We start from the raw sequence: 222,514 nt of genomic DNA on the forward strand, positions 1-222,514 counted from the left end.
TGGCCTGGCCCGGTGACCGTCTGCGCCGGCTGATGGACGAAGCACGTCCGGACGCGGTGCACATCGCCACCCAGGGCCCGCTGGGCTGGGCGGCACGGCGCCACTGCCTGCGCCGCCGCTGGCCGTTCTCCAGCGCCTCTCATGTCGACACGGCCGGCTGGCTGGCCGCGCACCGCGTGATGCCCCTGGGCTGGGCCGATGCGCTGCTGCGGCGTTTTCACCAGCCGAGCAGTGCGGTGCTGGTCAGCAGCCCGGCGCTGCTGCACCGGCTGCGGACGCTCGCCTGGGACCGCCTGCACGACTGGTCCATCGGGGTGGACACCCGGCTGTTCCGCCTGGCCGATCCACCACTGGCCGACCGGGCCCTGGGCCCCCTGGCCCGCCCGGTCAGCCTGTATGTGGGACCGGTCGCCCACGAGCGTGAGGTGGAGGCCTTCCTCGATCTCGATGTGCCCGGCAGCAAGCTGGTCTGCGGTGACGGTCCGCAGGCGCTATCGCTGCGCCAGCGTCACCCCAATGTGCACTGGCTGGGTGTGCTGCCCCGCCACGATCTGGCCCGCATCTACCAGGCCGCCGATGTGCTGGTCTATCCGGGACGGCAGGACGGTGCCGGGCGCGTGGTGCTCGAAGCCATGGCCTGCGGCACCCCGGTGGCAGCACGTCCTGTGGACGGGCCGCTGCAGCGGGTGGCCGACCGGGGCGGTGCACTCGATGACGATCTGCTGGCCGCCTGGCATGCCGCGTTGCGCCAGCCACGCCATCAGGTGCACGCCCATGCACAGGCCTTCAGTTGGTCCCGTGCGGCGGCCGAATTCGTGCAGCGGCTGCCTGCCATACCGGCGCATCGCCGCGGCCGGTCCGTGCAGCCTGCCCTGCACAGCATGGTCTCCCGATGAAATAATGAACCCGACAACCTCGGCGCCCGAGTCCGACGCAGCGCCGCCATCCCCCAGGCCCATGAGCACCCCTTCCCCGAGCCACCGGCATTCCCTTCTCGACCGCGACCACAGCATCCTTGCCTTCAACGAGCGTGTGATGGACTGGGCCCGCCGCCCCGATGTGCCGCTGCTGGAACGGCTGCGTTACCTCAGCATCGTCTCCAGCAACCTCGACGAGTTCTTCGAGGTGCGGGTGGCGCCGCACATCACGGCCGCCAAGGCCAACGAGCAGCGTGGCCTCTACACCGCACAGACCTACGAGCGGCTGTCCGACAAGGTGCACCAGCTGGTGGCCCAGCAGTACGCCATCTACAACGATGAACTGCTGCCGCTGCTCGAGAAGAAGGGCATCAAGCTGGTGTCGCACGGAGAGCGCACCGCCTCGCAGCGGCGCTGGGTCAAGGACTTCTTCGTCAGCGAAGTGCAGCCGCTGCTGATGCCGGTGGGCCTGGACCCGGCCCACCCGTTCCCTCAGGTGGCCAACAAGTCGCTCAACTTCATCGTGCGGCTGACCGGCAAGGACGCCTTCGGCCGCGAGAACGAGATCGCCATCGTCAAGGTGCCCCGCATCCTGCCGCGCTTCGTGCGCATGCCGCAGGCCAAGGGCTCGCGCCAGGCGCTGTTCGTGTCCATCTCCAGCCTGATCCGCTCCCACCTGGGCGATCTGTTCCCGGGCCGGCAGGTGACCGAGTTCTCGCAGTTCCGCGTCACCCGGCACTCCGACCTGGCGGTGGACGAGGAAGAGGTCAAGAACCTGCGCACGGCGCTGCGCAAGGGCCTTCAGCAACGCCACTATGGTCAGGCGCTGCGGCTGGAGGTGTCGGCCGGCTGCTCGGAGTTCCTCTCCAGCTTCCTGCTGGAGCAGTTCGGCCTGCCCGACATCGCGCTGTACCGGGTGCCCGGGCCGGTCAACCTGGTGCGTCTGAACCAGCTCATCGACAAGGTGGATGCGCCCGCCCTGCGGTTCGAGACCTACAACGCCGGCTGGCCGGTGCAGCTCACCCCGGGCCAGTCGTACTTCGAGCGGCTGCAGCACGGTGATGTGCTGATCCACCAGCCCTACGAGAGCTTCGACGCGGTGCTGGGTTTCCTGCGCGAGGCGGTGCAGGACCCGGACGTCCTGGCCATCAAGCAGACGATCTACCGCACCGGCGCCAAGTCCGAACTGATGGAACTGCTGCGCGAGGCGGTCCGCCGGGGCAAGGAAGTCACGGCCGTGGTGGAGCTCAAGGCCCGCTTCGACGAAGAGGCCAACATCAACTACGCCGAACGGCTGGAGTCGGTGGGTGCCCAGGTGGTGTACGGCGTGGTGGGTCTGAAGACCCACGCCAAGATGCTGCTGGTCACCCGGCGCGAGGAGGGCGGTCTGCGTCGCTACGCACACATCTCGACCGGCAACTACAACCCCGGTACCGCCAGGCTCTACACCGACCTGAGCTACCTCACCGCCGATCCCCAGCTCACCGCCGACCTGGACCAGATCTTCCTGCACCTGGCCAGCCAGAACCGCCTGCCCAGGATGAACAAGGCGCTCATGGCGCCGTTTCACCTGCACAAGGCCCTGCTCGAGAAGGTGGAGGCCGCCGGGGCGGCGGCAGCGGCCGGCAAGTCGGCCAGCATCGTGCTCAAGATGAATGCGCTCACCGACGAGCCCATGGCCCGGGCGCTGGCCCACGCCTCGCAGCAGGGCGTGAAGATCGACCTGATCGTGCGGGGTGCCTGCGTGCTGCCGGCCCAGGTGCCGGGCTTCACCGACAACGTGCGGGTGCGCTCGGTCATCGGCCGGCTGCTGGAGCATTCGCGGGTCTTCCAGTTCCGCATCGACGGTCAGGAAGAGGTGTGGCTGTCCAGCGCCGACTGGATGAACCGCAACATGCTGCGCCGCATCGAGCTGGCCTGGCCGGTGACCGACCCGGTGCTGCGCAACCGCATCGTCGACGAATGCCTGCTGGCCTACCTGCACGACACCCGCGACGCCTGGCTGCTGCAGCCCGACGGTACCTACGTGCCCGCTGCGCAGGCCGGAGGCAGCCGGCGCAGCCGTGCGGTGCTGCATTCGGCGCAGTCCAGCCTCATGGCGCTGTACGGCACCAAGGGCTGAGGCGGGAGCCGCACATGGACCTGATCCTGTGGCGCCATGCCGAGGCGCACGAGCATCCCGATCCGCTGGAGGGCCTGCCGGGTGACGAGGCCGATCTGGCCCGGCGCCTCACCCCGCGCGGCGAGAAGCAGGCAGCGCGCATGGCCAACTGGCTGGACCGGCAATTGCCGGAGGGCACCCGCATCTGGTGCAGCCCGGCCGCGCGCTGCGAGCAGACGGTGATGGCGCTGGGGCGCAAGTACCGCACCAGCCCGACCATCCTGCCCGATGCGTCTTCGGGTGCCCTGCTGGACCTGGTGAACTGGCCGGACGGCAAGTCGCCGGTGCTGGTGGTCGGGCATCAGCCCACGCTGGGCTGGGTGATCAGCCAGACGGTGGGCATGCAGCGCGACGAGTGCGCGGTCAAGAAGGGCGCCGTGTGGTGGCTGCGCCACCGCGAGCGCGCCGGGGAGCACCAGACGGTGATTCTGGCGGTGCAGACGCCGGAGCTGCTTTGACGGCAGGCTTGCGGGCCGCGGGTTTCGTGGCAACGGCTTTCTTGGGTGCAGCCTTCCTGGCGGCCGCTTTCCTGGCCGGCGCCGGCTTCGGTACCGGTGTCGACGCCGGTTCCGCCTGAGGGCGTCCCGGCTTGAGCGTCGGCACCGCGGCCACGGCGGCCTTGAACGCCGCATCGCTCATGCCCACCAGGGCCATCAGCCCGGCGCGCAGCAACTCGCTCTTCTTCACCGACGTGCCCAGCGCGATGGCGCGTGTCTTGAGCTCGTCGATGGCGGCGTATTCGGTCTTGGGGATGGTGAAGCTGTCGCGCACCAGCTTGGGTTTGCGCGGAGCCGACTTGGATTCGGACATGGGGCCTCCCGGGAGAAGTCGCAAGCGACGGAAGGCAACAGTGTAAATCGTATAAACGATTAAAAGAAGGCGTCAGCGGATGTCGGCGGTGAACTTCCAGGCCGTCTTCTGCCAGGCCAGCACCTCTTCGCTGAGCAGCCAGGCCGACTGCGGGTAACGCCGGGCCCATCCGGGCTGGGTGGTGAGGCGGAAGGCGCCGGCCTTGTAGCTCAGGCGCACCGCCGAATGCTCCGGCATCTGGCGGGCATGGCACAGCATGACCGCCAGCCGCAGGCACAGCAGCTGCTTGGCAAACAGCTCGTCCTGCAGGGCCTCTTCAAGCTTGCGCAGCTTGCCGCGCTGGCCCAGCACCAGCAGGCTCATGCGGTGCAGTTCCGGAATCGAGAAGCCGGGGGCGTCCACATGGTCGAGCACGTAGGCGCCGTGGTGGTGGGCCCTGTCGTGCGAGATGTGGGTGCCGATCTCGTGCAGTCGCGCGGCCCAGGCCAGCTTCTGCGAATACCGCTGGTTCTGGTCGTCCTGGGCCGCCACCTGCGCGAACAGGGCCATGGCCACCTCGCCCACGCGGTCGGCCTGCGCGGTGTCGATCGAGAAGCGCTGGGTCAGCCAGTTGACGGTGCGTTCGCGCACATCGCCGCCGTCGGTGTCGCGGTCGATCAGGTCGTACAGCGCGCCGTGACGCAGTGCGCCCTGCGCAGGCAGCATCTGCTGGATGTCGAACAGGTCGAAGATGGCCCGCAGCACCGCCACGCCCCCGGCTATCACCGGTCGCCGATCGTCCTTCAGGCCGTCGAGCTTCAGGGCGTCGACATGGCCGGCACGGATCATCCGGTCGGTGAGCCAGTCGAGCCCGCTGCGGGTGACCAGGCCGGTGGCCCAGCCGTTGGCGCCCAGCATCTCGGCCACGGCGCTCACCGTGCCGGAAGACCCGTAGGCGATGTTCCATTCGGTCGGCGGGAAGGTGTCGAGGGCCTCGTCGAGCACCGCCTTGGCCGCCACCTCGGCGGTCTTGAAGGCGGCGGCGGTGACCAGACCCCGCTCGAAGTAGCGCCCCGACCAGGCCACGCTGCCCAGGCGGTACGACTCCATGGCTTGGGCGGTGTAGCCCTGTCCCAGGATCATTTCGGTGGAGCGCCCGCCGATGTCGACCACCAGGCGCTTCTCGTCCGAGTGCGGCAGCAGGCGGGACACACCCTGGTAGATCAGTCGCGCCTCTTCGTGGCCGGACACGACCTCGATGGCGAATCCCAGGATGGCCTGGGCGTGGCGGAGGAATTCCTCGCGGTTGCGCGCCTCGCGCAGTGTCTGGGTGGCCACGGCCCGCACCTGCTGCTTCCGGAACCCGTGCAGGCGCTCGGCGAACCGGGCCAGACATTCCCAGCCGCGCTGCATGGCGGCCTGGCTGAGCACCTTGTCGTCGTCCAGACCGCTGCCCTGGCGGACGGTTTCCTTGAGGTACTCGATCCGCTCGATGTGCCCCGAGTGGTACCGGCCGATTTCCAGCCGGAAGCTGTTGGAGCCGAGGTCGATGGCGGCGAGGAGGGTTCCGTTTTGCATTGCGGGATGGGCGGCCGGGGTCGGGCCGGTGCTGCGGGGTAGGGCAGTGGGTGCAGCCCGAGGGCGGGCGCGAGCCCGGATTGTGACGCATGCCGGCCGGGCTGCCGGCCCGTGTGACAGCGGGTTTCGTGTCACGTCAATGTCACAAACCGACCCTATTGTTCCGCCTGTCCCCCAACACCTACCGCAAGGACCCTTCCATGAACACCAAACGTACCCTCCTGAAGTCCGTGGCCGCCGCCGCTCTGGCCACCCTCGCGCTGGGTTCGGCCCATGCCGCCGACATCACCGGCGCCGGCGCCACGTTCCCGTTCCCGATCTACGCCAAGTGGGCCGAGATGTACAAGGCCCAGACCGGTGTCGGTCTGAACTACCAGTCCATCGGTTCCTCGGGCGGCATCCGCCAGATCCGTGCCAAGACGGTGGCCTTCGGTGCCACCGACGCCCCGGTGTCGGGTGCTGATCTGGACAAGGACGGCATGGTGCAGTTCCCCGCCATCATCGGCGGCACGGTGCCGGTCTTCAACCTGGACGGCTTCAAGCAGGGCGAAGTCCGCATCACCGGTCCGGTGCTGGCCGAGATGTTCATGGGCAAGATCACCAACTGGAACGATCCCAAGATCGCTGCCCTGAACCCGGGCAAGACTTTCCCCAGCCAGTCCATCACGGTGGTGCACCGCGCCGACGGTTCCGGCACCACCTTCAACTGGACCGACTACCTGAGCGTGGTCAGCAAGGAGTGGGCCGACACCGTGGGCAAGGGCGCCGCCGTCAAGTGGCCGGCCCCGACCTCGGTGGGCGGTCGTGGCAACGAAGGCGTGGCCGCCAACGTGACCCGCACCCGCGGCTCCATCGGCTACGTGGAATACGCCTACGCCAAGAAGAACAACATCCCCTACATGCAGCTGCAGAACGCCGACGGCAACTTCGTGTCGCCGGACGACAAGACCTTCGCCGCTGCTGCTGCCGGCGTGGACTGGTTCAGCGTGCCGGGCATGGGCGTGTCCATGGTCAATGCCAAGGGCAAGGATGCCTGGCCGGTGAGCACCGCCTCGTTCATCCTCATGTACAAGGACCCGGCCGACAAGGCGCAGTCGGCCGAAGTGCTGAAGTTCTTCGACTGGTCGTTCAAGAACGGCAAGCAGGCCGCCCTGGATCTGGACTACGTGCCGATGCCCGACGCCGTGACCGCCCAGATCCGCCAGCGCGTCTGGTCCCAGATCGCCAAGTAAGCACCGGTTTCTCCGGTCCAGTCCTGCCCGCCGGCCGAGCCAGATCGGTCGGCGGGTTTGCGGTTTACAGTCTGTGATTACGACCCGGAGGGGGTCATGAATACCAACACCACCACAGCAGACAGCCCTATGGCCAGCCCCATCATTTCCGCCAGCAGTCGCCAGGACGAGCGCGACACCGAACAGATGCAGGCGATCGCCCGCCGCCAGCGCCTTCAGGATGCGCTTTTTCACCGGCTGACCCAGGCCTTTTCGTTGCTGGTGCTGGTGGCCCTGGTGGGCATCATCGCCTCGCTGTTCTACAACGCGTGGCCCACCTTCCAGAAGTTCGGCGTGGCCTTCCTGTGGACGGTGGAGTGGGACATCGTCAACGAGGAGTTCGGTGCGGCGATCGCCATCGTCGGCACCCTGCTGAGCGCCGGCATCGCGATGCTGATCGCGGTGCCGCTGGCCTTCGGCATTGCGCTGTTCCTGACCGAGACCTGCCCGGTGTGGCTGCGTCGCCCGCTGGGGACCGCCATCGAGCTGCTGGCGGCGGTGCCTTCCATCATCTACGGCATGTTCGGCCTGTTCGTGTTCGCGCCCATTTTTGCCGACTACATGCAGATGCCGCTGCAGACGCTGCTGGGCGGCATGCCGCTGGTGGGCTGGCTGTTCGGCGGTGCCACCAACGGCCTGGGCATCATGGCCGCCGGCGTGATCCTGGCCTTCATGATCCTGCCCTTCATCGCCGCCGTGATGCGCGACGTGTTCGAGATCACCCCGCCCATCCTGCGCGAATCCGCCTACGGTCTGGGCTGCACCACCTGGGAGGTGGTGCGCAAGGTGGTGCTGCCGTACACCCAGAAGGGCGTCATCGGCGGCATCATGCTCGGGCTCGGACGCGCCCTGGGCGAGACCATGGCGGTGACCTTCGTCATCGGCAACGCCAACCGCATGCCCGGCACGCTGTTCTCGCCCGGCACCTCCATCGCGTCGGTGCTGGCCAACGAGTTCGGCGAAGCCGCCGAGCTCCACTTCAACACCCTGTTCGCACTGGGCTTCCTGCTGTTCTGCATCACCTTCGTGGTGCTGGCAGCGGCCAAGTGGATGATCATCCGCGCCGAAAAGGCCAAGGGCTTTTGACCCGCCCCGCAGGATTCCCCATGCAAATCAACGCCTCCCTCTACGCCCGCCGCCGCCGCGCCAACTGGATCGGCCTGACGCTGTCCATGTCGGCCATGGCCCTGGGCCTGTTCGTGCTGCTCTGGATCCTGTGGGTGCTGTTCTCCAACGGCATCGCCGGTCTGGACAGCAACATCTTCACCGCCGACACGCCCGCCCCCGGCTCCGAGGGCGGAGGCCTGCGCAACGCGCTGCTGGGCAGCCTGATGATCGTCGGCCTGTCGGTGCTGGTGTCCACCCCGGTGGGCGTCCTGGCCGGCGTGTACCTGGCCGAATACGGCGACACCAGCAAGACGGCCGAGGTCACCCGTTTCGTCACCGACATCATGCTGTCGGCACCGTCCATCGTGCTGGGCCTGTTCGTGTACGCCATCGCCGTGGCCACCGTGGGCAATTTCTCGGGTTACGCCGGCAGCCTGGCGCTGTCGCTGATCGCCATTCCGGTGGTGGTGCGCACCACCGAGAACATGCTGCGCCTGGTGCCCGGCAGCCTGCGGGAAGCCGCCTTTGCCCTGGGCGCGCCGCGCTGGAAGGTCGCCACCATGGTCACGCTGCGTGCGGCCAAGAGCGGCGTCATCACCGGCCTGCTGCTGGCCGTGGCCCGCATCAGCGGCGAGACCGCGCCCCTGCTGTTCACGGCGCTCAACAACCAGTTCTTCAGCACCGACATGGGCGCTCCCATGGCCAACCTGCCGGTGGTGATCTTCCAGTTCGCGCTCAGCCCCTACGACAACTGGATCCGGCTGGCCTGGAGCGGCGCACTGATCATCACCCTCACCGTGCTGGTGCTCAACATCCTCGCCCGCGTGGTGTTCCGCGAGAAGGTCAAGGGCTGAGTCCCGCCATCCGCATCACCTGCCGACACGAACCCATTCCCAAGGAAACACGACATGTCCGACACCGCCATGGTCATCAACCGCGAGAACCTGGCCCGTCCGGCCGCCTCGGGCGAGCCGGTGCGCAACGCCATCGAGGTGCGCAACCTGAACTTCTTCTACGGCAAGTTCCAGGGCCTCAAGGACATCAACCTGGACATCCAGGAAAAGCGCGTCACCGCCTTCATCGGCCCGTCGGGCTGCGGCAAGTCCACCCTTCTGCGCACGCTCAACCGCATGTACAGCCTGTACCCGGGCCAGCGTGCCGAAGGCAGCATCAACTTCTACGGCGAGAACATCCTCGACCCCAAGCAGGACATCAACCTGCTGCGCGCCCGCATCGGCATGGTGTTCCAGAAGCCCACGCCGTTCCCGATGTCCATCTACGACAACATCGCCTTCGGCGTGAAGCTCTACGAGAACCTCTCGCGCAGCGACATGGACGAGCGCGTCGAATGGGCCCTGACCAAGGCCGCCCTGTGGAAAGAGGTCAAGGACAAGCTGGGCCAGAGCGGTCTGTCGCTCTCCGGCGGGCAGCAGCAGCGCCTGTGCATCGCCCGCAGCGTGGCGGTCAAGCCCTCGGTGCTGCTGCTCGACGAGCCCACTTCGGCACTCGACCCCATCTCCACCGGCAAGGTCGAGGAGCTGGTGCATGAGCTCAAGCAGGACTACACCATCGCCATCGTGACGCACAACATGCAGCAGGCCGCCCGCTGCAGCGACTACACCGCCTACATGTACCTGGGCGAGCTGGTCGAATTCGGCTCCACCGAGCAGATCTTCTTCAAGCCGGCCAAGTCGGCCACCGAGGACTACATCACCGGCCGCTTCGGCTGATCCGGCGCCCACCACAGGAGACCCCATGAGCGACAAACACCTCTCCAGCCAGTTCGACGCCGAACTCAATTCCATCTCCACCCATGTGCTGGAGATGGGCGGCATGGTCGAAGCCCAGCTCCACCAGGCGGTGTATGCCCTGGTCAACATGAGCCTGGAAACCGCCCACCAGGTGATCGAGAACGAGGCCCGCATCAACCAGATGGAGCTGCAGATCGACCACGAGATCATCTCCACCATCGGTCGCCGCCAGCCCACCGCACGCGACCTGCGCTTCCTCATGGCCATCTCGCGCACCACCCAGAATCTGGAGCGGGCCGGTGACGAGGTGGCCCGCATCGCCCGCATGGTCAAGTCCATCATCGAGAACGGCACCCCGCGCAATCTGCCCATCTCGGAGCTGCGCATGGCGTCCGACCTGGCGGCCTCCATGCTGCGCAAGACGCTCGACTCCTTCGCCCGCCTCGACACCACCATGGCCCTGGCCATCATCAAGGGCGACGACGACATCGACCGCGAGTACAACGGCTTCCTGCGCAAGCTCATCACGTACATGATGGAAGACCCGCGCACCATCTCGCCCAGCCTGGACCTGCTGTTCCTGGCCAAGTCGATCGAGCGGGTGGGCGACCATGCCAAGAACATCGCCGAACAGATCATCTTCATCGTCAAGGGCGAAGACATCCGCCATGTCCCGGTGGACAAGGTGGCTTCGGTGGTCGGATGAGAAAGCTGCCCCGCGTGCTGGTGGTCGAGGATGAACCCTCGATCGCCGAACTGATTGCCGTCAACCTGCGCCACAACGGCTTTGCGCCCACCGTGGTGTTCGACGGTGCGGCCGCCCAGCGCGAGGTCGATGCGGTGCTGCCCGACGTCATCCTGCTCGACTGGATGCTGCCCGGCGAAAGCGGTGCCTCGCTGGCGCGGCAGTGGCGCAAGCAGGAGCGGACCAAGACGGTGCCGATCCTGATGCTCACCGCCCGCAGCGACGAGTCCGACAAGGTCCAGGGGCTCGACGCCGGCGCCGACGACTACATCACCAAGCCGTTTTCCACCCAGGAACTGATGGCGCGCATCCGTGCGGTGCTGCGCCGCCGGGCCCCCGAGGTGGTGAACGATTCGGTCCAGGTGGGCGATCTGACGCTGGACGCCGCCACCTACCGGGTGAGCTTCCGGGGCAACGAACTCAAGGTCGGTCCGACTGAGTTCAAGCTGCTGCACTACCTCATGAAGCACGCGGAGCGGGTGCACTCGCGTGGTACCCTGCTCGACAAGGTCTGGGGAGACCATGTGTTCATCGAGGAGAGGACCGTGGACGTGCATGTCAAACGCCTGAGGGAGTCGCTGGGCCAGGCGTCCAGCATGATCGAGACCGTCCGCGGTGCCGGCTACCGTCTGACCGCACAGGGCAGCGGCGCACGGCCGGCCCAGGGAACCTCTGCTTCTGCCGCATGACCCGGCGGGCGATCGAACTGCTGCTGCTGGTGGCACTGGCGGCGGTGTGGGGCTGGTCGCGCGACTCCGCGCCGATGGCCGTCGGCGGCGCCCTGGTGGGTGCCCTGGTCTGGGTCGTCATCGACAGCCTGCGCGCCAACCGTGTGCTCAAGTGGCTCAACAAGGCCGACGTGTCCCGTGCGCCCGAGATGGGAGGCACCTGGGGCGAGGTGCTCGACCGGTGCCGCCGTCTGGTCAAGAAGCTGGAGAAGAAGGCGCAGAACAGCGACGCCCGGCTGGACGACTTCCTGTCGGCCATCCAGGCTTCGCCCAACGGCGTGGTGCTGCTGGATGCCAGCGGCCGCATCGAGTGGGCCAACCTGACGGCATCGAGCCACCTGGGCTTCGATCCGCAGCGTGATCTGGGCCAGTACGTGCGCAACATGGTGCGCAATCCGGCGTTCTCCACCTACCTGGCCGAAGGCGACTTCAGCCACGAGATCCAGGTCGACGGCATCGGCCCGCGCCCCTCGCAACCCAGCCGCATCTCCCTGCAGATCCACCCCTACGGCAAGAAGCGCAAGCTCATGCTGACCCGGGACGTGACGGCGGTGCAGCTGGCCGAGACCATGCGCCGCGACTTCGTGGCCAATGTCTCGCACGAGATCCGCACGCCGCTGACCGTTCTCAGCGGTTTCGTGGAGACCATGCAGAGCCTGCCGCTGGATGACGCCGAGCGGGCACGCTACCTCGAGCTCATGAGCCAGCAGGCCCAGCGCATGCAGACGCTGGTGAGCGATCTGCTCACCCTCTCACGCCTGGAAGGCAGTCCGGTGCCCGGTCTGGCCGAGTGGTCCGATGCAGAAGAGCTGCTGGGCCATGTGGTGCAGGAAGCCCGGGGACTGAGCATGGCCATCGCCTCCGCGCCGCACCGTATCGAGCCGGTGGGTGGCGAACGTTTCTGGATCGCCGGCAGCAAGAGCGAGCTGCTGAGCGCCATGTCGAACCTGCTGAGCAATGCGGTGCGGTACACCCCCGGCGGAGGCCTGATCGAGCCAGGCTGGCGGCTGCACGAGGACGGATCGGCCGAGTTCTTCGTCAAGGACAACGGACCCGGCATCGCGGCCGAACACCTGCCGCGTCTGACCGAGCGCTTCTACCGCGTGGACCGCAGCCGCTCCCGCGAGACCGGCGGCACCGGTCTGGGGCTGGCCATCGTCAAGCATGTGGCCCAGCGCCACGGCGGTCAGCTCGATGTGCAGAGCACGCAGGGCGAGGGTTCGTGCTTCATGATCGCGCTGCCCGCCAATCGCGTGCGGCGGTACGCCCCGTCGTGAGCGCTGGCGGGCTTCAGCGCCCGATGCGCCGGTACACCAGCAGGGTTTCCTTGCTGTCGCCCAGCCGGCTCACCGCAGCCTGGTAGGCCCATTCGGTCAGGTTGACCCGCTGGTCCAGGCTGGGCTGGGAGGCCGGTGAGACCACCATCACCCGGCAGCGGGCGTCACCGGATGCCGCCGACGGCACGACCGTGAGCCGGCCGTGGTACCGCAACGCAGTGATCTGGCCCGGGTTCAGGCCGTCGGCCATCACGCAGCTGCCCGGCGGCACCAGGGTGGCGATGCGCCGGGACAGCGGGCCGTAGCTGCGGCCAAAGTCCAGCAGGGGCAGCCACAGCGTCATCAGCAGCAGCCAGCACAGCGTGGCGCCGGCCGAGGGCAGCACCAGGCTCTTCCACAGCGCCTGGCGGTGACGGCCCACCCGCCAGCTCACCAGCCAGATCCAGGCCAGGGTGGCCAGCAGTCCCAGCACGAAGGGCAGGAACGAGAACTCCGGCACGAAACCGGGCGCCAGCTTGGCCACGTTGGCCGCCGGTTTGGCCGGCACGCCGGTCATCATGGCCACCCAGATCACCCAGATGATCAGGGCGCAGCCGGAAAAGAACAGCAGGGTGAACCAGTCGATCAGGGCCGAGACGCTGCGTCTGAGCGTGGGGAGCGCGAAGGCCGCCAGTGCGGCCAGGCCGGGCAGGGCGGTCAGCAGGGCGCGGTCACGCTCGTCGGCGAGCGCACTGGTCAGCACACCCACGGCCACCAGCCACAGCGGCAGCGCCACATGGGGCGCCAGCCACTGGCGGCGCCAGCGCCATACCGTCCACATCGCCAGGGGCCAGGTCGGCCAGGTGAACCACAGCAGCAGACGGGCGAAGCTGTCGGCATCGTCGGTGCGGGGCGTCCAGCTGGACGGGGCGAGTCCGCCGCTGAGCCATTCGCCCAGGGCCAGGGCCAGCAGCCAGATCAGCCCGGCCATCCATCCGGCATGCGAGCGCCGTGTGGAGAGGGTCAGCATCCACACCAGACCCAGCGCCGCCAGCGGCAGCACGGCATCGCTCAGTGCCAGCACCGCACAGCCGGCCGCCCAGATGACCAGGCTGCGCCAGGGGCGTGGCGCATCCGGCGACAGCAGCCGTGCCGCGCCCAGCAGCAGCAGGGTGACGCCGCACAGCCGGGCCAGATCGGGCGTGGTCTCGTGGGACAGCTGGGCCAGGCCCAGGCAGGCCACCAGGGCCAGAAGGCCTGCATCGGCCAGTGCCCGGGCGTAATCGGTGGGGTGGGCCTCGCCGCCGAAAGCAAAGGCCACCGGCAATGCGGCCGGTTGCCGGGCCAGGTGGTAGACCGTGTACCAGACCGCCGCCAGCGTGATGGCCAGCAGTGCGATGAACGGCAGCCGGGCCGCGGAAGCCGGCTCCAGAAAGGGCAGGGCCTGGATGGCCAGCGCGCCCAGCCAGTAGGGCAGCAGCGCCGGGTCGGCCAGCGGCTGTCCCAGCACACCCGGCTGAAGCCACTGCCCCATGCCGGTGGCCATTTCCAGCATGGCACCGAAGGCCGCCACGTCCGCCAGCTTCCAGGGCTCCCGGCCCAGAAAGCCCGGCAGGACATAAGCCGCGCAGAACAGCAGCAGGGCCCAGCGCGGCAGGCGGCGGACGGCGGCCTGGGTGACGATGGCGGGCGTGGGCTGGTTCACGGCGTTGGACTATACCGGCGAAAAAAAAGCAGCTGACCAGCAGCTGCCTTCTCGGGGAGAAGCGCGATCAGGCCGATCAGGCCGAGGCGCGCTTGAACTTGTTGCGGAACTTCTCGACGCGACCGCCCATGTTGTCCACCGTCTTCTGGGTGCCGGTGTAGAAGGGGTGCGATTCGCTGGTGGTTTCCAGCTTGACCAGCGGCAGCTCGCGGCCGTCGTCCAGCTTGATCTTTTCCTTGGTGGTGACGCACGAGCGGGTCACGAACTGGAAGTTGTTCGACATGTCGACGAACACGACTTCGCGGTAATCGGGGTGGATGCCCTCTTTCATGGTGATTCCTTGGGGTTCAGTGGCGGCAGCCGCAGCGAAACCCTTTTCCGCTGTACTTGCCACTCAAGCAAAGCCTGCGAGTATACCAGCGCCGGTGGCGTCAGCCGCCGCGGCGCATCATGTCGAAGAATTCGGAGTTGTTCTTGGTGGCCTTCATGCTCTTGAGGACCATCTCCATGGCCTCGATCTCGTCCATGTTGTACATGAACTGGCGCAGGATCCGGGTCTTCTGCAGGATCTCGGGCTGCAGCAGCAGTTCCTCGCGGCGGGTACCGCTGCGGTTGAGCTGGATGGAGGGGAACACGCGCTTCTCGTACAGGCGGCGGTCCAGGTGGATCTCGCAGTTGCCGGTGCCCTTGAACTCTTCGAAGATCACCTCGTCCATGCGGGAGCCGGTGTCGACCAGGGCGGTGGCGATGATGGTCAGCGAGCCGCCTTCCTCCACCTTGCGGGCCGCACCGAAGAAGCGCTTGGGGCGCTGCAGGGCGTTGGCATCCACACCGCCGGTGAGCACCTTGCCCGAGGACGGCAGCACGTTGTTGTAGGCGCGGGCCAGACGGGTGATGGAGTCGAGCATGATCACCACGTCCTTCTTGAGCTCGACCAGGCGCTTGGCGCGCTCGATCACCATTTCGGCCACATGCACATGGCGGGCGGCCGGCTCGTCGAAGGTGGAGGCGATCACCTCGCCGCGCACGGTGCGCTGCATCTCGGTGACTTCCTCGGGGCGCTCGTCCACCAGCAGCACCATGAGTTCCACGTCGGGGTGGTTGGTGGTGATGGCGTGGCAGATGTGCTGCATCATGACCGTCTTGCCGCTCTTGGGCGGTGCCACGATCAGCGCGCGCTGGCCGCGGCCGATGGGGGCGATGATGTCGATGATGCGGCCGGTGATGTTCTCGTCGCTCTTGATGTCGCGTTCCAGACGCATCTGTTCCTTGGGGAACAGCGGCGTGAGGTTCTCGAACATGATCTTGTGCTTGTTGTCCTCGGGGGGCAGGCCGTTGATCTTGTCGAGCTTGTTCAGGGCAAAGTAGCGCTCGCCATCCTTGGGGATGCGCACCTCGCCCTCGATCATGTCGCCGGTGTGCAGGTTGAAGCGGCGGATCTGGCTGGGCGAGATGTAGATGTCGTCGGTGCTGGCGGTGTAGCTGGTGTCGGGTGCACGCAGGAAACCGAAGCCGTCGGGCAGCACTTCGAGCACACCGTCGGCGTACACCAGCTCGCCGCCCTTGGCGCGCTTTTTGATGATGGCGAACATCAGCTCCTGCTTGCGCATGCGGCCGGTGTTTTCGATCTCAAGCGCTTCAGCCTGCTTGAGGACTTCAGACACGTGCAGTGCCTTGAGTTCGTTGAGGTGCATGGAAATCACTCCGTGGGGGAGTTGCTGCGGGTAGCCGGGGGAGGGGGCGCCGGGGTCCGGAGATGGACGCTGCGCGAGGGGGGCGGACGCCTTGGGTGGGTCCGCTGCCGGAAATTATGACAGGAAACGGCAAGGGTCAACCGGGAACCGGTCGGCCCGGGCCTTGCCGCCCGGGCGCGAGGCTCAGACCAGTTGCTGGTCGATGAACTGGGTGAGCTGGGCCTTGCTGAGGGCGCCGACCTTGGTGGCGGCGAGCTGGCCGTCCTTGAACAGCATCAGGGTGGGAATGCCGCGGATGCCGAATTTGGCGGGCACGTCGCGGTTCTCGTCGACATTGAGCTTGGCCACCTGCAGCTTGCCGCTGTAAGCGCCGGCCACCTCGTCGAGGATGGGGGCGATCATCTTGCAGGGACCGCACCACTCGGCCCAGAAATCCACCAGCACCGGCGCCTTGGCGTCCAGAACGTCGGTCTGGAAACTGGCATCGGAAACGTGTTTGATCAGGTCGCTGGCCATGCTGGGGTCCTCTGGAGAAATCGGTGAGCGGGAGGTTACAGTCTGCGCGCCGGGCGGGCGGTGGATCCACCGGCATTTCAGCCCCGGCAAGACGGCCGCATTGTGACAGAAAGCTCCATCCCATGACGCCTGCCAGCCCAAGCCCTGATGCCCGGGTGCACGGCCAGCCGTTGCCGGTGTCGGCAGGGTGGCACCCGGTGTTCGTCCGACTGGACCAGATCCTTCGGGAAGAGCGTCTGGCGCCCGAGCGCGTGGTGGTCCTGGTGCCCTACGCGCAGCTGATGGAGACCGCCCGCCGGGCCTGGGCCAGCCGCATCGGCGACGGATTTCCCCCCCGCTTCGAGTCCAGCCGCAACTGGGCCTCCACCCTGGAGCCGTTCCTGCCCGGTCCCACAGACCTGGGCATCGACATGGCGCGCGACACCCTGATTGCTGCCAGCCTGCTGGAGCAGGTGATGCCCGAGCGCATCGACGCCTCGCTGCGCTCCGAGCTGACCACGCGCCTGATCGAGGCGGCGCGGCAGCTTGCACCGGTGGCGGCTGCCCGGCCCCCCGCCGAGCGGGCTGTCTGGTCGCAGGAGCGCAGCGAAGGCCTGGTGCCGGCGCTGGGAGCCCTGCGCTGGGAAAGCCTGATCGCCCGCCTGGCGCTGGCATGGGCGGGCACCTCCGCCTATGCCACCGACGCCCTGTGGAGCGAGCGCGCAGCCCCGGGGCGTGACGCCGACGCCCTCATCGTGCTCGACGGCCTGCAGCCCGATCCGCTGGCCGAGGCGCTGGCGCAGCACTGGGCGGGTCGATGCTGGCGGCTGTCCCTGCTGCCGTCGCCGGCAGGCGAGGCCGACGCTCCGGCGTCCGTCCTGCAGGTGCACCGCTGCCACGACGCCGAGGACGAGGCCCAGCGCGCGGCCGCCTGCGTGCTGCAGCACCTCCAGCAGGGCCGTGAGCCGGTGGCCCTGGTGGCCAACGACCGTCTGCTCACCCGACGGGTGAGTGCGCTGCTGGCGCAGCAGGGGGTCCCGGTGCGCGACGAGACCGGCTGGAAACTGTCGACGACCCGCAGCGCGGCAGCCCTGATGGCCGTGCTGCGGGCGGCCCGCGCCGACGCATCGATGGACGAAGCGCTGGATGCCCTGCGGCAGTCGCCGCTGTTCGCCACGGGCGGTAACGCGCCCCTGCTGCGCAGCCTGGAGCAACGGGCGCGCGAGCGCGGCGTGGCGCGCTGGTCGGCCGCTCTGGCGGTGCCGGCCCTGGCCGAGGTGGTGCCGCCGGGCGCGGCCGCATGGCTGGCGTCGCTGACGGCGCCCCGGCCTCTGGTGCGCTGGCTGACCGATCTGCGCACCGCGCTGGAGCAGGCGGGCATGGCGGAACCCATGGCCCTGGACACGGCCGGGCAGCAGGTGATGGCGGTGCTTCGATTGTCCGAGGGGGGGGCTGCCGAGCTGGCTGCCCTGGGAGCCGATGCCCCGGCCGACGACGGTAGCGCCGCTGGGGCCGCCAGTGGCGCACGGCGGCGGATGGGGCTGGCCAGCTTCAGCGCCTGGGTGCGCGACGTTCTGGAATCGGCCGTGTTCCATCCCCACACCGGGGTGGTCGCCGCCGTGGTGGTGCTGCCGCTGCCGCAGCTGCTGGGGCGCCGCTTCGGGGCGGTGGTGGCGCCCGGCTGCGACGAACTGCACCTGCCGGCAAGTCCCGAACTGCCGGGCCCGTGGACAGCCGCCCAGCGCGAGCATCTGGGCCTCATGCCGCGGGAAGCGCTGGCCCAGTCCGCCCGCCATGGCTGGCACTTGCTGCGGGACCAGCCCTGTGCCGACGTGCTGTGGCGCCAGGACGACCGGGGCGAGGCGCGTCTGCCGTCGCCCTGGCTGCAGCAGCAGGCGCTGGCGGCAGCGCCCGATCCGCGCCCCCTGCGCCAGTGGCCGCTGTCGGCGGTGCAGCGACCCCAGCCGACGGCGGCCGATCTGCTCCCGCAGCGGCTGTCCGCCAGCGCCTACACCCAGTTGCGCCAGTGCCCTTACCGCTTCTTTGCCTTGCGGCAACTGCGGCTGTCCGATGCCGCCGAGATCGACGACGAACCCGATGCCCGCGATCTGGGCAACTGGCTGCACCGGGTGCTGCGCCGCTTTCATGAGGACCGCCGGGACCTCCGGCCGGGCCGAGTGGCCGACCGCGACCGTCTCGATGCCCTGGCCCGCGACGAGGCCGTGGCCATGGGCCTGAACGCCGGCGAGGGCGGGGCGGGATTCCTGCCCTTCGAGGCGCAATGGCCGCAGCTGCGCGAGGGTTACCTGGACTGGCTGACCGGCTTCGAGGCCCCCGCCGACACCGACGGACCGCGCTTCGAGGCGGCCGAGATCGATCGCCAGTGCAGCCTCGGGCGCTGGACGCTGATCGGTCAGCTCGACCGCATCGATCGGCTGCCGGCGGCCCACGGCGGCCACGCCTTCGTCATCGATTACAAGACCGAGGGGCGCAGCAAGACCATCGACCGCAAGAAGCACATCGACGAGGATGTGCAGCTGGCGTTCTATGCCGCCTTGCTGCCCGACCAGCCGGTGCGTGCCGCCTACCTGAGCATCACCGACCAGCGCGGCACCGGCGAGAAGGCCGCCACCTGGATGTGGGAGCACCCCGACGTCACCGCCGCCGCCGACCGGCTGCTGGCGGGCATCCGGACCGATCTGGAGCGCATCGCGGCCGGAGCAACCCTGCCGGCGCTGGGCGAGAGCCCGGTCTGCGACCACTGCGAGGCCCGGGGCCTGTGCCGCAAGGATTTCTGGTCATGACGCCGGCCTTCCGCATCAACGGCCAGAACGCCGATCCGTCGGCGTTCTATGCGGTCGCCTGCAACCCCGGGCGCAGCGTGGCGGTGGAGGCCTGCGCCGGTGCCGGCAAGACCTGGATGCTGGTCTCGCGCATGCTGCGGGCGCTGCTGGACGGCTGCCCGCCGCAGGACATCCTGGCCATCACCTTCACCAAGAAGGCCGCTGGCGAGATGCGCGAGCGGCTGGACCGTCTGCTGCGCGAATGCGCCGACATGGACCCGGACCAGCGCATCGAGGCGCTGTGCCAGCGCGGCCTGTCCCCGTCCGATGCGCAGCGGCTCGAGCCCGAACTGGCCACGCTGCATGCACGTCTGCTGGCCGGCGGGCGATCGGTCCAGGTGCGCACCTTCCACAGCTGGTTTGCGGCGCTGCTGCGCGGTGCCCCGCTGTCGGTGCTGCAGGAGCTGGACCTGCCGCCGCGCTATGAGCTGCTGGAGGACGATCAGCCGGCCATCGAGCGCCTGTGGCCGCGCTTCCATGCCGCGCTGAACGAGCGACCGCAGGAGCGGGCCGACTTCTTCGAGCTGGTGGCCCGCCATGGCCGCAGCCAGACGCGCAAGGCGCTGCTGCAGGCCCTGGCCCGCCGGGTGGAGTTCTCGCTGGCCGACGCGGCGGGCGTGCTCGACCGGTCGGTGCAGCCCTTCGGCGAGGCCTTTCCTGCGCTGCAGGGCTTCGACCGCCCGGAGCACGCCCTGCTGGCGCCGGCCGCCCGGCAGCGCTGGCAGGGCTGGGCGTCCGCGCTGGGCCAGCTCCCCAACAAGCCGCCGCAGAAGGCGGCCCAGGGCGTGATCGACGCCTTTCTGTTGCCCGACGAGCCCGGGTCGATGACCCAGCGCCTGGCCAAGCTTCGAAGCGTGTTCTTCGTGAAAGAGCACGACCGCCTGAACCGGTATCTCGAAAAGCTGCCAGAGGCACAGCAGGCCGAGGCCGAACTGCAGCTGCTGTGCGCCGCCGTGCGCCAGCACGACGCCTGGCACCACCACCACCGCATGGTCCGACTGGTGCGGCTGCTGCTGGCCTGCTTTGCCGGCTTCAAGCGGGAGCAGGGCTGGGTCGACATGAACGATGTCGAGGGCGCTGCCCGCCGCCTGCTGGGCGATGCCGAGCTGTCGGGCTGGCTGCAGCAGCGGCTCGATGCGCGGCTGCGCCATGTGCTGATCGACGAATTCCAGGACACCAACCCGTTGCAGTGGCAGGCCCTCTACGGCTGGTTGTCGGGTTATGCCGGCGCCGGGCCGGGCGAGGCGCCCAGCGTGTTCCTGGTGGGCGATCCCAAGCAGTCCATCTACCGGTTCCGGCGGGCCGAGCCGCAGGTGTTCCGCGCCGCGCAGGCCTTCGTGCGGGAAGGGCTGGATGGCGCCCTGCTGAGCTGCGACCACACCCGGCGCTGTGCACCGGCGGTGGTGAAGGCACTCAATGGCGTCATGCAGGAGGCCGAACAGGCCGGCGAATACGGCGAGGCGGTGGGTGCGGCGTTTCGCCCCCACACCACCGGCAGCGACGCCGAAGGCAGCGTGCTGCAGCTGCCGCCGGTGGCCGCCGACCCGGACGAGCCCGGTGCCGATCCCGACGGGGAGGCCGCGGCGCCCGATGCCTGGCGCGACAGCCTCACCCAGCCCCGCCACGTCCCTGAAGAAAAGCGGCCTGCCCTGGAGGCCCGCCAGCTGGCCGACTGGATTGCCGCCGAACTGGCCCGCGGGACGCTGCGCCCGAGCGACGTGATGGTGCTGGCCCGCAAGCGCGAGCGCCTGGGCTGGCTGTTCGAGGCGCTGCGCGAGCGCGGCATACCGGCCGACCAGCCGGAGAAGCTCGACCTGGCCGATGCCCCGGCCGTCCAGGACGTGGTGGCCCTGCTCGATGCGCTGGTCTCGACCGACCACAACCTGTCCCTGGCCCGCGCACTGCGCTCGCCCATCCTGGGCTGGTCGGACGACGACCTGGCCGATCTCGCGCGGGCCTGCCGACAGGCCACCGACGCGCCGTCGTGGTGGGATGCCCTGCAGGCCGGCCCGGCCGCCGGGGCGGGAATGGACGACGTCCGCGCGGTCCGCTGGCGCGAGACCGCCCGCTGGCTGGCCCGCTGGCAGTCGCTGGTGCAGGACTGGCCGCCGCACGACGCGCTGTCGGCCATCTATGCCGATGCGGATCTGCTCGGGCGTTACGCCGCCTGTGTGCCGCCTGCGCAGCGCAGCGGTGTGCTGGCCCAGCTGCGCGAGCTGCTGCTGCTGTCGCTGGACATCGAGGGTGGCCGGTTCCTCACGCCCTACCGCTGGGTGCGGGCGCTCAAGGCCGGGCAGCTGCCCGCGCCGCAGGCCCAGCCGGCGGACGCCGTGCGGCTGCTCACCATCCACGGCGCCAAGGGCCTGGAGGCCCCGGTGGTGGTGCTGATGGACACGCAGTCCGGCGGCGGCAGGCCGGAGAGCATGGGGGTGCTGGTGGACTGGCCCGGCGAGTCGCCCATGCCGCGCCGCATGGTGTTCATGGTGAGCGAGAAGCAGCCGCCCGCCTGCGCGGCCACCGCGCTCGAGATCGAGCGCCAGGCGCGGTCCCTGGAAGAGCTCAATGCCCTGTATGTGGCCATGACCCGCGCCGAGCGCTGCCTGGTCGTCTCCAGTTTCGTGCCGGGTCGGGCCGGCGAGGGGCGCAGCTGGTTCGACCGGCTGGCCCCCCATGCGACGCCCGTCGAGCCGGCGCCACCCGCGCTGCCCGGCACCGGCGATGCCGCCAGCGCCGGCACGCCCGCCCTCTGCGAGCTGCCCGACCTGCCGGTGTGGACCGCACCCCGCCGACCTGCGGCGCAGACCCCGGCAGCCCGCCCCGACGAGGACGACACCGCCGCCCGGCTGGGCCTGGCCCTGCACCGGCTGCTGCAGTGGTGTCCGACGCCGCTGGCCGGCTTCGACTGGCATGCCGGCCATGTCAAGGCCGTGGCGCGCGAGTTCGAGCTGACGCCGGCCCAGGCGGCCGATGCGCTGGCCGCCGCGGGTCGCATCGTGCAGGGCGAGGCGGCCTGGGCCTGGGACGCCGACCGGGTGGACTCGGCCCGCAACGAGGTCGACCTGTTCCACCAGGGCCAGCTGCTGCGGCTGGACCGGCTGGTGCGCGAGACCGCCACCGGCACCTGGTGGGTGCTGGACCACAAGAGCGCGCTGCGGCCCGAACTCGACCCCGATCTGCGCGCCCAGCTGCGCCGCTACGGCGAGGCGGTGCGTGCGGCGCGACCGGGCGAGGCGGTGCGTACCGCCTTCATCAACCTGGCCGGGCGGCTCATCGAGCCGGCGGCCGATACCGAATCTTCATGACCGCATCTCCCTCTGTCCTTCCGGTGGACGTGGCCGTCATCGGTGGTGGCCCGGCCGGGCTCATGGCCGCCGAGCGCCTGCAGGCCCGGGGCCACGCCATCCACCTGTTCGATGCCATGCCTTCGGTGGGCCGCAAGTTCCTGCTGGCGGGCAAGGGCGGGCTCAACCTCACCCACGCCGAAGGCTTCGAGGCGTTCTGCAGCCGGTATGCCGGGCGCACGCCGTCGCTGCGGCCGCTGCTGCAGGCTTTCGGGCCGCAGGCGCTGCGCGACTGGGCCGATGGCCTGGGCGTCGGCACCTTCGTGGGCACCTCGCAGCGCGTGTTCCCCACCGACATGAAGGCGGCCCCGTTGCTGCGGGCCTGGCTGCAGCGCCTGCGGCACCCGCCTGCACCCGGCGTGCCGGTGCAGTTCCACATGCGGCACCGCTGGCAGGGCTGGCAGAAGCCCGGCGATCCCTCCAGCCCGCTGGTGTTCGACACCCCGCACGGTCGGCAACGGGTGCAGGCCCGCGCCACGGTGCTGGCCCTGGGCGGCGCCAGCTGGGCCCGGCTGGGGTCGGACGGCGCCTGGCAGCCCTGGCTGCAGGCCGCCGGCATCGGGCTGCGGCCGCTGGTGCCGTCCAACTGCGGCTTCGACGTGGCCGGGTCGCCGGTGCACGGCCGCAGCGAGGGATGGACGCCCCTGCTGTCCGAGCGCTGGGCCGGCCAGCCGTTCAAGTCGGTGCGGCTGCGCTGCACCGGCGTCGATGGCGAGGTGTTCGACCGCCAGGGCGAATTCGTGCTCACCGCCACCGGCATCGAAGGCAGCCTGGTCTACGCCGCCTCGCGATTGCTGCGCGAGCGCATCGCGGCCGACGGGCAGGCCATGGTCGAGCTGGATCTGTTGCCCCACCGCAGCGCCGACTGGGTCCGGGAGCAGGTGGCGCATCCGCGCGGCTCCCGCAGCCTGTCCAGCCACCTGAAAAGCCGCCTGGGCATCGACGGCCTGAAGCTGGCCATGCTGAGCGAACTGCTCGACAAGGCCGCCATGAACGACCCGTTGCGACTGACCGCCGCCATCAAGGCGCTGCCCGTCATGCTGCGGCGCTGCCGTCCCATCGACGAGGCCATCAGCAGCGCTGGCGGGGTGTGCTTCGAGGCCCTGGACGATCACCTCATGGTGCGCCAGCACCCGGGCCTGTTCGTGGCCGGCGAGATGCTCGACTGGGAAGCCCCCACCGGCGGCTACCTGCTCACGGCCACGATGGCCAGCGGCGTGGCCGCCGGGGAGGGGGCCGCGCGCTGGCTGGCCTAGTCCGGCGCCGGGAAGGTCAGGGTGAAGCGCGCGCCCTGGTCCACCCCGCCTTCACCGCACACGCTGCCGCCGTGCCGTTCCATGATGCGGCGCACATTCGCCAGCCCCATGCCTTCGCCACCAAACTGCTGGGACGAATGCAGGCGGTGGAAAGGCTTGAACAGGTCACCCGCCTGGGCCGGCGCAAAGCCCACGCCGTTGTCCTCCACCACCACCTCGATGCTGCCGTCGCACGCGCTGGCGGCCCGGATCGCGATCTGCGCCGGCGCACGGCCGACGGTGTACTTCAGGGCGTTGCCGACCAGGTTGACGAACACCTGCCGCACCAGACCGGGGTGGCCCAGGACCATGGGCAGGGGCGTGATGTCCCAGCGGATGTCGCGCCCGGCGGTCTCGCCGGACAGGGTTTCCAGGGCACCTTTCAGTGCCGCATCCAGCGACAGGGGCTCCAGCGTCAGCGCTTCGTTGCCCAGGCGCGCGAAGTCGAGCATGTCCCGGACCATGCGCAGCGACAGGTCGGAGGACTTCACGCCCATCTCCAGCAGGCCGGCGTCGGGAGCCGCGCCCTCGCGCACGTCGTGCAGCACCGCATCGAGCACGCCCCGGATGCTCAGCAGCGGTCCCCGCAGGTCGTGGGCCACCCGGGCGGCGAAGGCGTCGAGTTCGGCGTTCACCGTCTCCAGCTGCACCACCTTCTGGCGCACCTCGGCCTGCAGCCGGCGGTTGTGGCAGCGCAGCCGCTGCAACGCCAGCGCCCGCTCGATGACCACCAGCAGGGCCCGGTAGGCGAAGGGCTTCTGGACGATGTCCACCGCTCCCTGGCGCATGGCCTCGATCACCGACGGCACGTTGGCATGACCGGTCATGAGCACCACCACCACATCGGGAGACTGCAGCTGGGCGCGGCGGGTCAGCTCGATGCCGTCCATGCCGGGCATCTGCAGGTCGGTCAGGAGCAGGTCGAACCGGGCCTGGGCCAGCATGGCCAGGGCCTCGTCGGGCGTGTCGCAGCGTTCGACCCGGAAACCGTGTTCCTGCAGCACCAGTTGCAGCGACTCGCTCTGCAACGGGTCATCGTCCACGACCAGCAGGCTGCCTTCACGGCCGGCCGTACCATCCTTCATCGTTGTTGTCATGTGCATTCCACTTGCGTCGACCGCGCTTCCGGTCGCTTCCTCGTCCCTGGCCGCAGGATAACGGGCCGGTGCTGCAGGCGGTTGCATCAACCCCATGGATCATCACGTTTTGCTGATCTGGATCAACATCGGCGCTGCTGCCCGATGCGGCGGACCGGTGATCGTGGTGAACTCGGTCCGGTCCCCATCAACCCACACACCCGCGCTCCCCTTCCCATGAACGAGATCGACGTCCCGACCCCCGGTCTGCCCTCGATGCAGGACATCCTGGACACCTTGCCGGCCCATGTGGCCGTGGTCGATGCGGGTGGCACCATCGTCTGCGTGAACCAGGCCTGGATCGACTTCGGTGCGGCGGGCGGTCTGCGCGATGCGCGCTTCTGCCTCGGGACCAACTACCTGACGCTGTGCGATCAGGTGAGCGGCGACTGTGCCGACGATGCCCGGCAGCTGGCCAGCGCCCTGCGGTCGGTGCTGTCGGGCCGGACCCCGACCGCCTCCCTGGAGTACCCCTGCCACTCGCCCGCCGAGCAGAACTGGTTCCGGGTCGACATCACCCCCATCCGCAGCGGGCAGGGAGTGTTTGCCATGCTGGCGCACACCCGCATCACGGTCGACCGGCGCACCCACGAAGAGCTGGCGCGGTACCAGAAGCTGTTCGACGCCATCCCGCACCCGGTCTGGGTGTACGACCCGGTCACCCTGGACTTCCTGGCGGTCAACGACATGGCGGTGCAACGCTATGGCCATTCCCGCGAGCGCCTGCTGCAGATGAAGGTCACCGAGATCCGCCCGCCCGAGACGGTGCCGGCCTTCCTGGCGCAGCTGCGCCGGCTGCAGGGGGTCACCAACGCCGCCGGCATCTGGGAGCACATGGACGCACAGGGCCGGCGGTTCCGGGTCGACATCACCTCGCACCAGCTGCACTGGGGCGACCTCAAGGCCCGCCTGGTGCTGGCCGAGGACGTGACCGAAAAGCTGGCGGCCGAGTCGGCCCTGATCGAGAGCGAGGCCCGCTTCCAGCAGCTGGCCCGCACGCTGGAGGAGGTGTTCTGGCTCTACGACGTGGAGCGGGCCGAATTCCTGTATGTGTCGCCGGGCTACGAACGGGTGTGGGGTCGCAGCGCCGCGCGGCTGCTGCAGCGCCCGCAGGAGTGGCTGGATGCGGTGCACCCGGATGACCGGGGCCGCATGGCGGCGGCGTTTGCCGGGCAGTCCCGCGGCCTGTTCGATCTGGAGTTCCGCATCGTCCGGGCCGATGGCGCCATCCGCCACATCAAGGGCAAGGCCGATCCGGTGCGCAGCCCGGACGGCACGGTGCAGCGGGTGGCGGGAGCGGCCCGCGACATCACCGCCCAGCACGAGAAGAACGCCCGCCTGCGCCTGCTGGAGACGGCGGTGAACCGGCTCAACGACATCGTGCTGATCACCGAGGCAGAGCCCTTCGACGAGCCCGGTCCGAAGATCGTGTTCGTCAACGACGCCTTCCAGCGCCGCACCGGCTTCACGCGGGAAGAGGCCATCGGCCGTTCGCCCCGCATCCTGCAGGGACCGGCCACCCAGCGCGACGCACTGGACCGCATCCGCGTCGCGCTGGAGGCCTGGCAGCCGGTGCGCGAAGAACTCATCAACTACACCAAGGACGGCCAGCCGTTCTGGCTGGAGCTCGACATCGTGCCGCTGGCCGACGAGAAGGGCTGGTTCACCCACTGGGTGGCGGTGGAGCGAGACATCAGCGAGCGCAAGGAAATGGAAGCCCACCTGCAGCAGTCGCGCAAGCTGGAGAGCCTGGGCCAGCTCACCGGCGGCGTGGCGCACGACTTCAACAACCTGCTCACGGTGATGATGGGCAACACCGAGATCCTGCTCGACCGCATTCCACCCGGCGGCCTGGAACACCGGCTGCTCAAGATGATCGGCCAGGCCACCGAGCGCGGTGCCGAACTCACCCGTCGCCTGCTGGCCTTTGCAAGGCGCCAGCCCCTGCAGCCCCGCACGGTGGACGTGCAGGAACTGGTGCATGGCATGCGGGACCTGCTGGTGCGCACGCTCGGCGCGTCCATCGACGTGCGCATCCTGTGCGAGCCCTCCACCGGCCAGTCCAAGATCGATCCCGGCCAGCTGGAGAACGCGGTGCTCAACCTGGCCATCAATGCGCGCGACGCCATGCCCGAAGGCGGCTCGCTGATCATCGAGACGCACAACATCGAGCTGGACGCCGCCTATGTGGCCCGCTATGTCGATCTGCAGCCCGGGCGGTACGTGTGCATCGCGGTGTCCGACACCGGCGTGGGCATCGATCCGCAGGTGCTGGAGCGGGTGTTCGAGCCCTTCTTCACCACCAAGGACAAGAGCAAGGGCACCGGGCTGGGCCTGGCCATGGTCTATGGCTTCGTCAAGCAGTCGCACGGCCATGCCGAGATCTATTCCGAGGTCGGCCTGGGCACCACGGTCAAGCTGTACCTGCCGCGCCAGAACCAGGCCGCCGACATCCTGCCGATCGAGTCGGCGCCCTCATCGGTGCTCAGGGGCACCGGCCAGACGGTGCTGGTGGTGGAGGACAACGAACTGGTGCTGGACTTCGCCGTGGCCCAGCTGGAAAGCCTGGGATACCGGGTGGTGCAGGCCCACGACGGCCTGATCGCGCTGGACATCCTGGCCAGCGACCGGCCGCTGGACCTGCTGTTCACCGACATCGTCATGCCCGGTGGCCTGTCCGGCTTCGAGCTGGGTCAGCGCGCCGCCGAGCTGCGCCCGGGCCTGCCGGTGCTCTACACCTCGGGTTATCCCGAGGGGGCCATCAGCGCCCACAGTGCCGTGCCCCCGGGCGTGCGGCTGCTGACCAAGCCCTACCGGCTGGAGCAGCTGGCCGAGCAGGTCACGGCGGCGCTCGCAGGCGCGGGGGCCTGAGGGCGTGTGCGGAAGGAAGAGCAGAGAAGAGAAGAGAAGAGAAGAGGGGGTGTGACGAGCCTTGACCTTGTGGTTTGGCGCGTCAGCCTCAATTAAATCAACGGCTTACGGAGGTCTTCTGTTCGGCAGTGACACATCGAAGTGACACGCGGATGCCCAGTGTATGGCATGGAATAGGGCTGACTCAGACGGCCCAATTTCTTGTTCGCCGTAGTGGCATGGGCGGATCATTCGGCCCTACGGCCATCTGGAAGCGGCAGGACGGGGTGAAGCACGAGTAAGAGATTTGCTCCCTTCCGGTCTTCTTGGACTGGAGCACGTTCACCTTTCCTGAGCCGAAGCACTGGGGGCATGCGTAGTGGTCCACCTCGTGCGACTCAGGCTTCGACTTGTAGAGAAACTGCCCAGGGGCCACCGCGTGCAACTCGTAGCTGTCCAAGGCTGCCTGTGAAGCCTCAAGGTCGCGCATCTTCTGCTTTAGCTCTGCCAGCTCTCCGAGCAGGTTCAAGCGCTCCTCAGTTGCATCAGCGAGCTTGGATTGAACATCAAGGATGCCTTGCTGAATGTCAATCAGCTTGTCCTTCATCTGGTGGTCGACAACCGCGGAAGTGGTCGCCCTCGCTAGGCCTGCTAGGGCCCTGATGCTCGCTTGAGCGGCAGTGAGTGCAGTCATGTCCATGTGGTGGGCTCCCGTCACTTTTCAGGGGGAAACCTGGGAAGCTCCAGGAGCATCCGTTCAGCGCCTAGCCAAACATCAGTCAATGGGGCTTCACGGCAGTGCTTGTCTACGTAGGCGAGCATCGAAGGACCATCGGGCAACTCTCTCAGCTCCGATCTGTTTGTTCTTGCGCGAGTGATGTTGATCCCGCTGAGGTAGCCCTGCAGCCAGCTCATGTACAAGTCGTTGAAGCTTTGGTTCTGAAAAGCCCGATGCTCAAGGTACTTACCGCATGAAGCAGCACCGGCACCATTGAGAAAGTGTCTGTCGGCTGCGTGTGCGCTGCCGATAAACAGGAAAGCTGCGCCGAGAAGGCAGGAGGCCTGTCTCTTGGTGGCGGCCACCCCCGGACCCAGGGAGGCAAGCGCACGAACCGCGTTCATTGTGTACCCTTTCTGTTGGCTGATGGGGGTTTGATGCAGACATATCGCGGCGCAGTCTACAGCCGAAGGGACGAGGCACTGATAGCTACCTGCTGAGGCCGGAGATGAGCAAGTGGGAAGGTGTCGGATAAGCCCCGAAGCGACTTTTCTCCCTTGTGGCGCCGACTGCCACTTGAGGCACCCACGAAGGCACTGTAGGCCGTACAGGGCCACCAGGCTGCCCCCCGCTGGGCTGCTGCTCTCCTGCTGCAGCACTGACACTAACGGCTCCTAGTAGTGGCCCTTCCCGGGAATCAGGTGTCTTACTCCTCCCCTCGGATTCTCGACATCACCTCGCCTGCGAGGAATTAGGTGGATGTGGCAGTCGAAGACGGTTTGCCCTGTCACTTCGCCCGCGTTCATCCCGATGTTGAACCCATCCACAGTCCGGTCCTCGGACTGGATAGCTGCCTTGGTTTCATGGAGGAGCCTGTCGCAGGCCTTGAGTTCGGATTGGCTCAGGTCGAAGTAGGTTGGCGCTCGGTCCCGTTGATCACCAGCTCCGAACGCTGGCGAATGCTGTGGCCCGCATCGAGCAGTATCTCCGCTAGGTCGGGCTGGTCCCGAAGGGTGTCATCTATGGACAGCAAGCTGGTGCGGATGCTCTGCGCGAGCTGCTCCGCCAGCTCAGGTGTTAAACGTTCGAGCGCCTGCGGATTCAGCTCTTAGCGCTTGTGGTCGAACTGCTCAAGGAGGAGGGCGCGCTCCCTTGCTCCAGCGAGCGCAGCCTCTCTGGCCGAGCCTGTGCCGAGGCTCTTGGTGAGCTTCTTTTTTCCGTAGTGTTTCTGGAGGTCGCTGGGGACCATCACACGCAACTGATACACCCCCGCTCGGAGGTGCAGCCCCGGTAGTTTTGCCATGTCTAACTTGCTCATGATTTTTGAGAAAGTGACACGTCAAAGTGACATGCCGAAAGGCCGGAAGCTGTTGATTTTGCGTAAGTCCATGTGAGAGTAGGACTTAGCTGAAAGAAGGTGACGAGCCTTGACCCCGGCACTGGATTCACAGTTAGGGCTGCTTGGTTCCCCACCTGACCCGGTTGGCCGCTTCACCATGCGGGAAGGCCCGTCAGGTCTGATTGTAGGCGATGGGACGGGTACCGGCCCGGGCATCACCCCGCCTTTAGAATCCGGCGGATGTCCTACGTCGTCCTGGCCCGCAAGTACCGCCCTCGCTCCTTTGCCGAGATGGTCGGGCAGGGCCATGTGGTGCAGGCCCTCACCAATGCCCTGACCACCGGGCGCCTGCACCACGCCTACCTGTTCACCGGCACGCGCGGCGTGGGCAAGACCACCGTCTCGCGCATCCTGGCCAAGTCGCTCAACTGCCTGGGCGCCGACGGACAGGGCGGCGTCACCGCCGAGCCCTGCGGCGTGTGCCAGGCCTGCACCGACATCGATGCCGGCCGCTTCGTGGACTACACCGAGCTCGACGCCGCCTCCAACCGGGGCGTCGACGAGGTCCAGGGCCTGCTGGAGCAGGCGGTCTACAAGCCGGTGCAGGGCCGCTTCAAGGTCTTCATGATCGACGAGGTCCACATGCTCACCAACACGGCGTTCAACGCCATGTTGAAGACGCTGGAGGAGCCACCGGAATACCTCAAGTTCGTGCTGGCCACGACCGACCCCCAGAAGGTGCCGGTGACGGTGCTGTCGCGCTGCCTGCAGTTCAACCTGCGGCCGATGGCGCCCGAGACCGTGGCCTCGCACCTGCAGCAGGTGCTGCAGGCCGAATCGGTGGCGGCCGATGCCGGCGCCCTGCGCCTGCTGGCCCGTGCCGCGCGCGGTTCCATGCGCGATGCCCTGTCGCTCACCGACCAGGCCATTGCATTCGGTGGCGGCAGCCTGCAGGAGGCCGGCGTGCGCCAGATGCTGGGCGCGGTCGACAGCGCCCCGGTGCTGGGTCTGATCGACGCCCTGGCCCGTGCCGACGGCGCGGCGGTGGTCGACACCGTGAACGCCTTGCGCACCCAGGGCCTGAGCGCGGCCGGCACGCTCGAAGACATGACCGCCGTGCTGCAGCGCACGGCGGTGCTGCAGGCGGTGCCCGATGCGCCGCCGTCCGACGACCCGGACGCGCCCGAGGTGGCCCGGCTGGCCGGGCTGCTGCCGCCCGACGAGACCCACCTGCTCTACAGCCTGTGCCTGCACGGCCGCACCGAACTCGGGCTGGCGCCCGACGAGTACGCGGCCCTGACCATGATCCTGCTGCGCCTGCTGGCCTTCAAGCCTTCCGGCACGGCGGAAAAAAAAAGCCTGAAAACGCCTGAGGCGGTCGTGCCGGCAGCCCTGCCGGTGCAGCCCGCAGGGGCCCCCGCTCGGTCGCCATCGCCGGCACCGTCGCCAGCGCCCGCCCCCATCTCTGCGCCCGTGTCCGCCCCGGCGGACAAGGAACCCCCGCCCGATGACGCCCCCTGGCCCGAGCCGGACGATGACGGCCCGCCCTGGGAGCCTGACCTGCCGGTCACCCGCGCGGCCGACCCGGCGCCGTTGCGCACCGCACCGCCCCCGGCGGAGGCCTCGCGTCCGCCCTTGATGCGCATACCGGTGCGCGATCCCGGCGAACCCGGCCGGCTCGACCAGCCCCGCGCCGCCGCCCCCGAGGCTGCGCTGCAACCCACGCCCGAAGGGGATGCCTGGTTCGAGGTGGTGATGCAGCTGGTGCGCACCGAGGCCATCACCGCCCTGGTGCGGGAGCTGGCGCTGCAGTCGCAGCTGGTGGCCCGCGACGAGGGCCAGTGGCTGCTGCGGGTGGAGCGCGAATCGCTCAACCAAGGCAACACGCGCGAGCGGCTGGCCACGGCGCTGCAGGCCGCAGGGCATGCGGTGCGGCTGTCGGTGGAGATCGGCCCGGTGGTCGATGCCCCGGCGCGCCGGCTGGCCGCCCAGGCCCGCGAGCGCCAGCAGCAGGCCGAGGCACAGATCATGGCCGACCCCTTCGTGCAGGCGATGATGCGCGACTTTGGCGGCAGAATCGTGCCCGGCTCGATCAAGGCCGTCGACAGCTCCGGCCGCTGACCCCTCTTACCGTTCCCCCATTCAGACCACAAGGATTGCCATGTTCAACAAAGGACAACTCGCCGGCCTCATGAAGCAGGCCCAGGCCATGCAGGACAACCTCAAGAAGGCCCAGGAAGAGCTGGCCTTCATCGAGGTCACCGGCGAGTCCGGCGCCGGCCTGGTCAAGGTGGTGATGACCTGCAAGCACGACGTCAAGCGCGTGACCATCGACCCCAGCCTGCTGGCCGACGACAAGGACATGCTCGAAGACCTGGTGGCCGCCGCCTTCAACGACGCGGTGCGCAAGGCCGAGGCCACCTCCAGCGAGAAGATGGGCAAGCTCACGGCCGGCATGCCGGGCCTGCCCGGCGGCATGAAGTTCCCGTTCTGATCCGGCGCCCCGCGTGGCCGACAACCTCTCGCTCGAGCGCCTGGTGCAGGCGCTGCGTCGCCTGCCCGGGGTGGGAGTGAAGTCGGCCCAGCGCATGGCCTTCCACCTGCTGCAGCACGACCGGGACGGCGCCCGGGTGCTGGCCGATGCGCTGCGCGAGGCCGATGCCTCGGTCCGGCACTGTGGCTTGTGCCACACCTTCACCGAGGCCGACATCTGTGCCACCTGCGCCGACCCCGGGCGCGACCGCAGCCAGCTCTGTGTGGTCGAGACCCCGGCCGACCAGGCCGCCATGGAGCGCACCGGCGCGTACAAGGGCCTCTACTTCGTGCTGATGGGCAAGCTCAGTCCGCTGGACGGCGTGGGTCCGCGCGACATCGGTCTGGACAAGCTGCTGGAGCGCATCATGGACACCGACGCACCGGTGCTGCGCGAGGTCATCCTGGCCACCAACTTCACCGCCGAGGGCGAGACCACGGCCCACGTGATCACCCAGGCCCTGCGCGACCGGGACATCAAGGTCACCCGGCTGGCCCGGGGCGTTCCGGTGGGCAGCGAACTTGAATACGTCGATCTGGGCACCATCGCCCACGCGCTGGTCGACCGGCGCTGACCGTTTTCCCCGAACTGGAGCCTCTGCCCATGAAATCCGGACTCACCGTGGCCTACTGGGCCGTGCTCGTTGCAGCCTTGCTGCCCATCTTCTGCGCCGGTCTGGCCAAGTGGGGCATGTTCAAGGTCTCGCCCAAGGCGGGTGGCTACGACAACAACAACCCGCGCGCCTGGCTGGCCCGCCAGACCGACTGGCGCGCCCGCGCCAACGCGGCCCAGGCCAACACCTTCGAGGCGCTGCCGTTCTTCTTTGCCGCCGTCATCATTGCCCACCAGGCCGGGGCCTACCAGATGCGGCTCGATGTCATGGCCTTCCTGTGGGTGTTCCTGCGGGTGCTCTACGTGCTCATGTATGTGGCCGATCAGGCCACCGCCCGTTCGCTGGTCTGGCTGCTCGCACTGGCCCTGAACGTCGCCATCCTGTTCGCCTGAGACCGCGGCGGCACGTCCCGCAGCCTCGGTAGTTTCCCGCTCGGGATTGGTCCCGATGCGGTGCCCGGGCCCGGTCGTTACGGTAAGCGGGGTACAGGCCGCTCCCTGCAGCGGCCGGGAGCGGGCAGTGAACAACTGCGATCGTCGTCAGTGGATCAGGCTGGGCACCGGGCTCGCGCTCGGCGCCGGACTGGACCCGGTGCGTGCGCAGACGCCGGTGCGGCTGACCAGCACCCGGCTGGTGATCGCTGTCGAGCAGAAGAACTCGCTGGCCTATCTGCCGCTCACCGTGGCCCAGCGGCTGGGCTTCTTCGAGGCCGAAGGCCTGAATGTGGAGGTGCGCGAACTGACCGAGCCGGGCGGTGCCCTGCGTGCGGTCCAGAACCAGGCCTCCCACCTCGTGTGCGGCCCGTTCAGCCAGCTGCTCACCGCGTCCCGCATGCGCTCGTTCGTGCTGCAGTCGCGCACACCGCAGATCGTGGTGGGCGTGTCCCGCAAGACCATGCCGACCTTCCGGGAGGTGGCCGACCTGGCAGGTCGGCGCATCGGCGTCCAGTCCGGCCATGCTGCGGGCAAGGCCGTGGCGCGACGGGTCTTCGAGAAAGGCGGGCTGGAGCCCGGCCAGGTCGAGCTGGTGGCCCTGGCCAACCCGTTCGCGGCGGTGCAGGCTTTCCGCAACGGCGCCATCGATGCCATCAGTTTTGCGGATCCGGTCATCACGCAGCTGGAACTGCTCGGCGAGCTGCGGGTGGTGGCCGACACCCGGACCCTGCGCGGCTCGACCGAACTGTTCGGCGGGCCCATGCCATCGATCTGCCTGGGAGCGCCCATCGAGTTCATCGCCCAGTTCCCCCGCTGGTGTCAGGCGGTGGCCGATGCCATGGTGCACGCCCTGAAGTGGCTGCAGACGGCGGGCGTGACCGACATCATCCGCGCCGTGCCCGAATCCCATTTCCAGGGCGACCGCGCGCTCTACCTGGCGGCCTTCGAGCGCATGCGCGAGAGCTGGACGCCCGATGGCCTGATGCCGGCCGAGGGGCCGTTGATCGCCCTGCGGGCCATGGCCATGGGCGATGAAGCCCCGCTGCCCGAGGTGCAGGAGCTGCAGCGCAGCTACACCAACGATTTCGCGCGCAAGTCCAAGGCCCGGTTCCGGGCCTGAGCCCGGCGCAGGTTCAGGGCTTGCCGGCCGCCACGCGCGTGCGGCTGCTGGAACTGGCGGTCTTGCGCGTCGTTGTGGCCTTGCGGCTTGAGGCGGTGGCGGTCTTCCCTTTGGCCTGGGTGCGCGCGGTGCGGGTGGCGGCCTGTTTGCGGCCGGAGGCCACCGAAGCGGCAGCGGGGCGCTGGGGCAGCATCAGGGTGACGCTCTGGCCGGCCTTGAGCGCGGCCCCTGCCGACAGCTTGTTCCACTCGGCCACGCTGGCGGCCGAAACCTTGTAGCGCCTGGCCAGGCTGGCCACGGTCTCGCCCTTGCGGGCCTTGACCGTGGTGCGGCGCAGCACCACATCGGGCTGCAGGGCCAGCATGGCGTTGTCGGCCACATGCTCGGGCACGTCCCGGTCGCGTGCGCCGGTGCGGTGCACCAGCAGACTGGAGCCGGCCCGCACCTGCATGCGGGGCGGAATGTTGTTGACCGAGCGCAGCTCGGATTCGCTCATGCCCAGCTTGCTGGCGGCCTGGGCCACCGACATGGTGCTGGGCACCACCCAGGCGGTCCAGGTGGCCAGCGGGCCGTCGTGGCGGGCCAGGTTCTGCTGGAAGACGACGGCGTTGTCCCAGGGCAGCAGCACGGTGGGCGTGCCGGCGGCCATGACCACCGGTTGCTTGAGCGACGGATTGAGGGCGCGGAAGTCGGCTTCGCTGATGCCGGCCAGGCGGGCGATCACCGCCACGTCCATGTCGCGCTCGATGGTCACGGTGTCGAAGAACGGGTGGTTGCCGATGGCCGGCAGGGTGGCGCCGTAGGCTTGTGGCCGTGCCACGATGTTCTTCACCGCCTGCAGCTTGGGCACGTAGTGGCGTGTCTCTGCCGGCATGGTGAGGTCGATGTAGCTCGCCGGCAGGCCGGCCCGGGTGTTGCGGGTGATGGCCCGGTTGACGTTGCCCTGGCCCCAGTTGTAGGCGGCCAGCGCCAGGTGCCAGTCACCGAAACGGGCGTGCAGCTGCTGCAGGTAGTCCAGCGCGGCCCGGGTGGATGCCAGCACGTCGCGGCGGTCGTCGCGGAACACGTTCTGCTTGAGGTCGAACGACGCGCCGGTGGCGGGCATGAACTGCCACATGCCGGCCGCGCGGGCCGACGACACCGCCTGCGGGTTGAAGGCGCTCTCGATGAAGGGCAGCAGCGCCAGCTCCATGGGCAGGTTGCGGCGCTCGATCTCTTCGACGATGTGGAACAGGTAGCGGCTGGAGCGCTCGGTCATGCGCTGGATGTAATCCGGCCGGTTGAGGTACCAGCGCTCGTGTTCGCGCACCAGCTCGTTGTCCAGATCGGGCATCGACAGGCCACGGCGGATGCGCTCCCACAGATCCACCGGCGTGGCCAGTGTGGCCACGTCGATGCCGGGGGTGCTGGCGGTGCCGATCTGGCTCAGGGGGCCTGAGGGCACCACCGGCTGTGCGCCGGCTGCAGCACGCGGCGTGCTGGCGGGTGCGGCGGCCGGGCTGCTGCCGGAGGGAACCGAGGCGCAGCCCGCGACCACCAGGGCCAGGCAGGCGAGAACGAGGCGCAGACCGCGCTGCATGGGATGGGCGGCCCGCATCAGAACACGTTCTTCCAGTCGCGCAGCGTGGCCAGCACCGCCACGGCGTCCGCGCCGGTGTCGGGCGCGTGGCGCTGTGCGGCGGCGGCCACCCCGGGCACGCCAGTGCGCAGGAAGGGGTTGATGCGCCGCTCCAGATCGATGGAACTGGGCAGCGTGGGCTGGTTCCGGGCCCGCAGCTGCTCGCAGTGCGACTGGTAGCCCAGCAGGTCCGCGTTGTCGGGCTCCACAGCCACCGCAAACCGCAGGTTGGACAGGGTGTATTCGTGGGTGCAGCACACCCGGGTGTGGCCCGGCAGCGCCGCCAGGGCCGAGAGCGATTCGTGCATCTGCGCCGGCGTGCCTTCAAAGAGCCGGCCACAGCCGCCGGAGAACAGCGTGTCGCCGCAGAACACCAGCGGGCCGCCCGGTGCGTCGGGCGCGAAGAAGGCGATGTGGCCGGCTGTGTGGCCAGGCACGTCGATCACCTCGAACCGCACGCCCAGGGCCTCGACGGTCTCACCCCCCGAGACCCGCTGCAACGGTTCGGGCATGGTCTCGAAGGCCGGCCCGATGACGCGGGCGCCGGTGGCTTCCCGCAGTTCGGCCACGCCGCCGGTGTGGTCGGCATGGTGGTGGGTGATGAGGATGGTGTCGAGCCGGATGCCGTTGCGGGCGAGCCATTGCAGCACGCCATCGGATTCGCCAGGGTCCACGACCAGGGCCTGCTGGCCGTCGTGCAGGATCCAGATGTAGTTGTCGGAAAACGCGGGTAGGGGATGAAGCTGCATGCCGTGCGGGGCCTTGGGCCGTGTAGAGTGCGGGGCTGTCCGGACGGACACCCTTCTGCAGTGTCGCAGAGGGCAACCGCCCCGGGTCCATCCCCTGCGCCATGACCGAAAAAATTATAGGGTTGACCGAATGGTTCGCCACGCCCCCCGGCCAGTACCTTCTGGCCTGGGAGCAGGCGCAGTTCGATCTGGCCGTGGCAGATCTGTTCGGCTACAACGCGCTGCAGCTGGGTCTGCCGGAACTGCACGCCTTGCGCAGCAACCGCATGCCGCACCGCTGGCTGGCGCTGCCCGAGCCGGTGCAGGCCCCGGCAAACGCCGCCCTCATCACCGACGCCGCCGCACTCCCGTTCCCGGCCGCCAGCCTCGATCTGCTGGTGCTCCCGCACACCCTGGAGCTCAGCGCCGACCCGCACCATGTGCTGCGCGAGGTGGAGCGGGTGCTTGTGCCGGAAGGCCGCGTGGTCATCAGCGGCTTCAACCCGGCGAGCTGGTGGGGGTTTCGCCAGGGTCGTGCGCGGCTGTGGGAACGCACCGGCATGGACGACGGCAGCGGCCTGTACCTGCCCGATGCGGGCGAGTTCATCGGCCCCTGGCGGCTGCGGGACTGGCTGCGCCTGCTGAGCTTCGAGATCGAGTCCGATCGGTATGGCTGCTACCGGCCTGCGGTGCGCACCGAAAAGTGGCTGCAGCGCATGGCCTGGATGGACCGGGCCGGTGCCCGGTGGTGGCCGGTCTTCGGCGCGGTGTACTTTGCGGTGGCGGTCAAGCGGGTGCGCGGCATGCGGGTGCTCGGGCCGGCCTGGAAGCCGCGCCGTGCGCGGGCGGCTGCACCGGTGCCGGTGACCAACCGCCATTGAGGCCTGTTTATCTTTCCTTCACATTCCTGGAGCATCCTCTCTTGAACCATGTGGTGATCTACACCGACGGTGCCTGCAAGGGCAACCCCGGCCCGGGTGGCTGGGGCGTCTACCTGCAATCCGACGGCCACGAAAAGGAACTGTGGGGCGGCGAACGCAGCACCACCAACAACCGCATGGAACTCACCGCGGTCATCGAAGGGCTGGCAGCGCTCAAGCGGCCCTGCCGCGTCTCGCTCTACCTCGACAGCGAATACGTTCGCAAAGGCATCACCGAGTGGATTCACGGCTGGAAGAAGAAAGGCTGGGTCACCGCCGCGAAGCAGCCGGTGAAGAACGCCGAGCTGTGGCAGCGCCTGGACCAGCTGGTGCATGGCGGCCCGCACCAGATCGAATGGCACTGGGTCAAGGGCCATGCGGGCATCCCCGGCAACGAGCGCGCCGACGCGCTGGCCAACCGCGGCGTGCCGGGCTGATCGCCGGGCGCGCACGACCCCGACTGGCGTGCGGGGTCGGGGGAACTTCATCCCCGGCCCGCCGCTCTGGACTGCTACATTGCCTTCGGGCCCCGCAGCGTGCGCCGCTGTCCCGGGTCCTCTCATCCCCCAAAGACGGGACACCATGGCCAAAAAAATGATTCATGTGCTGGTCGCAGTGGCCGGCATCGGTGCGGCATCCGGCGCGGCCTGGTGGTGGCAGCACCGGGCACCGGCGGCCGGTCCGACCGCACCGGCGGCCCGCGCGCCCTCCGGCCCGCCCAGCGTGGAGGTCACCAGCGTGCGCCGTGCGCGCCTGCAGGACGACGCCCAGGCGGTGGGCACCTTGCGTTCGCGCCAGAGCGTGACCCTCAAGCCCGAGGTGGCCGGCCGCGTGCAGCGCATCGCCTTCGCCGACGGTGCACAGGTGCGGCGCGGGCAGCTGCTGGTGCAGCTGGACGACACGCTGCAGGCCGCCGAGCTCAGCCAGGCCCAGGCGCAGCTGTCGATCGCCCAGACCAACTTCAACCGCAACCAGGAGCTGGTGGCCCAGAACTTCGTGGCCCAGCGGGTGCTCGACGAAAGCCGCGCCGCCCTGCAGGTGGCCCAGGCCCAGGTGACGCTGGCCCAGGCCCGGCAGCAGCGCATGCGCATCACCGCGCCCTTTGACGGCACCGTGGGCCTGCGCAGCATCAACCTGGGCCAGTACGTGCAGGAGGGCCAGGACCTGGTCAACCTGGAAGACACCTCGGTGCTCACGGTCGATTTCCGCCTGCCCGAGCGTTACCAGACCCGCATCGCTCCGGGGCTGCCGGTGCAGGTGCAGCTCGATGCGCTGCCCGGCCGCAGCTGGGAAGCCAGGGTGCTGGCGGTCGATCCGCTGCTCGATGCCAATGGCCGATCGATTGCGGTGCGCGCCACCATGCCGGCCGATCCGCGCAAGGAGCTGCGCCCGGGCATGTTCGCCCGCGTGCTGACCGTGTTCTCGGTGGACGACACCGCCATGGTGGTGCCCGAGGAAGCCCTGGTGCCGCAGGCCGGCCGGCAGTATGTGTACGTGCTGGACGAGCAGGGCGAGGGCGATGCGCGCAAGCGGGTTTCGCGCCGGGTCGAGGTGCAGACCGGCGTGCGCCGGGGCGCCGAGGTGCAGATCGTCCAGGGTCTGCAGGGCAACGAGACCGTGGTGGTGGCCGGCCAGCAGCGCCTGCAGCGCGACGGCACCGTGGTGAAGGTGGTCGACATGGCCAAGGCGGTGGCCAAGGCCCCGGCACCCGCGCCCGCGCCGGCACCTGGCCGCTGACGACGGCATCCGGAGCACGACATGCAACTGCCCGAGATATCCGTCCGCCGCCCGGTGTTCGCCACCGTGCTGTCCTTGCTGGTGCTGCTCGTGGGCATGGTGGCCTTCAAGGGCCTGACCGTGCGCGAGTACCCCAACATCGACGAACCCACGGTCACCGTCACCACCACCTTCGGCGGCGCCTCCAGCGAGGTCATCGAAAGCCAGGTCACCAAGGTGCTGGAGGACTCGCTGGCCGGCATCGAGGGGGTGGACATCATCACCTCCATCAGTCGCCAGGAGCAGAGCCAGATCACGGTGCGTTTCAAGCTCAGCCGCGATCCGGATTCGGCCGCGGCCGACGTGCGCGACAAGGTGAGCCGGGTGCGCCAGCGCCTGCCGGAAGAGGTGGACGAGCCGGTGATCGCCAAGGTGGAGGCCGATGCCTCGCCGGTGATCTGGCTGGCGCTCACCTCCGAGTCGATGCCGGCGCTTGAACTCAGCGACCTGGCCAACCGCATTGCCAAGCCGCGCCTGCAGACCGCGCCGGGGGCCGCTGACGTGCGCATCTTCGGCGAGCGGCGCTATTCCATGCGCATCTGGCTCGACCCGGACCGCCTGGCCGCCTACAACCTGACGGTGCAGGACGCCGAGGACGCGCTGCGCCGCTCCAACCTGGAGGTGCCGGCCGGTCGCATCGAGAGCCAGCAGCGCGAGTTCAACGTCACGGCGGCCACCGACCTGCAGACGCCCGCACAGTTCGCCGGCATTCCGATCCGCACCGTCAACGGCCAGACCATCCGCATCGGCGATGTGGCCCGCGTCGAGCAGGCCCCGCAGGACGAGCGGACCACGGTGCGCTACAACGGCCGCGAAGGCATTTCGCTGGGTGTGATCCGCCAGGCCACCGCCAACCCGCTGGACCTGTCGGCGGCGGTGCAGGCCATGCTGCCGCAGATCCGCGAGGACCTGCCCGACACGGTGACGGTCGAGGTCGCCAACGACAACTCCATCTTCATCGACCGTTCCATCAAGGCGGTCTACACCACCATCGCGGAAGCGGTGGTGCTGGTGGCGCTGGTCATCTTCGTGTTCCTGCGCACGCTGCGGGCCTCCATCATTCCGCTGGTGACCATCCCGGTCAGCCTGATCGGCACCTTTGCCCTCATGGCGCTGTTCGGCTTTTCCATCAACACCCTCACGCTGCTGGCGTTGGTGCTGGCCATCGGCCTGGTGGTGGACGACGCCATCGTGGTGCTGGAGAACATCTACCGCCACATCGAGGACGGCATGAAGCCGTTCGAGGCCGCCATCAAGGGGTCCAAGGAGATCGGTTTTGCGGTGGTGGCCATGACGCTCACGCTGGCCGCCGTGTACGCCCCGCTCATGTTCACCCCGGGCCGCACCGGCAAGCTGTTCGCCGAGTTCGCGCTGGCCCTGGCCGGCGCGGTGATCGTCTCGGGCTTCGTGGCGCTCACGCTCTCGCCGATGCTGTGCTCCAAGCTGCTCAAGCACAACCCGCGGCCGGGCCGCTTCGACCGCTACATGGAGCGCCAGCTGACCCGCCTGAGCGACGGCTACGAGCGCCTGCTGGGCGCCACGTTGAAAGTGCGCTGGCTGATGGTGGCCATCATGGTGGTGAGCGCGGCCGGCAGCTGGCTGCTGCTTCAGTCGACCCGGCAGGAGCTCTCGCCCATGGAGGACCGGGGCGTGGTGCTGGCCTCCATCAACGGGCCCGATGGCGCCACCCTGGCCTACACCCAGAAGTACGCCCAGGCCATCGAGGGCATGGCACAGACCTATCCCGAGTTCGACCGCATCTTCACCATCGTGGGCAACCCGTCGGTGGCCCAGGGCAGCGTGATCATGCGCGGCGCCGCCTGGGAAGACCGGACCCGCACCACCATGGAGATCGCGCGCGACCTCGCGCCCAAGGTGGCGGCCCTGCCGGGCATCAGCGCCTTCCCGATCACGCCGCCCTCGCTGGGCCAGGGCTTCCGCGAGCGGCCGGTCAACTTCGTCATCGTCACCAACGACTCCTACCAGAACCTCTCGGGCGTGGTGCGGCAGTTCCAGGACAGGCTGGCCCAGAACCCCGGATTCGTGCAGGTGGACACCGACCTGCGCCTGAACAAGCCCGAGATCCGCCTTGATGTGGACCGCGAACGCGCCGCCGACATGGGCGTGAGCGTGGATGCGATTGCCCGCACGGTGGAGACCATGCTGGGCGGCCGCACCGTGACCCGCTACAAGAGGGATGGCGAGCAGTACGACGTGGTGGTGCAGACGATCTCCGCCAGCCGCACCACGCCGGAGGACATCGACCGGCTGTTCGTGCGCGGCCGGGGCGACGCCATGATCCCGCTGGCCTCGCTGGTCAAGACCTCCGAGGTGGTGGTGCCGCGCGAGCTCAACCACTTCGCGCAGCGGCGCAGCGCCACCATCACCTCCAACCTGTCGCCCGACTATTCGCTGGGCGAGGCGCTGGCCTACCTGGACCAGATTTCCGCCGAGATCCTGCCGGCGGGCTACACCACCGACCTCAACGGCCAGAGCCGGGAGTTCCGCAGCGCCTCGGGCTCGCTGGCGCTGGTCTTCGTGCTGTCGCTGGTGTTCATCTACCTGGTGCTGGCGGCGCAGTTCGAGAGCTTCGTGGACCCGTTCATCATCATGCTCAGCGTGCCGCTGTCGATGCTGGGGGCGCTGCTGGCGCTCAAGCTGGCGGGAGGAACGCTCAATGTGTTCAGTCAGATCGGACTCATCACGCTGGTGGGGCTGATCACCAAGCACGGCATCCTGATCGTCGAATTCGCGAACCAGCTGCGCGAGCAGGGTGTGGAGCGGATCGAGGCGGTGCGGCGCGCCGCCGCCATGCGCCTGCGACCCATCCTCATGACCACCGGCGCCATGGTGCTGGGCGCCATCCCGCTGGCGCTGGCCACCGGCGCGGGTGCCGAGAGCCGTCAGCAGATCGGCTGGGTGATCGTGGGGGGCATGTCGCTGGGCACGCTGCTCACCGTGTTCGTGGTGCCCACCATGTACACGCTGCTGTCGCGGGACAAGGCCCATCGGCCGGCACCGGCCGCCTCCGACGACGCGGGGTTCATCGCCGCCAAGTGAGGCGGCAGCGGTCAGGGGCGGCGTGCCTTCAGATCACGCCGTCGAACACCATCACGTCCACCGTGTCGCCCACCGCCACGTTGCCCTGGTGGTGGTGCAGCACGATCAGGCCGTTGGCCTCGACCATGGAGCGCAGCACGCCCGACCCCTGGTTGCCGGTGGTGCGGGCCACCAGGCTGCCGTCGGCCTCGCGGGTGACGGTGCCGCGCTGGTACTCGGTGCGTCCCGGCTTCTTGCGCATGGCCTCGCCGCTGCGGGCCTGCAGCAGGACGGGCTGACGGACCTCGGCGCCCATGAGCTGCTGCAGGGCGGGGCGCACGAACGCCAGGAAGGTGACCATCACCGCCACCGGATTGCCCGGCAGTCCGAACAGCACCGGCCTGCGCCCGTCGGCGATCCGTCCCACGGCCATCGGCCGGCCCGGCCGCATGGCGATGCGCCAGAAGGCCACGTCGCCGAGCTGCTTCATCAGCGCCTTGGTGTGGTCGGCCTCGCCCATGCTCACGCCGCCGCTGGTGATGATGGCGTCGGCCTGTTCGGCGGCCTGGCGGAAGGCGGCTTCCAGGCTGGCCGGGTCGTCGCCCACCACGCCCATGTCCAGCACCTCGATGCCCATGCGGCGCAGCAGGCCGTAGACGGTGTAGCGGTTGCTGTCGTACACCGCCCCTTCGCGCGGGGCTTCGCCCAGGCTCAGGATCTCGTCGCCGGTGGAGAAGTAGGCCACCCGGATGCGGCGCATGACCTTGACCGTGGGCAGGCCCAGGCTGGCGATCAGGCCCAGGGCCGCCGGGCCCAGGGTCTGGCCCCGTCGCAGCGCGGGCTGGCCCTGCATCAGGTCCTCGCCCTTGAAGCGGCGGTTGTCACCGGCCTTGAGGATGCCGGGCGGCAGGGTGATGTGCTCGCCCTCGACCTTGACGAATTCCAGCGGCACCACCGTGTCCAGGCCGGCCGGCATGATGGCGCCGGTCATGATCTTCACGCACTGGCCCGGCCCCACGCTGCCGCTCCAGGCCTTGCCGGCGAACGCCGTGCCCACCACCTGCAGCGTCAGGGCCTGATCACCCAGCTGGCGGCCCTCGAACGCAAAGCCGTCCATGGCCGAGTTGTCGTGCGGCGGCACGCTGATGGGCGAGATGATGTCCTCGGCCAGCACCCGGCCCAGTGCGTCGAACACGCCCACGGTCTCGGTGCCGGTCACCGGCGTCACCAGCCGGGCCAGGAAGTCGTTGACCTGGGCGGCACTCAGCGCCTGCGGGTCGTAACCCTGCAGCTCGGCGGCGATCTGTTCGATGGTCTTCATGGCTCAGGACTTTTCCAGCGCGTGCAGCTCGGCCAGGGTGTTGGCATTGCGGAAGGCCTCGGGGTCGTCGCCGGGGAGGTTGAACGGCACCTCCACCGTGCGGTGCTGGGCGGTCCAGGCGTCGATCTTGCGGCCGCCGGCCTGGGTGAAGGCGGTCAGGCTTTCCATCAGGTCGATGCGCATCAGGCAGAACACCGGCTGGGTGCGCAGCTGCCCGTCTTCGGGGGCCGAGGCCATGGCGATCTCGGTGGCCGGATCGTCGAAGGCGGCCGCCATGCGCCGGGCCAGATCGAGGGGGAAGCGCGGCACGTCGCAGGGCACGGTCAGCAGGTAGGGGGTCTCGCAGCGCTCCAGGCCGGTCAGGAAGCCGCCCAGCGGACCGGGGAAGTCGCTGATGCTGTCGGGCCAGACCGGCACGCCGAAGGCCTCGTAGGCCGCCAGGTTGCGGTTGGCGTTGATCATCTGGTCGCCCACCAGGCCGCCGTCCTGCATCTGCAGGCGCAGCAGCGCATGCAGCGCCAGCGGGGTGCCGTTGAAGTTCTGCAGGCCCTTGTCGGTGCCGCCCATGCGGGCGCCGCGCCCGCCGGCCAGCACCAGGCCGGTGATCTGGTTCTGTTCGATCATGGAAGTCAGCCGCCGATGTAGGACATCTCCACCCGCCGCTGGCCGGCCGAGGCATCGGGCGGCAGGGTGGCACGGAGTTGGGAATAACGGTCGTCGCGCCGTTGCCAGATGGCGGCAATGGCGCTGGCCAGTTCCGCATCGCTGGCGCCGCCGCGGATGAGCGGACGCAGGTCGTGGCCCTGGGTGGCAAACAGGCACAGGTAGAGCTGGCCTTCGGTGGACAGGCGGGCGCGGTTGCAGTCGCCACAGAAGGCCTGGGTCACGCTGCTGATGACGCCGATCTCGCCCGATCCGTCGGCATAGCCCCAGCGCTCGGCCGTCTCGCCCGGGGCCGACGGATCAAGCTGCACCAGCGGCAGCTCGGCATGGATGCGCTGCACCACCTCGGCGCTGGGCAGCACCTCGTCCATGCGCCAGCCGTTGGTGGCGCCCACGTCCATGTACTCGATGAATCGCAGCACGATGCCGCTGCCCTTGAAGTGGCGGGCCATGGGCAGGATCTGGTCGTCGTTGGTGCCCCGCTTGACCACCATGTTGACCTTGATCGGGCCCAGACCGGCCTCGCGCGCAGCCTCGATGCCTTCCAGCACGTCGGCCACCGGAAAGTCCACATCGTTCATGGCACGGAACACCGCGTCGTCCAGGCCGTCCAGGCTGACGGTCACGCGTTGCAGGCCGGCCTCTTTCAAGGCTTTCGCCTTGCGGGCCAGCAGGGAGCCGTTGGTGGTCAGCGTGATGTCCAGCGGCTGGCCTTCGGGTGTGCGCAGGGCGGCCAGCTGGGCGATCAGCACCTCCAGGTTCTTGCGCAGCAGCGGCTCGCCCCCGGTCAGGCGCAGCTTCTGCACGCCGTGGGCCACGAACTGGGTCGCCACGCGGGTGATTTCCTCGAAGGTCAGCAGGCTGCTGTGCGGCAGGTAGGCGTAGTCCTTGTCGAAGATTTCCTTGGGCATGCAGTAGCTGCAGCGGAAGTTGCACCGGTCGGTCACGCTGATGCGCAGGTCGCGCAGCGGGCGCCCGAGCTGGTCGCCCAGCAGGCCGGTGGCCGCGATCGGCCGGTCGGGAATGCGCACCGCCGTGTTGCGCAGGCGCTGGTCGATCAGGGGAATGACGCGTTCGGACATAACCACCGATTATCCGACATGCCCCCTGGGGCATGCCGGTGCAATGGGGTCGCCGCCCCCGCCGCCAGCGGGGTCTCAGGTCGCCGGGGTGACGCTGGCCGCACCCACCGGCGACAGCAGGTCGGCATGGGCCTGCAGCCAGCGCTCCGACAGGTCGTTGTGGTGCTGGCCCGGATGAAAGTCGGGCCGGAAGTAGGCCTTCCAGGCCGCATGGCTCACCCGCAGCAGCCCGTCGTGTCCCAGCAGATGGCGCCAGCCGCTGCGCCAGGTGCTCCAGCGCCACAGGGTGCCGTCGCGCCGAAGGTTGGCGGCGGTCTGGCGCAGCGCATCGAACAGGAAGAACACCGCCACCCGGCGCATCCAGGTCACCCGCCACGCGTGGCTGCCGCCCAGGGCCTGGTACAGGTCGAAGGCGGTGCACTTGTGCTCCGATTCTTCGGCGCTGTGCCACAGCCACAGGGTCTGCAGCCGCGGCTCGGCCTGCGCGAGCACCTCGGGCCGGGCCAGCAGCCAGTCGGCGAACAGGGCGGTGAAGTGTTCGTTGGCCGCCGTGATGGCCAGCGCATGGCGCGGGTCGGCCTGTTCCAGCGGGGCCAGGCGGGCCTGGATCCGGCCCTCCCAGCCGTTGACCAGCCCCTGCCGCTCCAGGTGGGCATTGAACAAGGCGTGGATGCGCCGGTGCGTGGCTTCCTGCCCCACGAAACCCTTGACCTCGGCATCCCACTGCGCCTGCAGCGCCGGCGGCAGGGCCTTGAAGCCCCGGCGAACGCTGTCCAGGAAGAACTGCTCGCCCACCGGAAAGCTCATCGACAGGGCGTTGAACCAGGCGGTGAGGAAGGCGTCGCCCCCGCACCAGTGGCGCGCTACCGGGGCTTCCAGGTCGATCAGCAGTCGACGGACGGTGAGCTGGGTCATGGTGGGGTCTGGAGTCAGGCCAGCGGCAGCAGCGGCACGATCAGGAGTGCCACGATGTTGATGATCTTGATCAGCGGGTTCACGGCCGGGCCGGCGGTGTCCTTGTAGGGATCGCCCACCGTGTCGCCGGTGACGGCGGCCTTGTGCGCCTCGCTGCCCTTGCCGCCGTGGTGGCCGTCCTCGATGTACTTCTTGGCATTGTCCCAGGCGCCGCCGCCGGTGCACATGGAAATCGCCACGAACAGGCCGGTCACGATGGTGCCCATGAGCAGGCCGCCCAGGGCCTTGGGACCCAGGAACACACCCACCAGGATCGGCACCACCACCGGCAGCAGCGAGGGGATCACCATCTCCTTGATGGCCGCCGTGGTGAGCATGTCGACCGCACGCCCGTACTCGGGCTTGGCCGTGCCTTCCATGATGCCGGCGATCTCCTTGAACTGGCGGCGCACCTCCACCACCACCGAGCCGGCTGCGCGGCCGACGGCCTCCATGGCCATGGCACCGAACAGGTAGGGGATCATGCCGCCGATGAACAGACCGATGATGACCATCGGGTCGGACAGGTCGAAGCTCACCCGGGCGCCGTAGGTTTCCAGCTTGTGGGTGTAGTCGGCGAACAGCACCAGCGAGGCCAGGCCGGCCGAGCCGATGGCATAGCCCTTGGTCACCGCCTTGGTGGTGTTGCCCACGGCATCCAGCGGGTCGGTGATGTCGCGCACGCTGCTGGGCAGCTCGGCCATCTCGGCGATGCCGCCGGCGTTGTCGGTGATGGGGCCATAGGCGTCCAGGGCAACCACGATGCCGGCCATGCTCAGCATGGACGTGGCCGCCACGGCGATGCCGTACAGGCCGGCCAGCGAATACGAAGCGACGATGGCGGCACACACGAACAGCACCGGCCAGGCGGTGGAGCGCATGGACACGCCCAGGCCGGCAATGATGTTGGTGCCGTGGCCGGTGGTCGATGCCTGGGCGATGTGCTTGACCGGGCTGTACTGGGTGCCGGTGTAGAACTCGGTGATCCACACCAGGGCGGCGGTCAGCACCAGGCCCACGGCGCAGGCGCCGAACAGACGGATCTGGCTGCCGCCAGCGCCCAGCGCGTTGTCCGGAATGATCCACGCGGTGACGAACCAGAAGGCGATCAGCGAGAGCACGCCGGCAATGGCCAGGCCCTTGTAGAGCGCGGGCATCACGTTCTTCATGCCCGGGCTGGCCTTGACGAAGAAGCAGCCGATGATGGAAGCAATGATGGACACGCCACCCAGCACCAGCGGATACAGCACCGCCTGCATCGGGGCCGCGGCCACCATCAGCGCGCCCAGCACCATGGTGGCGATGAGGGTGACGGCGTAGGTCTCGAACAGGTCGGCCGCCATGCCGGCGCAGTCGCCCACGTTGTCACCGACGTTGTCGGCGATCACGGCCGGGTTGCGCGGATCGTCTTCCGGAATGCCGGCCTCCACCTTGCCCACCAGGTCGGCGCCCACGTCGGCGCCCTTGGTGAAGATGCCGCCGCCCAGGCGCGCGAAGATCGAGATCAGCGAGGAGCCGAAGGCAAAACCGATCAGCGGGTTGAGCATCTTCGAGAGGTTGGAGGTGGCATTGAGGTTGCCGTTGCCCACCAGGAACCAGAAGAAGCCCGCCACCCCCAGCAGGCCCAGGCCCACCACCAGCATGCCGGTGATGGCGCCACCCCGGAAGGCCACATCGAGCGCCGGCCCGATGCCCCGGGTGGCCGCCTGTGCCGTGCGCACATTGGCCCGCACCGAGATGTTCATGCCGATGAAGCCGCAGGCACCCGACAGCACCGCACCCAGCACGAAGCCCACCGCCGTGGGGCCGTCGAGGAACACACCGATGAGGATGGCCAGCACCACGCCCACCAGGCCGATGGTCTTGTACTGACGGGCGAGATAGGCCGCGGCCCCGGTCTGGATGGCCCCCGCGATTTCCTGCATGCGGGCGTTGCCCGCGTCCTGGGACAGGATCCAGCTGCGCGACCAGAAGCCGTAGACCACGGCCACCAGGCCACACACCAGCGCAAACACCAGCGCACTTTGTCCAACCATGAAGTTTCTCCTGCTCTGTTTTGTACGACTTGGAGAGGGCAACGCCTGTGGGGCTGCCCCCGCTGCGTTGCTTCCTCGCTCGGGTCCGGTGCTGCGTTGCAGCAGGGCAGGGCGATTGGCCAACGCCTGCAATTTAGCGGCATTGCGGGCGGTTGCGACCCAGGACGTCAGGTCCGGATCAGTAAAATCAGGGTAAATCCCGACCGTTTTTCACAACCATCACAGACCCAACATGTCCCTCGACAACGTCACCCCCGGCAGCAAAGTCCCCGAAGCCTTCAACGTGATCATCGAAATCCCGATGAACGCCGATCCCATCAAGTACGAGGTGGACAAGGAAACCGGCGCCATCTTCGTGGACCGCTTCATGAGCACCGCCATGCACTACCCCACCAACTACGGCTACGTGCCCCGCACCATCGCCGGCGACGGCGATCCGGTGGACGTGCTGGTCATCACCCCGGTGCCGCTGATCCCCGGTGTGGTCGTGCCCTGCCGGGCCATCGGCATCCTGAAGATGCAGGACGAGGCCGGCGAAGACGGCAAGGTGCTGGCCGTGCCGGTGGACAAGATCCTGTCCATCTACACCCAGTGGCAGAAGCCCGAAGACCTCAACCCGATGCGCCTGAAGACCATCCAGCACTTCTTCGAGCACTACAAGGACCTCGAGCCGGGCAAGTGGGTCAAGGTGCTGGGCTGGGAAGGCAAGGACGCCGCCCACAAGGAAATCCTCGACGGCATCGCCAACTACGAGAAGGCCAACCAGGCCTGATCCTGCCGGATCACACAGCGGGGGCTTCGGCCCCCGTTTTTCATGGTGCGTCGCGGCGCAGCGGGCTGCGGGCCTGCAGGTGTTCCAGGTACTGGTCGATGCCCTGGCCTTCGCGGTCCAGGAAGCGGTCGACCGCATCGGCAAAGGCCGGATGGGCCAGCCAGTGGGCGCTGGTGGTGCGCACCGGCAGCAGGGCGCGGGCCATCTTGTGTTCGCCCTGGGCACCCCCCTCGAAGCGCCGGAATCCCTGCGCGATGCACCAGGTCAGCGGCTGGTAGTAGCAGGCCTCGAAATGCAGGCAGTCCACCCGCTCCAGCGCGCCCCAGTAGCGGCCGTAGGCCACCCCCCGCGACCGGTCGATGCCGATCAGGCTGCTGGCGATCGGCCGCCCCTCGCGCTCGGCAATGAACAGCAGCCAGTGATCGGCCATGTCGCGCTGCATGCGGTCGAAGAAACCGGGCTGCAGGTACGGCGCGTTGCCGTGCTCGTAGTAGGTCTGCTGGTAACAGCGGTGGAAGAAGTCCCAGTCGGCCGCCGTGATGCCGGGGCCTTCGGCATGGCGGAAGCTCACTCCGGCCTCGGCCACCTTGCGGCGCTCCTGACGGATCTTCTTGCGTTTCTCCTGCTGCAGCGAGGCCAGGAAGCCGTCGAAGTCGGTGAAGGCTGTGCCCGACGCATCGGCGTTGTGCCAGTGGAACTGCACCGTGTGGCGCAGCATCAGGCCGGCCTGTTCGCAGGCCTCGATGTCCTGCGGCGCCAGGAACAGCAGGTGCAGCGAGGACAGCCGCCATTCCCGGACCTGGTCCACCAGGGCACGCACCAGGGCTGCCCGGCTGGCGGCGTCGCGGCCCATCAGGCGCGGGCCGGGCACCGGCGTGAAGGGCACGGCCACCAGACCCTTGGGGTAGTAGCGGATGCCGTGCTGCTCGTGCGCCTGCGCCCAGGACCAGTCGAACACGTATTCGCCGTACGAATGCTGCTTGAGGTAGAGCGGGCAGGCCGCCACCAGATCGTCACCCTGCCACAGGCTGAGGTACCGGGGCGTCCAGCCGGTGTCGGTCACGGCGCTGCCGCTGGCCTGCAGGGCCTCCAGGTACGCCGCCTTGAGGAAGGGGGAGGGCTCGGGCTGATTCGCCAGCAGAGCGTCCCAGCGGGACATGCCGATGTCGGCCAGGTGCTCCGAGACCCGGGTGACATAATCGTTTTCAGCCACGCGCACGCCCCCACCGACCACCTGTTTTCATCCTCTGTTCCATGACGTTTTCCGTTTCCGTGGCCCAGCTCAACTTCGTGGTGGGCGACATGACCGGCAATGCCCGGCGCATCATCGACGCGGCGGAGCAGGCCCATGCGCGCGGGGTGCAGCTGCTGCTCACACCGGAGCTGGCGCTGTGCGGTTATGCCGCCGAGGACCTGTTCCTGCGGCCCGCCTTCATCGACGCCTGTGATCATGCCCTGAACGAGATCGTGCGCGGCACCGCCCACCTCAAAGGCCTGCATCTGGTGGTGGGTCATCCGGCCCGGCAGACCGACATGGCCCTGCGCGGCCGCAGCGTGGCCGTGGCTGGCCTGTACAACGCCGCCAGCGTGATCTCGGAGGGCCGTGTGGTGGCCCGCCACGCCAAGCGCGAGCTGCCCAACTACCAGGTGTTCGACGAACGCCGTTATTTCGTGCCCGGCCAGCACCCCTGTGTGTTCGCGGTGCCCGACGCCGAGGGCAGGGCGGTCCAGGTGGGGCTTCTGATCTGCGAGGACGCCTGGTTCGAAGCACCGGCCGCCGACTGCAAGGCCGCCGGGGCCGAGCTGCTGGCGGTCATCAATGCCTCGCCCTTCCATGCCGGCAAGGGCGGCGAACGCGAGGCCACCATGCGGCAGCGCGCCGCGGCCACCGGCCTGCCGCTGGTCTATGCCCACCTGGTGGGCGGCCAGGACGAGATCGTTTTTGAAGGCCGCAGCTTCGTGCTGGACGCTTCCGGCGCGCTGGCCGGCCGCGCGGTGAGCTTCCACGAGGCCGCCTTCGACATCCGCATGCAGCGTGCGGGCGCGGACTGGCGCATCGAGGCCGAGACCGACCGTGCCCACAGCGCCGAGGCCGACCTCTGGCATGCCCTGGTGCTGGGCGTGCGCGACTACATCGGCAAGAACGGCTTCCCTGGTGCCCTGCTGGGGCTGTCCGGCGGCATCGATTCGGCCCTGGTGCTGGCTATTGCCGTGGACGCGCTGGGTGCCGATCGCGTGAGGGCGGTGATGATGCCTTCGCCCTACACCGCCGACATTTCGTGGATCGACGCCCGCGACATGGCGGCCCGCATGGGCGTGCGCTACGACGAGATCGCCATCGCCCCGGAGTTCGAGGCCTTCAAGGCCTCGCTGGCGCCGCTGTTCGAGGGGCGTGCCGAAGACACCACCGAAGAAAACCTGCAGGCCCGCATCCGCGGCACCCTGCTCATGGCGTTGTCCAACAAGTTCGGCAGCATCGTGCTGACCACCGGCAACAAGAGCGAGATGGCCACCGGCTACTGCACGCTCTATGGCGACATGGCCGGCGGCTTTGCCGTTATCAAGGACGTGGCCAAGACCACCGTGTTCCGCCTGGCGCGCTGGCGCAATGCCCACGACCCCTACGGCACCGGCGCCAGCCCCATCCCGGAGCGCATCATCACCCGCCCGCCGAGTGCCGAGCTGCGCCCCGACCAGACCGATCAGGACAGCCTGCCGCCCTACGAGGTGCTCGACGCCATCATCGAGCGCTACATGGAGAACGATCGCAGCCCCGACAGCATCGTGGCCGAGGGCTTTGCCCGGGCCGATGTGGACAAGGTGGTGCGGCTGATCCGCATCAACGAATACAAGCGCCGCCAGGCTCCGGTGGGCATCCGCGTGACCCACCGCAGCTTCGGCAAGGACTGGCGCTATCCCATCACCAGCCGCTGGCGCGCCTGACGCCGTGCAATGCCGCCCCACCCGTCCGCTGTGGTGATGGGTGCGTGATACATTTTTGACACTTTCCCCGCGACCGAACCGGAGCCCCGCATGAAGCAGATCACCGCCGTCATCAAACCCTTCAAGCTCGAGGAAGTGCGCGAAGCGCTGGCCGAACAGGGTGTGACCGGTCTGACGGTGACCGAGGTCAAGGGTTTCGGTCGCCAGAAGGGCCACACCGAGCTCTACCGCGGCGCCGAGTACGTGGTCGACTTCCTGCCCAAGGTCAAGGTGGAGGTGGTGGTCAACGACGACGATGTCGACCGCTGCGTGGACGCCGTCATCCGCGCTGCACGCACCGGCAAGATCGGCGACGGCAAGATCTTCGTGACCTCGGTGGAGCGGGTGGTGCGCATCCGCACCGGCGAGCAGGACGAGTCGGCCGTCTGACGCGGGTCAGATCAGCTCGGTGCGGAAGCGCGGCGCCAGCCCGCTGTCCTGCACCAGGGCCGGCAGCAGCTGGCCCACATCGGCTTCGGTCCGCACCAGGCTCATCTGGGCATCGCTCATGAAACCGGCCGACACGCTCTGGTGCAGGAAGGCGGTCAGCGTGTCGTAGTAGCCGGCGGTGTTGACCAGCCCGATCGGTTTGTCGTGGTAACCCAGCTGCCGCCAGGCCCAGACCTCGAACAGTTCCTCGAAGGTACCGATGCCGCCCGGCAAGGCCACAAAGGCGTCGGCGTTGTCCGCCATGAGCCGCTTGCGCTCGTGCATGGTGTCCACCACCACCAGCTCGGTGCAGGCCTCGTGAGCCCATTCGCGTTCGACCAGCGCCTGCGGGATGATGCCCAGCACCTGCCCGCCCGCGGCCAGCGTGGCGTCGGCCACGATGCCCATCAGGCCGTTGCGCCCGCCGCCGTACACCAGCCGCCCGCCATGGCGGCCGATCCAGTCACCGGTCTCGGCGGCAACCCTGGCGTAAGCCGGGTCGGTGCCCGGGCGCGACCCGCAGTACACACACAGGGAGAAGGCCGGAGCGCTCATGCGCCGCCCCAGCGGGACCATATGGCCGCCACCCAGATGCCGATGGCCAGCAGCAGGCTCAGCAGCACGGCCGCACTGCCCATGTCCTTGGCCCGCTTGGACAGCGCGTTCCATTCCGGGCCGATGCGGTCGATCGCGGTCTCGATGCCGGTGTTGAGCAGCTCGACCATCATCACCAGCAGCACCGAGCCGGCGAGCAGCGCGGTCTCCACCCAGGACTGTCCGAGCCAGAACGCGACCGGCACCAGGACGATGGCCGCCATGGTTTCCTGGCGGAACGCGGTCTCGCCCCAGCCGGAGCGCAGGCCCGCCAGTGAATATCCGAAGGCGTGCCACATGCGGCATAGGCCGGTGCGCAGCTTCTGCGCGTTCACGGCTTCCCGGTCGGCGTGATGGCTCATGGCGTCAGCTCCACCAGCGCCGGGGCTTGTCGGGGTCCTCCACCGGCTTGAAGTGGACCAGCCGGGTGCCCGCCAGCGCATCGTGCAGGAACTGGCGCTGGGCATGAAAGCGCGAGAGCAGCGCCCAGATCGCGACCCAGCCCACGAACAGCACCGACAGCTGCGGTCCCGGCAGGTGCATGAGCCCGCCCACGGCCAGCGGTGGCAGCAGCCACACCCAGGAGAGCACATAGCGCCACAGCGCACGGCCCTGCGTCAGGGCGTTGCCGTGCCGGTCGACCACCCGGATGTGCCAGGTCTTCATCGCCAGCGTCTGGCCTTTGGCCCAGAACCAGCCGAAATAGATGCCGAAGGCCACGAACACCAGCGCCTGCTGCAGGTAACGGTTGTCCAGCGCATTGCCCGCATCGACGAACGATGAGACGGCATAGCTGGTGGTGAACAGCACCCCGACCAGGAAAATCACGCCGAACAACAGGGTGCCTTCGTACAGCCAGCAGGCCATGCGGCGCCTGAGGGACGGAGCCTGCAGCGAGACGGGCTGATCAGGCGGGGAGGAAGGGGAAGACGCGGTGTCGGCCGACATGGATGCAGGGAGTCCGGAAAAGCCGGAATTGTCGCATCCGGCATGAAAACGGCCCGGATAGGGGGTGTTGTGCGCCGGCGGGCGGCAAGACCGGTCGTGTTGCGGTGCGATAATGCGCGCTGCAATTCAAAACAAGGCAAACGGATCCGGGTCCGGCGGGGTATGTGTCCGCTCATGGCCATGGGTCTCAAGTCCCGATGCCGCCCCACAAGGGTGGGTGGAGGGGCACCCAAGGTTTTTCGTCAGAGAAATTCTCGAAAGGTTGATCATGGAAATCTCCAAGGCCGAACTCGCTTCGGCGGCCGCCGCATCCGGCGCAGCCATCCCCGAACTCCGTGGTGCAGAAATCCTCGTCAAGGCCCTTCAGGCCGAGAACGTGAAGTACGTCTGGGGCTATCCCGGCGGCGCGGTGCTGCACATCTACGACGCGTTCTACAAGCAGGACACCATCCAGCACGTGCTGGTCCGCCACGAGCAGGCGGCGGTGCACGCGGCCGACGGCTATGCCCGCGCCACCGGTGACGTGGGCGTGGCCCTGGTCACTTCCGGCCCCGGCGTGACCAATGCCATCACCGGCATCGCCACCGCCTACATGGACAGCATCCCGATGGTGATCATCACCGGGCAGGTGCCCACGGCCGCCATCGGCCTGGACGCCTTCCAGGAGTGTGACACCGTCGGCATCACCCGGCCCATCGTCAAGCACAACTTCCTGGTCAAGGACGTGCGCCAGATGGCCGACGTGATGAAGAAGGCCTTCCACATCGCCCGCAGCGGCCGTCCCGGCCCGGTGGTGGTGGACATCCCGAAGGATGTGTCCTTCAACAAGACCCCCTACGCCGGCTATCCCGAGACCGTGGAGATGCGCTCCTACAACCCGGTGCGCAAGGGCCACGGCGGCCAGATCCGCAAGGCCCTGCAGCTGCTGCTCAATGCCAAGCGCCCCTACATCTACACCGGCGGCGGCGTGCTGCTGGGCGATGCCACCGCCGAGCTGCGCACCCTGGTCGACCTGCTGAACTACCCGGTCACCAACACGCTGATGGGTCTGGGCGCCTTCCCGGCCACCGACCGCCGCTTCCTGGGCATGCTGGGCATGCACGGCACCATCGAAGCCAACAACGCCATGCAGAACTGCGACGTGCTGCTGGCCGTGGGCGCGCGCTTCGACGACCGCGTGATCGGCAACCCCAAGCACTTCGCGCAGAACGAACGCAAGATCATCCACATCGACATCGACCCCTCCAGCATCTCCAAACGGGTGAAGGTGGACGTGCCGATCGTGGGCGACGTCAAGGACGTGCTCACCGAGCTGATCCACATGATCCGCGAAACCACCACCCGGGCCGACGAAAAGGCCATGGCCGACTGGTGGAAGACCATCGAGGGCTGGCGTTCGCGCGACTGCCTGAAGTACGACCGCAACAACAAGGACGTCATCAAGCCGCAGTACGTGGTCGAGACCCTGTGGAACCTGACCAAGGACGTCGACACCTATGTCACGTCCGACGTGGGCCAGCACCAGATGTGGGCCGCCCAGTTCTACAAGTTCAACGAGCCGCGTCGCTGGATCAACTCCGGCGGTCTGGGCACCATGGGCGTGGGCATTCCGTATGCCATGGGCATCAAGCTGGCCAGGCCCGAGAGCGAGGTGTACTGCATCACCGGTGAAGGCTCGGTGCAGATGTGCATCCAGGAACTCTCCACCTGCCTGCAGTACAACACGCCCATCAAGGTCATCTCGCTGAACAACCGCTACCTGGGCATGGTGCGCCAGTGGCAGGAGATCGAGTACTCCGGCCGCTACAGCCACAGCTACATGGACGCGCTGCCGAACTTCGTGAAGCTGGCCGAGGCCTATGGCCATGTGGGCATGCTGATCGAGCGTCCGCAGGATGTGGAGCCCGCCCTGCGCGAAGCCCGCAAGCTCAAGGACCGCACCGTGTTCATGGACTTCCGCACCGACCCGTCGGAGAACGTGTTCCCGATGGTGCAGGCCGGCAAGGGCATCACCGAGATGCTGCTGGGTTCGGAAGACCTGTAATCACCCGTGGGCCGGCGAGCGCCGGCCCTCTCCCTCCAGTCGAATCTATTGCCCGCCAAGCCCGCGCATTACCGTGCGCGGGGGAGGGCGGCGAAAAGAGGAAACGTCACATGAAGCACATCATTGCCGTGCTGCTCGAGAACGAGCCCGGCGCACTCTCCCGCGTGGTCGGCCTGTTCTCGGCCCGTGGCTACAACATCGAGTCGCTGACGGTGGCCCCCACCGAAGACCCCAGCCTCTCGCGCATGACCATCCAGACCACCGGGTCGGACGATGTCATCGAGCAGATCACCAAGCACCTCAACCGCCTCATCGAGGTGGTCAAGGTGGTCGATCTCACCGAAGGCGCCTACACCGAGCGCGAGCTCATGATGGTGAAGGTGCGCGCGGTGGGCAAGGAACGCGAGGAGATGAAGCGCATGGCCGACATCTTCCGCGGCCGCATCATCGACGTGACCGAGAAGAGCTACACCATCGAACTCACCGGCGACCAGAGCAAGAACGACGCCTTCCTGGAAGCCATCGACCGAACCGCCATCCTCGAGACGGTCCGCACCGGTGCCAGCGGCATCGGCCGCGGTGAGAGAATCCTGCGCGTTTAATTTCATTCCAACGGAGCAACCATGAAAGTTTTCTACGACAAGGACTGTGACCTGAGCCTGATCAAGGGCAAGACGGTGGCCATCATCGGCTACGGCAGCCAGGGCCATGCACACGCGCAGAACCTCAACGACAGCGGCGTGAAAGTGGTGGTGGGCCTGCGCAAGGGCGGAGCCTCCTGGGACAAGGTCGGCAAGGCTGGCCTGACCGTGATGGAAGTGAACGACGCGGTGAAGGCCGCCGACGTGGTCATGATCCTGCTGCCCGACGAGCAGATCGCCGAGGTCTACCGCAACAACGTGGAGCCGAACATCAAGCAGGGCGCCTCGCTGGCCTTTGCCCACGGCTTCAACGTGCACTACAACCAGGTCGTGCCGCGCGCCGATCTGGACGTGTGGATGGTGGCGCCCAAGGCCCCCGGCCACACCGTGCGCAACACCTACACCCAGGGCGGCGGCGTGCCCCATCTGGTGGCGGTGCACCAGGACAAGAGCGGCAAGGCCCGTGACCTGGCCCTGTCCTACGCCATGGCCAATGGTGGCGGCAAGGCCGGCATCATCGAGACCAACTTCAAGGAAGAGACCGAAACCGACCTGTTCGGCGAGCAGGCAGTGCTGTGCGGTGGCGCCGTCGAGCTGATCAAGATGGGTTACGAGACCCTGGTCGAGGCCGGCTACGCTCCCGAGATGGCCTACTTCGAGTGCCTGCACGAGCTCAAGCTGATCGTGGACCTGATCTACGAAGGCGGCATCGCGAACATGAACTACTCGATCTCCAACAATGCCGAGTATGGCGAGTACGTGACCGGCCCCGAGGTGATCAACGAGCAGTCGCGCGCCGCCATGCGCAACGCGCTCAAGCGCATCCAGAACGGCGACTACGCCAAGATGTTCATCCTGGAAGGCCGCACCGGCTACCCCAGCATGACGGCCCGCCGCCGCAACACCGCCGATCACCAGATCGAGGTGGTGGGTGCCCAGCTGCGCGCCATGATGCCCTGGATCGCCAAGAACAAGCTGGTCGACCAGACCCGCAACTGACCGGACTTCCGTCCATCCCGTGCAAAGGGCCACTCCGGTGGCCCTTTGTCATTTCTGCGGCCCCTGCTGCCGTACACTGCGCCTTCCGCGGCTGCCTGCCGCGTTCCACTCCCACCATGCACGACGGAAACGACACCCAGATCCCGACCCCGGTCGACGCGCCCAAGCGGGCCAAGGGCATCTACATGCTGCCCAACATGATCACGCTGGCGGCGCTGTTCGGCGGCTTCTACGCCATCGTCATGGCCATGAACGATCGCTTCGATCTCGCCACCGTGGGCATCTTCGTGGCCATGGTGCTCGACAGCCTCGACGGTCGCGTGGCCCGCCTGACCAACACCCAGAGTGCCTTCGGCGAGCAGATGGACTCGCTTTCCGACATGGTGTCCTTCGGTGCGGCGCCGGCGCTGATTGCCTACGAATGGGTGCTGCGCGACATCGGTCGCTGGGGCTGGATCGCTGCCTTCGTGTACTGCGCCTGCGCCGCCCTGCGGCTGGCGCGCTTCAACGTGAACACCGGCGTGGTCGACAAGCGCTATTTCCAGGGTCTGCCGTCCCCGGCGGCGGCGGCGCTGGTGGCGGGTTTCATCTGGCTCATGACCGAGACCGAAGTCCCTGCCCACGACGTGACCTGGTTCATGTTCGCCATCACGCTCTACACCGGTCTGACCATGGTCACCAACGTGCCGTTCTACAGCTTCAAGGACCTGAGCCTCAAGCGCAGCGTGCCGTTTGCCGCCATCGTGCTGGTGGCTCTCGGCATTGCGGTCATCAACATCCACCCGCCCACCGTGCTGTTCGGCCTGTTCGTGCTGTACGGTCTGTCGGGCTACGTGATCTACGTCTGGCGCAAGTCCAAGGGCCGGCCCACCAGCGTCATCAGCACCTCGACCGACGAGCCCGACGAGCGCGGCCTGCACGACTGACGCCCGATGGAGCCGATTGCCAACCCCTATCGGTTCGGCTTTCTCTTTGTGATACATTGACCGTCATGTTCCAAGTCGCCCTGCTGCTATCCCTGTCGGTCCATCACGGGCACGTCCGGTAGCGCGCGAGCGAACACATCCCACGGCCCGTATGCACCTGCAGCGGGCCGTTTGTTTTGGAACTGCAGGTTTTCGAGATCCAGGCCTTTGAGCCCCACCGGAGCAACGCGATGACTGACAAGCTGATCATTTTCGACACCACCCTGCGCGACGGCGAGCAGTCGCCCGGCGCCTCCATGACCCGCGACGAGAAGCTGCGCATTGCCCGCCAGCTGGAGCGGCTGAAGGTGGACGTGATCGAAGCCGGCTTCGCGGCCAGCTCGAACGGCGACTTCGAGTCGGTCAAGGCCATTGCAGACGTGATCAAGGACTCGACCGTCTGTTCGCTGGCCCGCGCCAACGACCGCGACATCTCGCGTGCAGCCGAGGCGCTCAAGGGCGCCAACCGTGCCCGCATCCACACCTTCATCGCCACCAGCGCGCTGCACATGGAGAAGAAGCTGCGCATGACGCCCGAGCAGGTGCTGGAACAGGCGAAGCAGTCGGTGCGCTTCGCCCGCAACCTGGTCGACGACATCGAGTTCAGCCCGGAGGACGGTTACCGCAGCGACACCGACTTTCTGTGCCGTGTGCTCGAGGCCGTGATCAACGAGGGGGCCACCACCCTCAACATCCCCGATACCGTGGGCTACGCAGTGCCCGAGCTCTATGGTGAGTTCATCCGCACCCTGCGCGAGCGCATTCCCAACTCCGACAAGGCGATCTGGAGCGTGCATTGCCACAACGACCTGGGCATGGCCGTGGCCAACTCGCTGGCCGGCGTCAAGATCGGCGGAGCGCGTCAGGTGGAATGCACCATCAACGGCCTGGGTGAGCGCGCCGGCAACTGCTCGCTCGAAGAGATCGTCATGGCGGTTCGCACCCGCAAGGACTACTTTGGCCTGAGTGTGGGCGTGGATGCCACCCAGATCGTGCCGGCCAGCCGCATGGTCAGCCAGACCACCGGTTTCGTGGTGCAGCCGAACAAGGCCGTGGTGGGCGCCAACGCGTTTGCGCATGCCAGCGGCATCCACCAGGACGGGGTGCTGAAAGCCCGCGACACCTACGAGATCATGCGCGCCGAGGACGTGGGCTGGAGCGCCAACAAGATCGTGCTGGGCAAGCTCAGCGGCCGCAACGCCTTCAAGCAGCGCCTGCAGGAACTGGGCATCGAGCTCGATTCCGAGACCGAGATCAATGCCGCGTTTGCCAAGTTCAAGGAGCTGGCCGATCGCAAGGCCGAGATTTTCGACGAGGACATCCTGGCCCTGGTGAGCGACGACAGCGTCACCACCGAAAAGGAACAGTACGGTCTGGTCTCTCTGGCCCAGCGCAGCGAGACGGGCGAGCGCCCGCATGCCAGCGTGGTCTTCACCGTGGATGGCCGGGAAGTGCAGAGCGATTCGGACGGCAACGGCCCGGTGGACGCATCGCTCAAGGCGATCGAGAAAAACGTCAAGAGCGGTGCCGAAATGGTGCTGTACTCGGTCAACGCCATCACCAGTGGCTCCACCGAAAGCCAGGGCGAGGTCACGGTGCGTTTGCAGCATGGCGGTCGGGTGGTCAATGGCGTGGGTTCCGACCCCGACATCGTGGTGGCATCGGCCAAGGCTTACCTGAGCGCGCTGAACAAGCTGCACAGCAAGGCCGACCGTGTGGCGGCCCAAGGCTGAAAATTGAATTAAATCAACCACTTGAGCGGAAAATCACCACCATCCATCGAATAGACACCAAAAGTAGCATCTGTTCCATCGATCGGTGAAGACTACCGTTCAAGTTTTTGATATTGCTAGATTTTTTTCCTGTCTCTACAATCGCGGCTCACAGCAGCATTGAGGCAGGAGTTCCGGCATGAAGATCGCGGTCAGCAATTGGCGTCGTGCCGTCTCCCTGGCCGGGCTTGCCCTGGCGCTCGTCGCCGGGGCAGGGACCGCCGGACTCTCCACCGCCCACGCCACGGAAAGCAAGGCGTCCAGCACCAAGAAGGCCTCGGCCCCGAAAAAGAAGTCGGCCGCCCCCTCGGCCACGCGCAAGGCCTCCGCCAAAAAGCCGGCGGCGGTGAAGAAGGCAGCCCGCAAGTCCTCTCGCGATGGCAAGGTGGCCGCTGCGGCACCCCGACAGCAACGTTCCGGCGTCAAGGCCAAGGCGTCGAATCCGCGTGTGAAGGCCGAGCTTCGCGCTTCGGCCCCGCCAGTGGACATGACCCCGGTTCGCATGACCGCGCCCGCCCGGGTGTCGGTTGGCGAGCAGCTGGGCCTGCGTGCCAAGGACGACCCGCTCGACCTCAACTCCAGCGTTGCGCTGGTGGTGGACCAGGAAACCAACGAGGTCCTGTTCAGCAAGAACGACCACGCCGTCCTGCCCATCGCCTCCCTCACCAAGCTCATGACCGGCTTGATCGTGGCCGACGCCCATCTCGACATGAACGAGATGATCACCATCACCCAGGACGACGTGGACACCTACAAGGGCAGTCGCTCCCGGCTGGCCGTGGGCACCCGTCTCACCCGTGGGGAGCTGATGCACCTGGCCCTCATGTCCAGCGAGAACCGCGCAGCCCATGCGCTCGGGCGCACCTACCCCGGCGGGTTGTCCGAATTTGTCCGTCTCATGAACCTCAAGGCCCGCGAGCTCGGCATGAGCGACACCCGCTACGTGGAGCCCACCGGCCTGTCCAGCGACAACCGGTCCAGCGCCCGCGACCTGGCAACCCTGGTGTCGGTGGCCTACGAGCGTCCCATCCTGCGCGATCTGTCCACCTCACCGGGCTATGAGGTCGATGTCGGTCGTCGAACGCTGCAGTTCAACAACTCGAACCGCCTGGTGAAGAACCCGGAATGGGACATCGGCCTGCAGAAGACGGGCTACATCTCCGAGGCGGGGCGTTGCCTGGTGATGCAGGCCCAGGTGGCCGGCCGCAAGCTGATCATGGTGTTCCTGGATGCCACCGGCAAGCTGAGCCGTCTTCAGGATGCCGAGCGGGTGCGCAAGTGGGTGGAGCACCAGACGGGAAACCACCCCGTGGCCGTTCGTCCCCAGGGTTGACCATGATTCGGCACCGCAACGTGCCGACAGATCAACGGGTTCGCAGCGGATCGGGATGAGGGCAGCCCAGCGCGCCTGAGATCTCGGCAGCCGTCGCCCTGAGCTTGGGCAGCCAGCTCTCGTCGATGCGATCGGCAGGCGCCGAGATCGACAGGCCTGCAACCAGCTTGTGCTGGTCGTCGTAGATGCCGGCGGCCATGCAGCGCACACCCAGCTCCAGCTCCTCGTTGTCCCGGGCAACGCCCAGTTGCCGGCATTGGGCCAGTTCCCGTTCCAGTGCAGGCAGCTGCGTCAGGCTGTTGCGGGTGTTGCCGGCCAGACCGGTGCGCGTGGCGTAGGCGCGCAGGCGCTGCGGCTCCTCATCGGCCAGGAACAGCTTGCCCACCGACGTGAGGTGCAGCGGGGCACGCCCCCCGATGGCCCGCACCACCTGCATGCCCGAGCGTTCGCTGTACGCACGCTCCACATAGACGATTTCATCGCCTTGCCGCACGCTCAGGTTCACCGGCTGCTGGATCTGCCGGTGCAGCTCCCGCATGGGCAGCAAGGCGGCATCCCTCACACTCAGTCGAGCCTTGACCAGGTTGCCGAGTTCCAGCAGGCGCATGCCCAGCCGGTAGCTCCCCGCCTCGGGACGGTCCACAAAGCGGCCAATGGTCAGGTCGTTCAGGATGCGGTGGGCGGTGGAGGGGTGCAGCCCGGTCTTCTCGCTGATTTCCTTCAGCGATACCGGCTCCTCACGGGAGGCCAGCACCTCCAGCAGGTTGAACATGCGTTCGATCACCTGCACGGTCGGCGCAGTGGGGGCGGATTGGTTTCGTTTCGTCATGGCGTGAGGCCCTGATCTTACGAGATGAAACGCGCAGACCGAAGTGCGGAAGCGACTCCGGGATCAGGTCGGTTCGGTCCAGCGTCCGTCGAGCAGCAGCTCGTGCGGCACGAATGCCGCCTTGTAGTTCATCTTGGGGCTCTGGCGGATCCAGTAACCCAGGTACACGTGCGGCAGTTCCAGCGCCCGGGCCTGGCGGATCTGCCACAGGATGTTGTAGGTGCCGTAGCTGGCGTGGTCGTCGGGTTCGTAGAAGGTGTAGACCGCCGACAGGCCGTCGTTGAGCACGTCGACGATGGACACCATCTTGAGCCGCACAGGTGCGCCGCTGGCATCGGCCTCATGAAATTCGACCAGCCGCGAATTGACCCGGCTCTGCAGCAGGAACTGGGCGTACTGGTCGACGCTGTCCTGGTCCATGCCGCCGCCAGCGTGGCGGCTGTTCTGGTAACGCAGGTACAGGTCGTAGTGGGCTGGCACGAAGCCCAGTTTCAGGACCCGGGTCACCAGCCCCGCATGCTGTTTTTCGGCCCTGCGCTGGCTGCGATTGGGCTTGAACCGGGCCACCGGAAGCCGCAGCGGTATGCAGGCCTGGCAGCCGTCGCAGTAGGGCCGGTAGGTGAACATGCCGCTGCGCCGGAAGCCGTGCGTGACCAGATCGGAGTAAGCGTCGTTGTGGATGAGGTGGCTGGGGGTTGCCACCTGGGAGCGGGCCATCTGGCCGTCCAGGTAACTGCACGGGTAGGGCGCCGTCGCGTAAAACTGCAGCGCCTGTAGCGGGAGTTCTTTGGGGTGGGTCACGCGGGACGGCGGGCGTCGTTGAACAGTGCGCCCCAGTATACGGGCCGGAATTCCCAGCGGGGTGCCGCCAGCGGCAATGCCATCTGCAGATGCTGGACGAAATCGCTGCGGGGCATGAGCTGGCCGCCCAGCGACGCCAGGTGGGCCGTGTTCTGCTGGCAATCGAACAGGGGAACGCGGTGGATCCGGCAGAACGCCACGAGTGCGGCCAGTGCGATCTTGGAGGCATCGGGCATGCGGCTGAACATGGATTCGCCGTACACCATGGCGCCCATGTTCACACAGTAGAGCCCCCCGACCAGATCGCCGTCGATCCAGGTCTCGACGCTGTGGGCAAGCCCGGCGCGATGCAGCCGGCCATAGGCCTGCAGCATGGCGGGGAGTATCCACGTGCCATCCTGACCGGATCGGGGGGTATGGGCGCAGGCCCGGATCACCCGGTCGAAATCGTGGTCCATCCGTATGTCCAGGCGGTCCTGCGCCAGCAGCTTCTGCACGGTCTTGCGCAGCGACCGGTGCAGCCGGAACCCTTCCGTGTGCAGCACCATGCGCGGATCGGTGGTCCACCACAGGATGGGCTGCCCGGCGCTGTACCAGGGGAAAATGCCCCTGGCATAGGCGGCCACCAGCGTCGGGACATCCAGGGCACCGCCGGCGGCCAGCAGACCGGGGGCCGGGTCGGCCGGGCCCCAGGCCTCCTCCACCGGCGGAAACGCCTGCCCCGGTTCCAGCCAGGGCAGGGCACGGGTCGGAGGGGTTCGGGTCATGGAGGGTCCGGTGGATCAGGGCCTGCGGGGAGACGCGGTCTTGCGGGCCTGGGCACCGGTCCAGGTGGCCAGCACCACCGCAATGCCCGCCAGATCGGCCACCAGGTCGGCCAGATCGCCGTGGCGCCAGCCGCTCCAGGCCTGCAGCACCTCGATGATCCCTCCCCACAGGCCGAGCGCGGCCGCCAGCCTCCATCCGCCGTCCTGCCAGCGGTGGGCCATCAGTCCGCACAGCATCAGCCATCCGAAGCCGGCCGCGTGCTGCGCCTTGTCCCAGATGTCGAACGCCAGGTCGGGCAGGCGCTGCGTCGGCAGCAGGGAGCCGACCGTGATCAGAAGGAAGCTGAGCGCAAACGCCAGTTTCCAGGCCAGGCGAAAAGTGAGCAGGGTCATGGCGGGCGTGACCTCGACGCGCGGTCAAAACGATAGGTTGTACGGTTGAATGTACCGTACCCCTGACCGGTACCATCCTGTCATAGTTTTTTACACATGGGGGTATCCGTTCCAAGGTGCCCCCGTCCATTGAATGAACCGTCCTTGTGTCACCGCCAGTCACCGAGCGTTCCGCCGCCAGGCCGGCCTGACGCTGATCGAGGCACTCTCCGCGATTCTGGTGCTGGGCGTGATCGTGGCCCTGGGCGGTCCTTCCTTCGTCACCTTCGTGCAGAACACGCGGCTCGAATCCCGGGCCAGTGCCGTGCTCCAGGTGGCCAATCAGGCCCGCGCCGAGGCCACCGCCCAGCGTCGGCCGGTCACCGTCTGCGGCAGTCTCAACGGAACGGCCTGCAGCAACGACGCAGCCGCCTGGTCCACCCGCGTGATCAGTTTCATCGACTGCAACGGCAACGGCACGCTCGATGCCGCGGTGGCCGCACCCGCCTGCTCGGACCGGCTGCTGTCCGACATCGAGAACGGCAGCCGTGGTGTGACGACGGCGGTGACCGGTTTCAACAACAACCGGTTCGGTTTCAACACCCAGGGTTTCATGCTGAATGCTGCCCGGGGAACGGTCCGTTTCTGTGACAGCCGGGGTGCCACTTCGGCCCGCGCCTGGGTGATGTCGCCCACCGGGCGACTGATCGCCGCGGTCGACAGCAACAACCCCGCCGATGGAGTGGTGAATGACCACACGAATGCCAACATCACTTGCCCCTGATGCGGCCGCGCCGTCGGCGCCCCCTCATCCCCTCCGGCGTGCGCAGCGCGGGTTCGCGCTCATCGAGGTGATGGTCACGGTGCTGGTCATCACTTTCGGGCTGATCAGCCTGGCCGGTCTGCAGCTGGCCACCAAACGGGGCGGCAATACCTCATACCAGCGCACGCTGGCACTGACGATCGCCAACGAGATGCTCGAGCGCATCAACCTGAATGCCTCGGTGGCGGCTTCCTACAACACCGGGCTGAACACCGGTCTGGGACGTGGAAGCCTCGGGGCGATCGGCAAGGACTGCACCCTGTCCGCCGGGGCCTGCACGCCGGCCGAACTGGCCGCATGGGACCTGTGGAACTGGGAGCGGCGGCTGGACGGTGCCGGGATCCTGGACGCCGCCGCCAACGACGCTTCGGGTTTGCTGGAGGCCCGGGGCTGTGTCGTGTTCACGCCCGACGGCGCGGCATCGCCCAACTCCGGTCAGGTCAGGGTCATCGTCAGCTGGCGCAGCCTCACCGACACCACCGATGCGGCCACCACGGCGGCGCTGACCTGCGGTGCGGTGGCCACCGGCACCGACGCCGGACGCCAGCAGGTCGTGCTCAACGGATACGTCGTCAACGCGGGGGATTTCGCGCCATGAGGTCTTCAATCTCCCGGTCCCGCCGCCACGCCCGTGGTCTGACCTTGCTCGAGCTGCTGGTGGCGCTGGCCATCGGCATCTTCCTGGTGGGCGGTGTGGTGTCGCTGTTCCTGGCCTCCAAACGCTCCTACACCGAGACCGACCGATTCGCTCGCGTTGCTGAATCGGGCCGTTTCGCGCTGGTGACCCTCGGGCGCGACCTCCGGCAGGCCGGTTTCTTCGGCGCAGCCGGGCTGGCCAACCTGACCACCGACCCCGACACCGGTGCGGTCACCGGTGACTGCACGGCTCCGGCCGATGCTTATGGGTACGGAAACTACTTCAGGGTGGTGCGGGCCAGCGGCACCGGTCAGGCGGTGGGCTGCGTGACCGATGCCGTGCCCAACTCCGACGTGATCATCATCAAGTCGGTTCGGGCCGTGCCCCTGACCGATGGCGCACGGGACAACCGGGCCGACGATGACGGCGTCATCGACTCTCCCGAGACCATCAACAACCAGCGCGTCTACATCCTGCCCAACACGGACCGGGGCGTGCTGTTCCGGGGTGCCGACACGACGCCGCCGACCTTGCTGGCCGGTGGTGACGTGCCGCAGGGTGAAGCGTGGCAGTACCAGATGTTTGTGTATTACGTGCGCGCTGGCAACGTGCCGACCCTCAGCCGCAAGACCCTGGGGTGGGACGCGACCAACAACCGGCTGGCCATCCTGACCGAAGACCTGGTGGAGGGCGTCGAGCAGATGCGTGTGCAGCTGGGCGAGGACCGCACGCTGGATGGCAACGTCGACGCCCTGGTCGATGCCACGCAGGTGGTCGACTGGGCCCGGGTCCTGTCGGCCCAGCCGAACCTGCTGCTGCGCAGCCTGGAGCCCGAGCCCGGCTACGTGGACGACCGGACCTATGTGCTGGCCGGAACCAACTTCACGCCGGGCGGCTCCTTCCGGCGCCTGGTGATTTCCGAGACGGTTTCCATGCGGAACTCGGTGTTCCAGGTTCGTTTGGGGTTCTGAACATGACCAAGACTTCCTTCCACCACATCCCTCGGGGTGGCACCCGGCAGCGCGGTGCCGTGCTGGCCATCACCATGGTGCTGCTGGTGGTGATCGCACTGCTGGCGGCCTATGCAGCGGCCAATGTGAACACCGATCTGCGCATGGTCCGCAACCTCCAGGAATCGGTCCGTTCGCTCAATTCGGCCGAAGCCGGCACCTCGGCCCTGATCAAGGCCATCTTCGACACGCCCGGCCTGCTCAATGGAACCAGCAACGCCGATCCGCTGGCGGGCGTCAATCCGAACCCCTTGGCCAACGTGACGAACCGCGGCGACGACGCCATCGATCTGAACGTGGTGAATACGGTCCGGGAGGGCAGCTGCCCCCGGACTGCGGCCGGCTCCAGTGCCCGCGTGATCGTCTGTGACCATTACCGCATCGAGTCGGAGCACACCTCCGACTTTGCGCGGACCAAGGTGGACGAAGGTGTTTTTGCAGAGGTCATCGGGCGCAACTCGCCCTGATCCAGGAGATCAAGCATGTTCGACAAATCCGTGAATCTTTGGCGCGTCGCGTCGCGGGCGCTGGTCCTGGCCATGACCGGCCTCGCGCTGGTTCAGGGGCCGGCAGCGCACGCGGATGAAACCGAGGTGTTCCGTTCCGACAACGAGAACGGCAACGCCCGGCCGAAGGTGCTGATCATCTTCGACAACTCCGGCTCGATGGCCAGCATCGCCCAGCGCAAGCCGGCCTACGACCGCACCATCACCTATCCCACGGTGCCCGGCATCGATGCCAACCGGCTGTACTGGGCGAGCGGCACCAACGGGGGACCGCCGGCTGTCAACACATCGAACTGGTTCTTGGCCTCAGCCAACCGTTGCAACCGGTCGTTCGATTCGCTGAACAACAACGGCCTCTACAGCAGTTCCAGGTTCGGCGTGTACGCCGGGGGCGACAACTGGAGCGCGCTGGGCAACAACGTGGGCACACCGATCCACGTCGATTGCCAGGCCGACATCAACAACTCCGACTCGGGCAACGGGTCCGGGCAGGCAGCCGGGTATCCGCGCAATCAGGGCACCGGCGGCAACCGGATCAACAACTACAACGGTTACGGCACCAACCGTGACACCGCGATCGACGACAACTGGACCACAGCCCGCCTGTACACCGCCAACTACATGAACTGGTGGTACAACACCGACCTGCGCGACCGCAGCCGGATGGAGGTGGCCCAGGGCGTGATCTCCGAGATCATCGACAGCAACCCGGACATCGACTTCGGCCTGGCCACCTACAACTACAACACCAGCACCAGCACCGACGGCGGACGTGTCATCCGCCGCATCATCGAGAACTCGACCGCGCTGCAGCGCCAGAACGTGGTCGATCTGGTCAATCAGCTCGCACCGGGCGGCAACACGCCGCTGTGCGAAAGCATGTACGAGGCCTACCGCTACCTCTCCGGCGGACGGCTGCTCTTCGCAACCGAGAAGGACAGCCAGAACCGGGACGGTCCGGCCCGTGACCTGCTGGCCGAGCGGCTGACCGGCACCTACATCTCCCCGGTGGGCGACTGCCAGTACGTCTATGTGATCCTCATGACCGACGGCGAACCGACGTCCGATAACGCGGCCGACTCGCTGATCGAGACCATGACCGGCAAGACCTGCGGCACCTACAACGGCACCAAGAACTGCATGCCGACCCTGGCGGAGTACATGTACAACCAGGACCTGGACGGCGTGGCTTCCAACGGCATCCAGCGTGCCGTGACCTACACGATCGGCTTCACCACGGCCCAGACCCTGCTCAGCGACACGGCCACGCGGGGCGGCGGGCAGTACTACACCGCCGACAACACCGAGGAACTGACGACCGCATTCCAGGGCGCCATCACCTCCATCCTGTCGACCAACGCTGCCTTCACCTCACCAGCCGTGGCCGTGGACTCGTTCACCCGCACCGAGAGCCGGGATGATGTGTTCTATGCCATGTTCCGGCCTACCACCGGCACCAACTGGCCGGGCAACATCAAGAAGCTCAAGGTCCGGGTGGCCTCGGACGGTTCGGCCGCGCTCGTGGACAGCGTCAACGCCGAGGCGATCGATGCGCAGACCGGCTTCATCAAGGAAACTGCCGTCACCTTCTGGGGCAGCTCGGCCGACGGTCCTGCCGTGGCCCAGGGTGGTGTGGGGGCCAAGCTGGCGGCCCGAGACCCGGATACCCGGGTGATCAAGACCAACACCGGCACCAACGGCGCGCTGCAGGACTTCAACACCACCAACCTCAACGCCACGGCGTACGGCGTGGCGAGCGCCAGCGATGTGCACACCCTGTTCGATGTGGCCAACGCCACCGACTTCGGCAACCTGATCGCCTGGGCTCGTGGCTGGACCGATTCGTCCAAGACGTCCCGTCGGGACTGGGTGCTGGGCGACATCGTGCACAGCCGCCCGTTGGTGCTGAACTACGGCGCCCGCACCAGCGACTACTCGGCGTCCAACCCCGACCTGCGGGTCGTGGTCGGCACCAACGCCGGCTTCCTGCACATGTTCAACACCGCCGACGGTGTGGAAGACTGGGCTTTCTTCCCCAAGGAGCTCACCAAGGTCTTCAAGGCCCGCAAGGACGATCTGCTGGGTGGCAACAAGGTCTGGGGTGTCGATGCACCGGTGGTGTCGTACCGGTTCGACGCCAACCAGGACGGCTCCATCAAGGCGGTCGACGGCGACAAGATGTACATCTTCTTCGGCCTTCGCCGAGGCGGCCGGGCGATGTACGCCATGGACGTGACCGACCCGGCCAATCCGACGTTCCTGTGGCGCATCAGCAATGCCACCGCCGGGTTCTCCGAGCTGGGACAGACCTGGTCGGTGCCCATCGTGACCACCATTCCCGGCTATGCCACCAACGGCGTGCGCCGCCCGGTGCTGGTGTTCGGCGGCGGTTACGACGGCACCTACGACTCCATTTCCACCACGGCCGCCGAGGTGGCTGCCCTGACGCCCGCGCCGGTGGGCAAGGCGCTGTACATCGTCGATGCGGCCACGGGTGCGCTGGTCTGGAGCGCCAGTCAGGCGGTCAACAGCGCCACCAACAAGCAGGAACTCGGCTTCGTGCATTCGATGGTGGCCCCGCCGGCCGTGATCGACAGCAACGGCGACGGCATCACCGACCGCATCTACATGCCCGATGTGGGCGGCAACGTGTGGCGTGTCGACCTGCCGGGCAACACCCGGCCCACCGCGGCCAACGAGCAGAACCGCTGGCGCGTGACCAAGCTCGCCAGCCTGGCCACGGTCAGCGCCACCAACCCGGCGCGCCAGGCCGGAGACCGCCGCTTCCTCAGCGAGGTGGACGTGGTGCGCACGACCTATGGCGGCAAGGCCTTCGATGCGGTGCAGCTCGGCAGCGGTGACCGGACCAACCCGAAGGCGGTCGACAACAGCGACCGGTTCTTCATGCTGCGCGACTACCAGGTGGCGCCCTACACCACCGATGCTCCCACCGTCGCCCAGTGCACGGCCACCGTCAACCCGAGCACGGACAACCGGTGCCGTCTGCCCATCACGGAATCCAGCCTGTTCGACGCCACGGCCAACCTGATCCAGGTCGGCACCGCCGAGCAGCAGAACGCGGCCAAGACCAGCCTGGCCCAGTCCATGGGGTGGTTCATCAACCTCAACGCCAGCAGTGGCGAGAAGTCGCTGTCGGGTTCGACCACGCTGCGAGGCATCACGTTCTTCACCACGTTTGCCCCCAACTCCGCCACCACCAACACCAACATCTGTGAACCGTCGGCCGGCACGGCACGGTTGTATGCCCTGGGTCTGCAGGATGGCTCGGCCACCATCGACTTCAACGGCAACGGCACCCTCGTGACCGCCGACCGCTCGGTGCTGCTCGGTTCGACGGTGCCGGATTCGCCCTCGTTGTATTTCGCCCGCGACCAGCAGATCCGTCTGCTGTTCCCGGCCGGCGGTGGTCCTGCAGCCGGTACCCAGGGAGCGGGTGGCAACCGTTGCGGTGCCGGCATGCTGTGCGGCCCGCGTGGCCTGAGGCCGGTGGTGCCCACCTTCCGTTATGAACAGGAGTATTGATCCGATGCGCCCCTCCAGCACCTCCGGTCGTCTTCGCCAGCGGGGCTTCACGCTGGTGGAGGTGATGATCGTCGTGGCATTGCTCGGCATCCTCACCGCCGTTGCACTGCCGAGCTACAACAGCTACGTGCAGAAGAGCCGCCGCAGCGACGCGCGTGCCGCGCTGATGGACGCGGCCAACCGCCAGCAGCAGTTCATCCTGAACCGCTCCACCTTCACGCTCAACATGCAGGACCTGGGCTACGCCACCGATCCCGCCCGGTCGCCGGATGGTTTCTACACCTTCGATGCCGCCCAATGCGCGGGCGGCGTGGCGCTGACCCGGTGCTATGTGCTGACCGCGACCCCCGTGGGTTCCCAGGCCGCCGATACGGCCTGCACCAGCTTTTCGCTGGCCTCGTCCGGCGTCAAGACGGCCACCGGGACCGGCGCCGCCACCTGCTGGTGACCCAATCCAGGAGACCTCCCATGCGTTGCTTGACCCTTCTCGTTCCCGCCCTGGTTGCTGCCGGCGGCCTGGTCGCCCCGGCCGCGGCCCAGACCGCCGGCCCGGCGCCTTCCCGCATGGCCCCCGATGGCCTCATCACCTATGCCTGCGCGGTGACCATGCCGTCCTCCGCGCAGCGCATCGTGTTCGTCGAGGCGCTGGACAAACAGGCCGGACGCCGCATTGCCGACCGGGCGCGACCGGTCGACACCAACGGCAAACGCACGCCGGTGCGCAGCGTGCAGGAATGCATCGACCTGGCGAAGGAAAAGTTCATCGACGCCCAGTCGGCCGAACTGCTGGCCAACACCCCGCGCTGACCCGCCACGGGGCAGCGGGCGGGTTCACACCCAGCCCAGCACCCCCAGCAGCGCCCCGGTCCCGATCATCCACAGCAGATGGAGCCGGGTGCGCCAGACCAGCACGGCGCTGGTGGCGGTGAGCAGCCACAGCGGCCAGTCGCGGTCGGGCTGGTCATGGCTGGCCACCAGCAGCCAGCCGGTGGCCACCAGCAGGGCAATCACCACCGGTGCCAGCCCCGCCCTGAAGGCGCGGGCAGCGCGGCGCTCCCGGTAGCGGTGTGCCCACCGTGCCGCGTGGTAGCTCAGCAATGATGACGGCAGCAGGATGGCCGTCATGGTGACGACCACACCCAGCATGGCCAGGGCCCAGGCGGTCCATCCGCCGGCCGGCCCCCCGCCCGACTGCAGCCCCACCTGCCAGCCCAGCAGGGCCACGAACAGGACGTTGGGCCCCGGTGCCGCCTGCGACAGGGCGATGGCCGTGGTGAACTGCGCATCGGTCATCCACCCTTGCTGCACCACCAGGTAGCGGTGCATGTCCGGTGCCACGGTGATGGCACCGCCGATGGCCAGCAGCGACAGCGTCAGGAACTGCAGGAACAGCCCCAGCCAGTTGCTCAGTGACGGGTCCATGGCGCTCATGCCGGAGGCTCTCCGACGCTGGCCCCCAGCCGCCACCAGGCCCAGCCGCAGGCGAGCAGTCCGAGCAGCGGCAGCACGGCCGTCAAGGGCCAGCGCAGCCAGGCCACCAGCACGAAACTGGTGAGTGCAAAGAGCGCGCAGGCCACCGGCCCCATGGGATTGGTCCTGAGGGCGCCCATCAGCCGCAGCCCGGCCCCCATCACCAGACCGGCCGACACCGCACCCATGCCCCGCAGGGCGCTCTGGGCCACCGGATGGGCCGCCACCTGGGCCCACAGCACCGCCACCAGCAGCACCACCGCCAGGGGGGCAGTCAGCATGCCGGCCAGCGCAGCCAGGGCGCCCCGGGGGCCGAAATAGCGGTCGCCGATCATCATCGACAGATTGACCACATTGGGGCCCGGCATCAGCTGGGCCAGGGCCCAGTCTTCCACGAACTGCTCGCGGGTGAGCCATTGGCGGCGGTCCACGAGTTCGCGTTGCACCACCGCCAGCACGCCGCCAAAGCCTTGCAGGGCCAGCCAGGTGAAAGCCAGGAACAGTTCCCGGCAGGAGCCGGGGCGGTGCGGCGGGTTCACGCCGCCAGCATGTCCCGGACCAGCGCGGCCGCCAGCGGCTTGGTCACATAGCCGCTGATGACCGGAATCTGCGCGGCCCGCTCGCGGTCCTGGGGCGACCCGGAGGAGGTGAGCATCACCAGCACCGTGGTGTCGCGGCCTTCGAGCAGCGGTGCGGCCTGGATGGCCACCTCGAAGCCGTCGAGCATGGGCATGTTGATGTCCAGGAAGATGCAGGTGGGCAGGCGCAGCTGGTCCTGGCGCATGAAGTCCAGCGCATCGACGCCGTTGTCGAAGATCAGCACGTCGCCGGTGAAGCCGGCGCGGCGGATCATGATTTCGTGGAAAACGTTGTCGGCTTCGTTGTCGTCCACCAGGATGAAGCGTTCGGGGCGGGGCAGGCGGGTCATGGGGTCAAGGGGTCGGGGTGGCGTTGCAGCTGCAGGGTGAAGCGGCTGCCGGTCTCGGGGGAAGAGACCAGCAGCAGCCGGCCTCCGTGCATGTCGGCGATGCGGCGGCAGATGGACAGGCCCAGGCCCGAGCCGGCATACACCTTGCGGTTGTGCAGACGCTTGAACATGTCGAACACGGCGGCCTGGTGCTCGGCCGGGATGCCGATGCCGTCGTCCTCCACATGGATCAGCCAGTGTTCCGCCGTGGCCTCGTGGCGCAGCCGTACCCTGGGCTGGTGGCCCGGGCGGGTGAACTTCAGTCCGTTCTCCACCAGGTTCTGCAGCAGCAGCCGCAGCAGGGTGGCATCGCCGCGCACCTGGGGCAGGGTGCCGATGTCGATCTGGCCGCCGGTGCGCAGCAGCGCTGCCGCGAGATCGTCGCGCACCTGGCCGGCCAGGGCGTCCATGTCCACGTCGACGAAATCGACCCGGTGCTTGTCCAGCCGCACGTAACGCAGCAGGTCGTCGAGCATCTGGCTGATGCGCTGGCCGCCCTGCTGGACGAAGTCGAGATGGCGCCGTGCATCGGCGGGCCAGCCGGGAGCGTGGTCGCTGGCCAGCAGCGAGGTGAAGTTGTTGATCGAGTTGATGGGTTCGCGCAGATCGTGGGAGATCACCTGGATGAAGCGCTGCTGCTCCATCGTCTTGCGCTCCAGCAGGCTGATGGTGTCGCGCAGCTGGACCTCGTTGCGCTTGAGGTTCTCGATGTCGTGAACCCGCTTGACCACACCCGTCACGGCGCCGGTGTCGTCGAACACCGGCAGCATCGCCACCTCGACATGCCGATCGCCCTTGCCCCGGTAGTGGCCCAGGCGCTGGTAGTACACCGGTTTGCCCTTGAGGGCCTGGCGCAGGTTGTCCACCACCATGTCCACGCCGCTGTCGTGCTGCAGCAGCTCCACCACCCGGCAGCCGATCACCTGATCGCGGGTGGCACCGTGGTAGTCCAGGTAGTTCTGGTTGACATGGCGGTACACCAGGTCCCGGTCGATGTAGGCCTGCGCATCCAGGCCGGCCGTGATCATCGCCAGCAGCTGCTCGTTGCGCTGATGGGCCGACTCGGCCTGGGCCAGGGCTTCGTCCCGCCGGACGCGTTCATGTTCCAGCAGCGTGCTCACCAGGGCCGAGAGGCGCTTGAGCGCGTCGATCTGCAGCGGGTCGAGCTGGCGACGGGTGCGGTCGATGACGCAGACCGTGCCCACCGCCAGACCGTCGGCCGTGACGATGGGGGCACCGGCATAGAAGCGCAGTCCCATGTCGCCGGTGACCAGGGGGTTGTCGACGAAGCGGGGGTCCAGCAGGGTGTCCTCGACCACCATGACCTGGTCGGGTTGCAGGATGGCGTGCGCGCACAGCGTGATGTCGCGCGGCGCCTCCACCACGTCGAGGCCCTTGCGCGACTTCAGCCATTCGCGGTCGGCGTCGATGAAGCCGATGTAGGCCATCGGCGTCTTGCAGATCGCCATGGCCAGGGCCGAAATGTCGTCGTAGGCCTGCTGGGGCAAGGTGTCGAGGATGCCCAGGCCCCTCAGCCGCGCCAGGCGGTCGGATTCGTTGGGGGGAAGGGGAGCGATCTGCATGGGATGGGTGAGTGTCGATGGTCGGCACTGTCACCGAATTTTGTTACAAATGTGCTTCCCTGTCTCCCCCGAATCGGTTTCCGGCCGGTCTTCCGTGGCCCGCCGTGACGGCGATCACACCGCCGTGGTGTGCATCACACCGACATGCCGCCCGACACCTCGATGACGGCGCCGTTGATGTAGCTCGCGTCGTCGCTGGCCAGGAAGGCATAGACGCTGGCGATCTCCTCGGGCTGGCCCAGGCGGCGCAGCGGCACCCGGTGCTCCATCTCGGTGATCACCTTGTCCGGGATGGTGTGGAGGATGGGCGTGGCGATGAAGCCCGGCGCCACCGCGTTGACGCGGATGCCCTTGGGCCCGAGCTCGCGGCTCCAGGTCTTGGTGAAGCCGATCACGCCGAACTTGCTCGCGGCGTAGTTGGTCTGGCCGTAGTTGCCATAGATGCCCACCACCGACGAGGCATTGAGGATCACGCCCGATCCCTGCTGCACCATGGCGTCGGCCACCACCTGGGCGCAGTGGAAGACGCCGCGCAGGTTGACGTCGATGACGCGGTCGAACTGCTCCAGCGTCATCTTCTGCAGCCGTGCGTCCTGGGTGATGCCGGCGTTGTTCACCAGCACGTCGATGCGGCCGTGGCGGGCCAGCACATCGGCCACCACCGCGTCCACCCGGGCGCGGTCGGTCACGTCCAGCACATGGCCTTCGGCGCGCCCACCCTGGGCCTGGCATTGGCGAACGGCCTCGTCCACGGCAGCGGCCTTGACGTCGCAGACGATCACGATGGCGCCCTCGCGGGCAAAACGCAGGGCGGTGGCCAGACCGATGCCTTGGGCGGCGCCGGTGACAAGGCTGACTTTGTCGAGCAGTCGGGTCATGAAATGAGATCAGAGGAAGGAAGGGAGGGTGGATCACCACACCGGCTGGTGCCGGCGCAGCGCGTCGAGGGTGGCTGCATCCAGCGCGAAGCCGGGGCCGTGGCGGGCCGCCAGCTCGGCGCAGCGGGCCTGGAACCGGTCCACACCCATGCCGTAGATGAACTGCAGCGCGCCCCCGGTCCAGGCCGGGAAGCCGATGCCGAAGATCGAGCCGATGTTGCCGTCGTGCACCGTGGTCAGCACGCCCTCGGCCAGGCAGCGCGCGGTCTCCACCGCCTGGCGGTAGAGCAGGCGGTCTTTCACAGTCTGCAGGTCCCAAGGGGTGTCTGCCCGTTCGAACAGCGGCTTGAGCTGCGGCCACAGGTGCTTGCGGCCCCCTTGCGGGTAGTCGTAGAAGCCGCCGCCCCCGGCGCGGCCGGGCCGGTTCAGTTCCTTGACCATGCGCTCGACCAGCAGCTCGCCCGGCGTGGCGCCGTAGGTGCGGCCCTCGGCGGCGAAGTCGGCCCGGGTCTGGTCCAGCACATGCACCGACAGCGACAGCGCGGTTTCGTCCAGCACCGCCAGCGGGCCCACCGGCATGCCGGCCTGGACGGCAGCGTTCTCGATCACCGGTGCCGGAATGCCTTCGCCCAGCATGGCGGCGCCTTCCATCACATAGGTGCCGAAGGTCCGGCTGGTGTAGAAGCCGCGCGAGTCGTTCACCACGATGGGCAGCTTGCCCAGTGCCTGCACATAGTCGTAGGCCCGGGCGACTGTCTCGTCGCTGGTCTGCGGGCCGCGGATGATCTCCACCAGCTTCATCTTGTCCACCGGGCTGAAGAAGTGGATGCCGATGAACTTCGATGCGTCGCGGCTGGCCTTGGCCAGGCCGCCGATGGGCAGGGTGGAGGTGTTGCTGGCGAAGAATCCGCCCGGGGCCAGCAGCGGCTCGGCTTCCTGGGTGACCCGGGCCTTGAGATCCCGGTTCTCGAACACCGCCTCGATGATCAGCTCGCAGCCGGCCAGATCGGCCGCGCTGGCGGTGGGCGTGATGCGGCCCAGCAGCGCCTGCTGGTCGTGCGGACCCATGCGGCCCTTGTCGACCCGCGGCTGGGTGATCTTCGCGCTGTACGCCTTGCCCTTCTCGGCCTGCTCCAACGTCACGTCCTTGAGCACGGTGGCGATGCCTTTGCTGGCCTGGGCGTAGGCAATGCCGGCGCCCATCATGCCCGCACCCAGGATGCCCACCTGGGCCGGCTTGAAGCGCGGCACGTCCTTCGGCCGCGAATGCCCGCCCTTGATGGCGTTCATGTGGAAGAAGAAGGTGTTGATCATGGCCTTGGCCACCGGGCTGACGATCAGCCCGGCCAGGTAGCGGCTCTCGATGCGGGTGGCGGTATCAAAGTCCACCAGCGCGCCCTCCACCATGGCCGCCAGCGCGGCCTCGGGGGCAGGGTAGAGGCCGCGCGTCTTCTGCTTGAGCACGGCCGGTGCCACGCTGAGCATGCCGGCCAGCTTGGGGCTGGAGGGCGATCCGCCGGGCAGGCGGTAGTCCTTTTCGTCCCAGGGATGGTGCGCCGTGGGGTGGGCCGCGATCCAGGCCAGGGCCGCCGGACGCAGGTCGGCATCGCTGGCCACCAGCTCGTGCACCAGACCCCGCTCGAGCGCGTGGCGAGGGTTGAACAGCTGGCTCTCCAGGATGTAGGGCTGCGCACCCATCAGCCCCAGCAGGCGGACCATCTTGGTGATGCCGGTGGCCCCGGGGATCAGGCCCAGGGTGATCTCGGGCAGGCCGAGCTGGATCTTCGGGTTGTCCACTGCGATGCGGTGGTGGCCCACCAGCGCCACCTCCCAGCCGCCACCCAGGGCCGCGCCGTTGATGCAGCTCACCACCGGCACGCCCAGGGTTTCCAGGGTGCGGAAGTTCTTCTTGGTCTGCTCGATCTCGGCGAACACGGCCGGTGCGTCCGAGGGCTGCAGCCGCATGGTGCCCTTGAGGTCGGCACCGGCGAAGAAGGTGCTCTTGGCCGATGCCAGCACGATGCCCTGGATGCCGGCCTTGTCACGCACCACCTGCGCGGTGGCCTCGGTGAGGTCACGCTGCCAGTCGGCGCACATGGTGTTGACCGGCGAGCCCGGCTCGTCGAAGGTCAGGGTGGCGATGCCGTCGGCCAGTTCGTAGCGGATGGTCTTCATGGTGTCTCCTCAGATCCGCTCGACGATGGTGGCAATGCCCATGCCGCCGCCCACGCACAGCGTGGCCAGGCCGTAGCGCAGGCCGCGTCGGTGCAGTTCGTCGATCAGGGTGCCCAGGATCATGGCGCCGGTGGCGCCCAGGGGGTGGCCCAGCGCGATCGCGCCGCCGTTCACGTTCACCTTCTCGTGCGGCACGCCAAGCTCCTTCATGAACTTCATGGGCACGGCCGCGAACGCCTCGTTGACCTCGAACAGGTCGATCTGGTCGATGGTCATGCCGGCCTTGGCCAGCGCCTTGCGGGCCGCCGGCATCGGGCCGGTGAGCATGATGGTCGGGTCGGCACCCGACAGCGCCACCGACACCACCCGGGCCCGGGGCACCAGGCCATGGGCGCGGCCGGCGGCCTCGTTGCCCACCAGCACGGCGGTGGCGCCGTCGACGATGCCCGACGAATTGCCGGCATGGTGCACATGGTGGATGCGCTCGACCTGCGGGTAGCGCTGCAGGGCCACCGCGTCGAAGCCCATGGCACCCAGCTGCTCGAATGCCGGCTTGAGGCCGGCCAGTCCTTCCAGCGTGGTGTGCGGCTTGATGAATTCGTCTTCGGCCAGCAGGGTCTGGCCCAGGAAGTCGGTCACCGGGACCACCGAGCCCTTGAAGCGGCCCTCGGCCCGGGCGGCCGTAGCGCGGCGCTGGGATTCGAGTGCATAGGCGTCCACGTCGTCGCGGCTGAAGCCCTCCAGGGTGGCGATCAGGTCGGCGCCGATGCCCTGCGGCACGAACAGCGTGGCCGAGTTGGTGGCCGGGTCCTGGGCCCAGGCACCGCCGTCGGAGCCGATGGGCACCCGGCTCATGCTCTCCACGCCGCCGGCCACCACCAGGTCCTCCCAGCCGCTGGCCACCTTCATGGCGGCCATGTTCACCGCCTCCAGGCCCGAAGCGCAGAAGCGGTTGATCTGCACGCCGCTGCAGCGCCAGTCCCAGCCGGCCTTGAGGGCGGCCACCTTGGCGATCACCGAGCCCTGTTCGCCGATGGGCGAGACCACGCCCACGACCACGTCGTCCACGGCGGCGGTGTCGAAGCCCTGGCGCTGCTGCAGGGCAGTCAGCACGCCGGCCAGCAGGTCGACCGGTTTCACCTCGTGCAGGCTGCCGTCCTTTTTGCCCTTGCCGCGCGGCGTGCGCACAGCGTCGTAAATGAAGGCCTGGGTCATGGTGTCTCCTCGTGGTAGCCCCGGATGGGGAACCGGGCTGCGAGGCAGTATAGTGATTTCAGCAAGCAATCGCTTTGTGAAATTCACCCGACACCGTCCCCCCGGAGACCTCCCCATGATCGAACGCACCCTTTTCACCGCCGACCACGAGGCCTTCCGGGACAGCTTCCGCCGCTTCATGGACAAGGAGATCGCACCCTTCCATGCCGCCTGGGAAGAGCAGGGCTATGTGGACCGCGAGGTCTGGCGCAAGGCCGGCGAGAACGGTTTCCTGTGCATGACCCTGCCCGAAGCCTTCGGCGGCGCCGGGGCCGACCGGCTGTATTCGGTGGTGCAGATGGAGGAGCTGGCACGGGGCGGGTTCTCGGGCATCGGCTACGGGCTGCACAGCGAGATCGTGGCGCCCTACATCGCCCACTACGGCACCGACGAGCAGAAAGCCCGCTACCTGCCGCGCCTGGCCAGCGGCGAGATGGTGGGTGCGATTGCCATGAGCGAGCCGGCCGCCGGCAGCGACCTGCAGGGTGTGCGCACCACGGCGCTCAAGCAGGCCGACGGCAGCTACCTCATCAACGGCAGCAAGACCTTCATCACCAACGGCTGGCATGCCGACCTGGTCATCCTGGTCGCCAAGACCGACCCGGCCGCCGGTGCCAAGGGCACCAGCCTGTTCCTGATCGAACGCGGCATGCCCGGCTTCGAGAAAGGACAGCGCCTGAAGAAGCTGGGCCTGAAGGCCCAGGACACCTCCGAACTGTTCTTCAACAACGTGCGCGTGGGTCCCGGGCAGCTGCTGGGGGGCGCGGCCATGGAAGGGCGTGGCTTCATCTGCCTGATGGAGCAGCTGCCCTGGGAGCGGCTGCAGATCGCCATCGGGGCGGTGTCCGCCGCCCAGGCGGCCATCGACTGGACGGTGGACTATGTGAAGGGCCGTCAGGTCTTCGGCCAGCCGGTGGCCGCCTACCAGAATACCCGCTACACCCTGGCCGAACTGCAGACCGAGGTGCAGGTGGCCCGGGTGTTCGTCGACAAGTGCTGCGAGCTGGTGCTGCAGGACCGGCTGGACACCGCCACCGCCAGCATGGCCAAGTACTGGTGCAGCGACCTGCAGTGCAAGGTCATGGACGAATGCGTGCAGCTGCACGGGGGCTACGGCTTCATGTGGGAATACCCCATCACCCGCGCCTATGCCGATGCCCGGGTGCAGCGCATCTACGGCGGCACCAACGAGATCATGAAAGAGGTGATCTCGCGCGGCATGGGGCTGGGCGGGCGCTGAAGGCCCGTCCCGCCCCGGGCCGTGTCACTTGCGGGCGGCTTCGCCCAGGCGGCGGCCCAGCGAGATGGCGTAGGGCGCGGCGCGGGCATTGAGCACCGGGTCGGCCGAGGGCTTGATGCCGGCGGGCAGCGCGGTCGGGTTGAAGGTCATGCCGTCGCAGGCGCCACCCATGCCGGCCTCGACCCGGGTGATCACCAGTTGTCCCACCGGCACCAGCTGGCGGTTCTCGGGCCAGGCCACGGTGGGGTCGGTGAGGTTGTCGCCGGCCTCGGCCAGTTGCAGCTTCATGTCGAACACCACCGGTTTGCCGGCCACACGCTGGCGCAGTTCGCCGGCCAGAAAGTCGTCCGGCAGGGCCTTGAGCTGGTCCTCGGTCAGGCCCAGGGTGCCGGCCTCGGGCACGAACTGCCAGCGGGCAAAGCGGCTTTCGCCCTTGGCATTGACGAACTCGAAGGCGTTCACGCCCCAGTAGTTCACCGAGCCATAGCTGGCCGGCACCGGGGCCTGGGCCAGGTAGGCGGCCTGGCGCAGCGTTTCGGGGTTGGCGGCGTTGAAGGCCTTGAGCTTTTCCGGATCGGGCTTGCCGGTGGCCGGGTCGGCGGTGCGGGCCTGCACGAAGGGCGCGAACTGGTCCGGACGCGCCACGAAGAACACCGGCGCCGAAATGTTGGCCATCTGCCAGACCTCGTTGCCCGGCAGCTCGAAGGCCAGGGCCAGCCCGCGCACGGTCTTGCCCTTGTCGCTGGCCTTGGGGTTGCCGCCACCCACCGAGAAACGGGCCACCACCGGCACCTTCGAGCCGCTGAAGGCCGATGCCGTGGTCAGCGCCCGGCCGGCGGTGTTGCCCACGAAGTGCCCGCTGGCGCAGATGCCCTTGGCACCGGAGCGGCGTGCGCCGGGCTGCGGGCCGGCCAGGCCTTCGAGTGCATTGACCTGGGCTTCGGCCTGGCTGGTCTGGGCCAGGGCCGAGGACACCGGGAACAGGGTGGGGGCGATCAGCGCGGCCAGGCTGGCAGCGAGCAGGGTGCGTTTCATGCGGGAACCTTTCGATGGGGTTGGGGAGGGCAGGTCCCGGTCCACATCGGTCCGTCCCGCCTGCTCGGTGGTCGGGCGGCGGGGCGGCTTCTTACAGGCCACGCAAAAAAATCAGCGCGGCGGCAGGGTGAGTGTGTGGTCGATGTCCATGCCCGGCGGCGGCTCGTAGTCGGCCACCACCACGGCCTGGCCCGGCCGGCGGGCCCTGTCGGTGACCCGCTCGGCCAGGTAACGGATCGAGGGCGGGTCAAGTGCCGCCACCGGCTGGTCGATCAGCAGCACCGGGGCCGGGCTGATGAGGGTCCGGCAGAGCCCGACCTTGCGCCGGCTGCCGGTGGACAGCATGTACAGGGGCTTGTCGCGGTGCGCCGTCAGACCGAAGCCGTCCACCCAGTCGCCCGGGACGCCATCCAGCAGCACGTCCACGCGGGTCTGGTCGAGCGCCGGGTCCTGCAGGTCCTGCAGGCACGTCCGGTCGGGCGCTTCGCGGGCCAGCAGGCGCAGCAGGGTGGATTTGCCGCAGCCCTCGTCGCCGGTGACCAGGGTGAGGCCGGGGAAGATCTCGACATCGAGTCCGTCGAAGAGCATCAGGCCCGGCCAGCCATGCCGGAGCGAGCGGATCTGGATCAAGGGAACGGGTGGCATGGGGTTCAGGCGCCTCAATGGCCGATGCGGTAGCGCTGGCCGCGGTGGTTCAGCACCGAGCCGTCGCGGCCGATCTGTTCCAGCACATGCTCCGGCCCGATCGACTGGCCTTCCTGCAGCACCCGGCCATTGACGATGAGGTGGCGCAGGGCCGGGTTCTCGGACCAGGTCACGCCCTGCACGCTGATGGCGGGCAGGGTCGAACGCACCGATTCCGGCAGGTCGCCATAACGCGGCACGGCGGCCGAGGTTGGCCGCGCGGTGGTCGGGGGTGGGGCGGGGCGGGCGGCTTCCTGCACTGGAACAGGTGCCGGTGCGGGGGCCGGTGCGGGTTGCAGGATCGGGGCCGGCGCCGCCTCGGTCGGTGGCGGGGGAGCGGGCACGGCGGTCGGTGGTGGCGGCGCTGCGGTTGCCGGCGTTGCAGAAGCCGCAGTGGGGGCCGGGGAGGCCGGGGCAGGTCCGGTGGCCGGGCGTGTCGCCTGCAGCACCACGACCGCGGCCAGCCCCAGGACCGCGACCGCCACCGATCCGGCCAGCCAGCCGGCGCGGCCAGAAGCCGGCCCGGCCGCTGCCGGTGCCGGGTCGGGGGCGGCAGGCGGCGGCACCACGGGCACACCGATGCCGTTGGCGCTGCCGAGTCCGGGCGGTTCGGCGCTCTGCTGCTGGCGTTGTGCTTCGGCACGGCGCAGGGCTTCAAGGATGTAGGACATGGCCGTTCAGGTCAGGGACGGGGCGCAGCGGTGTCCAGCCGGGGTTCATCCACCTGGCTGGCGCGGTTGAGCTGCATGAAGGTGAGGGGTCCGGCAGCGCCGACCGGGTCGATGCCCTGGCTGCGCTGGAAGGCCCTGACCTGCTCGGTCAGGCCGGCGCCGGATTCCACACCCGGCAGCCGGCCCTGTGCCTGCAGGTCGGTCAGTCTCGCGGCCAGCCATGGTGCGGCCGGGCCCGAGCGACCATCTTCGAGCCGGGTGCGCTGGCCCGGCGGCAGGCGCCACAGGGTGGTGAAGTCGCCGCGCCACAGGCCCTCCAGCCGGGCCAGCGGCAGTTGCCAGGTGTGATCGTCCACCGACACGGTGGCCTGCTGCGCGTCCAGACCCGATACCAGCACCAGCGCCGTGGCGCCCGGCTGGCCCAGCGTGATCAGCCCGGGCCGGTCGAGCTGCCGGAGCCCGGCGAGGGTGAGGCGGTCGGTGCGGTAGCACTGCAGGCCCTGAGCGCGGGCGGCGGTGCAGCCGTTGCGGGCCGGCAGATCGGCGCCCCAGAGTCGGCCCAGCCGGGCCAGGCCGGTGTCGGGTGTCAGGCCGGGCCAGGGCGGGGCAGCGGGCCAGACGGCCATGGCAGCGGTTTCAGGCGGTGCAGCCGCGCTCGCGGGCGGGGGCGGGGCCGACGGGGCGACGGCGGTGGGAGGGGCAGAGCCTGCCCCGTCGGGCCGGGTGAGGCCATGCAGCACGGCGGCCAGCACCGCGACCCCGGCCAGCCCGGCCAGGGCCAGCACCGGGCGCGACCAGGGCACCTGGCGTGTGGGTGGTCGCCGCACGGCGGTCGGCGCGGGCGCCGGTGCGGGGCCCGGCACGGTGTCGAACACCTCGGCGGCCGCCCGCTCCAGCATCGGCCGGTCGACCTGGGCGCGGGCACCGGCATAGGCGCCCAGCAGTGCGCGGTCGCACAGCAGGTTGATGCGACGCGGCACACCGCCAGTGAGGGCGTGGATGCGGTCCACGGCGTCGTCGGTGAAGGGCAACGGCCCGCCCAGCCCGGCCACCTGCAGGCGGTGGGTCACATAGGGACGGATCTCCTGCGGACCGAGCGTGTCCAGGTGGAAACGCGCCACCACCCGCTGTGCCAGCTGTTCCAGGCCGGGCTCGGCCAGCCGCTGCCGCAGTTCGGGCTGGCCGATCAGCACGATCTGCAGCAGCTTGGCCTCGCTGGTCTCCAGGTTGGTCAGCAGCCGCAGCTGCTCCAGCACGGGCGCCGGCAGTGCCTGGGCTTCATCGATGATGAGCAGGTTGCGCTCACCCGCCGCATGGCTGCGCAGCAGATGTTCGTTGAGCGCGGCAATGCACGGCTGCAGGGAGCCGGGGTTGCCGGGATGCGCCGTCCATGCCAGGCCGAACTCGGCGCAGATGGACTGCAGCAGGTCCAGAGCCGTGGCGGGCGGGTGAAAGATGTAGGCCACCCGGCACTGCGGCGGCTCCTGCTGCAGGAAGCAGCGGCAGATGGTGGTCTTGCCGGCACCGATGTCGCCGCTGAGCACCACGAAACCGCCGCCGCCCTGCACGCCGTACAGCAGATGCGCCAGTGCCTCGCGGTGGCGCTCGCTCATGTAGAGGAAGCGCGGGTCGGGCGATAGCGTGAAGGGGTCGAGCTGGAGTCCGAAATACCCGGCGTACATCGGCCCGAGCATAGCCGCCGACGATGACCCGGGCCATCCGGGTCATCCTGCGGACGGCGGGGTTCAGGCCGCCAGGGCCATGGGCTGCTTGGCGCTCGGGCTGGCGCTGGTCGTGCGCGACGCGGTGGCGCCGCATTCGATGTCGCCCGAGAGCTGGCCGCCATCCTCGATCACCACGCGGCCGTACTTGATGCGCCCGGTCACCTTGCCGGTGGCATGGATCACCAGCTTCTGGCGCACCGTGAGGTTGCCGTCGAACACGCCGCGGATTTCCGCGATGTCGATCTCGGCCGATCCCTTGAAGGCGCCCTGTTCGGCGATCTGGATGACGCGCGAATCCATGGTGGCTTCCACCAGACCTTCCACCACCAGGGTGTCGCAGTCGGTGATCTCCACGCCCTTGAGCTTGATGTTGGGGCCCACGGTGAGCTTGCTGCCGCCCTCGGCGTTGGCAGTTTGGCTGTCGGCGGCGCTGGCAGGCACGGCCGCCGGTTCCGGGGTGGCGCTCGCGGCCGCTGCGGTGGGTTGTGCGGCCGCTGCGCCGGCGGCGCCCTGACCGTAGCGCGGCGTGGCCATCTGGCCGCCCAGGGGTTTGTTGAGCTCGGATTCGCGTTTGCCGAAGTGCAGTGCCATGGGGGTGCTCCTTGATCGAAGAATGAAAACAGGAGCGCCCATGCTAGGCGCCGTGGGGCTTACATTCGGGTCGGTCCCGTAAGAGGTGTGTCGAGTTGAAGCCCGTCCCCATGCACCTTCAGGGCATGGGCCCATCGCCCCCTGAAACCGGGTCGGGCCGTAAAATCGTGGGTTGTCCACCGCCCGCGCCACGGGTGCACCACCCATGAACGCCCCCCTCGACGTCTCCTTCTTCGCGCGCGCCGCCAAGCCCATCACCAGCTACCGGCCTTACTGGGCCAAACGCTTCGGCACCGCGCCCTTCCTGCCCATGAGCCGGGCCGAGATGGACCAGCTCGGCTGGGACAGCTGCGACATCATCCTGGTGACCGGCGACGCGTACGTGGATCACCCGAGCTTCGGCATGGCCGTGGTGGGCCGCGTGCTGGAGGCGCAGGGTTTTCGCGTGGGCATCATTGCCCAGCCCGACTGGCAGAGCGCCGACCCCTTCAAGGTGCTGGGCAGGCCCAACCTGTTCTGGGGCGTGACCGCCGGCAACATGGATTCCATGATCAACCGGTACACCGCCGACCGGAAGATCCGCAGCGACGACGCCTACACCCCCGGCGATGTGGGCGGCAAGCGGCCCGACCGCGCCGCCATCGTCTACAGCCAGCGCTGCCGCGAGGCCTACAAGGACGTGCCCATCGTGCTCGGCGGCATCGAGGGCAGCCTGCGCCGCATCGCGCACTACGACTACTGGAGCGACAAGGTGCGCCGCTCCATCGTGGTCGACAGCAAGTGCGACATCCTGCTGTACGGCAACGCCGAGAGGGCGCTGGTGGAGGTGGCCCACCGGCTGGCCGCGCGGGAGCCGGTGGAGAACATCACCGATGTGCGCGGCACCGCCTTCATCCGCCGTCCGGGCGATCCGTCCACCGAGGGCTGGTTCGAGATCGACTCCACCGAGGTCGACACGCCCGGCCCGGTCGAGTCGCACATCAACCCGTACCTCACCACCAGCGAGCAGGCCCAGGCGCAGGGCGAGAGCTGTGCCAAGGACGACCCGGCTGCTCAGCCTGCGACGACCGCGAGCCAGGGGCAGGCGGTGCAGACCATCCAGTTCGTGCCCAACCCGTCGCTCAAGGGCAAGGGTGGGAGGCCGCCGCGCGATCGCACCGTCATCCGGCTGCCCAGCTTCGAGCAGGTCAAGGCCGACCCGGTGCTCTATGCCCACGCCAACCGGGTGCTGCACGTGGAGGCCAACCCGGGCAATGCCCGGGCCCTGGTGCAGGCCCATGGCGAAGGCGTGCTGGCGCGCGATGTGTGGATCAACCCGCCGCCCATTCCGCTGACCACGGCCGAGATGGACCATGTGTTCGACCTGCCGTACGCCCGCAGCCCGCACCCCGCCTACGCCGACGAGAACGGCCGCCACGACGGCCCGACCAAGATCCCGGCGTGGGAGATGATCCGCTTCTCCGTCAACATCATGCGCGGCTGCTTCGGCGGCTGCACCTTCTGCTCCATCACCGAGCACGAGGGCCGCATCATCCAGAGCCGGTCCGAGGAGTCCATCATCCGCGAGGTGGAGGACATCCGTGACAAGGTGGAAGGTTTCACCGGCGTCATCTCCGACCTCGGCGGGCCGACCGCCAACATGTACCGCCTGGGCTGCCGCACGCCCGAGATCGAGGCCGCCTGCCGCAAGCCCAGCTGCGTCTACCCGGGCATCTGCCAGAACCTCACCACCGACCACGGTCCGCTGATCAAGATCTACCGCCGGGCCCGCGAGCTGCGCGGCATCAAGAAGGTGCTGATCGGCTCCGGCCTGCGCTACGACCTGGCCATCAAGTCGCCCGAATACGTGAAGGAGCTGGTGCAGCACCACGTGGGCGGCTACCTCAAGATCGCGCCCGAGCACACCGAGGGCGGCCCGCTGTCCAAGATGATGAAGCCCGGCATCGGCAGTTACGACCGCTTCAAGCAGATGTTCGAGAAGTACAGCGAGGAGGCCGGCAAGAAGCAGTACCTCATCCCGTACTTCATCGCTGCCCACCCCGGCACCAGCGACGAGGACATGATGAACCTGGCGCTCTGGCTCAAGCGCAACGGCTTCCGGGCCGACCAGGTGCAGACCTTCTACCCCAGCCCCATGGCCACCGCCACGGCCATGTACCACACCAGCCTGAACACGCTCAAGGGCATCCACCGCGACGACCGCAGCGAGAAGGTCGACATCGTGCGCGGCGAGCGCCGCCGCCGGCTGCACAAGGCGTTCCTGCGCTACCACGATCCCAACAACTGGCCGCTGCTGCGCGACGCGCTCAAGGCCATGGGCCGGGCCGACCTGATCGGCAATGGCAAGCACCACCTCATCCCCACCTTCCAGCCGGTGACCGATGGCGGCTACCAGAGTGCGCGCCGGAAGAACAGCACGCCGCCGGGCAAAGCCCGAACCGTGGCAGCAGGTCAGCCCCAGCCGGGCACGCTGCTCACCCAGCACACCGGTCTGCCGCCGCGGGTGCAGGGTGCCGGACCGGGCAAGGGACCGGCCGCGCGCCGCAAGCCCCGCTGAGGCGAAAGCCGCCCGCTCAGGGCAGCCGGCTGAACGGGGGCCAGATCAGCCAGGCCAGCAGGGCCAGGCAGTGCAGGGCGATGGTGGCCTTGAAGACCAGCTGGAACGAGGGCTTGCGGGTCTTGTGGTGCAGCACGCTCTGGGCGAACCAGGCGCCGGGCCATCCGCCCAGCAGGGCGAATCCGTGCAGCACGCTTTCCTGCACCCGCCAGTCGCCGTTCTGGGCCGCGTGCTTGTCGCGCCAGTAGGCGAACAGGGCGACCACATTGAGCAGGGCCAGCCCGACCAGCACCACCCACGGAAAGCGCCCCAGGCCGATGCCCGTGAGCCACATCAGCAGCCACACGCCCACCAGGCCGAGCTCGGGCCAGGGATGCCAGCGCTCCAGCCAGGACGGGGGACGGCTGCGACGCTGGACGCGGGGGCCGGCGGGCAGCAGCTCGTCCATGGTGGTGGCCACCTTCACGTCGGACTTGAAGTAGATGTCGGCCGGCCGGTCCTTGACCTGCAGGGCCTGCGGGCCACGCCCGCCCACCACGATTTCCTCGAACTCCACCGGCTGGCCGACCTGGATGGGCAGCGGCCCCTTGTAGTCGCGCAGATGAAAGCGGATGAAGGCCGCCGTCTGGGGGCTGCGGATCAGGCCCAGGCCCTCATCGGCATTCCACTGGATCACGGAACCTTGTTTGCGCATGGTGGCTTCAGACCAGGGTGTGCAGCGGGATGTCGTGCTCGGCGGCCAGCCGGTCGAGCTCGGCGCGCCGGCGCTGGGCGAACCAGGTCGCCAGGGCTTCGCGGGTGGAGGGCAGGAACAGGGTCTGCGGCCCCTGCAGCGGCACACCCGCCACCTGGCACAGTGCTGCCGCAAAGTGCGGCTCCAGCGCTGCCACAGCCACCCGGCCGTCCTGGCAGGCGTACACACGGTAGCCCGCATGCGCGCCACCCACGGCGCCGTCGGGTCGGGTCAGGCCCCACTGGCGCGGCAACGCCAGCCAGGCGGCAGCGTCCGACAGGGCCACCGACTGGTGCTGTCCGCGTCCGGTCTGGCGGGCCACCGTCACGGCCGCCAGCACCGCCTCGGACGCCATCAGCGAGCCCCCCATGTCGGCAAACAGGGTGGCCGGCAGGTCCAGGCCGGGCACCAGCCCTGCGTCGGCCAGGTAGGTGAGGTCGTGCCCGGGTTCTTCGGCCCGGGCACCGGGTGCGCCGACGATGGACACCATCGAGAGGCCGGGATGGGCCTTGTGCAGCGTTTTCCAGTCCAGCCCCAGCTTGCGCAGCGCCGAAGGCCGAAACGAGGTGAGCAGCACGTCGGTGCCGGCCAGCATGCGCTGCAGGCGGGCCGCACCGGCTTCGGACTTGAGGTCGAGCGCCGACACCTTGATGCCGGCGTGCAGGGTGGCGTAGGCCTCGGGGTTGTACTGGCCCATGGGGTCACCGCTGCGCCCGGCCGGGCCCGGTGGCTCGATCTTGGTGCAGCGCGCACCCATCTGCTGCAGCCGCATCAGGGCGGCGGGGCCGGGCAGGTTGAGCGCCAGGCTCAGGACGCGGACACCGCGCAGCGGCTTGAGGACGGAAGACGGCATGAACGACGGGCTCGGAACAGGACCATCCGAATGTACCTGCGCCGGCCGCCTTGCAATCAGCGGAATTGCCCGAAATCCAGGGGCAATCCCACGTAGTTCTCGGCCAGCGACCGCGATGCAGCTTCCGAGTTGACCAGGTACTCCAGTTCGGCCTCCTGCACCTTCTGGCCGAACCCCTGGGTGTCGGGGAAGCGGTGCATCAGCGAGGTCAGCCACCAGCTGAAGCGCTCGGCGCGCCATACCCGGGCCAGGGCCTTGCGCGAGTAGTCGTCGATGCCGGCGCTGGTGCGCTCGTGGTAGTACTCGATCAGGGCGCTGGAGAGGTACTTCACGTCGCTGGCCGCCAGGTTCAGGCCCTTGGCGCCGGTGGGCGGCACGATGTGGGCAGCGTCACCAGCCAGGAACAGCCGGCCGAACCGCATGGGCTCGGCCACGAAGCTGCGCAGGGGCGCGATGCTCTTCTCGATGCTGGGGCCGGTGACCATGCGCTCGGCCATCTCGGGGTCGAGGCGGCGGCGCAGTTCGTCCCAGAAGCGGTCGTCGCTCCACTGCTCGACCTTGTCCTCGATGGGGCACTGCACGTAGTAGCGGCTGCGGGTCAGGCTGCGCATGGAGCACAGGCCGAAGCCGCGCTCGCTGTTGGCATAGACGATGGCGTGGGTGGACACGGGGGGCACGTCGGCGAGGATGCCCAGCCAGCCGAAGGGATAGACCTTCTCGTATTCGGTGATGGCGCCTTCGGGCACGCTGGCCCGGCACACGCCATGGAAGCCGTCGCAGCCGGCGATGAAGTCGCAGGCCAGTTCCTTCAGCTCGCCGTTCTGGCGGAACCGCACCACCGGGCTGCTGCCGTCGAAGCCGTGGATGCTCACGTCGGCCGCACTGTAGAGGGTGGTCAGGCCGGCAGCGGCGCGGGCGTCCATCAGGTCCTTGGTGACCTCGGTCTGGCCGTAGGCGGTGACCACCTTGCCGCCGGTGAGGCCGGTCACGTCGATCGGGTGGCGGGTGTTGCGGTAGACCAGCTCGATGCTGTGGTGCACCGTGCCCTCGGCCGCCACGCGAGCGCCCACGCCGGCCTCGTTCAGCAGGTCCACCGTGATCTGCTCCAGGATGCCGGCGCGGATGCGGCCCAGCACATAGTCGGCGCTCTGGCGCTCGATGATGATGTTGTCGATGCCGGCCTTGTGCAGCAGCTGGCCGAGCAGCAGGCCCGACGGGCCGGCGCCGATGATGGCGACCTGGGTACGCATGGGGGTGTCTCCTTGTGGTGCGCGATTGTGGGCAGCCCACCCGGTGGCCCACAACCGCCGCCGGCAGGAGTTGCGCGGTGATCGGATGGTGTGTGCGATCATCGCGCAAATCTCCATTCATCCAGAAACCCGTTCCATGGCCCGCACCACTGCCCCATCAGGCCCCGGCATCGCCCGGGCCGACTTCATCGAAGGCATGGCCAAAGGCCTGGCGGTGCTGGAGAGTTTCGACACCTCCCGCCAGCGGCTCAATGCCACCCAGGCGGCCGAGCGGGCCGGCATCACCCGCGCGGCGGCCCGGCGCCACCTGCTCACGCTGGCGCACCTGGGCTACCTGGAATCCGACGGCAGCCACTACTGGCTGTCGCCCAAGGTGCTGCGGTTCTCGGGCAGTTACCTGGCGTCGGCCCGGCTGCCCCGGGTGCTGCAGCCCACGCTGAACCGGCTGGCGGCGCTCACACGCGAGTCGTTCTCGGCGGTGGTGCGGGATGGCGACGAGGTGGTCATCGTGGCCCGCAGCGTCTCGCCCCATGTGCAGCGGCTCATGGCCTATGGCCTGCACCTGGGGGCGCGGCTGCCGGCCCATGCCACCTCCACCGGCCGCGTGCTGCTGGCCGCCTTGCCGCGCACCGAACTCAATGCCTGGCTACGCGGCCGCGAGCTGCCGCGGCTCACGCCCCACACCACGGTGGAGCCCAAGGCGCTGCGGGCGCTGCTGGCCCAGGTGCGAACGGATGACTTTGCAGTGGCCCGCGAGGAGCACGAACTCGGCGTGTTTGCCGCCGCCGTGCCCTTGCGCGACATGCAGGGCCGCGTGGTGGCCGCCCTCAATGTGGTGGCTTCGCCCGAGCGGCTGGAGGAGTCGGTGCTGCGGCAGGACCTGCTGCCACAGTTGCAGGCCGCAGCCCTCGAGCTGCGGCCGCTGCTCTGAAGGGCGGGGATCAGACGCCCAGGTGCTGTTCCAGCAGGCCGGGCTGTGCCAGCAGTTCGGCCGAGCTGCCCTCGAACACCACCTCACCCTTGACCAGGATCACGTTGCGGTCGGTGATCTGGGTCACATGCTTCCAGTTCTTGTCGACGATGATGCTGCTGATGCCGCTCTCGCGGATCAGGCCGCAGATGCGCCAGATCTCGCGCGCGATCAGCGGGGCCAGGCCCTCGGTGGCTTCATCCAGGATGAGCAGGTCCGGGTTGGTCATGAGCGCGCGGCCGATGGTCAGCATCTGCTGCTCGCCGCCGCTGAGTTGCTGGCCACCGTGGTTCAGGCGTTCAGCCAGGCGGGGAAAGGTGTCCAGCACCCGCTCGTAGGTCCATTCGCGCTGGCCGCGTGTGCCCGCCCGGGCGGCCATGACCAGGTTCTCGCGCACACTCAGGTTGCCGAAGATGCCGCGCCCCTCGGGCACATAGGCGATGCCCAGGCGCGCCACCTCGTAAGGCGATGCGCCGGTCATGGAGCGGCCCTTGATCTCGACCGTGCCGCCGCTGGGCTTGACGATGCCCATGACCGACTTGAGCAGGGTGCTCTTGCCCATGCCGTTGCGGCCCATCAGGCCGATGGTCTGGCCCGGCTCCACCGTGAAGTCGATGCCGCGCAGGATGTGGCTCTGGCCGTAGTGGGTGTGCAGGCCCCGGGCCTGCAGCAGGGCGGTCATGCGTGTTCCTCCCCGAGGTAGGCGGCCTGCACGCCGGCGTCGGCGCGGATCTGCGCGGGCGTGCCGCTGGCGATCACCTGGCCGTTGACCATGACGGTCAGCACGTCGGCCAGGCTGAAGACGGCGTCCATGTCGTGCTCGACCAGCATCATGGCGTGGTCCTTCTTGAGGCGTTGCAGCAGCTCGACCATGCGCTCGGCCTCGGCCGTGCCCATGCCGGCCAGCGGTTCGTCCAGCAGCAGCACCGTGGGTTCGGTGGCCAGGGTCATGGCCACCTCGAGCTGGCGCTGCTCGCCATGGCTGGTGGTGCCGGCCACGGCCTTGGCGCGGGCGGTCAGGCCGGCGAGTTCGAGGGCCCGTTCGCAACGGCGGTTCACATCGGCCATGCGGGTGGCCGAGGAGAACCAGTGCAGCGGGTTGAAGGACGCATGCCGCTCCCGCGACTGGGCGGCCAGCCGCACGTTGTCCCACACGGTGAAGGGCAGGAAGATGTTGGTCTTCTGGTAGCTGCGGCCCAGCCCCCGGCGGGAGATGGCCTCGGGTTTCTGACCGGCGATGGCGTGGCCGCCCAGGGTGATGGTGCCGGACGTGGGCGGCAGATCGCCGGAGAGCAGGTTGGTCAGCGTGGACTTGCCGGCGCCGTTGGGGCCGATGACGGCGTGTATGCGGTCGCGGTGGAGGTCGACCGACACGTCGTTGACGGCGGCCAGCCCGCCGAAGCGCTTGGTGAGCTGCCGGGCGCTGAGCACCGGTTGGTCGGTGTGGGTGGTGGCCGTGCTCATGGTGCCTCCTTGCGGCCGAAGCGTTCGATCAGGCCCAGGAGGCCGCGCGGTGCCACGATCACCACCAGCACGATGAAGGCCCCCATGAGCAGCTGCCAGTGCTTGGTGAGGTCCTTGAAGAAGTGCATCACGTATTCGAAGGCAAAGGCACCGACGATGGCCCCGGCAAAGTTGCCCATGCCGCCCAGGATGACCATCATGATGGCGTGCGCGCTCATGTGGAAACCCATCAGTTCGGGGTTGACGAAGCCGGTCTGGGCCGCCCACAGGTAGCCTGCCACGCCGGCCAGCGTGCCGGCCAGGGTGAAGGCGGTGAGCTTGTAGCCGAAGGTGCCATAACCCACGGCCCGCATGCGGTGCTCGTTGACGCGGATGCCGGCCAGCACCCGGCCGAAGGGCGAGAACAGCAGCCGGCGCAGGAAGGCATAGACCAGCACCAGCACCGCCAGGGTGACGTAGTAGAAGGTGGTCTTGTTGTCCAGGTCCAGGCCCAGGGCGGTGGCGTCGGGCCGGAAGGTGACATAGATGCCGTCCGAACCGCCCAGGCCCTTGTTGTCGAAGAACAGGAAGAACACCATCTGCGCGAAGGCCATGGTGACCATGATGAAGTAGATGCCGTGGGTGCGGACCACGAAGAAGCCGATGACCAGCGCGGCCAGGCCAGCCCCGGCCGCGGCCAGTGGCAGCGACCACCACAGCGCGATCGGTGCGTCCTGCGGGGTCAGGAAGGCCAGGGCATAGCCGGCCAGGCCGAAGTAGGCGGCATGTCCCAGCGAGACCAGACCGGTCACGCCCTGCAGCAGGTCCAGGCTCATGGCGAAGATGGCCAGGATCATCATCTGCGACAGCATGCCGAGGTAGAAGTCGGCACCGGTGAAAGGCATCAGCGGGAAGGCGGCGAGGGCGATGAAGCCCAGCCCCAGGATGAGCTGGATGCTGCGCGGCAGGCGCTCGAGTTGGGCTTTGGGGGAACTCATTGCTTGAACAGCCCTTCAGGCTTGTAGAGCAGGACCAGGGCCATCAGCATGTAGACCGCCATGCCGGCGATCTGCGGCACCAGCACCTTGCCGAAGGTGTCGACCAGGCCCACCAGCAGGGCGGCCACCAGGGCACCGCGCACCGAGCCGATGCCGCCGATCACCACCACCACGAAACACATGATCAGCACCGAGCTGCCCATGCCGGGGTACACGCTGGCGATGGGCGAGGCGATCATGCCGGCGATGGCCGCCAGCGCCACGCCCAGGGCAAACACCACGCCGTGGATCAGGCGGATGTTCACGCCCAGCGATTCGGTCATCTCGCGGTTGAAGGCGCCGGCGCGGATCTTCATGCCCAGCCGGGTCTTGCTGATCAGCAGGTACAGGCCCAGGGCCAGCACGATGCAGATGCCGGACATGACGAGCCGGTACACCGGGTACGACAGGTTCTCGGTCAGCGGGATGGACCAGTTGAGCACCTCGGGCACCTGCACCGCATGCACGTCGTCACCCCACAGGATGGACCGCAGCTCCTCGAAGATGTAGATCAGGCCGAAGGTCAGCAGCACCTGGTCGAGGTGGTCGCGGTGGTAGAAGTGGCGGAACAGCAGCCACTCCAGCGCCCAGCCGAACACCACGGCCAGCGCGGCACCGAGCAGAACGGCCAGCGCCAGGCTGCCGGTCTGGCTGGAGATGAACCAGGCCAGGTAAGCGCCCAGCATGTAGAAGCTGCCGTGCGCCAGGTTGACCACGCCCATGATGCCGAAGATCAGCGTCAGGCCGGCGGCCAGCATGAACAGCAGCAGCCCGTACTGCAGGCTGTTGAGGAGTTGTATGAGGAAGTTGGCGAAGTCCATGGCAATCACAACGGCCGGGGATGGCGTCGATCCGGCTTCGCCGGTCGGCAGACATCGCCCTCCTCCAGGGGGGCGATGCCGAAGGCAGCGCGCGGGGGGTCAGCCCATCCGGCATCCGGTGGCCGGATCGGCGACCGCCTTCTGCGCAATGCCGATCACCTTGTTTTCCTTGTTCTCGACCTTGCGCAGGTACATGTCCTGGATCGGGTTGTGGGCCTTGCTCATGGTCCACTTGCCGCGCGGGCTGTCGATGGTGGCGCCTTCCATGGCGGCGTACAGCGCCTTCTTGTTGTTCAGGTCGCCCTTGACCGCATTGGCGCCCTTGATGAGCAGCAGACCGGTGTCGTAGCCCTGCACCGCGTACACGTCGGGCTGGAGCTTGAAGGTCTTGGCGTAGTTCAGGCGGAAGGTCTTGTTGCGCGGGGTGTCCAGCGAGTCGCTGTAGTGCATGGTGGTCAGCACGCCGTCGGCGGCCGGGCCGGCGGCTTCCAGCACGCCCTCGGTCAGGAAGCCCGAGCCGTAGAGCTGGATGTTCTTGTTCAGCCCGGCGGCGGCGTAGTCGCGCAGGAACTTGGCGGCGCCACCACCGGCGAAGAAGCAGGCCACGGCATCGGGCTTGAGCGCGGCGATCTCGGTCAGCAGGGCCTGGAACTCCACGTTGGGGAAGGGCAGCCCCAGCTTCTTGATGATGGTGCCGCCGGCGGCGGTGTAGCTCTGCTCGAAGCCCTCGAAGGCTTCATCGCCGGCCGCATAGTTCCAGGTGATCCACACCGCCTTCTTGTGGCCGCGGTCCACCATGGCTTTGCCCAGGGCCAGCGTGGGCTGGCTGTTGGTGAAGGAGGTGCGGAACACGTTGGGGGCGCACTGGGCGCGGGTGGCCACGTGCACGCCGGCGTTGGGGATCAGGTTGAGCACACCGGTGTCGCGGGCCACCTTGTGGATGCCCATCTGCACGCCGGAGTGCACCGTGCCCACCAGCACGTCGACCTTGTCGCGTTGCACCAGGCGGGTGGCGTTCTCGATGCCCTTGGCCGGGTTGGATTCGTCGTCCACCTTGAAGAACTCCACCTCGCGGCCGCCGAGCTTGCCGCCCTGTTCGTCCAGCGCCATGCGGAAGCCGTTCTCGATGGCCACGCCGAGCTGCGCGAAGGTGCCGGTGTAGGGCAGCATGAAGCCCACCCGCACCTTGTCGGACTGGGCGCGCACGATCTGCGGCAGCAGCAGGCCGGTGGATGCTGCGCCGATCACGGCGGCACTGCGGGTCAGGACAAGTCGGCGGGTGGTCATGGATGTCTCCTGTGGTCGGGTTGGAACGCGGATCACTGTAGGGGTGGGGTCCTGGGGTGGCGATCCTGACTTACCCTACTTCAAGTCTCAACTATTCAGGCGTCAATTCAAGCAGTCGCAGCCAGCGCCTGTGGCAGCCACTCGCGGCACCAGGCCGTGCCCGCGGCCTCGGGGTCGTCCACCGTGAAGGCATCGATCACCAGCGGTTCGCCCACACGGATGGCGCCCAGGTCGCTCAGCCGGGCATCGAACAGGCGACCGCCATTGGCAAAGGTGTTGGGGTACTGGGCACTGTCGCCCAGCGCGATCAGGCCGTAGCGAACATGGCCCAGGAAACGCGGGTGGCTGTCGAGCGAGGCGTACAGCGCCTGTGCGTTGTCGGGCACGTCACCCGATCCATAGGTGGAGGTGCATATGACGTAAAGTGCATCTTCGTCAAACACCGATACGTCCAGTCCGTTCATCATCCGGACTTCCACCGATCCGATCAGGTCAGCGCAGTCGAGCTCGATGGCCTGGGCCACATACTCGGCGGTGCCGGTCATGGTGCCGACCAGGATGAGGAGCTTGGAAGGAGTGGGCATAAGCTGCACTTTAGTTCATGTTGTTGGGTGAATGTCTGGGGGTTTACCCCTTGTTTCTGCGATTCTCGGTGCATCTAGGGCCGTAAAATAAAAAGCACACTGATCGTTAGTGTGCCTTTAGATCAACCGGAACAAGGAAAGCATCCGATGCGCGAAGAACTGAAATGGGCCGTCGTGGCAGCCGCCGTGGCCCTGGCCGCCTGTGGCAAGAAGGACGAGACCGCCGCCAACCCGACCGACAGCGACACGCTGCTGGTCAGGATCGGCCATGTGGGCGCTACCAGCGGCCCTGTGGCCCACCTGGGCAAGGACAACGAGAACGGCGCGCGCCTGGCCATCGAGGAACTCAATGCCGCCGGCATCCGCATCGGTGAGCGCGCTGCCCGGTTCGAGCTGCTGGCCGAGGACGATGCGGCCGACCCCAAGCAGGCCACCGCGGCGGCCCAGAAGCTGGTGGACGTGAACGTGCATGGCGTGGTGGGTCACCTGACCTCCGGCGCCACGCTGCCGGCTTCCCCGATCTACAACGAGGCCGGCATCCCCCAGATCACGCCCTCGTCGACCAACCCCAAGTTCACCCGCCAGGGCTTTGCCGGGGCCTTCCGCCTGGTGGCCGACGACACCCAGCAGGGCGGCGCCCTGGGCCGGTATGCGGCGGAGACGCTCAAGGCCCGGACCGTGGCCGTCATCGACGACCGCACCGCCTACGGACAGGGCCTGGCCGACGAATTCGAGAAGGCCGCCGTGGCCGCCGGCGCGCAGGTGGTGGGCCGCGAGTACACCAACGACAAGGCCACCGACTTCAATGCGGTGCTGACCTCGCTCAAGGCGAAGTCGCCCGATGTGGTGTTCTTCGGGGGCATGGATTCGGTGGGCGGCCCCATGCTGCGCCAGATGCGCGCCCTGGGCCTGCAGTCGCTGCTGGTGGGCGGAGACGGCCTGTGCACCGGCGAGATGATCACCCTGTCCGACACCGCGCTGGGTGACGAGAAGGTGTTCTGCGTGGAGGCCGGCGGTGTGGACGGCGACGAGGTGGCGGCCAACGACCGGTTCCGCGCCGCCTACCGCGCCAAGTACGGCACCGACGTGCAGGCCTATGCCGGCTATGCCTACGATGGCGTCAAGCTGCTGGCCGCGGCCATGCAGGCCGCCGGTTCGGTGGAGCCGCAGAAGTACCTGCCCGCCCTCAGGTCGGTGCAGTACCAGGGCGCATCGGGCCAGGTGCAGTTCGATGGCAAGGGCGACCGCATCGACGCCGCCCTGACGCTCTACACCTTCAAGGGGGGGCAGCGCCACAAGCTGGCGGTGATCCGCTGAGCGCGGCCGCGCCGGGGTGACGCCGGGGGCGGGCTGCGGACACAATCGTGGCCTGGTCCTCGCTACTGTCCCCTCATGGCCCGCTCCAACCCATCCGACCCGCCCGTCAACCGGCTCGATCTGCAGCTGTGTTTTGCCCTCTACAGGGCCACCAACGCCATCACGCACACCTACCGGGCGCCGCTGGCGGCGCTGGGCCTGACCTACCCGCAGTACCTGGTGCTGCTGGTGATGTGGGAGGACGGTGAACAGACCGTCGGCGGGCTGGCGCAACGGCTGTCCCTCGATGCCAGCACGCTGACGCCACTGCTGCGCCGCATGGAGCGTGCCGGGCTGGTGCAGCGGCGGCGCGACCCCGCCAACCAGCGTTCGGTGCGGGTGAGCCTGACCGAGGCAGGTCGGGCCCTTGAAGGTCCGACCGCCGCCATCCAGCAGCGCGTGGCCTGCGCCACCCGCCTCGACGGCCCCAGCTTCGAACAGATGCGCCTGCAGCTGCACCGTCTGGCGGCCGACCTGGACGGCAACAGCCCCGGACCGGGCTGATCCGCTCCCCGGTGCATGCCCCTGCGATCCGCTGGATGCAGGGGGATTCCCTGATGTGCAATCCATTGGTGGCCCAATAATCCGTCGGGAGCGGTCTTCGCCGCCCCCAACCGATTCACCTTGCCGAGGTTGCCATGCCCCTTCACACCACCCGTTCCCTCTTCACCCTGACCGCTGCCGCGGCACTGTTGTCCGGTCTGGCTGCGCCGTCGGCCTGGGCGGTGGACCCCACGCGCATGGTCGATGCGTTTGAAGCCACCAACGGCAAGTTCGAGGGCTTCCGCCGCTCCGGCGCCAAGGGCATCTGCGCCACCGGCGAGTTCGTGGGCTCGGCCCAGGGCCGGGCGCTCTCGGTGGCCTCGGCCTTCTCCGGCAAGCCGGTGCCGGTGGTCGTGCGCTTCTCGGTCGGTGGCGCCAACCCCAATGCGGCCGACAACGGCAAGGGCCAGCGCAACCTGGCCCTGCAGTTCGATCTGCCGGGCGGCGAGGTCTGGCAGATGGGCAACATCAACGCGCCCATCTTCGGCGCGGCCACGCCGGAGCAGCTGCTCGGCCGCGTGGAGTCGCTGCGTCCCGATCCGGCCACCAAGGCGGCCGATCCGGCCAAGGTCAAGGCTTTCGCCGACGCCAACCCGGAGGTGCTGATGCAGGGCCGGTACTTCGCGTCCCAGCCGGTGCCGGCCAGCTACGCCAGCGTCAATTACTGGGGCGTGCATGGCTTCGGCTTCACCAACGACAAGGGCCAGACCCAGTACGGCAAATGGATCTTCGAGCCGGTGGGTGGCGTGCAGGGCCTGACCGACGAGGAAGCCAAGGCCAAGGGCCCCCAGTTCCTGTTCGAAGACCTGCGCCAGCGCGTCAAGGCCGGTGGCGTGGCCTTCAACTTCAACCTGGAGCTGGCCCAGCCCGGCGACATCATCAACAAGGCCACGGTCCCGCTGCCCGAAGGCCGCCAGAAAGTGAACCTGGGCGTGCTCAAGATCACCGCCGTGTCGGCCGACGCCACCGGCCCGTGCGTGGGCATCACCTACAACCCCATGATCCTGCCCAAGGGCGTGGTGCCCACCGACGACCCGATGCTGGCCGGCCGCGCTGCGCCGTACGCGGTGTCGCTGGGCCGCCGGCTGGGCGAGGGCGCCAAGCAGTAAGGGGCCTCAGGCGCCGCTCAGGCCGTCGGCATTGGCCTGCGCGATGGCCCGGAAGGCCGGGCTGATGCGCGGGTCGGCGGCCGCTGCCCGCCAGAATCCCAAGGCCAGCGACAGGGCCCGTGGCCACACCGCCAGGGTCTGTACCGTGGGGCAGGGCAGCTGCGCGAGAAAGTCGCGCAGCACCACCTCGCCAGCCACCGGCGCATAGTGCATGGGCAGCATGTCGTAGGCCGGGGCCAGCCGCCAGCGGTGTTCGTGAAGCAGCAGCGACAGGTTGCCGTGGTGCCGGTCGGTGTTGGCAATCAGGGCGCCGAAGGCATCGAGCAGGGCGATGGTGTGCACATCATCGGGATGCAGCCGTTCCGGGCCAGCGACGCCGGAGCGGTGGGCGGTGTCCACCCAGTTGACGCCGGCGCCGATGTACTGGCGGTCGTACACCTCCAGCGACACCATGCCCACGCGGCCGCCCGGCGCCGTGCGGTCAAAGCGCCGGCTCTCCAGGAACACCCGGCCGCCGGCCAGTTCGATGCGGCTGTGGGCCGCCGAGACGCCGGCATCGGCCAGCGTCTGCAAGGCCAGCCCTTCGCAGACCAGCAGGTCGCGCCAGCGCTGGCTGGCTGCACTCTCGTCGGCCGGCGAGAACTTGACCAGCACCGCGTGACCGTCGCGCACCGCGCTGAACTTGGGCTGCTCGCCCCCGGCACTCGACCCCGGTGTGCCCCGATCCAGCGCCCGGGCGGCCAGCATCGGGTAATCGGTGGCGGGGTCGGTCACGACGGCGGCCTCGGTGCGCAATGGCGCGGGCCGTGCCAGAAACCGATCGAATGCCGGCGCACCCACCAGCAGGTTGCCGGGCAGGTCCTCTCCGGCGTTCACCAGCGCCTTGAGGATGTGGTCGTCGCTCCAGTGCGTCAGGTTGGCCGGCAGCTGCAAGGCAGGGTGCCGGCCGACAAAGCCGCGACCCAGGAAGCCCTGGGGCCGCATGTCGTACAGGAACCAGGGCAGGCTGGCATGGCGGGCGCTCTGGCCATGCTCGCGGTCGGCCTCGTCCATCCAGAAGCCCTCGGGCGCCAGCGGGTAGAGCGTGCCGAAGAACCGGACCGTGCCGTCGGGCTGCACCCCGTGCACCGGCACCTGGCGGCCCACGCCCGGCACCTCGCGCAGCAGCAGGTAGCGGCGCGCCCGCGCCGAGCCCACCGCCACCACCTGTCCGTCGGCCAGCAGCGGCGCGAGCAGGCGCGACGCGGTCGGCTGGCTGATGGTCAGACGCGCCTGCAACTCCGGGCTGGTGGCCGTGCCGCCCAGGTGCCGCAGGACGCTGAGCAGATCGTGGGGGGTGGCGACCATGAATGGATTCTTGAATGAATATTTTCATTCTATCCCGTTGTTGCACAACGAGAAATCCGGATTCATGAATCCATCTTGGTGGCCTGCCCGGAGGGACTCGAACCCCCGACCTGCTGCTTAGAAGGCAGCTGCTCTATCCAGTTGAGCTACGGGCAGTGTGATCACCGGGTGTCCGTTGTCGGGGCCGGATGGAGAAAAGGCCCACGCTGTGGGCCTTTTCGTTTTTCGTGGTCGGAGCGGCGGGATTCGAACTCGCGACCCTCTGCTCCCAAAGCAGATGCGCTACCAGGCTGCGCTACGCTCCGACTGAAGCGCTGGATTGTACCCGCGCCCCGGTGCCGTTCCGGCGCGGTTCAGCGCTTCTGGTACTGGACGGCGCCGAACAGGGTCTGGCGCGCCTTGTCGTCGGTCAGCGGATTGCGGGCGTCGGCCAGCACCGCCACACCGCGCTGCACCGCCGGGCGGGCCGCGATGCGGTCGAACCAGTCCTTCAGACGGGGGTAGTCGGCCCAATCGATGCCCTGGTTCTGCCAGCTGCGCAGCCAGGGAAAGATGGCGATGTCGGCCACGGTGTACTGGCGGCCTGCGATGAAGGGCTGGTTCTGCAGCTGCCGGTCCATCACGCCGTACAGGCGCCTGGCCTCATTGGTGTAGCGGTTGATGGCGTACTCGATCTTTTCCGGGGCATAGATGCGAAAGTGGTGGGCCTGTCCCAGCATGGGGCCCACACCCCCCATCTGGAACATCAGCCATTCGAGCATCTTGAAGCGGTCGCGGTCGGACCGGGGCAGGAACTTCCCCGTCTTGCCGGCCAGGTACAGCAGGATGGCGCCCGACTCGAACAGGCTGATCGGCTTGCCGTCCGGACCCTGCGGGTCGACCAGGGCCGGGATCTTGTTGTTCGGGCTGATCTTCAGGAAGGCCGGGTCGAACTGGTCGCCCTTGGCAATGTCGATCGGGTGCACCTGCCAGTCGCGTCCGAGCCTGAGCCCGCATTCCTCCAGCATGATGTGGACCTTGTGTCCGTTGGGGGTGGGCCAGGAATAGACGTCGATCATGGGTGTCTCCAGGGGGCGGTGGTCGAAGGCGGTCGCCGCGGGCACTTTACGGGAAAATGCCGGCCATGTTCGACCGCACACGCCAAGCCCTGCTGCGCCTTGTGGGCGCGCCCGAGACGCCATCGGGCGCGCCATTGACGCAATGGTGCCGCCAGCACGGTCTGGCCTTCAGCGCTCAGGGGTCGATGGCGTTTGCGGTCAATGGTGCCGAGGGCACCCGCATCTGGCGAGCGGCCTGCGGGCCTTCCACGCGTGGCTACATCCAGGGCCACGAGCTGCTGGCCCGGGTGCATCTGGGGCGGGACGATGGCGCGCTCATCGTGCTCATGAACCGCTCGCTGCGGCACGACATCGAGGCCCAGGCCCATGCGCTGTTCTCGCGGGCCACCGACGACCTGCAGACCCTGACACAGGACGTGCCGGAAGAGGTGCGCTGGATCTCCAGCCTGCGCGACACCGGATGGCAAGGACCGCCGGCCGATTTCTGGACCCGCCATGCGGTCTTCACCGACGACCCCTCGGCGGCCCGGCGCTGGCTGGACGAGGAAGCGGTGAACCGGCTGCTGGCCTGGCCGCCGGGCGGCGTGACCGCCCGGACACCGATGCTGATCACCCGCCAGCGCGGGCGGCTGCAGCTGCGCCTGCAGATGGACCCGCCGGCCGACCCCGACACCGCGGTCCATGCGCTGGACCTGCTGCGCCATCTGGCCGGCCAGGCGACCTGAATCAGCTGCCGCGGGTGACCGGCATCTCCACCTCGGTCTTGATCGCCATGTGGCGCGCCAGCTCCAGTTTGGCGATCGACTGGCGGTGCACCTCGTCCGGGCCGTCGGCCAGGCGCAGGGTGCGCTGGTTGGCGTAGCTGTAGGCCAGCGGGAAATCGTCGCTCACGCCGCCGCCGCCATGGGCCTGGATGGCCATGTCGATGATGTCGCAGGCCATGTTGGGGGCCACCACCTTGATCATGGCGATCTCGGCCTTGGCCACCTTGTTGCCCACCGTGTCCATCATGTAGGCCGCCTTGAGGGTGAGCAGGCGGGCCATCTCGATGCGGCAGCGGGCGTCGGCAATGCGCTCGTGCCAGACCGACTGGGCCGACACCGGCTTGCCGAAGGCGATGCGGCTGTTGAGACGCTGGCACATCAGTTCCAGGGCCCGCTCGGCCGCGCCGATGGAGCGCATGCAGTGGTGGATGCGGCCCGGGCCGAGGCGGCCCTGGGCGATCTCGAAGCCTCGCCCTTCGCCCAGCAGCAGGTTACCGGCCGGAACCCGCACGTTCTCCAGCACCACCTCCATGTGGCCGTGGGGTGCGTCGTCGTAACCGAACACGCTGAGCGGGCGCACCACCTTGATGCCCTTGCTGTTGGCGGGCACGATGATCATCGACTGCTGCGAATGCCTCGGTGCGTCCGGGTTGCTCTTGCCCATGACGATGTAGACCGCGCAGCGCGGGTCGCCGGCGCCCGACGACCACCACTTGCGGCCGTTGATGACGTATTCGTCGCCCACGCGCTCGATGCGACACTGGATGTTGGTGGCGTCGCTGGATGCCACCTCCGGCTCGGTCATCAGGAAGGCCGAACGGATCTCGCCGCGCAGCAGCGGCTCCAGCCACTGGTCCTTGAGTTCCTCGCTGGCGTAGCGCTCGAAGGTCTCCATGTTGCCGGTGTCGGGCGCCGAGCAGTTGAACACCTCGGCCGCAAACGGCACCCGGCCCATGATCTCGCACAGCGGGGCGTATTCCAGGTTGGACAGACCTTCCGGCGCACGCGGGCTGCGCGGCAGGAACAGGTTCCACAGGCCGGCGGCGCGGGCCTTGGGCTTGAGCTCTTCGATGATCCTGGTGGGAATCCAGGCGTTGCCGGCCGCGCGGTTGGCGGCGATCTCGGCAAAGAAGCGGGCCTCGTTGGGGTAGATGTGCTCATCCATGAAGGCGAGCAGACGCTCGCGCATGGCCTTGACCTTGTCGGTGTAATCGAAATTCATGGTGGCTCCTTGGGGATCGTGGGGTGTTCGGTGGCAGTGAGGGTGTCGGGGCAGGGCGATCAGCCGCCCTGGGCAAAGCGCCAGGCCATCTCGGCCATGGGGCGGGCGCCGGCGGCCGAGCGCACGGCCTGCTCGCTCGATGCCGTGCCGGCTTCCACCCGCTTGCCGATGCCCTGCAGGATGGCCGCGAGGCGGAACATGTTGTAGGCCAGGTAGAAGTTCCAGTCGGCCTGCAGCTGCTGCGGGGTGGCAAAGCCGGTGCGCTCGCAGTAGCGCGCGATGTAGTCGGCCTCGCTGGGGATGCCGAGTGCGGCCAGGTCCAGCCCGCCGATGCCCCGGAACAGGCCGGGCGGGATGTGCCACGACATGCAGTGGTAGCTGAAGTCGGCCAGCGGATGGCCCAGCGTGGACAGTTCCCAGTCCAGCACCGCCAGCACCCGCGGCTCGGTGGGGTGGAACATCAGGTTGTCCAGCCGGTAGTCGCCATGCACCACCGAGACCAGGTTCTCGTCCCGGGCCATGGCCGGAATGGCCTGCGGCAGCCACTCCATCAGCCGGTCCATCTCGGGAATGGGCTGGGTGATGGAGGCCACGTACTGCTTGCTCCAGCGGCCGATCTGGCGCTCGAAATAGTTGCCCGGCTTGCCGTAGCCGTCCAGCCCCACGTCGTCCGGCCTGACGCTGTGCAGCGCGGCCAGCACCCGGTTCATCTCGTCGTACAGCGCGCTCCGGCCGGCGCGGTCCATGTCCGGCAGCGACTGGTCCCACAGCACGCGGCCGTTCACGCACTCCATCACATAGAAGGCACGGCCGATGACCGACTCGTCCTCGCAGAGCACATGCATCTGAGCCACCGGCACGCCGGTGCCGCGCAGGGCGCTCATGACGCGGAACTCGCGTTCGATGGCATGGGCCGAGGGCAGCAGCCTGGCCACCGGACCCGGCTTGGCGCGCATCACGTAGGCACGCCCGGGGGTGATGAGCTTGTAGGTCGGGTTGGACTGCCCGCCCTTGAACATCTCCACCGTCATCGGCCCCTCGAAGCCGGGCAGGTGCAGCTGCAGCCAGGCGCTGAGGGCGCCGGTGTCGAAGGTGTGCTGGCTGGATACCGGACGGGTGCCGGTGAAACTCTGGGTGTCGGTCATGCCGTCAGCTCGGTGGGTTGGGACCGGCTGCTCGGCAGACCGGTCAGGCGTCGGATTCGGCGATGCGCATGAGCATCGAGCGGTTGCGCACCACCAGGCCGCCCTGCTCGATGCGGATGGCGTCCTCGCGCTCCATCGACTTGAGTTCCTGGTTCACCCGCTGGCGCGAAGCGCCCAGCAGCTGCGCCAGCTCTTCCTGCGCGAGCTGCAGACCGATGCGCATCTCGTTGCCGTCGGCCAGGCAGGGCACGCCGTAGCTGCGCACCAGGTGCAGCAGCTGCTTGGCCAGCCGGGCCCGCAGGGGCAGGGTGTTGAGGTCTTCCACCAGTCCGAACAGGGTCCGGATGCGCCGCGCCTGCAGCCGCATCAGCGCCTCGTAGAGCTCCACATGGGTGGCCAGGATCTTCTGGAAATCGTTGCGGGCCACGCACAGCAGCGTGGTCGGCCCGTGGGCGTAGGCATCGTGGGTGCGCTGGTCGCCGTCGAACATGGCCACATCCCCGAACCACACGCCCGGCTCCACATAGGTCAGCGTGATCTGCTTGCCCGAGAGCGAGGTGGAGCTCACCCGCACCGCGCCCTTGGCCACGGCGGTCCACTCCGAGGGTGGATCGCCCCGGGCCACGATCAGGTCGCCGTCCTTGAACCGTTTGACGTAGGCGCATCGAAGAATGTCGTGCCGCAGGGAGGGGGAGAGGTTGGAGAACCAGCGACCGTTGTTGATCGCCTCGCGTTCTTCCATTGTCAGAATCGGTTCGTCCATGGCATGTCTTTTGAGTGACTGGAGGGGTCAGGGGCTGTCGCGCCTGGGACCGGCCGTGTGTCAGCGGTAGCGGGCAGGCCGTTTTTCCATGAAGGCCGCAATGCCCTCACCGGCGTTGGCATGGTGCAGGTTGCGCACGAAGTGGTCGCGTTCGGCGGCCAGCTGGGTGTGCAGGCTGGCCGATGCCGCATCGTTCACCAGGTCCTTGATGCTGGCCAGAGCGTTGGGCGCCCGGGCATTGAGCCGCTCGGCCAGTGCGACCGCCTGGTCCAGCGCCTCACCATTGCCGCACACCGTGTTGATGACGCCCAGCTGCAGCAGGCGTTCGGGCGTGATGCGTTCGCCGCCCATGAGCAGCTGCAGCGCGGTGGCGCGGGGCAGGGCGCGCACCAGGCTCCAGGTGGCGCCACCGTCGGGGGACAGCCCCACGTTGCTGTAGGCCATCACGAACACCGCATCGGCGGCGGCCACCACGAAGTCGCAGGCCAGGGCCAGCGAGAAGCCGGCGCCGGCGCAGGAGCCTTCCACCGCCGCGATCACCGGCTTGGGGCAGGCGCGGATGGTCTCGATCCAGTTGTGCAGGCCCTCGATGCTCTCGGCCTGCACCTGCGGCGGCTTCTGGCGGTTGGCCAGCAGGCGCTGCAGGTTGCCGCCGGCGCAGAAATGGCTGCCTTCGCCGGTGATGACGATGCTCCTGACGTCCGGATTGCTTTCGGCGGCCGACAGCGCTTCCACGCCGGCGGCGTACAGCTCCGGTCCGAGGGCGTTGCGGTGCTCGGGATTGCTGATGGTCAGCACCAGGGTGCTGCCCACCGAATGGCTCTTGAGGCTGGCGGTCATGGCGGGCCTCAGGCTTCTTCGTGCTTCAGGCTCAGGCCCAGCGCGCCGCGCCGGCGCAGCCAGGGCGAGGGGCGGTAACGCGGGTCGCCGTAGACCGTCTGCAGGTTGAACAGGATCTCCAGCACATTGGTCGGGCCGATGCGGTCGCCCAGCGCCAGCGGACCCATGGGGTAGCCCAGGCCCAGCGTGACGGCCAGCTCCAGGTCGGCCGGCGTGCAGATGCCTTGCTGGCAGATGTCGGCCGCGATGTTGACGATGGTCGCCGCCACCCGCTGCGACACGAAGCCGCCGCTGTCGCGCACCACGCTGACGGCCTTGCCGTCGCGGGCGAACAGGGCATGGGCCGCATCCCGCATGTCGGGCCGGGTGGCCGGGTTGGTGGCCAGCACGCGGCGCTTGACGGCGGCGTCCTCCAGCATGAGGTCGATGCCCACGGTGCGGGTGGCGTCCAGCCGCTCCACGGCGGCCAGGGTGGTGACGTCCAGACCCAGCGGCGCGACCAGGATCAGGGCGTCGGCCGACGGGGCGGCGCCAGTCTCGATGACGGCGCCCAGGTCCTTGAGCAGCTGGTACAGCTCGGCCCGGCGGGCCGCCTTGGGCGACACCCACACCGGTGGCCTGCCCGCACCGCCCGGCACCGGCGGCTCGGCCGGCACCTCGGCCTTGCCGTCGGTGTAGCGGTAGAAGCCTTCGCCCACCTTCTTGCCCACCACACCGCCGGCCAGGCGCTGCGCGGTGATCACGCTGGGCCGGTAGCGCGGCTCCTCGTAGTACTGGTGGTAGATCGATTCCATCACCGGATGCGACACGTCGAGTGCGGTCAGGTCCATCAGCTCGAACGGGCCCAGGCGGAATCCCAGCTGGTCCTTGAGGATGCGGTCGATGGTGGCAAAGTCCGCCACGCTCTCGCCCACGATGCGCAGCGCCTCGGTCCCGTAGCCCCGGCCCGCGTGGTTGACGATGAAGCCCGGTGTGTCCTGGGCCATCACCGGGGTGTGGCCGAAGGCCCGTGCAAAGGCATCCAGGCGCTGGCAGACCGCGGCGTCGGTCTTCAGGCCGGCAATGACCTCCACCACCTTCATCAGCGGCACCGGGTTGAAGAAGTGCCAGCCGGCAAAGCGCTGCGGGCGCTTGAGCGCTGCCGCAATCGCCGTGACCGACAGGGATGAGGTGTTGGTCGCCAGCACCGCGTCCGGCCCGACGATGCCTTCCAGCTCGGCAAACACCTTCTGCTTCACGTCGAGCCGCTCGACGATGGCCTCCACCACCAGATCGCAGACCGACAGATCGGCCATGCCCGTCGCGATGCGCAGCCGCGCGCAGCAGTCGGCGGCGGCTTCGGGGGTCAGGCGCTGCTTGGCCACCAGGGCGTTCCAGGTGCCTTCCAGAGCGGTCCGCGCCGCCTCGGCAGCACCCGGTTGGGTATCGAGCAGCCAGACCGTGGCGCCGGCCTGAGTGGCCATCTGCGCAATGCCTCTGCCCATGGCGCCAGTGCCAACTACTGCCACATTTCCGAAAATAGGTTGCATAAAGTGTGTTTTATTTGGGGCGGTCACCCTACTGGGTATGCCAGAATGTTTCAACGTGTGAACCCAAGGACAAGAACGTGCGCCAGTTCTGGACAGGTTGTATTTTGCTATCAACGGCTCTGAGCAGCTCCGCAGTGACGCTCGGTCGCCATTCCGGACAGGCCATCGTGGGTCGCCCGCTCGATGTCCGGCTGCAGGTCATTGCAGCCCCGGACGAAGATCCCCTGAGCCAGTGCATCGCCGCCGACGTGTTCTACGGCGACTCGCAGGTGCCCTCGGGCCTGGTGACCGTGACCGTCACCCGTGGTACCAACGGTGCCGATGCCTCGGTGCGGGTGCAGGCGGCGCCCGCCATCAACGAAGCCTTCGTGAGCCTGTACATGCGGGCAGGCTGCGACAGCGCCTTCAGCCGCCGCTACACCCTGCTGGCCGATCCGCTGTCGGAGCCGGTCGCCCCCGCACCGTCGGCACCGGCGCCGGTGGCCGCCGCTGCGGCCGCCGCAACGGGCGCGTCGGCGCCCGCCCAGCCTGCACCGGTCACCGCGCCGGCGGCCGCTCCGAGCACCCGCCCTGCGGCCGTGGCGCCGGCGCCGCGTGCAGCGACCCGCCCTCCCACCAAGGCCCGTGATGCGGGCGCGCCGGCGGCCCGTCCCAAGGCGGCTGCACCGGCAGAGCCGGCCAAGCCCCGGCTCAAGCTCGATCCGGTGGACCCGGTGGCTGCGGCCGAGCCGGACCTCAAACTCTCTGCGGCGCTGGGTGCCGGTCCGTCCGCCAATGAGGCCGACCGTGTGCAGGCCGCCCGACGCTGGGATGAACTCAACGGCGGCGCTCAGGACGCCGCCCGCGGCAACGAAGCGCTGGCCCAGGTGCAGGCCGATCTGGCCCGGGTGCTGGCGGCCCAGAAAGAACAGCAGGAACGCCTGGCCGTGCTCACGCAGCAGCTGGAGCAGGCGCGCAGCGAGCGTTTCAACAACCCCGTGGTCTGGGCATTGGCCGGACTGCTGCTGCTGTGCCTGGGCGCGCTCGCCCGCATGAGCCGCCTCAACCGCCGGAAGGCCGCCTCCCCGGACGCCAAGGCCTGGTGGTACGGGCAGGGCGCGCAGGCCCCTGCGGCCGATGCACCGGCGGCGCCCCGCCGCGTGGCCACCGGCAGCAGCGATCTGATGCCGCTGACCGACCATGGCGACATCGATGTGCAGATCGACCTCGATGCGGCCTCGCCCCCGGTGCGGTCCCGCGTGGTTCCGACGCCCCGAGAGCCGGTGCGTCCCCTGTCGGTGGCGCCCGCCGACCAGCGGGACTTTGCCCCCAGTGCCATCGGCACCAACCGGGCCGTGGCCACCGAAGAACTGTTCGATGTGCAGCAGCAGGCCGACTTTTTCGTGTCGCTGGGCGAGGACGAACAGGCGATCCAGGTGCTGCGCAACCACCTGGCCGAGAGCCACGAGCCCAGCCCGCTGGCCTATCTGGACCTGTTCCGCATCTACCACCGCCTGGGTCGGCAGAAGGACTACGAGGACCTGCGCGACGAGTTCAACCACCTGTTCAATGCCGACGCGCCGGCCTTCGACCGTTACACGGCCCAGGGCAAGGGCCTGGAGGCCTACGACACCGCTTTTGCCCGCATCCAGGCCCTGTGGCCCCAGCCGCGCGTGCTCGATCTGATCGAGCGATCGATCTTCCGGGACCTGCAGGACGAAGAGACCGAGGTCTTCGATCTCGAGGCCTACCGTGAGCTGCTGCTGCTCCACGCCATGGCCAAGGACATGATCGAGAAGCAGTCGCCGGACGGTTCGCCGAAATCCAGCTTCCAGCACACCGCCATGGAACCGCTGAAGGCGGCCACCCGCAACGCCGAGCTGCGCGAGGGCCGCATCACCATGCCGATGGCGGACCACACCCCGCCGGCTTCGCCGCGGCTGGGGCTCGATGTCAACCTGGACGAACTGGCGGTGCAGGCCTTCGAGGCGTCCTTGCCGGATGTGCCGCTGGCCGAGGAGCCCGTCGCCAAGGTGGCCAGCAAGCCCGACGAAGGACTGATCGACTTCGAAGTGTTCGACTTCGACAAGGCCGGTACCGGCAGTGCCCCGATCAGCATGTCGCGGGCTGTCCCGGCCCCGGGCATCGATGCGGACGGTGACGACGGCGAAGGTCGCCCGACCCAGCCGCCGGCCCGTCCCTGAAGACGGAGCCCGGCGCGGTCAGCGCCGGACCTGCAGGGCCCCCGGATTGACGATGTTCGTCGGGGTGCCCTTGATGAAATTCACCACATTGTCGAAGGCCGAGCTGAAGTAGAGCTCGTAGCTGTCCTGTTCCACATAGCCGATGTGGGGCGTGCAGATGCAGTTCTCCAGGCGCAGCAGGGCATGCCCCTGAAGGATGGGCTCCGATTCGAACACGTCCACGGCCGCCAGACCGGGGCGGCCCCGGTTGAGCGCGGTCAGCAATGCCTCGGGTTCGATCAGCTCGGCGCGCGAGGTGTTGACCAGCAGCGAGGTCGGCTTCATGCGGCTCAGGTCCTCCAGCGTCACGCAGCCGTGGTTGCCGGGCGCCAGCCGCAGGTGCAGCGACAGCACATCGGACTGCTCGAACAGGGCATCGCGGCCGGTGGCGATCTCGTAGCCCTGGGCGGCGGCCCGCGCCCTGGCGTCCTCGCTGCCCCACACGATGACCCGCATGCCGAAGGCTCGGCCGTAGCCCGCAACGATCTCGCCGATGCGACCGAAGCTCCAGATGCCCAGCGTCTTGCCCCGCAGCACCATGCCGATGCCGAAGTTGGCCGGCATGGCCGACGACTTGAGCCCGGACTGCTGCCAGGCCCCGTGCTTGAGGTTGGACACATACTGGGGGATACGCCGCATCGAGGCCATGATGAGTGCCCAGGTCAGCTCGGCGGTGGAAACCGGTGAACCCACGCCTTCGGCCACGGCGATGCCACGCTCGGTGCAGGCGGCCACGTCCACATGGGCGCCGATCTTGCCGGTCTGCGCGATGAGCTTGAGGCGCGGCAGTTTTTCGATGAGCTGCCGGGTGACCTGCGTGCGTTCCCGGATGAGCACCAGGATGTCGGCATCCCGCAGACGGATCGACAGCTGACCGACGCCCTTGACCGTGTTGGTGAATACCTTCGCCGGGTAGGGTTCCAGCTTCTCTGCGCAAGCCAGCTTGCGCACGGCGTCCTGGTAGTCGTCGAGGATCACGATGTTCATGACCCGTATTGTGCCCGCCGGCCCACACGGACCCGGACGGGCCGACCGGTCAGGCGGCGCGTTGCAGGGCCTCCTCCAGAGCGGCCAGACGTTCCAGCTCGGCACACACCTGGTCCATGCGCCCCGACAGCACCACGCGGGCACCGGCGCGTCGGTGTGCCGCGGAGCGCGGGGCTGGATGCGCCGCGCCGGCGGAGCGGTCGGCCGGGGCCGGGCCGCCGTGTGGGTCGGTCGGGTCGTCCAGCCGTGGGGCGTTGGCCGCCGGCCTTCCGAGCCACCCGGCACGGGCGAACCGCTGCACGGTGGCCGAAGGCTGTCCGGTCTGTGCGCGCGGCTGCAGGACCTGATGGTCTCCCGCGCCGCTGCGGCCGGTGCGGGTGGCCGACCCGGGCTCGGGCAACCAGCAGTCGATGAGTTGAAGCGGTGCGCGCCAGCTGCGTGCAGAAAAGAAAAGTCCCATGCGAATCTCCATTGGAGGTTGAACACAGGCAGGATTGATCGGTGTGTCGGGCCTCGCAGGGCCGGTGACCGGGAAGCCACCAGCGCCCGCCACCTGCGGGGACGACAGTCCGCGGGATGCGGTCAGATCTGGAAGCTGTTGCGGATCAGGCCGACGGCCAGTCCTTCGATCTCGAACGGTTCGCCCGGCTCCACCACGATGGTGGGGTAGTCGGGGTTCTCGGCGCGCAGCTCGATGTGGCCGGCCTGTTTCATGAAGCGCTTGACGGTCACGTCCTCGCCCAGGCGGGCCACCACGATCTGCCCGTTCTTGGCTTCGCGGGTGGACTGCACCGCGAGCAGATCGCCGTCCATGATGCCGACGTCGCGCATGGACATGCCGCGAACCCGCAGCAGGTAGTCGGGCGTGCGCTGGAACAGGCTGCTCTCGACCTGGTAGGTCTGGTCCACATGCTCCTGCGCCAGTATGGGCGAACCGGCGGCCACGCGGCCGATGAGGGGCAGGGACAGCTGCGACAGGCCCGGCAGCGGCAGGTTGAGCTGGCGGCTGCGGCTCTGGTTGATACTCTGCAGGTCGACGCTGCGCAGGCGGATGCCGCGCGAGGTGCCGCTGACCAGTTCGATGACACCCTTGCGGGCCAGCGCCTGCAGGTGTTCTTCGGCCGCGTTGGCCGACTTGAAGCCCAGCTCGCTGGCGATCTCGGCGCGGGTCGGCGGAGCCCCGGTGCGGGCGATGGCTGACTGGATGAGTTCCAGGATCTGCTGCTGGCGGGCGGTCAGCTTGGGTGTGCTGCTGTCGAACATGGCATTATCCTGTGTGTTTGTACAGTGCCTGTATTTTTAACCAGTTCGAAAGGGTTTGACAAGTGTCGGATGCAGCACAGCCACGTCGCGTCGTCATTCTGGGCACCGGAGGCACGATCGCGGGCCGCGCCACCCAGGCCGGTGACAACGTGGGCTACAAGGCCGGGCAGGTGCCGGTGCAGGACCTGCTGGCCGGTCTGCCGGCCTGGGCCGGTCAGGCGGTGGATGTGGAACAGGTGGCCCAGATCAACAGCAAGGACATGACGCTGCCGGTCTGGCAGGCGCTGATGGCGCGGCTGGTGATTCATCTGCAGCGGCCCGAGGTGGCTGGCGTGGTGATCACGCACGGCACCGACACCATCGAGGAGACCGCCTGGCTGCTGCAGCGTGTGTTGCAACCTGCCACGCCGGTGGTGCTGACCTGCGCCATGCGGCCGGCCACTGCGGTGTCGCCCGATGGCCCGCAGAACCTGTCGGATGCCCTGGCCGTCGTGCGCGCGCCCGGCGCCTGCGGGGTGAGCGTGGTGTGCGGCGGGCAGGTGCATCCGGCCCGCGATGTGGCCAAGGTGCATCCCTACCGGGTCCAGCCCTTTTCGTCCGGCGAGGCCGGGCCGCTGGGTGTGGTCGAGGAGGGGCGCCTGCGGCGTTTCCGCGACTGGCCTCGGGCCCATCCCGATGGGCTGGACGCTCCGGCTGCGGGCCGTTTTGCCGCACTGGGCGCGCTGGCCCGGGTGGCCTGGGTGACCAGCCATGCCGACGCCGATGGCAGTCTGGTGGATGCGCTGTTGCTGCAGGTCGCGCAGTCGCCCGGCCAGGCCTGTCGCGGCATCGTGGTGGCCGGTACCGGCAACGGCTCGCTGCACGAACGGCTGCAGGCAGCGCTGCATCGGGCCCGCGACGCCGGCATTGTGGTGGCGCTGGCCACGCGCTGCACCGAAGGCTCGGTGGTCGGCTGGCCGGCACAGCCATTCCCCGATCTGGACGGGCTGTCGCCGGCCAAGGCGCGGCTGGAGCTGTCGTTGCGGCTTTCGGGGGTGTGATGGGCGCAGCACTGGGCGCCCATCCCTGGGCCTATCCGATGCTGGAGGTGCTGCACATCGTCGGCATCGCTCTGCTGCTGGGCAATCTGTTGCTGCTCGAGGCCCGGGTGTGGGGCCTGGCGGCCGAGGTCCCGGTGGCCCCGCTGGCCCGGCTGTCCCTGGGGCTGGCGGTGTCCGGGTTCGGGCTGGCGGCCCTGAGCGGCCTGCTGATGTTCGCCACCCAGCCAGCGGAACTGCTGGCCAACCGGATGTTCACAGTCAAGGTGGCGCTGATGATGCTGGCCGCCTGCAATGCGGGCTGGTTTCACGCCCGGCGTTCGCTGGAAAGGCAGGACTTCGCCGCCCGCGCGTCCCTGCTGCTGTCGACCGCCCTGTGGCTGCTGGTCATCACCTGCGGCCGCTGGATCGGTTACTGGTGATCTTCAAGAGGAACTTGCATGAACCTGCTCCGACGAGATCTGCTGCTGACCACCCTGGCCACCGGTGTGGCCGTACCGGCCTGGGCCCACCATGGCTGGAGCAGCTTCGATCAGAACCGTCCCCTCTACCTGGAAGGCCGTGTGGCCGAGGTGCGCTGGCGCAATCCCCATGCGGAACTGCTGCTGGATCTGCCGCAACCGCTGGTGCTGCCCGCCGATCTGCGCAACCGCAGCCTGCCGGCACAGCAGGCGGGCGTGGATGGCCCGGCGCTGCTGGCGCGCACCACCTTGCCCCGGCGTTCGGACCGGCGCTGGGAGGTGGAACTGGCCCCCTTGTTCCGGCTCCAGCAATGGCAGATGAAGGAGATCGTGCCGGGCGATCAGGTGGCGGTGGTGGGCTTCACCTTCGCCGAGGAGAAGGGTGCGCCGCTGTTGCGCGCCGAATACGTGTTCCACGACGGCCGCGTCGTGGGACTGCGGTCCAGCCCCGCGTGAAACGGGGGCCGGACCGGGCCTGACGCTCAGGCCGAGAGGGCCTGCATGGCGCGGCTGGTGATCTCGTCGACCGAGCCCATGCCGCTGATGGCGCGGTACTTCGGTGCCGCAGCCGGGTCGGCCTTGGCCCAGCTGCTGTAGTAATCCACCAGCGGACGGGTCTGGGCGCTGTAGACATCCAGCCGCTTCTTGACCGTTTCTTCCTTGTCGTCCTCTCGCTGGATCAGCGGCTCACCGGTCACGTCGTCGATGCCGGCCACCTTGGGCGGGTTGAACTTGACGTGGTAGGTGCGGCCGGATGCCGGGTGCGAGCGGCGGCCGCTCATGCGCTCGATGATGGCGTCGAACGGCACGTCGATCTCCAGCACATAGTCCAGCTTGACGCCGGCGGCCTTCATGGCATCGGCCTGCGGAATGGTGCGCGGGAAGCCGTCGAACAGGAAGCCGTTGGCGCAGTCGGGCTGGGCGATGCGTTCCTTAACCAGGTTGATGATCAGGTCGTCGCTGACCAGGCCGCCGGACTCCATCACCGCCTTGGCCTGCAGGCCCAGCGGGGTGCCCGCCTTGACGGCGGCGCGCAGCATGTCGCCGGTGGAGATCTGGGGGATGCCGTATTTCTGGCAGATGAAGGTGGCTTGCGTTCCTTTGCCGGCACCCGGTGCGCCCAACAGGATGAGTCTCATCGTTTTCCTTTTGCAGAGTATTCAGAGGCGTGGTCGCGCGCTGCGCGCGACCCACCCGGGCGTGGGCACCGGGACAGCGCGGCGAGGATAGCATGCCCCGCCATGGTGCCGACTTACAGGCCGGGGGGTATCCGGGCCGGGTTTGCCAGTGCCTGCCGCACGCGTTCGAGGTCCTGCGGGGTGTCCACGCCAGCGCCCGGCGCATGGGGTGTCACATGCACCGCAATGCGCCCGCCATGCCACAGCACCCGCAGCTGCTCCAGCGATTCCAGCTGCTCCTGCGGCGACGGTGCCAGACCCGGAAAGCGGCGCAGGAAGCCGGCGCGATAGCCATAGATGCCCACATGACGCAGCGGTGCCGGTGCCGGCAGGGTCGGGGTGGGCGGCGCATCGCGCCACCAGGGCAGCGGCGCGCGGCTGAAGTACATCGCCGTGCCTTCCCGGTCGGTCACGACCTTCACCACGTGCGGACTGACCCAGTCCTCGTGCCGGTCGATGGCGTGGGCTGCGGTGCTCATCACGCAGTCGGGGCGGCGCTGCAGTTCGGCCGCCACCGCGTCGATCAGCGCCGGTTCGATCAGGGGTTCGTCGCCCTGCACATTGACCACGATGGCATCGTCGGGCAGGTCGAGCAAGGCACAGGCTTCGGCCAGTCGGTCGCTGCCGCTGGGATGATCGTCGCGGGTGAGCAGGGCGGCCACGCCGTGCCGGCCACAGGCGTCCACGATGCGCACATCGTCGGCGGCCACCACACAGGCCGAGGCCCGGCTCAATGCGGCCCGTTGCGCCACCCGCACCACCATGGGCAGGCCGGCGATGTCGGCCAGGGGCTTGTCGGGCAGGCGGGTCGAGCGCATCCGTGCCGGGATCAGCACGGTGAAATCCGCAGACGTCATGCTCAGCCCAGGGGCGCCGGGGCGCTGGGGCGGGCCAGCTCGTCGTCGGTCAGGGGCCGGGCTTCGTGTTCCAGCAGCACCGGGATGCCGTCGCGCACCGGGTAGGCCAGTCGCGCCGGGCGGGAGATCAGTTCCTGGCGTTCGCGGTCAAAGCTCAGCGGCCCCTTGGTGACCGGGCAGACCAGCAGTTCAAGCAGTTTGGTGTCCATGGGCGGGATGATAGGCCGACAGGGCGTCGTCGAGCGCCTGCAGGGCCTCGGCCGGTACGTCCAGCTCCAGCGGAACGGCCCACACCGGGCAGCCCAGGCCCAGCTCCGTCAGCTTGACCAGGTCTTTTTCGGTGCAGATCACCGCCGTGTGCGGGTCGTCGGCCAGGGCCTCGCGGAGCGCGTCGGCATCGGCGTGGTCGGGCAGGGCGATGAAGGGGCGGGGCTCCACACCGGCCTGGCGCAGCATGGCCAGAAACGCCTCCGGCCGGGCGATGCCGGCCAGGCCCCGCACCGGCTGGCGGGCCAGCTGCTGCAATGGCACGGTCTGTCCGTTGGCCGATACCGCTTCGGGCGCCAGGCGTCGGGTCACGGTCCAGGCCTTCGCACCGGCCACGGGGATGGGCGACGCCGAACCGGCACGGGTCTGTTGCCACACCAGATCGGGCACCGGCTGCGCGCCCTGCGGCGGCCAGGGCTCGCGCAGCAGGCCGGCCGGCAGCAGCCACCCGTTGCCCACACCCCGGTCGTCAAACACCGCCAGACGAACCGTGGCATGCAGGGCACGGTGCTGCAGACCGTCGTCGCACACCAGCACATTCACCGCCGGATGGGCATCCAGCAGCGCGCGGCCGGCTTCGGCCCGCTGCGAGGCGACGAACACGGGGACGCCGGTCCGGCGGGCGATCAGGAGCGGCTCGTCGCCCACATCCTGGGCCGACGAGGCAGGATGGACGGCCCGCACGACGGTGGATGTGCGTCCATGCCCGCGCGAGATCACGCCGGGCGTCCAGCCCCGGCGCTGCAGATGCTGCACCACAGCGATGGTGGCCGGCGTCTTGCCGGCGCCACCGGCCACCAGGTTGCCGATCACCAGCACCGGCACCGGCAGGCGCTCGGTGCGCAGCCAGCCGGCCCGGTACAGCCGGTGGCGGCAAGCGACCAGCAGGCCGTACAGCCAGGACAAGGGCAGGAAGAGGGGAGCGGGCCAGGATCGGCTGACGGCCATGCGGCGCCAGCGCTGCTCGCGCCGTGCGTTGCGCGGGGTGGCTGCGTCGCCGTCAGGGCCGTGCACGGGCCTGGCCGGAACCACCCTGCTGGGTGGCAAACGTGATGCGGGAGAGTCCTGCCCGGCGCGCTGCGTCCATCACATGGATGACCGACTGGTGGCTGGCCGCGGCATCGGCACTGATGATCACCATGGCCTCGCGGTCGTCGCGGGCTGCCTCGCCGATGGCCGCCACCAGGGAGTCGACCGATCCGGCGTCGAGCACCAGCCGGTTCACCGCGAAGCGGCCATCCGCCCCCACCGACACCACCACCTCACGCGGGTTGGACTGCGGCTTCTCCGCGTCGGCGGTGGGCAGGTTCACCTGCAGCTCGGTGTACTTGCTGTAGGTGGTGGTCAGCACCAGGAAGATCAGGACGACCAGCAGGATGTCGATGAACGGGATCAGATTGATCTCGGGTTCGTCGCGGGTGCCGGGGCGGAAGTTCATGTCAGGCCTTGCGCAGGGTCAGCAGGTGGCGGGCAAAGCGGTCGGCCGAGACCTCCATGGCCAGCAGGTAGTCGTCGACCCGCGAGCGGAAATAGCGCCAGAAGATCAATGCCGGAATCGCCACGATCAGGCCGAACGCGGTGTTGTAGAGCGCGATCGAGATGCCGTGCGCCAGCTGACCCGGGTTGCCGCCACCGGGCACCACGCCCAGACCGTCTCCGGCCTGGGAGCCGAAGATCTCGATCATGCCGATGACCGTGCCCAGCAGACCCAGCAGCGGCGCGGCCGATGCGATGGTGGCCAGGGCGCCCAGGTACTTCTGCAGCCGGGACGCCACCAGCCGGCCGGTGCCCTCGAGGCTGGCCCTCAGGTCGTCCTCGCTCACCCGGGGGTTGGCATGGACGGCCCGGAAGCCGCTGGCCAGCACCGCACCCAGGGCCGAGTTCTGCTCCAGCTGGGCCACCACGTCGGAGCCGGGGATGCCGTTGCGCGACACCATGATGGCCTCGTCGAGCAGCTTGGGCGGAATCACCTTGGCGGTCTTGAGACTCAGGAAGCGCTCCACGATGAGCGCCAGGCCGATGACGGAACACGCAATCAGTGGCCAGATCGGCCAGCCGGCGGCTTGGATGATGGACAGCAAAACGGGGCTCCAGGCGTTGGCCGCTGGCGCGGCGGACGGGCGACGCGCGGATTATGGCGCAGCCTCGGCCCCGCGGACGGGCGATCGGCCTGCCCACCGATTCTGTGGATAACTTTGTGGAGAACAGCCGACCCGCCACGCCGGGAGCGTGGTGAATCCTCACGATGGCATGATCTGCCTATTCAGCGGGCACCCGAAAGTGCTCACAAATCAACAGTCTGGCGCAAGGGCGGCGGCCTTTCGAGGGTCGTCGCCGCCAAGCCAGACGGAGCGCGGCTTGTGGACAGATATCCCTCCAGAACCCCGGCCAACGCCGGTTTCGAACTGAATTCCCCCGAATCTGGCGGGCGTGTGTGGGCGGTCGGCCCGCTGATGCGCGCCATTGCAGATGCATTGGCGGCCCGCTTCAATCCGGTGGCGGTGCAGGGCGAGATTTCCGGCTTCTCGCGCGCGGCCAGCGGACACTGCTACTTCTCGCTCAAGGACGATACGGGGCAGGTCCGGTGTGCGATGTTCCGTCGCGCCGCCGACCAGCTCGGGTTTTCGCCACGCGACGGTCAGCGGGTGGTGGCGCGGGGCAAGCTCGACGTCTATGGTCCCCGGGGCGACCTGCAGCTCATCGTGGACAGCCTGGAGGCCGCCGGCCAGGGCGCTCTTTTCGAGCAGTTCCTGCGCCTGAAGGCGCAGCTCGAAGCCGAAGGCCTGTTCGACGCCGCGCGCAAGCGCCCGCTGCCGGCCCAGCCACGCCGCATCGGCGTCGTGACCTCGCTGGGCGCTGCCGCCCTGCGGGATGTGGCGACCGCGCTGCGACGGCGCGTGCCGCACCTGCCGGTGGTGTTGTTCCCGGCCTCGGTGCAGGGCGCCCAGGCGCCGGCCGAACTGGTGGCCGCGCTCGAGCGGGCGTACGCCCTGCACGGCGGACCCGGCGCATGCGATGTGCTCCTGGTGGTGCGGGGCGGCGGCTCGCTGGAGGACCTGTGGTCGTTCAACGACCCGGCGGTGGTGCGCATGCTGGCCCGGGCCCCCATGCCGGTGATCTGCGGCGTGGGTCACGAAACCGACTTCACCCTGGCCGACTTCGTGGCCGACCTGCGCGCCCCCACGCCCACGGCGGCGGCCGAACTGTGCGCGCCATCGCTGGAGCAGCGGCTGGGCGAACTGGCCTACGCGCAGGAGCGCCTGAGCGATGCGGCGCACCGGGCCATCGACCAGCGCGGACAACGGCTGGACTGGCTGGCCCAGCGGCTGGGCCGGCCTTCGGTGCGTCTGCACCAGGCGTCGCAACAGCTGCAGCGGCTGCAGGCCCGGCTGCAGCAGGGGCTGGCGCGCAGCACGGCGCAGTCCCGCCAGCGCATCGAACTGCTGGCCCAGCGCCTGCCAGCCTCCCTGCAGCGCGATGTGCAGCGGCGCCTGCAGCGCCTGCAGCGCAGCGAGATGGCCCTGGGCCTGCTCGATCCCGGGCTGGTGCTGGAGCGGGGCTACGCCTGGCTGACCGACCCGGACGGCCAGGCCATCACCCGAGCGGCCGACATCGATCCGGGCCAGACCGTGCGCGCCACGCTGGCCGATGGCTCGGTCGATCTGGTGGCCCGTTGACGGCCAGCCCAACAACCCTGTTGCCGGCAGCGTCACACGCGCTGCCTACAATGCGCGTTTACCCGCCAACCCCACTCAAGAGGACATCCCCATGGAACACACCCTGCCCGCACTGCCTTACGGTCTGGACGATCTGGCCCCGCACTACAGCCGCGAGACCCTGGAGTTCCACCACGGCAAGCACCACAACGCCTACGTGGTCAACCTGAACAACCTCCAGAAGGGTACCGAGTTCGAGAGCATGGACCTGGAGTCCATCATCAAGAAGTCCAGCGGCGGCATCTACAACAACGCGGCCCAGATCTGGAACCACACCTTCTTCTGGAACTGCATGAAGCCCAACGGTGGCGGCGAACCCACCGGCGCCCTGGCGGCCGCCATCAACGCCAAGTGGGGCAGCTACGCCGCCTTCCGCGAAGCCTTCGTCAAGAGCGCCGTGGGCAACTTCGGCTCCGGCTGGACCTGGCTGGTCAAGAAGGCCGACGGTTCGGTCGACATCGTCAACACCGGCGCCGCTGGCACCCCGCTGACCACCGCCGACAAGGCCCTGCTGACCGTGGACGTGTGGGAGCACGCCTACTACATCGACTACCGCAACATGCGCCCGAAGTTCGTCGAGACCTTCCTCGACAAGCTGGTGAACTGGTCGTTTGCCGAGAAGAATTTCGCCTGAGCGCCTGGTCTGGCGACATGAAGGAGCGGCCCTCGGGCCGCTTTTCTTTTGGGCTTCTGAGGCCGATCAGCGCGCCGCGAAGGGCGGGCCGGCGAGGCGGAAGCCTGCCCCGATGCGGCGCTTGGCAAACCAGCCCTGGTTCATCTCCAGCACATACCGCACGGGTTCGGTCGAGCAGTGACTGGCTTCCGACAGGGGCTGCATGTCGGCCAGGTTGACGATGCGGCCATCGTCGGCCACGAAGGCGGCGGTCAGGGGAATGAGCGTGTTGCGCATCCAGAAGCATTGGGTGGCCGGTTGTTCGAATACGAACAGCATGCCTTCGTGCAACGGCATCTCGCGCCGGTGCATCAGGCCGATCTGCCGTTGCACCGGCGTGGCGGCCACCTGGGCGTCGATGCGGTGCATGCCGGCCGACAGGGTCACGCGCGGCAGCGTGAGCTGTGGCTGGCCGTCGTTCTGGGCGTGGGCGGCGGGCTGGAACCCGATCGTCAGCCCGGTCAGGGCCGCAATGAAGACAACTCGAAGGTGGGCGTGTATCGACATGGCGACCATCGTAGCGCTGCGGCCTGTGCGGGTGACACCCGCTGTCAGGGCCGCTACAGTCTGTGGGGCTAAAATCTTTCGCTGCGCATCATGTGAAATGATGTTTCAGCGGCAGTGGCGCAAACCCCGCGCGACAAGCCGACCTCAGACCGCACCATCCGGAGACCCGATTCCATGTACCAGCACATCAAAGTGCCCGCCCAAGGCCAGAAGATCACTGTCAATGCCGACATGTCGCTCAACGTGCCTGACCAGCCCATCGTGCCCTACATCGAAGGCGACGGTACCGGCTTCGACATCACCCCGGTGATGCTCAAGGTGGTGGACGCGGCAGTGGCCAAGGCCTATGGCGGCCAGCGCAAGATCCACTGGATGGAGGTGTACGCCGGCGAGAAGTCCACCCGCGTGTACGGCCCCGATGTCTGGCTGCCGGAAGAGACCCTGCACGCCCTGCGCGACTACGTGGTGTCCATCAAGGGCCCGCTGACCACCCCGGTGGGTGGCGGCATCCGCTCCCTGAACGTGGCCCTGCGCCAGGAACTCGACCTGTACGTCTGCCTGCGCCCGGTGCAGTACTTCAAGGGCGTGCCCAGCCCGCTGAAGGAACCCGAGAAGACCAACATGGTCATCTTCCGCGAGAACTCGGAAGACATCTACGCCGGCATCGAGTACGAAGCCAAGACGCCCAAGGCCCAGAAGCTCATCAAGTTCCTGCAGGACGAGATGGGTGTCACCAAGATCCGTTTCCCCGAGACCTCGGGCATCGGCATCAAGCCGGTCTCCATCGAAGGCACCGAGCGCCTGGTTCGCAAGGCCATCCAGTACGCCATCGACAACGACAAGCCCAGCGTGACCATCGTGCACAAGGGCAACATCATGAAGTACACCGAGGGTGGCTTCCGCGACTGGGCCTACGCGCTGGCCCAGCGTGAGTTCGGCGCCGAGCTGATCGACGGCGGCCCGTGGTGCAAGTTCAAGAACCCGAAGACCGGCAAGGAAATCATCGTCAAGGATTCCATCGCCGACGCCTTCCTGCAGCAGATCCTGCTGCGCCCGGCCGAGTACTCGGTCATTGCCACCCTCAACCTCAACGGCGACTATGTGTCCGACGCCCTGGCGGCCCAGGTCGGCGGCATCGGCATCGCCCCGGGCGCCAACCTGTCCGACAGCGTGGCCTGCTTCGAAGCCACCCACGGCACCGCGCCCAAGTACGCCGGCAAGGACTATGTGAACCCCGGCTCGGAGATCCTGTCGGCCGAGATGATGCTGCGCCACATGGGCTGGAAGGAAGCCGCCGACCTGATCATCAGCTCGATGGAGAAGTCCATCCTGTCCAAGAAGGTCACCTACGACTTCGCCCGCCTCATGGACGGCGCCACCCAGGTCAGCTGCTCCGGTTTCGGTCAGGTGATGATCGACAACATGTGACGCCACGGCGGGATCTGCCCGCCGGCCTCCCATGCACAAGGCCCCGGACGCGCAAGCGGCCGGGGCCTTCGTTCTGGGGCCGACGGCCCGTGCGATCAGCGGGCTGCGTATTCGAGCGAGGAGTGGTGGGCGACGATGCGCAGGGCGCCGGCATCGTCCTTCACGAACTTCCAGGTCTTGTCGACCGTGGTGGTCTTGCCGTCCCGGCCGGTCAGGTGGACCTTGCCCATGGTGGTGGCGCTGTCGCCGGCCAGGAACAGCCCGGCGTTGTCCACCTTGCAGCCGGTCCAGCCCTTGAGCGCAAAGCCGCTGTCCTGCGGGAAGGCCGGGTCGCCGCCCACGAAATAGGCCAGGGCGCCGGCGCGGGTGGTGCGGAAGGTCTGGGGGTTGGTGGTGAGGGTCGGCTTGAAGAGGACGGCGCCCATCTGGTAGCCGTAGGCACCATCGATCACCTTCTCGGCCAGCGCCTTGGCCGCCGGCTGGCCGTCGCGCGCCCCGGTGGCCGAGATGTCCACCAGCGCCTTGCACCAGCCCTGCTGGGCGGCCAGGACCTCGGTTTCAGTGACGGCCTGGTTGACCACCACGCTGCGGGCATGGGCGGGCAGGGCGGCGCTGGCGGCGAGGGCCATGATGGCGAGGGCGGACGATGTCTTCATGAAAGCTCCTTGGTGGGTGGTGATGGTCGGGCCGCCTCGACGAGACGTCCGGCGGCACAGGGACCATTGGGCCGCCCGCAGGCTTCAGCGGGCTGAAGGCGGCATGAGCGGCGACTGACAGGAAGATGAACGCCAGATGAAACCGGCGTCGCAGCGTCGGGCGCCGCCACAATCGCGGTCATGTTCCGTCGTCGCCTGACCCTGTCGCTGTGTTTCCTGGCCGGTGTGGCCATCGTTCAGGGCATCGGTGCGGTGCTCGCCATCGGCATCGCCCGCGACCAGGTGGAGCGGGGAAGGGTGGCCAGCGACATCCGGACCGGCTTCGTGGAGCTCTCGGCCAGCAAGCAGCGGCTTCGCACCTGGGTGGCCCAGCGGCAGCAGGGCGCCGGTGCCGATCCGATGGTGCGTGAGGCCCTCCAGCAGGACATGCGCGATATCCTCGCGCGGCTCGATGGCCTGTCGGTGCGGGCCGCGCAACAGGGCGGCGGTGCCGAGACCCAGGCCGACCAGGCCCGGCGGCGGGATGCCGTCTCGGTGCTGGTGCGCAGCGTGGCCGAGCTGGAGCAGGCCGTGGATGCGGCCGAACCGCTGGCGCCGGGCGCCGACGCCCTGCAGGCCTGGCAGGCCCTCTCGGCGGTGTTCGACCGCTCGCAGGGCAGGGATCTGCGGCAGCTGATCGATGACAGCCTCGGCCGCGAGGCCGCCGCCGTCGAACGCGAACGGCAGGCGGCCGACCGCACGCTGGCATGGATGCGCCAGCTGTGGCTGGCGATGGCCGCCACCCTGGCCATCCTGGCGGCGGCGGCCGCAGTCCACTTCGCTCGCGCGCTGCGCAGGCCGCTGGACCACCTCAGCGAGGGGGCGCAGGCGCTGCAGCGGGGCGATCTGACCCACCGCATCCCGCTGGCGGGGGTGGACGAGTTCTCCGCCGTGGCGGTCAGCATGAATGCCATGGCCGCCGAGCTGGAGCAGCACCGTGCCCGTGAAGCCCAGGCCCGGCATCGGCTGGAGGAGGAGGTGGCCCTGCGAACCGCCGAACTGCAGCAGGCGCTGGATGCGCTGCAAGGGGCGGATGCCCGGCGCCGCCGTCTGTTTGCCGACATCAGCCACGAACTGCGCACACCCACCACCGCCATCCGGGGTGAAGCCGAGGTCACATTGCGCGGGGCCGACCGGCCGGCGGATGAATACAAGGCGGCGCTGCGGCGCATCGTGGACACGTCCACCCAGCTCGGGCATGTCATCAACGATCTGCTGGCCATGGCCCGCACCGACATGGAATCGCTGGCCCTGGCGCGCGAGCCCCTGGCGCTGGAGCCGTTGGTGAGCGATGTCGTTGGCCAGGCCTCCGCCATGGCCGACGCCCAGGGCGTTGTGCTGTACATCGAGCCTCCTTCGGCGGCGGCGGAATCGCCCCGGGTTTCGGGCGATGCGCAGCGGCTGCGGCAGATACTGCTCATCCTGCTGGACAACGCGGTGCGCTATTCGCACGCCGGCGGCCGGGTGGCGGTGTCGGTATCGGCCATTCCGGAGGTCCGCGAGTGCCGGGTGAGGGTCCGGGATGAGGGGATCGGCATCGATCCGGACGAGCTTGTGCAGGTGTTCGACCGCCATTTCAGGGGGCGCGCCGCCCGCCGCCAGCGGCCCGAGGGCAGCGGCCTGGGATTGCCGATCGCGCAGGCGCTGGCCCAGTCCCACGGCGGCCGCATCGAGGTGGTGAGCGGGCAGCAAGGAGCAGCGGGACGGACCACCGTGGCCACCCTGTGCCTGCCGATGCTGCCGCCCGCCGCGGACCATCTGTCCCGTTCACCGAACGGCAGGGCCGCCGCATGAACATCCTGATCGTCGAGGACGACGACCGCATCGCCGACTTTCTGTGCCGGGGCCTGCGGGCCGAGGGGTACCGGGTTCAGCGGGCCGCCGACGGCACCGCCGGTCTGGCCCTGGCCCAGGAGGCCGCCCGCCGTCAGCAGTCCGGTGACGAGCCCACCGTGGTGGTGCTCGACCTGATGCTGCCCGGCATGAGCGGCCTGGACATCTGCCAGACCTTGCGGGCGGCCCATGTGGCCCTGCCCATCCTGATGCTCACCGCCCAGGCGTCGCTGGAAGATCGGGTGCAGGGGCTGCGGCTGGGGGCGGATGACTACCTGTGCAAGCCGTTCGACTTCGAGGAACTCCTGGCCCGGCTGGAGGCACTCGGCCGGCGGGGCCGCGAGTGGCGTCCCCGGACACCGAACCGCCTGCAGGTGGCCGACCTGGAGCTCGACCGCGATCGCATGCAGGCCAGCCGGGGCGGACAGCCGCTGTCCCTGACCGCCCGCGAACTGGCGCTGCTGGAGCTGCTGATGAGTGCGCCGGGTCGCCTGTTCAGCCGCGAGCGCATCCTGGCCAATGTCTGGGGCACCAGCGAGGATCCGCTGACCAATGTGGTGGACGTCTACATCCGCCGCCTGCGCAGCCGGATCGACCGCGACGGGGCGCCATCCCTGATCCACACCGTCCGGGGTCTGGGCTACCGCCTGGAGGCCCCGCCTGAGGCCGACCGTTGAGCTGGCCCCCCGGCTGTCGGCCGGGTCGAAGTGGGTGGTCTTTCACCCCCAGTCGCATCGATCGGCCCCGCACGAGCTGTCCCAGAATGGGGCCATGGACGGTATCCCGAGCCCCTCCCGCGAGCCCCAGCGCCAGGCGCCCTCAGGCGCTGTGGGGCCAATCCGACGCGACCCAACGGCGGCGGAGCGCTCGCTAGAATCGTTCCATGGCATCCGAGACCCCCAAGAAACCCGAGAACCCCGCCGCTCCGCCGTCGGTGGGCAGCGACGACGCGGTGGTGCTGGAGCGCCGAGCCCAGCGCATCCAGCCGCCCCAGATGTACCAGGTGGTGCTGCTCAACGACGACTTCACGCCCATGGAGTTCGTGGTGCACGTCATTCAGGAGTTCTTCAGCAAGGACCGGGAAACCGCCACCCAGATCATGTTGAAGATCCACCTGGAGGGCAAAGGCATCTGCGGCGTGTACACCCGCGATGTCGCCGGCACCAAGGTCGACCAGGTGCTCCAGGCCGCGCGCGCGGCAGGTCATCCGCTGCAATGCCTGAGTGAACCGGTTGAATAAGCCGCCGGGCACCCCATCTGGAACCCAAACTGTCTCCCAAGTCTCCGATATCCGACCCCCAGCCCAAAGGACGTGCCCATGATTGCCCAAGAACTTGAAGTCAGCCTGCATATGGCCTTTGTCGAGGCCCGGCAGCAGCGGCACGAATTCATCACCGTCGAGCACCTGCTGCTGGCCCTGCTGGACAACCCCAGCGCGGCCGAGGTGCTGCGTGCCTGCTCCGCCAACATCGAAGACCTGCGCAAGTCCCTGACCAACTTCATCAAGGACAACACCCCGCAGGTGGCCGGCACCGACGAGGTCGACACCCAGCCCACCCTGGGTTTCCAGCGGGTCATCCAGCGCGCCATCATGCATGTGCAGAGCACCGGCAACGGCAAGAAGGAAGTCACCGGCGCCAATGTGCTGGTGGCCATCTTCGGCGAGAAGGATTCGCACGCGGTCTACTACCTCCACCAGCAGGGCGTGACCCGTCTGGATGTGGTGAACTTCATTGCCCACGGCATCCGCAAGAGCGATCCGCCGGAGCCCACCAAGTCGGGCGAGAGCGCCGCCGAGAACGAGGAAGCCACCGAGACCAAGGGCAACGAGAAGCAGTCGCCGCTGGAGCAGTTCACCCAGAACCTCAACCAGATGGCCAAGGACGGCAAGATCGACCCGCTCATCGGCCGCGAATACGAGGTCGAGCGCGTCATCCAGATCCTGTGCCGCCGCCGCAAGAACAACCCGCTGCTGGTGGGTGAGGCCGGCGTGGGCAAGACCGCCATCGCCGAAGGCCTGGCCTGGCGCATCACCCAGGGCGACGTGCCCGAGATCCTGGCCGACAGCGCGGTGTATTCGCTCGACATGGGCGCCCTGCTGGCCGGCACCAAGTACCGGGGTGACTTCGAGCAGCGCCTCAAGGGCGTGCTCAAGTCCCTCAAGGACAAGCCCAACGCCATCCTGTTCATCGACGAGATCCACACCCTCATCGGTGCCGGCGCCGCCTCGGGCGGCACGCTGGATGCCTCCAACCTGCTCAAGCCGGCGCTCTCCAGCGGCCAGCTCAAGTGCATCGGCGCCACCACCTTCACCGAGTACCGCGGCATCTTCGAGAAGGACGCCGCCCTGTCCCGCCGCTTCCAGAAGGTGGATGTGGTCGAGCCCACGGTGGAGCAGACGGTGGACATCCTCAAGGGTCTCAAGAGCCGCTTCGAGGAGCACCACAACGTCAAGTACGCCGTGGCAGCGCTGCAGGCCGCTGCCGAGCTGTCGGCCAAGTACATCAACGACCGCCACCTGCCCGACAAGGCCATCGACGTGATCGACGAGGCCGGTGCGGCCCAGCGCATCCTGTCGGCCAGCAAGCGCAAGAAGACCATCGGCAAGGCCGAGGTGGAAGAGATCGTGGCCAAGATCGCCCGCATCCCGCCCGCCAACGTGTCCAACGACGACCGCAGCAAGCTGCAGACGCTGGAGCGCGACCTCAAGAGCGTGGTGTTTGGTCAGGACAAGGCCCTGGAGGTGCTGGCTTCCAGCGTCAAGATGGCCCGTTCCGGCCTGGGCAAGGCCGACAAGCCCATCGGTGCCTTCCTGTTCAGCGGCCCCACCGGTGTGGGCAAGACCGAGGCTGCCAAGCAGCTGGCCTACATCATGGGCATCGACCTGATCCGCTTCGACATGTCGGAGTACATGGAGCGCCATGCCGTGAGCCGCCTGATCGGTGCGCCTCCGGGCTATGTCGGTTTCGATCAGGGTGGTCTGCTGACCGAAGCCATCACCAAGAAGCCGCACGCGGTGCTGCTGCTCGACGAGATCGAGAAGGCGCACCCGGACATCTTCAACGTGCTGCTGCAGGTCATGGACCACGGCACCCTGACCGACAACAACGGGCGCAAGGCCGACTTCCGCAACGTGATCATCATCATGACCACCAACGCGGGCGCCGAGACCATGAACAAGGCCACCATCGGCTTCACCAACCCGCGTGAGGCCGGCGACGAAATGGCCGACATCAAACGCCTGTTCACGCCGGAGTTCCGCAACCGCCTGGACGCCATCGTCAGCTTCAAGGCCCTGGACGAGAACATCATCCTGCGGGTGGTCGACAAGTTCCTGTTGCAGCTGGAAACCCAGCTGGCCGAGAAGAAGGTGGAGGTCACCTTCACCGACGTGCTGCGCAAGCACCTGGCCAAGAAGGGCTTCGACCCGCTCATGGGCGCCCGTCCGATGCAGCGCCTGATCCAGGACACCATCCGCCGAGCCCTGGCCGACGAGCTGCTGTTCGGTCGCCTCACCGACGGCGGCCGCCTCACGGTCGATCTGGTCACCAAGACCGGCGAAGACGGCAAGGAGATCCAGGAAGTCGATCTGGACATCCAGCCCACGCCCAAGAAGGAAGGCAAGGCCAAGCCCGAAGAGGCCACCGCCGACTGATCGCAAGGCAGTCACGAGAAACCCGGCCTTGGCCGGGTTTTTTCATGGGGCAGCGGTGTAGAGGCCGCGCAGTGCCTCGATGCGTTTGCGGTTGGTGCCGAAGTCCTCCGAGCCCAGGCGGCTGGCGCTGCGCAGGTCGATGACGCCGCGCTGGGCATCGACCACGAATTCAAGGTCGTCCACGAAACCCAGCCAGGGAGTCCGGGCCTCGGCCCGCAGGTAGCCTGGCTGGCGCACCAGGTTGCGCACGCCGCCGACCTGCTGCAGCGCTGCCGTCAGGGCATCGAGAGAGGCCTCGGCACCGCCGGCCTTCAGGGGCAGAGGGTCGATGCGCGCGTAGTCTGCCTGGGGGTGTCCGGGGTGGCGGTCGGTCTGGCTGGAGACGCTGTTGCGGGTGGCCGAGGGCGGTTTGAGCAGGCCGCCGCTGGCGCCCAGATCGGCCGGCGGCCGACCCTCGAGCGCACCCAGCTGGGCGGCACCCAGCGCCAGCACCAGAAGGCCCACGGTCCACATGGTGCTGCGCCTCACCGCTTGCCGCCGAGCAGTCCGCCCAGCACGCCCCGCAGGATCTGCCGGCCCAGGCCGCTGGCCACGGTGCGGGCGGCCGTCTTGGCCATGGTCTGCACCAGACCGTCGTACTGGCCGCCGCGCGGTCCGGTGCGGCCGAACAGCACCTCGTTGATCATGCTTTTCTCCTCCCCCGCTGGCTCCTGGCTGGCGGCGCCGGGAATGCGCGGCGTGCGCGGCGCCGCCTTGTCGGCGGGTGCGGCCTCGGCGTCGCCGCGTTGTCCGGCATGGGCGCGGAACATTTCGTAGGCGCTTTCGCGGTCGACCACTTTCTCGTAGGTGCCCGCCACCAGCGACTCGCGCAGCAGGACCTGGCGCTGCTCCGGTGTGATGGGGCCGATCTGGCTGCCCGGGGGCACCACGAACACGCGCTCGGTTTCGGTGGGGCGGCCCTTGGCGTCGAGCAGGCTGACCAGGGCCTCGCCCACCGCCAGTTCGGTGATGGCGGCCTCGATGTCCAGGCCGGCCTTGGGCCGCATGGTCTGCGCCGTGGCCTTGACCGCTTTCTGGTCGCGCGGCGTGAAGGCCCGCAGCGCATGCTGCACCCGGTTGCCCAGCTGGCCCAGCACCGAGTCGGGGATGTCCAGCGGGTTCTGGGTCACGAAATACACGCCCACGCCCTTGGAGCGCACCAGCCGCACCACCAGCTCGATGCGCTCGACCAGCACCTTGGGCGCCTCGTTGAACAGCAGGTGGGCCTCGTCGAAGAAGAACACCAGCTTGGGTTTTTCGGGGTCACCGATCTCGGGCAGCGTCTCGAACAGCTCGGAGAGCATCCACAACAGGAAGGTGGCGTACAGCCGGGGCGAGTTCAGCAGTTTGTCGGCGGCCAGGATGTTGATGACTCCCTTGCCGTCCACCGTCTGCATGAAGTCGGCGATGTCGAGCATGGGTTCGCCGAAGAACCGGTCGCCGCCCTGCTGCTCGATCTGCATCAGGCCGCGCTGGATGGCGCCGATGCTGGCCGAGCTGATGTTGCCGTACTCGGTGGTGAACTGCTTGGCGTTGTCGCCCACGTGCTGCAGCATGGCCCGCAGGTCCTTCATGTCGAGCAGCAGCAGGCCGTTGTCGTCGGCGATCTTGAAGATCAGGTTGAGCACCCCGGTCTGGGTGTCGTTGAGGTTGAGCATGCGCGAGAGCAGCAGCGGCCCCATGTCGGAGACGGTGGCGCGCACCGGATGGCCCTGTTCCCCGAACACGTCCCACAGGGTGGTGGGGCAGGCCACCGGGTCGGGCAGGGCAATGCCGCGGTCCTTGAGCACCCCGGCCAGCTTCTCCCCGATGCGACCGCTCTGGCTGATGCCGGTGAGGTCGCCCTTGACGTCGGCCATGAACACCGGCACCCCGATGCGGGAGAACTGCTCGGCCAGCGTCTGCAGCGTCACCGTCTTGCCGGTGCCGGTGGCGCCGGTGATCAGGCCGTGGCGGTTGGCCAGGCCGGGCAGCAGCTGGCAGGTGGTCTGGGCGTTCTGGGCGATCGTCATCGGCTCGGCCATGGCGGGGGGTCCTCCGGGGGTGTGGGTGCACAAACGTAAAATCGCGGGCTTATTAGATCAAAGCCCGTGGGGCAAAAGGACGTTTTCGTGGCCGGACACAGCAAATGGGCAAACATCCAGCACCGCAAGGGGCGCCAGGACGAGAAGCGCGGCAAGATCTGGACACGGGTCATCCGTGAGATCACGGTGGCCGCCCGCCAGGGTGGCGGCGATCCGGCCATGAACCCCCGCCTGCGGCTGGCCATCGAGAAGGCCAAGGCCGCCAACATGCCGGCCGACCGCATCAAGTACAACGTGGACAAGGCCTCGGGCACGCTCGAAGGCCTGTCGCTGGAAGAGATCCGCTACGAGGGCTACGGCATCGGCGGCGCGGCCATCATCGTCGACACCATGACCGACAACCGGGTGCGCACCGTGGCCGAGGTTCGCCACGCATTCAGCAAGTACGGCGGCAACCTGGGCACCGAGGGTTCGGTGTCGTTCCAGTTCAAGCACTGCGGCCAGCTGGTGTTTGCGCCCGGCACCTCGGAGGACAAGGTCATGGAGGTGGCGCTGGAGGCGGGTGCCGAGGATGTGATCACCGACGACGAGGGTGCCATCGAGGTCATCACCTCGCCGACCGAGTTCGAGGCGGTCAAGAACGCCCTGGAGGCCGCCGGCCTCAAGCCCGAGGTGGCCGAGGTGACCATGCGGGCCGAAAACACCATCGCCCTGGCCGGTGAAGACGCCGCCCGCATGCAGAAGCTGCTGGACATCATCGAAGACCTGGACGACGTGCAGGCCGTGTTCCACAACGCCGAGATCAGCGAATGAAAGTCCTCGTGATTGGCGGCGGCGGCCGCGAGCATGCCCTGGCCTGGCGCCTGAAGCAGTCCACCGGCGTGAGCCAGGTGTATGTGGCGCCCGGCAACGCCGGCACCGCCCGGGACACCGACCTGATCAACCTGCCCCTCACCGACAAGGCCGCGCTGCGCGCCTGGGCGCAGGACAACGGCATCGCCCTGACGGTGGTCGGCCCGGAGGCGCCCCTGGCCGCCGGCGTGGTGGACGAGTTCCGCGCCCACGGCCTGCCCATCTTCGGCCCCACCCAGAAGGCCGCCCAGCTGGAGAGCTCCAAGGCCTTCAGCAAGGCCTTCATGCAGCGCCACGGCATTCCCACAGCCGAGTACCAGACCTTCACCGACCCGGCCCAGGCCCACGCCTATGTGGACGCCCAGGGTGCGCCCATCGTGGTCAAGGCCGATGGCCTGGCCGCCGGCAAGGGCGTGGTCGTGGCCATGACGCTGGCCGAGGCGCACGAGGCCATCGACTTCATGCTGGTGGACAACACCCTGGGCGTGGCCCACAACGAGGGCGGTGCCCGGGTGGTGATCGAGGAGTTCCTCGAGGGCGAAGAGGCCAGCTTCATCGTCCTGTGCGATGGCGAACATGCCCTGGCCCTGGCCACCAGCCAGGACCACAAGCGCCTGAAGGACGCCGACCAGGGCCCCAACACCGGCGGCATGGGTGCGTATTCGCCGGCACCCGTGGTCACGCCGGCGGTGCACCAGCGCGCCATGGACGAGGTGATCCTGCCCACGCTGCGCGGCATGAAGGCCGACGGCATTCCGTACACCGGCTTCCTGTACGCCGGCCTCATGATCACGCCGGACGGCCGGGTCAAGACGCTGGAGTTCAACTGCCGCATGGGCGATCCCGAAACCCAGCCCATCATGATGCGACTGCGCAGCCCGCTGGCCGACGTGCTGCTGGCCGCCACCCGGGGCGAACTCGACCGCGTCAGCCTCGACTGGGACCCGCGCGTGGCCCTGGGCGTGGTCATGGCGGCCCATGGTTACCCCATGAACCCGCGCAAGGGCGATGCCATCACCGGCCTGCCGGCCGACGAGGCCGACCGCATGGTGTTCCATGCCGGCACCACGGGCAACGGCGAGCGCGTCGAGGTCAGCGGCGGCCGGGTGCTGTGCGTGACGGCGCTGGCCGACACGGTGGCCGCTGCCCGGCAGCGCGCCTATGCGGTGGTCGACCGGATCCACTTCGACGGCATGCAGTGCCGCCGCGACATCGGCTTCCGTGCACTCTGATCCCGGCGCCGCACGGCCGGTGCGCTTTCCCGAATCCCGTCTGGCCCGGGCGCTGCTGCGTCTGGCCGGCTGGCGGGTCACGTACGACGGCTTCCCGACCCGCCAGGGCGTGGCCGTCGTCTATCCGCACACCAGCAACTGGGACTTCGTGGTCATGGTGCTGGCCAAATGGAGCATCGGCATCCCGGCCCGCTGGTGGGGCAAGGACAGCCTGTTCCGCGTGCCGGTGCTGGGCCGCTGGATGCGCTGGCTCGGCGGCATCCCGCTGGACCGCAGCTCCTCGCGCGGCGTGGTGGGCGAAATGGTGGCCGTGTTCGAGGCCGCCAAGGCGTCCGACGAGCTCCTGTGGCTGGGCCTGTCGCCCGAGGGCACCCGCCGCCATACCCCGGGCTGGCGCAGCGGCTTCTACCAGGTGGCGCATGGCGCCGAGGTGCCGCTGGCCCTGATACGGCTGGACTATGGTGCCCGCGAGGTCCGCATCACCGATTTCATCCGGCTCAGCGGCGACATGGCCGCCGACTACGCCCGCATGGCCGACATCTACGCCGGCGTGCAGGGCCAGCGACCGGAACAGGCCAGCCCGATCGTCCCCTTGCCCAAGCGCCCAACCCCCGATACGGTATGAGCATGAACACCACGGCCCCCACATCCTCCAGCGTCCAGGCCCCGGCCGGCGCCATCGAGACGGTCCGCGAGTTCCTCACGGGACTGCAGCAGCGCATCACCTCGGCGGTGACCGCCCTGGACGGCACCCCCTTCCTGACCGACTGCTGGACCAAGCCGGCCGGCGAGAAACTGCAGGGCAACGGCATCACCATGATCCTGGAAGGCGGTCCGGTGTTCGAGCGGGCCGGTTGCGGCTTCTCGCACGTCACCGGCCCCCAGCTGCCGCCCTCGGCCACGCAGCACCGTCCGGAGCTGGCCGGTGCTCCCTTCGAGGCCATGGGCGTGTCGCTGGTGTTCCATCCGCGCAATCCCTATGTGCCCACGGTGCACATGAACGTGCGCATGCTGGCCGCCACGCCCGCCGGTGGCGAGCCGGTGTGCTGGTTCGGCGGCGGCATGGACCTCACGCCCTACTACGGTTTCGAGGAGGATGCGCAGCACTTCCACCGCACCTGCAAGGCGGCCCTGGGCCCGTTCGGCGACGACAAGTACCCGCGCTTCAAGCAGTGGTGCGATCAGTACTTCTTTCTGAAGCACCGCAACGAGCCGCGCGGCGTGGGCGGCGTGTTCTTCGACGATTTTTCCGAGCTCGGTTTCGACAACAGCTTTGCCATGATGGCCGCCACTGGCGACGCCTTCCTGGACGCCTACCTGCCCATCGTCGAGCGCCGTCGCCAGCTGCCCTACGGCGAGCGCGAGCGCGCGTTCCAGCTCTACCGGCGCGGCCGCTATGTGGAGTTCAACCTGGTCTGGGACCGCGGCACGCACTTCGGGCTGCAGTCGGGCGGGCGCAGCGAGTCCATCCTGCTGTCCATGCCGCCGCTGGTGAGCTGGTCCTACAACCACCAGCCGGAGCCCGGCAGCGCCGAGCACCGGCTCTACAGCGAATTCCTGGTGCCCCGGGACTGGGCCTGATGACCCATCCCTCCGATGGACCGACCATCCGCCGCGTGGGCATGTTCGGCGGGGCCTTCGACCCGCCCCACGGTGCCCACCGGTCCCTGGCCGAAGCGGCCATCGCCCAGCTGAACCTGGATGCGCTGCATGTGCTGCCCACCGGGCAGGCCTGGCACAAGACCCGGCCGCTGACCGATGCCGTGCACCGTGTGGCCATGTGCCGCCTGGCCTTCGGTGATCTGCCCCGGGTGCGCATCGACGAGCGCGAGATCCATCGGCAAGGCCCCAGCTACACCGCCGACACCCTCGCCGAGCTGCGCCGCGAGCATCCGCAGGCCGAGCTGTTCCTGGTGCTCGGTGCCGATCAGCTGCTGGCCTTCCGGCAGTGGGTGCGCTGGCAGGAGGTGGTGTCGCTGGCCACCCTGGCCGTGGCGGCGCGGGCGCGCTCCATCGGCGCCCAGGCGCTGGACGCACCGGTCGAGGAGGCCGATCTGTCCGGCGTCGATCTGCCTTTTGTGCCCCTGACCATGCCGCTCAACCCGGTGAGCGCCACTGCCGTGCGCGCCCGCCTGGCCGCCGTCGGCCCCGATGCCGCGTCCCTGGACGTGCTGGTGCCGGCTCCGGTCGCAAGCTATATTTCACAGAACCATCTCTACCAGACCCCTACATGACCAGCGAAACCACCGCCAAAAAAGACATCCAGAAACTGCAGCGCGCCATCGTCGAGGGGCTGGAGGATGTGAAGGGGCAGGACATCGTGGTGTTCAACACCGAAACGCTCTCGCCGCTGTTCGAGCGCGTCATCATCGCCAGCGGCACCTCCAACCGCCAGACCAAGGCCCTGGCCGCCAGCGTGCGCGACGCGGTGCGCGAGGCCGGCTTTGACAAGCCGCGCATCGAGGGCGAGGAAAACGGCGAATGGATCATCGTGGACTGCGGCCAGGCCGTGGCGCACGTGATGCAGCCCGTGATCCGCCAGTACTACCGGCTGGAAGAGATCTGGGGCGCCAAGCCGGTGCGCCTGAAGCACGGCGCCGAGAAGGCGGCCGAGAAGGCTTCTGCGCCGGCGAAGAAGACCGCCAGCCGCAAGACCGCCGCCGCCGAGCCGGCTGCCGTGCCCGGCAAGACCGTGGTCCGCAAGCAGGCGGCCGCCAAGACGGCCGCCAAGGCCCCCGCCGCCGGAAAAGTCTCGGCCGCGAAGAAGGCCGCTCCTGCGAAGTCGGCAGCCGGGAAGGCCGCACCCGCCAAAACCGCCGCCAAGCCCGCGGCCAGGACGGCAGCCAAGAAAGCGCTGCCCAAGGTGGTGGTCGGCAAGACGGCCAAGCCGGCCGCCCGGACCGCCGCGAAACCTGCTGCGAAACCCGCCGCGAAACCGGCTGCCAAGGCGCCGGCCCGCAAGACCGTCCAACCCGCTGCCCGCAAGACCGCGCCCAAGAAGGCATGAAGCTGCTGATCGTCGCGGTCGGCCAGCGGGTTCCCGACTGGGCCCAGACCGCCTATGACGATTACGCCAAGCGCTTCCCGCCCGAGCTGAAGGTGGAGCTGCGCACGGTCAAGACCGAGCCGCGTGGCTCGCGCAGCACCGAGGCCCTGATGGCGGCCGAACGGGAGCGCATCCAGGCGGTGCTGCCGCGCGGCTGCCGCACCGTGGTGCTGGACGAGCGAGGCACCTCGCTCACCACCCAGGCGCTGGCCCGCCAGCTCACGCAGTGGCAGCTGGGCGGCGACGATGTGGCACTCATCATCGGCGGACCGGATGGCCTGGAGCCCGCGTTCCGCGACGCAGCCCACCAGCGCATCCGCCTCTCCGACCTGACCCTGCCGCACGCCATGGTGCGGGTCCTGCTGATCGAGCAGCTCTACCGTGCCTGGTCGATCAACGCCAACCATCCGTACCACCGGGAATGAAACAAGGCCCCCACGCGCCAAAGCTGCGCGGGTCGCTGCCCCCCGAGGGGGCGAGGTCCGCCTTGGGACGGCCCGGCGCCGGCCCCTTGCTCTACCTCGCTTCGCAGAGCCCGCGCCGCAAGCAGCTGCTGGAGCAGTGGGGTGTGCTCCCCGAGCTGCTGCTGCCCGATGCGGATGAAGATGTCGAATCGCTGGAGGTCGTGCGGGGCGGCGAGGCTCCGGCCACCTACGTGCAGCGCGTCACGCGGCTCAAGCTGCAGGCCTCGATGGAACGCCTGCAGCGGCGCGGACTGCCACCGGCCCCGGTGCTGTGTGCCGACACCACGGTGGCCTTGGGCCGGCGCATCATGGGCAAGCCGGCCGATGCGGCCGAGGCCCGCGCCATGCTGCGCGATCTGGCCGGCAAGACCCATCGGGTGCTGACCGCCGTGGCGGTGGGCGTGCCGGCGCGCCGGGCCGGTGGTGAAGGCCGGATGGTGCAGGCGCTGTCGGTGTCGACCGTCACCTTTGCACCGCTGACCCGAGCCGAGATCGACCGCTATGTGGCCGGGGGCGAGCCCATGGGCAAGGCCGGTGCGTATGCGTTGCAGGGCCAGGCCGCCTTGTGGGTCCGCCGCATGACCGGCAGCCACTCGGGCATCGTCGGCCTGCCGGCCTTCGAGACCGCGCAGGTGCTGCGCGAGGTCGGTCTCCCTCTGTACTGAACACCCTTCGTCGACCAAGCCATGAGCCAAGACATCCTGATCAACTGGTCACCCCAGGAAACCCGCGTGGCGGTGGTGGAGCAGGGCGCCGTGCAGGAGGTGCATCTGGAGCGCACCCTGGAGCGGGGTCTGGTGGGCAACATCTACCTGGGCAAGGTGTCCCGCGTGCTGCCGGGCATGCAGTCGGCCTTCATCGACATCGGGCTGGACCGCGCGGCCTTCCTGCACGTGGCCGACCTGATGCCCAACATCCAGGCCAAGCACGCACCGGCACGGCCTCCCGAGGCCGAGGCGAATCCTGCGCAGGGGAATGCCCCGCGGGTGCTCACGCCCAACCCGGTGCTGCCGATCGAGCGGCAGATCTTCGAGGGCCAGGCGCTCATGGTGCAGGTGCTCAAGGACCCCATCGGCACCAAGGGCGCCCGCCTGACGGCCCAGATCAGCATCGCGGGGCGCCTGCTGGTGTTCCTGCCGCAGGACAACCATGTGGGCGTTTCGCAGAAGATCCCCCCGGCGCAGCGCGAGGCCTTGCGCCAGCGCGTCACGCAACTGGCGGCCACCCCGGACGGCAGCGCCACCGGGGGCTTCATCCTGCGCACCAACGCCGAGGATGCCGCCGACCAGGAGCTGATCGACGACATCGCCTACCTGCGCAAGACCTGGCTGCGCATCAAGGAGGCGGCCACCCGCCAGCCCCCGGCCACCCTGCTGCACGAAGACCTCAACCTGATGCAGCGGGTGCTGCGCGACCTGGTGGGCGCGCAGACCCAGTCGATCCGCATCGATTCCCGCGAGCAGCACGGCCTGCTGAGCGGGTTCGCCCAGGAGTTCATGCCCGACACCGTGGCCAAGCTGCAGCACTACAGCGGTGAGCGGCCGATCTTCGACCTGTTCCACATCGACGACGACATCGCCAAGGCCCTGGGCCGGCGGGTCGACCTGAAGTCCGGCGGCTACCTGGTCATCGACCAGACCGAAGCCCTGACCACGGTCGACGTGAACACCGGCGGCTTCGTGGGGGCCCGCAACTTCGACGACACGGTGTTCCGCACCAACCTCGAGGCGGCGCAGGCCATCGCGCGGCAGCTGCGGCTGCGCAATCTGGGCGGCATCGTCATCGTGGACTTTATCGACATGACGCGCGAGGACCACCGCGGTGCCGTGCTGACCGAGTTCCGCAAGCAGCTCGCGCGCGACCGGGTCAAGACCATGATCGGCGGCTTCTCGCAGCTGGGCCTGGTGGAGATGACGCGCAAGCGCACCCGCGAATCGCTGGCCCACATGCTGTGCGAGCCTTGCGAGGCCTGCGCCGGCAAGGGCGAGGTCAAGACCGCCCGCAGCGTGTGCTACGACATCCTGCGCGAGATCCTGCGCGAGGCGCGGGCCTTCAACCCGCGTGAGTTCCGGGTGGTGGCCTCACCCAAGGTGGTGGAGCTGTTCCTGGATGAAGAGCGGGCCCACCTGGCCGGGCTGTCGGACTTCATCGGCAAGCCCATTTCGCTGCAGGCCGAAAGCTCCATGACCCAGGAGCAGTACGACATCGTCCTGCTCTGAGCCGGAGTCGCTTCAGGCGGGGGTGGCGAGACCACCCTGCGAATGCAGGCGGGCGTACAGGCCGTCGGCGGCCAGCAGTTCGGCGTGGGTGCCCAGTTCGGCGATACGGCCCTCGGTCAGCACCACCACGCGGTCGGCATGCTCGATGGTGGACAGCCGGTGGGCAATGACCAGCGTGGTGCGGCCCTGCATCAGGCGCGACAAGGCCTCCTGCACCAGCCGCTCGCTTTCGTTGTCCAGGGCCGAGGTGGCCTCGTCGAGGATGAGCACCGGCGCATCCTTGTAGATGGCGCGCGCGATGGCCAGCCGCTGGCGCTGACCACCCGAGAGTTCGGCCGCGTTGTGGCCCACCACGGTGTGGATGCCTTGCGGCAGGCGCGCCACCAGCTCGCCGAGGTTGGCCGACTGCAGCGCGGCCAGCACCCGGGCTTCGTCGATCTGCTCGGGCTCGCTGCCCAGGGCCACATTGGCCGCCAGGCTGTCGTTGAGCATGACCACGTCCTGAGAGACCATCGCGAACTGACGGCGCAGGCTGGCGAGGTCCCAGTCGGGCAGGGGAGTGCCATCGAGCGTGATGTGGCCCTGATCCACCTCCACGAAGCGCGGCAGCAGATTGACCAGCGTGGTCTTGCCGGAGCCCGACGGGCCGACAAAGGCCAGCACCTCGCCAGGGCGCACCCGCAGCGACACGCCGTGCAGTGCCACATGACCGCCGTGTCCGGTCTCGCCGTCCCGCTCCGGGTAGCGCACGGTCACACCGTGCAGTTCGATGGCGCCCTGCACCCGGTCGGCGGTGTGGGTGCCCCCGGTCTGCACCGGCGTCTGCTCGATCAGTTCCAGCCCGCGCTCCAGGGCGGCCAGCCCGCGGGTGATGGGCGCAGTGATCTCGGCCAGGTGCCGGATGGGGGTGATAAGCATGAGCATGGCGGTGACGAAGGCCACGAAGTTGCCCACGCTCACGCCGCTGCTGGTGCTCTGCCACAGCGCCACCGCGATCACGGCCGACAAGGCGCCCGAAGCCAGCAGCTGGGTCAGCGGCGTCATGGCGGCCATCGCGATGGTGGATTTCAACGCCAGCTTGCGCAGCCGCACGCTCAGTGCCTCGAACCGGTCGGCCTGGCGATCCTGCGCGCCGTGCAGCCGGATCATGCGGTAGGCCAGGGCGTTTTCTTCCACCACATAGGCCAGCTCGTCGGTGGCCTTCTGGCTGTCCTTGGTCAGCTGGTACAGCCGCCGGGTCAGCACCCGCATGATCAGGATCAGCCCGGGGAACACCGCCAGCACGATCAGCGTGAGTTTCCAGTTCAGGTAGACCAGGTAGCCCATGAGCGCCAGCACCGTCAACGAATCCTTGGCCAGCGTGAGGAAGGCCGACACCAGCATCTGCGAACCGGTCTGCACCTCGTACACCAGCGTGTTGGACAGCTTGCTGGCGCTCTGCCGCGAGAACAGCGCCATCTGTGCCTCGTTCAGGCGCGCAAACATGGCCCGGCGTAGGTTGAGCATGCCCAGGCTGGCGGTGTAGGACAGGGCGTACTGGGCCACGAAGGTGGCCATGCCCCGCAGGCCGAACAGCCCCATCAGCGCCACCGGCACCGCCCACAGCGGCACCTGGCCGGCGGCAAAGCCTTTGTCGAGCAGCATCTGCAGCAGGGCCGGGATGGCGGGCTCGGTCAGCGCGCCCACCAGGGTGGCCAGCGCTGCCAGTGCGATACCGGCCTTGGCGCCGCGGAAATAGGGCCACACGCGGCGCAGGCGCTGCCCCAGGGTGCCGGGCGGGAGCGCAGAGGGGGCGGGTGCGGCGGGTGCGGCCGGCGGGGCGTTGGATGCGGTCAAGGGCGAACGTTGGATGGACGGATGCGGAACCTGCGGGCCGCAAAGGGATCACATGGCCGCTTGCGCGGGGTCGGACCACCTCTCACATCTTGTCACGGGAGGGGGTCACGTGCCTCCGGTATTATCGGCCGCTCTCTTTCGGACCGCGACCACCGCCTGCGCAACACGTCCCGAGACCCCACCAAGATGCCCGATCAGATCCGAACCGCTTCGTTCGTCCCCATGCCGCGCCGCCGCGCGCTGGGTCTCGTGTCCTCCCTCCCTCTGCTGGCCCTGCCGTTCTCGCAGGCCCATGCCCAGTTCCGTGTCGAGATCGCCGGCGTCGGTCTGACGCAGTTCCCCTTTTCGGTCGTGAACTTCCGCGGCAACGATGCCGCCAGCGAGAACATGGCCGCCATCATCCGCGCCGATCTGGAGCGCAGTGGCCAGTTCCGATTCGTCGAGCCGGTGCCCGGTGCGCTGGACGAAACCTCCCGCCCCGACCTGGCACCCTGGCGCCAGCGTGGCACCGACTCGCTCGTGACCGGCAGCGTCACCCGTCTGGCCGACGGCCGCTTCGACGTGCGCTTCCGGTTGTGGGACGTGGTCCGCGCCCAGGACCTGGGTGGCCTCAGCTACCCGGTGGTGGCGGCCGATCTGCGACTGGCTGCCCACCGCATCGCCGACTACATCTACGAAAAGCTCACCGGCGACAAGGGCGTCTTCTCGACCCGCATTGCTTACGTGACCAAGGCGCCGCAGCGCTACAACCTCTGGGTGGCCGACGCCGACGGCTTCAACGCCCGGCCTGCGCTGACCAGTCCGGAGCCCATCATCTCCCCGAGCTGGGCCCCCGGCGGCACCCAGCTGGCCTATGTGTCGTTCGAGTCGCGCAAGCCGGTCATCTATGTGCACGACGTGGCCACGGGCAAGCGGCGTCTGCTGGCCAGTTTCCGCGGCTCCAACAGCGCGCCAGCCTGGTCGCCCGATGGCCGTCAGGTGGTCGCCACCCTGTCGATCTCGGGTAACGCCCAGATTTATGGCATGGACGCCAACGGCGGTGAGCCCCGACGCCTGTCCAGCAGCAGCAGCATCGATACCGAACCGGTGTTCAGTGCCGACGGCAAGTCGATCTTCTTCGTCAGCGACCGCGGCGGCTCGCCGCAGATCTACCGCATGGAGGCCGGCGGCGGCAATGCGCAGCGCCTGACCTTCAGCGGCAACTACAACATCTCGCCTGCGCCCAGTGCCGACGGCCGCTGGCTGGCCTACATCTCCCGCGTGGGCGGCGCCTTCCGGCTGCACGTGATGGACCTGGCCAGCGGACAGGTGACCGCCGTGACCGACGGCTCGGCCGACGAGAGCCCGAGCTTTTCCCCCAACAGCCGCCTGATCATCTACGCCACCCGCGACAAGGGCCAGGAGGCGCTCATGACCACCACGGTCGATGGGCGCATCAAGACCCGTCTGGCCGGCTCGCAAGGCGACATCCGCGAGCCCGAGTGGGGCCCGTTCATCAAGTGACGGTTCTCCCCGCGATCCCGTTTCCCCTGTTGTTCCTCTCGTTCTTTTCCATCCATCAAAAGGTCCCCACATGAACCAGAACCTGTCCCGTCCCCTGTTCCGTCGCGCCGGCCTGGCCATCGGCCTGACCGCTGCCATGCTGCTGGCCGCCTGCGGCTCCAACGTCAAGCTCGATGAAGTGCCGGTGTCCGACCGTTCGGGCACCGCCACCGGTGCCGGTGCCGGCGGCCAGGGCAGCGGCGTCGATCCGCGTGGCGTGACCGGCGTGCAGGTGCAGGGTGCCGGTGGCGCCCAGCCGCAGCAGCTCCAGCGCATCGTGTACTTCGATTACGACAGCTTCGAGGTCAAGCCCGAGTTCGCCTCCGCCCTGGAAGCCAACGCCAAGTACCTCAACGCCAACCGCACCGCCCGTGTCGGCCTGGAGGGTCACACCGACGAGCGCGGCGGCCGCGAGTACAACCTGGCCCTGGGCCAGAAGCGTGCCGAAGCCGTGCGCCGTGCACTGTCGCTGCTGGGCGTGTCCGACAGCCAGATGGAAGCCGTGAGCTTCGGTGAAGAGAAGCCCGCCCAGACCGGCTCCGACGAAGCGGCCTTCTCGAAGAACCGCCGCGTCGAAATCAACTACCGCTGACATGCAGGCCGCCCGTCAACGTCTGAGCGGCTGGTCCGGGCTGTGCGCCGTTGCCTTGTCGGCAGCGGTGCTCTGGCCCACCCAGGCCCATGCCCTGTTTGGTGACGACGAAGCCCGCCAGGCGATCCTGGAACTGCGGCGCAAGGTCGATGCCAACCAGGCCGCGAGCGAGGCGGCCCGCAGCGAGGGCGATGCCGCCACCCGCCGCAGCCTGCTCGAACTCTCCAACCAGATCGAGCAGCTGCGCGGCGAGCTGGCCCGCCTGCGTGGCCAGAACGAACAGCTCGCCCGCGAGGTGGCCGAGCTGCAGCGCGCCCAGAAGGATGTGCAGGCCGGCATCGACGCGCGACTGCGCGAGGTCGAACCGCTGAAGGTGGAGCTGGACGGGCAGAGCTTCGTGGCCCAGCCGGCCGAGAAGGCCCAGTTCGAGGCCGCCATGGCGACCCTGCGTCGCTCGGAGTTCGCCGCGGCATCGACGGCCTACACCGCCTTCCTGCGCCAGTACCCGGCCAGCGGCTACACGCCCTCGGCCCTGTACTGGCTCGGCAATGCGCAGTACGCCGCCCGCGCGTACAAGGACTCGGCCGACAGCCACCGCCGTCTGGTCACCGAGTTCCCGAACCACCCGCGCACCCCCGAAGCCATGCTGGCCATGGCCAACAGCCAGGTGGAACTCAAGGACGCCAAGGCGGCGCGTCGCACCCTGGACGATCTGGTCAAGAAGTATCCCCAGTCCGAGGCGGCTGCCGCTGCCAAGGAGCGTCTCGCGCGCCTGCGCTGAGCCCGGTCCGGCCCCCGGCCCGCGCCGGGTGGCCTCCTACAATGGCGGGTTATGGAACTCGCCGAATTCAACCAGCTTCGCATCACCACGCTGTGGGCGGCCTTTGCCGTGGCCGTCGCCTTCGGCTTCATCGCCCAGCGAACCCACTTCTGCACCATGGGGGCGGTCAGCGACATCGTCAACATGGGTGACTGGACCCGCATGCGCATGTGGGGCATGGCCGTAGGCGTGGCCGCCATCGGTTTCCATGCACTGGGCTGGCTGGGCTTGATCGACACCACCCAATCCATCTACACCGGCGCCCGGGTGGTCTGGCTCTCGGCCCTGAGCGGTGGTGCACTGTTCGGGTTCGGCATGGTCCTGGCCTCGGGCTGCGGCAGCAAGACGCTGGTGCGCATCGGTGGTGGCAGCCTGAAGTCCCTCGTGGTGTTCTTTGTGATGGGGCTGGCGGCCTTCATGACGCTGCGCGGCGTCTTTGCCGTGTGGCGCAACGCCACGGTCGACCAGGTGTTCTTCGAACTGCCCCAGGGCAGCGCGGTGCCGGCCTGGGTGGCAGCGGCCACAGGGCTGGAGACCGGTTTGGCCGGACTCGTGTGCGCGCTGGTGCTGGGCGGTGCCCTGGTGCTCTGGGCGATGCTCGGTCGGGATTTCCGCACCGGCAACAACCTGCTGGCCGGCTTCGGCATCGGCCTGGTGGTGGTGGCCATGTGGTGGGTCAGCGGCCATCTGGGTTTCGTGCCCGAGCACCCTGAAACGCTGGACGCCGTCTTCCTGGGCAGCAACACCGGCCGCATGGACGCGTTGACCTTCACCGCACCCATGGCCTATGCGCAGGACTGGCTCATCTTCTACAGCGATGCCAGCAAGGTGCTCACCTTCGGCGTGGTCACCGTGGCCGGTGTCGTGGTGGGCGCGCTGGCCTGTGCGCTGATCGAGGGCAGCTTCCGCTGGGAAGGGTTTGCCGGCACCCAGGACACCGCGCTGCACATCGTGGGTGCGATCTGCATGGGCGTGGGCGGTGTCACCGCGCTGGGCTGCACGGTGGGGCAGGGCCTGTCGGGACTGTCCACCCTCAGCCTGACCAGCGCCATTGCGGTGGCCGGCATCATGCTCGGTGCGGTGCTGGGCTTCCGTCTGCAGATCTGGTTGCTGGAGCGCGGGTGACCGACGCCACCGAGCCTTCCGGCACCGAGCTGTTCGAGCGCCGTTTCGGCGGTCTGCGTCGCCTCTATGGTGTGGAGGGGGCGCAGCGCGTCTTCAATGCTCATGTGGTGGTCGTCGGCCTGGGTGGCGTGGGCTCCTGGAGCGCCGAGGCGCTGGCCCGCAGCGGAGTGCGGTGTCTGACACTGATCGACATGGACCATGTCGCCGAGTCCAACATCAACCGGCAGATCCACGCGCAGCTGGCCACCCTGGGGCAGTCCAAGATCGATGCCCTGCGCGATCGCATCCACAGTTTCCACCCGGGGTGCACGGTGCGCTGCATCGATGATTTTGTCTCGCCCGAGAACTGGCCCGCGCTGCTGGGTGCGGAGCTGCCCGATGCCGTCATCGATGCCTGTGACCAGGTCAAGGCCAAGACGGCCATGGCCGCGTGGTCGTGGTCGACGGGGGTGCCGCTGGTGTCGGTCGGTGCGGCCGGCGGCAAGCGCCATGCCGAGCGCATCGAGATCGGCGACCTCGGCACCGTCACCCACGACCCGCTGCTGGCGCAGCTGCGCTACCGCCTGCGCAAGTCGCACGGCGGTGCCCGACAGGGCCCGATGCACCTGGCCTGCGTGTTCAGCCGGGAGCCCGTGGCCCCGCCCGACCCGTCTTGCGGGCTCGACGGAAGTGATGGCAGCCTCAACTGCCACGGCTTCGGTTCGGTGGTCAGCGTGACCGCCAGCGCCGGCATGGCGGCGGCCGGGTGGGTGATGAACACACTGGCTGCAGGAAATTTGCGAAAAGTGAAGCCCTCTTCAAAAACACCCAAAAATGACGCTATAATTTGAGGCTTCGCAGGGTGCGATGAACACTGTTCACCAAACGATGCGAATGAACCAAGGCTGCTTGCAAGAGCGTTGCCAAGGCAGTGTGGGACGTTAGCTCAGTTGGTAGAGCAGCGGACTTTTAATCCGTTGGTCGGCAGTTCGAGCCTGCCACGTCCTACCACCAACATGGCGTAAGCCCTAGAAACCCCGCTATCTAACTGGTAGCGGGGTTTTTTAGTTTCTGGCGCAGTAACAGTTTGGTGACAGTCTCCTGCCCTCTCTGGCGGCTCGATCCGTCCTACTTCACTAGGTGTCAGCCCGGTTAGGAATGCAGCCCAAAAGCGTCTAGTCTCCGTTGCGTAGGCAGCCCTTTTGGCTGTCCCAGAGACATGAAAGGGTGCAATGGACAGAAAGACGATCCTTTGGGGTGGCTTCGAGGTCACCTATGGCTCGAAGGAAGACAAGTACAGGGCTCATGCAGTGCCGAGGTCTAAGGCTCGCGGCCTAGGACTGACCAACATATCTGCAGAGGGTGCCACCGCGAGCGAAACTCTAACTGCGATGTACAGGCTGATCGTCGATGCATGGAAACCTTTCACAGAGAAGGATCCTGACGTCCAGGCTCGCTTGAATAAGGGCTCCGTCACTGGGCATTCGGCTGAATGCCATCGGTGTCATCACGGAGTACACAGCGCCTACATGCCTGCGTGTGCTGCTTGTAAGCGCTCTATTTGTTTGAACTGTGGCTCGTGCCTGTGCGGATACTCAGGACCGATCAAGTCTCCGACCTAATCTGACCATGAGCTCATACACCAGCCCAAAACGCGCGCTCTTTCTACTCGATGAATTGCAGGCGCTAGGCTTCACCGACAAAGCATTCGGAGTCCTTCATCATTTCGGACCCAAGGAGAGGATTCAGTCGTTCCGCAACTACTGCGAGACTCGTCCTAAAGCGTTCCAGGCAGGCGGCACTAACGCTGCTGTTGTCCAGAGACTAGAGATGGTGCTGCGCATGTATTGGGCGGCTGGCCTCATGTCCAGCCACGAGGATCTTTTCGTGCACCTCGCGCATGCCACGATGGTGGAGGTGCCCCTACAGAGCGTGCTTCCCATTGATCATTCGGAGTGACGATGCGCGGCTTCTGGATTGGCATTATTTCAACCTGCATCGCGCTTTTACTATTACCCGTGGTAGCCCATCCGGGAGCCGAGCCGATCAGGGACTGGCTGAGAAGCCAAGTGCAAAGCAATGCACCGGCATGGGTGCAGGCTATCGGCAGCGTCGCTGCCGTCGCTATCGTGATCTGGATAGACCGGCGAGCAACAGCCCAGGCTGAACGTGCGGCCAGTCAGTACGCCGTCTTGTTCATGGCACAGGCCTTGGAGTCGATAGATCAGGCTGCAGAGACCAGTTCAAATGCCATCAAAGCACAGCTCCGTTCCAATTTGGCCGCACTTGATGACTGTTATGAGGTCGGCAAAAGCGTAAGGCTTGAATTTCTACCGCCGAGGAAAGCAGTCTCGGTGAGCATGGTTCGATCCCACATAGTGCAGGCGAGGAGTGCGACACAGCATGCCCTTGACAGCTCATCTGGACAGTTGGTGGGCTTATCCTTGGCGAATGTGCTGGCTCAGTATCGGGATGCTGTATTGGCACAGCAGGCCAACTTCTCTCGCTGATAAGCTGGGTAGGCAAATTTCGATATAAAAGCCCCGGCTTGTGACCGGGGCTGATACCTGCCGCGAGACTTGGACGGCTCCGCAGGCTGTCGGCGTTGCTTCTTGGAATGGCGACTGTCCGACTAAGGCCACGTGCGGGGGCCGAAACCTCGGGGCGCCCTCCGCACACTTTGCCCCTGGGGATTAGCTCATCAGATCGCCGTAGATCACAGCCTGCGGGCGCAGCACGCCGAACGCGGCGCGGGCTTCGCAAAGCGCCACAAGCACGTTCTTGGTGAAGTTGCCGTTATGGCTGTCGCTCAGCAGCATCTGGGCGTTTTGACGAATCCAGACCTGGGCGGCGCTGGTGTCCATCACAACAAACTTGCCTTGCTGCATGTCGTTGGACAGGTGAACCATAGTGCCCCACAGCATGGGTGCCGCAGCGGTCGCAGGGTTGGCCCACACGAACGCGCCCTCGTTGTCTCGCTCCAGCTCCATCGCGCTGAAGTCCAGCGGGTTCAGGATGGTGAGATTGGGCTGATAGTCGCCGGACTGCAGAACCGACATGGCATCGCGCACAGTGTCCAGCGGGGTGAAGGTGCTGGACGGGCCGGAATACACAACATGGTTGCCGGAGTCGGTCAGGCCGCTGAATTCAGGGCTGGTGCCGGTGCCGTTAATCATCTGCTGTTCCATCTTGCGCCACACACCCTCCATGAGGCGGGCCTGCAGGAAGTTGGCCAGGACCGGGCTATCTGCATAGACCTGCCGTGACAGTGCGGTGTAGTGGGCGAAGGTTTCCACGCTTGCCAGCTTCAGATCGAAAGTGAAATCGCTTTCGTCCTTCTCGGTGCCCTCGCTGGACTGGATGCCAGCCACGCGCACGTTGCCGGTTTCCTGCAAGTACTCCACGCCGGGCGCGGTGGTGTTGGCAACGGTCAGGTACTCCCATAGAAACCGGCGGCGGGATGCCAGCGGCACGATGCCGGGGCTTCGCTCAAACGCGGCTTGCTCGTCGCCGTTGTTGGTGATGACGGCCTTGGACTGCATCGCGGCCTTGAGGTCAAAGTCAAAGCTCACGCGGGATGCAAGGCGGTTGCCTTCGCGCCATGCCTGCAGGCTCGGATCGGCTTGCATCTTGGTCGCCAGGGTCGAACCGAAACCTACAGCCGAATGGGCGCCGGGCATGGATCGCAGGCCACCCGATTTCTGGGCCAGCTCGGTTACTTCATCGCGCAGGCTTTTGACTTGGGCGTCATATTTGGCGTCCATCTTTTCCATGCCTTTGCGCACGATTTCTTCCAGATCATATTCTTGGGACATTTTGTATTCCTTTGGCTCTCGCCGTTAATTGATGGTGTGCGTTAGCTCTGTTCCACAGCATCTCGCTGCTTTCCATCGCTCATCAATTCGGTGCACCAGCATCCCGCAGGCGCCAGAGAATACAAAAGCATCCCGCAGTTGTTCTCTTTTGAATCGTTGGCATTACGCTTAATGCCTGGGCCAATTCTATTTCAATTCATTAGCGTTTGGTCTTTGTCTTATTCGCTTCTCTCAAAAGCGGCAGCACTTTACTGCGGAAGTGATCCATCTGGACGCTAAACGCATCGACCTGAATCCGCAGCGAATGATTGATTTTCAGCAGTTCATCTATGGTTTGTTCCTGGGCGCGGATCAAGTCCAGGGCGGTGTCTAGGCTGTTTGGTTTTCTGAGCATGTTCAAATAATTAAACGGTGTTTAATTCTTCGGCGCCCGTTCGATTTCCTGACGTAGGCTCGCGGCTTCGGTCCATGCGGCGGCAAACGCGGTGCCATCGGCGGGTGGCTCGATGCTGTCCACCTCGCAGGGATGCACCCCCCACGGTGGCGTGTTGTCTCGCTCTCGCAGGCGCTGGGCCTCGGGGGACAGATACGGGTGTTGCTTAACCTTCATGCTCGTACCTCTGCCTTAGTTGCTCGGCGGTGGGCGCCTGGGTGCGGCGGGATGCGTTGCGGGCGGTGTCCGGCTCTTTGCGGGCTTGGTTCGTCAGGCGCAGGCTACGGGCTGCAGCCATCGCGGCCTTGCTATGGCTTACCTGGGCGGCGCTCAGTCGCGGCCATGCGGGTTCCATTACGTCCAGGCTTTGCAGCTTGTCCGCTAGGCTGTCCGCAAACGATTGATGCGTTACGTACTGGATTAGCTGCGGCACTTGATCCGGCGTGAAATAGTCGCCGGGCAGGTTATCGACCACGATATGCCACAGCCTGCGCTGTTCGGTGGTCAGGCTCTGCGGCGCTTTCAATCGCGCCAGTGTCTTGATGGGTGAAACTACGCTTAATGCGGCTTGGCTTTGCTTTGGCATGGTGTGTTTTTCTGGGGCGGTCAGAAAATAAGGGTTAGCGGCTGGTCGGCAGGGGAGTGCGGTTTACTTTCAAATATCCCCCCTCCCTATTTCCAGCCTGGGTGTGTTCCATCAGTGTCGAATGTCGGCCTGGGCTTTCCTCCGCGCTCAATGATTTGTTTGTCGCGTGAGTGGTGACTGGCGCAAAGGGATTGCAGCTCGCCGTGAAAAAACGCTGTCATGTCTCCCTTGTGCGGCGTCACGTGGTCAGCCACCGTCGCCACGGTTAACCGGCCTTCTGCCTTGCACATGCGGCACAGCGGCTCGATGGTTAGCTGCAGGCTGCGCTGCTCACGCCAGCGGCGGGTGTCGTACAGGTGTTTGTGCTGGCCCATCACAGCACCCACCGGCTGGCAATCGTTGTGGCCTTGCGGCGTGAGACACCCAGGCGTTTCAGCAGGCGCTCGATAAAGCGGCGGCGCATCGGTTGATGGGCCTTGATCGCGCTGAACGCGAAAAACAGTTCGGTCATGGCTTGGGTTCCTTCAGTTCTTCGATAAGGCGCTGCAGCGTTTCCTCGGGCGGGGTGCGCGGCCATGTCGCCAGGGCTTCGGCCAGTGCGGGATAACCGCGCTTCGGCCAGTCGTGATCCGGCGGTGGTCTAGGCTCCACGCGGCGGCGTTTGCGCGGCTTATCCATGCTCTCCCCTCGGGTAGCTCTGCCGAAAGTGGTCGGTCAGATCGCGGTGAAGATGCGGCGGCGTTTGCTCGATTTGCTGGCGCATGGCCTGCCGCGCCTCGGGGCCGTCCTGCCAGTGGTCGCAGGCACGCATGGCCGCGTCGATCAGCTCGGCGGCTGTCTGGTGCGCCTGGGCTAGGTAGTCGATCAGGGCGGGCTTATTGCTGCGGATCAGCTCGCGCAGTTCGTCGGTTAGGTTGGACGCGGGCCACGCGCTTAGGCGGTCGCCTCGCAGGTCCAGCCTCACGGCAGCGGCAGACAGTCGGCGCAGGATTTCGGCGGCTTCCATCAGAAGTCCTCCACGCGGTCGCCGCTGCCAACTTGGTCAACTTGTCCAACTTGTCCAGCGTTAAAAGGTTGGACACCTTGGACAACTTGGACAGGTTGGCTGGGGATTGACCAGTACCAGCCCTCTACGGTCTTGCGCTTTTTTACGTGCAGGGCATCCGATGCGCGGCGAACGGTACGCCATGCAATCCCTGCCGCTTTGGCCTCTGCCTCTACTGTCTTGGTGGGTGTCGGGCCATCCCGCAGCAGGTCGGTCAGAAACTCCGCTGCGCAGTCCTGGGCGCTCTTTTCCTCGTCATCGGCTTCGGTGTTGTCGGTCAGCAGTTCGCGGGCGCTGCCTTGCACAGCCTTGCCCCATGCCACGCGGGATGCCTCAATGCCCGGCATTACCTCCACCTGTTCCAGGTGGTACTCATAACCGCCATCGTCTGGGCCAATGTTGGACTTGCTACGGGCAAGAATGCGCCGGTCCTCGCCGTCCTCACCTTTGACCCTTGCGGCCACTAGCACCACGCGGGCCACGGCACTGAAAGCCACTGAACCGATAACGCGCTGCGTCGGGTCGCTGCCTTGTCCACCCTTGGAAAAGTGTGTGATGCCCAGCACAGCGAAACGGCCAGCGGCTGCGGCATCGACCAGCGGCTGCAGGGCGCGGCGCACCTCGGTGTTTTTGTGGCTGTCGCCAGTCACTGCGGACACAACGGGGTCCACGATGACCAGCCGGGCGCCTCCGATGCGCTCAATAGCTGCCAGCAGCTTACGCATGTCGTGGGCCGGATCGAAGGGCTGCGCACCTGTCGCGCCTCTAGTTCCCTCTACAAAATAGACCCGGGAACGCTCGCCACCAGCGGCCAGCAGGCGCGGCAGCAGGGTGTCGGCGGGGTCGTCCTCGCCGCTCCACACGATGACGTTTCCCGCTTCGCATTTGGTGCCATCCGGCCAGCGTCCGCCCAGCGTGACAGTCGCAGCCAGTGCGCCGACTGCCAGCGTCGTTTTGCCTTGGCCTGGGGCGCCTGCCAGGATGTGAACCTTCCCAAGTGCCAGCCAGTCGCGCCACAGCCATTCCACCGGCTCGGGGGTCAGGTCGGCGCCGCTGGTGAGAATGACCGACTGCAGATCGGTTGCTTCTATGTCCGCGTCCAGCACAGCGGTGAATTGGTCATATTCGGCGGGCCTCATGCGTAAGCCTCCACCAGCCGATTGATCCGGGCGGCAGCGGTCAGCAGCCGAAAGCGGTCCGGCTCAGTCAGGGCGCGGCCATGCGCCACGTTGGCGGCGGCGACTGCGGCCAGCGTTGCCTCGAAACCAATAACCTGCAGGGCAGCTCGGGGCGGCAGCGGTGCGGGCTTCTGTTCTCGGTGCGGCTTGCCGTCATCAACCCAGGCGCCTAGTGCCTTTGCGGTATCGACAAACTCCAGGCCATGCGCCTCCATGTGATACGCCAGTACGTCGCCACCCTTGGCGCCGCAGGCCATGCACACCCATGCGCCATTGCGGACATTGATGCGCATGGAATCGCTGCCATCGTGAAAAGTGCAGGCGGTGGTACGCCATTCGCCACGGCCTTTGAGGGTCAGCCCTTCGCCGTCAAAGTAGGTTGCCGGGTCGGGCAGTTTGGTGCGGTCGAATGTCATCGGCGCACCTCGCTGGCCTTGTCGGCGCCTTGCAGGCGGTCCAGCCACTGCAGCATGGCCTCGGGGGTGTCAAACGCTTTGCACCAGCCCCACCGGCTTGCGTGATACCTCCAGCCGTTGCCCTCGCGGGTTCGGAAAACATGGGCGCCTGATTCCTGCGCACGCTGCCGTAGTTCGGCAAAGGCTCGGGCCTCTGCGCTTGTGAAGGGCAGGGGATCGGGGTCGATGGTTGCCGGGCTGGTTGGCTCGTTGATCCCGGCTACTAGTACCGGCTCGGGCAGACGGCGGCAGTTCTTATCAAACATGGGCGGCACCTCGACGCGCTTCGAGATGCGCCAGGACATCGCCAGCACGCCAGCGGCTGCAGCGCGGACTAAGTTTTTCGGGCGCTGGAAATTGCCCTAATTTAATTAGGTCGTAAAGCTTGGTTTTTTTAATCCCAACAAGGGATTCAACTGCTTCAAGGCGTAGCCTTGTTTCAGGGTGGATATTGGCGCTAAGGGTCTGTAGCATTGGTCCTATTCCTTTCCGCGCAATCCCGATTGGGTTCGCTTGCGGCCAATAATAGGATGCTAGTTATCACCTGTCAGGAGACAAATCTGTGGATAACTTGCTCTGCGCCGTTGGAGCGTCGTATTATGAAACGACGTGGAAACAAAAATGCTGCGGCAAAGATGCTAAGTTGTTGATTTAATTGGATTTATTGAGATTGTATGTGGCGGTGCCACGATTCTCGTTTGCCTCAATCGATGCACGATATCGAGAAACATGATGTTGTACAGCTCTAAGGGCATGTCGTAGTGCAGGTTGCCGTCACCCCTTACGCTGGCCTACCTTGGGCGGGTTCGGCTTGCTGGTCGTTACGAGCCTTTCGAGCACTTCTAATGCTGCCAGCTTCTCATCTGCGTAATCGTGGCCGTCATAGTGGCGGGCTTGAACTCCACCAATTCCATGCGACTGCAGCCGACCCCGGATTTCCGCGCTGATACCTGCGGCAGCAAGTGCTGTTTCGATTCCAGATCGCAGCCGCTTGGCTTGGAAGTCTGGAATCTCGGTGGCGGCATCGCAGGCCCACGCGCTTAGCGTTGTGGCGGCTACGTGGGTAGCCCCCCCATCAGTGGAAAGTGCCCAATCCAGGCCAGTAGCTGCCTGGGTGAGGGCGCCTGCAGCGGCGGGCGTCAGCGGGATGATGTGGGGGCGGGGCGGTTTTCCCGGTCGGCCTTTCCCGTCATACAGCGTGATGCTGTCCGGGGTGATGTTGCTGGCCTTGAGGCTCACCAGTTGCTCGATCCGTTGCCCACCTGTCAGAAGGTGCAGCCGCAGCAGGGCGCCACGGAATCCCGGCAGGGTCTTGATGGCCTTCCAGTAGGTCCGCAGTTCTTCCAGGCTCAGCGGTCGCTTGTCCGGCTTGTTGGCGCTTTCATCCGGGGCGGTTTCGGCGGCGGGGTTGATGGACACGCCGTATTCCTTGAACCGCAGCGGGATGCTCGGCTTGGTGCGGGCGGCTTTTGCGGTCTGGTAGGCGGCGCGCATGTAGCTGCGCAGCTTGTTGGCGGTTCTGCCTTTCCCACCCTCCAGGCAGCGGCGCATCATGTCGGCCACCTGTTCGGGGGTGATTTCGCGGGCGGGCAGGGCGGCGACTTTGGGCCAGGGCGCCACGATATGCACACCGGTGATGCTACGCACGTCCTTATGGCTGCGGCGGCCTAGTGCTTCCAGGTGGTCGGCGTAATCCTCCATAAGGGCCTGCAGGCTATGGCTCAGAGCCTTTTCCCGTTCCTCGGCCTGTTGCTGGCGCTCTTGCTCTTTCGCTTGCTTGATGCCAACAAAACCGCCTTGTGTCTTGTTCGCCTCATGCTGCAGGGCGAATGCCTCGGCGGCTCGGGTGGCCGCTGAAATGCTGAAACCGCGCTCGGTCGGGATCAGGGATTTAGGCGGGGCGCTGCTGTCATAGATGCCGATTTTTTCCCGGTGCGCTTTCCCGTTGTGGGTCACTCGCCAGTACAGGCTGATACCTGCCGCAAGCCTGCGGGCCTCTAGGGCGCCAGCGGGGTGAACCTTTCCAAGGCTCACGAATTTGCCCAGCTCAAGGGTGCGCAGCACCTGCCCGGCGGTTTTGTCCATTTCGGCCCCTAACGGTGACAGTTTCATCAGCGGACAAACTGTCCGCTACGGTCGACGGTGACAGTTTGGTAACAGTCTGGCGCCGGATGAAATTGTACGTCAACGGACTAAGGCGGAAGAAAGATCAATAAAAACAACGATCTATGTTTTCCGTGACAGTTCGTCGTTGTTCGGGATTCCCTCGGGGCGTGGGACTTTTAATCCGTTGGTCGGCAGTTCGAGCCTGCCACGTCCTACCAGAGATCGAAGGGGTCTGACCGCAAGGTCAGGCCCCTTTTCTTTTGGGGTCTCCAGTGCAGCCGTCCTGGTCTGTGGACTGCGTCACGGCGCCTGCTTTTGTTCTGAGGGGTCTATGGGGTTTTCGGTGCCAACGCCCCAAGTCGGGGCGGATACTGCCGATGCACCCATCATGCCGTTCACCCGACTGTTTTCACGCCCTGTCGATGCGCCTCCTTTCGATGCCGTGGACGAAGCCATGCGGCTCTCCAGCGCGGGCATCCGGGTTGCCGCCGAAGTGCTGGCTGCCGATGCCCCCCCACTGGCCGTGGTGCAGCGCTATTGCGATGCGGTGGTGCAGGCATCTTCCCATCTGTCTCTCGCCTGGTGCTGGTTCGGCCCCACCAACGCGCCTGTCATCGAGCCCTTGGTGAGCGCCGGCCGCGCCAGCGACTGGGCCCGCCAGATGCGGATCGAGCGCAACTGGCTCACGCGGCGGGGACCGGCGCTGCGCTCGGTGGACACGGGCCACAGCGAGACCGTGGCGATCTCCCGCTTTGCCATCTGGGGACCCTGGCGGCGCCTGGCCCAGGAGCACCAGGTTCGTTCCGTGCGCTGCATCCCGTTGCATGGGGACTCGCCGGCACGGACCGGGATCCTGGTGGTCTACGCCGATGCGCCGGACTACTTCGATGCGCTGGGGCGCTACTTCGACGATCTGGGGCAGCTGTTCGCCTCCATCCTGCTCAACCGGGAGGCGGCCGAAGCGTCGGCCCGGCACTACCTGCACCGGCTTGAACTGGCGGCCGAGGTGGGGGCACTGGGCATCTGGGAGCTGGATCTGGTCACACGCACCTTCACGGCCGACCGGCGCCTGACCGACATGATGGCGCTGCCGCCCAACAATGTCGAAAACCGGCTTTCTGCCGTGCTCGAACGCATCCATCCGGAGGACCGTGAACGGGTGCAGTCGGCGCTGAACCGCGCCGCTGCTCACGAACCCCCGATTTCCGAGGAATTCCGGGTGGTGTTCCCGGACGGACAGGTCCGGCATGTGCTGGGGCGCGCCATCGGCCAGCGCGACCGGGGGGGCAGGGCGGTGAAACTGGTGGGCGCCAACGTCGACATCACCGACCAGAAACGGGTGGAGGCGACCCTGCAGCAGGCTCGGGATGCCGCTGTGGCCGCCAGCCAGGCCAAGAGCGACTTCCTGGCCAACATGAGCCACGAGATCCGCACACCCATGAACGGGGTGCTGGGCATGAACGGTCTGGCGCTGGAACTCGCCACCGACCCGGTCCAGCGGGAGTATCTGTCGCTGGTGCGCAGTTCGGCCGAAGGTCTGATGGGCGTCATCAACGAGATCCTGGATTTCTCCAAGATCGAGGCCGGCCACATGAGCATCGAGCTGTCGGATGTGGAGGTGAAGCCCTGGCTGGACGAGATTGTTCGGCCCCTCGAGGTGCGCGCCCAGGAGAAGGGTCTGACCCTCCAGGCGGAGGTCGCCCCCGATCTGCCCGCGGTGCTGCGCACCGATGCGCTGCGTTTGCGCCAGATCGTCAACAACCTGATCGGCAACGCCATCAAGTTCACCGCGCAGGGCGGCGTGACCTTGCGCCTGTACCCTGCGGTACAAAGCACGGCCGGCAGGCTCATCCTGGCCCTGGACGTGATCGATACCGGCATCGGCATCGCCCCGGAGAAACAGGCGCTGATCTTCGAACCCTTCAGCCAGGCCGACGGCAGCATCACCCGACAGTTTGGCGGCACGGGTCTGGGCCTGTCGATCTGCCACCGGCTGTGTGCATTGCTGGGCGGCACGATCGGACTGGAAAGCACCCCGGGTTGCGGGACCACTTTCCGGGTGCGCTTGCCGGTGGAGGCGGTGCCGTTATCCTCCCTGCACAGCGCCATCCAGAAAGCCCCCGCCATGACCCTTCCGTCGCCTGCCCGATCTGACTCCGTCGCATCCGACCGTGCCGACGCTGCCGGCAACTCGCTGCGCATACTGCTGGCCGAAGACCATCCGGTGAACCAGAAGGTGGCGCAGATCATGCTGACCAAGGGCGGTCACACCGTGGAGGTGGTGGCCGACGGTGCCCAGGCCGTCGAGGCCGCCCGCAGCGGCGGCTTCGATCTGATCCTGATGGACATGCAGATGCCCGTGCTCGATGGCCTGGAGGCCACCCGACGCATCCGCGCCGAAGAACGCGAGCAGCAGCGCCCGCGCGTCACCATCATTGCCATGACCGCCAACGCCCGTGAGGAGGACCGTGCCACCTGCCTGGCCGCCGGCATGGACGACTTCGTGAGCAAGCCCATCCGCATGGCCACGCTGGTGGAGAAACTCCAGGCGCTCTGACGGGCCGGCCCGGCAACAAAAAAGCCCTTGCATCGCTGCAAGGGCTTTTGAATTTCTGGCTCCCCGACCTGGACTCGAACCAGGGACCTGCGGATTAACAGTCCGTCGCTCTACCGACTGAGCTATCAGGGAACAGCCTCAAATTATAGCGTCATTTTTCGGGTTTTCGAAGCGGCGTTCAACTTTCTCAAAACTGTGACTCGAAGGCCACGCGCACGGTGCGCGATGCAGCAGGGAACAGGTAGATGTGACCGTACTGGAACGGCGCTTCCTGGAAGTAGCGGCGGTCGAACAGGTTGTCGATGCCCAGCATCCAGCTGGCCGGTTGCCCCTGGACCTTGGTGGCGTAGCGCAGCGAGGCATCCACCCGGGTCCACGAACCCAGCTCGACATCGTTTTGCGGGGTGACGGCGCGCCGACCTTCATGGCTGAGGTGCGCATGGGCGCTGAGGCCGGGCAGGGCGTCGATGCGGCGACCGACGTTGGCGCGCAGCACGTAGCGCGGCACGTTGGTGGGGCGCAGCCCGTTGACCGTCGGGTCGATGGTGCTGCCCTGGCGCTCGGCATCGATCCAGGTGAGGCTGGCGTCGTAGTCCCAGGCACCGGCAGTGCGGCCGCCGCCGAGCTCGATGCCCTGATGCCGGGCCGAGCCGTCGATCACGCGGGTGCAGCTGCCAGGGGCGCCGCCGCAGGCCGGCTGGTCGCCACTGACCGGGCGGGTGATATGGAAGTAGGTGAGGTTCCAGCGTGCTGCATCGGTGGCCGAGCGGATCCCCGCTTCCCATTGCCGGCTCTTGAGCGGGGGCAGTGCCAGGCCCCGGTTGGTGTAACGGGCACGGCCCGGAGCCACCTCCGACTCCACGCCCTGGCCCCAGCTGGCATACACGGTGCGCTGTGCATCGAGCTTGAGGCTGGCCGCCAGCCACGGCGTGGTGAAGCTGTCTTCGTAGGTGGTGGCGCGCGGCTCGGTGCCGGTGCGGATGCTGTCGCGTTCCAGCCGGGTGTGTCGCAGGCCGGCCCAGGTCTGGAAGGCCTCGCTCCATCGGATGACATCGGTGGCAAAGAACTCGGTGCTGCGCTCGGTGCGGTTGGTGAAGCTGTCGTCCGGCGCCGTGGCGGGAGCCACGGCCGGCAGATTGAACAGGTTGCCGGTGCCGACCGGGTTGGCGCCAAAACGGTCGTTGCCACGCACGGTGAACCGGCTGGCCAGCACACCGAAACCGACGTCGTGCTGAACCCCGCCGGCATCGAACCGGCCGTTGATCTTGAACTGCGCGGCGCTGGTGTTGCGCCGTTCGTCGAAGCTGCGGTAGTCGTAGAGATCGAAGTCGCCGTTGCTGCAATACCGGTCGAAGTTGCCCTCGGCACTGCAGCCATAGGGATACGCCAGAAAGTCGTCCGTCTTCAGCCGCTGCGTTCCCAGCTGTGCCTGCCAGTTCCACTGGCTGTTGATGGCCTGGGTGAAGCGCAGGCTGCCGCTGAAGTTGCGGAAGTCGGTCGGCTGCGACCAGGGCTGGGTGTTGATGTTGATGCGCGGATCGGCCGGGGGCAGGGCCGTGCCCAGCAGGCTCAGGCCCGGCACGGTGGCCTGGCGGCGGCGGCTGATCTCGAACTCGCCCTCGAGCAGGCTGTCACGTGACAGGCGTGCGTCCATGGCCAGCGCCAGCAGGCCCCGCTTGCCCTCGGTGCCCCGGGCTTCGGTGTTGAGCCGTTCGCCGGCGACGTTCAGGCGCCAGCCCAGATCGCCTTCGGCAGCCCGGCCGCTCATGTCCAGGTGCACGAGCGCGTTGCCGTCTTCGTTCACCTCGGTACGGAAGCTGCGTTGCGGCTGGGCCGTGGGCCGCTTGACCACCAGGTTGATCAGACCGCCCGGTGCGCTGGTGCCGGCCTGTATGCCGCTGGTGCCCTTGAGCAGTTCCACCCGCTGCAGGTGGTCCAGCGGCAGGCTGGTCTCGGCGCTGACGGGCAGGCCTTCGCGACGGAAGTTGTAGGTGTTGTCGATGACGAAGCCGCGCACGCTGGCGTAGTCGTAGTAGCCCACCGCGTTGTAGGCATCGCTGACCGAGGCGTCGAGCTTGTACAGGTCGCTGATGCGGCGCGCACCCACCTCGCTGATGGTGCGGCTGTCGATCACGGTCGTGCTGATGGGCACGCTGCCGGCGGGCTGGTCGCCAAACCCGGTCACGTCGGCCGGGGCGGTGCTGCCGGCGCTGCGGATCGTGACCGTCGGGAGCGTGACCTCGGCGGTCTGCGCCTGGGCGGGCGCGTGCAGCGCGGCCAGGCAGGCCAGACTGATCAGGGAGAGCGCTGCAGGCTGCAGCGGGCGTGAGGTGCGGTGGTCGGGTCGTGCCATGTGTCTGGTCCGTCAGGACGTGTGATGGCAGGTGGGCTGGGTCCGGCCCGCATGAGCGGGCAGGCCGGCATGCGGTGGGGACTTTTGCTTCCCTGCGCGAGGATTACCTCAATCAGGTTCAAAGGGACTTTCTCAGTCGCGGCCCTTGCAGGCCGCAACACCCCTAGCGGAAGACGCCGTTGCCGGCGCGGACGCGATTCTAGTTCAGCCGCCCACGCCCAGCAGGCGGTGCAGTCTGGGGCTGGTGGTGGTGTATTGCAGCAGGGTGCGCTGCTCGGGGAACAGCCGGGCGGCAGCGGCAAACGCCGCGAGGGTGGCTTCGTGGAAGCCGCAGAGGATCAGCTTCTTCTTGCCCGGGTAGGTGTTGATGTCGCCCACGGCATGGACGCCGGGAAGGCTGGTCTCGAAGCCGGCGGTGTCGACCACCAGCTGCTTGCGCTCCATGGCCAGCCCCCAGTCGGCGATGGCACCGAGCCGGGGCGACAGGCCCAGGCACACCAGCAAGGCATCCAGCGGCAGGGTGATGGTGCGGTCGTCGGGCGTGGCCAGCTCGATGCCGGTCAGGCGACCGTCCTGCACCTGCAGGCCCACCGGCTGGCCGATGCACCGGCCGATGCGACCCTCGTCGGTCAGTGCCTGCAGCCGGGCCAGGCTGGGCTCGTCGGCCTGGAACACGTCGCGGCGGTGCAGCAGGGTGATGGTCGCAGGGGGGTGGGCCGCATCGGCCAGGCGCAGTGCCCAGTCCACCGCCAGCTCTTCGCCGCCGTGCACCACGACGTGCCGGCCGGCAAAAGCCTCGGGATCGGCCGGGCGGTGGAACACCTGGCGGCCTTCAAACGCCTCGATGCCGTCGAGCTTGAGCTGTCGGGCCTGGAACGCGCCCACGCCGGCAGCGATGAAGACGCTGCGGGCCACGAAGGCGGTGCTGGCGGAGGTCTGCACATCGAAGCGGCCGTCGTCGCGCACCGCGAGCGCGGCCACGGTCTGGCCCAGGTGCAGGGTGGGGGCGAACGGCTTGACCTGCTGCTGCAGGCGGTCCATGAGTTCCTGGCCGCTGCACACCGGCAGACCGGGGATGTCGTAGATGGGCTTGCCGGGGTAGAGCTCGGCGGGTTGACCGCCTCCCCGGGGCAGGGCATCGATCACGTGGCAGCGGATGTCCTGCAGCCCGAGCTGGAACACCTGCCACAGGCCCACCGGACCTGCGCCGATGACCAGCGCATCGGTCTCGATGGGTGCGCCGGTCATGGGTTTCAGCGGATCAGCTGGTCCAGCTTGCCGGTCTTGTCTTTCCAGTCGTCGGCGTCCGGCAGGGGCGCCTTGCGCTTGGTGATGCTCTTCCAGCCCGGCAGGCGGGCCAGTTCGGCGTTGATGGCCGTCATGTGCACCTGGTCTTTGGGCAGGTCTTCCTCGGCATAGATGGCGCTCACCGGGCACTCGGGGATGCAGACCGCGCAGTCGATGCACTCGTCCGGATCGATGGTGAGGAAGTTCGGGCCTTCGCGGAAGCAGTCCACGGGGCAGACATCGACGCAGTCGGTGTATTTGCAGCGGATGCAGGCTTCGGTGACAACGTGGGTCATGGTGGGGAAGGAATTCGGGGGAAACCCGGATTTTAGGGGGTTCGGCGCCGGTCTTCAGCGCACCAGCAGAGCACCCGCAGTGCGGTGGCTGGCGGTGTCCACCAGCACCAGCGATCCGAGCTGGCGCGAGCGGGCAAAGGGCAGGGTGGCCAGCGGCTCCTGCAGGCTGAGTTCGATGTGGCCGATGGCGTTGGGCTCCAGCTCGGTCGCGTCCTGTTCGGCCAGGGTGTGGATGTCCAGGCGGTGCACGATGCGCCTGACCTTGGCCTTGACCCAGCGGTGGCCGTGCAGCGCCCAGTACACCCGGCCCGGCACCAGCGATTCGTCGTCCAGCCAGGCCACGGTGGCGGCGATCTCGCGGCTGTGGTGGAAGCCGTCGTGCCCGTCGGCGTCGATCAGCCAGTCGCCGCGCGACACATCGACCTCGCGGTCCAGCACGATGCCGCCGCTGTGCCCGGCCGAGACCTCGCCCGGTCGCCGCACATGGTCCAGGACCTGGGCCACGGTGGCGGTCTGTCCGGTGGGGGCGATGCGCACCCGCTGGCCGGGCGCCACCTGGCCGGCCGCCACGCGACCCCAGAAGATGCGGCGACCCTGCGAGGTGTCGGCCGAGCTGCTGAACTTCTCCACCCACTGCACCGGAAACGCCAGGGGCAGGCCGGTGTCGGCCGGGGTCACCGGCAGGCGTTCCAGCAGCGCCAGCAGGGTCGGGCCGTCGTAGCCGCACCAGCCGGCGGTCTCGGCCGCATCCACCACGTTCCAGCCCTTGAGCGCCGACACCGGCACCGTGGCCACCGCCGAGATGCCCGCCTGTTCCGCGAAGGCCGCCAGCGCCGCGCCGATGTGCGCAAAGGCGAGGGCGCTGTCGTCGACCCCGTCGAGCTTGTTGACGGCGAACACCACCGAGGGCACGCGCAGCAGCTGCAGCAGCAGGCTGTGGCGGCGGGTCTGCGGCAGCAGGGCCAGCTGCGGGTTGCGCCAGTCCAGCTTGGTGGCATCCACCAGCACGACGGCGGCATCGGCGCTGGAGGTGGCCGTGACCATGTTGCGGGTGTACTGCTCATGGCCCGGGGCGTCGCCGATGATGAACTTGCGGGCTTCGGTGCTGAAGTAGCGGTACGCCACATCGATGGTGATGCCCTGTTCGCGCTCGGCCGACAGGCCGTCGGTGAGCAGGGCCAGGTCGGTCTGGCCCTGGCGCTGCACGCCGGCCAGGTGGTCCTGCAGCACCGCCTTGCTGTCGACCAGCAGGCGACCGATCAGGGTGCTCTTGCCGTCGTCCACGCTGCCGCAGGTGATCAGGCGCAGCGCGGCCGAGGTGTCCACGGGGGAGGCCGGGTGGGTCGTGGTGGTGCTCATCAGAAGTACCCGTCTTTCTTGCGTTTCTCCATCGAGGCGTCGCTGGTCTTGTCGTCCATGCGGGTGGCGCCCCGTTCGCTGACCTCGGCGGCCAGCGTCTCGATCACGATGTCGGCCGGTGTGGCGGCGGTGCTCTCCACCGGGCAGGTGCAGGTGATGTCGCCCACGGTGCGGAAACGCACGTCGCGCACTTCCACCGTCTCGCCGTCGCGCGGCGGGGTCAGCTCGGTCACCGGCACCAGCAGGCCCCGGCGGTCCACCACCTCGCGGCGGTGGGTGTAGTAGATCGAAGGCAGGCCGATGTTCTCGCGGGCGATGTACTGCCACACATCCAGCTCGGTCCAGTTGCTGATGGGGAACACCCGGAAATGTTCGCCCATGTGCAGCCGGGTATTGAACAGGGTCCAGAGCTCGGGCCGCTGCGCCTTGGGCTGCCATTGGCCGAAGCTGTCGCGGTGGCTGAAGATGCGTTCCTTGGCGCGGGCCTTTTCCTCGTCGCGGCGGGCGCCACCGATCAGGGCGTCGAAGCGGAACTCCTCGATGGCCTCCAGCAGCGTGACCGACTGGTGCACGTTGCGGCTCTCACCCGGATGGGCCAGGCGCACGGTGCCGCGCTTCATGGAATCTTCCACGCTGCGCACGATCAGCTCGGCGCCCAGTTCGCGGGCGCGCTGGTCGCGGAAGTCGGTCACCTCGGGGAAGTTGTGCCCGGTGTCGATCATCAGCAGGGGGTACGGGATGCGCCCGGCACCGAAGGCCTTCTCGGCGCACTTGAGCATGACCAGCGAGTCCTTGCCGCCCGAGAACAGCAGGGCCGGGCGTTCAAAGGCGCCGGCCACTTCGCGCAGGATGAAGATGGTCTCTTCCTCCAGCGCGTCGAGGTGGGCGTTGCTGAGCTGGTGGCCGTCGGCCTGCAGGGCGGTCTGGATCACGTGGGGTTCGGTGCGGGCGTTCATGCGGGGGTCCGGTCGTTGCGGGAGGTCGGCAGGGCGGAGACGGTGTTGCTGCTCACGGGCTGCACATGCAGGCCGCACTCCTTGGCGTTGTCCTGTTCCCACCACCAGCGGCCGGCGCGGAAGTCCTCGCCCACGCTGATGGCGCGGGTGCAGGGCTCGCAGCCGATGCTGGGGAAGAAGCGGTCGTGCAGCGGGTTGTAGGCCAGCTGGTGTTCGGCCACGAAGTGCCACACGTCGCCCCAGGTCCAGTCCACCAGGGGACTCACCTTCACGCGGCTGGGTTCGTGGATGACCTCGGCCGCCTCGGCGCGGGCATTCGACTGCTCGCGGCGCAGCCCGGTGATCCAGCCGTCCATGCCGGTGAGCGCGCGCGAGAGCGGCTCCATCTTGCGCAGGTCGCAACAGGCCTTGCGCAGGCCCACGCTGCGGAACATGGCGTCATCGCCGTTCTGCTGCACGAAATGCACCACGGATTCCTGGACCGGGCGATAGATGTCGATGGTGCAACCGTAGCGCTGCTCGATCTGCGGGATCAGGGCCAGCGTCTCGGCGTGCAGGCGACCGGTCTCCAGCACGAAGATGCGGCTCTGGATGCCGGCCAGGTGGATCAGGTGGGTCACCACCACGTCTTCCACTCCCAGGCTGGAGGCCTGGGTGAGGCGGGGGTGGCTGGCCGCCACCTCGCGCAGCAGCGCGATGGCCCGCTGCACGCGCTCGGCGTACTGGGCAGAGGGGCGGTCGTAGAGGTCGATGGCGCTCATGTCGGGCTCCGGGTTCAGGCCGCTGCGGTGCTGCGGGTGAACAGCGGCGCGGGCTGCACCGCATCGCCCTGGTAGAACGCCGGGTAGTGGGTCAGCAGACGGCTTCCGTGGCCCAGGTCCTGGTCGGCGCGCAGCACCGCCTGGGTGAAGCCGCTGCGGGCCATCTGCACCAGCTGGTCGATCAGCACGTCGCCGGTGGCGCGGATCTGGCCGGCAAAGCCGAGGCGCCGGCGCAACAGGAAGGCCTGGCTGAAGGCGCGGCCGTCGACGAACCGGGGGAACTGCAGTTCCACCACGTCGATGCCGGTCAGATCGGCCTCGCGCGGGTCGGCGTCGTTGGCCAGCACCAGCCGGCGGGTTTCGGGTTCCGGGGCCGCAAAGTCGGCGGCGCTGAAGAGTTCGATGGTCATGTCGGGGCTCGTTCGGGTTCGGGCTCAGGCGGTGGCCGTGTCGGTGCGTGCGGTGGCGGTGCGCACCGCGTGGGCGGCGGCCTTGAAGGCATCGGGGCCGGTGCGGCGCAGCGTCGCCACGAAGGTTTCGCCGTCGGTGCGCTGCTGGCGGTAGGTGTCGAGCAGGGCCTCGATCACATCGGGCACCTCGCTGGCGGCGAACGACGGGCCGATCACCTTGCCGGGCACCGCGGTGCCCGAGAGCTTCGAGCCATCGGAGCCCCCCAGGGTGATCTGGTACCACTCCTGACCGTCCTTGTCGACGCCCAAGATGCCGATGTGCCCGCTGTGGTGGTGGCCGCAGCTGTTGATGCAGCCGCTGATGTGCAGGTCGATCTCGCCCAGGTCGTGCAGCTCGTCCAGATCGCGGTAGCGCTCCAGCAGGGCCTGTGCCAGCGGCAGCGAGCGGGCGTTGGCCAGGTCGCAGAAGTCGCCGCCGGGGCAGCTGATCATGTCGGTCAGCAGGCCGATGTTCGGGCGGGCCAGTCCCAGGCGGCGGGCCTCTCGCCAGAGCTCGGGCAGGGCGTCGCAGCGGACCCAGGGCAGCACCAGGTTCTGGTCGTGGGTGACGCGGGCTTCACCGGCCGAGAAGCGCTCGGCCAGCTCGGCGGCGCGCTCCAGCTGCTCGGCCGTGGCATCGCCCGGGGCCTGGCCGACGCGCTTGAACGACAGCGTCACGGCGCGCAGATCGGGGTTGCGGTGCGGCTGCACGTTGCGGGTGAGCCAGCGGCTGAACTCGATGTCGTCCTCGGCCGCGGCCTTGAGGATGTGGGCGATCTTGGCATCGGCCGTCTTGCGGTCGCAGGACAGGTCGGGCGGCACGAAGCAGGCGCTGACGCGGTCGAGCTCGGCCTGGGTGATGGTGTGGGGTGCGCCGTCGATCTCGAGGATGTCGCGGTACTCGGCCTCCACCTGGTCGACGAAGGCCTGGCCTTCGGCCTTCACCAGGATCTTGATGCGGGCCTTGTAGGCGTTGTCGCGGCGGCCGAAGCGGTTGTAGGCGCGCACCACGGCCTCGAGGTAGTTGAGGATCTGGTTCCAGGGCAGGAACTCGCGCACCACAGTGCCGATGATGGGCGTGCGGCCCATGCCGCCGCCCACGCGCACCTGGAAGCCCAGCTCGCCATCGACGTTGTGCAGCAGGCGCAGGCCCACGTCGTGCCAGGGGGTGGCGGCACGGTCTTCGCGGGCGCCGGTGATGGCCACCTTGAACTTGCGCGGCAGGAAGGCGAATTCGGGGTGCAGGGTGCTCCACTGGCGCAGGATCTCGGCGAACGGGCGCGGATCGGCCACCTCGTCCACCGCCACGCCGGCCAGGGCGTCGGTGGTGATGTTGCGGATGCAGTTGCCGCTGGTCTGGATGCCATGCAGGTTGGCGCTGGCCAGCAGATCCATCACGTCGGCGGCACGGGCCAGCGGGATCCAGTTGAACTGCACATTCTGCCGGGTGGTGAAGTGGGCCGTGCGGTCGGGCAGCGTGGGCACCTGGCTCAGACCGGCGTTGGCCTGGGAGGTGTCGTGGTCGTCCTTGTGGTCGTAGTCGCGCGCCACGGTTGCCAGCACCCGCAGCTGGTGGCTGTTGATCTCGCCATAGGGCACGGCTACCCGCAGCATGGGCGCAAAGCGCTGCACATACCAGCCGTTCTGCAGGCGCAGCGGCTTGAAGGCTTCGTCGGCCAGGGTGCCGGCCTGCCAGCGCTGGAGCTGGTCGCGGAACTGGGCGGCTCGGCCCTGCAGGAAGGCCCGGTCAAAGTCGTTGTATTGGTACATGGCAGGGGCAGATGCAGAAACAGAAAACGGGATCGGAGTTCAGAAGGCGATCAGCTTGACGCCGGCATAGGCCAGCAGCAGCGACAGCAGCGAGCGCACCAGCCGCTCGGGGGTGTGGCGCATCAGCCGGGTGCCCAGCCAGATGCCGGGCAGCGAGCCGGTCAGCAACAGGCCCAGCAGCGACCAGTTCACCGAACCCAGCGTGGCGTGGCCCAGACCGGCCAGCAGTGTCAGCGGCACGGCGTAGGCGATGTCGGCCGCCACGATGCGGGGCAGCGGCAGCAGCGGGAAGAGGATCAGCAGCACCGAGACCCCGATGGCGCCCGCACCCACCGAGGTGAGCGTCACCAGACAGCCGATCACCGCACCGAACAGCACCGGCAGGGCCGGGTGGCGGGCGCGGGTGGCGCGCTCCAGGTCGGCGTCGTGCACGGTGCGCGGCACCTGCCGGCCGCGCGCAGCCTTGTAGAGCATGGCCGCAGCGGTCAGCAGCAGGGCCACGCCCAGGGTGCTGGTCATCAGCGACTGGGCCTGCGGCGATGCCGGACCCAGCCGGTGCAGGGCATACAGGGTGGCCAGGGCGGCCGGGATGCTGCCCAGGCACAGCTGTCCCACCACCCGCCACGGCACCAGGCGCTGCCGGGCCAGGCTGAGCGTGCCGCCCAGCTTGGTGAAGGCTGCGAACAGCAGATCGGTGCCGATGGCCAGGTAGGGTTTGACGCCGAAGAAGAAGATCAGGATCGGCGTCATGAGCGAGCCGCCACCGACCCCGGTCAGGCCGACGATGAGGCCGACGGCAAAACCGGCAAGGACGATGGCGTATTCGGGCATGGCCGGCACTGTAGGCGCGGCTCTTTATATGCCAAACGATTTTTTATTCATGCGGGTATTCCGCCCAAGAATAAAGACTCAGGCGGCGCGGCGCGTCTGCCGCCAGGCGAACCGGGCGGGGTCGATGGCAGTCCACAGGTCGGCGTCGGCCTGCACGGCGGCGCCATCCATCTGCTCGGCCAGACGCTGGGCGCACCAGGCGGACAAGGTCAGGCCCCGGGAGCCCAGGGCACACAGCGTGAACAGGCCCGGCAGGCGCGGTGTGTCCGCCGCACCCGGTCGCCAGCGGCGGCGTTCCGCACGGGCGCGCTCGGCCTGAAGCGCGGCGGGGTCGGGCAGGGCGCCGCACAGGGGCAGCCGGTCCAGCGAAGCGCATCGCACCTGGGCCCAGCCCAGCAGCTGGCCCATGGCCATGGACCTTTCAAAGGCCTCGGCACCGGCCGGGTGCAGCGCCCGCAGGCTGTCCAGGTTGCGCCGGTGGGCCTCGGCCCGGACGTCGGTGTGGGTGGTGCCGCGTTCGTAGGTCGAGCCCATGGACCATATCCGCTCAGGCCAGGCCGGCGGCAGTCCGGCGTCGCGGTATTCGGGCACGAAGACACCGTTGTCCCGCTGAGGCCCCTCGGCCAGTGGCGGGCCGGCGAGCGCACCCAGGCTCATCTGGCCCTGCACCGGTCGCAGCGGCAGCCAGTCGGCGGTGATGCCGGCACCGGTCAGCAGGGACAGGCTGCCGATGGCACCGGTGACAGCCACCACCGGGGACGTTGCCCATGGCCGGCCTGTGGCGTCCTGCACCTGCCAGGCCGGCGAACCGTCGGGTCGGGCCAGCCGGGCCACCGGTGCGTTCCAGCGGGTGGTCAGCCGGCCGGTGGCCTGGGCGGCGGTCAGCCAGGCCTGCACCAGCGCCCCGGGGCGCACCAGGGCCGCGGGCCAGACGCCCCGGTCATGCCCGTGGTTGTGCACCTGACAGGGCTGCCAGCCGGCACCCGTCGGCACCCATGATTCCAGTTCGGCCCGGGTGGCGGCAACGCCCAGCGCGGTGAGGCGTGACAGCGGCGTGGGGGCCCGGGTGACATGGGGGCTGAGCATGCCCACCGGCAGGGCGCTGGCACCGCGGGCCGGGCCATCGGCGGCATCCAGCAGGTCGACCCGCCAGCCGCGCACCACCAGGGCATGGGCCAGAGCGGCGCCGGCCAGCCCTGCGCCGACCACCGTGGCGTGGCGCTGCGGATCGGTCACGGTGGTGTGGTCAGGCGGCCGGCGGCGGCACGTAGCCGGCCGCAGCGTCGGCGCCTTCACCGAAGAAATGCTTCTCCATCTGGCGGGCCAGGTACTGGCGGGCGCGGGCGTCGGCCATGTTCAGGCGGTTCTCGTTGAGCAGCATGGTCTGGTGCTTGAGCCAGGCGGCCCAGGCCTCCTTGCTGACGCTCTCGAAGATCTTCTTGCCCAGCTCGCCGGGGTAGGGCGGGAAATCGAGGCCTTCGGCTTCCTTGCCGAGCTTGATGCATTGAACAGTGCGTGCCATGGTGTGTCCGTAGGGTTTCGTTAGAAGCCGAAGTTATATCGGTCAGAAGAAATGCGTCGTTCCCGTCATGGACGGGACGCGGCATCATGCCGGGCCGCCACTGTAGCAAGGTCCTGCTGTCCGCAAGGCCGTCAGGGCCGCCCCGCGCCCGATCGGGGCCGGTTTTTTACAATACGAGCTTCCCTCCACAGGATTTCCCATGAGTGCATTTCTGGAAGAGCGCGTGCTGAGCGTTCACCACTGGACCGACCGGCTCTTCAGCTTCACCACCACCCGCGACACCTCGCTGCGCTTCTCCAATGGCCACTTCACCATGATCGGCCTGAAGGTGGACGGCAAGCCCCTGCTGCGGGCCTACAGCATCGTCAGCCCCAACTGGGCCGAGCACCTGGAGTTCCTGAGCATCAAGGTGCAGGACGGTCCGCTCACCTCCCGCCTGCAGCACATCCAGGTGGGCGACACCATCATCGTGGGGCGCAAGCCCACCGGCACCCTGCTGATCGACTACCTGCTGCCGGGCAAGCGCCTGTATCTGCTGGGCACCGGCACCGGCCTGGCACCGTTCCTGAGCATCGTGCGCGACCCGGAAACCTACGAACGCTTCGAGCAGGTCATCGTGGTGCATGGGGTGCGCCAGGTCAACGAGCTGGCCTACCGCGAGCTGCTCAGCCATGACCTGCCCAAGGACGAGTTCCTGGGCGAGATGGTCCAGCAGAAGCTGCTGTACTACCCCACCGTCACCCGGGAGCCGTTTGTCCACCAGGGCCGCATCCCGCAGCTGCTGGCCGACGGCATCATCGCCAAGGACCTGGGCATCCCGCTGCTCAACCCGGCCGAGGACCGCGTGATGATCTGCGGCAGCCCGGAGATGCTGCGCGACCTCAAGGCCCTGTGCGAGAAGTCCGGCTTCAAGGAAGGCAACACCACCACGCCGGGCGACTTCGTCATCGAGCGGGCCTTCGTCAGCTGATGGCCGCGCTGCTTCACCTCGTGTCCCACCAGCCCCGGCGCGTGCTGGGGCTGGTGGCGCTGGCCTGCGTGGCCATGCTGGCTTTCGGTCTGTACCTGCAGCATGTGGTGGGCCTGGAGCCGTGCCCCATGTGCATCGTGCAGCGCTACGCCATGATCCTGGTGGCCGTGCTGGCCGGCGTCGGGGCCTTCGTGGCCCGACCGGGTCTGCGCAACGGGCTGGTGCTTGGGGCGGGTGCGTTCGCGGTGTTCGGTGCCTTCACGGCGGCGCGCCAGAGCTGGCTGCAGTGGTTCCCGCCCGAGGTGCTGACCTGCGGCCGCGACTTCTACGGAATGATCGAATCGTTCCCGCTCAAGCGGGCCGTGCCCATGATCTTCCGGGGCAGCGGCGACTGCTCCGTCATCGACTGGACCTTCCTGGGCCTGTCGATTGCCAACTGGTCGTTCCTGGTCTTCGTGGGCTTCACGCTCACCGCCGCACTGCTGTGGGTGAAACGGCCGCGCGGCTGACGTGCGGGGGCTGATCAGCCCAGCTTCTTGACCAGCACCTGGCTGCGCCGGTCCCAGTTGTACTTGCGCTTGCGCGCCTCGGGCAGCCAGTCGGCATTGACCTGCACGAAGCCGCGCTTGAGGAACCAGTGCATGGTGCGGGTGGTGAGCACGAAGATGCTCTGCAGACCCTGGGCCTTGGCGCGTGCTTCGATGCGCTTGAGCAGCCGTTCGCCGTCGCCCTGGCTCTGGGCCTGGGTCGAGACGGTGAGCGCCGCCATTTCGCCGGTGCGTTCTTCCGGGTAGGGGTAGAGCGCCGCGCAGCCGAAGATCACCCCGTCGTGCTCGATGATGGTGTAGTTGGCCGCGTCGCGTTCGATCTCGGTGCGGTCGCGCTTGACCAGGGTGCCGTCGTTCTCGTAGGGCTCGATCAGCGCCACGATGCCGCTGACATCGTCGATGGTGGCCTCGCGCACGCTCTCCAGCTTTTCGTCCACCACCATGGTGCCGATGCCGTCGTGGGTGTAGATCTCCAGCAGCAGCGCACCGTCCACCGAGAAGGGCAGGATGTGGCTGCGGTCCACGCCGCCTTCGCAGGCGCGGATGCAGTGCTGCAGGTAGAAGGCGGTGTCGGTGGGCTTGTCGGCCTTGGGCAGGCTCTCCAGCATGCGGCGGGCATCGGCCAGCGGCAGCTCGGTGTCGATGTCGCTGTCCGGGTCGTTGGCATCCACCCGCACGCCGGGCACTTCGGTCAGGAACATCAGCTTGTCGGCCTGCAGGGCCACGGCCACCGAGGTGGCCACGTCTTCCATGGTCAGGTTGAAGGCCTCGCCGGTGGGCGAGAAGCCGAAGGGTGAGAGCAGCACCAGGGCGCCCATGTCGAGCGTGCGCTGGATGCCGTCGGTGTCGACCTTGCGCACCAGACCGGAGTGCATGAAGTCCACCCCGTCGATCAGGCCCACCGGGCGCGCGGTGATGAAGTTGCCCGAGATCACCCGCACCGTGGCGCCGGCCATGGGGGTGTTGGGCAGGCCCTGGCTGAAGGCGGCCTCGATCTCGTAGCGCAGCTGGCCGGCGGCCTCCTGGGCGCAGTCCAGCGCCACCGAGTCGGTGATGCGCATGCCGTGGGAATAACGGGCCTCGTGGCCCTTGAGGCGCAACTGCTCGTTGACCTGCGGCCGGAAGCCGTGCACCAGCACGATCTTCACGCCCATGCTCTGGATCAGGGCCAGGTCCTGCGCGATGTTCTGCAGCTTGCCCGCTGCAATGGCTTCACCGGCGATGCCGACCACCAGCGTGTTGCTGCGGTGCTTGTGGATGTAGGGCGCCACCGAGCGGAACCACGGCACGAAGGTGAAATTGAAGACGTTGGACATCGGCGGGTGAGGGCGGCGGGATAATGTCGGGTTGCCCGATTTTGACCGAAGTTCCCGCTTGACCGCCCCCGCCCTGCACCTCGAGTTCCCCGAAGCCCTGCCGGTGTCCGCACGCCGGCACGAGATCGAGGCCGCCATCCGTGACCACCAGGTGGTCATCGTGTGTGGCGAGACCGGCTCGGGCAAGACCACCCAGCTGCCCAAGATCGCCCTGGCCATGGGGCGCGGGCGCCTGAACGCCAGGCCGGGCCAGCGCGGCCAGCTCATCGGTCACACGCAGCCGCGGCGCATTGCGGCCTCCAGCGTGGCCAAGCGCATCGCGGAGGAACTCAGGACCCCGCTGGGCGAGGTGGTGGGCTACAAGGTGCGCTTCCAGGACCGGTTGTCCAGGGACGCGTCGGTCAAGCTGATGACCGACGGCATCCTGCTGGCCGAGACCCAGACCGACCCGGACCTGCGCGCCTACGACACGATCATCATCGACGAGGCCCACGAGCGCAGCCTCAACATCGACTTCCTGCTGGGCTACCTGCGCCAGCTGCTGCCGCGCCGGCCGGACCTGAAGGTGATCGTCACCTCGGCCACCATCGACGCCGACCGCTTCGCCGAGTACTTTTCGTCGGCCCGGGGCAATGCGCCGGTGCTCATGGTGTCGGGTCGCACCTATCCGGTGGAGGTGCGCTGGCGGCCGTTCGAGGAAAGCCGCGAATACGACCTGAACAACGCCATTGCCGACGGCGTGGACGAGCTGTGGCGGGGTGGTGCGGGTGGCGACATCCTGGTGTTCCTGCCGGGCGAGCGCGAGATCCGTGAGGCCGCCGACCACCTGCGCAAGCACCTGGCGCACCAGCCGGTGCTGCGCAATGCCGAGGTGCTGCCGCTGTTTGCCCGACTGTCGCAGGCCGAGCAGGACCGCATCTTCCAGCCACACGGTCAGCGCCGCATCGTGCTGGCCACCAACGTGGCCGAAACCTCGCTCACCGTGCCCGGCATCCGCTACGTCATCGACGCGGGTACCGCGCGGGTCAAGCGCTACAGCTTCCGGCAGAAGGTGGAGCAGCTGATGGTCGAGCCCATCAGCCAGGCCGCCGCCAACCAGCGCGCCGGCCGTTGCGGTCGGGTGGCCGACGGCATCTGCATCCGCCTGTACGACGAGTCCGACTTCAACGCCCGCCCGCGCTTCACCGACCCCGAGATCCTGCGCAGCTCGCTGGCCGGTGTGATCCTGCGCATGAAGTCGCTGCACCTGGGTGCGGTGGAGGACTTCGCCTTCGTCGATGCGCCGCAGCGCCGCGCCATCGCCGACGGCTACCAGCTGCTGGCCGAGCTCGGCGCGGTGGACGACGCCAACGAGCTCACCCCCACCGGCCTGGCGCTGGCCCGGCTGCCACTGGACCCGCGCGTGGGCCGCATGATCCTGGAGGCGCGCGACCGGGGCGCCCTGGCCGAGGTGCTGGTGATCGCCGCCGCGCTCAGCGTGCAGGACGTGCGCGACCGCCCGCTGGACAAGCAGGCCCAGGCCGACCAGGCCCATGCCCGCTTCGACGACGAAAAGAGCGAGTTCAGCGGCACGCTGCGCCTGTGGAAATGGCTGGAGGACAGCCGGGGCGGCCACGGCACCGACCACAAGCTGAGCCACCGCCAGTACGAGAACCTGCTGCGCGAGCATTTCATCAACCCGCGGCGGGTGCGCGAGTGGCGCGACACCCACAGCCAGCTACTGACCGTGGTCACCGAACAGCGCTGGCCCATCAACAGCACGCCGGCGGGCTACGAGCCGCTGCACCTGTCCATGCTGTCGGGACTGCTGGGCAACATCGGCTGCAAGAACGATGCGGAGGACTGGTACCTCGGCGCGCGCGGCATCAAGTTCCACCGGCACCCCGGCGCCAACCTGAGCAAGAAGCCGGGCCGCTGGATCGTGTGCGCCGAGCTGGTGGAAACCACGCGGCTGTTCGGCCGGGGCATTGCCGCGATCGAGCCGCAGTGGCTGGAGCAGGTGGGTGCGCACCTGCTGAAGAAGCAGATGCTGGACCCGCACTGGGAAAAGAAGGCCGCACGCGTCTCGGCGCTGGAGCGCGCCACGCTGTACGGCCTGGTGGTCTACAGCCAGCGGCGGGTGGACTACAGCCGGGTGGACCCGGCCGGTGCGCGCGAGATCTTCATCCGCGAGGCCCTGGTGCAAGGCGATTGGGAGACCCGCCTGGCCTTTCTGGCGGCCAACCAGAAACTGGTGCGGCAGGTGGCCGAGCTGGAGCACAAGTCGCGCCGGCAGGACGTGCTGGTGGACGACGAGGTGGTGTTTGCCTGGTACGACGGCCAGATCCCGGCCGATGTCTGCAACGGCGCCAGCCTGGAGCGCTGGTATGGCCAGGCGGTGCGCGAGAACCCGAAGCTGCTGTACCTCACCCGTGAGGCCCTGATGCGGCACGAGGCCGCCGGCATCACGGCCCAGGCCTTCCCCCGCACCCTCCGCCTGGGCGGGGTGGACTGCGCCTGCAGCTACCTGCACGAGCCCGGCGATGCGCGCGACGGCCTGTCGGTGGCCTTGCCGCTGTTTGCCCTGAACCAGGCCAGCGAAGACCGTTGCGACTGGCTGGTGCCCGGCATGCTCAAGGACAAGGTGCTGGCCCTGCTCAAGACCCTGCACCAGCGCCCGCGCTCGCGCCTGGTGCCGCTGCCGGCCACCGCCGAGCGTTTTGCGGCGGAACTCTGCGAGCCCGAGGTGTTCGGCAGCGGCAACCTCATGGACGCCCTGCTCAAAAAGGTGCGGGCCGCCACCCAGCTCGACATCCAGCGGGCCGACATCAAGCCCGACATGCTGCCGCCGCACCACTTCATGCACCTGCGGGTGGTGGACGAACACGGCCGGCAGCTCGGCCAGGGCCGCAGTCTGGCGGCGCTGAAGGCCGAGCTGGGGGCGCAGGCGCGGGGTGCCTTCCAGGCCCTGGCCGCGCTGAAGGTGGCCAGGCCCGCCAGCCCGGCCCCCGCGGCGCCGGCGCCCGACAGTGGCGCGGCACGCCGGGTGGCTGCGCCGACGCCTGCGGCGCCTAAGGTCGACGCCAGCCAGCGCCACACCCGGTGGGACTTCGGCGAACTGCCGGAGTTGATGGAGATCCGCCAGGGCGCGCAGACCCTGGTGGGCTTCCCCGCGCTGGTGGACGATGGCGATGCGGTGCGCATCGAGGTGTTCGACGAACCGGATGTGGCCCAGGCCCGCCACCGGGTCGGGCTGCGGCGTCTGTTTGCGCTGCAGATCCGCGACGCCTTGAAGTACCTCGAGAAGAACATTCCCGGCCTGCAGGCCATGGCAGCGGCCTACATGCAGGTCGGCAAGGACAGTGGCGGCGGCACCCTGGAGGAACTGCGCAGCCAGTTGATCGACCTGGCGCTGGACCGGGCCTTTCTGGCCGAACCGCTGCCGGCCGACGAGGCCTCGTTCACCCGTCGGGTGGAGGAGGGCCGGGGCCGGCTCAACCTGATTGCCGCCGAGCTGGCGCGCAGCGCGGGGGCCATCCTGAGCGAATTTGCCGCTGCCCAGCGCAAGCTCAAGGACAGCAAGCCCCCGGCCGACGTGGCGACCGACATCCAGCAGCAGCTGGCGCGTTTGATCCCCCGGCAGTTCCTGGCGCAGACCCCGGCATCCCAGCTGCAGCACCTGCCGCGTTACCTCAAGGCCGTGCAGCTGCGGCTGGACAAGCTGAGGGCCGACCCCGCCCGCGATGCCGCCCGGCTGGCCGAACTGCGGCCGCAGGATCAGCGCTTCTGGCGGCTGGTGGCCGAGCGCAAGGGCGTGCAGGACACCCGGCTGCAGGAACTGCGCTGGCTGCTGGAGGAGTTGCGGGTGAGCTTCTTCGCGCAGGAACTGCGCACGCCCCAGCCGGTGAGCCTCAAGCGCATCGACAAGGCCTGGGCCCAGCTCAACGCCTGATCAGGCGCCTTCCACCCGGCCCTGGGCTGCGCTCATCGACGGGTCGGCCTGCAGCTTGCGCAGCAGGGCCTCGGCATCCTGGCGGGTGGCCACCTGCAACACCCGCACCTCGTGGCCCCGCACCGTGTTGGCCACCGAGGCCGGGTAACCGGCCTTCTGCAGGCGCATGCGCAGGGCCTCGGCTTCCGCCAGTCGGGGGAAGGTGGCGACCACGGTGCGCCACTGTCCGCCCTGGACCAGCACGCCCTGGCCCGGCTCGAGGTCGCCCTGGCCGATGAACTTGTTCAGCTGGGCCGGCGTGGCCTGGCCTGCCGGCTTTTCAGGCTGGCCGGTGAATACCACCCAGAACGCGCCGGGCTGGTTCAGCGCGATGGTCTCGCGACCGTCGCGCATCACGGCCACCGCACCTTCAAACACGCAGACCGCGTCGTGCTCGGCATCGCTCATGGCCCAGAAGTCGGTGCCGCGCACGCCCACGGTGGCCGTGGCGGTCTGCAGGCTCACGTCGCGCTTGATGCCCAGCGCCTTGCTGCGGTAGTCGGTGGCGTAGCGGAACACGCCGGTGATCAGCCGGAACTTGCCCGCCATCTGGTCCTGACCGTCCTTGCGGCCGGCCTCCAGGCCCTGCAGGGCCAGTTCGGTGGCCTCGCCCAGTTTCACCAGGCTGTTGTCGGACAGGCGCAGCACGGCGCGTGAGCCGCTGGCGGTGACGGCCACGTCCCCGGCCCGCAGGCGCTGTCCCGGCTCGGCCGCACGGCGGTCACCGTTGCGTTCCACCCAGGCGGGCAGCTGCACCGCCTCGACCACGGTGTCGGCGGGTGCCGGGGTGGCAGCACGGGTGGTGGCGGGCAGCCAGGCGGCCGCACCCAGCAGGAGGGCTGAGGCCAGGGCGATACGGCGGGAAGGCAGGAGGGGCTGGTGACGGGCGGTCTTCATCGGATCTGTGGGTGAGGGAGGAAGGCTGACCCCGTCGTGCGGGGGCAGATGCTGTATCGGCACGAATTCTCTACGCCGTAGGGCGGGCCATGGATGCAGCCGCTGGTCGCGACGGCCTTGGTCCGTGACGCATGTCCCGGGGGCGGTTTGCCCTGTTGCATCGCTGGGACATACTCCCGCCCGTTTGACAGCGCGGCAGCCATCGAGTGAACTCCGCGCGTTCAGACAGGAGACAACGGAATGGACCGCAGGGATTTTGTGGAGAGTTGTGCGATCGGCGCGGGCGCATTGGCCGCCACGCTGGCCACCGGGGCGTGGGCCGCTCAGGCCCAGGCCCGGTCGTACGGACGGGTGCTGCTGACCGACGACACCGGCCGCCCGATCAAGGCCTCGAGCCTGAAGGCGCAGGTCAATTACGTGTTCCATTACCCGTTCGAGGCCACACCGGTCTTCCTGCTCGACCTGGGCAAGGCAGCCCAGCCGGTCCAGCTCACCACCCGCGACAAGCAGACCTACCAGTGGCCGGGCGGCGTGGGCCCCAGGCGCAGCCTGGTGGCGTTCTCGGCCATCTGCGCCCACAAGCTGGTCTACCCCACGCGCGAGCTGAGCTTCATCAGCTTCCGCAAAGGCGGCGTGGCCAACCCGCAGACGCCCAGCAAGGGCAACGACCTGATCCACTGCTGTGCCGACCACAGTCAGTACGACCCGGCGCGCGGTGCACAGGTGCTGGCCGGGCCGGCCGAGCAACCTTTGTGCGCCATCCTGCTGGAGCACGACCCCAGGACCGATCAGCTCACCGCCACCGGCACTCTGGGCGGCGAGCTGTTCGACGACTTCTTCCGCAAGTACGAGATGAAGCTCAGCATGGAGATGGGCTCGGGCGTGCGCCGCACCGTGGCCGACCGATCCATGGTGCGCGAGCTGGAGCAGTTCTGCCGCAACCCGGTGCGCTGCTGATCAGAGACGCGCCAGGCGTCTGAGTGCCTCGTCCAGCGTGTCGTCGCGCTTGGCGAAGCAGAAGCGGATGACGCGCTGGTCAAAGCCGTTGCCGTAGAACGCCGACAGCGGAATGGCCGCCACGCCCACCTCGGTGGTCAGCCATTCGCAGAAGGCGCCGTCGGCCAGATCGCGCTCGGGCACCGCCAGATCCTCGATGCCGACGCACTGGAAATAGGTGCCTTCGCCGGGCAGCATGCGAAAGCGCGTACCGCCCAGGCCGGCGCGGAAACGGTCGCGCTTGGCGCCGTAAAACGCCGGCAGGTTCAGGTAGGGCGCCGGGTCGGCCATGTAGGCGGCCAGGGCATGCTGCACCGGCGTGTTCACGGTGAACACATTGAACTGGTGCACCTTGCGGAACTCGGCCGTGAGCGCTGCCGGTGCCACCACCGTGCCCACCTTCCAGCCGGTCACGTGGTAGGTCTTGCCGAAGCTGCTGACGATGAAGGCGCGCGCCGCCAGGCCCGGGTAGCGCGCTGCGCTCTCGTGCCGCTGTCCGTCGAACACCATGTGCTCGTACACCTCGTCGCTGATCAGCAGCACGTCGGTGGAGGCCAGCAGGGCGTCGAGCTGCTGCATCTCGGCGGCGGTCCAGCACATGCCGCTGGGGTTGTGCGGGCTGTTGACGAGCAGGGCGCGGGTCCTCGGCGTGATGGCCGCAGCGATGGCAGCAAAGTCCGGCCGGAAGGTGCCCGGTGTCAGCGGCACCCGCACGACCTGGCCGCCGGCCAGCTCGATGTTGGGCACATAGCTGTCGTAGCAGGGCTCGAGCACGATGACCTCGTCGCCCGGGTGCACCACCGCCAGGATGGCGGTCAGGATGGCCTGGGTGGCCCCGGCGGTGACGGTGACCTCGGTGTCGGGGTTGACCGTCAACCCGTAGAGCGCCTGCATCTTGGCGGCCAGCGCCTGCCGCAGGGCCGGCACGCCGGCCATGGGCGGGTACTGGTTGTGCCCTTGGGCCATGGCGGTGGCCACCGCCGCGGGCAGGGCCGGGTCGCAGTCGAAGTCCGGAAAACCCTGTCCGAGGTTCACCGCCCCATGTCGGGCAGCCAGTGCCGACATCACGGTGAAGATGGTGGTGCCCACCTGCGGCAGGCGGGACTGCAGGGCCGGCGTGACCGGTGCGGTGGCGGCGAGCGTGGTCATGTCAGAGTTCGTAGTCGTCGGGCGTACCGTTCATGGCACGGCTGATGGTGTCGCGGCTCAGGCGGTCGCTGAGCAGTTCGGCAAAGCGCAGCACGAAGTGGCGCAGGTAGGTGCCCCGCTTGAAGGCCACCCGCGCCAGGTTGTGGCCGAACAGCTGGCCGGCGGGCCGTGCCACCAGGCCGGGTGTGAGGTTTTCGCCCTGCATGGCCATCTCGGCCACGATGCCCACGCCCATGCCCAGCTTCACGTAGGTCTTGATCACGTCCGAGTCGATGGCCTCCAGCACCACGTTGGGCTGCAGGTGGCGCAGCGCGAACGCCTGGTCGATGCGCGTGCGGCCGGTGAAGCTGGGGTGGTAGGTGATCAGGGGCAGCGTGGCCAGATCCTCCAGGCTGATGCGTTCGCGCTCCACCAGCGGATGGTCGAACGGCAGCACCAGCACGTGCTGCCATTCGTAGCAGGGCAGGGTGACCAGTTCGGGGTAGTTCACCAGGGACTCGGTGGCCATGCCGATCTCGGCCACTTCCTCGATCAGCATGCGGGCCACCTGGTCGGGCGAGCCCTGGTGCAGGCTGATGCCGACCTTGGGGTAGGACTGGCGCAGCGCCGCCACCGGTCCCGGCAGCACGTAGCGGGCCTGGGTGTGGGTGGTGGCAATCGACAGCGTGCCGCTGTCCTGCGCCGAGTACTGCTCGCCGATGCGCTTGAGGTTGTTCACCTCGCGCAGGATGATGTCGATGCTCTTGAGCACCTGCGTGCCGGGCTCGGTGACCCGTTTGATCCGCTTGCCGTGCCGGGCAAAGATCTCGATGCCGAGCTCGTCTTCGAGCTCGATGATGGCCTTGGACACGCCGGGCTGCGAGGTGTGCAGCGCCTTGGCGGCCTCGGTCAGGTTGAGGTTGCGGCGGACCGCTTCCTGCACGAAACGGAACTGGTGCAGGTTCATGCCGCGCCCTCCAGCGCCAGCTGGGCCAGCAGGGCGGTCAGGCGCGGATCCTCGCCGGCCGTGGGCAGCTGGCGGAAGCTGACGCCCGGGTGGGCCTGCTGCAGCTCGGCCATGAGCACCGGCAGGTCCTCGCGGGCATGTTTGCCCATGCCGAAGAACAGGGGCAGCACCCGGACATCGGTGGCCCCCTGAGCAACCAGCCGGGCCGCTGCCGACGGCAGGTCGGGCTCGCACAGCTCCAGGTAGGCACAGGCCACGGCCGCCGACGGGTCGCGCCCTGCGATCTGCTGCGCCACCGACTCCACCGGCCGGCGCCACAGAGGGTCTCGCGAGCCGTGGGCAAAGACGATCACACCGAGCATGGCACTACCTCCGAAGGACCAGCCAGCCGAACGCTCCGAGCGAGACCAGCGAATAGATGAGGGCCGGCGACAGGGCCGCCAGCCAGGGTCGCCACTGGTTGAGGTTGCCGATGTAGCCGAACACGTTGTTGAGCAGGAAGAAGCTGATGCCGATCATCACGCCGCCGAACACATAGGTCGTGATGCTGCCGGAGCGGAAATGGAGGTAGGCGAAAGGCAGGGCCAGCACCACCATCACCAGGCACGACATCGGGTAGAACACCTTGCGCCAGAACTCGATCTCGTAGCGCTGGGCGGTCTGGCCGTTGGCCTCCAGATGGCGGATGTAGGCGAACAGGTCGGCGGTGCGCATGCGCTCGGGCTTGAGCAGGGCCACCGAGACCATCTCGGTGTTCAGGCTGCTGGGCCAGCGGAACGTCTCGAGGGCACTGCGCGTCACCTTCGACGAAGCCGCGCCAGCCGCATCGAACTCGCGGCGCTCCACCTCACGCAGCGTCCAGCTCTCGTCGCCCTCGATCTGGCCGGAACGGGCGTGCGCCGTGGAAACCAGGAAGCCCTGGTTGTTGAACTCGAAGATGCGGATGTTGCGCAGCTCGCCCTGCGCCGACATGGAGCCCACGTTGACCGAGAAGTTGCTGTAGGGCTGACGCTCCTTGAGCCAGGCGCCGGTCTGGCCCACGCTGATGTTGCCCTGGTAGCGGGCCTTGAGCAGCTGGCCTGCGCGGTCGGCCAGCGGGGCCAAATAGTCCCCCATGACGAAGGTGAAGGCCACGAACACAGCGCCCAGGCCGAGCAGCGTGCGAAGCGCCTTCCAGGGGCCCAGGCCGCTGGTGCGCAGGATGGTGTATTCCGACTGCTGTGCCATGCGGGCCAGCACGAACACCGTGCCGATCAGCACCGCCATGGGCATGAGTTCGTAGATCCGGCTGGGCATGAGCAGGCCCACGTAGCCCAGCGCGTGCGGCAGGCCGTACACCAGCGAGGCATCCAGCGGCGAGGCCCGCCCGATGGCGGGCAGCTCGTCGACCAGGTCGAAGAACGAGAACAGCGCCAGAAAGGCCACGAGCACGAAGGCCACGGCCCGCAGCACCTCGCCATAGATCAGGCGTCGCAAGGTCTTCATGGCGCGGTGCTCCTCAACCCGCCGAGCCAGCTGCGAAGGCTGATGTTGTGGTGGCGCTTGTAGAGCCACGCCAGCGACAGGACCATCACCCCCCCGTGCAGCCCCAGCATGAACGGCAGCAGCCCTATGACCCCTTGCGCCACCCAGCTCTGGCCGATGTTGAGCAGGTTGTAATAGAAGACGAAGGTGAACAGGGTGAAGAACAGGTTGCCTCCGCGGCCGGCCCTGGGGTTGCCCACGGTGGTGGCCAGGCCGATGAGCACGAAGTTGAAGGCGGTGATCGCCATGCCGATCCGCCAGCCCAGCTCCGACAGGTTGAGGCGATCGGGTTCGGTGACGAGCTGCCAGGTGCTTCGTGCCTTGAGCGGTTGCACCGCGCGCTGCCCCGGCGCGGCATTGCCCACCTGGGTGCCATATTCCTCGAACTCGCTGACCTTCAGGGCCGCCTGGGGCGATGTTTCCAGACGCTGCCCGTTGTTCAGCACCAGGTACTGCCGGTCCTGCATCACCTCGATCCGTCCGGACCGCGCAGAAGTGACCGATTCGCTGCCGTCCTTCTCGGTGCTGGCGATGAACACGTTGCGGCCCTCGGTGCCGGCGGCGGTGTCCTTGTCGATGAAGAACACCCGCCGGCCGTTGGACGACTCCTGGAACTGGCCTGGCGCGATCCGCTCGAGGTCTCCGCGCTGCTCGAACCGGGCTCGCAGCTCATCGGTCTGCTGGTTGGCCCAGGGCCATACGAAGAACACCATCACCGTGATGGTCAGCAGCACCGGCCAGGCGAAGCGCAGCACCGGCCCCAGAAAACCCCCCAGGGAGCGCCCGCTGCTGAACCAGATGATCATCTCGCTGTCGCGGTACATGCGCGAGAGGGTGAACACCACCGCAATGAACAGCGCCAGGGTGAGGATGGTGGGAGCCCGTCCGATGACGGTGTAGCCCAGCACCAGCATCACCTCCTCCGGATTGACGCTGCCCTGCGAAGCCGCGCCCAGCGTGCGTATCAGCAGCATCGTCAGCACGATGGTGAACAGCACCACCAGGGTCGCGCCGAAGCTGCGGGCCAGCTCTTTGCGGATGGAAGAATGAAATAACATCGATCGGACAAGGAAAACACGATTATGAACTTCGAACTCAAGTCCCTGACTCTGACGCAGGCGGCCCAGCTCCCGGTCGACGCCCTGCTGGTGGCCCTGCCCGACGACCTGCCCGCGGCGCTGGCCGCCAGTCCTGATGCGCTGTCGCGCCTGGCAGCGCACGCACTGGCCGACCTGGAGGCCGGTGTGGGCCAGATGATTGCGGCCTACAAGGTCGACGGTGTCAAGGCCGGGCGTGTCGTGCTGGTCCGTGCCGGCGACGGCTCGCCGGCAGCGGTGCGCAAGGCCGTGGCCGCCGGCACCTCGGCCCTGCGCCAGGGCGGTCTCGAAAAGCTGGCGCTGGTGCTCAGCGGTCTGCCGGACGATGCCCTGGCGGTGCGCATGGCGGTGCAGGCCTGCGCCGAAGCGAGCTACGCCTACACCACCACCAAGCCCTCGGCCAAGGCGCGCGCGCTCAAGCGGGTCACGGTGGCCGTGTCCGATGCGGGTGCGGTGCGTTCCGGTTTCGAGGTGGGCAAGGCGCTGGTGACCGGCGTGGAGTTCGCCAAGGAGTGGGCCAATCGCCCTGGCAACCATGCCACGCCCACCCACCTGGCCGAAGCTGCCAAGGCGCTCGGTCGCCAGCCGGGCATCAAGACCGAGGTGCTGGGCCCCAAGCAGGTGGCCGCCCTCGGCATGGGGGCCTTCATGGCGGTGGCCCAGGGCTCGGCCGAGCCGCTGCGCTTCATCGTGATGCAGTACAGCGGCGGTGCCAAGGGCGACGCGCCGGTGGTGCTGGTCGGCAAGGGCATCACCTTCGACACCGGCGGCATCTCCATCAAGCCGGCGCCCGAGATGGACGAGATGAAGTTCGACATGGGCGGAGCCGCCAGCGTGCTCGGCACCTTCGCGGCCCTGGCCGAGCTCAGGCCGGCGATCAATGTGGTGGGCCTGATCCCGAGCTGCGAGAACATGCCCGACGGCCTGGCGGTCAAGCCCGGCGATGTGGTCCGCAGCATGAGCGGCCAGACCATCGAGATCCTCAACACCGATGCCGAAGGGCGTCTCATCCTGTGCGATGCGCTCACCTACGCCGCCCGCTTCAAACCCCGGGCGGTGGTCGACATCGCCACCCTGACCGGTGCCTGCGTCATCGCCCTGGGTGCCGTGCGGACCGGTCTGTTCAGCGCCAGCGACGAACTGGCCACCGCCCTGCAGAAGGCCGGCGACACCTCGGGTGACCTGGCCTGGCGCATGCCGCTCGACGATGAATACGCCGAGGGGCTCAAATCGAACTTTGCCGACATGGGCAATGTGGCCGGTCGCGCGGCCGGGTCGGTGACCGCCGCCAAGTTCCTGCAGAAGTTCGTCGGCGACATGCCCTGGGCCCACCTGGACATCGCCGGTACCGCCTGGAAGAGCGGCGCTGCCAAGGGCGCCACCGGGCGGCCGGTGCCGCTGCTGCTGCAGTTCATCCTGGACCAGGCGCAGACGGCTCCCGCCCGGTCCGCTCGGCGCAAGGCCCGCGCCTGAACCCATGCCGGCCGAAGTCGCGTTCCATTTCAATGCCCCGGACCGGGTGGCCTATGCCTGCCGGCTGCTGCGCAAGGCCTACCTGAAGGGCGCCCGTCTGTGGGTGCGGGTGGCCCCCGAAGACCTTGAAAGGCTCGACCAGGCCCTGTGGATCAGTCAGCCGGGCGACTTCGTTCCTCACAGCCGTGAGGGCGACGCCCCCGAACTGCTGCGCCATTCGCCGATCCACCTGGCCACAGCTGCGCCACAGGCCGGGGATCGGCAGGTGCTGGTCAATCTGTGCGATGACGTGGCGGAAGGCTGGGACCGGTTCGAGCGTGTCATCGAGGTGGTGACCCAGTCCGAGGAAGACCGCCTGAAGGCGAGGGACCGGTGGCGCACCTACCGGGTGCAGGGCATCGAGCCGGTGCGCCACGATCTGGCATCGGCCGCCCCATGATGGTTCGGGTCCAGCATCGACGCCGCTAATGCGGCATTCGATGTTGCGATTACGCATGAGGAAAACCCTTGGCTGCCACATGCCGGCTTCGCAGCGTGAAATCTGCCGGTTTTTTGGGGTATCTTTATGCAGTGGAGAAAAAAGTTCCCTCCGCGTTTCAACTTCATCCCTTTCGAGGAATCCCCATGCAACTGAACATCAAACTGGCCGTCATCGCCGCGGCTGTGGCGCTTGCGGCTTGTGGCAAGAAGGAAGAGGCCGCTGCGCCCGCCGCCGCTCCCGCTGCTGCCCCCGCAGCTGAAGCCCAGGTCGTCAAGATCGGTCACGTTGGTCCCACCAGTGGCGCCATCGCCCACCTGGGCAAGGACAACGAGAACGGCGCCCGCATGGCCATCGAAGAGCTGAACGCTGCCGGCCTGACCCTGGGTGGCAAGCCGGTCAAGTTCGAGCTGCTGGCTGAAGACGACGCCGCCGACCCCAAGCAGGGCACCGCCGCTGCCACCAAGCTGGTGGACGCCAAGGTCGCCGGCGTGATCGGTCACCTGAACTCCGGCACCACCATCCCGGCCTCGCAGATCTACAACGACGCCGGCATCCCCCAGATCTCTCCCTCTGCCACCAACCCCAAGTACACCCGCCAGGGCTACCAGGGCGCTTTCCGCCTGGTGGCTGACGACGTGCACCTGGGTGGCACCCTGGGCAAGTACGCTGTCCAGACCCTCAAGGCACAGAACGTGGCCGTCATCGACGACCGCACCGCCTACGGTCAGGGCGTGGCTGACGAGTTCGAGAAGGGCGTGATCGCCGCCGGCGGCAAGGTCGTGGGTCGTGAATTCACCAACGACAAGGCCACCGACTTCAACGCCATCCTGACCACCCTGAAGGCCAAGAAGCCCGACGTGGTGTTCTTCGGCGGCATGGACGCCGTGGCCGGCCCGATGCTCAAGCAGATGAAGCAGCTGGGCATCAACGCCAAGTTCATGGGCGGCGACGGCATCTGCACCTCCGAGCTGCCGAAGCTGTCGGGTGACGGCATGGCCGACGAGCAGGTCTACTGCGCCGAAGCCGGTGGTGTCGAAGGCGAGCAGAAGGCCGGCATGGACAAGTTCCGCGCCGACTTCAAGGCCAAGTTCAACGCCGACGTCCAGGTGTATGCCCCGTACGTGTACGACGCCGTGAAGGTCATGGCCAACGCCATGGTCACCGCCGGCTCGGCCGACCCCAAGGTCTACCTGCCTGCCCTGAAGGCCACCAACTACAAGGGCGTGACCGGCAACATCGAGTTCGACGAGAAGGGTGACATCAAGAACGGTGCCCTGACCCTCATGACCTACAAGGGCGGTGCCCGCACCACCATCGCCGTGATCCGCTGATCGACCGATCGGTCCTCACGCAGAAAAGCCGCCCCGAGGGGCGGCTTTTTCATGGGCGATCGGGCTGCGAAAGCCCGTCAGCTCAGTAGCTGTTGCGACGGTTGCCGTCGTAGCCACCGCCGAAGCCGCCGCTGCGCGGGGCGCGCGCTTCCATGGGGCGGGCAATGTTGACCGTCAGGTCACGGCCACCCATGTTCTTGCCGTGCATGGCCTGGATGGCGGCTTCGGCTTCGGCCGGGCTCGACATCTCGACGAAGCCGAAGCCCTTGGAGCGGCCGGTGTCGCGCTCCATCATGACCTTGGCGGACTGCACCTGGCCGAAGGAGGCGAATTGTTGCTGGAGGTCTTCGTCGCGAACCGAGTAAGACAGGTTGCCGACGTAAAGTTTGCTGCTCATGATGAGCCTTTCAGAATGTGCGCTGCGCGTGGCTGTGCGCGTGTCATGGACGGTCCTGTGGAAGGACCGAAAGAAGCTCGCCTGGGGAGGAAGTCAGACCACCGGCGGGGGCCCAGGACGGGCCGGTGCGGTGGAGGTGTGCGGTGTTGGGGGTACCGCTGCCCGAATCAAACTTGTCTGTTGCTGAGGAAAGCATTCGCAACAGTGGGCGGAGTGTGACAGCGTTCCGCGGTTCGCACAACCTTTGTTTTCTGACGGCGCGGTGCAAGCACCGGAAATGAGAAGCCCCTGCGATCGCGAGATGGCAGGGGCTTGCATGGTGTGGCGGAGAGGGCGGGATTCGAACCCGCGGTGGGGATTAGCCCACACACGCTTTCCAGGCGTGCGACTTAAACCGCTCATCCACCTCTCCGCGAAGCCTGCGATTGTAGCAGGGCAGGAGGTCCGTTTTTGCAGGACTTGCCGTTCAGGTGGCGGCGCTGCCGTCGGTGGACCTGCGCCATGCATGCCGCTGAAGCGTTTCCAGATCCACGAACTGGAGGGTGGAGGCGTGGGTGGCCTCCAGGATCACCGGCGGGGCCACGCCGGCGGTCAGGGCCTCCTTCCAGCGCCGCACGCACAGGCACCAGCGGTCTCCAGGCCTGAGACCTGGAAAGCGCCATTCAGGTCGGGGGGTGCTCAGGTCGTTGCCGACCGCTTGCGAAAAGGCCAGGAAATCGGCCGTGACGCGGGCGCACACCACATGGGTGCCGACGTCGTCGGGGCCGGTGTGGCAGCAGCCATCACGATAGAAACCGGTGACGGGGTCGAACGAGCACGCCTGCAGCGGCTCGCCCATCACGTTGAGGGCATCGTGGTCCATGGGGTTCAGCGAGCAGGGCTATGGGTGGCGTTGACCATCTTCATGGCCGAGGCGATCAGGGACGACACCTCGGTCATGTTGCCGGGCACGATGAGGGTGGTGGTGGCGTCGGCAGCTACCTTGGCATAAGCGTCCACCGCCCGTTCGGCCACCTTGAGCTGCACCGCTTCCTGACCGCCGGGCTGGCGGATCGCGGCGGCCACGCGTTCGATGGCCTGGGCCGTGGCTTCGGCCACCGCGGTGATGGAGGCGGCCTCGCCCTGCGCATTGTTGATGGCGGCCTGCTTCTCGCCTTCGGAGCGGGCAATGAAGGCCTCGCGCTCGCCGGTGGCGATGTTGATCTGTTCCTGACGACGGCCTTCGGAGGCCGCGATCAGGGCGCGCTTCTCCCGCTCGGCCGTGATCTGCTGCTGCATGGCGTGCAGGATCTCCTTGGGCGGGGTGAGGTCCTTGATCTCGTAGCGCAGCACCTTCACGCCCCAGTTGAGGGCGGCCTCGTCGATGGCCTGCACCACCTGGGCGTTGATGATGTCGCGCTCCTCGAAGGTCTTGTCGAGTTCGAGCTTGCCGATGACGGAGCGCAGCGAGGTCTGCGCGAGCTGGGTGACGGCCACGATGTAATTCGATGAGCCGTAGCTGGCACGCATCGGGTCGGTGACCTGGAAGTACAGGATGCCGTCGACCTGCAGCTGGGTGTTGTCGCGGGTGATGCAGATCTGGCTGGGCACGTCCAGCGGAATCTCCTTGAGGCTGTGCTGGTAGGCCACCTTGTCGATGAAGGGCACGATGAAGTTCAGGCCGGGTGCCAGTGCGGTGTGGTACTTGCCGAGCCGTTCCACCACCCAGGCGTTCTGCTGGGGCACGACCTTGATCGAGCTCTTGATGAAGATGGCCGCTATGACGATGAGGACGATCGCGATTTCCATGAGGGGGTTCCTTGGGGAAGAGGGAAAGGGGTCAGGCGCGGTCGAGCACCAGGCGGTTGCCGACCAGTTCGATCACCCGGTGCGGTCCGGGTTCAGGCGCCAGTCCGACGCGGGGGATGGCGGTCCAGCGGGCACCGCGGTACTGCACATGCGCAGTGCCGTCAGCTTCCCAGGCCAGCACCTGCACCACCTCGCCGATGTCCAGGTTGACGTCACGGCGGGCGCCTGCCGGCAGATCGGAGGCCTGACGGCGTCGCAGCACCGTCCAGACTGCCACGGCGCCGGCGCCCACCACGGCAGCGGCCACCAGCTGGGCGGTCAGGCCCAGACCGCCATGGGCCGCCAGGGCGCCGGCCCCCAGGCCCAGCGCCACCATGAGCAGGTAGAAGGTGCCGGTGAACAGTTCCAGGGCCACGGCACCGCCTGCCAGCAACCACCAGATCGTCGACATTGCCATCGGATGCGCCTTTCATGCCGGCAGCTTGTGGCCGGTTCCCGGTCGATTCTGCGACAAAAGCCACCGTCCGCCGCCGGGAGGACACGCGATTTCCGTACACTTCGGCCCTTGCCCGACGGCGTGAGGTCGTCGGGCCTTTTCTTTGTGGCCTTCGGGCCTGCATGTTGGGCGGCGTGGCCGCGCCTGGCTGGAGCTTGAGATGAAATTCCGTTTTCCCATCGTCATCATCGACGAGGACTTCCGTTCCGAGAACAGCTCGGGCCTGGGCATCCGCGCCATGGCGCAGGCCATCGAGAGCGAAGGTTTCGAGGTGGTGGGCGTAACCAGCTACGGCGACCTGAGCCAGTTCGCCCAGCAGCAGAGCCGGGCCAGTGCCTTCATCCTGTCCATCGACGACGAGGAGTTCACCCCCGGTCCCGAGCTCGACCCGGCGGTGCTGAACCTGCGCAACTTCATCGAGGAGGTGCGGCGCAAGAACACCGAGGTGCCGATCTACATCTACGGCGAGACCAAGACCAGCCGCCACCTGCCCAACGACATCCTGCGCGAGCTGCATGGCTTCATCCACATGTTCGAGGACACGCCGGAGTTCGTGGCACGCCACATCATCCGCGAAGCCAAGAGCTATCTGGAGGGCATCCAGCCGCCGTTCTTCAAGGCGCTGCTCGACTACGCCGAGGACGGCTCCTACTCGTGGCACTGTCCAGGCCACTCGGGCGGTGTGGCCTTCCTGAAGACGCCGGTGGGGCAGATGTTCCACCAGTTCTTCGGCGAGAACATGCTGCGGGCCGATGTGTGCAACGCGGTGGAGGAGCTGGGCCAGCTGCTCGACCACAACGGCGCCATCGGTGCTTCCGAGCGCAACGCCGCGCGCATCTTCAATGCCGACCACTGCTTCTTCGTCACCAACGGCACCAGCACCAGCAACAAGATGGTGTGGCACCACACGGTGGCGCCGGGCGATGTGGTGGTGGTGGACCGCAACTGCCACAAGAGCATCCTGCACTCGATCATCATGACCGGCGCCATCCCGGTCTTCCTCAAGCCCACGCGCAACCACTACGGGATCATCGGCCCCATTCCCCAGGCCGAGTTCGAGATCGAGTCCATCCAGGCCAAGATCCGCGCCAACCCGCTGCTGGCCGGTGTGGACGCCGAATCGGTCAGGCCCCGGGTGCTCACGCTGACCCAGTCGACCTACGACGGCGTGCTCTACAACACCGAGGCCATCAAGCAGATGCTCGACGGCTACGTGGCCAATCTGCACTTCGACGAGGCCTGGTTGCCGCATGCCGCCTTCCACCCGTTCTATGGCAACTTCCACGCCATGGGCAAGAAGCGGGCGCGCCCCAAGGAATCGGTGGTGTATTCGACCCAGTCCATCCACAAGCTGCTGGCCGGCATCAGCCAGGCCAGCCACGTGCTGGTGCAGGACTCGCAGAACGTCAAGCTGGACCGCCACCTCTTCAACGAGGCCTACCTGATGCACACCAGCACCAGCCCGCAGTACGCCATCATCGCCAGCTGCGACGTGGCCGCGGCCATGATGGAGCCGCCCGGCGGCCGCGCGCTGGTGGAGGAAAGCATCCTGGAGGCACTCGATTTCCGCCGCGCCATGCGCAAGATCGAGGACGAGTTCGGTGCCGACGACTGGTGGTTCCAGGTTTGGGGACCGGAGCATCTGGCCGACGAGGGCGTGGGCGAAGCCCGCGACTGGGTGCTCAACCGGCAGAAGGCCGACGACGGCCGCGACACCGAAAAGGACTGGCACGGCTTTGGCGACATGGCGCCGGGCTTCAACATGCTCGACCCCATCAAGGCCACCATCGTCACGCCCGGCCTCAAGCTCGACGGCAGCTTCGACGAGACCGGCATCCCGGCCTCCATCGTCACCAAGTTCCTCGCCGAGCACGGCGTGGTGGTCGAGAAGACCGGCCTCTACAGCTTCTTCATCATGTTCACCATCGGCATCACCAAGGGCCGCTGGAACACGCTGCTGACCGCACTCCAGCAGTTCAAGGACGACTACGCCAAGAACCAGCCGATGTGGCGCATCCTGCCGGAGTTCTGCCAGAAGCACCCGCGCTACGAGCAGATGGGCCTGCGCGACCTGTGCCAGCACGTGCACGAGATGTACGCCCGCTACGACATCGCCCGCCTGACCACCGAGATGTACCTGAGCGACCTCACCCCGGCCATGAAGCCGTCGGACGCCTTTGCCCACATCGCGCAACGCACCACCGAGCGGGTGCCGATCGACCAGCTGGAAGGCCGCATCACCACCAGCCTGGTCACGCCGTACCCGCCGGGCATTCCGCTGCTGATCCCCGGCGAGGTGTTCAACCGCAAGATCGTGGACTACCTGAAGTTCGCCCGCGAATTCAACCGCCAGTGCCCCGGCTTCGAGACCGACATCCACGGGCTGGTGGAGGTCGTCGGCGAAGACGGCCAGAAGGCCTACTTTGCCGACTGTGTGAAGTTGTCCAGCCAAGTCTGACGGGGGCCGGACCGCTACGCCTTGCTGGGGCCGGCGGATTCACCGGGCGGTCTTTCCCGTGCGCGCGGCGGGGTTGCTTCATCCGGTTCCGTCGTCGTCTCCGTACTGAGGGTGTCCGCTGCAACCCGCGGTGGCTTCAACCCAAGGAGATGTCATGATGAAGTTCCACGCCAATCGCAATCTGGTCGCCCTCGGGCTGGCACTGGCCCTGGCCGGCGGCAGCGCCATGGCCCAGGTCACTGTGGGCGGCGCCCCGATGTTCCCCACCAAGGACATCATCGACAACGCCGTCAATTCCAAAGATCACACCACCCTGGTGGCTGCGGTCAAGGCTGCCGGTCTGGTCGACACGCTCAAGTCCGCTGGTCCGTTCACCGTGTTTGCGCCCACCAATGCTGCGTTCGGCATGCTGCCCGCCGGCACGGTCGACAACCTGCTCAAGCCGGAAAACAAGGCCGCCCTGACCGGTGTGCTGACCTACCACGTGGTTCCCGGCAAGCTGGATGCCGCAGCGCTGTCCAAGGCCGTGACCGAAGGCAAGGGCTCCGCCATGCTGAAGACGGTCGCGGGCGGTACCCTGACTGTGAAGGCGCAGGGCGGCAAGGTCATGGTCACGGACGAAAAGGGCGGCGTCGCGCAGGTGACCATTGCCGACGTCATCCAGTCCAACGGCGTGATCCATGTGATCGACAAGGTGCTGCTGCCGCGCTGACATGAACAGCCGCAAAAAAGCCGCCCGAGGGCGGCTTTTTCATGCCTGAGGACACAGGCGATCAGGCCATGTTGTCCTTGCTCAGGCCGGTGGTCTGGCTGTAGCCACCGTCCACATAGGTGATCTCTGCCGTGACGCCGCCGGCCAGGTCGGACAGCAGGAAAGCCGCCACGTTGCCCACGTCCTCGATGGTCACGTTGCGGCGGATGGGGGACGCGCTGGCCACCACGTTGAGCAGCTTGCCGAAGTCCTTGATGCCGCTGGCCGCCAGCGTCTTGATCGGGCCGGCGCTGATGCCGTTGACCCGCATCCCGCGCGGACCCAGCGATTCGGCCAGGTAACGCACCGACGCTTCCAGGCTGGCCTTGGCCAGGCCCATGGTGTTGTAGTTGGGCACGGCGCGCAGCGAACCCAGGTAGCTCAGGGTCAGCAGGGCCGACTTGTCGTTGAGGTAGGGCAGGGCGGCCTTGGCCATGGCCGGAAAGCTGTAGGCGCTGATGTCGTGGGCGATGCGGAAGCTCTCGCGCGAAAGACCTTCCAGGAAGTCGCCGGCAATGGCCTCGCGCGGCGCAAAGCCGATGCTGTGCACGAAGCCGTCGAACTTGGGCCACACGGCGGACAGGTCGGTGAACAGGCGCTCGATCTGCGCGTCGTCGCCCACGTCGCAGTCGAACACCAGCTTCGAATCGAAATCGGCCGCAAACTCGGTGATGCGGTCCTTGAAACGTTCACCGACATAGCTGAATGCCAGTTCGGCACCTTGCTGGTGGCAGGCCTTGGCAATGCCGTATGCGATCGAGCGGTTGGACAGCACGCCCGTGATCAGCAGTTTCTTGCCCGCGAGAAAACCCATCATTCAATCTCCAGAAAAATTGCAGCAGAATTGTCGCATGACGTTTCTTCGCGCCTGCCTCTGCTTCTGCCTGGTCCTGCCGGCGTGGCTGATGGTCTCGGCGCCGGTCTGGGCAGCCCACGGCTACGCCATCTGGGGCGAGCTGAAGTACCCCGCCGGGTTCACCCACTTCGACTATGTCAATCCGCAGGCCCCCAAGGGTGGGGAGCTGCGGCTGGTCAGCAACCTGCGCACCAGCACCTTCGACAAGTACAACCCCTTCACGCTGCGGGGCAGCGCGCCGGCTTACCTGAGCAACCTGATGTTCGACAGCCTGCTGTCCGGCGCGCTGGACGAGAACGGCGCCGGCTATGGCCTGCTGGCCGAGGACGTGCAGGCCGCCCCGGACGGCCTGTCGGTCACCTTCCGGCTGCGCAGCACGGCCCGTTTCCACAACGGCGACCCGGTGCTGGCGGCCGATGTGAAGCACAGCTTCGACACCCTGATGGGCCCCCACACCTCCCCGGTCTACAAGACCATTCTGGCCGAGGTGGCGGGTCTGGACGTGCTGGACGAGCGCACGGTGCGCTACCGCTTCCGCAAGCCCAACCGCGAACTGCCGCTCACCGTGGGTGGTCTGCCGGTGTTCAGCCGCCAGTGGGGCAACCAGATCGATCCCAAGACCGGACAGCGCAAGACCTTCGACCAGGTGGTGACCGACATCCCCATCGGCAGCGGGCCGTACCGCATCGGTCCGGTGAACTTCGGTCGTGACATCACCTATGTGCGCGATCCGGCCTACTGGGCGCGGGATCTGCCGGTGCGCCGGGGCACCGCCAACTTCGACCGCATCACCGTCAAGATCTACAAGGACAACACCGCGCGGCTCGAAGCCCTGAAGGCCGGCGAGTTCGACCTGATGCGCTTCTTCTCGGCCGGCGACTGGGCACGGCGCGTCAATGGCCGGCGCTTCGACAGCGGCGAGCTGGTCAAGGGCGAGTTCCAGCACCGGCTGCCCACCGGCTTCCAGAGTTATGTGCTCAACACGCGCCGGCCCCCGCTGGACGACATCCGGGTGCGTCAGGCACTCGGCCTGGCGCTGGACTACGAATGGATGAACCGGCAGATGTTCTACGGCGCCTACCAGCGGGTGCGCGGCCTGTTCGGGAACACCGACTGCTCGGCCCAGGGCCTGCCGTCGCCGGCCGAGCTGGCGCTGCTGGAGCCCTGGCGCACCCAGCTGCCGGCCGCCGTGTTCGGCCCGGCCTATGCGCCACCCCGCACCGACGGCGACCAGTCGCTGCGCCAGAACCTGCGCCAGGCCCAGGCCCTGCTGCGCGAGGCCGGCTGGACGGTGCGTGACGGCGCGCTGCGCAATGCCCAGGGCAAGCCCTTCGTCCTGGAGTACCTGGACAGCGCCGAGGTGGGGGCCCGGGTGGTGGCGCCCTGGACCCGCAACCTGGAGAAGCTCGGCGTGCAGCTGCGCTTCCGCCCGGTGGACTTTGCCCTCTACCAGCAGCGCCTGCGCACCTTCGACTTCGACATCATTTCGCTGGCCTACGGCGGCACCAGCACGCCCGGCGCCGAATACGCCGACCTCTTCGGCAGCCAGGCCGCGCGCACCGAGGATTCGGGCAACCACACCGGGCTGGCCAACCCGGCGGTGGACGCCCTGATCGAACGCATGACCGCCGCCAGCGACCGCGCCAGCTTCACTGCCGCCTGCCGCGCGCTGGACCGGGCCGTGAGCCACAGCCATGTGCTGATCCCGCAGTGGTCGGCCACCACCCACCGCATGGCCTACAACGCCTGGCGTCTGGCACGGCCGGCGCAGATGCCGCCGTATGCCTCCGGCGAGGTCTGGGCGATCGACACCTGGTGGGCAAAACCATGAACACCCCCGCGCCGCGCTTCGCGCGTCACCCCCTCAAGGGGGCCACACCAACGGCCTGGCACAGCCAGTTCCGTGGTGTGTGGCGGCCTGAAGAGGGTCGATGAAACATGTGGGTCTACATCCTCAAACGACTGCTGCTGATGATCCCCACCCTGCTGGGCGTCCTGCTGCTGACCTTCGTGGTGATCCAGTTCGTGCCCGGTGGTCCGGTGGAGCAGTACCTGGCCGAGGCCCGTGCCGCCGGGGGTGCAGCGGGTGCCGAGGGCGGGGCGGTGTACCGGGGTGCCCAGGGCGTGGACCCCAAGCGCATCGAGCAGATCAAGGCCCTCTATGGCTTCGACAAGCCTGCCCATGAGCGCTTCTTCCAGATGCTGGGCCAGTTCGCCCGCTTCGACCTGGGCACCAGCTTCTTCCAGAACAAGCCGGTGGCCGACCTCATCATCGAGAAGCTGCCGGTCTCCATCACGCTGGGCCTGTGGACCTTCCTCATCAGCTACGGGGTGGCGGTGCCGCTGGGCGTGGCCAAGGCGGTGCGCGCCGGCACCCGGTTCGACCTGGTCACCACCCTCATCATCCTGGTGGGCTACGCCATTCCCGGCTTCGTGCTGGGCGTGGCGCTGCTGGTGATCTTCGGCGGGCAGCTGCAGTGGTTCCCGTTGCGCGGGCTGACCTCGTCCAACTGGGAGGAGCTGTCCTGGGGGGCACGCATCGTCGACTACCTCTGGCACATCACGCTGCCGGTCACCGCCATGGTGCTGGGCAGTTTTGCGGTGACCGCCATGCTGACCAAGAACGCCTTCCTGGAAGAGATCCGCAAGCAGTACGTCATGACGGCCCGGGCCAAGGGCCTGAGCGAGCGGCAGGTGCTGTGGAAGCATGTGTTCCGCAATGCCCTGATTCCCATCGTCACCGGGTTCCCGGCGGCCTTCATCGGCGCCTTCTTTGCCGGATCGCTGCTGATCGAGACGCTGTTCTCGCTCGACGGGCTGGGCCTGCTCAGCTACGAGAGCGTGATCCGGCGCGACTATCCGGTGGTGCTGGGCACACTGTTCCTGTTCACGCTCATCGGCCTGGTGACCAAGCTGATTTCCGACCTGTGCTACGTCTGGGTCGATCCCCGGGTGAAGTTCGACTGATGACCGACACCGCCGCCACCCGTCCTGTCCCGCTGAGCCCCGGTCGCCGCGCCTGGCACCGCTTCCGCCGCAACCGGCTGGGCTACTGGAGCCTGATCGGCTTCTGTGTGCTGGTGGCACTCAGCCTGGCCGCCGAGCTGGTGTCCAACGACCGGCCGCTGGTGGTGCGCTTCGACGGCCAGTGGTACTTCCCCATCGTGCAGGACCATGCCGAGACGGTGTTCGGCGGAGACTTCGACACGCCCACCGACTACCTAGACCCGTTCATCAAGGAACAGATCACCCGGGGCAGCAACTGGGCGATCTATGCGCCCAACCCCTACGGGCCCAAGACCATCAACTACTTTGCCGAGCTGCCCAATCCCTCGCCGCCGTCGGCGGCCAACTGGCTCGGCACCGACGACCGCGGTCGCGACCTGCTGGCCCAGCTGATCTACGGCTTCCGGGTGAGCGTGCTGTTCGCGCTGGCGCTGACCGTGATCGGCGTGCTGCTGGGCGTGCTGACCGGCGCCATCCAGGGTTTCTTCGGCGGACGCACCGATCTGGCCTTCCAGCGCTTCATCGAGATCTGGAGCTCCATGCCCGAGCTCTATCTGCTGATCATCTTCTCGGCGGTGTTCGCGCCCAGCGTCGGCCTGCTGCTGGTGCTGCTCAGCCTGTTCGGCTGGATGGGCCTGTCGGACTATGTGCGGGCCGAGTTCCTGCGCAACCGCCAGCTCGACTATGTGCGCGCCGCCCGCGCCATGGGTCTGAGCAACAGCCAGATCATCTGGCGCCATGTGCTGCCCAACAGCCTCACGCCGGTGGTGACCTTCCTGCCGTTCCGCATGAGCGCGGCCATCCTGGCACTCACCTCGCTCGACTTCCTCGGGCTGGGCGTGCCGCCCGGCACACCCTCGCTGGGCGAACTGCTCAGCCAGGGCAAGAACAACATCGACGCCTGGTGGATCTCCATCTCCACCTTCGGCGTGCTGGTGGTCACCCTGCTGCTCCTGACCTTCATGGGCGATGCGCTGCGCGACGCCCTCGATCCCCGCAAGGCCGACGCATGAGCACCGATCCCACCCCTTTGCTGGATGTGCGTGGCCTGCAGGTGGCCTTTGGCGGCCGCCCGGTGGTGCATGGCATCGACTTCGCCATCGCTCCGGGAGAGAAGCTGGCGCTGGTGGGTGAATCGGGTTCGGGCAAGACGGTGTCGGCGCTGTCGCTGCTGCGGCTGGTGCAGAACGCCGAGGTCGGCGGCCAGGCCCTGCTGGACGGGCGCGACCTGCTGGCCTTGTCGGAGCGTGAACTGCGTGGCGTGCGCGGCGACGAGGTGGCGGTCATCTTCCAGGAGCCCATGACCGCGCTCAACCCACTCTACACCGTGGGCCAGCAGATCGCCGAGGTGCTGCAGCTCAAGAAGGGCCTGACGGCCGCCCAGGCCCAGGCCGGCACGGTCGAGCTGCTGGCCTCCACCGGCATCCCCGAACCGCAACGTCGGGCCGGGGCCTACCCGCACCAGCTCAGCGGCGGCCAGCGCCAGCGCGCCATGATCGCCATGGCCCTGGCCAGCTCGCCCAAGCTCCTGCTGGCCGACGAACCCACCACCGCCCTGGACGTGAGCCTGCGCGGCCAGATGCTGGACCTGCTGTCCGACCTGCAGCGCCAGCACGGCATGGCGGTGCTGCTGATCACCCACGATCTGAATCTGGTGCGGCGTTTTGCCGACCGGGTGGCCGTGATGGAGCACGGCCATCTGGTGGAGCAGGGCAGCGTGGCCGACGTCTTTGCCGCCCCGGCCCACCCCTACACCCGCATGCTGCTGGCCAGCCGGCCAGAACGCGATGTGGTCGAAGTTCCCCCGGACCAGGCGCCGGTGCTGCTGCAGGCCCGGGCCCTGGAAGTGGCCTACCCGGTGCCGCTGCCCGGCTTCAAGGGCTGGTTCCGCAAGGGCCGCTTCGTGGCCGTCCGGCAGGCGCAGTTCGAACTGACCCAGGGCCGCACCCTGGGCGTGATCGGCGAGTCCGGATCGGGCAAGTCGACGCTGGCCCTGGCTGCACTGGGTCTGGTGCCGCACGCCGGCGGGCTGCAGGTGGCCGGCACCTCCTGGCAGGCCTGCCGTGATCTGGCGGCCCAGCGTGCGGTGCGCCGGCGGGTGCAGGTGGTGTTCCAGGACCCTTTCTCGTCGCTCTCGCCCCGCATGACGGTCGAACAGATCGTCGGTGAGGGTCTGACCATCCACCACCCCGGCCTGTCGGCTGATGAGCGGCGCGCTCGGGTGGCGGCGGCCCTGGCCGATGTGGGCCTGGTGGACGATCCCCGGCGTGGTGGTGACTGGCTGCAGCGCTACCCCCATGAATTCTCCGGCGGCCAGCGTCAGCGGCTGGCCATCGCCCGGGCCCTGATCGTGGAGCCCGACCTGCTTGTGCTGGATGAGCCCACCAGCGCCCTCGACGTGACGGTGCAGAAACAGGTGCTGGGCCTGCTGCAGCGCCTGCAGCGCGAACGCGGGCTGGCCTATCTGCTGATCACCCACGATGTGGACGTGATCGCCGCCATGGCGCACGACGTCATCGTGATGAAGGACGGCGAGGTCGTGGAGGCCGGGCCGGTGACGCAGGTGCTGTCGGCCCCGGCACACCCCTACACGCGCCTGCTGGTGCAGGCCGCAGCCTGAACGGTGATGAACGCTTCCCGTCCAGCCGTCACCCTGGCCTCACCCTGGCGCTGGCTGCGCCTGGGCTGGGCCGACCTGGTCCGCAACCCGGTTCCGGGTCTGGTGCACGGGCTGCTGGTCACCGCCTTCGGCGGTCTGCTCCTGCTGCTGGCCCGTGACCGCTTCTGGCTGCTGGCCGGTGCGTTTTCCGGCTTCCTGATCGTGGCCCCCATCCTCGCCACCGGCCTGTATGCGGTCAGTCGGGCCTTGCAGGACGGGCGGCGCATGGACATGGCGGAGGTGCTGGGCTTGTGGCGTTCGGGTGAAGGCCGGCTGGTGCGGTTCGGTCTGCTGCTGGGTCTGGCCGGCACCGGCTGGGTGCTCACCTCGGCCGGGCTGATCACGCTGGCCTCGCCCACCCCCATCGAGAGGCCGCTGGACTTCCTCCGTTTCGTGGTGCTGGCCCCCGAGCCGGGGCTGTTCGAGCTCTGGCTGCTGCAGGGCGCGCTGCTGGCCACCCCGGTGTACGCCTCCACCGTGGTGGCGCTGCCCATGCTGGTGGACCGACCGGTCCAGGTGCATCAGGCCGTGATGGCGAGCTGGCGGGCGGTGGCGGCCCATCCGGCACCGATGGTGCTGTGGGCCCTGCTGATCGCCATCCTGGTCGGTCTGGGCATGGTGATGGCCCTGGTGGGGCTGGTGCTGGTGATCCCATGGATCGCCCATGCCAGCTGGCATGCCTACCGCGATCTGGCGGCCGCCTGACATGGAAGGCACGCTCTGGGGGTTCACCGAGGCCCAGATCGCCCAGTTCGGGCTGACCTTCGGGGTCGGCGCCTTCATCCTGTACATGCTGTTCATCGTCTTCAATCTGGCCCGGGAGTCCAGGGCGGGGCGGTTCGGCACCTTCGTGCTGTTCATGGTGCTGTCCTTCGGCATGCTGGGTTTCCTGGCCAAAAACCTGATCCAGTGGCTGCTGGGCATCTGACGGGGTGCTGCGGCTTGCATCGGGGGTGTCGTGCGCGTTACAATGCCGGCTTCACGACCAAATGGGCGGGTTACTACCGGCCCATTTTTTTTGGCTGAACGGCTTTGGGGCGGCTTCGGGGCAACTCCCGGGTACCTCGGCCCCTGACACCCCGAGCACAGCTCCTGAACAACGCATACATGGCCTGGCAAGACACCGTCGCGCAAACCGTCACCGGACTGGGTTTCGATCTGGTCGACCTGGAGCGGTCGGCTGGCGGTCTGCTGCGCGTCACCATCGACTGGCCGTGGACGCCGCCGGCCGAGGGGGAGCCCCGGGCGGCCGAGCGTTTCGTCACCGTCGAGGACTGCGAGACCATCACCCGCCAGCTGCAGTACCTGCTGGAGGTGGAGGGCCTGGACTACCGCCGCCTGGAGGTGGGTTCGCCCGGCATCGATCGGCCGCTGCGTCACGAGATCGACTTCCAGCGCTTCGCGGGCGAGGTGATCGACATCACCCTGAAGGCACCGCTGGGCGCCAATGGCGGGGCCGTGTCGGCAAGCCGCAAGAAATTCCGCGGCACGCTCGAGCGTGCTGCCGACGGTGTGCAATGGCAGATCGTCTGGAGCGACGAGCCCGAGCCCAAACCGGGCCAGCGGGTGAGCAAGAAGCGTCAGCCGGCACCGCTGCAGGCGCTGACGTTCTCGCTGGACGAACTGCAGCAGGCGCGACTGGCGCCTATCGTGAATTTCAAGGGCCGCAAGGCCCCGGGGGGATCGGCGGCCGAAGCCGGCTGAAGCCCGATCGAAGACAGAACAGACAAGCAATGCGAAAGGTGGGCGAGTGAAATGAACCGCGAAATGTTGATGCTGATCGATGCGATCTCGCGTGAGAAGAACGTCGAGCGCGATATCGTCATGGGCGCTGTGGAACAGGCCCTGGCCTCGGCCACCAAGAAGCTCTACAAGGGCGAGGTCGACATCCGTGTGGCCATGGATCCGGACACCGGCGCCTATGAGACCTTCCGCCGCTGGCTGGTCGTGCCCGATTCGGCCGGCCTGCAGAACCCCGACGCCGAAGAACTGCTCTCCGATGCCCGCGAGGAGATCGCCGACATCGAGGAAGGCGACTACATCGAGAAGCCGGTGGAGAGCGTGCCGATCGGCCGCATCGGTGCCATGGCCGCCAAGCAGGTGATCCTGCAGAAGATCCGCGACGCCGAGCGCGAGATGCTGCTCAACGATTTCATGTCGCGCGGCGACAAGATCTTCGTGGGCACCGTCAAGCGCATGGACAAGGGTGACCTGATCGTCGAGAGCGGTCGCGTCGAAGGCCGGCTGCGCCGCGGCGAGATGATCCCGAAGGAAAACTTCCGGACCGGCGACCGTGTGCGCGCCATGATCATGGAGGTCGACCTGACCCTGCGCGGCGCCCCCATCCTGCTGTCGCGCTCGGCCCCCGAGTTCATGATCGAGCTGTTCCGCCAGGAAGTGCCCGAGATCGAGCAGGGCCTGCTGGAAATCAAGAAGTGCGCCCGTGACCCCGGCTCGCGCGCCAAGATCGCGGTGCAGAGCAACGACCGCCGCATCGACCCGATCGGCACCTGCGTGGGCGTGCGCGGCTCCCGCGTCAATGCCGTGACCAACGAGCTCGCCGGCGAGCGCGTGGACATCGTGCTGTGGTCCGACGATCCGGCCCAGTTCGTCATCGGTGCCCTGGCCCCGGCCAACGTGGTGTCCATCGTGGTGGACGAGGAGCGTCACGCCATGGACGTGGTGGTGGACGAGGAAAACCTGGCCATCGCCATCGGCCGTGGCGGCCAGAACGTGCGCCTCGCGTCCGACCTCACCGGCTGGCGCATCAACATCATGACCGCCGACGAGTCGGCCCAGAAACAGGCCGAAGAGGCCGACGGCATCCGCAAGGTCTTCATGGCCAAGCTGGATGTGGACCAGGAGATTGCCGACATCCTGATCGAAGAAGGTTTCACCAGTCTCGAAGAAGTGGCCTATGTGCCGCTGCAGGAAATGCTGGAGATCGAGTCCTTCGACGAAGACACGGTGAACGAACTGCGCACCCGCGCCAAGGATGCCTTGCTCACCATGGAAATCGCCCGCGAAGAAAGCGTGGAAGAAGTCTCGCAAGATTTGCGCGACCTCGAAGGCGTGACCCAGGAGCTGATCGCCAAGCTGGCCGATGCAGGCATACACACCCGCGACGAGCTGGCCGACCTGGCCACCGACGAGCTCACCGACATCACCGGCCAGACGCCGGAAGAGGCCACTGCCCTGATCATGCAGGCGCGCGCGCACTGGTTCGCCGGTGACGAAGCGTCCTCGGCATCCTGAGCAGCGGAGGCCCACGGAGCAAAGAACCCATGACAAGTACCACCGTCGCCGAGCTGGCTGCCGAACTGAACAAACCGACCACCCTGCTGCTGGAGCAACTCTCCGCAGCCGGTGTGCCCAAATCCGCCGGATCGGACCCCGTGACCGAATCCGACAAGCAGATGCTGCTGAACCACCTCAAGGCCGCCCACGGCACGGCGGGCGGTGAGCGCAAGAAGATCACCCTGGTCAAGAAGTCGACCTCCGAGATCAAGCAGGCCGATGCCACCGGCCGCGCCCGCACCATCCAGGTAGAGGTCCGCAAGAAGCGCACCTTCATCAAGCGCGACGACGAGGTGGCCGTGCCGGAGGCACAGGCCGCTGCCGAGCCGCAGGCCCCGGCTGCACCGGTGATCGACCATGAGGAACTGGCCCGCCGCGAAGAGGAAGCCCGCCGTCAGGCCGAGCTGATCCGCCGCCAGGAAGAGGAACTCGCCGCCAAGCGCCAGCAGCGCGAGGCCGAAGAGGCCCGTGCCGCCGAGGCCGCCCGACTGGAAGCCGAGGCTGCCGCGGCCGCCGAGGCCGAACGGGCCCGCCAGGCGGCCGAGAAACCCGCCGCCGTGGCCGCCCCGGCCCCGGCCGCCGCGCCCGCGGTCGACCAGAAGGCGGTCGATGCCAAGGCCGAGGCCGTCCGGGCCGAAGCCGCCCGCGTGGCCGAAGCCAAGAAAGCCGAGGACCTGCGCGCCCAGGAGCTGATGGAACGTCGCCGCAAGGCCGAGGCCGAAGCGGCCAGCATCCGCGCCATGATGGCCACCCCGGCCAAGACCCTGGTGGCCAAGAAGCCCGAGCCGGCCCCCGATGCCAAGGCTGGCATCAAGGGCACGCTGCACAAGCCGGCCGGCACGCCTGTCAAGGCACCTGCCGGCGCTGCGGCCCCGGCCGCCGGCGTGGCGGGCAAGAAAGAGGTCAAGTCGGAGAACCTGTCCTCCACCTGGAAGGACGACGCGGCCAAGAAGAAGGAAATCAAGACCCGTGGCGACACCACGGCCGGCCGCTCCAACTGGCGCGGTGGTCCCAAGGGCCGCCGCAACGACCGCGATTCCCGCGACGGCGGCCAGAGCAACTTCCAGGCCCCGACCGAGTTCAAGGTCATCGAGGTGCATGTGCCCGAGACCATCACGGTCGCCGAGCTGGCCCACAAGATGAGCCTGAAGTCGTCCGAGGTCATCAAGCAGCTGATGAAGCTGGGCCAGATGGTCACCATCAACCAGCCGCTGGACCAGGACACCGCCATGATCGTGGTGGAGGAACTGGGCCACAAGGCGGTGGTGGCGGCACTGGACGATCCGGAAGCCTTCACCGACGAGGAATCGGCAATGCAGTCGGCCGAAGCCCTGCCGCGCGCCCCTGTGGTCACCGTGATGGGTCACGTCGACCACGGCAAGACCTCGCTGCTGGACTACATCCGTCGCACCAAGGTGGCGGCCGGCGAGGCCGGCGGCATCACGCAGCACATCGGCGCCTACCACGTGGACACCCCGCGCGGCACGGTCACCTTCCTCGACACCCCCGGCCACGAGGCGTTCACCGCCATGCGGGCCCGAGGTGCGCAGGCCACCGACATCGTCATCCTGGTGTGTGCCGCCGACGACGGCGTCATGCCGCAGACCAAGGAAGCCGTGAAGCACGCCAAGGCGGCCGGCGTTCCCATCGTGGTGGCCATGACCAAGGCCGACAAGCCCGAAGCCAACATCGACCGCGTCAAGTCGGAGCTGGTGGCCGAAGAGGTGGTGCCGGAAGAATTCGGCGGCGATTCGCCCTTCGTGGCCGTCTCGGCCAAGACCGGTCTGGGCATCGACGCACTGCTCGAGCAGGTGCTGCTGCAGGCCGAGGTGCTGGAGCTCAAGGCCCCGGTGGAAGCCATGGCCAAGGGTCTGGTGATCGAAGCCCGCCTCGACAAGGGCCGTGGTGCCGTGGCCACCGTGCTGGTGCAGTCCGGCACGCTCAAGGTCGGCGACGTGGTGCTGGCAGGCCAGACCTCCGGCCGCGTGCGCGCCATGCTGGACGAGAACGGCAAGCCGGCCAAGGAAGCCGGCCCGTCGATCCCGGTGGAGATCCAGGGTCTGTCGGAAGTGCCGCAGGCCGGCGACGAGTTCATGGTCATGGCCGACGAGCGCCGTGCCCGCGAGATCGCCACCTATCGCGCCGGCAAGTTCCGCAACACCAAGCTGGCCAAGCAGCAGGCTGCCAAGCTGGAGAACATGTTTGCCGACATGACCGCCGGCGAGGTCAAGACGCTGCCCATCATCCTCAAGGCCGATGTGCAGGGTTCGCAGGAAGCGCTGGCCGCGTCGCTGCTCAAGCTCTCGACCGACGAGGTCAAGGTGCAGCTGGTGTATGCCGGCGTGGGCGGCATCAGCGAATCGGACATCAACCTGGCCATTGCGGCCGGTGCCATCGTGATCGGCTTCAACGTGCGTGCCGATGCCGGCGCCCGCAAGCTGGCCGAGGGCAACGAGATCGATCTGCGCTACTACAACATCATTTACGACGCGGTGGACGAGCTCAAGGCCGCCATGTCGGGCATGCTGGCGCCGGAGAAGCGGGAAGAGGTCATCGGCACCGCCGAGATCCGCACCGTGTTCGTGGCCTCCAAGATCGGTACCGTGGCAGGCTGCATGGTCACCAACGGCATGGTCACGCGGTCTGCGCACTTCCGCCTGCTGCGCGACAACGTGGTGGTCTACACCGGCGAGCTCGAGTCCCTCAAGCGCCTCAAGGACGATGTCCGCGAGGTCAAGGAAGGCTTCGAGTGCGGTATCAAGCTGCGCAACTACAACGACATCAAAGAGGGCGACCAGCTCGAGTTCTTTGAGGTCAAGGAAGTGGCGCGCACGCTGTAAGGTCACCCATGCCCCGCAAAGCGTCCTCCGTGCCCAACCGCGGCTTCCGCGTGGCCGACCAGATCCAGCGCGATCTGGCCGAGCTGATCGCGCGCGAGCTCAAGGATCCTCGCGTGGGCATGGTCACCATCAACGCGGTCGAGGTCACGCCCGACTACGCCCACGCCAAGGTGTTCTTCAGCCTGCTCACCGGCGAGCCGGAGGAAACCCTGGCCGGGCTCAATGCCGCGGCGGGCTTCCTGCGCAACGGCCTGTTCAAGCGCCTGCACATCCACACCGTGCCCACGCTGCACTTCGTGTTCGACCGCACCACCGAGCGCGCGGCCGACATGAACGCCTTGATCTCCAAGGCCGTTGCATCGCGTTCCAAGAACGAGGAATGACCATGCAGCGCCACAGCACACGGGTGCAGCGGCGCCCTGTGCATGGGGTGCTGTTGCTCGACAAACCGCTGGGACTCTCCAGCAACCAGGCCTTGCAGAAGGCCAAGTGGCTGCTGCGCGCCGAAAAGGCGGGCCACACCGGCACGCTCGATCCGCTGGCCACCGGTGTGCTGCCGCTGTGCTTCGGTGCGGCCACCAAGTTCAGCCAGCTGCACCTGGACGCCGACAAGACCTACGAGACCGTGGTCCGTCTGGGCATCACCACCACCACGGCGGATGCCGAGGGTGAGGTGGTCGACATCCGGCCGGTGACCTGCACGCCCGGTCAGGTGGTGGAGGTGCTGGACCGGTTCATGGGTGCGATCGAGCAGGTCCCGCCCATGCACAGCGCCCTCAAGAAGGACGGCAGGCCGCTGTACGAATACGCCCGCGACGGGCAGACGGTGGAACGTGCGCCCCGCCAGGTCGTGATCCACGACATCGAACTGCTCGACCTGCAGCTCGCCGGCGATGCGCCGAGCCTGCGCCTGCGGGTGTGCTGCAGCAAGGGCACCTACATCCGAACCCTGGGCGAGGACATCGGTGCTGCCCTGGGCTGCGGCGGGCATCTGAGCCTGCTGCGGCGCGTGGCCACCGGGCCGTTTCATGCGGCCCAGTGCACCACCCTGGCCGAACTCGAGAGCCTGTCCGAGACCGAGCGGTCGGCACGGCTGCAGCCGGTGCAGCGCCTGCTGCCGGGTCATGCCCGCGTCACCCTGGGCCACGAGGATGCAGGCCGGTTCCTCAGCGGTGTGCGCCGCCGGGGCGACTGGCCCGACCTGGCCCAGGTGGCCGTCTATGGCCCGCCGGCCGCCGATGGCAGCGAGGTGCTGCTGGGCAGCGCCCATGTGCGCGGGGGAGAACTCATACCGGGGCGCTTGCTGAGCCCCATCGAAATCCAGCAGATCCAGGAAACCTCACCGGAACCCACACCATGAGCAAGCAAATTCGCAACATCGCCATCATCGCCCACGTCGACCACGGCAAGACCACCATGGTCGACCAGCTGCTGCGGCAGTCCGGCACCTTCGCCGAGCACGAGAAGGTGGTCGACACCGTGATGGACAACAACGCCATCGAACGCGAACGCGGCATCACCATCCTGGCCAAGAACTGCGCCGTGAGCTGGCAAGGCACGCACATCAACATCGTCGACACCCCCGGCCACGCGGACTTCGGGGGCGAGGTCGAGCGCGCCCTGTCCATGGTGGACGGCGTGGTGCTGCTGATCGATGCCCAAGAGGGCCCGATGCCCCAGACCCGCTTCGTGACCAAGAAGGCGCTGGCCCTGGGCCTCAAGCCCATCGTGGTGGTCAACAAGGTCGACAAGCCCGGTGCCAACCCCACCAAGGTGATCAACGAAGCCTTCGACCTGTTCGCCAACCTCGGCGCCAGCGACGAGCAGCTCGAGTTCCCGGTGGTCTATGCCTCGGGCATCAATGGCTGGACCTCGCTGGAAGAGGGCGCTCCCGGCGAGCAGTGGGGCCCGGACATGTCGGCCCTGTTCGACACCGTGCTCAAGCACGTGCCGGCCCAGAAGGGTGACCCGGACGCGCCGCTGCAGCTGCAGATCTCCGCCCTCGATTTCTCCACCTTCGTCGGCCGCATCGGCGTGGGCCGCATCAGCCAGGGCACCATCAAGCCCGGCATGGACGTGCTGGTGATGGAAGGCCCGGACGGCAAGTCGGTCAAGGGCCGCATCAACCAGGTGCTCACCTTCCAGGGTCTGGACCGGGTGCAGGCCCCCGAAGCCGGCCCGGGTGACATCGTGCTGATCAACGGCATCGCCGACATCGGCATCGGCGTGACCGTGACCGACCCGGCCAACCCGGCGCCGCTGCCCATGCTCAAGGTCGACGAGCCCACCCTGACCATGAACTTCTGCGTCAACACCAGCCCGCTGGCCGGTCGTGAAGGCAAGTACGTGACCAGCCGCCAGATCTGGGACCGCCTGCAGAAGGAACTGCAGTCCAACGTGGCCCTGCGTGTGAAGGAAACCGACGAGGACGGCATCTTCGAGGTCTCCGGCCGGGGCGAACTGCACCTGACCATCCTGCTGGAGAACATGCGGCGCGAAGGCTACGAGCTGGCCGTGTCCAAGCCGCGCGTGGTGTTCCGCGAGATCAACGGCGAGAAGTGCGAGCCCATCGAGCTGGTCACGGCCGACATCGAGGAGCAGCACCAGGGCGGCGTGATGCAGGCCCTGGGCGAGCGCAAGGGCGAGCTGGTCAACATGATCCCGGACGGCAAGGGGCGCGTGCGGCTGGAATACCGCATTCCGGCCCGCGGCCTGATCGGCTTCACCAACGAGTTCCTGAACCTCACCCGTGGTTCGGGCCTGATCAGCAACATCTTCGACAGCTACGAGCCGCACAAGGGCGAGATCGCCAGCCGCAAGAACGGCGTGCTCATCAGCATGGACGACGGCGAGATCTTCACCTACGCCCTGGGCAAGCTGGACGACCGCGGCCGCATGTTCGTGCGCCCGAACGACCCGGTGTACGAGGGCATGATCGTCGGCATCCACAGCCGCGACAACGATCTGGTGGTCAACGCCACCCGCACCAAGCAGCTGACCAACTTCCGCGTCTCGGGCAAGGAAGACGCCATCAAGATCACCCCGCCGATCGAGCTCACCCTGGAGTACGGCGTGGAGTTCATCGAGGACGACGAGCTGGTCGAGATCACGCCCAAGAGCGTGCGTCTGCGCAAGCGCTTCCTCAAGGAGCATGAGCGCAAGCGCGCCAGCCGCGAGGCATGAAGCTCAGCCACACCCGGGCCGTCTTTCTGATGGTGGTGGTGACCCTGCTGTGGTCCACCGCCGGGGTGGTGTCGCGCCAGCTGGAATCGGCGGCGCGTTTCGAGGTGACGTTCTGGCGCAGCGCCTTCACGGCGCTGTCGCTGCTGGTGCTGTTGCCGCTGTGGCGCCGCGCCACGCCCGCACCGGCAGACGCCACCGAGCGGTCTCCGCTGGGCCGCTGGCTGCACCGCCACTGGGGCCTGCTGCCGGAGTCGCCCGCGTTCTGGATCAGCGGCGTGTGCTGGAGCGTGATGTTCACCGCCTTCATGCTGGCGCTGACCTTCACCACCGTGGCCAACGTGCTCGTCATCATGGCGCTGGGTCCGCTGTTCACCGCGCTGCTCGCGCGGCTGGTCATCCGCCAGCCACTGCCCTGGCGCACCTGGGGGGCCATCGTGGCGGCCGGCGCCGGCATCGTCTACATGTACGGCACCCAGTTCCTGGCGGCCTTCGACGATGCGTCCATCGACACCGCCTCGCTGGTCATCGGCTCGCTCGCGTCGCTGTGCGTGCCGGTGGCCGGAGCGATCAACTGGACCGTGGTCCAGCGCAGCCGCAGCCAGGGGGCGTCCATCGACCTGGTGCCCTCGGTCCTGCTGGGCGCAGTGATATCGAGCCTGTTCACGCTGCCGCTGGCGGTGCCTTTCCAGGCCACGGCATCGGACATGGCCTGGCTGGGACTGCTGGGTCTGACCCAGCTGGCCATCCCGTGCGTCCTGTCGGTGGTATGCGCCCGGGTGCTGAAGGCACCGGAGGTGTCGCTGCTGGCGCTGCTGGAGGTCATCTTCGGCATCCTGCTGGCCTGGGTGGGTGCCGGCGAGGCACCGGGCCAGCCGGTGCTGCTGGGGGGTACATTGGTGATCGGCGCCCTGGTTCTCAACGAGCTGCTGGGCTGGCGGGCGCGCGTTGCCATGCCCCGCATCCAGTCGCTGGACGGGCACTGACCCGGCCGGCCTATTTCACGGAGTCTGCATGTCGAATACCGAACAATGGGTGGTCGCTGAAATCCAGGGCCGGGTGGGGTGCCTCACGCTGAACCGGCCGAGGGCCCTGAACGCGCTCTCGCTGTCGATGGTGAGAGATCTGACGGCCGCCTTGCTGGCCTGGCGCGACGACCCGGCCGTGCTGGCCGTGGCCATCCGGGGCACCGGGAAGGAAGGGCCGTTCGGCAGTTTCTGCGCCGGTGGCGACATCCGCTTCTTCCACCAGGCCGCGCTGGCCGGCAACCCCGAACTGGAAGACTTCTTCACCGAGGAATACGCGCTCAACCACCTGATCCACACCTACCCCAAGCCCTACATCGCCTTCATGGACGGCATCTGCATGGGCGGCGGCATGGGCATCAGCCAGGGGGCCAGCCTGCGGGTGGTGACCGAGCGCAGCAAGCTCGCCATGCCCGAGACCCACATCGGCCTGTTTCCGGACGTGGGCGGCGGCTATTTCCTGAGCCGCTGCGCCGGGCGTCTGGGTGAATACCTGGCGCTCACCGGGCGGATCCTGGCGGGCCCGGAGTCCATCGCGGCCGGTCTGGCCGACGGCTTCATCGAGTCCGGCCGCCTGGCCGGTTTGTGGGCCAGCCTGGCCACGACCCCGTTCGAGAACGGGGACGCCGTGGAGCGCTGGGTGGCCAGCCACCTGAACGCTCAGGTACCGGCGCCCACCTGGCCGGTGGCCGAGGTGGAACGGATCTTCGGCATGGGGGATGCCACCGCCATGGTGCTGGCCCTGGAAGCCACCGACAGCGACTGGGCCCGCAGCACGGCCGAGGTGCTGCGCCACCGTTCGCCGCTGATGCTGCATGTGGTGCTGGAGCAGATCCGCCGTGCCCGCGGCATGGGCCTGGCCGACGACCTGCGCATGGAGCGCGACATGGTGCGCCGCTGCTTCCATCTGCGCCCGGGCGCGGCGAGCGAGACCGTGGAGGGCATCCGGGCCCTGGCCGTCGACAAGGACCATGCGCCGAAATGGCATCCGGCCCGGGTGGAGGAGGTGGCTGCAGCCGATGTGGCGGCCTTCTTCGCCTCGCCCTGGCCGGCGTCGGCGCATCCGCTGCGCCACCTGGGCTGACCCGACCGGGGCGGGTTCAGCGGTTGCGGGACTTCATGGCCCGCTCGACCTCGCGCTTGCCTTCGCGTTCCTTGATGGTGTCGCGCTTGTCGTGCTCGGCCTTGCCCTTGGCCAGCGCCACCTCGCACTTCACCTTGCCGGCCTTCCAGTGCAGGTTCAGGGGCACCAGAGTGTGGCCCTTCTGCTCCACCTTGCCGACGAGCCGGCGGATCTGGTCCTTGTGCAGCAGCAGCTTCTTGGTGCGTGCCGAGTCGGCCGACACATGGGTGCTGGCGGTGCGCAGCGGGTTGATCAGGCAGCCGATGAGGAACAGCTCGCCCTCGCGGATCAGCACGTAGCCATCGGTGAGCTGCACCTTGCCTTCGCGCAGGGCCTTGACCTCCCATCCCTGCAGCACCATGCCCGCCTCGAACCGCTCTTCGATGTGGTAGTTGAAGATCGCCTTCTTGTTGTCGGCGATGCGGCTGTCGGCCGGCTGGCGGGCCGCGCCTCTGGAGGCGGTCTTGGGGGAAGCTTGGGACATGGGGATTCAGATGGGGGCGGAGTGCCGCCGGGGCAAGCCCCTAAAATTGCGGGTTCTGCCCCAGGACCACAAGGTTGTGGTCACTGGGTGCCGATTGTATGAAAACCATCCACAAGTCCGTTCTGCTCTGGCACAGCGCGCAGGAAATGTTCGCCCTGGTGACCGATGTGCAGCACTATCCCCAGTTCCTGCCCTGGTGCGCCAGCGGCGAGGTGGTGGAGCAGTCGGCAGACGGCATGGTGGCACGGGTGGGCATGTCCATCAGCGGCATCCGCCAGAGCTTCACCACCCGCAACCAGCATGTGAGCGACCGCGAAGTACACATGCAGCTGGTCGACGGACCCTTTTCGCACCTGGATGGCCGCTGGACCTTCACCCCGCTGGGGGACGGCAGCCAGCGCGCCTGCAAGGTGGAGTTCACCCTGACCTACGGATTCTCCAGCCAGGCGCTCTCGTCGGTGGTCGGCCCGGTGTTCGACCGCATCGCGGGCAATCTGGTCGACGCTTTCGTCAAGCGGGCCGACCAGGTCTACGGGGCGGCCTGAGGCGCATGGCCTTGCGCATCACGCTCCTGCACGCACCCGCGCCCCGCGTGGTGACCGAAACCCTGGTGGAACTGGCTGAAGGCGCCACCGTGGGGGACGCGCTGAAGGCCGCTCACCTGCTCGATGCAGCCGGCGCCTTGCCGGCAGGACGGTTCGTGGGGGTCTGGGGCCGCAAGGCCCGGCTGGATCAGCCCTTGGCCGATGGCGATCGGGTGGAGCTCGTGCGGGATCTGCGTGTGGACCCCAAGGTGGCCCGGCGAGAGCGGTTTGCCGGGCAGGGCGCCCGGGGCGCCGGGCTTTTCTCCCGCCGCCGGCCGGGCGCGAAATCAGGCTACTGAGCGGGTCACTGGGCCGGCTTGGGCGCCGGACCGCACTCGGTGCGGATGGCATCGGCCACCCGGCGTTCCTCCACCGCGCGCGCCGCGTCGTCCATGATCGACCGCTCGCCGCTGGGGCTGGTGGTGGCGATGCGCACACCGGAATCCAGGGTGGCCTTGGCGCTGCGGGCCCGCTCGCAGTTCTCGGCCCGCTGGCGTGCCGTGCGCTCTTCTTCGGCCTTCTTCTTGGCGGCTTCGGCGGCCTCGGCCTCGCGTTTGCGGGCTTCCAGGCGCGGATCGACCGCCTCCTTGGGGGCCCCGGCCTGCACGCCCGATGCCGGCGCCGCACCCGGAACGCCGGCCGCCGGCTGGGCGGCAACGGGTGCGACCAGGGGGGCCGCCCGGGTGGCGGCTGGGCGGGTGAGGATGTTCTTGTCGGGGGTGCCCGGGGGCGGGGCCGTGTCGCTGAACACCTTGCGGCCGGTGCTGTCGATCCACTGCCATTGGGCATGGGCAACAACCGTGAGGCAGGCGAGCGGCAGGGCCACGAGCAGGCGGGTCAGGGCAGCGGGTGTGTTCATCCAGCAAAGTGTAGCGCCGCCGGGCCGATCCGGAGGGGGCGAGTACAATCCGGTTTTTGGAGATTGACCCATGCGCCTCCTCGGCAAAGCGCTCACGTTCGACGACGTTCTGCTGGTCCCAGCCTACTCCCAGGTCCTGCCCAAGGACACCTCGCTGGCGACACGTTTCTCCCGCAACATCACCCTCAACCTGCCGCTGGTGTCCGCCGCCATGGACACCGTCACCGAGGCGCGTCTGGCCATTGCCATTGCCCAAGAGGGCGGCATCGGCATCGTGCACAAGAACCTCACTGCCCAGGAGCAGGCGGCCCAGGTGGCCAAGGTCAAGCGCTACGAATCCGGCGTGCTGCGCGATCCGGTGGTCATCTCGCCCCGCACCACCATCCGCGAGGTGATGAAGCTGTCCGACGAACTGGGGGTTTCGGGGTTCCCGGTGGTCGACGGCGGCAAGGTGGTCGGCATCGTCACCGGCCGAGACCTGCGCTTCGAGACCCGTTACGACCTGCCGGTGCGCGAGATCATGACCCCGCGCGAGCGCCTGATCACCGTGCCCGAGGGCACCACCCCGGCCGAAGCCAAGGCGCTGCTCAACAAGCACAAGCTTGAGCGCCTGCTGGTGGTCAACGAGTCCTTCGAGCTCAAGGGCCTGATCACCGTCAAGGACATCACCAAGCAGCTCAACTTCCCCAACGCGGCCCGTGATGCCGCCGGCCGTCTGCGCGTGGGCGCGGCGGTGGGCGTGGGCGAGGGCACCGAAGAACGCGTCGAGGCGCTGGTCAAGGCCGGTGTGGATGCCATCGTGGTCGACACCGCCCACGGTCACAGCAAGGGCGTCATCGACCGCGTGCGCTGGGTCAAGCAGAACTACCCCCAGATCGACGTGGTGGGCGGCAACATCGCCACCGGCGCGGCGGCCCTGGCCCTGGTGGAAGCCGGCGCGGACGCGGTCAAGGTCGGCATCGGCCCGGGCTCGATCTGCACCACCCGCATCGTGGCCGGCGTGGGCGTGCCCCAGATCATGGCCATCGACAACGTGGCCACGGCGCTCAAGGGCACGGGCGTGCCGCTGATCGCCGACGGCGGCATCCGCTACAGCGGTGACATCGCCAAGGCCATCGCGGCCGGCGCCGGCACCGTCATGATGGGCGGCATGTTCGCCGGCACCGAAGAGGCGCCGGGCGAGATCGTGCTGTTCCAGGGCCGCAGCTACAAGAGCTACCGGGGCATGGGTTCCATCGGCGCCATGCAGCAGGGCAGTGCCGACCGCTACTTCCAGGAAAGCAGCACCGGCAACCCCAATGCCGACAAGCTGGTGCCCGAAGGCATCGAAGGCCGGGTGCCGTACAAGGGGTCTGTGGTGTCGATCATCTTCCAGATGGCCGGCGGCCTGCGCGCCTCCATGGGTTACTGCGGTTGCGCCACCATCGAGGAAATGCGCAGCAAGGCCGAATTCGTGGAGATCACCTCGGCCGGCATCCGCGAGAGCCATGTGCACGACGTGCAGATCACCAAGGAAGCCCCCAACTACCGGGCTGATTGACCCCCCCGCGCCGCCTGCGGCGTCACCCCCCAGGGGGCGGCACCAGCGGCCCGGCGGAGCCGGTTCCGCGGTGCCCCTTGACGGGGTGGCCTCTCGCTCAACGGGTCGTCCTTCGTGGCGGCCTTTGTTTTTTTCTGAAGTCCAGCTACCGCCATGCAGCACCAGAAGATCCTCATCCTCGATTTCGGCTCCCAGGTCACGCAGCTCATCGCCCGGCGCGTGCGCGAGGCGCATGTGTACTGCGAGGTGCATCCCTGCGACGTGAGCAGCGACTGGGTACGGGCGTACGCGGCCGACGGGCAGCTCAAGGGCATCATCCTGTCCGGCAGCCACGCCAGCGTGTACGAGGTGGACGACCGCGCCCCCGACGCCGTGTTCGAGCTGGGCATTCCGGTGCTGGGCATCTGCTACGGCATGCAGACCATGGCGCAGCAGCTCGGCGGCAAGGTGGAAGGCTCCAGCACCCGCGAGTTCGGCTACGCCGAGGTGCGGGCGCGCGGCCACACCGAACTGCTGAAGGACATTGCCGACTTCACCACGCCCGAGGGCCACGGCATGCTCAAGGTGTGGATGAGCCATGGCGACAAGGTGACCGAGCTGCCGCCGGGCTTCAAGCTCATGGCCAGCACCGACAGCTGCCCGATCGCCGGCATGGCCGACGAGGCCCGACGCTTCTACGCGGTGCAGTTCCACCCCGAGGTCACGCACACGGTGCAGGGCCGGGCGCTGCTGGAGCGCTTCGTGCTGGGCATCTGCGGCACCCGCCCGGACTGGGTGATGCGCGACCACATCGAGGAAGCGGTGCAGAAGATCCGCGAGCAGGTGGGCGACGAAGAGGTCATCCTCGGTCTGTCCGGCGGTGTCGATTCGTCCGTGGCGGCTGCGCTCATCCACCGCGCCATCGGCAACCAGCTGACCTGCGTGTTCGTCGACCATGGCCTGCTGCGCCTGAACGAGGGCGACATGGTCATGGACATGTTCGCCGGCCAGCTGCATGCCAAGGTCATCCGGGTGGATGCCAGCGAACTGTTCCTGCGCGAACTCGCCGGCGTGAGCGAACCCGAGCAGAAACGCAAGATCATCGGCCGCCTGTTCGTCGACGTGTTCAAGGCCGAGGCCGAGAAGCTCAAGGCGGGCAGTGGGGGCCACAAGGGCGCGACCTTCCTGGCCCAGGGCACCATCTACCCGGACGTGATCGAGTCCGGCGGCGCCAAGAGCAAGAAGGCGGTGACCATCAAGAGCCACCACAACGTGGGCGGTCTGCCCGAGCAGCTGGGCCTGAAGTTGCTGGAGCCGCTGCGCGACCTGTTCAAGGACGAGGTGCGCGAGCTCGGCGTGGCGCTCGGCCTGCCGCCCGACATGGTCTACCGCCACCCCTTCCCCGGTCCGGGCCTGGGTGTGCGCATCCTGGGTGAGGTGAAGAAGGAGTACGCCGACCTGCTGCGCCGGGCCGACGCCATCTTCATCGAGGAACTGCGCCACCACATCGACCCCGCCACCGGCAAGAGCTGGTACGACCTGACCAGCCAGGCCTTCACCGTGTTCCTGCCGGTCAAGAGCGTGGGCGTGATGGGCGACGGTCGCACCTACGACTATGTGGTGGCCCTGCGCGCGGTGCAGACCAGCGACTTCATGACCGCCGACTGGGCCGAGCTGCCGTATGCGCTGCTCAAGAAAGTCAGCAGCCGCATCATCAACGAGGTGCGCGGCATCAACCGCGTGACCTACGACGTGAGCTCCAAGCCGCCAGCCACCATCGAGTGGGAGTGAGCCGGAAGACGGGTGCGCTGTTCAGTCCGTCCAGCGCCGCGTCCGGAGGGCGTCGGCCAGGAAGTCCACCAGTGCCCGCACCTTGGGCGTGAGGTGCCGGCGCGAGGGATAGAGCGCATGCACGCCCAGCTCGCCCGCCGGCCAGTCGGGCAGCAGCTCCACCAGCGCCCCTGAGGCCAGGTGCGGTCCCACCAGGAAGGTGGGCTGCAGCACGATGCCCATGTGGCCCAGCGCGGCTGCGCAGCAGGTGTCGCCGCTGTTGGCGCGCATGCGCGGGTCGACCTTCACCGATACCGGCCCCGCCGGCCCGCTGAACTCCCACACATCGCCGGTGGCGAGCAGCGAGTAACCGATGAGCGCATGGCGGGCGAGTTCGGACGGATCGGCCGGCCGACCATGTCGCTCCAGGTAGACCGGGGATGCACACAGCACCAGTCGGGTCGAGGTGAGTGGCCGGCTGATCAGGCTGGACGGCTCCAGCCGCGCCACCCGCACCGCCAGGTCGAAGCCTTCCTCCACCAGGTCCACCAGCCGGTCCGACAGGGTGATGTCCAGCTCTACCCGCGGATGCAGGGCCATGAAGGCCGGCCACAACGGGGCTAGGTGCAGCTGGCCGAAGCTCACCGGCGCATTGACCCGCAGACGCCCGATGGCCTGACCGGCCTGTACGTTCATCTCGGCTTCGGCCTCCGCCAGGTCGCCCAGCAGGCGGCGGCACCGCTCCAGGAACCGCTCGCCCTCGGGGGTGAGCGAGAGACGCCGGGTGGTGCGGTGCAGCAGTCGGGTGCCCAGCCGCGCTTCGAGGTCGCCGAGCAGGCGGGAGACGGCGGTGCGGGACAGACCGAGTGTCTGCGCCGCACCGGTGAAGCTGCCCTGGTCCACCACGGTCACGAACACCTGCATTTCGGAAAAGCGGTCCATGCGCCGATTGTTGCATCTGGCGGGACAGTCAGTCCTGCCGAGGACTGTTTATCTTCTCTGCTCTGACTTTTACAGTCATGTGCTGTGTCTCAGGAGACCACCATGACCACCACCCACCGCCTGCCCAGCCTGTTCGTTTCACACGGCGCCCCCAGCTTCGCGCTCGATCCGGGCATCGCCGGACCACGGCTGGCGGCGCTCGGGCGTGCACTGCCCCGGCCTGCTGCTGTGCTGGTGGTGTCGCCCCATTGGATGACGGCCGCGCCGGTGGTGGGCACGGTGGGTCAGCCCGAGACCATCCACGACTTCGGCGGTTTCGCGCCGGCGCTCTACCAGCTGAGCTATCCGGCGCCCGGACATCCTGCCCTGGCCGAACAGGCCCGCCGGGCACTGGTGGCCGCGGGCTGGCCCGCCAGCGTCGATGCCCGGCGCGGCCTGGACCACGGCGCCTGGGTGCCGTTGATGCACCTGTTTCCCGGGGCCGACATCCCGGTCTTTCAGGTGTCGCTGCCGGCCCGCCTGGACGCCGATCGCGCCTGGGCATTCGGACAGGCGCTGGCCCCATTGGCCGGTCAGGGCGTGCTGATCGTGGGGTCGGGCAGCCTCACCCACAACCTGTACGAGTTCCGGGGCGGGCACGGTGATGACGAGGCCTATGTGCAGGCGTTCGCCGACTGGGTGCGTGGCGCGGTGGAGCAGGCCGATGGCGACCGGCTGCGCTGTGCGCTGCGCGATGCCCCTCAGGCGCAGCGGGCCCACCCCACCGCCGAGCATTTCTGGCCGCTGCTGGTGGCCGCCGGTGCATCGGATACCGGTCAGGGCCCCGCTGCGGGCTGGACGCTGGAGGGCGGCATTGCGCACGGCGTCTTGTCCATGGACTCGTACGTGTTCGGGCCGGCGGGTTGACCCCATCATTGCACTTTAGATCAGTACACTGAATAATTGGGGGATTCGAACACGGAGACTCCCATGGGTGCAGAGGCGACAAACAGGCCGGTGATCGTCTGCGGCGGCGGCATCGGCGGGCTGGCGGCGGCGCTGGCCCTGGTGCGGCGCGGACTGCCGGTGGTGGTGCTGGAGCAGTCGCCCGAGATCGGCGAGATCGGGGCCGGCATGCAGCTCGGGCCGAACGCCTTCCACGCCTGCGACGCCCTGGGCATCGGCGACAAGGCGCGCAGCCGTGCGGTCTACACCGACTGCATGGTCATGCACGACGCGGTCGACGAGAGCCTGGTCGGCCGCATCGACACCGGCGAGGCCTTCCGCCAGCGTTTCGGCAACCCTTATGCCGTGATCCACCGGGCCGACATCCACCTTGCGCTGCTCGAGGGCGCCCGCGAGACCGGACGGGTGGCCTTCCACACCCGGACCCGCATCGAGCGCGTGGAGCAGGACGAGGCGGCCGGCACCGTGACCGCCATCGACCAGAACGGACAGCGCTGGACCGGTTGCGCCCTGATCGCGGCCGACGGCGTGAAGTCGGTGGTGCGCGCGCAGTATGTGAACGATCCGCACCGGGTCACCGGGCATGTGGTCTACCGGGCGGTGGTCGACAAGGCCGAATTCCCGCCGGAACTGCAGTGGAACGCCGCGAGCCTGTGGGCCGGGCCGAAGTGCCATCTGGTGCATTACCCGCTGCGGGGGGGTGAGCAGTACAACATCGTGGTCACCTTCCACAGCCGCCAGCAGGAAGAGTGGGGCGTGACCGAGGGCAGCAAGGCCGAGGTGGAGAGCTATTTCCAGGGCATCTCACCCAAGGCACGGCAGCTGATCGAGCTGCCGAAGAGCTGGAAGCGCTGGGCCACCGCCGACCGTGAACCCATCGGCAACTGGGTGTTCGGCCGGGTCACCCTGCTCGGCGATGCCGCCCACCCCACCACGCAGTACATGGCGCAGGGCGCCTGCATGGCGCTGGAAGACGCCGTCACCCTGGGCGAAGCCCTGCGCACCACCAACGACGACTGGGACGCCGCCCTGCAGCTGTACCAGCGCAACCGCATCACCCGCACCGCCCGCATCGTGCTCTCCGGCCGGGAGATGGGCCGCCTCTACCACGCCGCCGGCGTGGAGCGTCTGGTGCGCAACGCCTTGTGGCGGGGCCGTTCGCAGGAGCGCTTCTACGACGCCGTGGACTGGCTCTACAGCTGGAACGTCGACAACTGTCTGCAGCAAGGCTGAATCCGCACCCTCATTGATCCTTCCTCCGAAAGCCTCCATGACCGCCTACCTCTTCACCCCTCCCGCCACCCCGTCGCTGGCCATCGAAGGCCGCAGCGAGCGCTACCCGGTCGGCCGCATCTTCTGCGTCGGCCGCAATTACCACGCCCATGCGGTCGAAATGGGCCGCCCGGTGGACAAGGCCGCCGAGCGCCCGTTCTACTTCACCAAGACCCCGACGGCCCTGGTCGAGTCGGGCGCCACCATCGCCTATCCACCGCAGACCGGCAACTACCACTACGAGATGGAACTGGTGCTGGCCATCGGCAAGGCCGGATTCGAGGTGCCCGCCGACCAGGCCCACGAGCTGGTGTTCGGTTACGCCTGTGGCCTGGACATGACCCGCCGCGACCTGCAGCTGGTGGCCCGCGACAAGGGCCGCCCCTGGGACCTGGGCAAGGATTTCGAGCAGTCGGCGGTGGCCTCCAGCATCGTGCCCATGCCCGGTGTGGTGCTGGAGCGCGGCGCCATCGAGCTCTCGGTCAACGGGCAGACCAAGCAGCGGTCCGATCTGGACAAGCTGATCTGGAACATCCGCGAGATCCTGGCCGACCTCTCGCTGTTCTACCACCTGCAACCCGGTGACCTGATCTACACCGGCACGCCCGAGGGCGTGGGCGCGGTGGTGGCGGGGGACCGCATCGAGGGCCGGGTGGAGGGTGTCGGTACGATCGGGCTGAACATCGCCGCCGCCTGAACCGCCGGAGCCCCACCATGACCCAAGAGAACGCCTTGTCGCCGGTGCGCCTGAAGATGCAGGCCGGCCCCGGCCAGCCCGATCCCTCGCCCGAGCTGGAGCGGCTCTACCGGGGCTTCGAGCAGGAACTGCTGGTGCCGCTGTGGACCGAGATCGGCGACCTGATGCCGCCGCACCCGCGGAGCAAGGCCACGGCCCACCTGTGGCGCTGGGAGCGGCTGGTCGATCTGGCCAGCCAGGCCGGCCGGCTGGTGCCGGTGGGCCGGGGCGGGGAGCGCCGCGCCATCGCGCTGGCCAACCCGTCGCTCGGGGGCAAGCCCTACGCCACACCCACGCTGTGGGCCGCCATCCAGTACCTCATGCCGGGCGAGAACGCGCCGGAGCACCGCCATTCGCAGCACGCGTTCCGCTTCGTGGTCGAGGGCGAGGGGGTCTGGACGGTGGTGGGGGGCGATGCGGTGCGCATGTCGCGCGGCGACTTCCTGCCCCAGGCCGGCATGAACTGGCATGCCCACCACAACGCCGCCACCGAGCCCATGGCCTGGATCGACGGGCTGGACATTCCGTTCTCGTACTACACCGAGTCCCAGTTCTTCGAATTCGGTCGCCATCAGCTCTCTGCGGCCGAGCTCACCACGCCCGAGCGTTCGGTGTCGGAGCGGCTGTGGGGCCACCCGGGTCTGCGACCCGCATCGCGGCCGGAGCCGACACCGGCCACGCCACTGCTGGCCTACCGCTGGGTCGACACCGACCGGGCGCTGTCCGACCAGCTGGCACTGGAACGCGAGGGCCATGCCGCCACGCTCAGCCCAGGCCATGCGGCCGTGCGCTTCACCAACCCCACCAATGGCCGCGATGTGCTGCCCACCATCCGCACCGAGATGCACCGGCTGCGGGCCGGTGCGCGCAGCCGCACCTGGCGCGAGGTCGGCTCGTCGGTGTTCCAGGTGTTCGAGGGACGCGGCACGGTGCAGGTGGGCGAGCGGCGCTGGAGCGTCTCGCGCGGGGACATGTTCGTCATGCCTTCGTGGGTGCCGCTGTGCCTCCAGGCCGATGCGGACACCGACCTGGACCTGTTCCGTTTCGGTGACGCACCGATCTTCGAAGCCATCCACGCCCACCGCACGCAGGTGGACGACGCGCCCGGCACTTCAGGCGCCTGACGCCACCGCGGCCCAGCCGCCACCGGCCAGCCGGCGCTCGAAGCCGTCGCCCTCGAAGCGCCACAGGTGCAGCCAGCCGTTGTCCACCAGCTGGCGCACGATGGCGTGCTTCTGGACGATGCGGTCGATGGATTCGGCCGCCGCATCGATCACCACGGTCAGGCGCAGCGGGTCGTGGACCCAGCGGTGCCCGTCGTGCAGCGACTGCAGCGACAGGCCGACGCGCAGATCGCCGCCATTGCCCTCAAACACACCGATGTCGCCACCCACCACGTTGTGCAGCAGCTTGTTGCCGCTGCCCAGATGCTGCGGGTCGCAGGTGGAGGCGTGGTACTGCCAGTTGATCCAGTGGGTCACCAGCATGGGCGCGGTGATCAGCAGCTCCAGCACGCTGCCGTCGGGGTCCTTGGCGGCATCGTAGTCGTGCAGGAAGCTGCGGCCGTCCAGCACCGCATGCCGGCTGCGCTGGCGCGGCGCGATCAGGAAGGCGGCATTGCCGGCCAGGCCCCACTCGGGGCGGGTTTCCGCACCGTCGCTGGCCCGACGCCGGAACTGCGCCAGCAGGTCCTGGGCGGCCAGACGCGGATTCAGTCCGAGCCGGACGGCCCGCTCGCGCCGGACCTGGTCGCCGGCCTGCGACAGGACCGGCTGCAGCTGTTCCCAGGCGCTGCGGGCGCCGGCCGGCAGCGCGTCGATGTCGAACACCTCGATCTCGTCGGTGGTCGTGTTGTGCAGGGCCGGCACGAAAGCGGTCCCCACCGGTATGGAGATGCCCTCGCGGTCCAGGCCCTGGCGCACGGCCGGCTCGTTGAGCACCCGGGCCAGCACGCGGGCATTGACCTCGCCGGTCTGACCGCAGCAGGCACCGCAGTCCAGTGCCGCCGCGTGGGCGTTGTTCTCGCTCTGGCTGCCGTGGCCCACCAGCAGCACCAGCGGTGCAAAGCCGTTCACCAGACCCATGGCCTGCAGCACCTTGCGGGCCAGACCGATGCGGCCGTCCAGGTCCACCCCGGCCAGGGCGGGCCGGCAGACCGGGCGGTAGCGGGCAGGCAGGCCGTGCAGGTCGTCGCGGGCCCGCTCGCTGGCGCCCGGGCGCAGCCAGTTCACCAGCCGGCCCAGGTAGCCCGCACCGGCCACTTCCACGAAGGAGAAGGCCGCAGCCGGCCAGCGTGTGCTGGACTGCCAGGCGTCGACCATGGCCAGCCGGCGCTGGCGCGCAGAGGCCGCAGCCTGGTCCTGATCGCCGTCGATCCGGTCGGTCACCTCCATGCCGGGCGGCAACAGGCCCGGCAGCTGTGGGCGGCGGGCCTCGGTGCCCAGCGGGGTGTAGGCCGCCGGCACGCCGAAGAAGCCGGCAAACCCCATGGTCTGCACCGCCGGCCAGGTGGCCTCGATCGCCCGGCGCAGCGGCTCGGAGCGCACGTCGATGCAGAACGCGGCCTGTACCGCCACCTCGGGCAGCACCGCGGCGGGTGCCGGGCCCGGCACGGTCAGGCGCTGCACCAGCTGGCGCTGGTAGGCCACCTCCAGGGCGCGCTGCCACACCAGGTCGGGGCGCAGTGCCTCGCGGGCCTGCTGCAGCCGGCGCGGGGCACGGCTCCAGTCGCCCTGCAGCGCGGCAAACGCGCGCCGGTGCTCGGCCGGATCGCGCTCGTCGATGAGGATGGCGCCCCAGGCCAGACGGATGGCCAGCAGATCGCGCAGGCTGCCGTCGCTGCCGCCGGCCAGGCGGGCTTCCCAGCCCAGATAGGCACACCACGATGCCCAGCCATTGACGGTCAGCAGCACCGATTCCAGGTAATCGGCCCACACCGCGGTGGGCAGGCCCAGGCGCTGCAGCACCCAGCGCTCGGCATCGGCCCGGGTGGCCGGCAGGCCATCGAGCCGACGGCCCAGATCGGGCAGGCCCATGAGCACGCCGATGCCGTGGTCGTGCACCAGCGTGTCGCGCCAGAAGGTGTAGAGGTCGTGCGGCCGGTCCGGGTGCCAGTCCGCCTGCTGGCGGTCGAAGAAGGCGGCGCAGGTCTGGCTCACCTGGTGGGTGATGGCCTGGCGCCAGCTCAGCCGGGTGTGCCGACGCGGGTCGTCGTCCAGCACGTCGATCAGCAGCGGCAGGTGCGGCGGCAGCGTGTCGGTGTCCAGGGCGTCCAGGCAGTCGGCCGTCGAAAGCGTGCCGGCCTCCGGGCCGAGTTCGTCGATGGCCGACTGCAGGTCGGCCTCGGTCACGCGGCCTTCCTGCCAGGCCAGGCGCAGCTGCCGGCGCGGCGGGAAGACGCGGATGCCCCCCAGCACCGCCATGCGGGCGGCGACTTCCAGCACCGGACGGTCCACCCGGCCCCAGTGCGGGTTGACCGCGATCGAGCGGTCGAGCGGCCAGGCCGGGGCGATGGCGGCGCAGGCCTGCTCGCAGGCCCGATCGATGAGGGCGGGGTCGATCGTCGGGGGGGTGCGGGGCGCGGAGAGGGTGTCCAGAACGTCCATGGGGCGGCTCCGTGAGAGGGGTATTCGGGGATCAGTGGACCGAAGGGTCGTTGCCCAGGCCGGCCGGCAGCAGCGGGCCGGCGCGCGGGGGCGCCCAGTCGGTGGGCCAC

212 protein-coding genes, 6 tRNA genes, 1 other RNA gene, 1 pseudogene and 1 riboswitch (2 of these 221 only partly in view) are annotated in these 222,514 nt (G+C 68.1%); of the genes and pseudogenes, 106 read left to right on the forward strand and 114 right to left on the reverse strand.

Annotated elements, in window-relative coordinates; all coding sequences use genetic code 11:
• The 3 genes from CAP38_RS08060 to CAP38_RS08070 form a co-directional block, all read left to right on the forward strand.
• On the forward strand, positions 1-896 hold the 3' portion of the coding sequence (locus tag CAP38_RS08060) for a glycosyltransferase (RefSeq protein WP_086120721.1). Its footprint begins 166 nt before the window's first position; 896 of the gene's 1,062 nt are visible here — the last part of the coding sequence; its start codon lies off the left edge, out of view; its stop codon occupies positions 894-896.
• 61 nt (positions 897-957) lie between these two features.
• Positions 958-3,039, forward strand: a complete 2,082-nt coding sequence (gene ppk1, locus CAP38_RS08065) for a polyphosphate kinase 1 (protein WP_143435781.1) — start codon at positions 958-960, stop codon at positions 3,037-3,039.
• A gap of 14 nt (positions 3,040-3,053) precedes the next feature.
• Positions 3,054-3,536, forward strand: a complete 483-nt coding sequence (locus CAP38_RS08070) for a histidine phosphatase family protein (RefSeq protein ID WP_086120725.1) — start codon at positions 3,054-3,056, stop codon at positions 3,534-3,536.
• Here the strand turns inward: CAP38_RS08070 and CAP38_RS15190 are convergent.
• Together CAP38_RS15190 and CAP38_RS08080 are read right to left on the reverse strand one after the other, a co-directional pair.
• Positions 3,442-3,888: a hypothetical protein gene (locus CAP38_RS15190; protein WP_143435782.1), complete on the reverse strand. Its 447-nt coding sequence runs from the start codon at positions 3,886-3,888 to the stop codon at positions 3,442-3,444. The two genes, CAP38_RS08070 and CAP38_RS15190, sit on opposite strands and share 95 nt — an antisense overlap.
• A gap of 72 nt (positions 3,889-3,960) precedes the next feature.
• Entirely contained in the window at positions 3,961-5,445 is a 1,485-nt protein-coding gene (locus CAP38_RS08080; RefSeq protein WP_086120729.1) for a Ppx/GppA phosphatase family protein, read from the reverse strand.
• 200 nt (positions 5,446-5,645) lie between these two features.
• Here CAP38_RS08080 and pstS point away from each other — a divergent pair, with 200 nt between their 5' ends.
• The 7 genes from pstS (at position 5,646) to phoR (ending at position 12,324) form a co-directional block, all read left to right on the forward strand.
• Positions 5,646-6,677 carry a phosphate ABC transporter substrate-binding protein PstS gene (gene pstS / locus CAP38_RS08085; RefSeq protein WP_086121108.1) on the forward strand — a complete coding sequence of 344 codons (1,032 nt, stop codon included), beginning with the start codon at positions 5,646-5,648 and terminating at the stop codon, positions 6,675-6,677.
• A 129-nt stretch (positions 6,678-6,806) separates the two neighbouring features.
• Positions 6,807-7,802, forward strand: a complete 996-nt coding sequence (gene pstC, locus CAP38_RS08090) for a phosphate ABC transporter permease subunit PstC (RefSeq protein WP_086120731.1) — start codon at positions 6,807-6,809, stop codon at positions 7,800-7,802.
• Positions 7,803-7,822: 20 nt separating this feature from the next.
• Positions 7,823-8,677: a phosphate ABC transporter permease PstA gene (gene pstA, locus CAP38_RS08095; protein WP_086120735.1), complete on the forward strand. Its 855-nt coding sequence runs from the start codon at positions 7,823-7,825 to the stop codon at positions 8,675-8,677.
• A gap of 69 nt (positions 8,678-8,746) precedes the next feature.
• On the forward strand, positions 8,747-9,553 hold the full coding sequence (gene pstB / locus CAP38_RS08100; RefSeq protein ID WP_086121109.1) for a phosphate ABC transporter ATP-binding protein PstB: 807 nt from the start codon (positions 8,747-8,749) through the stop codon (positions 9,551-9,553).
• 25 nt (positions 9,554-9,578) lie between these two features.
• Positions 9,579-10,280: a phosphate signaling complex protein PhoU gene (gene phoU, locus CAP38_RS08105; protein ID WP_086120738.1), complete on the forward strand. Its 702-nt coding sequence runs from the start codon at positions 9,579-9,581 to the stop codon at positions 10,278-10,280.
• Positions 10,277-11,008 (forward strand): phosphate regulon transcriptional regulator PhoB, encoded by a 732-nt coding sequence (phoB, locus tag CAP38_RS08110; protein ID WP_086120740.1) that lies wholly within the window; start codon positions 10,277-10,279, stop codon positions 11,006-11,008. The genes phoU and phoB overlap by 4 nt, the downstream gene beginning before the upstream one ends.
• Complete coding sequence (gene phoR, locus CAP38_RS08115; protein ID WP_086120742.1) at positions 11,005-12,324, forward strand: phosphate regulon sensor histidine kinase PhoR; 1,320 nt, start codon at positions 11,005-11,007, stop codon at positions 12,322-12,324. Before phoB ends, phoR begins: the two co-directional genes overlap by 4 nt.
• 13 nt (positions 12,325-12,337) lie before the next feature.
• Here phoR and CAP38_RS08120 read toward each other — a convergent pair whose 3' ends face one another.
• The 4 genes from CAP38_RS08120 to trxA form a co-directional block, all read right to left on the reverse strand.
• Positions 12,338-14,008, reverse strand: a complete 1,671-nt coding sequence (locus tag CAP38_RS08120; RefSeq protein ID WP_086120745.1) for a hypothetical protein — start codon at positions 14,006-14,008, stop codon at positions 12,338-12,340.
• Positions 14,009-14,084: 76 nt separating this feature from the next.
• Positions 14,085-14,339, reverse strand: a complete 255-nt coding sequence (locus CAP38_RS08125; RefSeq protein WP_086120747.1) for a type B 50S ribosomal protein L31 — start codon at positions 14,337-14,339, stop codon at positions 14,085-14,087.
• Between the two features lie 100 nt (positions 14,340-14,439).
• Positions 14,440-15,702: a transcription termination factor Rho gene (rho, locus tag CAP38_RS08130; protein WP_086120749.1), complete on the reverse strand. Its 1,263-nt coding sequence runs from the start codon at positions 15,700-15,702 to the stop codon at positions 14,440-14,442.
• A 183-nt stretch (positions 15,703-15,885) separates the two neighbouring features.
• Positions 15,886-16,218 carry a thioredoxin TrxA gene (gene trxA, locus CAP38_RS08135; protein WP_086120750.1) on the reverse strand — a complete coding sequence of 111 codons (333 nt, stop codon included), beginning with the start codon at positions 16,216-16,218 and terminating at the stop codon, positions 15,886-15,888.
• A 122-nt stretch (positions 16,219-16,340) separates the two neighbouring features.
• Here trxA and CAP38_RS08140 point away from each other — a divergent pair, with 122 nt between their 5' ends.
• Genes CAP38_RS08140 through CAP38_RS08150 form a run of 3 tightly spaced genes read left to right on the forward strand, consistent with a single transcriptional unit; the run spans position 16,341 to position 23,637 of the window.
• Positions 16,341-19,001: a PD-(D/E)XK nuclease family protein gene (locus CAP38_RS08140; protein WP_086120752.1), complete on the forward strand. Its 2,661-nt coding sequence runs from the start codon at positions 16,341-16,343 to the stop codon at positions 18,999-19,001.
• Entirely contained in the window at positions 18,998-22,342 is a 3,345-nt protein-coding gene (locus tag CAP38_RS08145; protein WP_086120754.1) for an exodeoxyribonuclease V subunit beta, read from the forward strand. The genes CAP38_RS08140 and CAP38_RS08145 overlap by 4 nt, the downstream gene beginning before the upstream one ends.
• Positions 22,339-23,637 (forward strand): TIGR03862 family flavoprotein, encoded by a 1,299-nt coding sequence (locus CAP38_RS08150; protein WP_086120756.1) that lies wholly within the window; start codon positions 22,339-22,341, stop codon positions 23,635-23,637. The genes CAP38_RS08145 and CAP38_RS08150 overlap by 4 nt, the downstream gene beginning before the upstream one ends.
• On the opposite strand, the gene CAP38_RS08155 is transcribed toward CAP38_RS08150, so the two are convergent.
• Positions 23,634-24,761, reverse strand: a complete 1,128-nt coding sequence (locus CAP38_RS08155; protein ID WP_179188493.1) for a response regulator — start codon at positions 24,759-24,761, stop codon at positions 23,634-23,636. The genes CAP38_RS08150 and CAP38_RS08155 overlap by 4 nt on opposite strands.
• Positions 24,762-24,989: 228 nt before the next feature.
• Between CAP38_RS08155 and CAP38_RS08160 the strand changes: the two genes are divergently transcribed.
• Positions 24,990-27,683, forward strand: a complete 2,694-nt coding sequence (locus tag CAP38_RS08160) for a PAS domain-containing sensor histidine kinase (protein ID WP_179188494.1) — start codon at positions 24,990-24,992, stop codon at positions 27,681-27,683.
• Between the two features lie 184 nt (positions 27,684-27,867).
• Here CAP38_RS08160 and CAP38_RS08165 read toward each other — a convergent pair whose 3' ends face one another.
• From CAP38_RS08165 to ffs, 5 genes and pseudogenes are all read right to left on the reverse strand, one after another.
• A complete protein-coding gene (locus CAP38_RS08165; RefSeq protein WP_143435783.1) occupies positions 27,868-28,269 on the reverse strand; it encodes a hypothetical protein in 402 nt (133 codons plus the stop codon).
• Between the two features lie 107 nt (positions 28,270-28,376).
• The gene (locus CAP38_RS15195) at positions 28,377-28,784 is read right to left on the reverse strand and encodes a hypothetical protein (RefSeq protein WP_143435784.1); all 408 of its coding nucleotides are present in this window, start codon (positions 28,782-28,784) and stop codon (positions 28,377-28,379) included.
• Between the two features lie 270 nt (positions 28,785-29,054).
• A pseudogene (locus tag CAP38_RS08170) lies at positions 29,055-29,297 on the reverse strand (HIT family protein); the annotation flags it as partial.
• Positions 29,298-29,488: 191 nt separating this feature from the next.
• Positions 29,489-29,698, reverse strand: a complete 210-nt coding sequence (locus tag CAP38_RS15430; RefSeq protein ID WP_086120767.1) for a DUF6538 domain-containing protein — start codon at positions 29,696-29,698, stop codon at positions 29,489-29,491.
• Positions 29,699-29,796: 98 nt separating this feature from the next.
• Positions 29,797-29,893, reverse strand: an RNA gene (gene ffs / locus CAP38_RS08180) — signal recognition particle sRNA small type.
• A gap of 66 nt (positions 29,894-29,959) precedes the next feature.
• On the opposite strand from ffs, the gene dnaX reads away from it, so the two are divergent.
• From dnaX to CAP38_RS08205, 5 genes are all read left to right on the forward strand, one after another.
• A complete protein-coding gene (gene dnaX / locus CAP38_RS08185) occupies positions 29,960-31,840 on the forward strand; it encodes a DNA polymerase III subunit gamma/tau (RefSeq protein WP_086120769.1) in 1,881 nt (626 codons plus the stop codon).
• Positions 31,841-31,880: 40 nt separating this feature from the next.
• Positions 31,881-32,213, forward strand: coding sequence for a YbaB/EbfC family nucleoid-associated protein (locus CAP38_RS08190; RefSeq protein ID WP_086120771.1), 333 nt, complete (start codon positions 31,881-31,883; stop codon positions 32,211-32,213).
• 13 nt (positions 32,214-32,226) lie between these two features.
• On the forward strand, positions 32,227-32,826 hold the full coding sequence (gene recR / locus CAP38_RS08195; RefSeq protein ID WP_086120773.1) for a recombination mediator RecR: 600 nt from the start codon (positions 32,227-32,229) through the stop codon (positions 32,824-32,826).
• A 29-nt stretch (positions 32,827-32,855) separates the two neighbouring features.
• Positions 32,856-33,257, forward strand: coding sequence for an MAPEG family protein (locus CAP38_RS08200; RefSeq protein WP_086120775.1), 402 nt, complete (start codon positions 32,856-32,858; stop codon positions 33,255-33,257).
• A 127-nt stretch (positions 33,258-33,384) separates the two neighbouring features.
• Positions 33,385-34,419 carry an ABC transporter substrate-binding protein gene (locus CAP38_RS08205; RefSeq protein ID WP_179188495.1) on the forward strand — a complete coding sequence of 345 codons (1,035 nt, stop codon included), beginning with the start codon at positions 33,385-33,387 and terminating at the stop codon, positions 34,417-34,419.
• A gap of 13 nt (positions 34,420-34,432) precedes the next feature.
• On the opposite strand, the gene CAP38_RS08210 is transcribed toward CAP38_RS08205, so the two are convergent.
• Together CAP38_RS08210 and gloB are read right to left on the reverse strand one after the other, a co-directional pair.
• Positions 34,433-36,016: a transglycosylase SLT domain-containing protein gene (locus tag CAP38_RS08210; protein WP_256924362.1), complete on the reverse strand. Its 1,584-nt coding sequence runs from the start codon at positions 36,014-36,016 to the stop codon at positions 34,433-34,435.
• Positions 36,016-36,786, reverse strand: a complete 771-nt coding sequence (gene gloB / locus CAP38_RS08215; protein WP_086120780.1) for a hydroxyacylglutathione hydrolase — start codon at positions 36,784-36,786, stop codon at positions 36,016-36,018. Before gloB ends, CAP38_RS08210 begins: the two co-directional genes overlap by 1 nt.
• Before the next feature lie 101 nt (positions 36,787-36,887).
• On the opposite strand from gloB, the gene CAP38_RS08220 reads away from it, so the two are divergent.
• The 4 genes from CAP38_RS08220 (at position 36,888) to CAP38_RS08235 (ending at position 42,521) form a co-directional block, all read left to right on the forward strand.
• Positions 36,888-37,646, forward strand: coding sequence for a class I SAM-dependent methyltransferase (locus CAP38_RS08220; RefSeq protein ID WP_179188496.1), 759 nt, complete (start codon positions 36,888-36,890; stop codon positions 37,644-37,646).
• 41 nt (positions 37,647-37,687) lie between these two features.
• Positions 37,688-38,122 (forward strand): ribonuclease HI, encoded by a 435-nt coding sequence (gene rnhA / locus CAP38_RS08225; protein WP_086120785.1) that lies wholly within the window; start codon positions 37,688-37,690, stop codon positions 38,120-38,122.
• Between the two features lie 145 nt (positions 38,123-38,267).
• Positions 38,268-39,422 carry an efflux RND transporter periplasmic adaptor subunit gene (locus CAP38_RS08230; RefSeq protein WP_086120787.1) on the forward strand — a complete coding sequence of 385 codons (1,155 nt, stop codon included), beginning with the start codon at positions 38,268-38,270 and terminating at the stop codon, positions 39,420-39,422.
• A 21-nt stretch (positions 39,423-39,443) separates the two neighbouring features.
• Complete coding sequence (locus CAP38_RS08235) at positions 39,444-42,521, forward strand: efflux RND transporter permease subunit (RefSeq protein ID WP_086120789.1); 3,078 nt, start codon at positions 39,444-39,446, stop codon at positions 42,519-42,521.
• A 28-nt stretch (positions 42,522-42,549) separates the two neighbouring features.
• Here the strand turns inward: CAP38_RS08235 and glp are convergent, their stop codons facing one another.
• The 5 genes from glp to CAP38_RS08260 form a co-directional block, all read right to left on the reverse strand.
• Positions 42,550-43,821 carry a gephyrin-like molybdotransferase Glp gene (glp, locus tag CAP38_RS08240; protein ID WP_086120791.1) on the reverse strand — a complete coding sequence of 424 codons (1,272 nt, stop codon included), beginning with the start codon at positions 43,819-43,821 and terminating at the stop codon, positions 42,550-42,552.
• 3 nt (positions 43,822-43,824) lie between these two features.
• Positions 43,825-44,445, reverse strand: a complete 621-nt coding sequence (gene mobA, locus CAP38_RS08245) for a molybdenum cofactor guanylyltransferase MobA (protein WP_086120793.1) — start codon at positions 44,443-44,445, stop codon at positions 43,825-43,827.
• Positions 44,446-44,450: 5 nt separating this feature from the next.
• On the reverse strand, positions 44,451-45,566 hold the full coding sequence (gene moaA, locus CAP38_RS08250; RefSeq protein WP_086120795.1) for a GTP 3',8-cyclase MoaA: 1,116 nt from the start codon (positions 45,564-45,566) through the stop codon (positions 44,451-44,453).
• 75 nt (positions 45,567-45,641) lie between these two features.
• On the reverse strand, positions 45,642-46,481 hold the full coding sequence (locus CAP38_RS08255; RefSeq protein WP_086120797.1) for a metal-dependent hydrolase: 840 nt from the start codon (positions 46,479-46,481) through the stop codon (positions 45,642-45,644).
• 14 nt (positions 46,482-46,495) lie between these two features.
• Entirely contained in the window at positions 46,496-48,556 is a 2,061-nt protein-coding gene (locus CAP38_RS08260; protein WP_086120799.1) for a sodium-translocating pyrophosphatase, read from the reverse strand.
• Positions 48,557-48,788: 232 nt separating this feature from the next.
• Between CAP38_RS08260 and ppa the strand changes: the two genes are divergently transcribed.
• Complete coding sequence (gene ppa / locus CAP38_RS08265; protein WP_086120801.1) at positions 48,789-49,328, forward strand: inorganic diphosphatase; 540 nt, start codon at positions 48,789-48,791, stop codon at positions 49,326-49,328.
• A 40-nt stretch (positions 49,329-49,368) separates the two neighbouring features.
• On the opposite strand, the gene CAP38_RS08270 is transcribed toward ppa, so the two are convergent.
• Positions 49,369-50,541, reverse strand: a complete 1,173-nt coding sequence (locus CAP38_RS08270) for a GNAT family N-acetyltransferase (RefSeq protein WP_256924363.1) — start codon at positions 50,539-50,541, stop codon at positions 49,369-49,371.
• 41 nt (positions 50,542-50,582) lie between these two features.
• Between CAP38_RS08270 and CAP38_RS08275 the strand changes: the two genes are divergently transcribed.
• On the forward strand, positions 50,583-52,271 hold the full coding sequence (locus CAP38_RS08275; RefSeq protein ID WP_086120803.1) for an NAD+ synthase: 1,689 nt from the start codon (positions 50,583-50,585) through the stop codon (positions 52,269-52,271).
• A 90-nt stretch (positions 52,272-52,361) separates the two neighbouring features.
• Positions 52,362-52,700, forward strand: a complete 339-nt coding sequence (locus CAP38_RS08280) for a P-II family nitrogen regulator (RefSeq protein ID WP_086120805.1) — start codon at positions 52,362-52,364, stop codon at positions 52,698-52,700.
• Positions 52,701-52,706: 6 nt separating this feature from the next.
• Here CAP38_RS08280 and CAP38_RS08285 read toward each other — a convergent pair whose 3' ends face one another.
• The 3 genes from CAP38_RS08285 to CAP38_RS08295 are packed head-to-tail and all read right to left on the reverse strand — an operon-like array spanning position 52,707 to position 54,281.
• Positions 52,707-53,294 (reverse strand): TIGR00730 family Rossman fold protein, encoded by a 588-nt coding sequence (locus CAP38_RS08285; RefSeq protein ID WP_086121112.1) that lies wholly within the window; start codon positions 53,292-53,294, stop codon positions 52,707-52,709.
• Complete coding sequence (locus CAP38_RS08290) at positions 53,291-53,695, reverse strand: diacylglycerol kinase (protein WP_086120806.1); 405 nt, start codon at positions 53,693-53,695, stop codon at positions 53,291-53,293. The genes CAP38_RS08285 and CAP38_RS08290 overlap by 4 nt, the downstream gene beginning before the upstream one ends.
• A 4-nt stretch (positions 53,696-53,699) precedes the next feature.
• On the reverse strand, positions 53,700-54,281 hold the full coding sequence (locus tag CAP38_RS08295; RefSeq protein ID WP_086120807.1) for an RDD family protein: 582 nt from the start codon (positions 54,279-54,281) through the stop codon (positions 53,700-53,702).
• Between the two features lie 268 nt (positions 54,282-54,549).
• Between CAP38_RS08295 and CAP38_RS08300 the strand changes: the two genes are divergently transcribed.
• The 6 genes from CAP38_RS08300 to CAP38_RS08325 all read left to right on the forward strand — a co-directional run bounded on the left by CAP38_RS08300 (position 54,550) and on the right by CAP38_RS08325 (position 62,035).
• Positions 54,550-56,325, forward strand: coding sequence for an acetolactate synthase 3 catalytic subunit (locus tag CAP38_RS08300; protein WP_086120808.1), 1,776 nt, complete (start codon positions 54,550-54,552; stop codon positions 56,323-56,325).
• A gap of 110 nt (positions 56,326-56,435) precedes the next feature.
• A complete protein-coding gene (gene ilvN, locus CAP38_RS08305) occupies positions 56,436-56,927 on the forward strand; it encodes an acetolactate synthase small subunit (RefSeq protein WP_086120809.1) in 492 nt (163 codons plus the stop codon).
• 21 nt (positions 56,928-56,948) lie between these two features.
• On the forward strand, positions 56,949-57,965 hold the full coding sequence (ilvC, locus tag CAP38_RS08310; protein WP_086120810.1) for a ketol-acid reductoisomerase: 1,017 nt from the start codon (positions 56,949-56,951) through the stop codon (positions 57,963-57,965).
• A 116-nt stretch (positions 57,966-58,081) separates the two neighbouring features.
• Complete coding sequence (gene pssA / locus CAP38_RS08315) at positions 58,082-58,891, forward strand: CDP-diacylglycerol--serine O-phosphatidyltransferase (protein ID WP_086120811.1); 810 nt, start codon at positions 58,082-58,084, stop codon at positions 58,889-58,891.
• 230 nt (positions 58,892-59,121) lie between these two features.
• A complete protein-coding gene (locus CAP38_RS08320; protein WP_086121113.1) occupies positions 59,122-60,663 on the forward strand; it encodes a 2-isopropylmalate synthase in 1,542 nt (513 codons plus the stop codon).
• A 178-nt stretch (positions 60,664-60,841) separates the two neighbouring features.
• A complete protein-coding gene (locus CAP38_RS08325; protein WP_086120812.1) occupies positions 60,842-62,035 on the forward strand; it encodes a serine hydrolase in 1,194 nt (397 codons plus the stop codon).
• Positions 62,036-62,066: 31 nt separating this feature from the next.
• On the opposite strand, the gene CAP38_RS08330 is transcribed toward CAP38_RS08325, so the two are convergent.
• From CAP38_RS08330 to CAP38_RS08345, 4 genes are all read right to left on the reverse strand, one after another.
• Positions 62,067-62,864, reverse strand: coding sequence for an IclR family transcriptional regulator (locus CAP38_RS08330; protein ID WP_086120813.1), 798 nt, complete (start codon positions 62,862-62,864; stop codon positions 62,067-62,069).
• Positions 62,865-62,927: 63 nt separating this feature from the next.
• Positions 62,928-63,665 (reverse strand): arginyltransferase, encoded by a 738-nt coding sequence (locus tag CAP38_RS08335; RefSeq protein WP_086120814.1) that lies wholly within the window; start codon positions 63,663-63,665, stop codon positions 62,928-62,930.
• Positions 63,662-64,432, reverse strand: a complete 771-nt coding sequence (gene aat, locus CAP38_RS08340) for a leucyl/phenylalanyl-tRNA--protein transferase (protein WP_086120815.1) — start codon at positions 64,430-64,432, stop codon at positions 63,662-63,664. The genes CAP38_RS08335 and aat overlap by 4 nt, the downstream gene beginning before the upstream one ends.
• A 15-nt stretch (positions 64,433-64,447) precedes the next feature.
• Positions 64,448-64,825 carry a hypothetical protein gene (locus CAP38_RS08345; protein ID WP_086120816.1) on the reverse strand — a complete coding sequence of 126 codons (378 nt, stop codon included), beginning with the start codon at positions 64,823-64,825 and terminating at the stop codon, positions 64,448-64,450.
• A gap of 133 nt (positions 64,826-64,958) precedes the next feature.
• Between CAP38_RS08345 and CAP38_RS08350 the strand changes: the two genes are divergently transcribed.
• From CAP38_RS08350 to CAP38_RS08380, 7 genes are read left to right on the forward strand one after another with little or no spacing between them, the layout of a single operon-like run.
• Positions 64,959-65,588 (forward strand): GspH/FimT family pseudopilin, encoded by a 630-nt coding sequence (locus CAP38_RS08350; RefSeq protein WP_086120817.1) that lies wholly within the window; start codon positions 64,959-64,961, stop codon positions 65,586-65,588.
• Positions 65,566-66,225: a type IV pilus modification protein PilV gene (pilV, locus tag CAP38_RS08355; RefSeq protein WP_179188497.1), complete on the forward strand. Its 660-nt coding sequence runs from the start codon at positions 65,566-65,568 to the stop codon at positions 66,223-66,225. Before CAP38_RS08350 ends, pilV begins: the two co-directional genes overlap by 23 nt.
• Entirely contained in the window at positions 66,222-67,235 is a 1,014-nt protein-coding gene (locus CAP38_RS08360) for a PilW family protein (RefSeq protein WP_086120819.1), read from the forward strand. Before pilV ends, CAP38_RS08360 begins: the two co-directional genes overlap by 4 nt.
• Before the next feature lie 2 nt (positions 67,236-67,237).
• A complete protein-coding gene (locus CAP38_RS08365; protein WP_086120820.1) occupies positions 67,238-67,741 on the forward strand; it encodes a hypothetical protein in 504 nt (167 codons plus the stop codon).
• Between the two features lie 15 nt (positions 67,742-67,756).
• Positions 67,757-71,323 carry a pilus assembly protein gene (locus CAP38_RS08370; protein ID WP_086120821.1) on the forward strand — a complete coding sequence of 1,189 codons (3,567 nt, stop codon included), beginning with the start codon at positions 67,757-67,759 and terminating at the stop codon, positions 71,321-71,323.
• A gap of 4 nt (positions 71,324-71,327) precedes the next feature.
• Entirely contained in the window at positions 71,328-71,771 is a 444-nt protein-coding gene (locus CAP38_RS08375) for a type IV pilin protein (protein WP_179188498.1), read from the forward strand.
• A 20-nt stretch (positions 71,772-71,791) separates the two neighbouring features.
• A complete protein-coding gene (locus tag CAP38_RS08380) occupies positions 71,792-72,130 on the forward strand; it encodes a hypothetical protein (protein WP_143435786.1) in 339 nt (112 codons plus the stop codon).
• A gap of 24 nt (positions 72,131-72,154) precedes the next feature.
• Here the strand turns inward: CAP38_RS08380 and CAP38_RS08385 are convergent, their stop codons facing one another.
• The 7 genes from CAP38_RS08385 to CAP38_RS08415 all read right to left on the reverse strand — a co-directional run bounded on the left by CAP38_RS08385 (position 72,155) and on the right by CAP38_RS08415 (position 79,611).
• Positions 72,155-72,754 (reverse strand): chromate transporter, encoded by a 600-nt coding sequence (locus tag CAP38_RS08385; protein WP_086120825.1) that lies wholly within the window; start codon positions 72,752-72,754, stop codon positions 72,155-72,157.
• A complete protein-coding gene (locus CAP38_RS08390; protein WP_086120826.1) occupies positions 72,751-73,332 on the reverse strand; it encodes a chromate transporter in 582 nt (193 codons plus the stop codon). Before CAP38_RS08390 ends, CAP38_RS08385 begins: the two co-directional genes overlap by 4 nt.
• The gene (locus tag CAP38_RS08395; RefSeq protein ID WP_256924365.1) at positions 73,329-73,721 is read right to left on the reverse strand and encodes a response regulator; all 393 of its coding nucleotides are present in this window, start codon (positions 73,719-73,721) and stop codon (positions 73,329-73,331) included. The genes CAP38_RS08390 and CAP38_RS08395 overlap by 4 nt, the downstream gene beginning before the upstream one ends.
• Positions 73,718-75,343: an ATP-binding protein gene (locus tag CAP38_RS08400; protein WP_086120828.1), complete on the reverse strand. Its 1,626-nt coding sequence runs from the start codon at positions 75,341-75,343 to the stop codon at positions 73,718-73,720. Before CAP38_RS08400 ends, CAP38_RS08395 begins: the two co-directional genes overlap by 4 nt.
• A 134-nt stretch (positions 75,344-75,477) precedes the next feature.
• Complete coding sequence (gene fabG, locus CAP38_RS08405) at positions 75,478-76,221, reverse strand: 3-oxoacyl-ACP reductase FabG (RefSeq protein WP_086120830.1); 744 nt, start codon at positions 76,219-76,221, stop codon at positions 75,478-75,480.
• A 33-nt stretch (positions 76,222-76,254) separates the two neighbouring features.
• On the reverse strand, positions 76,255-78,396 hold the full coding sequence (locus tag CAP38_RS08410; protein WP_086120832.1) for a 3-hydroxyacyl-CoA dehydrogenase NAD-binding domain-containing protein: 2,142 nt from the start codon (positions 78,394-78,396) through the stop codon (positions 76,255-76,257).
• A gap of 9 nt (positions 78,397-78,405) precedes the next feature.
• On the reverse strand, positions 78,406-79,611 hold the full coding sequence (locus CAP38_RS08415; RefSeq protein WP_086120834.1) for an acetyl-CoA C-acetyltransferase: 1,206 nt from the start codon (positions 79,609-79,611) through the stop codon (positions 78,406-78,408).
• A 115-nt stretch (positions 79,612-79,726) separates the two neighbouring features.
• Between CAP38_RS08415 and CAP38_RS08420 the strand changes: the two genes are divergently transcribed.
• On the forward strand, positions 79,727-80,890 hold the full coding sequence (locus CAP38_RS08420; protein WP_086120836.1) for an acyl-CoA dehydrogenase family protein: 1,164 nt from the start codon (positions 79,727-79,729) through the stop codon (positions 80,888-80,890).
• Positions 80,891-80,914: 24 nt separating this feature from the next.
• On the opposite strand, the gene CAP38_RS08425 is transcribed toward CAP38_RS08420, so the two are convergent.
• The 5 genes from CAP38_RS08425 to CAP38_RS08445 all read right to left on the reverse strand — a co-directional run bounded on the left by CAP38_RS08425 (position 80,915) and on the right by CAP38_RS08445 (position 85,595).
• A complete protein-coding gene (locus tag CAP38_RS08425; protein WP_086120838.1) occupies positions 80,915-81,925 on the reverse strand; it encodes a catalase family peroxidase in 1,011 nt (336 codons plus the stop codon).
• Between the two features lie 111 nt (positions 81,926-82,036).
• Entirely contained in the window at positions 82,037-82,570 is a 534-nt protein-coding gene (locus CAP38_RS08430) for an ABC transporter ATP-binding protein (protein WP_143435787.1), read from the reverse strand.
• Positions 82,571-82,584: 14 nt separating this feature from the next.
• The gene (locus tag CAP38_RS08435; protein WP_086120842.1) at positions 82,585-83,280 is read right to left on the reverse strand and encodes a general secretion pathway protein GspB; all 696 of its coding nucleotides are present in this window, start codon (positions 83,278-83,280) and stop codon (positions 82,585-82,587) included.
• Positions 83,281-83,291: 11 nt separating this feature from the next.
• On the reverse strand, positions 83,292-84,974 hold the full coding sequence (locus CAP38_RS08440; RefSeq protein ID WP_306297697.1) for an ExeA family protein: 1,683 nt from the start codon (positions 84,972-84,974) through the stop codon (positions 83,292-83,294).
• A gap of 51 nt (positions 84,975-85,025) precedes the next feature.
• Positions 85,026-85,595, reverse strand: a complete 570-nt coding sequence (locus CAP38_RS08445; RefSeq protein WP_086120846.1) for a polymer-forming cytoskeletal protein — start codon at positions 85,593-85,595, stop codon at positions 85,026-85,028.
• Between the two features lie 205 nt (positions 85,596-85,800).
• On the opposite strand from CAP38_RS08445, the gene CAP38_RS08450 reads away from it, so the two are divergent.
• On the forward strand, positions 85,801-88,152 hold the full coding sequence (locus tag CAP38_RS08450) for a YgiQ family radical SAM protein (RefSeq protein WP_086120848.1): 2,352 nt from the start codon (positions 85,801-85,803) through the stop codon (positions 88,150-88,152).
• 16 nt (positions 88,153-88,168) lie between these two features.
• Here CAP38_RS08450 and CAP38_RS08455 read toward each other — a convergent pair whose 3' ends face one another.
• Genes CAP38_RS08455 through pobA form a run of 3 tightly spaced genes read right to left on the reverse strand, consistent with a single transcriptional unit; the run spans position 88,169 to position 90,988 of the window.
• On the reverse strand, positions 88,169-88,846 hold the full coding sequence (locus CAP38_RS08455) for a DUF1294 domain-containing protein (protein WP_086120850.1): 678 nt from the start codon (positions 88,844-88,846) through the stop codon (positions 88,169-88,171).
• Between the two features lie 7 nt (positions 88,847-88,853).
• Entirely contained in the window at positions 88,854-89,738 is an 885-nt protein-coding gene (locus tag CAP38_RS08460; protein ID WP_086120852.1) for a CoA transferase, read from the reverse strand.
• A gap of 56 nt (positions 89,739-89,794) precedes the next feature.
• The gene (pobA, locus tag CAP38_RS08465; RefSeq protein ID WP_086120854.1) at positions 89,795-90,988 is read right to left on the reverse strand and encodes a 4-hydroxybenzoate 3-monooxygenase; all 1,194 of its coding nucleotides are present in this window, start codon (positions 90,986-90,988) and stop codon (positions 89,795-89,797) included.
• Positions 90,989-91,124: 136 nt separating this feature from the next.
• Here pobA and CAP38_RS08470 point away from each other — a divergent pair, with 136 nt between their 5' ends.
• On the forward strand, positions 91,125-91,919 hold the full coding sequence (locus CAP38_RS08470) for an IclR family transcriptional regulator C-terminal domain-containing protein (RefSeq protein WP_086120856.1): 795 nt from the start codon (positions 91,125-91,127) through the stop codon (positions 91,917-91,919).
• A gap of 10 nt (positions 91,920-91,929) precedes the next feature.
• On the opposite strand, the gene CAP38_RS08475 is transcribed toward CAP38_RS08470, so the two are convergent.
• The 6 genes from CAP38_RS08475 to CAP38_RS08500 all read right to left on the reverse strand — a co-directional run bounded on the left by CAP38_RS08475 (position 91,930) and on the right by CAP38_RS08500 (position 97,130).
• The gene (locus CAP38_RS08475; RefSeq protein ID WP_086120858.1) at positions 91,930-92,640 is read right to left on the reverse strand and encodes an ABC transporter ATP-binding protein; all 711 of its coding nucleotides are present in this window, start codon (positions 92,638-92,640) and stop codon (positions 91,930-91,932) included.
• On the reverse strand, positions 92,637-93,422 hold the full coding sequence (locus tag CAP38_RS08480; RefSeq protein WP_086120860.1) for an ABC transporter ATP-binding protein: 786 nt from the start codon (positions 93,420-93,422) through the stop codon (positions 92,637-92,639). The genes CAP38_RS08475 and CAP38_RS08480 overlap by 4 nt, the downstream gene beginning before the upstream one ends.
• Positions 93,419-94,399 carry a branched-chain amino acid ABC transporter permease gene (locus CAP38_RS08485; RefSeq protein WP_086120862.1) on the reverse strand — a complete coding sequence of 327 codons (981 nt, stop codon included), beginning with the start codon at positions 94,397-94,399 and terminating at the stop codon, positions 93,419-93,421. Before CAP38_RS08485 ends, CAP38_RS08480 begins: the two co-directional genes overlap by 4 nt.
• Positions 94,396-95,259, reverse strand: coding sequence for a branched-chain amino acid ABC transporter permease (locus tag CAP38_RS08490; protein ID WP_086120864.1), 864 nt, complete (start codon positions 95,257-95,259; stop codon positions 94,396-94,398). Before CAP38_RS08490 ends, CAP38_RS08485 begins: the two co-directional genes overlap by 4 nt.
• 99 nt (positions 95,260-95,358) lie before the next feature.
• Complete coding sequence (locus tag CAP38_RS08495) at positions 95,359-96,546, reverse strand: ABC transporter substrate-binding protein (RefSeq protein WP_086120866.1); 1,188 nt, start codon at positions 96,544-96,546, stop codon at positions 95,359-95,361.
• Positions 96,547-96,653: 107 nt separating this feature from the next.
• Positions 96,654-97,130, reverse strand: coding sequence for a flavodoxin domain-containing protein (locus CAP38_RS08500; protein ID WP_086120868.1), 477 nt, complete (start codon positions 97,128-97,130; stop codon positions 96,654-96,656).
• Between the two features lie 147 nt (positions 97,131-97,277).
• On the opposite strand from CAP38_RS08500, the gene CAP38_RS08505 reads away from it, so the two are divergent.
• The 3 genes from CAP38_RS08505 (at position 97,278) to CAP38_RS08515 (ending at position 100,138) form a co-directional block, all read left to right on the forward strand.
• Positions 97,278-98,447: a branched-chain amino acid ABC transporter substrate-binding protein gene (locus CAP38_RS08505; RefSeq protein WP_086120869.1), complete on the forward strand. Its 1,170-nt coding sequence runs from the start codon at positions 97,278-97,280 to the stop codon at positions 98,445-98,447.
• Between the two features lie 75 nt (positions 98,448-98,522).
• Positions 98,523-98,990, forward strand: coding sequence for a MarR family winged helix-turn-helix transcriptional regulator (locus tag CAP38_RS08510; protein WP_086120870.1), 468 nt, complete (start codon positions 98,523-98,525; stop codon positions 98,988-98,990).
• A gap of 134 nt (positions 98,991-99,124) precedes the next feature.
• Positions 99,125-100,138, forward strand: a complete 1,014-nt coding sequence (locus CAP38_RS08515) for a catalase family peroxidase (RefSeq protein ID WP_086120872.1) — start codon at positions 99,125-99,127, stop codon at positions 100,136-100,138.
• 6 nt (positions 100,139-100,144) lie between these two features.
• Here the strand turns inward: CAP38_RS08515 and yjjJ are convergent, their stop codons facing one another.
• From yjjJ to CAP38_RS08535, 4 genes are all read right to left on the reverse strand, one after another.
• Positions 100,145-101,485 carry a type II toxin-antitoxin system HipA family toxin YjjJ gene (yjjJ, locus tag CAP38_RS08520; RefSeq protein ID WP_086120874.1) on the reverse strand — a complete coding sequence of 447 codons (1,341 nt, stop codon included), beginning with the start codon at positions 101,483-101,485 and terminating at the stop codon, positions 100,145-100,147.
• A gap of 79 nt (positions 101,486-101,564) precedes the next feature.
• Positions 101,565-101,641, reverse strand: a tRNA-Arg gene (locus CAP38_RS08525).
• Between the two features lie 72 nt (positions 101,642-101,713).
• A tRNA-Pro gene (locus CAP38_RS08530) sits at positions 101,714-101,790 on the reverse strand.
• A gap of 48 nt (positions 101,791-101,838) precedes the next feature.
• The gene (locus CAP38_RS08535) at positions 101,839-102,543 is read right to left on the reverse strand and encodes a glutathione binding-like protein (RefSeq protein ID WP_086120876.1); all 705 of its coding nucleotides are present in this window, start codon (positions 102,541-102,543) and stop codon (positions 101,839-101,841) included.
• A gap of 65 nt (positions 102,544-102,608) precedes the next feature.
• Between CAP38_RS08535 and CAP38_RS08540 the strand changes: the two genes are divergently transcribed.
• The gene (locus tag CAP38_RS08540) at positions 102,609-103,268 is read left to right on the forward strand and encodes a hypothetical protein (protein WP_143435788.1); all 660 of its coding nucleotides are present in this window, start codon (positions 102,609-102,611) and stop codon (positions 103,266-103,268) included.
• A 1-nt stretch (position 103,269) separates the two neighbouring features.
• Here CAP38_RS08540 and CAP38_RS08545 read toward each other — a convergent pair whose 3' ends face one another.
• From CAP38_RS08545 to CAP38_RS08565, 5 genes are read right to left on the reverse strand one after another with little or no spacing between them, the layout of a single operon-like run.
• Entirely contained in the window at positions 103,270-104,529 is a 1,260-nt protein-coding gene (locus tag CAP38_RS08545) for an acyl-CoA dehydrogenase family protein (protein ID WP_086120880.1), read from the reverse strand.
• A gap of 59 nt (positions 104,530-104,588) precedes the next feature.
• Entirely contained in the window at positions 104,589-105,674 is a 1,086-nt protein-coding gene (locus tag CAP38_RS08550; RefSeq protein WP_086120882.1) for a phosphotransferase family protein, read from the reverse strand.
• 43 nt (positions 105,675-105,717) lie between these two features.
• Complete coding sequence (locus CAP38_RS08555) at positions 105,718-106,437, reverse strand: Crp/Fnr family transcriptional regulator (RefSeq protein ID WP_086120884.1); 720 nt, start codon at positions 106,435-106,437, stop codon at positions 105,718-105,720.
• 60 nt (positions 106,438-106,497) lie between these two features.
• Entirely contained in the window at positions 106,498-107,277 is a 780-nt protein-coding gene (locus tag CAP38_RS08560) for an oxepin-CoA hydrolase, alternative type (RefSeq protein WP_086120886.1), read from the reverse strand.
• A gap of 8 nt (positions 107,278-107,285) precedes the next feature.
• Complete coding sequence (locus CAP38_RS08565) at positions 107,286-108,806, reverse strand: 3-hydroxyacyl-CoA dehydrogenase (protein WP_086120888.1); 1,521 nt, start codon at positions 108,804-108,806, stop codon at positions 107,286-107,288.
• Positions 108,807-108,940: 134 nt separating this feature from the next.
• On the opposite strand from CAP38_RS08565, the gene CAP38_RS08570 reads away from it, so the two are divergent.
• On the forward strand, positions 108,941-110,989 hold the full coding sequence (locus CAP38_RS08570) for a hypothetical protein (protein WP_086120890.1): 2,049 nt from the start codon (positions 108,941-108,943) through the stop codon (positions 110,987-110,989).
• Positions 110,990-111,007: 18 nt separating this feature from the next.
• Here the strand turns inward: CAP38_RS08570 and CAP38_RS08575 are convergent, their stop codons facing one another.
• The 3 genes from CAP38_RS08575 to lexA all read right to left on the reverse strand — a co-directional run bounded on the left by CAP38_RS08575 (position 111,008) and on the right by lexA (position 113,278).
• The gene (locus CAP38_RS08575; protein WP_086120891.1) at positions 111,008-112,015 is read right to left on the reverse strand and encodes a D-2-hydroxyacid dehydrogenase family protein; all 1,008 of its coding nucleotides are present in this window, start codon (positions 112,013-112,015) and stop codon (positions 111,008-111,010) included.
• Between the two features lie 49 nt (positions 112,016-112,064).
• On the reverse strand, positions 112,065-112,475 hold the full coding sequence (locus CAP38_RS08580) for a hypothetical protein (protein WP_143435789.1): 411 nt from the start codon (positions 112,473-112,475) through the stop codon (positions 112,065-112,067).
• Between the two features lie 122 nt (positions 112,476-112,597).
• Positions 112,598-113,278, reverse strand: coding sequence for a transcriptional repressor LexA (lexA, locus tag CAP38_RS08585; protein WP_086120895.1), 681 nt, complete (start codon positions 113,276-113,278; stop codon positions 112,598-112,600).
• A 62-nt stretch (positions 113,279-113,340) separates the two neighbouring features.
• On the opposite strand from lexA, the gene CAP38_RS08590 reads away from it, so the two are divergent.
• From CAP38_RS08590 to CAP38_RS08600, 3 genes are read left to right on the forward strand one after another with little or no spacing between them, the layout of a single operon-like run.
• Positions 113,341-114,318 (forward strand): asparaginase, encoded by a 978-nt coding sequence (locus tag CAP38_RS08590; RefSeq protein ID WP_086120897.1) that lies wholly within the window; start codon positions 113,341-113,343, stop codon positions 114,316-114,318.
• Positions 114,318-114,737 carry a hypothetical protein gene (locus CAP38_RS08595; protein ID WP_086120899.1) on the forward strand — a complete coding sequence of 140 codons (420 nt, stop codon included), beginning with the start codon at positions 114,318-114,320 and terminating at the stop codon, positions 114,735-114,737. The genes CAP38_RS08590 and CAP38_RS08595 overlap by 1 nt, the downstream gene beginning before the upstream one ends.
• A gap of 18 nt (positions 114,738-114,755) precedes the next feature.
• Positions 114,756-115,232 (forward strand): DUF6152 family protein, encoded by a 477-nt coding sequence (locus CAP38_RS08600; protein WP_086120901.1) that lies wholly within the window; start codon positions 114,756-114,758, stop codon positions 115,230-115,232.
• A gap of 26 nt (positions 115,233-115,258) precedes the next feature.
• On the opposite strand, the gene adk is transcribed toward CAP38_RS08600, so the two are convergent.
• The 6 genes from adk to CAP38_RS08630 all read right to left on the reverse strand — a co-directional run bounded on the left by adk (position 115,259) and on the right by CAP38_RS08630 (position 119,159).
• The gene (adk, locus tag CAP38_RS08605; RefSeq protein ID WP_086120903.1) at positions 115,259-115,915 is read right to left on the reverse strand and encodes an adenylate kinase; all 657 of its coding nucleotides are present in this window, start codon (positions 115,913-115,915) and stop codon (positions 115,259-115,261) included.
• A gap of 113 nt (positions 115,916-116,028) precedes the next feature.
• The gene (gene kdsB / locus CAP38_RS08610; protein WP_086120905.1) at positions 116,029-116,811 is read right to left on the reverse strand and encodes a 3-deoxy-manno-octulosonate cytidylyltransferase; all 783 of its coding nucleotides are present in this window, start codon (positions 116,809-116,811) and stop codon (positions 116,029-116,031) included.
• 2 nt (positions 116,812-116,813) lie between these two features.
• Positions 116,814-117,020 (reverse strand): Trm112 family protein, encoded by a 207-nt coding sequence (locus CAP38_RS08615; protein WP_086120907.1) that lies wholly within the window; start codon positions 117,018-117,020, stop codon positions 116,814-116,816.
• A complete protein-coding gene (lpxK, locus tag CAP38_RS08620; RefSeq protein ID WP_086121115.1) occupies positions 117,001-118,026 on the reverse strand; it encodes a tetraacyldisaccharide 4'-kinase in 1,026 nt (341 codons plus the stop codon). The genes CAP38_RS08615 and lpxK overlap by 20 nt, the downstream gene beginning before the upstream one ends.
• Positions 118,027-118,078: 52 nt before the next feature.
• The gene (locus tag CAP38_RS08625; protein WP_086120909.1) at positions 118,079-118,516 is read right to left on the reverse strand and encodes a biopolymer transporter ExbD; all 438 of its coding nucleotides are present in this window, start codon (positions 118,514-118,516) and stop codon (positions 118,079-118,081) included.
• Position 118,517: 1 nt separating this feature from the next.
• Positions 118,518-119,159: a MotA/TolQ/ExbB proton channel family protein gene (locus tag CAP38_RS08630; protein ID WP_086120911.1), complete on the reverse strand. Its 642-nt coding sequence runs from the start codon at positions 119,157-119,159 to the stop codon at positions 118,518-118,520.
• A gap of 372 nt (positions 119,160-119,531) precedes the next feature.
• On the opposite strand from CAP38_RS08630, the gene xseA reads away from it, so the two are divergent.
• Both xseA and CAP38_RS08640 read left to right on the forward strand, forming a co-directional pair.
• The gene (xseA, locus tag CAP38_RS08635) at positions 119,532-120,755 is read left to right on the forward strand and encodes an exodeoxyribonuclease VII large subunit (RefSeq protein WP_086121116.1); all 1,224 of its coding nucleotides are present in this window, start codon (positions 119,532-119,534) and stop codon (positions 120,753-120,755) included.
• A gap of 91 nt (positions 120,756-120,846) precedes the next feature.
• A complete protein-coding gene (locus CAP38_RS08640; RefSeq protein WP_086120913.1) occupies positions 120,847-121,428 on the forward strand; it encodes a superoxide dismutase in 582 nt (193 codons plus the stop codon).
• 66 nt (positions 121,429-121,494) lie between these two features.
• Here CAP38_RS08640 and CAP38_RS08645 read toward each other — a convergent pair whose 3' ends face one another.
• Positions 121,495-121,974 carry a DUF192 domain-containing protein gene (locus CAP38_RS08645; RefSeq protein ID WP_086121117.1) on the reverse strand — a complete coding sequence of 160 codons (480 nt, stop codon included), beginning with the start codon at positions 121,972-121,974 and terminating at the stop codon, positions 121,495-121,497.
• 174 nt (positions 121,975-122,148) lie between these two features.
• Between CAP38_RS08645 and icd the strand changes: the two genes are divergently transcribed.
• Positions 122,149-123,402 (forward strand): NADP-dependent isocitrate dehydrogenase, encoded by a 1,254-nt coding sequence (gene icd, locus CAP38_RS08650; RefSeq protein WP_086120915.1) that lies wholly within the window; start codon positions 122,149-122,151, stop codon positions 123,400-123,402.
• Between the two features lie 95 nt (positions 123,403-123,497).
• Here icd and CAP38_RS08655 read toward each other — a convergent pair whose 3' ends face one another.
• On the reverse strand, positions 123,498-124,058 hold the full coding sequence (locus tag CAP38_RS08655) for a hypothetical protein (RefSeq protein WP_086120917.1): 561 nt from the start codon (positions 124,056-124,058) through the stop codon (positions 123,498-123,500).
• A 180-nt stretch (positions 124,059-124,238) separates the two neighbouring features.
• Between CAP38_RS08655 and CAP38_RS08660 the strand changes: the two genes are divergently transcribed.
• The 4 genes from CAP38_RS08660 to clpA all read left to right on the forward strand — a co-directional run bounded on the left by CAP38_RS08660 (position 124,239) and on the right by clpA (position 129,585).
• On the forward strand, positions 124,239-125,891 hold the full coding sequence (locus CAP38_RS08660) for an ATP-binding protein (protein ID WP_086120919.1): 1,653 nt from the start codon (positions 124,239-124,241) through the stop codon (positions 125,889-125,891).
• Entirely contained in the window at positions 125,888-126,607 is a 720-nt protein-coding gene (locus CAP38_RS08665) for a response regulator transcription factor (RefSeq protein ID WP_086120921.1), read from the forward strand. The genes CAP38_RS08660 and CAP38_RS08665 overlap by 4 nt, the downstream gene beginning before the upstream one ends.
• A 206-nt stretch (positions 126,608-126,813) precedes the next feature.
• The gene (gene clpS / locus CAP38_RS08670) at positions 126,814-127,170 is read left to right on the forward strand and encodes an ATP-dependent Clp protease adapter ClpS (protein WP_086120923.1); all 357 of its coding nucleotides are present in this window, start codon (positions 126,814-126,816) and stop codon (positions 127,168-127,170) included.
• A gap of 78 nt (positions 127,171-127,248) precedes the next feature.
• Positions 127,249-129,585 (forward strand): ATP-dependent Clp protease ATP-binding subunit ClpA, encoded by a 2,337-nt coding sequence (gene clpA / locus CAP38_RS08675; RefSeq protein WP_086120926.1) that lies wholly within the window; start codon positions 127,249-127,251, stop codon positions 129,583-129,585.
• Between the two features lie 42 nt (positions 129,586-129,627).
• Here the strand turns inward: clpA and CAP38_RS08680 are convergent, their stop codons facing one another.
• Positions 129,628-130,089 (reverse strand): DUF1499 domain-containing protein, encoded by a 462-nt coding sequence (locus CAP38_RS08680; protein ID WP_256924369.1) that lies wholly within the window; start codon positions 130,087-130,089, stop codon positions 129,628-129,630.
• A gap of 20 nt (positions 130,090-130,109) precedes the next feature.
• The gene (locus CAP38_RS08685; RefSeq protein ID WP_086120930.1) at positions 130,110-131,648 is read right to left on the reverse strand and encodes a helicase HerA-like domain-containing protein; all 1,539 of its coding nucleotides are present in this window, start codon (positions 131,646-131,648) and stop codon (positions 130,110-130,112) included.
• 87 nt (positions 131,649-131,735) lie between these two features.
• Here CAP38_RS08685 and CAP38_RS08690 point away from each other — a divergent pair, with 87 nt between their 5' ends.
• The 9 genes from CAP38_RS08690 to rng all read left to right on the forward strand — a co-directional run bounded on the left by CAP38_RS08690 (position 131,736) and on the right by rng (position 139,461).
• Entirely contained in the window at positions 131,736-132,461 is a 726-nt protein-coding gene (locus CAP38_RS08690; protein WP_086120932.1) for a YebC/PmpR family DNA-binding transcriptional regulator, read from the forward strand.
• A complete protein-coding gene (gene purD, locus CAP38_RS08695) occupies positions 132,458-133,732 on the forward strand; it encodes a phosphoribosylamine--glycine ligase (RefSeq protein WP_086120934.1) in 1,275 nt (424 codons plus the stop codon). The genes CAP38_RS08690 and purD overlap by 4 nt, the downstream gene beginning before the upstream one ends.
• Positions 133,722-134,357, forward strand: coding sequence for a 1-acyl-sn-glycerol-3-phosphate acyltransferase (locus CAP38_RS08700; protein WP_256924370.1), 636 nt, complete (start codon positions 133,722-133,724; stop codon positions 134,355-134,357). The genes purD and CAP38_RS08700 overlap by 11 nt, the downstream gene beginning before the upstream one ends.
• A gap of 2 nt (positions 134,358-134,359) precedes the next feature.
• Positions 134,360-135,313, forward strand: coding sequence for an oxygen-dependent coproporphyrinogen oxidase (hemF, locus tag CAP38_RS08705; protein ID WP_086120935.1), 954 nt, complete (start codon positions 134,360-134,362; stop codon positions 135,311-135,313).
• The gene (gene nadD, locus CAP38_RS08710) at positions 135,313-135,966 is read left to right on the forward strand and encodes a nicotinate (nicotinamide) nucleotide adenylyltransferase (protein ID WP_086120936.1); all 654 of its coding nucleotides are present in this window, start codon (positions 135,313-135,315) and stop codon (positions 135,964-135,966) included. Before hemF ends, nadD begins: the two co-directional genes overlap by 1 nt.
• Positions 135,963-136,739 (forward strand): ribosome silencing factor, encoded by a 777-nt coding sequence (gene rsfS, locus CAP38_RS08715; protein ID WP_086120937.1) that lies wholly within the window; start codon positions 135,963-135,965, stop codon positions 136,737-136,739. Before nadD ends, rsfS begins: the two co-directional genes overlap by 4 nt.
• Positions 136,736-137,203: a 23S rRNA (pseudouridine(1915)-N(3))-methyltransferase RlmH gene (gene rlmH / locus CAP38_RS08720; protein WP_086120938.1), complete on the forward strand. Its 468-nt coding sequence runs from the start codon at positions 136,736-136,738 to the stop codon at positions 137,201-137,203. Before rsfS ends, rlmH begins: the two co-directional genes overlap by 4 nt.
• Before the next feature lie 86 nt (positions 137,204-137,289).
• Positions 137,290-137,907, forward strand: coding sequence for a nucleoside triphosphate pyrophosphatase (locus CAP38_RS08725; RefSeq protein ID WP_256924372.1), 618 nt, complete (start codon positions 137,290-137,292; stop codon positions 137,905-137,907).
• 21 nt (positions 137,908-137,928) lie between these two features.
• Positions 137,929-139,461: a ribonuclease G gene (gene rng / locus CAP38_RS08730; protein WP_086120940.1), complete on the forward strand. Its 1,533-nt coding sequence runs from the start codon at positions 137,929-137,931 to the stop codon at positions 139,459-139,461.
• A gap of 12 nt (positions 139,462-139,473) precedes the next feature.
• Here the strand turns inward: rng and msbA are convergent, their stop codons facing one another.
• Positions 139,474-141,297 (reverse strand): lipid A export permease/ATP-binding protein MsbA, encoded by a 1,824-nt coding sequence (gene msbA, locus CAP38_RS08735; protein WP_086120941.1) that lies wholly within the window; start codon positions 141,295-141,297, stop codon positions 139,474-139,476.
• Positions 141,298-141,519: 222 nt separating this feature from the next.
• Here msbA and tolB point away from each other — a divergent pair, with 222 nt between their 5' ends.
• The 8 genes from tolB to CAP38_RS15210 all read left to right on the forward strand — a co-directional run bounded on the left by tolB (position 141,520) and on the right by CAP38_RS15210 (position 147,865).
• Positions 141,520-142,800, forward strand: coding sequence for a Tol-Pal system beta propeller repeat protein TolB (gene tolB, locus CAP38_RS08740; protein ID WP_179188499.1), 1,281 nt, complete (start codon positions 141,520-141,522; stop codon positions 142,798-142,800).
• A 70-nt stretch (positions 142,801-142,870) separates the two neighbouring features.
• On the forward strand, positions 142,871-143,431 hold the full coding sequence (gene pal, locus CAP38_RS08745; RefSeq protein WP_179188500.1) for a peptidoglycan-associated lipoprotein Pal: 561 nt from the start codon (positions 142,871-142,873) through the stop codon (positions 143,429-143,431).
• Position 143,432: 1 nt separating this feature from the next.
• Positions 143,433-144,212, forward strand: coding sequence for a tol-pal system protein YbgF (gene ybgF / locus CAP38_RS08750; RefSeq protein ID WP_086120943.1), 780 nt, complete (start codon positions 143,433-143,435; stop codon positions 144,210-144,212).
• A gap of 51 nt (positions 144,213-144,263) precedes the next feature.
• Positions 144,264-145,376, forward strand: coding sequence for a YeeE/YedE family protein (locus CAP38_RS08755; protein WP_086120944.1), 1,113 nt, complete (start codon positions 144,264-144,266; stop codon positions 145,374-145,376).
• The gene (locus tag CAP38_RS08760) at positions 145,373-146,206 is read left to right on the forward strand and encodes a ThiF family adenylyltransferase (protein WP_256924374.1); all 834 of its coding nucleotides are present in this window, start codon (positions 145,373-145,375) and stop codon (positions 146,204-146,206) included. Before CAP38_RS08755 ends, CAP38_RS08760 begins: the two co-directional genes overlap by 4 nt.
• Before the next feature lie 84 nt (positions 146,207-146,290).
• Positions 146,291-146,366 (forward strand) — tRNA-Lys (locus CAP38_RS08765).
• 618 nt (positions 146,367-146,984) lie between these two features.
• The gene (locus CAP38_RS15205; protein WP_143435790.1) at positions 146,985-147,314 is read left to right on the forward strand and encodes a hypothetical protein; all 330 of its coding nucleotides are present in this window, start codon (positions 146,985-146,987) and stop codon (positions 147,312-147,314) included.
• A gap of 2 nt (positions 147,315-147,316) precedes the next feature.
• Positions 147,317-147,865, forward strand: a complete 549-nt coding sequence (locus CAP38_RS15210) for a hypothetical protein (RefSeq protein WP_143435791.1) — start codon at positions 147,317-147,319, stop codon at positions 147,863-147,865.
• A gap of 183 nt (positions 147,866-148,048) precedes the next feature.
• Here the strand turns inward: CAP38_RS15210 and CAP38_RS08770 are convergent, their stop codons facing one another.
• From CAP38_RS08770 to CAP38_RS08805, 12 genes are all read right to left on the reverse strand, one after another.
• On the reverse strand, positions 148,049-149,170 hold the full coding sequence (locus CAP38_RS08770) for a phage major capsid protein (RefSeq protein WP_086120946.1): 1,122 nt from the start codon (positions 149,168-149,170) through the stop codon (positions 148,049-148,051).
• A 199-nt stretch (positions 149,171-149,369) separates the two neighbouring features.
• Positions 149,370-149,564, reverse strand: a complete 195-nt coding sequence (locus CAP38_RS15350; protein ID WP_179188501.1) for a hypothetical protein — start codon at positions 149,562-149,564, stop codon at positions 149,370-149,372.
• Positions 149,565-149,769: 205 nt separating this feature from the next.
• On the reverse strand, positions 149,770-150,189 hold the full coding sequence (locus tag CAP38_RS08775) for a hypothetical protein (RefSeq protein WP_143435792.1): 420 nt from the start codon (positions 150,187-150,189) through the stop codon (positions 149,770-149,772).
• Positions 150,190-150,275: 86 nt separating this feature from the next.
• On the reverse strand, positions 150,276-150,563 hold the full coding sequence (locus CAP38_RS08780; protein WP_086120948.1) for a hypothetical protein: 288 nt from the start codon (positions 150,561-150,563) through the stop codon (positions 150,276-150,278).
• Complete coding sequence (locus tag CAP38_RS15355) at positions 150,563-150,700, reverse strand: hypothetical protein (protein ID WP_179188502.1); 138 nt, start codon at positions 150,698-150,700, stop codon at positions 150,563-150,565. Before CAP38_RS15355 ends, CAP38_RS08780 begins: the two co-directional genes overlap by 1 nt.
• Positions 150,697-150,867 carry a hypothetical protein gene (locus CAP38_RS15360; RefSeq protein WP_179188503.1) on the reverse strand — a complete coding sequence of 57 codons (171 nt, stop codon included), beginning with the start codon at positions 150,865-150,867 and terminating at the stop codon, positions 150,697-150,699. The genes CAP38_RS15355 and CAP38_RS15360 overlap by 4 nt, the downstream gene beginning before the upstream one ends.
• Entirely contained in the window at positions 150,860-151,195 is a 336-nt protein-coding gene (locus CAP38_RS08785; RefSeq protein ID WP_086120949.1) for a hypothetical protein, read from the reverse strand. Before CAP38_RS08785 ends, CAP38_RS15360 begins: the two co-directional genes overlap by 8 nt.
• Positions 151,195-152,373, reverse strand: coding sequence for an AAA family ATPase (locus CAP38_RS08790; RefSeq protein WP_086120950.1), 1,179 nt, complete (start codon positions 152,371-152,373; stop codon positions 151,195-151,197). Before CAP38_RS08790 ends, CAP38_RS08785 begins: the two co-directional genes overlap by 1 nt.
• Positions 152,370-152,828, reverse strand: coding sequence for a CHC2 zinc finger domain-containing protein (locus tag CAP38_RS08795; RefSeq protein ID WP_086120951.1), 459 nt, complete (start codon positions 152,826-152,828; stop codon positions 152,370-152,372). Before CAP38_RS08795 ends, CAP38_RS08790 begins: the two co-directional genes overlap by 4 nt.
• The gene (locus CAP38_RS15215; RefSeq protein ID WP_179188459.1) at positions 152,825-153,172 is read right to left on the reverse strand and encodes a hypothetical protein; all 348 of its coding nucleotides are present in this window, start codon (positions 153,170-153,172) and stop codon (positions 152,825-152,827) included. Before CAP38_RS15215 ends, CAP38_RS08795 begins: the two co-directional genes overlap by 4 nt.
• The gene (locus CAP38_RS08800; protein ID WP_086120952.1) at positions 153,126-153,341 is read right to left on the reverse strand and encodes an AlpA family transcriptional regulator; all 216 of its coding nucleotides are present in this window, start codon (positions 153,339-153,341) and stop codon (positions 153,126-153,128) included. Before CAP38_RS08800 ends, CAP38_RS15215 begins: the two co-directional genes overlap by 47 nt.
• A gap of 300 nt (positions 153,342-153,641) precedes the next feature.
• Positions 153,642-154,952, reverse strand: coding sequence for an integrase (locus CAP38_RS08805; RefSeq protein WP_256924375.1), 1,311 nt, complete (start codon positions 154,950-154,952; stop codon positions 153,642-153,644).
• A gap of 409 nt (positions 154,953-155,361) precedes the next feature.
• Between CAP38_RS08805 and CAP38_RS08810 the strand changes: the two genes are divergently transcribed.
• Positions 155,362-157,530: an ATP-binding protein gene (locus CAP38_RS08810; protein ID WP_179188504.1), complete on the forward strand. Its 2,169-nt coding sequence runs from the start codon at positions 155,362-155,364 to the stop codon at positions 157,528-157,530.
• 56 nt (positions 157,531-157,586) lie between these two features.
• Here CAP38_RS08810 and CAP38_RS08815 read toward each other — a convergent pair.
• The 12 genes from CAP38_RS08815 to CAP38_RS08870 form a co-directional block, all read right to left on the reverse strand.
• Positions 157,587-157,662: transfer RNA gene (locus CAP38_RS08815), tRNA-Asn, on the reverse strand.
• 55 nt (positions 157,663-157,717) lie between these two features.
• On the reverse strand, positions 157,718-159,883 hold the full coding sequence (locus CAP38_RS08820) for a TonB-dependent siderophore receptor (RefSeq protein WP_086120954.1): 2,166 nt from the start codon (positions 159,881-159,883) through the stop codon (positions 157,718-157,720).
• A 72-nt stretch (positions 159,884-159,955) separates the two neighbouring features.
• Positions 159,956-160,058, reverse strand: a riboswitch (TPP riboswitch).
• A 29-nt stretch (positions 160,059-160,087) separates the two neighbouring features.
• Positions 160,088-161,131, reverse strand: coding sequence for an NAD(P)/FAD-dependent oxidoreductase (locus CAP38_RS08825; protein WP_086120955.1), 1,044 nt, complete (start codon positions 161,129-161,131; stop codon positions 160,088-160,090).
• 5 nt (positions 161,132-161,136) lie between these two features.
• Complete coding sequence (gene fdxA / locus CAP38_RS08830; RefSeq protein WP_086120956.1) at positions 161,137-161,466, reverse strand: ferredoxin FdxA; 330 nt, start codon at positions 161,464-161,466, stop codon at positions 161,137-161,139.
• Positions 161,467-161,520: 54 nt separating this feature from the next.
• Positions 161,521-162,825 (reverse strand): sulfate adenylyltransferase subunit 1, encoded by a 1,305-nt coding sequence (locus CAP38_RS08835; RefSeq protein ID WP_086120957.1) that lies wholly within the window; start codon positions 162,823-162,825, stop codon positions 161,521-161,523.
• Positions 162,825-163,781 carry a sulfate adenylyltransferase subunit CysD gene (gene cysD, locus CAP38_RS08840; protein ID WP_086120958.1) on the reverse strand — a complete coding sequence of 319 codons (957 nt, stop codon included), beginning with the start codon at positions 163,779-163,781 and terminating at the stop codon, positions 162,825-162,827. The genes CAP38_RS08835 and cysD overlap by 1 nt, the downstream gene beginning before the upstream one ends.
• Positions 163,778-164,542, reverse strand: a complete 765-nt coding sequence (locus tag CAP38_RS08845; RefSeq protein ID WP_086120959.1) for a phosphoadenylyl-sulfate reductase — start codon at positions 164,540-164,542, stop codon at positions 163,778-163,780. The genes cysD and CAP38_RS08845 overlap by 4 nt, the downstream gene beginning before the upstream one ends.
• A 14-nt stretch (positions 164,543-164,556) precedes the next feature.
• Positions 164,557-164,952: a DUF934 domain-containing protein gene (locus CAP38_RS08850; RefSeq protein ID WP_179188505.1), complete on the reverse strand. Its 396-nt coding sequence runs from the start codon at positions 164,950-164,952 to the stop codon at positions 164,557-164,559.
• Positions 164,953-164,976: 24 nt separating this feature from the next.
• Entirely contained in the window at positions 164,977-166,761 is a 1,785-nt protein-coding gene (locus tag CAP38_RS08855) for a nitrite/sulfite reductase (RefSeq protein ID WP_086120960.1), read from the reverse strand.
• Between the two features lie 39 nt (positions 166,762-166,800).
• Positions 166,801-167,592: a sulfite exporter TauE/SafE family protein gene (locus CAP38_RS08860; RefSeq protein WP_086120961.1), complete on the reverse strand. Its 792-nt coding sequence runs from the start codon at positions 167,590-167,592 to the stop codon at positions 166,801-166,803.
• Positions 167,593-167,670: 78 nt separating this feature from the next.
• The gene (locus CAP38_RS08865; RefSeq protein WP_143435794.1) at positions 167,671-168,828 is read right to left on the reverse strand and encodes an FAD-dependent oxidoreductase; all 1,158 of its coding nucleotides are present in this window, start codon (positions 168,826-168,828) and stop codon (positions 167,671-167,673) included.
• 10 nt (positions 168,829-168,838) lie between these two features.
• The gene (locus CAP38_RS08870; protein ID WP_086120963.1) at positions 168,839-169,114 is read right to left on the reverse strand and encodes an oxidative damage protection protein; all 276 of its coding nucleotides are present in this window, start codon (positions 169,112-169,114) and stop codon (positions 168,839-168,841) included.
• A 199-nt stretch (positions 169,115-169,313) separates the two neighbouring features.
• Here CAP38_RS08870 and CAP38_RS08875 point away from each other — a divergent pair, with 199 nt between their 5' ends.
• Together CAP38_RS08875 and CAP38_RS08880 are read left to right on the forward strand one after the other, a co-directional pair.
• Positions 169,314-170,084, forward strand: coding sequence for a ferredoxin--NADP reductase (locus CAP38_RS08875; protein ID WP_086120964.1), 771 nt, complete (start codon positions 169,314-169,316; stop codon positions 170,082-170,084).
• A complete protein-coding gene (locus CAP38_RS08880; protein WP_086120965.1) occupies positions 170,084-170,593 on the forward strand; it encodes a disulfide bond formation protein B in 510 nt (169 codons plus the stop codon). Before CAP38_RS08875 ends, CAP38_RS08880 begins: the two co-directional genes overlap by 1 nt.
• A gap of 14 nt (positions 170,594-170,607) precedes the next feature.
• Here CAP38_RS08880 and argA read toward each other — a convergent pair whose 3' ends face one another.
• A complete protein-coding gene (gene argA, locus CAP38_RS08885; protein ID WP_086120966.1) occupies positions 170,608-171,948 on the reverse strand; it encodes an amino-acid N-acetyltransferase in 1,341 nt (446 codons plus the stop codon).
• Positions 171,949-172,006: 58 nt separating this feature from the next.
• On the opposite strand from argA, the gene hrpA reads away from it, so the two are divergent.
• Positions 172,007-175,879, forward strand: a complete 3,873-nt coding sequence (gene hrpA / locus CAP38_RS08890; RefSeq protein ID WP_086120967.1) for an ATP-dependent RNA helicase HrpA — start codon at positions 172,007-172,009, stop codon at positions 175,877-175,879.
• On the opposite strand, the gene CAP38_RS08895 is transcribed toward hrpA, so the two are convergent.
• Positions 175,880-176,815: a FecR domain-containing protein gene (locus CAP38_RS08895; RefSeq protein ID WP_086120968.1), complete on the reverse strand. Its 936-nt coding sequence runs from the start codon at positions 176,813-176,815 to the stop codon at positions 175,880-175,882. It lies immediately after the preceding gene.
• A 240-nt stretch (positions 176,816-177,055) separates the two neighbouring features.
• Between CAP38_RS08895 and CAP38_RS08900 the strand changes: the two genes are divergently transcribed.
• Complete coding sequence (locus tag CAP38_RS08900; RefSeq protein ID WP_086120969.1) at positions 177,056-177,772, forward strand: (2Fe-2S)-binding protein; 717 nt, start codon at positions 177,056-177,058, stop codon at positions 177,770-177,772.
• Here the strand turns inward: CAP38_RS08900 and CAP38_RS08905 are convergent, their stop codons facing one another.
• Genes CAP38_RS08905 through lptF form a run of 5 tightly spaced genes read right to left on the reverse strand, consistent with a single transcriptional unit; the run spans position 177,773 to position 182,488 of the window.
• Positions 177,773-178,960, reverse strand: a complete 1,188-nt coding sequence (locus CAP38_RS08905) for a pyridoxal phosphate-dependent aminotransferase (RefSeq protein ID WP_086120970.1) — start codon at positions 178,958-178,960, stop codon at positions 177,773-177,775.
• Position 178,961: 1 nt separating this feature from the next.
• Positions 178,962-179,906 (reverse strand): CysB family HTH-type transcriptional regulator, encoded by a 945-nt coding sequence (locus CAP38_RS08910; RefSeq protein WP_086120971.1) that lies wholly within the window; start codon positions 179,904-179,906, stop codon positions 178,962-178,964.
• Entirely contained in the window at positions 179,903-180,268 is a 366-nt protein-coding gene (locus CAP38_RS08915; RefSeq protein ID WP_086120972.1) for a sirohydrochlorin chelatase, read from the reverse strand. The genes CAP38_RS08910 and CAP38_RS08915 overlap by 4 nt, the downstream gene beginning before the upstream one ends.
• A gap of 4 nt (positions 180,269-180,272) precedes the next feature.
• A complete protein-coding gene (gene lptG / locus CAP38_RS08920; protein ID WP_086120973.1) occupies positions 180,273-181,391 on the reverse strand; it encodes an LPS export ABC transporter permease LptG in 1,119 nt (372 codons plus the stop codon).
• The gene (lptF, locus tag CAP38_RS08925) at positions 181,388-182,488 is read right to left on the reverse strand and encodes an LPS export ABC transporter permease LptF (RefSeq protein WP_086120974.1); all 1,101 of its coding nucleotides are present in this window, start codon (positions 182,486-182,488) and stop codon (positions 181,388-181,390) included. Before lptF ends, lptG begins: the two co-directional genes overlap by 4 nt.
• A 24-nt stretch (positions 182,489-182,512) precedes the next feature.
• Here lptF and CAP38_RS08930 point away from each other — a divergent pair, with 24 nt between their 5' ends.
• The 3 genes from CAP38_RS08930 (at position 182,513) to CAP38_RS08940 (ending at position 185,812) form a co-directional block, all read left to right on the forward strand.
• On the forward strand, positions 182,513-184,000 hold the full coding sequence (locus tag CAP38_RS08930; protein WP_086120975.1) for a leucyl aminopeptidase: 1,488 nt from the start codon (positions 182,513-182,515) through the stop codon (positions 183,998-184,000).
• Positions 184,001-184,004: 4 nt separating this feature from the next.
• Complete coding sequence (locus CAP38_RS08935; protein ID WP_086120976.1) at positions 184,005-184,439, forward strand: DNA polymerase III subunit chi; 435 nt, start codon at positions 184,005-184,007, stop codon at positions 184,437-184,439.
• 185 nt (positions 184,440-184,624) lie between these two features.
• Entirely contained in the window at positions 184,625-185,812 is a 1,188-nt protein-coding gene (locus CAP38_RS08940; protein WP_086120977.1) for a branched-chain amino acid ABC transporter substrate-binding protein, read from the forward strand.
• Positions 185,813-185,894: 82 nt separating this feature from the next.
• On the opposite strand, the gene CAP38_RS08945 is transcribed toward CAP38_RS08940, so the two are convergent.
• The 5 genes from CAP38_RS08945 to CAP38_RS08965 all read right to left on the reverse strand — a co-directional run bounded on the left by CAP38_RS08945 (position 185,895) and on the right by CAP38_RS08965 (position 188,454).
• Positions 185,895-186,209 (reverse strand): RNA-binding protein, encoded by a 315-nt coding sequence (locus CAP38_RS08945; protein WP_086120978.1) that lies wholly within the window; start codon positions 186,207-186,209, stop codon positions 185,895-185,897.
• Positions 186,210-186,531: 322 nt separating this feature from the next.
• Positions 186,532-186,621 (reverse strand) — tRNA-Ser (locus tag CAP38_RS08950).
• A gap of 54 nt (positions 186,622-186,675) precedes the next feature.
• The gene (locus CAP38_RS08955) at positions 186,676-187,071 is read right to left on the reverse strand and encodes a DUF2237 family protein (protein WP_086120979.1); all 396 of its coding nucleotides are present in this window, start codon (positions 187,069-187,071) and stop codon (positions 186,676-186,678) included.
• Positions 187,072-187,076: 5 nt separating this feature from the next.
• Positions 187,077-187,997, reverse strand: a complete 921-nt coding sequence (locus tag CAP38_RS08960; RefSeq protein ID WP_086120980.1) for an SPFH domain-containing protein — start codon at positions 187,995-187,997, stop codon at positions 187,077-187,079.
• 31 nt (positions 187,998-188,028) lie between these two features.
• Complete coding sequence (locus CAP38_RS08965; RefSeq protein ID WP_086120981.1) at positions 188,029-188,454, reverse strand: NfeD family protein; 426 nt, start codon at positions 188,452-188,454, stop codon at positions 188,029-188,031.
• A 199-nt stretch (positions 188,455-188,653) separates the two neighbouring features.
• On the opposite strand from CAP38_RS08965, the gene CAP38_RS08970 reads away from it, so the two are divergent.
• Complete coding sequence (locus CAP38_RS08970; protein ID WP_086120982.1) at positions 188,654-190,951, forward strand: arginine/lysine/ornithine decarboxylase; 2,298 nt, start codon at positions 188,654-188,656, stop codon at positions 190,949-190,951.
• 157 nt (positions 190,952-191,108) lie between these two features.
• A complete protein-coding gene (locus tag CAP38_RS08975) occupies positions 191,109-191,663 on the forward strand; it encodes a fasciclin domain-containing protein (RefSeq protein ID WP_179188514.1) in 555 nt (184 codons plus the stop codon).
• Positions 191,664-191,724: 61 nt separating this feature from the next.
• Here CAP38_RS08975 and fabI read toward each other — a convergent pair whose 3' ends face one another.
• The gene (gene fabI, locus CAP38_RS08980) at positions 191,725-192,516 is read right to left on the reverse strand and encodes an enoyl-ACP reductase FabI (RefSeq protein ID WP_086121122.1); all 792 of its coding nucleotides are present in this window, start codon (positions 192,514-192,516) and stop codon (positions 191,725-191,727) included.
• Between the two features lie 37 nt (positions 192,517-192,553).
• Between fabI and CAP38_RS08985 the strand changes: the two genes are divergently transcribed.
• The 14 genes from CAP38_RS08985 to CAP38_RS09050 all read left to right on the forward strand — a co-directional run bounded on the left by CAP38_RS08985 (position 192,554) and on the right by CAP38_RS09050 (position 209,649).
• Positions 192,554-194,389 (forward strand): extracellular solute-binding protein, encoded by a 1,836-nt coding sequence (locus tag CAP38_RS08985; protein WP_179188506.1) that lies wholly within the window; start codon positions 192,554-192,556, stop codon positions 194,387-194,389.
• Positions 194,390-194,496: 107 nt separating this feature from the next.
• On the forward strand, positions 194,497-195,525 hold the full coding sequence (locus CAP38_RS08990) for a microcin C ABC transporter permease YejB (protein WP_086120984.1): 1,029 nt from the start codon (positions 194,497-194,499) through the stop codon (positions 195,523-195,525).
• The gene (locus CAP38_RS08995; protein ID WP_086120985.1) at positions 195,525-196,577 is read left to right on the forward strand and encodes an ABC transporter permease; all 1,053 of its coding nucleotides are present in this window, start codon (positions 195,525-195,527) and stop codon (positions 196,575-196,577) included. The genes CAP38_RS08990 and CAP38_RS08995 overlap by 1 nt, the downstream gene beginning before the upstream one ends.
• Positions 196,574-198,184 (forward strand): ABC transporter ATP-binding protein, encoded by a 1,611-nt coding sequence (locus CAP38_RS09000; protein WP_086120986.1) that lies wholly within the window; start codon positions 196,574-196,576, stop codon positions 198,182-198,184. Before CAP38_RS08995 ends, CAP38_RS09000 begins: the two co-directional genes overlap by 4 nt.
• 6 nt (positions 198,185-198,190) lie before the next feature.
• Positions 198,191-198,928, forward strand: coding sequence for a DUF2189 domain-containing protein (locus CAP38_RS09005; RefSeq protein WP_086120987.1), 738 nt, complete (start codon positions 198,191-198,193; stop codon positions 198,926-198,928).
• Between the two features lies 1 nt (position 198,929).
• Positions 198,930-199,151: a DUF2788 domain-containing protein gene (locus CAP38_RS09010; protein ID WP_086120988.1), complete on the forward strand. Its 222-nt coding sequence runs from the start codon at positions 198,930-198,932 to the stop codon at positions 199,149-199,151.
• 179 nt (positions 199,152-199,330) lie between these two features.
• The gene (gene rimP / locus CAP38_RS09015) at positions 199,331-199,927 is read left to right on the forward strand and encodes a ribosome maturation factor RimP (RefSeq protein WP_086120989.1); all 597 of its coding nucleotides are present in this window, start codon (positions 199,331-199,333) and stop codon (positions 199,925-199,927) included.
• A 51-nt stretch (positions 199,928-199,978) separates the two neighbouring features.
• Positions 199,979-201,478, forward strand: coding sequence for a transcription termination factor NusA (gene nusA, locus CAP38_RS09020; protein ID WP_086120990.1), 1,500 nt, complete (start codon positions 199,979-199,981; stop codon positions 201,476-201,478).
• A 29-nt stretch (positions 201,479-201,507) separates the two neighbouring features.
• The gene (gene infB / locus CAP38_RS09025) at positions 201,508-204,360 is read left to right on the forward strand and encodes a translation initiation factor IF-2 (protein ID WP_086120991.1); all 2,853 of its coding nucleotides are present in this window, start codon (positions 201,508-201,510) and stop codon (positions 204,358-204,360) included.
• An 8-nt stretch (positions 204,361-204,368) separates the two neighbouring features.
• A complete protein-coding gene (gene rbfA, locus CAP38_RS09030) occupies positions 204,369-204,743 on the forward strand; it encodes a 30S ribosome-binding factor RbfA (RefSeq protein ID WP_086120992.1) in 375 nt (124 codons plus the stop codon).
• 2 nt (positions 204,744-204,745) lie between these two features.
• Entirely contained in the window at positions 204,746-205,720 is a 975-nt protein-coding gene (gene truB / locus CAP38_RS09035) for a tRNA pseudouridine(55) synthase TruB (protein WP_086121124.1), read from the forward strand.
• A complete protein-coding gene (gene typA / locus CAP38_RS09040; RefSeq protein WP_086120993.1) occupies positions 205,717-207,543 on the forward strand; it encodes a translational GTPase TypA in 1,827 nt (608 codons plus the stop codon). Before truB ends, typA begins: the two co-directional genes overlap by 4 nt.
• A complete protein-coding gene (locus CAP38_RS09045) occupies positions 207,540-208,526 on the forward strand; it encodes a DMT family transporter (RefSeq protein ID WP_086120994.1) in 987 nt (328 codons plus the stop codon). Before typA ends, CAP38_RS09045 begins: the two co-directional genes overlap by 4 nt.
• A gap of 28 nt (positions 208,527-208,554) precedes the next feature.
• Entirely contained in the window at positions 208,555-209,649 is a 1,095-nt protein-coding gene (locus tag CAP38_RS09050; protein WP_086120995.1) for an enoyl-CoA hydratase/isomerase family protein, read from the forward strand.
• 16 nt (positions 209,650-209,665) lie between these two features.
• Here the strand turns inward: CAP38_RS09050 and smpB are convergent, their stop codons facing one another.
• The gene (gene smpB / locus CAP38_RS09055) at positions 209,666-210,172 is read right to left on the reverse strand and encodes an SsrA-binding protein SmpB (RefSeq protein ID WP_086120996.1); all 507 of its coding nucleotides are present in this window, start codon (positions 210,170-210,172) and stop codon (positions 209,666-209,668) included.
• A 98-nt stretch (positions 210,173-210,270) separates the two neighbouring features.
• On the opposite strand from smpB, the gene CAP38_RS09060 reads away from it, so the two are divergent.
• On the forward strand, positions 210,271-210,717 hold the full coding sequence (locus CAP38_RS09060) for a type II toxin-antitoxin system RatA family toxin (protein ID WP_086120997.1): 447 nt from the start codon (positions 210,271-210,273) through the stop codon (positions 210,715-210,717).
• Between the two features lie 5 nt (positions 210,718-210,722).
• Positions 210,723-211,055 (forward strand): RnfH family protein, encoded by a 333-nt coding sequence (locus tag CAP38_RS09065; RefSeq protein ID WP_086120998.1) that lies wholly within the window; start codon positions 210,723-210,725, stop codon positions 211,053-211,055.
• Between the two features lie 5 nt (positions 211,056-211,060).
• On the opposite strand, the gene CAP38_RS09070 is transcribed toward CAP38_RS09065, so the two are convergent.
• Complete coding sequence (locus CAP38_RS09070; RefSeq protein ID WP_086120999.1) at positions 211,061-211,615, reverse strand: DUF4124 domain-containing protein; 555 nt, start codon at positions 211,613-211,615, stop codon at positions 211,061-211,063.
• Between the two features lie 70 nt (positions 211,616-211,685).
• Here CAP38_RS09070 and guaB point away from each other — a divergent pair, with 70 nt between their 5' ends.
• Positions 211,686-213,155, forward strand: a complete 1,470-nt coding sequence (guaB, locus tag CAP38_RS09075) for an IMP dehydrogenase (RefSeq protein ID WP_086121000.1) — start codon at positions 211,686-211,688, stop codon at positions 213,153-213,155.
• A gap of 153 nt (positions 213,156-213,308) precedes the next feature.
• On the forward strand, positions 213,309-214,925 hold the full coding sequence (gene guaA, locus CAP38_RS09080; protein WP_086121001.1) for a glutamine-hydrolyzing GMP synthase: 1,617 nt from the start codon (positions 213,309-213,311) through the stop codon (positions 214,923-214,925).
• Positions 214,926-214,946: 21 nt separating this feature from the next.
• On the opposite strand, the gene CAP38_RS09085 is transcribed toward guaA, so the two are convergent.
• Complete coding sequence (locus tag CAP38_RS09085) at positions 214,947-215,846, reverse strand: LysR family transcriptional regulator (RefSeq protein ID WP_086121002.1); 900 nt, start codon at positions 215,844-215,846, stop codon at positions 214,947-214,949.
• A gap of 260 nt (positions 215,847-216,106) precedes the next feature.
• A tRNA-Ser gene (locus CAP38_RS15365) sits at positions 216,107-216,198 on the reverse strand.
• Positions 216,199-216,239: 41 nt separating this feature from the next.
• Between CAP38_RS15365 and CAP38_RS15370 the strand changes: the two genes are divergently transcribed.
• From CAP38_RS15370 to CAP38_RS09105, 4 genes are all read left to right on the forward strand, one after another.
• The gene (locus CAP38_RS15370; protein WP_179188507.1) at positions 216,240-216,752 is read left to right on the forward strand and encodes a class III extradiol ring-cleavage dioxygenase; all 513 of its coding nucleotides are present in this window, start codon (positions 216,240-216,242) and stop codon (positions 216,750-216,752) included.
• 63 nt (positions 216,753-216,815) lie between these two features.
• Positions 216,816-218,024, forward strand: coding sequence for a 3-hydroxybenzoate 6-monooxygenase (locus CAP38_RS09095; protein WP_086121004.1), 1,209 nt, complete (start codon positions 216,816-216,818; stop codon positions 218,022-218,024).
• Between the two features lie 37 nt (positions 218,025-218,061).
• The gene (locus CAP38_RS09100; protein ID WP_086121005.1) at positions 218,062-218,760 is read left to right on the forward strand and encodes a fumarylacetoacetate hydrolase family protein; all 699 of its coding nucleotides are present in this window, start codon (positions 218,062-218,064) and stop codon (positions 218,758-218,760) included.
• A 17-nt stretch (positions 218,761-218,777) separates the two neighbouring features.
• The gene (locus CAP38_RS09105) at positions 218,778-219,923 is read left to right on the forward strand and encodes a cupin domain-containing protein (protein WP_086121006.1); all 1,146 of its coding nucleotides are present in this window, start codon (positions 218,778-218,780) and stop codon (positions 219,921-219,923) included.
• On the opposite strand, the gene CAP38_RS09110 is transcribed toward CAP38_RS09105, so the two are convergent.
• Positions 219,912-222,404, reverse strand: coding sequence for a YbcC family protein (locus CAP38_RS09110; protein WP_086121007.1), 2,493 nt, complete (start codon positions 222,402-222,404; stop codon positions 219,912-219,914). The genes CAP38_RS09105 and CAP38_RS09110 overlap by 12 nt on opposite strands.
• A 31-nt stretch (positions 222,405-222,435) precedes the next feature.
• On the reverse strand, positions 222,436-222,514 hold the 3' end of the coding sequence (locus CAP38_RS09115; protein ID WP_218776568.1) for an NADH-quinone oxidoreductase subunit L. It continues 1,571 nt past the right edge of the window; the window shows 79 of its 1,650 coding nt (coding positions 1,572-1,650); its start codon lies beyond the right edge, outside the window — the gene reads right to left on this strand; the stop codon is at positions 222,436-222,438.

This window comes from Hydrogenophaga sp. IBVHS2 (assembly GCF_002127215.1).
Lineage (GTDB): Bacteria > Pseudomonadota > Gammaproteobacteria > Burkholderiales > Burkholderiaceae_C > Hydrogenophaga.

What these genes read in the sequence shown, in the direction of transcription:
- CAP38_RS08210 (WP_256924362.1), bottom strand. Translation starts at nt 36,016, where the DNA reads ATGCGGGCCGCCCATCCCATGCAGCGCGGTCTGCGCCTCGTTCTCGCC.
- CAP38_RS08165 (WP_143435783.1), bottom strand. Translation starts at nt 28,269, where the DNA reads ATGAAGGACAAGCTGATTGACATTCAGCAAGGCATCCTTGATGTTCAA.
- CAP38_RS08770 (WP_086120946.1), bottom strand. Translation starts at nt 149,170, where the DNA reads ATGTCCCAAGAATATGATCTGGAAGAAATCGTGCGCAAAGGCATGGAA.
- CAP38_RS08665 (WP_086120921.1), top strand. Translation starts at nt 125,888, where the DNA reads ATGAACATCCTGATCGTCGAGGACGACGACCGCATCGCCGACTTTCTG.
- CAP38_RS09085 (WP_086121002.1), bottom strand. Translation starts at nt 215,846, where the DNA reads ATGGACCGCTTTTCCGAAATGCAGGTGTTCGTGACCGTGGTGGACCAG.
- hemF (WP_086120935.1), top strand. Translation starts at nt 134,360, where the DNA reads ATGAACACCACGGCCCCCACATCCTCCAGCGTCCAGGCCCCGGCCGGC.
- trxA (WP_086120750.1), bottom strand. Translation starts at nt 16,218, where the DNA reads ATGGCCAGCGACCTGATCAAACACGTTTCCGATGCCAGTTTCCAGACC.
- CAP38_RS08255 (WP_086120797.1), bottom strand. Translation starts at nt 46,481, where the DNA reads ATGACCCAGCTCACCGTCCGTCGACTGCTGATCGACCTGGAAGCCCCG.
- CAP38_RS08940 (WP_086120977.1), top strand. Translation starts at nt 184,625, where the DNA reads ATGCAACTGAACATCAAACTGGCCGTCATCGCCGCGGCTGTGGCGCTT.
- CAP38_RS08565 (WP_086120888.1), bottom strand. Translation starts at nt 108,806, where the DNA reads ATGCAACCTATTTTCGGAAATGTGGCAGTAGTTGGCACTGGCGCCATG.
- ybgF (WP_086120943.1), top strand. Translation starts at nt 143,433, where the DNA reads ATGCAGGCCGCCCGTCAACGTCTGAGCGGCTGGTCCGGGCTGTGCGCC.
- pstS (WP_086121108.1), top strand. Translation starts at nt 5,646, where the DNA reads ATGAACACCAAACGTACCCTCCTGAAGTCCGTGGCCGCCGCCGCTCTG.
- adk (WP_086120903.1), bottom strand. Translation starts at nt 115,915, where the DNA reads ATGAGACTCATCCTGTTGGGCGCACCGGGTGCCGGCAAAGGAACGCAA.
- lptF (WP_086120974.1), bottom strand. Translation starts at nt 182,488, where the DNA reads ATGTTATTTCATTCTTCCATCCGCAAAGAGCTGGCCCGCAGCTTCGGC.
- pobA (WP_086120854.1), bottom strand. Translation starts at nt 90,988, where the DNA reads ATGCGTACCCAGGTCGCCATCATCGGCGCCGGCCCGTCGGGCCTGCTG.
- kdsB (WP_086120905.1), bottom strand. Translation starts at nt 116,811, where the DNA reads ATGACGTCTGCGGATTTCACCGTGCTGATCCCGGCACGGATGCGCTCG.
- CAP38_RS08160 (WP_179188494.1), top strand. Translation starts at nt 24,990, where the DNA reads ATGAACGAGATCGACGTCCCGACCCCCGGTCTGCCCTCGATGCAGGAC.
- CAP38_RS15350 (WP_179188501.1), bottom strand. Translation starts at nt 149,564, where the DNA reads ATGCTCAGAAAACCAAACAGCCTAGACACCGCCCTGGACTTGATCCGC.
- CAP38_RS09095 (WP_086121004.1), top strand. Translation starts at nt 216,816, where the DNA reads ATGGGTGCAGAGGCGACAAACAGGCCGGTGATCGTCTGCGGCGGCGGC.
- CAP38_RS08535 (WP_086120876.1), bottom strand. Translation starts at nt 102,543, where the DNA reads ATGATCGACGTCTATTCCTGGCCCACCCCCAACGGACACAAGGTCCAC.
- CAP38_RS08835 (WP_086120957.1), bottom strand. Translation starts at nt 162,825, where the DNA reads ATGAGCACCACCACGACCCACCCGGCCTCCCCCGTGGACACCTCGGCC.
- CAP38_RS08475 (WP_086120858.1), bottom strand. Translation starts at nt 92,640, where the DNA reads ATGACCGCCCTGCTGCAGGCCCGGGGCCTGCACACCCACTACGGCCAG.
- CAP38_RS08410 (WP_086120832.1), bottom strand. Translation starts at nt 78,396, where the DNA reads ATGAAGACCATCCGCTACGAACTGGCCGACGGCATCGCCACCCTGACC.
- CAP38_RS08155 (WP_179188493.1), bottom strand. Translation starts at nt 24,761, where the DNA reads ATGAAGGATGGTACGGCCGGCCGTGAAGGCAGCCTGCTGGTCGTGGAC.
- CAP38_RS08190 (WP_086120771.1), top strand. Translation starts at nt 31,881, where the DNA reads ATGTTCAACAAAGGACAACTCGCCGGCCTCATGAAGCAGGCCCAGGCC.
- cysD (WP_086120958.1), bottom strand. Translation starts at nt 163,781, where the DNA reads ATGAACGCCCGCACCGAACCCCACGTGATCCAGACCGCCCTGCAGGCC.
- CAP38_RS08430 (WP_143435787.1), bottom strand. Translation starts at nt 82,570, where the DNA reads ATGCCACCCGTTCCCTTGATCCAGATCCGCTCGCTCCGGCATGGCTGG.
- CAP38_RS08320 (WP_086121113.1), top strand. Translation starts at nt 59,122, where the DNA reads ATGACTGACAAGCTGATCATTTTCGACACCACCCTGCGCGACGGCGAG.
- CAP38_RS08990 (WP_086120984.1), top strand. Translation starts at nt 194,497, where the DNA reads ATGTGGGTCTACATCCTCAAACGACTGCTGCTGATGATCCCCACCCTG.
- CAP38_RS15360 (WP_179188503.1), bottom strand. Translation starts at nt 150,867, where the DNA reads ATGGATAAGCCGCGCAAACGCCGCCGCGTGGAGCCTAGACCACCGCCG.
- CAP38_RS08755 (WP_086120944.1), top strand. Translation starts at nt 144,264, where the DNA reads ATGGAACTCGCCGAATTCAACCAGCTTCGCATCACCACGCTGTGGGCG.
- CAP38_RS08450 (WP_086120848.1), top strand. Translation starts at nt 85,801, where the DNA reads ATGAACGCCCCCCTCGACGTCTCCTTCTTCGCGCGCGCCGCCAAGCCC.
- CAP38_RS08285 (WP_086121112.1), bottom strand. Translation starts at nt 53,294, where the DNA reads ATGAGCGCTCCGGCCTTCTCCCTGTGTGTGTACTGCGGGTCGCGCCCG.
- lptG (WP_086120973.1), bottom strand. Translation starts at nt 181,391, where the DNA reads ATGAAGACCTTGCGACGCCTGATCTATGGCGAGGTGCTGCGGGCCGTG.
- CAP38_RS08615 (WP_086120907.1), bottom strand. Translation starts at nt 117,020, where the DNA reads ATGGACACCAAACTGCTTGAACTGCTGGTCTGCCCGGTCACCAAGGGG.
- CAP38_RS08325 (WP_086120812.1), top strand. Translation starts at nt 60,842, where the DNA reads ATGAAGATCGCGGTCAGCAATTGGCGTCGTGCCGTCTCCCTGGCCGGG.
- CAP38_RS08540 (WP_143435788.1), top strand. Translation starts at nt 102,609, where the DNA reads ATGTTCGACCGCACACGCCAAGCCCTGCTGCGCCTTGTGGGCGCGCCC.
- CAP38_RS08230 (WP_086120787.1), top strand. Translation starts at nt 38,268, where the DNA reads ATGGCCAAAAAAATGATTCATGTGCTGGTCGCAGTGGCCGGCATCGGT.
- nusA (WP_086120990.1), top strand. Translation starts at nt 199,979, where the DNA reads ATGAACCGCGAAATGTTGATGCTGATCGATGCGATCTCGCGTGAGAAG.
- CAP38_RS09110 (WP_086121007.1), bottom strand. Translation starts at nt 222,404, where the DNA reads ATGGACGTTCTGGACACCCTCTCCGCGCCCCGCACCCCCCCGACGATC.
- CAP38_RS08290 (WP_086120806.1), bottom strand. Translation starts at nt 53,695, where the DNA reads ATGAGCCATCACGCCGACCGGGAAGCCGTGAACGCGCAGAAGCTGCGC.
- CAP38_RS08550 (WP_086120882.1), bottom strand. Translation starts at nt 105,674, where the DNA reads ATGACCGACACCCAGAGTTTCACCGGCACCCGTCCGGTATCCAGCCAG.
- CAP38_RS08220 (WP_179188496.1), top strand. Translation starts at nt 36,888, where the DNA reads ATGACCGAAAAAATTATAGGGTTGACCGAATGGTTCGCCACGCCCCCC.
- xseA (WP_086121116.1), top strand. Translation starts at nt 119,532, where the DNA reads ATGCGCGCCATTGCAGATGCATTGGCGGCCCGCTTCAATCCGGTGGCG.
- CAP38_RS08805 (WP_256924375.1), bottom strand. Translation starts at nt 154,952, where the DNA reads ATGGACAAAACCGCCGGGCAGGTGCTGCGCACCCTTGAGCTGGGCAAA.
- fabG (WP_086120830.1), bottom strand. Translation starts at nt 76,221, where the DNA reads ATGACCCGACTGCTCGACAAAGTCAGCCTTGTCACCGGCGCCGCCCAA.
- infB (WP_086120991.1), top strand. Translation starts at nt 201,508, where the DNA reads ATGACAAGTACCACCGTCGCCGAGCTGGCTGCCGAACTGAACAAACCG.
- rng (WP_086120940.1), top strand. Translation starts at nt 137,929, where the DNA reads ATGAGCCAAGACATCCTGATCAACTGGTCACCCCAGGAAACCCGCGTG.
- CAP38_RS09100 (WP_086121005.1), top strand. Translation starts at nt 218,062, where the DNA reads ATGACCGCCTACCTCTTCACCCCTCCCGCCACCCCGTCGCTGGCCATC.
- CAP38_RS08560 (WP_086120886.1), bottom strand. Translation starts at nt 107,277, where the DNA reads ATGACCGCCAGCCTCAAGAGCCATTCGGTGGGCAGCACCCTGGTGCTG.
- tolB (WP_179188499.1), top strand. Translation starts at nt 141,520, where the DNA reads ATGCCGCGCCGCCGCGCGCTGGGTCTCGTGTCCTCCCTCCCTCTGCTG.
- CAP38_RS08365 (WP_086120820.1), top strand. Translation starts at nt 67,238, where the DNA reads ATGACCAAGACTTCCTTCCACCACATCCCTCGGGGTGGCACCCGGCAG.
- CAP38_RS08360 (WP_086120819.1), top strand. Translation starts at nt 66,222, where the DNA reads ATGAGGTCTTCAATCTCCCGGTCCCGCCGCCACGCCCGTGGTCTGACC.
- CAP38_RS15430 (WP_086120767.1), bottom strand. Translation starts at nt 29,698, where the DNA reads ATGAGCAAGTTAGACATGGCAAAACTACCGGGGCTGCACCTCCGAGCG.
- CAP38_RS08070 (WP_086120725.1), top strand. Translation starts at nt 3,054, where the DNA reads ATGGACCTGATCCTGTGGCGCCATGCCGAGGCGCACGAGCATCCCGAT.
- CAP38_RS08495 (WP_086120866.1), bottom strand. Translation starts at nt 96,546, where the DNA reads ATGACCACCCGCCGACTTGTCCTGACCCGCAGTGCCGCCGTGATCGGC.
- CAP38_RS08505 (WP_086120869.1), top strand. Translation starts at nt 97,278, where the DNA reads ATGCGCGAAGAACTGAAATGGGCCGTCGTGGCAGCCGCCGTGGCCCTG.
- lexA (WP_086120895.1), bottom strand. Translation starts at nt 113,278, where the DNA reads ATGTTCGACAGCAGCACACCCAAGCTGACCGCCCGCCAGCAGCAGATC.
- CAP38_RS08945 (WP_086120978.1), bottom strand. Translation starts at nt 186,209, where the DNA reads ATGAGCAGCAAACTTTACGTCGGCAACCTGTCTTACTCGGTTCGCGAC.
- CAP38_RS08895 (WP_086120968.1), bottom strand. Translation starts at nt 176,815, where the DNA reads ATGAAGACCGCCCGTCACCAGCCCCTCCTGCCTTCCCGCCGTATCGCC.
- phoU (WP_086120738.1), top strand. Translation starts at nt 9,579, where the DNA reads ATGAGCGACAAACACCTCTCCAGCCAGTTCGACGCCGAACTCAATTCC.
- CAP38_RS08880 (WP_086120965.1), top strand. Translation starts at nt 170,084, where the DNA reads ATGGCCGCGCTGCTTCACCTCGTGTCCCACCAGCCCCGGCGCGTGCTG.
- CAP38_RS08645 (WP_086121117.1), bottom strand. Translation starts at nt 121,974, where the DNA reads ATGTCGATACACGCCCACCTTCGAGTTGTCTTCATTGCGGCCCTGACC.
- CAP38_RS09070 (WP_086120999.1), bottom strand. Translation starts at nt 211,615, where the DNA reads ATGAACACACCCGCTGCCCTGACCCGCCTGCTCGTGGCCCTGCCGCTC.
- fabI (WP_086121122.1), bottom strand. Translation starts at nt 192,516, where the DNA reads ATGGGTTTTCTCGCGGGCAAGAAACTGCTGATCACGGGCGTGCTGTCC.
- CAP38_RS09060 (WP_086120997.1), top strand. Translation starts at nt 210,271, where the DNA reads ATGAAAACCATCCACAAGTCCGTTCTGCTCTGGCACAGCGCGCAGGAA.
- CAP38_RS08235 (WP_086120789.1), top strand. Translation starts at nt 39,444, where the DNA reads ATGCAACTGCCCGAGATATCCGTCCGCCGCCCGGTGTTCGCCACCGTG.
- CAP38_RS08845 (WP_086120959.1), bottom strand. Translation starts at nt 164,542, where the DNA reads ATGAGCGCCATCGACCTCTACGACCGCCCCTCTGCCCAGTACGCCGAG.
- CAP38_RS08480 (WP_086120860.1), bottom strand. Translation starts at nt 93,422, where the DNA reads ATGAGCACGGCCACCACCCACACCGACCAACCGGTGCTCAGCGCCCGG.
- moaA (WP_086120795.1), bottom strand. Translation starts at nt 45,566, where the DNA reads ATGTCCGAACGCGTCATTCCCCTGATCGACCAGCGCCTGCGCAACACG.
- CAP38_RS08510 (WP_086120870.1), top strand. Translation starts at nt 98,523, where the DNA reads ATGGCCCGCTCCAACCCATCCGACCCGCCCGTCAACCGGCTCGATCTG.
- argA (WP_086120966.1), bottom strand. Translation starts at nt 171,948, where the DNA reads ATGTCCAACGTCTTCAATTTCACCTTCGTGCCGTGGTTCCGCTCGGTG.
- icd (WP_086120915.1), top strand. Translation starts at nt 122,149, where the DNA reads ATGTACCAGCACATCAAAGTGCCCGCCCAAGGCCAGAAGATCACTGTC.
- CAP38_RS08145 (WP_086120754.1), top strand. Translation starts at nt 18,998, where the DNA reads ATGACGCCGGCCTTCCGCATCAACGGCCAGAACGCCGATCCGTCGGCG.
- CAP38_RS08295 (WP_086120807.1), bottom strand. Translation starts at nt 54,281, where the DNA reads ATGTCGGCCGACACCGCGTCTTCCCCTTCCTCCCCGCCTGATCAGCCC.
- lpxK (WP_086121115.1), bottom strand. Translation starts at nt 118,026, where the DNA reads ATGGCCGTCAGCCGATCCTGGCCCGCTCCCCTCTTCCTGCCCTTGTCC.
- CAP38_RS08960 (WP_086120980.1), bottom strand. Translation starts at nt 187,997, where the DNA reads ATGGAAATCGCGATCGTCCTCATCGTCATAGCGGCCATCTTCATCAAG.
- CAP38_RS08440 (WP_306297697.1), bottom strand. Translation starts at nt 84,974, where the DNA reads ATGCTCGGGCCGATGTACGCCGGGTATTTCGGACTCCAGCTCGACCCC.
- gloB (WP_086120780.1), bottom strand. Translation starts at nt 36,786, where the DNA reads ATGCAGCTTCATCCCCTACCCGCGTTTTCCGACAACTACATCTGGATC.
- CAP38_RS09005 (WP_086120987.1), top strand. Translation starts at nt 198,191, where the DNA reads ATGAACGCTTCCCGTCCAGCCGTCACCCTGGCCTCACCCTGGCGCTGG.
- CAP38_RS15215 (WP_179188459.1), bottom strand. Translation starts at nt 153,172, where the DNA reads ATGTCCTGGCGCATCTCGAAGCGCGTCGAGGTGCCGCCCATGTTTGAT.
- mobA (WP_086120793.1), bottom strand. Translation starts at nt 44,445, where the DNA reads ATGATCGAACAGAACCAGATCACCGGCCTGGTGCTGGCCGGCGGGCGC.
- CAP38_RS08595 (WP_086120899.1), top strand. Translation starts at nt 114,318, where the DNA reads ATGGGCGCAGCACTGGGCGCCCATCCCTGGGCCTATCCGATGCTGGAG.
- CAP38_RS08900 (WP_086120969.1), top strand. Translation starts at nt 177,056, where the DNA reads ATGGACCGCAGGGATTTTGTGGAGAGTTGTGCGATCGGCGCGGGCGCA.
- CAP38_RS08490 (WP_086120864.1), bottom strand. Translation starts at nt 95,259, where the DNA reads ATGGACTTCGCCAACTTCCTCATACAACTCCTCAACAGCCTGCAGTAC.
- CAP38_RS08300 (WP_086120808.1), top strand. Translation starts at nt 54,550, where the DNA reads ATGGAAATCTCCAAGGCCGAACTCGCTTCGGCGGCCGCCGCATCCGGC.
- CAP38_RS08965 (WP_086120981.1), bottom strand. Translation starts at nt 188,454, where the DNA reads ATGGCAATGTCGACGATCTGGTGGTTGCTGGCAGGCGGTGCCGTGGCC.
- CAP38_RS08915 (WP_086120972.1), bottom strand. Translation starts at nt 180,268, where the DNA reads ATGCTCGGTGTGATCGTCTTTGCCCACGGCTCGCGAGACCCTCTGTGG.
- CAP38_RS08380 (WP_143435786.1), top strand. Translation starts at nt 71,792, where the DNA reads ATGCGTTGCTTGACCCTTCTCGTTCCCGCCCTGGTTGCTGCCGGCGGC.
- CAP38_RS08580 (WP_143435789.1), bottom strand. Translation starts at nt 112,475, where the DNA reads ATGGGACTTTTCTTTTCTGCACGCAGCTGGCGCGCACCGCTTCAACTC.
- CAP38_RS08460 (WP_086120852.1), bottom strand. Translation starts at nt 89,738, where the DNA reads ATGCCGTCTTCCGTCCTCAAGCCGCTGCGCGGTGTCCGCGTCCTGAGC.
- CAP38_RS08415 (WP_086120834.1), bottom strand. Translation starts at nt 79,611, where the DNA reads ATGACCCAGGCCTTCATTTACGACGCTGTGCGCACGCCGCGCGGCAAG.
- CAP38_RS08400 (WP_086120828.1), bottom strand. Translation starts at nt 75,343, where the DNA reads ATGCAGATCGCTCCCCTTCCCCCCAACGAATCCGACCGCCTGGCGCGG.
- CAP38_RS08860 (WP_086120961.1), bottom strand. Translation starts at nt 167,592, where the DNA reads ATGCCCGAATACGCCATCGTCCTTGCCGGTTTTGCCGTCGGCCTCATC.
- guaB (WP_086121000.1), top strand. Translation starts at nt 211,686, where the DNA reads ATGCGCCTCCTCGGCAAAGCGCTCACGTTCGACGACGTTCTGCTGGTC.
- CAP38_RS08485 (WP_086120862.1), bottom strand. Translation starts at nt 94,399, where the DNA reads ATGAGTTCCCCCAAAGCCCAACTCGAGCGCCTGCCGCGCAGCATCCAG.
- CAP38_RS15205 (WP_143435790.1), top strand. Translation starts at nt 146,985, where the DNA reads ATGAGCTCATACACCAGCCCAAAACGCGCGCTCTTTCTACTCGATGAA.
- CAP38_RS08555 (WP_086120884.1), bottom strand. Translation starts at nt 106,437, where the DNA reads ATGGACGAACCGATTCTGACAATGGAAGAACGCGAGGCGATCAACAAC.
- phoR (WP_086120742.1), top strand. Translation starts at nt 11,005, where the DNA reads ATGACCCGGCGGGCGATCGAACTGCTGCTGCTGGTGGCACTGGCGGCG.
- CAP38_RS09065 (WP_086120998.1), top strand. Translation starts at nt 210,723, where the DNA reads ATGGCCTTGCGCATCACGCTCCTGCACGCACCCGCGCCCCGCGTGGTG.
- CAP38_RS08850 (WP_179188505.1), bottom strand. Translation starts at nt 164,952, where the DNA reads ATGACCATCGAACTCTTCAGCGCCGCCGACTTTGCGGCCCCGGAACCC.
- rbfA (WP_086120992.1), top strand. Translation starts at nt 204,369, where the DNA reads ATGCCCCGCAAAGCGTCCTCCGTGCCCAACCGCGGCTTCCGCGTGGCC.
- CAP38_RS09105 (WP_086121006.1), top strand. Translation starts at nt 218,778, where the DNA reads ATGACCCAAGAGAACGCCTTGTCGCCGGTGCGCCTGAAGATGCAGGCC.
- CAP38_RS08975 (WP_179188514.1), top strand. Translation starts at nt 191,109, where the DNA reads ATGAAGTTCCACGCCAATCGCAATCTGGTCGCCCTCGGGCTGGCACTG.
- CAP38_RS08370 (WP_086120821.1), top strand. Translation starts at nt 67,757, where the DNA reads ATGTTCGACAAATCCGTGAATCTTTGGCGCGTCGCGTCGCGGGCGCTG.
- CAP38_RS08820 (WP_086120954.1), bottom strand. Translation starts at nt 159,883, where the DNA reads ATGGCACGACCCGACCACCGCACCTCACGCCCGCTGCAGCCTGCAGCG.
- CAP38_RS15210 (WP_143435791.1), top strand. Translation starts at nt 147,317, where the DNA reads ATGCGCGGCTTCTGGATTGGCATTATTTCAACCTGCATCGCGCTTTTA.
- CAP38_RS08420 (WP_086120836.1), top strand. Translation starts at nt 79,727, where the DNA reads ATGATCGAACGCACCCTTTTCACCGCCGACCACGAGGCCTTCCGGGAC.
- rlmH (WP_086120938.1), top strand. Translation starts at nt 136,736, where the DNA reads ATGAAGCTGCTGATCGTCGCGGTCGGCCAGCGGGTTCCCGACTGGGCC.
- CAP38_RS08445 (WP_086120846.1), bottom strand. Translation starts at nt 85,595, where the DNA reads ATGGCACTGCACTTCGGCAAACGCGAATCCGAGCTCAACAAACCCCTG.
- CAP38_RS08350 (WP_086120817.1), top strand. Translation starts at nt 64,959, where the DNA reads ATGAACCGTCCTTGTGTCACCGCCAGTCACCGAGCGTTCCGCCGCCAG.
- ilvC (WP_086120810.1), top strand. Translation starts at nt 56,949, where the DNA reads ATGAAAGTTTTCTACGACAAGGACTGTGACCTGAGCCTGATCAAGGGC.
- glp (WP_086120791.1), bottom strand. Translation starts at nt 43,821, where the DNA reads ATGAAGACCATCGAACAGATCGCCGCCGAGCTGCAGGGTTACGACCCG.
- clpA (WP_086120926.1), top strand. Translation starts at nt 127,249, where the DNA reads ATGATTGCCCAAGAACTTGAAGTCAGCCTGCATATGGCCTTTGTCGAG.
- ilvN (WP_086120809.1), top strand. Translation starts at nt 56,436, where the DNA reads ATGAAGCACATCATTGCCGTGCTGCTCGAGAACGAGCCCGGCGCACTC.
- CAP38_RS08905 (WP_086120970.1), bottom strand. Translation starts at nt 178,960, where the DNA reads ATGACCACGCTCGCCGCCACCGCACCGGTCACGCCGGCCCTGCAGTCC.
- CAP38_RS08800 (WP_086120952.1), bottom strand. Translation starts at nt 153,341, where the DNA reads ATGCTACAGACCCTTAGCGCCAATATCCACCCTGAAACAAGGCTACGC.
- truB (WP_086121124.1), top strand. Translation starts at nt 204,746, where the DNA reads ATGCAGCGCCACAGCACACGGGTGCAGCGGCGCCCTGTGCATGGGGTG.
- rimP (WP_086120989.1), top strand. Translation starts at nt 199,331, where the DNA reads ATGGCCTGGCAAGACACCGTCGCGCAAACCGTCACCGGACTGGGTTTC.
- CAP38_RS08955 (WP_086120979.1), bottom strand. Translation starts at nt 187,071, where the DNA reads ATGGACCACGATGCCCTCAACGTGATGGGCGAGCCGCTGCAGGCGTGC.
- CAP38_RS08080 (WP_086120729.1), bottom strand. Translation starts at nt 5,445, where the DNA reads ATGCAAAACGGAACCCTCCTCGCCGCCATCGACCTCGGCTCCAACAGC.
- rsfS (WP_086120937.1), top strand. Translation starts at nt 135,963, where the DNA reads ATGACCAGCGAAACCACCGCCAAAAAAGACATCCAGAAACTGCAGCGC.
- dnaX (WP_086120769.1), top strand. Translation starts at nt 29,960, where the DNA reads ATGTCCTACGTCGTCCTGGCCCGCAAGTACCGCCCTCGCTCCTTTGCC.
- CAP38_RS08775 (WP_143435792.1), bottom strand. Translation starts at nt 150,189, where the DNA reads ATGCCAAAGCAAAGCCAAGCCGCATTAAGCGTAGTTTCACCCATCAAG.
- CAP38_RS08375 (WP_179188498.1), top strand. Translation starts at nt 71,328, where the DNA reads ATGCGCCCCTCCAGCACCTCCGGTCGTCTTCGCCAGCGGGGCTTCACG.
- CAP38_RS15190 (WP_143435782.1), bottom strand. Translation starts at nt 3,888, where the DNA reads ATGTCCGAATCCAAGTCGGCTCCGCGCAAACCCAAGCTGGTGCGCGAC.
- CAP38_RS08545 (WP_086120880.1), bottom strand. Translation starts at nt 104,529, where the DNA reads ATGAATTTCGATTACACCGACAAGGTCAAGGCCATGCGCGAGCGTCTG.
- CAP38_RS08125 (WP_086120747.1), bottom strand. Translation starts at nt 14,339, where the DNA reads ATGAAAGAGGGCATCCACCCCGATTACCGCGAAGTCGTGTTCGTCGAC.
- CAP38_RS08785 (WP_086120949.1), bottom strand. Translation starts at nt 151,195, where the DNA reads ATGGAAGCCGCCGAAATCCTGCGCCGACTGTCTGCCGCTGCCGTGAGG.
- CAP38_RS15355 (WP_179188502.1), bottom strand. Translation starts at nt 150,700, where the DNA reads ATGACCGAACTGTTTTTCGCGTTCAGCGCGATCAAGGCCCATCAACCG.
- CAP38_RS08655 (WP_086120917.1), bottom strand. Translation starts at nt 124,058, where the DNA reads ATGAAGACATCGTCCGCCCTCGCCATCATGGCCCTCGCCGCCAGCGCC.
- clpS (WP_086120923.1), top strand. Translation starts at nt 126,814, where the DNA reads ATGGCATCCGAGACCCCCAAGAAACCCGAGAACCCCGCCGCTCCGCCG.
- aat (WP_086120815.1), bottom strand. Translation starts at nt 64,432, where the DNA reads ATGACCCGAACCCCTCCGACCCGTGCCCTGCCCTGGCTGGAACCGGGG.
- pilV (WP_179188497.1), top strand. Translation starts at nt 65,566, where the DNA reads ATGCCAACATCACTTGCCCCTGATGCGGCCGCGCCGTCGGCGCCCCCT.
- CAP38_RS09000 (WP_086120986.1), top strand. Translation starts at nt 196,574, where the DNA reads ATGAGCACCGATCCCACCCCTTTGCTGGATGTGCGTGGCCTGCAGGTG.
- ppa (WP_086120801.1), top strand. Translation starts at nt 48,789, where the DNA reads ATGTCCCTCGACAACGTCACCCCCGGCAGCAAAGTCCCCGAAGCCTTC.
- pal (WP_179188500.1), top strand. Translation starts at nt 142,871, where the DNA reads ATGAACCAGAACCTGTCCCGTCCCCTGTTCCGTCGCGCCGGCCTGGCC.
- yjjJ (WP_086120874.1), bottom strand. Translation starts at nt 101,485, where the DNA reads ATGGTCGCCACCCCCCACGATCTGCTCAGCGTCCTGCGGCACCTGGGC.
- CAP38_RS08795 (WP_086120951.1), bottom strand. Translation starts at nt 152,828, where the DNA reads ATGACATTCGACCGCACCAAACTGCCCGACCCGGCAACCTACTTTGAC.
- CAP38_RS08910 (WP_086120971.1), bottom strand. Translation starts at nt 179,906, where the DNA reads ATGAACCTGCACCAGTTCCGTTTCGTGCAGGAAGCGGTCCGCCGCAAC.
- CAP38_RS08640 (WP_086120913.1), top strand. Translation starts at nt 120,847, where the DNA reads ATGGAACACACCCTGCCCGCACTGCCTTACGGTCTGGACGATCTGGCC.
- CAP38_RS08660 (WP_086120919.1), top strand. Translation starts at nt 124,239, where the DNA reads ATGTTCCGTCGTCGCCTGACCCTGTCGCTGTGTTTCCTGGCCGGTGTG.
- pstA (WP_086120735.1), top strand. Translation starts at nt 7,823, where the DNA reads ATGCAAATCAACGCCTCCCTCTACGCCCGCCGCCGCCGCGCCAACTGG.
- CAP38_RS15195 (WP_143435784.1), bottom strand. Translation starts at nt 28,784, where the DNA reads ATGAACGCGGTTCGTGCGCTTGCCTCCCTGGGTCCGGGGGTGGCCGCC.
- CAP38_RS08855 (WP_086120960.1), bottom strand. Translation starts at nt 166,761, where the DNA reads ATGTACCAATACAACGACTTTGACCGGGCCTTCCTGCAGGGCCGAGCC.
- CAP38_RS08425 (WP_086120838.1), bottom strand. Translation starts at nt 81,925, where the DNA reads ATGAAACGCACCCTGCTCGCTGCCAGCCTGGCCGCGCTGATCGCCCCC.
- CAP38_RS08575 (WP_086120891.1), bottom strand. Translation starts at nt 112,015, where the DNA reads ATGAACATCGTGATCCTCGACGACTACCAGGACGCCGTGCGCAAGCTG.
- CAP38_RS08470 (WP_086120856.1), top strand. Translation starts at nt 91,125, where the DNA reads ATGGCCCGCACCACTGCCCCATCAGGCCCCGGCATCGCCCGGGCCGAC.
- CAP38_RS08870 (WP_086120963.1), bottom strand. Translation starts at nt 169,114, where the DNA reads ATGGCACGCACTGTTCAATGCATCAAGCTCGGCAAGGAAGCCGAAGGC.
- CAP38_RS08385 (WP_086120825.1), bottom strand. Translation starts at nt 72,754, where the DNA reads ATGAGCGCCATGGACCCGTCACTGAGCAACTGGCTGGGGCTGTTCCTG.
- CAP38_RS08260 (WP_086120799.1), bottom strand. Translation starts at nt 48,556, where the DNA reads ATGGTTGGACAAAGTGCGCTGGTGTTTGCGCTGGTGTGTGGCCTGGTG.
- pssA (WP_086120811.1), top strand. Translation starts at nt 58,082, where the DNA reads ATGCACGACGGAAACGACACCCAGATCCCGACCCCGGTCGACGCGCCC.
- CAP38_RS08825 (WP_086120955.1), bottom strand. Translation starts at nt 161,131, where the DNA reads ATGACCGGCGCACCCATCGAGACCGATGCGCTGGTCATCGGCGCAGGT.
- nadD (WP_086120936.1), top strand. Translation starts at nt 135,313, where the DNA reads ATGACCCATCCCTCCGATGGACCGACCATCCGCCGCGTGGGCATGTTC.
- CAP38_RS08625 (WP_086120909.1), bottom strand. Translation starts at nt 118,516, where the DNA reads ATGAACTTCCGCCCCGGCACCCGCGACGAACCCGAGATCAATCTGATC.
- ppk1 (WP_143435781.1), top strand. Translation starts at nt 958, where the DNA reads ATGAGCACCCCTTCCCCGAGCCACCGGCATTCCCTTCTCGACCGCGAC.
- typA (WP_086120993.1), top strand. Translation starts at nt 205,717, where the DNA reads ATGAGCAAGCAAATTCGCAACATCGCCATCATCGCCCACGTCGACCAC.
- CAP38_RS08515 (WP_086120872.1), top strand. Translation starts at nt 99,125, where the DNA reads ATGCCCCTTCACACCACCCGTTCCCTCTTCACCCTGACCGCTGCCGCG.
- CAP38_RS08150 (WP_086120756.1), top strand. Translation starts at nt 22,339, where the DNA reads ATGACCGCATCTCCCTCTGTCCTTCCGGTGGACGTGGCCGTCATCGGT.
- CAP38_RS08500 (WP_086120868.1), bottom strand. Translation starts at nt 97,130, where the DNA reads ATGCCCACTCCTTCCAAGCTCCTCATCCTGGTCGGCACCATGACCGGC.
- CAP38_RS08435 (WP_086120842.1), bottom strand. Translation starts at nt 83,280, where the DNA reads ATGTCCTACATCCTTGAAGCCCTGCGCCGTGCCGAAGCACAACGCCAG.
- CAP38_RS08985 (WP_179188506.1), top strand. Translation starts at nt 192,554, where the DNA reads ATGACGTTTCTTCGCGCCTGCCTCTGCTTCTGCCTGGTCCTGCCGGCG.
- CAP38_RS08140 (WP_086120752.1), top strand. Translation starts at nt 16,341, where the DNA reads ATGACGCCTGCCAGCCCAAGCCCTGATGCCCGGGTGCACGGCCAGCCG.
- CAP38_RS08970 (WP_086120982.1), top strand. Translation starts at nt 188,654, where the DNA reads ATGAAATTCCGTTTTCCCATCGTCATCATCGACGAGGACTTCCGTTCC.
- CAP38_RS08330 (WP_086120813.1), bottom strand. Translation starts at nt 62,864, where the DNA reads ATGACGAAACGAAACCAATCCGCCCCCACTGCGCCGACCGTGCAGGTG.
- CAP38_RS09010 (WP_086120988.1), top strand. Translation starts at nt 198,930, where the DNA reads ATGGAAGGCACGCTCTGGGGGTTCACCGAGGCCCAGATCGCCCAGTTC.
- CAP38_RS08345 (WP_086120816.1), bottom strand. Translation starts at nt 64,825, where the DNA reads ATGACCCTGCTCACTTTTCGCCTGGCCTGGAAACTGGCGTTTGCGCTC.
- CAP38_RS08455 (WP_086120850.1), bottom strand. Translation starts at nt 88,846, where the DNA reads ATGCGCAAACAAGGTTCCGTGATCCAGTGGAATGCCGATGAGGGCCTG.
- CAP38_RS08995 (WP_086120985.1), top strand. Translation starts at nt 195,525, where the DNA reads ATGACCGACACCGCCGCCACCCGTCCTGTCCCGCTGAGCCCCGGTCGC.
- CAP38_RS08600 (WP_086120901.1), top strand. Translation starts at nt 114,756, where the DNA reads ATGAACCTGCTCCGACGAGATCTGCTGCTGACCACCCTGGCCACCGGT.
- CAP38_RS08200 (WP_086120775.1), top strand. Translation starts at nt 32,856, where the DNA reads ATGAAATCCGGACTCACCGTGGCCTACTGGGCCGTGCTCGTTGCAGCC.
- CAP38_RS09045 (WP_086120994.1), top strand. Translation starts at nt 207,540, where the DNA reads ATGAAGCTCAGCCACACCCGGGCCGTCTTTCTGATGGTGGTGGTGACC.
- guaA (WP_086121001.1), top strand. Translation starts at nt 213,309, where the DNA reads ATGCAGCACCAGAAGATCCTCATCCTCGATTTCGGCTCCCAGGTCACG.
- CAP38_RS08810 (WP_179188504.1), top strand. Translation starts at nt 155,362, where the DNA reads ATGCCGTTCACCCGACTGTTTTCACGCCCTGTCGATGCGCCTCCTTTC.
- CAP38_RS08930 (WP_086120975.1), top strand. Translation starts at nt 182,513, where the DNA reads ATGAACTTCGAACTCAAGTCCCTGACTCTGACGCAGGCGGCCCAGCTC.
- CAP38_RS08280 (WP_086120805.1), top strand. Translation starts at nt 52,362, where the DNA reads ATGAAGCAGATCACCGCCGTCATCAAACCCTTCAAGCTCGAGGAAGTG.
- smpB (WP_086120996.1), bottom strand. Translation starts at nt 210,172, where the DNA reads ATGTCCCAAGCTTCCCCCAAGACCGCCTCCAGAGGCGCGGCCCGCCAG.
- CAP38_RS08685 (WP_086120930.1), bottom strand. Translation starts at nt 131,648, where the DNA reads ATGGCCGAGCCGATGACGATCGCCCAGAACGCCCAGACCACCTGCCAG.
- CAP38_RS08875 (WP_086120964.1), top strand. Translation starts at nt 169,314, where the DNA reads ATGAGTGCATTTCTGGAAGAGCGCGTGCTGAGCGTTCACCACTGGACC.
- CAP38_RS08395 (WP_256924365.1), bottom strand. Translation starts at nt 73,721, where the DNA reads ATGACCCGCCTGCCCCGCCCCGAACGCTTCATCCTGGTGGACGACAAC.
- rho (WP_086120749.1), bottom strand. Translation starts at nt 15,702, where the DNA reads ATGCACCTCAACGAACTCAAGGCACTGCACGTGTCTGAAGTCCTCAAG.
- CAP38_RS08275 (WP_086120803.1), top strand. Translation starts at nt 50,583, where the DNA reads ATGACGTTTTCCGTTTCCGTGGCCCAGCTCAACTTCGTGGTGGGCGAC.
- phoB (WP_086120740.1), top strand. Translation starts at nt 10,277, where the DNA reads ATGAGAAAGCTGCCCCGCGTGCTGGTGGTCGAGGATGAACCCTCGATC.
- CAP38_RS08790 (WP_086120950.1), bottom strand. Translation starts at nt 152,373, where the DNA reads ATGAGGCCCGCCGAATATGACCAATTCACCGCTGTGCTGGACGCGGAC.
- purD (WP_086120934.1), top strand. Translation starts at nt 132,458, where the DNA reads ATGAAAGTCCTCGTGATTGGCGGCGGCGGCCGCGAGCATGCCCTGGCC.
- CAP38_RS08935 (WP_086120976.1), top strand. Translation starts at nt 184,005, where the DNA reads ATGCCGGCCGAAGTCGCGTTCCATTTCAATGCCCCGGACCGGGTGGCC.
- CAP38_RS08780 (WP_086120948.1), bottom strand. Translation starts at nt 150,563, where the DNA reads ATGGGCCAGCACAAACACCTGTACGACACCCGCCGCTGGCGTGAGCAG.
- pstB (WP_086121109.1), top strand. Translation starts at nt 8,747, where the DNA reads ATGGTCATCAACCGCGAGAACCTGGCCCGTCCGGCCGCCTCGGGCGAG.
- CAP38_RS09050 (WP_086120995.1), top strand. Translation starts at nt 208,555, where the DNA reads ATGTCGAATACCGAACAATGGGTGGTCGCTGAAATCCAGGGCCGGGTG.
- fdxA (WP_086120956.1), bottom strand. Translation starts at nt 161,466, where the DNA reads ATGACCCACGTTGTCACCGAAGCCTGCATCCGCTGCAAATACACCGAC.
- pstC (WP_086120731.1), top strand. Translation starts at nt 6,807, where the DNA reads ATGGCCAGCCCCATCATTTCCGCCAGCAGTCGCCAGGACGAGCGCGAC.